This window comes from Bacillus sp. FJAT-29814 (genome assembly GCF_001510715.1).
Lineage (GTDB): Bacteria > Bacillota > Bacilli > Bacillales > Cytobacillaceae > Neobacillus.
On sequence record NZ_LMTJ01000008.1, the window covers coordinates 317,794 to 518,183 of the forward strand.

202 protein-coding genes, 1 pseudogene and 1 other annotated feature are annotated in these 200,390 nt (G+C 42.8%); of the genes and pseudogenes, 174 read left to right on the forward strand and 29 right to left on the reverse strand.

The window, feature by feature from the left end; translation table 11 throughout:
* Positions 1 to 103: 103 nt before the first annotated feature.
* Positions 104 to 1,852, reverse strand: coding sequence for a B12-binding domain-containing radical SAM protein (locus AR334_RS21785; RefSeq protein WP_066317686.1), 1,749 nt, complete (start codon positions 1,850 to 1,852; stop codon positions 104 to 106).
* Between the two features lie 358 nt (positions 1,853 to 2,210).
* On the opposite strand from AR334_RS21785, the gene AR334_RS21790 reads away from it, so the two are divergent.
* Positions 2,211 to 3,224, forward strand: a complete 1,014-nt coding sequence (locus AR334_RS21790; protein ID WP_066317697.1) for a 2-oxoacid:acceptor oxidoreductase family protein — start codon at positions 2,211 to 2,213, stop codon at positions 3,222 to 3,224.
* Entirely contained in the window at positions 3,224 to 5,518 is a 2,295-nt protein-coding gene (locus AR334_RS21795; protein WP_066317698.1) for a thiamine pyrophosphate-dependent enzyme, read from the forward strand. Before AR334_RS21790 ends, AR334_RS21795 begins: the two co-directional genes overlap by 1 nt.
* A gap of 46 nt (positions 5,519 to 5,564) precedes the next feature.
* On the opposite strand, the gene AR334_RS21800 is transcribed toward AR334_RS21795, so the two are convergent.
* Complete coding sequence (locus AR334_RS21800) at positions 5,565 to 6,350, reverse strand: carbon-nitrogen family hydrolase (RefSeq protein WP_066317699.1); 786 nt, start codon at positions 6,348 to 6,350, stop codon at positions 5,565 to 5,567.
* A gap of 113 nt (positions 6,351 to 6,463) precedes the next feature.
* Between AR334_RS21800 and AR334_RS21805 the strand changes: the two genes are divergently transcribed.
* From AR334_RS21805 to AR334_RS29105, 6 genes are all read left to right on the forward strand, one after another.
* The gene (locus tag AR334_RS21805; protein ID WP_066317700.1) at positions 6,464 to 7,642 is read left to right on the forward strand and encodes a pyridoxal phosphate-dependent aminotransferase; all 1,179 of its coding nucleotides are present in this window, start codon (positions 6,464 to 6,466) and stop codon (positions 7,640 to 7,642) included.
* 326 nt (positions 7,643 to 7,968) lie between these two features.
* Positions 7,969 to 8,229 carry an aspartyl-phosphate phosphatase Spo0E family protein gene (locus AR334_RS21810; protein ID WP_066317703.1) on the forward strand — a complete coding sequence of 87 codons (261 nt, stop codon included), beginning with the start codon at positions 7,969 to 7,971 and terminating at the stop codon, positions 8,227 to 8,229.
* A 509-nt stretch (positions 8,230 to 8,738) separates the two neighbouring features.
* Complete coding sequence (locus AR334_RS21815; protein ID WP_066317705.1) at positions 8,739 to 9,563, forward strand: electron transfer flavoprotein subunit beta/FixA family protein; 825 nt, start codon at positions 8,739 to 8,741, stop codon at positions 9,561 to 9,563.
* Between the two features lie 33 nt (positions 9,564 to 9,596).
* Complete coding sequence (locus AR334_RS21820) at positions 9,597 to 10,628, forward strand: electron transfer flavoprotein subunit alpha/FixB family protein (protein WP_066317707.1); 1,032 nt, start codon at positions 9,597 to 9,599, stop codon at positions 10,626 to 10,628.
* Positions 10,621 to 11,916, forward strand: coding sequence for an FAD-dependent oxidoreductase (locus AR334_RS21825; protein ID WP_066317709.1), 1,296 nt, complete (start codon positions 10,621 to 10,623; stop codon positions 11,914 to 11,916). Before AR334_RS21820 ends, AR334_RS21825 begins: the two co-directional genes overlap by 8 nt.
* Positions 11,916 to 12,200: a ferredoxin family protein gene (locus AR334_RS29105; protein ID WP_040204690.1), complete on the forward strand. Its 285-nt coding sequence runs from the start codon at positions 11,916 to 11,918 to the stop codon at positions 12,198 to 12,200. Before AR334_RS21825 ends, AR334_RS29105 begins: the two co-directional genes overlap by 1 nt.
* 119 nt (positions 12,201 to 12,319) lie before the next feature.
* Here the strand turns inward: AR334_RS29105 and AR334_RS21835 are convergent, their stop codons facing one another.
* Positions 12,320 to 12,667, reverse strand: coding sequence for a hypothetical protein (locus AR334_RS21835; protein WP_066317721.1), 348 nt, complete (start codon positions 12,665 to 12,667; stop codon positions 12,320 to 12,322).
* 242 nt (positions 12,668 to 12,909) lie between these two features.
* On the opposite strand from AR334_RS21835, the gene AR334_RS21840 reads away from it, so the two are divergent.
* Both AR334_RS21840 and AR334_RS21845 read left to right on the forward strand, forming a co-directional pair.
* Positions 12,910 to 13,350, forward strand: a complete 441-nt coding sequence (locus AR334_RS21840; RefSeq protein WP_066317724.1) for a MarR family winged helix-turn-helix transcriptional regulator — start codon at positions 12,910 to 12,912, stop codon at positions 13,348 to 13,350.
* Positions 13,351 to 13,445: 95 nt separating this feature from the next.
* On the forward strand, positions 13,446 to 15,140 hold the full coding sequence (locus AR334_RS21845; protein WP_066317734.1) for a M3 family oligoendopeptidase: 1,695 nt from the start codon (positions 13,446 to 13,448) through the stop codon (positions 15,138 to 15,140).
* Positions 15,141 to 15,257: 117 nt separating this feature from the next.
* Here the strand turns inward: AR334_RS21845 and AR334_RS21850 are convergent, their stop codons facing one another.
* A complete protein-coding gene (locus AR334_RS21850) occupies positions 15,258 to 17,414 on the reverse strand; it encodes an ATP-dependent Clp protease ATP-binding subunit (RefSeq protein WP_066317737.1) in 2,157 nt (718 codons plus the stop codon).
* Positions 17,415 to 17,602: 188 nt separating this feature from the next.
* On the opposite strand from AR334_RS21850, the gene AR334_RS21855 reads away from it, so the two are divergent.
* Entirely contained in the window at positions 17,603 to 18,655 is a 1,053-nt protein-coding gene (locus AR334_RS21855; RefSeq protein ID WP_066317740.1) for a hypothetical protein, read from the forward strand.
* Between the two features lie 34 nt (positions 18,656 to 18,689).
* Here the strand turns inward: AR334_RS21855 and AR334_RS21860 are convergent, their stop codons facing one another.
* On the reverse strand, positions 18,690 to 19,301 hold the full coding sequence (locus AR334_RS21860; protein ID WP_066317750.1) for a CPBP family intramembrane glutamic endopeptidase: 612 nt from the start codon (positions 19,299 to 19,301) through the stop codon (positions 18,690 to 18,692).
* Positions 19,302 to 19,419: 118 nt separating this feature from the next.
* Between AR334_RS21860 and AR334_RS30430 the strand changes: the two genes are divergently transcribed.
* Entirely contained in the window at positions 19,420 to 19,536 is a 117-nt protein-coding gene (locus AR334_RS30430; protein WP_253701338.1) for a DUF6254 family protein, read from the forward strand.
* 46 nt (positions 19,537 to 19,582) lie between these two features.
* Here AR334_RS30430 and AR334_RS21865 read toward each other — a convergent pair whose 3' ends face one another.
* A complete protein-coding gene (locus AR334_RS21865; RefSeq protein ID WP_066318606.1) occupies positions 19,583 to 19,768 on the reverse strand; it encodes a DUF2187 family protein in 186 nt (61 codons plus the stop codon).
* Between the two features lie 230 nt (positions 19,769 to 19,998).
* Between AR334_RS21865 and AR334_RS21870 the strand changes: the two genes are divergently transcribed.
* The 11 genes from AR334_RS21870 (at position 19,999) to AR334_RS21920 (ending at position 30,757) form a co-directional block, all read left to right on the forward strand.
* Complete coding sequence (locus tag AR334_RS21870) at positions 19,999 to 20,193, forward strand: hypothetical protein (RefSeq protein WP_066317751.1); 195 nt, start codon at positions 19,999 to 20,001, stop codon at positions 20,191 to 20,193.
* A gap of 100 nt (positions 20,194 to 20,293) precedes the next feature.
* Positions 20,294 to 21,247, forward strand: a complete 954-nt coding sequence (locus AR334_RS21875; protein ID WP_066317754.1) for a MoxR family ATPase — start codon at positions 20,294 to 20,296, stop codon at positions 21,245 to 21,247.
* A complete protein-coding gene (locus AR334_RS21880) occupies positions 21,244 to 22,443 on the forward strand; it encodes a DUF58 domain-containing protein (protein WP_066317765.1) in 1,200 nt (399 codons plus the stop codon). The genes AR334_RS21875 and AR334_RS21880 overlap by 4 nt, the downstream gene beginning before the upstream one ends.
* Positions 22,440 to 23,660: a hypothetical protein gene (locus AR334_RS21885; RefSeq protein WP_066317769.1), complete on the forward strand. Its 1,221-nt coding sequence runs from the start codon at positions 22,440 to 22,442 to the stop codon at positions 23,658 to 23,660. Before AR334_RS21880 ends, AR334_RS21885 begins: the two co-directional genes overlap by 4 nt.
* A 19-nt stretch (positions 23,661 to 23,679) precedes the next feature.
* Positions 23,680 to 25,170, forward strand: a complete 1,491-nt coding sequence (gene glpK, locus AR334_RS21890; RefSeq protein WP_066317782.1) for a glycerol kinase GlpK — start codon at positions 23,680 to 23,682, stop codon at positions 25,168 to 25,170.
* A gap of 36 nt (positions 25,171 to 25,206) precedes the next feature.
* Positions 25,207 to 26,868, forward strand: a complete 1,662-nt coding sequence (locus AR334_RS21895; RefSeq protein ID WP_066317784.1) for a glycerol-3-phosphate dehydrogenase/oxidase — start codon at positions 25,207 to 25,209, stop codon at positions 26,866 to 26,868.
* 95 nt (positions 26,869 to 26,963) lie between these two features.
* A complete protein-coding gene (locus tag AR334_RS21900) occupies positions 26,964 to 27,227 on the forward strand; it encodes a phosphocarrier protein HPr (protein ID WP_066318609.1) in 264 nt (87 codons plus the stop codon).
* A gap of 2 nt (positions 27,228 to 27,229) precedes the next feature.
* On the forward strand, positions 27,230 to 28,942 hold the full coding sequence (ptsP, locus tag AR334_RS21905; RefSeq protein WP_066317794.1) for a phosphoenolpyruvate--protein phosphotransferase: 1,713 nt from the start codon (positions 27,230 to 27,232) through the stop codon (positions 28,940 to 28,942).
* A 106-nt stretch (positions 28,943 to 29,048) separates the two neighbouring features.
* Positions 29,049 to 29,519: a hypothetical protein gene (locus tag AR334_RS21910; protein ID WP_066317797.1), complete on the forward strand. Its 471-nt coding sequence runs from the start codon at positions 29,049 to 29,051 to the stop codon at positions 29,517 to 29,519.
* Positions 29,520 to 29,609: 90 nt separating this feature from the next.
* A complete protein-coding gene (locus tag AR334_RS21915) occupies positions 29,610 to 30,488 on the forward strand; it encodes an NAD(P)-dependent oxidoreductase (RefSeq protein ID WP_066317800.1) in 879 nt (292 codons plus the stop codon).
* Between the two features lie 83 nt (positions 30,489 to 30,571).
* On the forward strand, positions 30,572 to 30,757 hold the full coding sequence (locus AR334_RS21920) for a hypothetical protein (RefSeq protein WP_066317805.1): 186 nt from the start codon (positions 30,572 to 30,574) through the stop codon (positions 30,755 to 30,757).
* A 20-nt stretch (positions 30,758 to 30,777) separates the two neighbouring features.
* Here AR334_RS21920 and AR334_RS21925 read toward each other — a convergent pair whose 3' ends face one another.
* From AR334_RS21925 to AR334_RS21935, 3 genes are all read right to left on the reverse strand, one after another.
* Positions 30,778 to 31,941: an aminotransferase A gene (locus AR334_RS21925; RefSeq protein WP_066317808.1), complete on the reverse strand. Its 1,164-nt coding sequence runs from the start codon at positions 31,939 to 31,941 to the stop codon at positions 30,778 to 30,780.
* A 218-nt stretch (positions 31,942 to 32,159) separates the two neighbouring features.
* Positions 32,160 to 32,639 carry a YkyB family protein gene (locus AR334_RS21930; protein ID WP_066317812.1) on the reverse strand — a complete coding sequence of 160 codons (480 nt, stop codon included), beginning with the start codon at positions 32,637 to 32,639 and terminating at the stop codon, positions 32,160 to 32,162.
* Positions 32,640 to 32,757: 118 nt separating this feature from the next.
* Complete coding sequence (locus AR334_RS21935; RefSeq protein WP_066317821.1) at positions 32,758 to 33,627, reverse strand: metallophosphoesterase; 870 nt, start codon at positions 33,625 to 33,627, stop codon at positions 32,758 to 32,760.
* A 268-nt stretch (positions 33,628 to 33,895) separates the two neighbouring features.
* On the opposite strand from AR334_RS21935, the gene AR334_RS21940 reads away from it, so the two are divergent.
* The 11 genes from AR334_RS21940 to AR334_RS21990 all read left to right on the forward strand — a co-directional run bounded on the left by AR334_RS21940 (position 33,896) and on the right by AR334_RS21990 (position 43,106).
* Positions 33,896 to 35,107 carry an EAL-associated domain-containing protein gene (locus tag AR334_RS21940; RefSeq protein ID WP_066317833.1) on the forward strand — a complete coding sequence of 404 codons (1,212 nt, stop codon included), beginning with the start codon at positions 33,896 to 33,898 and terminating at the stop codon, positions 35,105 to 35,107.
* A gap of 72 nt (positions 35,108 to 35,179) precedes the next feature.
* Positions 35,180 to 35,416, forward strand: coding sequence for a hypothetical protein (locus AR334_RS21945; protein WP_066317836.1), 237 nt, complete (start codon positions 35,180 to 35,182; stop codon positions 35,414 to 35,416).
* A gap of 222 nt (positions 35,417 to 35,638) precedes the next feature.
* The gene (locus AR334_RS21950) at positions 35,639 to 35,875 is read left to right on the forward strand and encodes a YkuJ family protein (RefSeq protein ID WP_066317842.1); all 237 of its coding nucleotides are present in this window, start codon (positions 35,639 to 35,641) and stop codon (positions 35,873 to 35,875) included.
* Positions 35,876 to 35,975: 100 nt separating this feature from the next.
* Entirely contained in the window at positions 35,976 to 36,416 is a 441-nt protein-coding gene (gene cbpB / locus AR334_RS21955; protein ID WP_066317843.1) for a cyclic-di-AMP-binding protein CbpB, read from the forward strand.
* 52 nt (positions 36,417 to 36,468) lie between these two features.
* A complete protein-coding gene (locus tag AR334_RS21960; protein WP_066317844.1) occupies positions 36,469 to 37,962 on the forward strand; it encodes an MDR family MFS transporter in 1,494 nt (497 codons plus the stop codon).
* 30 nt (positions 37,963 to 37,992) lie between these two features.
* Positions 37,993 to 38,871, forward strand: coding sequence for a LysR family transcriptional regulator (locus tag AR334_RS21965; protein WP_066317845.1), 879 nt, complete (start codon positions 37,993 to 37,995; stop codon positions 38,869 to 38,871).
* A gap of 78 nt (positions 38,872 to 38,949) precedes the next feature.
* Positions 38,950 to 39,660 carry a 2,3,4,5-tetrahydropyridine-2,6-dicarboxylate N-acetyltransferase gene (gene dapD / locus AR334_RS21970; RefSeq protein WP_066317860.1) on the forward strand — a complete coding sequence of 237 codons (711 nt, stop codon included), beginning with the start codon at positions 38,950 to 38,952 and terminating at the stop codon, positions 39,658 to 39,660.
* Between the two features lie 70 nt (positions 39,661 to 39,730).
* Positions 39,731 to 40,864, forward strand: coding sequence for an N-acetyldiaminopimelate deacetylase (locus AR334_RS21975; RefSeq protein ID WP_066317862.1), 1,134 nt, complete (start codon positions 39,731 to 39,733; stop codon positions 40,862 to 40,864).
* Positions 40,861 to 41,316 (forward strand): thioredoxin-like domain-containing protein, encoded by a 456-nt coding sequence (locus tag AR334_RS21980; protein ID WP_066317864.1) that lies wholly within the window; start codon positions 40,861 to 40,863, stop codon positions 41,314 to 41,316. Before AR334_RS21975 ends, AR334_RS21980 begins: the two co-directional genes overlap by 4 nt.
* A 133-nt stretch (positions 41,317 to 41,449) precedes the next feature.
* Positions 41,450 to 42,358: a DUF4349 domain-containing protein gene (locus AR334_RS21985; protein WP_066318612.1), complete on the forward strand. Its 909-nt coding sequence runs from the start codon at positions 41,450 to 41,452 to the stop codon at positions 42,356 to 42,358.
* Positions 42,359 to 42,446: 88 nt separating this feature from the next.
* Positions 42,447 to 43,106, forward strand: a complete 660-nt coding sequence (locus AR334_RS21990; protein ID WP_066317873.1) for a TrkA family potassium uptake protein — start codon at positions 42,447 to 42,449, stop codon at positions 43,104 to 43,106.
* Positions 43,107 to 43,135: 29 nt separating this feature from the next.
* Here the strand turns inward: AR334_RS21990 and rnjA are convergent, their stop codons facing one another.
* The 3 genes from rnjA to def (AR334_RS22010) form a co-directional block, all read right to left on the reverse strand.
* Complete coding sequence (rnjA, locus tag AR334_RS21995; protein ID WP_066317878.1) at positions 43,136 to 44,803, reverse strand: ribonuclease J1; 1,668 nt, start codon at positions 44,801 to 44,803, stop codon at positions 43,136 to 43,138.
* A gap of 6 nt (positions 44,804 to 44,809) precedes the next feature.
* Positions 44,810 to 45,019 (reverse strand): DNA-dependent RNA polymerase subunit epsilon, encoded by a 210-nt coding sequence (locus tag AR334_RS22000; RefSeq protein ID WP_066317879.1) that lies wholly within the window; start codon positions 45,017 to 45,019, stop codon positions 44,810 to 44,812.
* 449 nt (positions 45,020 to 45,468) lie between these two features.
* Positions 45,469 to 46,023, reverse strand: a complete 555-nt coding sequence (gene def, locus AR334_RS22010) for a peptide deformylase (RefSeq protein WP_066317881.1) — start codon at positions 46,021 to 46,023, stop codon at positions 45,469 to 45,471.
* Between the two features lie 135 nt (positions 46,024 to 46,158).
* Between def (AR334_RS22010) and AR334_RS22015 the strand changes: the two genes are divergently transcribed.
* The 6 genes from AR334_RS22015 (at position 46,159) to AR334_RS22040 (ending at position 52,490) form a co-directional block, all read left to right on the forward strand.
* Positions 46,159 to 46,821, forward strand: coding sequence for a YkyA family protein (locus AR334_RS22015; RefSeq protein WP_066317889.1), 663 nt, complete (start codon positions 46,159 to 46,161; stop codon positions 46,819 to 46,821).
* Positions 46,822 to 47,187: 366 nt separating this feature from the next.
* Positions 47,188 to 48,303 (forward strand): pyruvate dehydrogenase (acetyl-transferring) E1 component subunit alpha, encoded by a 1,116-nt coding sequence (gene pdhA / locus AR334_RS22020; protein ID WP_066317893.1) that lies wholly within the window; start codon positions 47,188 to 47,190, stop codon positions 48,301 to 48,303.
* A gap of 3 nt (positions 48,304 to 48,306) precedes the next feature.
* The gene (locus AR334_RS22025) at positions 48,307 to 49,284 is read left to right on the forward strand and encodes an alpha-ketoacid dehydrogenase subunit beta (RefSeq protein ID WP_066317896.1); all 978 of its coding nucleotides are present in this window, start codon (positions 48,307 to 48,309) and stop codon (positions 49,282 to 49,284) included.
* Between the two features lie 75 nt (positions 49,285 to 49,359).
* Positions 49,360 to 50,673, forward strand: a complete 1,314-nt coding sequence (locus AR334_RS22030) for a dihydrolipoamide acetyltransferase family protein (protein ID WP_066317898.1) — start codon at positions 49,360 to 49,362, stop codon at positions 50,671 to 50,673.
* Positions 50,674 to 50,677: 4 nt separating this feature from the next.
* Positions 50,678 to 52,093: a dihydrolipoyl dehydrogenase gene (gene lpdA, locus AR334_RS22035; protein WP_066317909.1), complete on the forward strand. Its 1,416-nt coding sequence runs from the start codon at positions 50,678 to 50,680 to the stop codon at positions 52,091 to 52,093.
* A 154-nt stretch (positions 52,094 to 52,247) separates the two neighbouring features.
* The gene (locus AR334_RS22040) at positions 52,248 to 52,490 is read left to right on the forward strand and encodes a hypothetical protein (protein ID WP_066317912.1); all 243 of its coding nucleotides are present in this window, start codon (positions 52,248 to 52,250) and stop codon (positions 52,488 to 52,490) included.
* Positions 52,491 to 52,511: 21 nt separating this feature from the next.
* On the opposite strand, the gene AR334_RS22045 is transcribed toward AR334_RS22040, so the two are convergent.
* Entirely contained in the window at positions 52,512 to 52,946 is a 435-nt protein-coding gene (locus tag AR334_RS22045; protein WP_172799275.1) for a DUF1885 family protein, read from the reverse strand.
* Positions 52,947 to 53,265: 319 nt separating this feature from the next.
* On the opposite strand from AR334_RS22045, the gene AR334_RS29110 reads away from it, so the two are divergent.
* Positions 53,266 to 53,388 carry a GapA-binding peptide SR1P gene (locus tag AR334_RS29110; protein WP_082693067.1) on the forward strand — a complete coding sequence of 41 codons (123 nt, stop codon included), beginning with the start codon at positions 53,266 to 53,268 and terminating at the stop codon, positions 53,386 to 53,388.
* A gap of 662 nt (positions 53,389 to 54,050) precedes the next feature.
* Here AR334_RS29110 and AR334_RS22050 read toward each other — a convergent pair.
* The gene (locus tag AR334_RS22050; RefSeq protein ID WP_066317927.1) at positions 54,051 to 55,523 is read right to left on the reverse strand and encodes an aminotransferase class I/II-fold pyridoxal phosphate-dependent enzyme; all 1,473 of its coding nucleotides are present in this window, start codon (positions 55,521 to 55,523) and stop codon (positions 54,051 to 54,053) included.
* Positions 55,524 to 55,722: 199 nt separating this feature from the next.
* On the opposite strand from AR334_RS22050, the gene AR334_RS22055 reads away from it, so the two are divergent.
* Both AR334_RS22055 and AR334_RS22060 read left to right on the forward strand, forming a co-directional pair.
* On the forward strand, positions 55,723 to 56,682 hold the full coding sequence (locus AR334_RS22055) for a nitronate monooxygenase family protein (RefSeq protein ID WP_066317933.1): 960 nt from the start codon (positions 55,723 to 55,725) through the stop codon (positions 56,680 to 56,682).
* Between the two features lie 167 nt (positions 56,683 to 56,849).
* The gene (locus AR334_RS22060; RefSeq protein ID WP_066317936.1) at positions 56,850 to 57,125 is read left to right on the forward strand and encodes a UPF0223 family protein; all 276 of its coding nucleotides are present in this window, start codon (positions 56,850 to 56,852) and stop codon (positions 57,123 to 57,125) included.
* Between the two features lie 43 nt (positions 57,126 to 57,168).
* Here AR334_RS22060 and AR334_RS22065 read toward each other — a convergent pair whose 3' ends face one another.
* Positions 57,169 to 57,801: a YktB family protein gene (locus AR334_RS22065; RefSeq protein WP_066317939.1), complete on the reverse strand. Its 633-nt coding sequence runs from the start codon at positions 57,799 to 57,801 to the stop codon at positions 57,169 to 57,171.
* A gap of 169 nt (positions 57,802 to 57,970) precedes the next feature.
* On the opposite strand from AR334_RS22065, the gene AR334_RS22070 reads away from it, so the two are divergent.
* Positions 57,971 to 58,165: a hypothetical protein gene (locus tag AR334_RS22070; protein ID WP_066317942.1), complete on the forward strand. Its 195-nt coding sequence runs from the start codon at positions 57,971 to 57,973 to the stop codon at positions 58,163 to 58,165.
* A gap of 262 nt (positions 58,166 to 58,427) precedes the next feature.
* Entirely contained in the window at positions 58,428 to 59,225 is a 798-nt protein-coding gene (locus tag AR334_RS22075) for an inositol monophosphatase family protein (RefSeq protein ID WP_066317945.1), read from the forward strand.
* Between the two features lie 48 nt (positions 59,226 to 59,273).
* On the opposite strand, the gene AR334_RS22080 is transcribed toward AR334_RS22075, so the two are convergent.
* Positions 59,274 to 59,459 carry a YlaF family protein gene (locus AR334_RS22080; RefSeq protein ID WP_066317954.1) on the reverse strand — a complete coding sequence of 62 codons (186 nt, stop codon included), beginning with the start codon at positions 59,457 to 59,459 and terminating at the stop codon, positions 59,274 to 59,276.
* Positions 59,460 to 59,598: 139 nt separating this feature from the next.
* Between AR334_RS22080 and typA the strand changes: the two genes are divergently transcribed.
* Genes typA through AR334_RS22095 form a run of 3 tightly spaced genes read left to right on the forward strand, consistent with a single transcriptional unit; the run spans position 59,599 to position 62,085 of the window.
* On the forward strand, positions 59,599 to 61,437 hold the full coding sequence (gene typA, locus AR334_RS22085; protein WP_066317956.1) for a translational GTPase TypA: 1,839 nt from the start codon (positions 59,599 to 59,601) through the stop codon (positions 61,435 to 61,437).
* Positions 61,438 to 61,459: 22 nt separating this feature from the next.
* The gene (locus AR334_RS22090) at positions 61,460 to 61,777 is read left to right on the forward strand and encodes a YlaH-like family protein (protein ID WP_066317958.1); all 318 of its coding nucleotides are present in this window, start codon (positions 61,460 to 61,462) and stop codon (positions 61,775 to 61,777) included.
* Positions 61,778 to 61,791: 14 nt separating this feature from the next.
* On the forward strand, positions 61,792 to 62,085 hold the full coding sequence (locus tag AR334_RS22095) for a hypothetical protein (RefSeq protein WP_066317959.1): 294 nt from the start codon (positions 61,792 to 61,794) through the stop codon (positions 62,083 to 62,085).
* A 59-nt stretch (positions 62,086 to 62,144) separates the two neighbouring features.
* Here AR334_RS22095 and AR334_RS22100 read toward each other — a convergent pair whose 3' ends face one another.
* Positions 62,145 to 62,345, reverse strand: coding sequence for a YlaI family protein (locus AR334_RS22100; RefSeq protein WP_066317965.1), 201 nt, complete (start codon positions 62,343 to 62,345; stop codon positions 62,145 to 62,147).
* 167 nt (positions 62,346 to 62,512) lie between these two features.
* On the opposite strand from AR334_RS22100, the gene AR334_RS22105 reads away from it, so the two are divergent.
* Positions 62,513 to 62,968, forward strand: a complete 456-nt coding sequence (locus AR334_RS22105; RefSeq protein ID WP_066317980.1) for a pyridoxamine 5'-phosphate oxidase family protein — start codon at positions 62,513 to 62,515, stop codon at positions 62,966 to 62,968.
* A gap of 40 nt (positions 62,969 to 63,008) precedes the next feature.
* Here the strand turns inward: AR334_RS22105 and AR334_RS22110 are convergent, their stop codons facing one another.
* Positions 63,009 to 63,596, reverse strand: a complete 588-nt coding sequence (locus AR334_RS22110) for a YhcN/YlaJ family sporulation lipoprotein (RefSeq protein ID WP_066317982.1) — start codon at positions 63,594 to 63,596, stop codon at positions 63,009 to 63,011.
* A gap of 197 nt (positions 63,597 to 63,793) precedes the next feature.
* Here AR334_RS22110 and AR334_RS22115 point away from each other — a divergent pair, with 197 nt between their 5' ends.
* Positions 63,794 to 65,122 carry a PhoH family protein gene (locus AR334_RS22115; RefSeq protein ID WP_066317984.1) on the forward strand — a complete coding sequence of 443 codons (1,329 nt, stop codon included), beginning with the start codon at positions 63,794 to 63,796 and terminating at the stop codon, positions 65,120 to 65,122.
* Positions 65,123 to 65,173: 51 nt separating this feature from the next.
* Here AR334_RS22115 and AR334_RS22120 read toward each other — a convergent pair whose 3' ends face one another.
* Positions 65,174 to 65,671 (reverse strand): hypothetical protein, encoded by a 498-nt coding sequence (locus tag AR334_RS22120; protein WP_066317992.1) that lies wholly within the window; start codon positions 65,669 to 65,671, stop codon positions 65,174 to 65,176.
* A 167-nt stretch (positions 65,672 to 65,838) separates the two neighbouring features.
* Here AR334_RS22120 and AR334_RS22125 point away from each other — a divergent pair, with 167 nt between their 5' ends.
* The 3 genes from AR334_RS22125 (at position 65,839) to pyc (ending at position 71,033) form a co-directional block, all read left to right on the forward strand.
* Entirely contained in the window at positions 65,839 to 66,120 is a 282-nt protein-coding gene (locus AR334_RS22125) for a YlaN family protein (RefSeq protein ID WP_066318621.1), read from the forward strand.
* A 198-nt stretch (positions 66,121 to 66,318) separates the two neighbouring features.
* Entirely contained in the window at positions 66,319 to 67,524 is a 1,206-nt protein-coding gene (locus tag AR334_RS22130) for an FtsW/RodA/SpoVE family cell cycle protein (protein WP_066317998.1), read from the forward strand.
* Positions 67,525 to 67,589: 65 nt separating this feature from the next.
* Positions 67,590 to 71,033, forward strand: coding sequence for a pyruvate carboxylase (pyc, locus tag AR334_RS22135; RefSeq protein ID WP_066318006.1), 3,444 nt, complete (start codon positions 67,590 to 67,592; stop codon positions 71,031 to 71,033).
* Between the two features lie 122 nt (positions 71,034 to 71,155).
* Here pyc and AR334_RS29655 read toward each other — a convergent pair whose 3' ends face one another.
* On the reverse strand, positions 71,156 to 71,296 hold the full coding sequence (locus AR334_RS29655; protein ID WP_156431362.1) for a hypothetical protein: 141 nt from the start codon (positions 71,294 to 71,296) through the stop codon (positions 71,156 to 71,158).
* Between the two features lie 160 nt (positions 71,297 to 71,456).
* On the opposite strand from AR334_RS29655, the pseudogene AR334_RS22140 reads away from it, so the two are divergent.
* Together AR334_RS22140 and AR334_RS22145 are read left to right on the forward strand one after the other, a co-directional pair.
* A pseudogene (locus AR334_RS22140) lies at positions 71,457 to 71,813 on the forward strand (IS1595 family transposase); the annotation flags it as partial.
* A 63-nt stretch (positions 71,814 to 71,876) separates the two neighbouring features.
* Entirely contained in the window at positions 71,877 to 72,497 is a 621-nt protein-coding gene (locus tag AR334_RS22145; RefSeq protein WP_066318631.1) for a DUF3885 domain-containing protein, read from the forward strand.
* Positions 72,498 to 72,973: 476 nt separating this feature from the next.
* Here AR334_RS22145 and AR334_RS22150 read toward each other — a convergent pair whose 3' ends face one another.
* Complete coding sequence (locus AR334_RS22150) at positions 72,974 to 73,882, reverse strand: heme A synthase (protein WP_066318022.1); 909 nt, start codon at positions 73,880 to 73,882, stop codon at positions 72,974 to 72,976.
* 579 nt (positions 73,883 to 74,461) lie between these two features.
* Here AR334_RS22150 and cyoE point away from each other — a divergent pair.
* The 7 genes from cyoE (at position 74,462) to AR334_RS22185 (ending at position 81,028) form a co-directional block, all read left to right on the forward strand.
* Positions 74,462 to 75,388 carry a heme o synthase gene (cyoE, locus tag AR334_RS22155; protein ID WP_066318024.1) on the forward strand — a complete coding sequence of 309 codons (927 nt, stop codon included), beginning with the start codon at positions 74,462 to 74,464 and terminating at the stop codon, positions 75,386 to 75,388.
* Positions 75,389 to 75,481: 93 nt separating this feature from the next.
* Positions 75,482 to 76,540 carry a cytochrome c oxidase subunit II gene (gene coxB, locus AR334_RS22160; RefSeq protein ID WP_066318026.1) on the forward strand — a complete coding sequence of 353 codons (1,059 nt, stop codon included), beginning with the start codon at positions 75,482 to 75,484 and terminating at the stop codon, positions 76,538 to 76,540.
* Between the two features lie 28 nt (positions 76,541 to 76,568).
* Positions 76,569 to 78,440, forward strand: a complete 1,872-nt coding sequence (gene ctaD / locus AR334_RS22165; RefSeq protein ID WP_172799279.1) for a cytochrome c oxidase subunit I — start codon at positions 76,569 to 76,571, stop codon at positions 78,438 to 78,440.
* Positions 78,440 to 79,069, forward strand: coding sequence for a cytochrome (ubi)quinol oxidase subunit III (locus tag AR334_RS22170; protein WP_066318031.1), 630 nt, complete (start codon positions 78,440 to 78,442; stop codon positions 79,067 to 79,069). Before ctaD ends, AR334_RS22170 begins: the two co-directional genes overlap by 1 nt.
* A 5-nt stretch (positions 79,070 to 79,074) precedes the next feature.
* A complete protein-coding gene (gene ctaF, locus AR334_RS22175) occupies positions 79,075 to 79,410 on the forward strand; it encodes a cytochrome c oxidase subunit IVB (protein WP_066318034.1) in 336 nt (111 codons plus the stop codon).
* Between the two features lie 144 nt (positions 79,411 to 79,554).
* Positions 79,555 to 80,460: a cytochrome c oxidase assembly factor CtaG gene (gene ctaG, locus AR334_RS22180; RefSeq protein ID WP_301337176.1), complete on the forward strand. Its 906-nt coding sequence runs from the start codon at positions 79,555 to 79,557 to the stop codon at positions 80,458 to 80,460.
* Positions 80,461 to 80,563: 103 nt separating this feature from the next.
* On the forward strand, positions 80,564 to 81,028 hold the full coding sequence (locus AR334_RS22185; protein WP_066318036.1) for a DUF420 domain-containing protein: 465 nt from the start codon (positions 80,564 to 80,566) through the stop codon (positions 81,026 to 81,028).
* A 49-nt stretch (positions 81,029 to 81,077) separates the two neighbouring features.
* Here AR334_RS22185 and AR334_RS22190 read toward each other — a convergent pair whose 3' ends face one another.
* On the reverse strand, positions 81,078 to 81,437 hold the full coding sequence (locus tag AR334_RS22190; protein ID WP_066318038.1) for a YugN family protein: 360 nt from the start codon (positions 81,435 to 81,437) through the stop codon (positions 81,078 to 81,080).
* A gap of 182 nt (positions 81,438 to 81,619) precedes the next feature.
* Here AR334_RS22190 and AR334_RS22195 point away from each other — a divergent pair, with 182 nt between their 5' ends.
* Both AR334_RS22195 and AR334_RS22200 read left to right on the forward strand, forming a co-directional pair.
* Complete coding sequence (locus AR334_RS22195) at positions 81,620 to 82,054, forward strand: CBS domain-containing protein (RefSeq protein WP_066318040.1); 435 nt, start codon at positions 81,620 to 81,622, stop codon at positions 82,052 to 82,054.
* 302 nt (positions 82,055 to 82,356) lie between these two features.
* Positions 82,357 to 83,307: a CAP domain-containing protein gene (locus AR334_RS22200; protein ID WP_253701339.1), complete on the forward strand. Its 951-nt coding sequence runs from the start codon at positions 82,357 to 82,359 to the stop codon at positions 83,305 to 83,307.
* 30 nt (positions 83,308 to 83,337) lie between these two features.
* Here the strand turns inward: AR334_RS22200 and AR334_RS22205 are convergent, their stop codons facing one another.
* Both AR334_RS22205 and AR334_RS22210 read right to left on the reverse strand, forming a co-directional pair.
* Entirely contained in the window at positions 83,338 to 83,712 is a 375-nt protein-coding gene (locus AR334_RS22205; protein ID WP_066318042.1) for a hypothetical protein, read from the reverse strand.
* Positions 83,713 to 83,731: 19 nt separating this feature from the next.
* Positions 83,732 to 84,214, reverse strand: coding sequence for a PaaI family thioesterase (locus AR334_RS22210; protein ID WP_066318642.1), 483 nt, complete (start codon positions 84,212 to 84,214; stop codon positions 83,732 to 83,734).
* 146 nt (positions 84,215 to 84,360) lie between these two features.
* Here AR334_RS22210 and AR334_RS22215 point away from each other — a divergent pair, with 146 nt between their 5' ends.
* From AR334_RS22215 to coaD, 7 genes are all read left to right on the forward strand, one after another.
* Positions 84,361 to 84,765, forward strand: a complete 405-nt coding sequence (locus AR334_RS22215) for a YlbD family protein (protein WP_066318052.1) — start codon at positions 84,361 to 84,363, stop codon at positions 84,763 to 84,765.
* 18 nt (positions 84,766 to 84,783) lie between these two features.
* Positions 84,784 to 85,023 carry a YlbE-like family protein gene (locus tag AR334_RS22220; protein ID WP_066318056.1) on the forward strand — a complete coding sequence of 80 codons (240 nt, stop codon included), beginning with the start codon at positions 84,784 to 84,786 and terminating at the stop codon, positions 85,021 to 85,023.
* Between the two features lie 90 nt (positions 85,024 to 85,113).
* Positions 85,114 to 85,485: a hypothetical protein gene (locus tag AR334_RS22225; RefSeq protein ID WP_066318058.1), complete on the forward strand. Its 372-nt coding sequence runs from the start codon at positions 85,114 to 85,116 to the stop codon at positions 85,483 to 85,485.
* 60 nt (positions 85,486 to 85,545) lie between these two features.
* Positions 85,546 to 85,983, forward strand: a complete 438-nt coding sequence (locus AR334_RS22230; RefSeq protein WP_066318060.1) for a YlbF family regulator — start codon at positions 85,546 to 85,548, stop codon at positions 85,981 to 85,983.
* Between the two features lie 141 nt (positions 85,984 to 86,124).
* The gene (locus AR334_RS22235) at positions 86,125 to 86,400 is read left to right on the forward strand and encodes a YlbG family protein (RefSeq protein WP_066318062.1); all 276 of its coding nucleotides are present in this window, start codon (positions 86,125 to 86,127) and stop codon (positions 86,398 to 86,400) included.
* A 372-nt stretch (positions 86,401 to 86,772) separates the two neighbouring features.
* Complete coding sequence (rsmD, locus tag AR334_RS22240) at positions 86,773 to 87,333, forward strand: 16S rRNA (guanine(966)-N(2))-methyltransferase RsmD (RefSeq protein ID WP_066318071.1); 561 nt, start codon at positions 86,773 to 86,775, stop codon at positions 87,331 to 87,333.
* Positions 87,334 to 87,344: 11 nt separating this feature from the next.
* Positions 87,345 to 87,827, forward strand: a complete 483-nt coding sequence (gene coaD / locus AR334_RS22245) for a pantetheine-phosphate adenylyltransferase (RefSeq protein WP_066318076.1) — start codon at positions 87,345 to 87,347, stop codon at positions 87,825 to 87,827.
* A 43-nt stretch (positions 87,828 to 87,870) separates the two neighbouring features.
* Here the strand turns inward: coaD and ylbJ are convergent, their stop codons facing one another.
* Entirely contained in the window at positions 87,871 to 89,082 is a 1,212-nt protein-coding gene (gene ylbJ / locus AR334_RS22250; protein WP_066318084.1) for a sporulation integral membrane protein YlbJ, read from the reverse strand.
* Positions 89,083 to 89,250: 168 nt separating this feature from the next.
* Here ylbJ and AR334_RS22255 point away from each other — a divergent pair, with 168 nt between their 5' ends.
* The gene (locus tag AR334_RS22255) at positions 89,251 to 90,030 is read left to right on the forward strand and encodes a patatin-like phospholipase family protein (RefSeq protein WP_066318085.1); all 780 of its coding nucleotides are present in this window, start codon (positions 89,251 to 89,253) and stop codon (positions 90,028 to 90,030) included.
* A gap of 7 nt (positions 90,031 to 90,037) precedes the next feature.
* Entirely contained in the window at positions 90,038 to 91,066 is a 1,029-nt protein-coding gene (locus AR334_RS22260; protein ID WP_066318088.1) for a SepM family pheromone-processing serine protease, read from the forward strand.
* 7 nt (positions 91,067 to 91,073) lie between these two features.
* Here AR334_RS22260 and AR334_RS22265 read toward each other — a convergent pair whose 3' ends face one another.
* Positions 91,074 to 92,300, reverse strand: a complete 1,227-nt coding sequence (locus tag AR334_RS22265) for a nucleotidyltransferase (protein ID WP_066318091.1) — start codon at positions 92,298 to 92,300, stop codon at positions 91,074 to 91,076.
* Positions 92,301 to 92,533: 233 nt separating this feature from the next.
* Here AR334_RS22265 and AR334_RS22270 point away from each other — a divergent pair, with 233 nt between their 5' ends.
* The 4 genes from AR334_RS22270 to AR334_RS22285 all read left to right on the forward strand — a co-directional run bounded on the left by AR334_RS22270 (position 92,534) and on the right by AR334_RS22285 (position 94,891).
* Positions 92,534 to 93,061 carry a DUF177 domain-containing protein gene (locus AR334_RS22270; protein WP_066318099.1) on the forward strand — a complete coding sequence of 176 codons (528 nt, stop codon included), beginning with the start codon at positions 92,534 to 92,536 and terminating at the stop codon, positions 93,059 to 93,061.
* A gap of 90 nt (positions 93,062 to 93,151) precedes the next feature.
* A complete protein-coding gene (rpmF, locus tag AR334_RS22275; protein ID WP_066318102.1) occupies positions 93,152 to 93,325 on the forward strand; it encodes a 50S ribosomal protein L32 in 174 nt (57 codons plus the stop codon).
* A 92-nt stretch (positions 93,326 to 93,417) separates the two neighbouring features.
* Positions 93,418 to 94,185, forward strand: a complete 768-nt coding sequence (locus AR334_RS22280; RefSeq protein WP_066318104.1) for an enoyl-CoA hydratase/isomerase family protein — start codon at positions 93,418 to 93,420, stop codon at positions 94,183 to 94,185.
* Between the two features lie 76 nt (positions 94,186 to 94,261).
* Positions 94,262 to 94,891 (forward strand): RsfA family transcriptional regulator, encoded by a 630-nt coding sequence (locus AR334_RS22285; RefSeq protein WP_066318108.1) that lies wholly within the window; start codon positions 94,262 to 94,264, stop codon positions 94,889 to 94,891.
* A gap of 41 nt (positions 94,892 to 94,932) precedes the next feature.
* Here AR334_RS22285 and AR334_RS22290 read toward each other — a convergent pair whose 3' ends face one another.
* Positions 94,933 to 95,406 (reverse strand): N-acetyltransferase, encoded by a 474-nt coding sequence (locus tag AR334_RS22290; RefSeq protein ID WP_066318118.1) that lies wholly within the window; start codon positions 95,404 to 95,406, stop codon positions 94,933 to 94,935.
* A 223-nt stretch (positions 95,407 to 95,629) separates the two neighbouring features.
* Between AR334_RS22290 and AR334_RS22295 the strand changes: the two genes are divergently transcribed.
* The 48 genes from AR334_RS22295 to pyrE all read left to right on the forward strand — a co-directional run bounded on the left by AR334_RS22295 (position 95,630) and on the right by pyrE (position 145,329).
* Positions 95,630 to 96,967 carry an acetyl/propionyl/methylcrotonyl-CoA carboxylase subunit alpha gene (locus AR334_RS22295; RefSeq protein WP_066318122.1) on the forward strand — a complete coding sequence of 446 codons (1,338 nt, stop codon included), beginning with the start codon at positions 95,630 to 95,632 and terminating at the stop codon, positions 96,965 to 96,967.
* A 12-nt stretch (positions 96,968 to 96,979) separates the two neighbouring features.
* Positions 96,980 to 97,192: a biotin/lipoyl-containing protein gene (locus tag AR334_RS22300; RefSeq protein WP_066318127.1), complete on the forward strand. Its 213-nt coding sequence runs from the start codon at positions 96,980 to 96,982 to the stop codon at positions 97,190 to 97,192.
* Between the two features lie 11 nt (positions 97,193 to 97,203).
* Positions 97,204 to 98,745 carry an acyl-CoA carboxylase subunit beta gene (locus AR334_RS22305; RefSeq protein WP_066318136.1) on the forward strand — a complete coding sequence of 514 codons (1,542 nt, stop codon included), beginning with the start codon at positions 97,204 to 97,206 and terminating at the stop codon, positions 98,743 to 98,745.
* A gap of 119 nt (positions 98,746 to 98,864) precedes the next feature.
* On the forward strand, positions 98,865 to 99,770 hold the full coding sequence (locus tag AR334_RS22310; protein ID WP_066318138.1) for a 2-dehydropantoate 2-reductase: 906 nt from the start codon (positions 98,865 to 98,867) through the stop codon (positions 99,768 to 99,770).
* The gene (locus AR334_RS22315) at positions 99,767 to 100,159 is read left to right on the forward strand and encodes a DUF3397 domain-containing protein (RefSeq protein WP_066318140.1); all 393 of its coding nucleotides are present in this window, start codon (positions 99,767 to 99,769) and stop codon (positions 100,157 to 100,159) included. Before AR334_RS22310 ends, AR334_RS22315 begins: the two co-directional genes overlap by 4 nt.
* 88 nt (positions 100,160 to 100,247) lie before the next feature.
* The gene (gene bshC / locus AR334_RS22320) at positions 100,248 to 101,882 is read left to right on the forward strand and encodes a bacillithiol biosynthesis cysteine-adding enzyme BshC (protein ID WP_066318142.1); all 1,635 of its coding nucleotides are present in this window, start codon (positions 100,248 to 100,250) and stop codon (positions 101,880 to 101,882) included.
* 157 nt (positions 101,883 to 102,039) lie between these two features.
* A complete protein-coding gene (mraZ, locus tag AR334_RS22325) occupies positions 102,040 to 102,471 on the forward strand; it encodes a division/cell wall cluster transcriptional repressor MraZ (protein WP_066318151.1) in 432 nt (143 codons plus the stop codon).
* A gap of 68 nt (positions 102,472 to 102,539) precedes the next feature.
* On the forward strand, positions 102,540 to 103,472 hold the full coding sequence (rsmH, locus tag AR334_RS22330; RefSeq protein WP_066318154.1) for a 16S rRNA (cytosine(1402)-N(4))-methyltransferase RsmH: 933 nt from the start codon (positions 102,540 to 102,542) through the stop codon (positions 103,470 to 103,472).
* Between the two features lie 32 nt (positions 103,473 to 103,504).
* The gene (gene ftsL / locus AR334_RS22335) at positions 103,505 to 103,864 is read left to right on the forward strand and encodes a cell division protein FtsL (protein WP_066318156.1); all 360 of its coding nucleotides are present in this window, start codon (positions 103,505 to 103,507) and stop codon (positions 103,862 to 103,864) included.
* Complete coding sequence (locus tag AR334_RS22340) at positions 103,861 to 106,098, forward strand: penicillin-binding protein (RefSeq protein ID WP_066318159.1); 2,238 nt, start codon at positions 103,861 to 103,863, stop codon at positions 106,096 to 106,098. The genes ftsL and AR334_RS22340 overlap by 4 nt, the downstream gene beginning before the upstream one ends.
* A 108-nt stretch (positions 106,099 to 106,206) precedes the next feature.
* On the forward strand, positions 106,207 to 108,126 hold the full coding sequence (locus AR334_RS22345) for a stage V sporulation protein D (protein WP_066318169.1): 1,920 nt from the start codon (positions 106,207 to 106,209) through the stop codon (positions 108,124 to 108,126).
* A 176-nt stretch (positions 108,127 to 108,302) separates the two neighbouring features.
* Positions 108,303 to 109,763, forward strand: a complete 1,461-nt coding sequence (locus AR334_RS22350; protein ID WP_066318172.1) for a UDP-N-acetylmuramoyl-L-alanyl-D-glutamate--2,6-diaminopimelate ligase — start codon at positions 108,303 to 108,305, stop codon at positions 109,761 to 109,763.
* A 2-nt stretch (positions 109,764 to 109,765) separates the two neighbouring features.
* Entirely contained in the window at positions 109,766 to 110,215 is a 450-nt protein-coding gene (locus AR334_RS22355; protein ID WP_066318179.1) for a hypothetical protein, read from the forward strand.
* 3 nt (positions 110,216 to 110,218) lie between these two features.
* Positions 110,219 to 111,193, forward strand: coding sequence for a phospho-N-acetylmuramoyl-pentapeptide-transferase (gene mraY / locus AR334_RS22360; RefSeq protein WP_066318188.1), 975 nt, complete (start codon positions 110,219 to 110,221; stop codon positions 111,191 to 111,193).
* Positions 111,194 to 112,546 (forward strand): UDP-N-acetylmuramoyl-L-alanine--D-glutamate ligase, encoded by a 1,353-nt coding sequence (gene murD / locus AR334_RS22365; protein WP_066318190.1) that lies wholly within the window; start codon positions 111,194 to 111,196, stop codon positions 112,544 to 112,546. It abuts the gene before it with no gap.
* 76 nt (positions 112,547 to 112,622) lie between these two features.
* Entirely contained in the window at positions 112,623 to 113,723 is a 1,101-nt protein-coding gene (spoVE, locus tag AR334_RS22370) for a stage V sporulation protein E (RefSeq protein WP_066318191.1), read from the forward strand.
* Between the two features lie 157 nt (positions 113,724 to 113,880).
* Positions 113,881 to 114,978 carry an undecaprenyldiphospho-muramoylpentapeptide beta-N-acetylglucosaminyltransferase gene (gene murG / locus AR334_RS22375; RefSeq protein ID WP_066318201.1) on the forward strand — a complete coding sequence of 366 codons (1,098 nt, stop codon included), beginning with the start codon at positions 113,881 to 113,883 and terminating at the stop codon, positions 114,976 to 114,978.
* 68 nt (positions 114,979 to 115,046) lie between these two features.
* Positions 115,047 to 115,955 carry a UDP-N-acetylmuramate dehydrogenase gene (murB, locus tag AR334_RS22380; protein ID WP_066318203.1) on the forward strand — a complete coding sequence of 303 codons (909 nt, stop codon included), beginning with the start codon at positions 115,047 to 115,049 and terminating at the stop codon, positions 115,953 to 115,955.
* 242 nt (positions 115,956 to 116,197) lie between these two features.
* Positions 116,198 to 116,989, forward strand: a complete 792-nt coding sequence (locus AR334_RS22385; RefSeq protein WP_066318205.1) for a cell division protein FtsQ/DivIB — start codon at positions 116,198 to 116,200, stop codon at positions 116,987 to 116,989.
* Positions 116,964 to 117,677 (forward strand): DUF881 domain-containing protein, encoded by a 714-nt coding sequence (locus AR334_RS22390; RefSeq protein ID WP_253701340.1) that lies wholly within the window; start codon positions 116,964 to 116,966, stop codon positions 117,675 to 117,677. The genes AR334_RS22385 and AR334_RS22390 overlap by 26 nt, the downstream gene beginning before the upstream one ends.
* 36 nt (positions 117,678 to 117,713) lie before the next feature.
* Entirely contained in the window at positions 117,714 to 118,445 is a 732-nt protein-coding gene (locus AR334_RS22395) for a DUF881 domain-containing protein (RefSeq protein WP_066318207.1), read from the forward strand.
* Positions 118,445 to 118,807: a small basic family protein gene (locus AR334_RS22400; protein WP_066318218.1), complete on the forward strand. Its 363-nt coding sequence runs from the start codon at positions 118,445 to 118,447 to the stop codon at positions 118,805 to 118,807. Before AR334_RS22395 ends, AR334_RS22400 begins: the two co-directional genes overlap by 1 nt.
* Before the next feature lie 128 nt (positions 118,808 to 118,935).
* Complete coding sequence (gene ftsA / locus AR334_RS22405; protein WP_066318221.1) at positions 118,936 to 120,231, forward strand: cell division protein FtsA; 1,296 nt, start codon at positions 118,936 to 118,938, stop codon at positions 120,229 to 120,231.
* Positions 120,232 to 120,273: 42 nt separating this feature from the next.
* Positions 120,274 to 121,428: a cell division protein FtsZ gene (ftsZ, locus tag AR334_RS22410; RefSeq protein WP_066318239.1), complete on the forward strand. Its 1,155-nt coding sequence runs from the start codon at positions 120,274 to 120,276 to the stop codon at positions 121,426 to 121,428.
* 212 nt (positions 121,429 to 121,640) lie between these two features.
* A complete protein-coding gene (gene spoIIGA / locus AR334_RS22415) occupies positions 121,641 to 122,573 on the forward strand; it encodes a sigma-E processing peptidase SpoIIGA (RefSeq protein ID WP_367576370.1) in 933 nt (310 codons plus the stop codon).
* A gap of 45 nt (positions 122,574 to 122,618) precedes the next feature.
* On the forward strand, positions 122,619 to 123,338 hold the full coding sequence (gene sigE / locus AR334_RS22420) for an RNA polymerase sporulation sigma factor SigE (RefSeq protein ID WP_066318243.1): 720 nt from the start codon (positions 122,619 to 122,621) through the stop codon (positions 123,336 to 123,338).
* 161 nt (positions 123,339 to 123,499) lie between these two features.
* Positions 123,500 to 124,279, forward strand: a complete 780-nt coding sequence (gene sigG / locus AR334_RS22425; protein ID WP_066318246.1) for an RNA polymerase sporulation sigma factor SigG — start codon at positions 123,500 to 123,502, stop codon at positions 124,277 to 124,279.
* A gap of 174 nt (positions 124,280 to 124,453) precedes the next feature.
* Positions 124,454 to 124,714 (forward strand): YlmC/YmxH family sporulation protein, encoded by a 261-nt coding sequence (locus tag AR334_RS22430; protein ID WP_066318254.1) that lies wholly within the window; start codon positions 124,454 to 124,456, stop codon positions 124,712 to 124,714.
* A gap of 79 nt (positions 124,715 to 124,793) precedes the next feature.
* Complete coding sequence (pgeF, locus tag AR334_RS22435; protein ID WP_066318257.1) at positions 124,794 to 125,609, forward strand: peptidoglycan editing factor PgeF; 816 nt, start codon at positions 124,794 to 124,796, stop codon at positions 125,607 to 125,609.
* Between the two features lie 7 nt (positions 125,610 to 125,616).
* Positions 125,617 to 126,294, forward strand: coding sequence for a YggS family pyridoxal phosphate-dependent enzyme (locus tag AR334_RS22440; RefSeq protein ID WP_066318259.1), 678 nt, complete (start codon positions 125,617 to 125,619; stop codon positions 126,292 to 126,294).
* Positions 126,295 to 126,305: 11 nt separating this feature from the next.
* On the forward strand, positions 126,306 to 126,776 hold the full coding sequence (locus AR334_RS22445) for a cell division protein SepF (RefSeq protein ID WP_066318262.1): 471 nt from the start codon (positions 126,306 to 126,308) through the stop codon (positions 126,774 to 126,776).
* A gap of 5 nt (positions 126,777 to 126,781) precedes the next feature.
* The gene (locus tag AR334_RS22450; protein ID WP_066318264.1) at positions 126,782 to 127,045 is read left to right on the forward strand and encodes a YggT family protein; all 264 of its coding nucleotides are present in this window, start codon (positions 126,782 to 126,784) and stop codon (positions 127,043 to 127,045) included.
* A gap of 26 nt (positions 127,046 to 127,071) precedes the next feature.
* Positions 127,072 to 127,848: an RNA-binding protein gene (locus AR334_RS22455; protein WP_066318269.1), complete on the forward strand. Its 777-nt coding sequence runs from the start codon at positions 127,072 to 127,074 to the stop codon at positions 127,846 to 127,848.
* Positions 127,849 to 127,933: 85 nt separating this feature from the next.
* The gene (locus AR334_RS22460; protein WP_066318272.1) at positions 127,934 to 128,449 is read left to right on the forward strand and encodes a DivIVA domain-containing protein; all 516 of its coding nucleotides are present in this window, start codon (positions 127,934 to 127,936) and stop codon (positions 128,447 to 128,449) included.
* Between the two features lie 49 nt (positions 128,450 to 128,498).
* Positions 128,499 to 128,739, forward strand: a binding site (T-box leader).
* A 73-nt stretch (positions 128,740 to 128,812) separates the two neighbouring features.
* Complete coding sequence (ileS, locus tag AR334_RS22465) at positions 128,813 to 131,584, forward strand: isoleucine--tRNA ligase (protein ID WP_066318276.1); 2,772 nt, start codon at positions 128,813 to 128,815, stop codon at positions 131,582 to 131,584.
* A 148-nt stretch (positions 131,585 to 131,732) separates the two neighbouring features.
* Positions 131,733 to 132,029 carry a hypothetical protein gene (locus AR334_RS22470; protein WP_066318279.1) on the forward strand — a complete coding sequence of 99 codons (297 nt, stop codon included), beginning with the start codon at positions 131,733 to 131,735 and terminating at the stop codon, positions 132,027 to 132,029.
* Between the two features lie 76 nt (positions 132,030 to 132,105).
* Positions 132,106 to 132,597, forward strand: coding sequence for a signal peptidase II (gene lspA / locus AR334_RS22475; RefSeq protein WP_066318283.1), 492 nt, complete (start codon positions 132,106 to 132,108; stop codon positions 132,595 to 132,597).
* Complete coding sequence (locus AR334_RS22480) at positions 132,569 to 133,480, forward strand: RluA family pseudouridine synthase (protein WP_066318286.1); 912 nt, start codon at positions 132,569 to 132,571, stop codon at positions 133,478 to 133,480. Before lspA ends, AR334_RS22480 begins: the two co-directional genes overlap by 29 nt.
* A gap of 164 nt (positions 133,481 to 133,644) precedes the next feature.
* Positions 133,645 to 134,187, forward strand: a complete 543-nt coding sequence (gene pyrR / locus AR334_RS22485) for a bifunctional pyr operon transcriptional regulator/uracil phosphoribosyltransferase PyrR (RefSeq protein WP_066318290.1) — start codon at positions 133,645 to 133,647, stop codon at positions 134,185 to 134,187.
* Positions 134,188 to 134,343: 156 nt separating this feature from the next.
* Complete coding sequence (locus tag AR334_RS22490; protein WP_066318293.1) at positions 134,344 to 135,657, forward strand: solute carrier family 23 protein; 1,314 nt, start codon at positions 134,344 to 134,346, stop codon at positions 135,655 to 135,657.
* Positions 135,658 to 135,811: 154 nt separating this feature from the next.
* Positions 135,812 to 136,756 carry an aspartate carbamoyltransferase catalytic subunit gene (locus tag AR334_RS22495; protein ID WP_066318299.1) on the forward strand — a complete coding sequence of 315 codons (945 nt, stop codon included), beginning with the start codon at positions 135,812 to 135,814 and terminating at the stop codon, positions 136,754 to 136,756.
* Positions 136,716 to 138,002: a dihydroorotase gene (locus AR334_RS22500; protein WP_066318304.1), complete on the forward strand. Its 1,287-nt coding sequence runs from the start codon at positions 136,716 to 136,718 to the stop codon at positions 138,000 to 138,002. The genes AR334_RS22495 and AR334_RS22500 overlap by 41 nt, the downstream gene beginning before the upstream one ends.
* Positions 137,999 to 139,090 (forward strand): carbamoyl phosphate synthase small subunit, encoded by a 1,092-nt coding sequence (locus tag AR334_RS22505; RefSeq protein ID WP_066318311.1) that lies wholly within the window; start codon positions 137,999 to 138,001, stop codon positions 139,088 to 139,090. Before AR334_RS22500 ends, AR334_RS22505 begins: the two co-directional genes overlap by 4 nt.
* Entirely contained in the window at positions 139,083 to 142,289 is a 3,207-nt protein-coding gene (carB, locus tag AR334_RS22510) for a carbamoyl-phosphate synthase large subunit (RefSeq protein ID WP_066318317.1), read from the forward strand. Before AR334_RS22505 ends, carB begins: the two co-directional genes overlap by 8 nt.
* On the forward strand, positions 142,286 to 143,065 hold the full coding sequence (locus AR334_RS22515) for a dihydroorotate dehydrogenase electron transfer subunit (RefSeq protein WP_066318318.1): 780 nt from the start codon (positions 142,286 to 142,288) through the stop codon (positions 143,063 to 143,065). Before carB ends, AR334_RS22515 begins: the two co-directional genes overlap by 4 nt.
* 2 nt (positions 143,066 to 143,067) lie before the next feature.
* A complete protein-coding gene (locus tag AR334_RS22520) occupies positions 143,068 to 144,003 on the forward strand; it encodes a dihydroorotate dehydrogenase (protein WP_172799280.1) in 936 nt (311 codons plus the stop codon).
* Positions 143,975 to 144,691 carry an orotidine-5'-phosphate decarboxylase gene (gene pyrF / locus AR334_RS22525; RefSeq protein ID WP_066318321.1) on the forward strand — a complete coding sequence of 239 codons (717 nt, stop codon included), beginning with the start codon at positions 143,975 to 143,977 and terminating at the stop codon, positions 144,689 to 144,691. Before AR334_RS22520 ends, pyrF begins: the two co-directional genes overlap by 29 nt.
* Positions 144,688 to 145,329 carry an orotate phosphoribosyltransferase gene (gene pyrE, locus AR334_RS22530; protein ID WP_066318322.1) on the forward strand — a complete coding sequence of 214 codons (642 nt, stop codon included), beginning with the start codon at positions 144,688 to 144,690 and terminating at the stop codon, positions 145,327 to 145,329. The genes pyrF and pyrE overlap by 4 nt, the downstream gene beginning before the upstream one ends.
* A gap of 50 nt (positions 145,330 to 145,379) precedes the next feature.
* Here the strand turns inward: pyrE and AR334_RS22535 are convergent, their stop codons facing one another.
* Positions 145,380 to 147,095 carry an NFACT RNA binding domain-containing protein gene (locus tag AR334_RS22535; protein WP_066318328.1) on the reverse strand — a complete coding sequence of 572 codons (1,716 nt, stop codon included), beginning with the start codon at positions 147,093 to 147,095 and terminating at the stop codon, positions 145,380 to 145,382.
* Positions 147,096 to 147,262: 167 nt separating this feature from the next.
* Between AR334_RS22535 and AR334_RS22540 the strand changes: the two genes are divergently transcribed.
* The 17 genes from AR334_RS22540 to spoVM all read left to right on the forward strand — a co-directional run bounded on the left by AR334_RS22540 (position 147,263) and on the right by spoVM (position 165,100).
* Positions 147,263 to 149,941 carry a calcium-translocating P-type ATPase, SERCA-type gene (locus tag AR334_RS22540; protein WP_066318335.1) on the forward strand — a complete coding sequence of 893 codons (2,679 nt, stop codon included), beginning with the start codon at positions 147,263 to 147,265 and terminating at the stop codon, positions 149,939 to 149,941.
* A 102-nt stretch (positions 149,942 to 150,043) separates the two neighbouring features.
* Positions 150,044 to 150,919 carry a YicC/YloC family endoribonuclease gene (locus tag AR334_RS22545; protein ID WP_066318338.1) on the forward strand — a complete coding sequence of 292 codons (876 nt, stop codon included), beginning with the start codon at positions 150,044 to 150,046 and terminating at the stop codon, positions 150,917 to 150,919.
* A gap of 57 nt (positions 150,920 to 150,976) precedes the next feature.
* Positions 150,977 to 151,240, forward strand: a complete 264-nt coding sequence (gene remA / locus AR334_RS22550) for an extracellular matrix/biofilm regulator RemA (RefSeq protein WP_066318345.1) — start codon at positions 150,977 to 150,979, stop codon at positions 151,238 to 151,240.
* Positions 151,241 to 151,252: 12 nt separating this feature from the next.
* Positions 151,253 to 151,867, forward strand: coding sequence for a guanylate kinase (gene gmk / locus AR334_RS22555; protein WP_066318347.1), 615 nt, complete (start codon positions 151,253 to 151,255; stop codon positions 151,865 to 151,867).
* 1 nt (position 151,868) lies between these two features.
* Positions 151,869 to 152,087 (forward strand): DNA-directed RNA polymerase subunit omega, encoded by a 219-nt coding sequence (gene rpoZ, locus AR334_RS22560; protein WP_066318348.1) that lies wholly within the window; start codon positions 151,869 to 151,871, stop codon positions 152,085 to 152,087.
* A 256-nt stretch (positions 152,088 to 152,343) separates the two neighbouring features.
* A complete protein-coding gene (coaBC, locus tag AR334_RS22565; RefSeq protein WP_066318359.1) occupies positions 152,344 to 153,555 on the forward strand; it encodes a bifunctional phosphopantothenoylcysteine decarboxylase/phosphopantothenate--cysteine ligase CoaBC in 1,212 nt (403 codons plus the stop codon).
* Positions 153,555 to 155,966, forward strand: a complete 2,412-nt coding sequence (priA, locus tag AR334_RS22570) for a primosomal protein N' (RefSeq protein WP_066318361.1) — start codon at positions 153,555 to 153,557, stop codon at positions 155,964 to 155,966. Before coaBC ends, priA begins: the two co-directional genes overlap by 1 nt.
* A 59-nt stretch (positions 155,967 to 156,025) precedes the next feature.
* The gene (gene def, locus AR334_RS22575; protein ID WP_066318383.1) at positions 156,026 to 156,508 is read left to right on the forward strand and encodes a peptide deformylase; all 483 of its coding nucleotides are present in this window, start codon (positions 156,026 to 156,028) and stop codon (positions 156,506 to 156,508) included.
* 1 nt (position 156,509) lies between these two features.
* Positions 156,510 to 157,454 carry a methionyl-tRNA formyltransferase gene (gene fmt, locus AR334_RS22580; RefSeq protein WP_066318384.1) on the forward strand — a complete coding sequence of 315 codons (945 nt, stop codon included), beginning with the start codon at positions 156,510 to 156,512 and terminating at the stop codon, positions 157,452 to 157,454.
* 1 nt (position 157,455) lies between these two features.
* Positions 157,456 to 158,808: a 16S rRNA (cytosine(967)-C(5))-methyltransferase RsmB gene (gene rsmB / locus AR334_RS22585; RefSeq protein ID WP_066318385.1), complete on the forward strand. Its 1,353-nt coding sequence runs from the start codon at positions 157,456 to 157,458 to the stop codon at positions 158,806 to 158,808.
* Between the two features lie 3 nt (positions 158,809 to 158,811).
* A complete protein-coding gene (gene rlmN / locus AR334_RS22590; protein ID WP_066318387.1) occupies positions 158,812 to 159,900 on the forward strand; it encodes a 23S rRNA (adenine(2503)-C(2))-methyltransferase RlmN in 1,089 nt (362 codons plus the stop codon).
* Between the two features lie 4 nt (positions 159,901 to 159,904).
* Positions 159,905 to 160,657, forward strand: coding sequence for a Stp1/IreP family PP2C-type Ser/Thr phosphatase (locus AR334_RS22595; protein ID WP_066318390.1), 753 nt, complete (start codon positions 159,905 to 159,907; stop codon positions 160,655 to 160,657).
* The gene (gene pknB, locus AR334_RS22600) at positions 160,658 to 162,628 is read left to right on the forward strand and encodes a Stk1 family PASTA domain-containing Ser/Thr kinase (RefSeq protein WP_066318395.1); all 1,971 of its coding nucleotides are present in this window, start codon (positions 160,658 to 160,660) and stop codon (positions 162,626 to 162,628) included.
* Positions 162,629 to 162,670: 42 nt separating this feature from the next.
* A complete protein-coding gene (rsgA, locus tag AR334_RS22605) occupies positions 162,671 to 163,552 on the forward strand; it encodes a ribosome small subunit-dependent GTPase A (protein WP_066318399.1) in 882 nt (293 codons plus the stop codon).
* 2 nt (positions 163,553 to 163,554) lie between these two features.
* Positions 163,555 to 164,202, forward strand: a complete 648-nt coding sequence (rpe, locus tag AR334_RS22610) for a ribulose-phosphate 3-epimerase (protein WP_066318401.1) — start codon at positions 163,555 to 163,557, stop codon at positions 164,200 to 164,202.
* Positions 164,203 to 164,257: 55 nt separating this feature from the next.
* Positions 164,258 to 164,905: a thiamine diphosphokinase gene (locus tag AR334_RS22615; protein WP_066318403.1), complete on the forward strand. Its 648-nt coding sequence runs from the start codon at positions 164,258 to 164,260 to the stop codon at positions 164,903 to 164,905.
* A 111-nt stretch (positions 164,906 to 165,016) separates the two neighbouring features.
* Complete coding sequence (gene spoVM, locus AR334_RS22620; protein WP_066318409.1) at positions 165,017 to 165,100, forward strand: stage V sporulation protein SpoVM; 84 nt, start codon at positions 165,017 to 165,019, stop codon at positions 165,098 to 165,100.
* Positions 165,101 to 165,215: 115 nt separating this feature from the next.
* Here the strand turns inward: spoVM and rpmB are convergent, their stop codons facing one another.
* Complete coding sequence (rpmB, locus tag AR334_RS22625; protein ID WP_007087786.1) at positions 165,216 to 165,404, reverse strand: 50S ribosomal protein L28; 189 nt, start codon at positions 165,402 to 165,404, stop codon at positions 165,216 to 165,218.
* A gap of 288 nt (positions 165,405 to 165,692) precedes the next feature.
* Between rpmB and AR334_RS22630 the strand changes: the two genes are divergently transcribed.
* The 32 genes from AR334_RS22630 to AR334_RS22785 all read left to right on the forward strand — a co-directional run bounded on the left by AR334_RS22630 (position 165,693) and on the right by AR334_RS22785 (position 200,258).
* Positions 165,693 to 166,055, forward strand: coding sequence for an Asp23/Gls24 family envelope stress response protein (locus AR334_RS22630; RefSeq protein WP_066318411.1), 363 nt, complete (start codon positions 165,693 to 165,695; stop codon positions 166,053 to 166,055).
* Between the two features lie 17 nt (positions 166,056 to 166,072).
* Positions 166,073 to 167,755 carry a DAK2 domain-containing protein gene (locus AR334_RS22635; protein ID WP_066318418.1) on the forward strand — a complete coding sequence of 561 codons (1,683 nt, stop codon included), beginning with the start codon at positions 166,073 to 166,075 and terminating at the stop codon, positions 167,753 to 167,755.
* A gap of 121 nt (positions 167,756 to 167,876) precedes the next feature.
* On the forward strand, positions 167,877 to 168,539 hold the full coding sequence (gene sdaAB, locus AR334_RS22640) for an L-serine ammonia-lyase, iron-sulfur-dependent subunit beta (protein ID WP_066318426.1): 663 nt from the start codon (positions 167,877 to 167,879) through the stop codon (positions 168,537 to 168,539).
* A gap of 27 nt (positions 168,540 to 168,566) precedes the next feature.
* The gene (gene sdaAA / locus AR334_RS22645; protein WP_066318429.1) at positions 168,567 to 169,451 is read left to right on the forward strand and encodes an L-serine ammonia-lyase, iron-sulfur-dependent, subunit alpha; all 885 of its coding nucleotides are present in this window, start codon (positions 168,567 to 168,569) and stop codon (positions 169,449 to 169,451) included.
* A complete protein-coding gene (recG, locus tag AR334_RS22650) occupies positions 169,448 to 171,496 on the forward strand; it encodes an ATP-dependent DNA helicase RecG (RefSeq protein WP_066318436.1) in 2,049 nt (682 codons plus the stop codon). Before sdaAA ends, recG begins: the two co-directional genes overlap by 4 nt.
* A 104-nt stretch (positions 171,497 to 171,600) precedes the next feature.
* Entirely contained in the window at positions 171,601 to 172,173 is a 573-nt protein-coding gene (gene fapR / locus AR334_RS22655; protein WP_066318438.1) for a transcription factor FapR, read from the forward strand.
* A gap of 7 nt (positions 172,174 to 172,180) precedes the next feature.
* The gene (gene plsX, locus AR334_RS22660; protein ID WP_066318439.1) at positions 172,181 to 173,185 is read left to right on the forward strand and encodes a phosphate acyltransferase PlsX; all 1,005 of its coding nucleotides are present in this window, start codon (positions 172,181 to 172,183) and stop codon (positions 173,183 to 173,185) included.
* Between the two features lie 13 nt (positions 173,186 to 173,198).
* Complete coding sequence (gene fabD / locus AR334_RS22665; RefSeq protein ID WP_066318440.1) at positions 173,199 to 174,146, forward strand: ACP S-malonyltransferase; 948 nt, start codon at positions 173,199 to 173,201, stop codon at positions 174,144 to 174,146.
* Complete coding sequence (gene fabG, locus AR334_RS22670; RefSeq protein WP_066318446.1) at positions 174,143 to 174,886, forward strand: 3-oxoacyl-[acyl-carrier-protein] reductase; 744 nt, start codon at positions 174,143 to 174,145, stop codon at positions 174,884 to 174,886. The genes fabD and fabG overlap by 4 nt, the downstream gene beginning before the upstream one ends.
* A 54-nt stretch (positions 174,887 to 174,940) precedes the next feature.
* Entirely contained in the window at positions 174,941 to 175,174 is a 234-nt protein-coding gene (gene acpP / locus AR334_RS22675) for an acyl carrier protein (RefSeq protein ID WP_066318449.1), read from the forward strand.
* Positions 175,175 to 175,326: 152 nt separating this feature from the next.
* Positions 175,327 to 176,073, forward strand: coding sequence for a ribonuclease III (gene rnc / locus AR334_RS22680; protein ID WP_066318453.1), 747 nt, complete (start codon positions 175,327 to 175,329; stop codon positions 176,071 to 176,073).
* Between the two features lie 46 nt (positions 176,074 to 176,119).
* On the forward strand, positions 176,120 to 179,686 hold the full coding sequence (gene smc, locus AR334_RS22685) for a chromosome segregation protein SMC (RefSeq protein ID WP_066318457.1): 3,567 nt from the start codon (positions 176,120 to 176,122) through the stop codon (positions 179,684 to 179,686).
* A gap of 17 nt (positions 179,687 to 179,703) precedes the next feature.
* Positions 179,704 to 180,690, forward strand: coding sequence for a signal recognition particle-docking protein FtsY (ftsY, locus tag AR334_RS22690; RefSeq protein WP_066318461.1), 987 nt, complete (start codon positions 179,704 to 179,706; stop codon positions 180,688 to 180,690).
* 178 nt (positions 180,691 to 180,868) lie between these two features.
* Complete coding sequence (locus AR334_RS22695) at positions 180,869 to 183,235, forward strand: hypothetical protein (protein WP_066318463.1); 2,367 nt, start codon at positions 180,869 to 180,871, stop codon at positions 183,233 to 183,235.
* Positions 183,232 to 184,167 carry an ABC transporter ATP-binding protein gene (locus AR334_RS22700; protein WP_066318465.1) on the forward strand — a complete coding sequence of 312 codons (936 nt, stop codon included), beginning with the start codon at positions 183,232 to 183,234 and terminating at the stop codon, positions 184,165 to 184,167. Before AR334_RS22695 ends, AR334_RS22700 begins: the two co-directional genes overlap by 4 nt.
* The gene (locus AR334_RS22705; RefSeq protein ID WP_066318468.1) at positions 184,164 to 185,015 is read left to right on the forward strand and encodes an ABC transporter permease; all 852 of its coding nucleotides are present in this window, start codon (positions 184,164 to 184,166) and stop codon (positions 185,013 to 185,015) included. The genes AR334_RS22700 and AR334_RS22705 overlap by 4 nt, the downstream gene beginning before the upstream one ends.
* An 11-nt stretch (positions 185,016 to 185,026) precedes the next feature.
* Positions 185,027 to 186,583, forward strand: coding sequence for a hypothetical protein (locus tag AR334_RS22710; RefSeq protein ID WP_156431363.1), 1,557 nt, complete (start codon positions 185,027 to 185,029; stop codon positions 186,581 to 186,583).
* A 5-nt stretch (positions 186,584 to 186,588) separates the two neighbouring features.
* Complete coding sequence (locus AR334_RS22715; RefSeq protein WP_066318477.1) at positions 186,589 to 187,596, forward strand: MoxR family ATPase; 1,008 nt, start codon at positions 186,589 to 186,591, stop codon at positions 187,594 to 187,596.
* Positions 187,593 to 188,462, forward strand: a complete 870-nt coding sequence (locus AR334_RS22720) for a DUF58 domain-containing protein (protein WP_066318478.1) — start codon at positions 187,593 to 187,595, stop codon at positions 188,460 to 188,462. The genes AR334_RS22715 and AR334_RS22720 overlap by 4 nt, the downstream gene beginning before the upstream one ends.
* Positions 188,463 to 188,475: 13 nt before the next feature.
* Positions 188,476 to 190,257 carry a BatA and WFA domain-containing protein gene (locus AR334_RS22725; protein ID WP_066318492.1) on the forward strand — a complete coding sequence of 594 codons (1,782 nt, stop codon included), beginning with the start codon at positions 188,476 to 188,478 and terminating at the stop codon, positions 190,255 to 190,257.
* Positions 190,241 to 193,039: a VWA domain-containing protein gene (locus AR334_RS22730; RefSeq protein ID WP_066318493.1), complete on the forward strand. Its 2,799-nt coding sequence runs from the start codon at positions 190,241 to 190,243 to the stop codon at positions 193,037 to 193,039. Before AR334_RS22725 ends, AR334_RS22730 begins: the two co-directional genes overlap by 17 nt.
* 138 nt (positions 193,040 to 193,177) lie before the next feature.
* Positions 193,178 to 193,510 (forward strand): putative DNA-binding protein, encoded by a 333-nt coding sequence (locus tag AR334_RS22735; protein ID WP_066318653.1) that lies wholly within the window; start codon positions 193,178 to 193,180, stop codon positions 193,508 to 193,510.
* A 12-nt stretch (positions 193,511 to 193,522) separates the two neighbouring features.
* A complete protein-coding gene (gene ffh / locus AR334_RS22740) occupies positions 193,523 to 194,875 on the forward strand; it encodes a signal recognition particle protein (RefSeq protein WP_066318494.1) in 1,353 nt (450 codons plus the stop codon).
* Between the two features lie 109 nt (positions 194,876 to 194,984).
* On the forward strand, positions 194,985 to 195,257 hold the full coding sequence (rpsP, locus tag AR334_RS22745) for a 30S ribosomal protein S16 (protein ID WP_066318498.1): 273 nt from the start codon (positions 194,985 to 194,987) through the stop codon (positions 195,255 to 195,257).
* Between the two features lie 14 nt (positions 195,258 to 195,271).
* Positions 195,272 to 195,502 carry a KH domain-containing protein gene (locus tag AR334_RS22750; protein WP_066318505.1) on the forward strand — a complete coding sequence of 77 codons (231 nt, stop codon included), beginning with the start codon at positions 195,272 to 195,274 and terminating at the stop codon, positions 195,500 to 195,502.
* A gap of 88 nt (positions 195,503 to 195,590) precedes the next feature.
* A complete protein-coding gene (locus AR334_RS22755; protein ID WP_066318508.1) occupies positions 195,591 to 195,974 on the forward strand; it encodes a YlqD family protein in 384 nt (127 codons plus the stop codon).
* An 11-nt stretch (positions 195,975 to 195,985) separates the two neighbouring features.
* Complete coding sequence (rimM, locus tag AR334_RS22760; RefSeq protein WP_066318511.1) at positions 195,986 to 196,504, forward strand: ribosome maturation factor RimM; 519 nt, start codon at positions 195,986 to 195,988, stop codon at positions 196,502 to 196,504.
* Complete coding sequence (gene trmD, locus AR334_RS22765; protein WP_066318514.1) at positions 196,501 to 197,244, forward strand: tRNA (guanosine(37)-N1)-methyltransferase TrmD; 744 nt, start codon at positions 196,501 to 196,503, stop codon at positions 197,242 to 197,244. Before rimM ends, trmD begins: the two co-directional genes overlap by 4 nt.
* Before the next feature lie 143 nt (positions 197,245 to 197,387).
* Entirely contained in the window at positions 197,388 to 197,732 is a 345-nt protein-coding gene (rplS, locus tag AR334_RS22770; RefSeq protein ID WP_066318517.1) for a 50S ribosomal protein L19, read from the forward strand.
* A 204-nt stretch (positions 197,733 to 197,936) separates the two neighbouring features.
* Entirely contained in the window at positions 197,937 to 198,497 is a 561-nt protein-coding gene (gene lepB / locus AR334_RS22775; protein WP_066318520.1) for a signal peptidase I, read from the forward strand.
* Positions 198,498 to 198,530: 33 nt separating this feature from the next.
* Positions 198,531 to 199,406 (forward strand): ribosome biogenesis GTPase YlqF, encoded by an 876-nt coding sequence (gene ylqF / locus AR334_RS22780; RefSeq protein WP_066318523.1) that lies wholly within the window; start codon positions 198,531 to 198,533, stop codon positions 199,404 to 199,406.
* Between the two features lie 57 nt (positions 199,407 to 199,463).
* On the forward strand, positions 199,464 to 200,258 hold the full coding sequence (locus AR334_RS22785; RefSeq protein WP_066318531.1) for a ribonuclease HII: 795 nt from the start codon (positions 199,464 to 199,466) through the stop codon (positions 200,256 to 200,258).
* Positions 200,259 to 200,390 lie beyond the last annotated feature (132 nt).

Sequence of the window (200,390 nt, forward strand, 5' to 3'; positions counted from 1 at the left end):
AATCAACAGACAAGGTTAATGTATCCAAACAAAAAAGACTGTCGATTAAAACCCGAAATCCTTCGGATTTGTCGACAGTCTGTAAGCCGGAATATCCGGCTTTTTACCTTTGTAAAAATGAAAATACATGTGTATTTTGACTGGAAGGGTCGAAATAGGCCAATAAATACCCTGGATGTTTGTCAACCTTTCCTGTATTGAGGTACTTTGTTAAATCAAAGGATAGGTGTTCAAGCACCGTATGCTTGTATAAGTCTTTTTCATCCAGCTTTAATTGGGAGAAATCCTCGCCAGCAAGCATTGGTGATTCGCTTAGGAGACTATAGATTTTGGTCCGGCTGCTTTTTTCCAATGTGTGCTCCCACCAAGGCTTCCTTGGCTTATATTTATGTTTGATCAGGTAATCATACTTCATTAACCCGATGATAACATCCATATCTTCGACGGATTTCTGTTGCAAAAACGAAAATAATCTCCGGAACAAATCCTCGAGCTGATGCCCAATTCTTGACCATCCCTGTTCATCCCAATAGGACCCAAATTCCTGAAAGAAATCAAACGGAGTCGGAAAAACATGAGTTACCAAATATTCTACAGTAGTATCCATGCGATGGTCGTTCCAATACTTTTCCAAGACATCCTCCACTTGCTTAATCCTGACAATATCATCGAAAGGCAAAACATTATTGCTTAGGATTTCATAGGGAGAATGGTCCATATATACATAATCATGCTCAGCAGCACGCAGCCTAACTCCAGTACCGCGCAGCATTTTTAAAAATCCAAGCTGCAACTCCTCCGGCCTCATTTCAAAAACATCGTTAAAGGTTTTTCGAAATGAGGAATAGTCTTCACCTGGAAGACCGGCAATCAAATCCAAATGCTGGTCAATTTTTTTGCCTTCTTTCACCATGGTGACCGTTCTGGTCAGTTTGGCAAAATTTTGTTTGCGCATGACAAGCTCATTCGTATAGTCATTGGTGGATTGTACACCAATTTCAAAACGGAACAAGCCTTTTGGCGCCTCCTGATTCAAAAATTCAATGACCTCAGGACGCATAATGTCAGCGGTAATCTCAAATTGAAACACAGTCCCGGGCAGATGTTCATCGATCAAAAAGCGAAACATTTCCATCGCATAACTCCGGCTAATGTTAAAAGTGCGGTCAACAAACTTAATCGTTTTAGCACCGTTTGCCATCAAATAGCGGATGTCCTCCTTAATGCTTTCCCGGTCGAAATAGCGGACCCCAACCTCAATCGAAGACAGGCAGAATTGGCAGCTAAACGGGCAGCCCCGGCTTGTTTCTATATAAGTAACCCGTTTACCCAAATGCGGGATATCCTCGGAAAAGCGAAAAGGGGAGGGAAGTTCCTTTAAATCGAGTTTATTCCGCTGTGGGGTAATGACGATTTTGCCGGCAGTATCCCGGTAGGCTACACCATGGACATTTTGCAAATTATTGGTGGTCTCCAGTTCGGTTAACAGCTGTTTAAATGTTTGTTCCCCTTCGCCCATGACGACGTAATCAATCTCGGGGTACTTTTCCATCCATTCTTTTGTATCGTAGGACACTTCAGGTCCCCCTAATACAATCTTTAGCTCCGGATCAATTTTTTTAAGCATATTGATAACCTTTAATGTTTCTTCAATATTCCATATATAACAGCTGAAACCAATGACATCTGCTTTTTGTTGATGGAGATCTGAAACAATATTCATCACTGGGTCCTTGATGGTATATTCTTTCAATTTCACATCATATTCGGGAGAGGCATATGCCTTCAAGCAACGTATGGCCAGATTAGTGTGAATGTATTTTGCATTTAATGTAGAACAAATAACCTTCATGAAATAGCTCCTTTTCAAAAATAAAACAATATATAATTATAACTTATTTTTACCGTAAAAGACAGTGGACAATCCCTGCTAACACGCGAAACGCGATTGAGCCCAGAAAACAGCAGCCAGCCGTTTTGTTATGATGAAAACAACTGTTATATTACAACCTAAAATCTGTTATATAATTAAATAATTTGATTTGATAATGATTTATATGTAAAAAGATAAAGTGTTTCATAAATTTTTGGCACATGTTTGATTTTTGTCACAGCTAATTAAATATAAATGTCCTACAATGGTTTTGGAAGTTAAATTTTTTATGTCTTTTTCGTGTAGTTTTTTTGAACGAAGTGAGGAGGGGGACATTATGTCAATTTTACCGAAAAAAAATGAACTAGGATTTTTTGAAATCCGTTTGGAATCCATCGGCGGCCTCGGGGCCAATCTAGCCGGAAAAATGCTGGCAGAAGCCGGTGTCCTAAGCCTAGGTCTTAGAGGGTCGAACTTTTCATCTTACGGTTCCGAGAAAAAGGGATCCCCGGTTAAGAGTTTTATCCGTTTTTGCGACCCGGATGTGGAAATTCGCGATCACAGCCCAATTGAACAACCGCATGTTGTTGGTGTGTTTCATGAAGCGTTGTATAAAACAGTAAATGTTGTCAGCGGTTTGCCTGCTGATGGGATTGTGTTGGTCAATACTACAAGAGATTTTGATGATGTAAAAAAGGATTTACAACTTGAGTACGGTACTCTGGCTGTAGTTGACGCGTTAACCATCGCCGTTGAAGAAAAAACAAAAGTAAATACCGCGATGCTTGGGGCACTATTCAGAATTTGTGATTTCCTTGACCCTGAAGCAATGAAAAATGTTATTCGCAAAACATTTGAGAAAAAGTATCCACATTTGGTTGAGCCGAATTTACGAACTTTTGACCGCGGTTACAATGAAGTACAGTTCAAATCCTATGCTGTTCCTGAAGGTGCGGAAGGCAAGGCGTTTGTCCGCCCACAGCCTCAGCTTGGATTTTTAACGCAGGAGCTTGGCGGTGTAATTACTGCTCAGGCAAATAGCATTTTAAAAGATTTAAGCGGTTCAAGACAAGGGTTTCTTCCTGAATTCAATCGTGAAAAATGTATTGATTGCGCCGCTTGTGATAATGTTTGTCCGGATTACTGTTTCGTATGGGAAGAGGGCGAGGACAAGCGCGGAAGAAAGCAAATGTTCCTTAAAGGGATTGATTATCAATATTGCAAAGGCTGTCTAAAATGCGTGGAGGCTTGTCCGACAGATGCACTTAATGATCTTCGTGAAATAATTGGTTATGCTGACGCAAATCGCGTGAAGAAAAACTTTCCTTATGTAGTAGGAGGTAGTTTATAATGGCTATTTTAGAAGATAAATTGACTTCCAAAGGGGTTGCCGTACAGGTTTCAACCTTTGAATCAGGAAATGAAATGGCTGCAATGGCAGCAGCACAGATCAATTATCATATCATGGGTTACTTCCCAATCACTCCTTCAACTGAAGTTGCCCAGTTTTTAGATCAGATGAAAGCCCGCGGTGAACACGATATAAAGTTGATTCCGGCAGATGGCGAACATGGATCGGCTGGAATTTGTTATGGAGCAGCTGCTACCGGCGCCCGTGTATTCAATGCAACTAGCGCCAATGGTTTCTTATATATGATTGAACAATTGCCGGTCCAGGCAGGCACAAGATTTCCAATGGTTATGAACCTGGTGACTCGTGCTGTAAGCGGTCCGCTTGATATCCGAGGTGACCACTCTGATCTTTACTACGGTTTGAACACAGGTTGGGTAATTTTGACGGCAAGAACACCTCAGGCTGTTTACGATATGAATATTATGGCGTTGAAAGTAGCTGAGCATTCCAAGGTACGCTTGCCGGTTATTGTCGCATATGATGGATTTTGGACCTCCCATCAAAAGCGTAGAGTCGAATATTTTAAAGATCGCCGTGTCGTTCAACAATTTGTCGGCGAGTGCCCGACTGATTACAATTTTATAAGGGATCCGAAGCAGCCGGTGACAATCGGTGCTCATATGAACGGTGAGGATCTGATGAACAACCACTTCCAACAGTCAGAGGCAATGTACAATGCAGCAGAAGTGTTCAAGGAAGTTGCATCAGAGTATGCAAAGCTTTCTGGAAGAGAATACCCTGTTCTAGATTTATATAAAATGGAAGATGCCGAAGTTGCATTATTCCTATTAAACTCCGCTGCCGAGTCGGCCAAGGATGTTGTTGATCAGCTTCGTGCCCAAGGCATTAAAGCAGGGGTAATCAGCCCGAATATTATCCGTCCATTCCCAGCCAAAGAAATCCGTGAAGCCTTGAAAAATGTGAAAGCATTATTAGTAGGCGAACGTGCTGATTCTTATGGAGCTCATGGACCTAATTTGACTCATGAAGTGAAATCTGCGCTTCAAGATGACAAGGATAACAAAACAATCGTTTTAAGCCGAGTTTTTGGTATGGGCGGCAAGGATTTCTATGCAAGTGATGCCCATGAATTCTTCAAGATGGCGATTGACGCTATGGAGAGGGGCTATGCTGAGAAGCCGTTTGACTATTTTGGTGTGGTTCCGGGCAATCCCGAGAAAATCCTGAAGCCTGTCATTGCCCCTCAGCATGGCGATGTGTATAAATCCGGATTGATAGAAGTCAAAATGGACCAAGAAACAAATAAATTAAAGGTAAAAATCCCGCCGCTAAGAATGTTAACATCGAAACCGAAACGAATCGCTTCTGGCCATGGGGCCTGCCCTGGTTGCGGTATTTTCGGCGGACTTGAATTATTCTTTAAGGGGATTGAAGGTGATATTGTCACCCTATTCCAAACAGGTTGCGCCTATGTTACAACAACAGCCTATCCATACAGTTCACATAAGCAAACGATGATACACAACCTATTCCAAAATGGTGCCGCAACCTTATCGGGTACTGTTGAGGCGTTTATGGAATTAAAGCGCCGCGGAGAGATCAATGTATCTGATGATGCAACATTCGTCATGATTACCGGTGACGGCGGGATGGACATCGGTATGGGTTCAGCAATTGGTACGGCACTACGCGGCCATAAATTGATTATGCTGGAATACGACAATGAAGGATACATGAATACCGGTTCACAAATGTCCTATTCGACACCGCTTGGTCATATGACCAGCACATCCGGCGTTGGAAAGACACAAAAAGGGAAGTCATTCCACCATAAGGACACCGTTCAAATCATGGCAGCCACCAATATTCCTTATGTATTTACCGGTTCGGAAGCATTTCCTCAGGACTTGGTCAAAAAAGGCGCCAAAGCCCAATGGTATGCCCAAAATGTCGGCCCAGTTTACGGAAAGCTATTAATTACCTGTCCGCTTAACTGGAAATCCGAAGACCGCTACGGGACAAAAATTCTTGAAGCAGCCGTCAATTCTTGCTTCTTTCCACTTTACGAGGTGGAGCAGGGGGTAACTACGATTACCTACAACCCTGAGGAGAAGAAAAAGCGTGTTCAGGTAACCGAGTGGTTTAAATACATGGGTAAAACAAAACATCTACTAAAAGAAGAAAACAAACATTTAGTGGAAGAGTTTGAAACAGAAGTGGAAAAGAGATGGCAACGGCTCAAAGCTAAGCATGAAAATCAATGGTTATAATAGTAAAGCATGGCAGTCAGGGGCATTCCCCCTCCTGCCATGCTTTTTAGTTATAATACTCCGGTTTGCGGTCGGTAAAAATCGGGATTTGACTGCGAATATTTTTGACCAGATCCAGATCGATTTCTGCTGATAAAATTTCCTCGGTTTCACCAGCCTCCGCGATTATTTCTCCCCATGGGTCAATGATCATGGAGTGGCCGGCAAATTGGTTATTAGGGTCGCTCCCGACCCGGTTACAGGCAATGACATAACATTGGTTTTCAATTGCCCTTGCAATTGACAATGTCCGCCAATGCGACAGCCTTTGGGCGGGCCATTCGGCGACGACAAATAACACTTCTGCCCCCGTCGAGGTATGAGCACGAATCCACTCCGGGAAGCGGATGTCATAACAAATGACACCAGCAAACGGGCGGTTATCTAGCGAAAACAATCCTTTATCGCTGCCGGCCTCCAAATAAAGATGCTCATCCATCAGCTTGAATAAATGCAGTTTACTGTACTGACAAACAAGCTCACCCTCCCGATTAATAATCAGGAGTGTATTTCTCACCCCGCTGTCATTACGATTGGCAACGGAGCCGCCAACAAAATGGATCTGATATTTTTTTGCGGCCTTTTGCAGAAATTGAATCGTTTGATTTGCAGCCGGGTCCGCTATTTCCTCAAGCCTGGACAAATTATAACCCGTTGTCCAAAGTTCCGGGAGGACTATGATATCGGGGTTCGTAGCAGCAGCTTTTTTAATGAGCTCTTCAGCTTTCTTGTAATTTTTATCTGGTTCGCCAAAAGCAATATCCATTTGCAGACAAGCAATTTTTAAATTCACTTTTCTCTCTCCCTCGTAGTAAGATTCTGAATTTTTACTTTACAATCTGTTATAAAAGTTATATCATTTGTGACTAGAATTTCAACCTTATAATAAAAAAAGTGGGTGAGAATGTGATGAAATTTGCGCAATCAGAACTATTAAAAAGTCTTCCAAAGCAATTTTTTGCCTCGTTAGTAAAAAAAGCCGGGCTATACATTGAACAGGGCTATGATGTAATTAACCTCGGGCAAGGCAATCCAGATCAGCCCACTCCCCAACATATTGTCGCAAAGGTCCAGGAAGCCGCTGCGAATCCGGTGAATCATAAGTATTCTCCATTTCAAGGGTTTCCCTATTTAAAACAGGCAGCGGCACATTTTTACCTGCGGGAATATGGGGTTTCGATTAATCCAGATAAGGAAGTTGCCATACTGTTTGGCGGCAAAGCGGGGTTGGTAGAAATTCCGCAGTGCCTGCTCAATCCGGGAGATACAATCCTGGTCCCTGACCCCGGATATCCAGATTATTGGTCTGGTGTTGCCTTGGCAGGGGCTGAAATGACGACAATGCCATTAACAGAAGAAAATCAGTTTTTGCCTGACTACGATAAACTTTCCCCGGAGATTTTGGCAAAGGCAAAATTAATGTTCCTTAACTATCCAAATAATCCGACAGGTGCCCAGGCAACCCCCGAATTTTTCGAGGAAACAGTGAAGCTCGCTAATGAGCATAACATTTGTGTTGTTCATGATTTTGCCTATGGCGCCATTGGTTTTGACGGATTAAAACCGCCGAGCTTTCTTCAGGCAAAAGGTGCCAAAGAAATAGGCATCGAAATATACACGCTTTCAAAAGCCTATAATATGGCAGGTTGGCGTGTCGGTTTCGCTGTTGGTAACGAAAGTGTAATTGCTGCACTTGAGCTCCTCCAAGATCACCTTTATGTCAGTTTATTTGGAGCCATACAGGAGGCGGCAGCTGAAGCGCTCACTGGACCTCAGGAATGTGTCAAGGAATTAAATGCCCTGTATGAGCGCAGACGTAATGTTTTTATTGGCGGACTTCGTGACTTGGGATGGAATGTGACGGCACCCGAAGGATCATTCTTTGCTTGGCTCAAGGTGCCCGAAGGATTTACATCCGTGGATTTTTCCGATTTGCTTCTAGAAAAGGCCCACATTATTGTTGCACCGGGTATCGGCTTTGGGACGTTTGGGGAAGGCTATATCCGTGTAGGACTATTAGCAAACGAGGCCCGGTTGGTTGAAGCAGTTCGAAGAATTGGCAGGTTGGATCTTTTTAAAAGATAGTCAATATGGACTAAAATTCACACAGGGACTTTGGTCACAATAAATATTTCAAAAAAATTTGATATTTAATTCTTGGCTGAAAAGTCAAGAGGTTTTTAAGAAAAGTCCGTGTTTTTTTACAACGAGCTTACCATTCCGAACAAGTTGTGATAATTGTCGTAAAAACAAGAATAACAGGAGGAAAAATGTCGAAAAACGAGAGTTTTATAATGTTTTGTCTACTTTTGCGAATGTATTTACTTTTACAATTTTTCTTGTCATAATTCATCAAGTAGTCTAATTTTTTAGCGAATTACAGTAAGAGTGTATGAGGCAGGGGGATAACATTGTTCGAGTATAGTAATGGCATAAGCGAAAGTGAAGTTCAAAACGATATTATTGAAGAGATTAAGGTCAAAAGGGACTTAATGATAAAGAGTGCAAATACCTTTGGTTTTACTAGTGAAGAAACAATTAAATACAGTCAGGAATTGGACGAACTAATCAATGAATATCATAAAATGATGGGACAAGCCTCCCGACAATGTGAAGAGGTCCGATTTGCTTTTAAAGAGATGATCATGATTTGGCCCAAGGTCTTAGTTTAATCATTTTTGCAAAAAACAATATTTTAATAAAGGTACTGAAAAAGGTCTTTATTTCGCTAACTTCAGTAGCATCTGAATGCGGAAAAAAGACCTTATAGTACAAGATGGCATTAGCATCTTCAGTTAATTCTTCCAAATGTATCAGACAACATTTCTCCTTTGATAACTCCAGTTATGAATAATTTCAACAAATTTAGACAGTAGATGTGATTTTTATCATTGTTTATATCTCAATATTTCATATAGTTAAATTAGTATAATCATAGAGACAACACATCACAGTCTTCACCATTTGAAGTCTTCTTATATATTTTTCTCAAAAAAATGACGTTTATCGATAGTTTGTTTTAACTCCTGTTTTTGCAATTGACATGAAACATATTAGAAAACTATTAATATTGGGTAATATGCTTTTATTTCGATACATATATCGTAAATAAAAGCATTTTAATAAACCATCCAGCAAACGCTTACAACATTCCAGGATTATTGGAGGAGGGAAGTCCTACATGCACATTGTCGTATGTGTCAAGCAAGTTCCAGATACGAAAATCATCAAAATCAATCCCAAAACAAACACACTAGACCGCAGGAGTGCACCAGCCATTTTGAATCCTTACGATGCCCATGCTGTACAGGAGGCGGTGAAAATTAAGAAAAAAACGGGTGGGACCGTTTCCGTATTATCAATGGGACCGCCACAAGCAACCGCTGTTATTAAGAAGAGCATCGAAATTGGCGCTGACCAAGGGTTTCTAATCACTGACCGCGCATTTGCCGGTGCAGATACTCTTGCTACCAGCTATGCCTTGTCAAAGGCATTGGAAAGAATCAGCAAGGAAAAACCAGTGGATATGGTTATCTGCGGAAAACATGCTATTGATGGCGACACCGGACAAGTAGGCCCGGGAATTGCACGAAGATTGGATATTCCTCCGGTTACAAATGTCATTGAGGTAACCGAAGTTAATGAGCAGGACAAAAAAGTGGTAATCAAACGGAAGCTGACCAACGGCTATGAGCTGATTCAGTCGCAAATGCCTTGCTTGTTGACGGTGGAAAAGGAAATAAACGAAATTGATTATTCACCAATGCCGAACATGATTAAAGCGGCAAGATATGAACCGGTCATTTGGGCAGTAAGTGATCTGGAGGATGTAGATCGTTCTCAGCTTGGTCTTAAAGGCTCCCCAACCATTGTCGGAAAAATGTTTACACCGCCCCGCCCTGAAGGCGGCAAGAAGCTTGAAGGCTCCGCCGATGAGCAAGTCAATCAATTAATGGAGATTTTGTTGGAGAAGAAGGATCTATTTACATTGCAGTCATCTAAATAACCACGATTATTTTTGAAGCAGGGAGGGGCTTACGTGAATCTTGACGATTACCGCGGAGTCTGGGTGTTCATCGAACAAAATGCCGGAAAAATAGAGGGTGTTTCTCTTGAATTGCTTGGTGCGGGACGAGAACTTGCTGATAAGTTGCAGGTTCCGCTCGGAGGATTTTTGCTTGGAAATGAAATTAAACAGTTAGCCAGTCAAGTTATAGCCTACGGCGCTGACGAAGTGTATATGATTGATAACCCGATACTGAAGCATTATCGGACAGAATCGTATATGAAAGGTGTTATGCTGCTTGCACAAAAATACATGCCGGAAATTATTCTTTACGGGGCCACCCCGAATGGAAAGGACTTGGCAAGCGCAGTCGCGACAGATTTGAATACCGGATTAACCGCCGATACGACAATGCTTGATGTTGATGTCGATAACAGATTGCTTGAGGCGAGCCGGCCAGCGTTTGGCGGCAATATTATGGCGACAATACTCTGTAAAAAACATCGTCCGCAAATGGCGACTGTACGACCAAAGGTAATGAAAGCACTAGATCCAGATTCAGGAAGAGTTGGTAAAGTCATTGAAGAAAAAATTACTCTCCAGGAAGAGGATATGCGCACAAAAGTGCTCAAAATTGTGAATGACGTAACAAAAAAAGCCAATTTGGCTGATGCCCATGTCATTGTATGCGGCGGTAAAGGAATGGGGGACCTTCAAGGCTTCCAGCTTATTCATGAACTGGCCGAAACAATCGGGGCAAGTGTCGGAGGCACCCGCGATGTTGTGGAAGCAGGGTGGTTGCCACATGAACAGCAGGTTGGCCAAACAGGGGAAACGGTGACGCCAAAAATTTACTTTGCGATTGGGATTTCAGGCGCTATCCAGCATGTTGTCGGCATGAAAAACTCGGAACTAATTATTGCCATTAATAAAGATCCGAATGCACCAATCTTTGATGTAGCCGCCTATGGAATTGTTGGGGACGCACTGGAAATCATTCCGAAACTAATTGCGCAATTTAAGAGTCAAAAAGTTGAACAAGGCGGTGAATTGAGCTATGCCTGAAAAATTTGATGTCATCGTGGTTGGGGCTGGGCCTGCCGGGACCGCTTGTGCCTATGCATGTGCCAAAGGCGGCCTGAACGTTTTGTTGATTGAACGCGGAGAATATCCGGGAGCAAAAAACGTAATGGGCGGAGTTCTGTACCGTAAGCAAATGGAAGAGCTAATTCCTGAATTTTGGAAGGAGGCGCCATTAGAAAGGCCAGTAGTAGAGCAGCGCTTTTGGATGATGGATAAAGAATCCGTTGTTTCATTCGGTTACAAAGGCCTCGAGTGGGCCGCCGAGCCTTACAATAACTTTACCGTTCTAAGAGCACAGTTTGACCAATGGTTTGCCAAGAAAGCCGTTGAAGCAGGCGCACTTCTAATTAATGAAACAGTCGTAACGGAATGTATTGTAGAAAACGGCAAGGTTGTTGGCGTCCGTACTGACCGTCCTGATGGGGAGGTTTTTGCAGATGTTGTCGTCCTCGCAGACGGGGTAAACTCACTGCTCTCAAAACAACTTGGCTTCCATAAGGAATTCCGTCCTGATGAGGTTGCCTTAACGGTAATGGAAGTTATTAATCTTCCAAAAGACAAAATAAATGACCGTTTTAATTTGCAGGATAACCAAGGCTGTACAATTGAGATCTTTGGTGATTCCACTAAAGGGAATTTGGGAACCGCGTTTTTGTATACAAACAAGGAAAGCCTGAATATCGGGGTTGGAACTACTCTTTCCAGCATGATTAAAGCGAAATTAAAGCCATATGATTTACTGGACTATTTAAAAACACATCCAATGGTTAAACCGTTCTTGGAAGGCGGTGAGTCCGCCGAATATCTGGCCCACTTGATTCCGGAAGGCGGTTTTCACTCCGTGCCAAAGGTAGCCGGAAATGGCGTTCTGGTCGTTGGAGACGCGGCACAGCTTGTCAATGCCATCCATCGTGAAGGTTCGAACATGGCGATGCACTCTGGATTGTTGGCGGCTGAAACCGTAATTGAAGCAAAAAATCGTGGCGATTATAGTCAATCCAGTTTGAACGGCTACCGTGAAGCCCTATATAACAGCTTTATTATTAAAGATTTGGAGAAGTATAAGGACGCGGCACATACATTTGAAAAATATCCGCAATACTTTAAAGAGTACGTCCCGATGATGAACCAGGCTGCCAGCAAGTTCTTTACGGTTGATGGCACTCCTAAGCGGGACAAACAAAAACAAATTATCAAGAGCATGACAGCCGAGAGAGGCACGCTTCGCGTATTGCAAGATATTTATCGAGCTTGGAAGGCGGTGAAATAATGTCAACGAAGAATATTGAAGAAAAACAGTATCTTCTAAGATTCAAGTGTGATACAAAGTCTCATTTGACCGTACTTGATCATGACGTTTGCATGACCCAATGCCCGGATAAAATCTGTACCGTTTTTTGCCCAGCCGAGGTATATAAATGGGAAGGAACGCGGATGCAGGTAGGTTACGAAGGGTGCCACGAATGCGGCAGCTGCCGGATCGGCTGCCCATACCAAAATATCAAATGGGAATACCCGAAAGGCGGACACGGAATAGTCTTCCGGCTTGCCTAATGAAAAAGTGCTGTTTGCCAACTGCAAGCAGCACTTTTTTTAGCGTTTTTACTGTATGTATGTTTTTTCACAAGGGATTTTAAAAAGAAGATGAAGCAAGAAGGTAAGTTTTGAAGAGGTTAGCTTATTTTTTCTAATATAACGGTGGAGGAAAGTTCATCATTTTTGCTTGATGCTGTCATTGAGGTGGCCAGTTTAATCGCATGGTCAATCAATTCCATGTTAGAAGAGCAATAATAAGGCTTTTTCCAATTAAAGTCACCTTCACCATCAGCTGGATAGATGCTGACTTTCCAGTGGTAATAGATTTTTGCTTGCGGGAACTGCACCCCTTCAACTGCAATAAGCCAGTGGGTTGATTTTGAACCAGGGTAATAAGCGTCTGTTTCCTTTAATGCTCTGTGATCGTTGCTGCCAATGGGTACTAAGGCCACTTGGTAAAAATCATGGTAATTAGGGGTTTTCAAAGTTTTTATCCTCCCTTTTATTTTCTATCTTTATTATATGAAACTTTGAAACTATATTTGTGTGATAAATGTTAAAATTTTTTGAAAAATCACCAGAATACATAAAATTGTCATAAAAGGGACGGGTAACCTGTCCTTTTTTCCAGAGCAAATTGACAGTTGGCCAATATTTTTTTATAATAATTTTGAAATCGAGATAATTTTCAGGACCAACCTAACAAAATGTAAAAGGATGAGTTTTTATGGAAAATGATGCAACCGCTAAATCCTTAAAGTTGTTTATCGTTCTTTCTAGAGCCTATAAGGCCATTAATGAGCATGTAAATAAAGTCATTCAGGCTAATGGACTAAATCCTACGGAATTTGCCGTACTAGAACTTCTATATCATAAAGGCGACCAGCCGCTTCAGCAAATTGGCGCGAAAATTTTGCTGGCTAGCGGGAGCATTACCTATGTGGTCGATAAGCTTGAGCAAAAAGGCTTATTAAAAAGAATTGCCTGTCCTACCGACAGACGTGTGATTTATGCCTCCATTACGGATGAAGGAAAAAACATGATTCAGGATATTTTCCCCGAACATGCCAAACAAATTGACAAGCTCATGTCAAGCCTTAACGAGTCAGAGAAAGACACAGCCATTGATTTACTAAAAAAATTGGGATTACCAGCGGGAAAATTTTAAAACGGCCAATCGGCCGTTTTTTATTTTTGCAACAAGGATAGATAGTATATAATGAAATAGATTGGAATAATTTGAAAAATTAAAGGGGGATGTTTATGGGCTTTCAGGACTATACATATGTTCGTCCCAATTTGGAGGACGTAAAAGATAAATTTGCGGCTGCACTTGAACAGTTCAACAATGCTTCATCAGTTGAAGACCAAAGCAGGGCGATGAATGAGATTAACGATCTTAGAAATGATCTTGGGACGATGTTCAATCTTTGCCATATCCGTCATTCGATTGATACGAATGATGAATTTTTTAAGGCAGAGCAAGATTATATGGATGAATTGGGTCCCGAGGTTGAGGGATTGGTGTCTCAGTACTATCAAGCATTGGTAAGTTCAAAGTTCCGTCATGAATTGGAAACAAAGTGGGGCACCCAGCTGTTTGCACTGGCTGAGGGACAGCTGAAAACTTTTAAACCAGAAATCGTCCCGCTGCTCCAACAGGAAAATCGATTGGTGACTGAGTACACTAAACTCGTTGCTTCGGCAAAAATAGACTTTGAAGGGGAAGAACGGACCCTTGCACAAATCGATCCGTTTATCGAATCGAAGGATCGGGACATGAGAAAACAGGCTGCTGAGGCAAAATTTGGTTTCTTTGCACAGCATGAGGCGGAGCTTGACCGGATTTATGATGATCTCGTCAAGGTGAGAACCGAGATTGCAGCCAAGCTTGGGATGAAGAACTTTGTTGAACTGGCCTATTATCGAATGATGCGGACTGATTATAATGCAGAAATGGTTGCCAATTTCCGCCAGCAGGTAAAGGATTTTATCGTGCCGATTGCATCAAAATTAAAAGAACGCCAACGGGAACGTTTGGGCATGGACCAATTAAAGTATTACGACGAAACCTTTGTATTTCAAACCGGTAATGCTGTCCCGAAAGGAAGTCCGGAATGGATTATCGAGAACGGCCAAAAAATGTACCAAGACCTTTCGAAAGAGACGGGGGAATTTTTCAACTTCATGCAGGAAAATGGCCTGATGGACCTGGTAGCCAAAAAAGGGAAAGCTAGCGGCGGCTACTGCACGTATATTGAAAATTACAAAGCTCCGTTCATCTTTTCCAACTTCAATGGAACGTCAGGGGACATTGATGTGTTGACACATGAGGCTGGCCACGCCTTCCAGGTGTACTCAAGCCGTCATTTTGAGATTCCGGAATATTATTGGCCGACTTATGAAGCAGCTGAAATCCATTCGATGAGTATGGAATTCTTCACCTGGCCATGGATGGAGCTATTTTTCAAGGAAGATACCGATAAATATAAGTTCTCTCATCTAAGTGAGGCGTTATTGTTCCTGCCGTATGGGGTCTCAGTTGATGAGTTCCAGCATTGGGTTTATGAAAATCCGGAGGCGGAACCTAAAGTAAGGAAAGCCAAGTGGCGGGAAATTGAGGAAAAATACTTGCCGCACAAGGATTATGATGGCTTCGTTTATCTGGAAAACGGGGGTTTCTGGCAGCGTCAAGGACATATTTATAATTCACCGTTTTACTATATTGACTACACCCTGGCACAAATTTGCGCGTTCCAGTTTTGGAAGCGGTCACGGGAAAACCGGGAAGAGGCATGGGCCGATTATGTAAATCTTTGCAAGCTTGGCGGCAGTATGTCATTTACAAAGCTTGTCAAGGCAGCTAATTTAATATCGCCATTCGAAGATGGCTGCATTCAGTCAGTAGTCGGCGAAATTGAGGATTGGTTAAATTCAGTAGACGATAAAAAGTTATAAATGTAAACTTGCCTGTTGGCAGTCCGTTAGGACGAAGACAGAGGCGTAGTTTAATTTATTCTTTCTTATTAGCTAAAAAAATGCGAAGCCGTGATAAATGGCTTCGCATTTTTCTATTTATACCGCTACCGTTTCAGGAATTACTTTCAATTCACCATCCACGATTGCGGCGGTTAATTTTTTTGCTTCTGGCTGTTCGAGGATGAAATCGGTGATTTTGTCCTCAAGCTGTTCCTGAATCACACGGCGCAGCGGGCGGGCACCGAATGCTGGATGGTAGCCAAGTTCAGCCAGCTTATCTTTCGCTTTCTTTTCAATGGTCAATTCAATGTTTTGTTCAGCCAATGTATCTTGAAGCTCATTAATCATCAAATTAACAATGGTCAAAATATGGTCCTTATCGAGTGAGTTGAACTCAATAATACTGTCAAAGCGATTTAAGAACTCAGGCTTGAAGAAACTGCCCAAGGAATCCAAAATTGAAGCTTCTTCCATTGCTTCGCTTGCATTGAATCCAACATGGATTGGCTTAAAGCCGACACCGGCGTTACTTGTCATGATAATCACTGTGTCCTTAAAGCTTACCACTCTGCCTTGGCTGTCAGTCAGGCGTCCGTCTTCAAGAATCTGTAGGAACATATGCATTACATCTGGATGCGCCTTTTCAATTTCATCCAATAAAATAATGCTGTAAGGATTGCGGCGAACCTTTTCGGTCAGCTGTCCTGCTTCCTCGTGGCCAACATAGCCTGGGGGAGAACCGATTAATTTTGAGATGCTGTGTTTTTCCATGTATTCGCTCATATCAAGGCGGATCATCGACTCTTTTGTTCCAAACAGTTCCTCAGCGAGTGTCTTCGTTAGTTCAGTTTTACCGACACCAGTAGGGCCAACAAAGAGGAATGATCCAATTGGCCGGCTTTTTGGTTTTAAGCCGGCACGGCTGCGACGAATTGCTTTAGCCACTTTAGCCACAGCTTTTTCTTGGCCAATGACCTTTTTATTCAGATTTTCCTCCAAGTGTTTCATTTTAAGTTGCTCATCTGCTTGAAGCTTTCCAACAGGGATACCGGTTTTTTGTTCAATGATTTCCTGAATAAGTGAAATCGTAACAATCGGTCTTTCTTCAGTGGCAACACTGTTTAATGATTTTTCAAGAAGGGCTTCTTCATCGCGAAGCTTAGCAGCCGCTTCATATTGCTCATTTTTCAACGCAGCCTCTTTTTCTGCAGCAATTTCCTTTAGTCGCGCTTCAATTTGTTCATTACTCTTATAATCGGATAACAGGTTTAATCTTGAACCTGCTTCATCCAGAAGGTCAATCGCCTTATCCGGTAAGAAACGGTCTTGGATGTAGCGCTGAGACAAGTTCACGCATGCGCGGATTGCTTCCTCAGAGTAAATGACCTCATGGTAATCCTCATATTTCTTTTGGATACCTTTTAGAATGGCAATTGCCGCTTCTGTGTCCGGCTCTTGAACCTGTACAGGCTGAAAACGCCGCTCAAGTGCTGAATCCTTCTCGATTTGGCGATATTCCTTAAGTGTTGTGGCCCCGACCACCTGGAGCTCACCACGGGCTAGTGCCGGCTTTAAGATATTCCCTGCATCCATCGAACCTTCGGCAGAACCGGCGCCGACAAGCAAGTGAATTTCATCGATAAACAGAATTACATTTTTGCGTTCTTGCAGTTCGGCAATCAATTGCTTCATTCGTTCTTCAAACTGGCCGCGGATACCTGTATTGGCAACAAGTGAGGCAACATCGAGCAAATAGACCTCTTTACCCTGCAGCTTTCCAGGCACATCACCTTCAGCTATTTTCAGCGCGAGTCCTTCCACGATGGCCGTTTTACCAACACCGGGCTCACCGATTAATACCGGGTTATTTTTGTTGCGTCGATTTAAGATTTCGATAACCCGCTTTATTTCTTCATCACGGCCAATGACCGGGTCAATTAAACCAGCTTTGGCCATTTGGGTGAGGTTGCGGCCGAAATGGTCAATAAAGCCGCCATGGTCCGACTTTGGTTGATGATGTTGTTGGGAATTTGGGGTGCTTCCTGTTTGACCGAATAAGGCGTTTTTATTGGCTAACAAATCCTCAAAAGGGAAGCTATGAAATGGATTCATATTCATCCCAAAGCCTGTTCCTAAAGTTTGTTTTTCTTTTGCATAACATTCATGACAAAGTTTTAAATCTGTTCGTTTTCCGTTAACATTCATTGATAATTGTATATTTGCTTGGTTTTGATTGCATCGTTGACAAAGCATAAATGAAAACCTCCTTGGTTTAATAGTTTAACGCTTTGACTTTGACTAACTTTGACCTTATGCCCATAGTATACTCTGACCTTTTTTGACTTTCAAGTGATCTGCCTATAGAAATACTTTCCTATAGAGGAAAATGCTCGTCATTGTTTGTCCCTTTAGTCATATATTGAAGGTAAGGGGGAGATGATGTGAAAAAAAGCTGGAGTCAAGCCTTTCAAATTGCAGCGGTTTATGTGGGTACCGTTGTTGGGGCAGGGTTTGCTACGGGAAAAGAAATCGTCGAATTTTTTTCGCGATTTGGTTTCTTCGGCTTCATTAGCATATTAATGAGCGGCTATCTATTTGTCATGATCGGTTCTAAGTTAATGAGAATGGCCGCACAGATAAAGGCAAAATCCTATCAGGAATTTAATGAATATCTATTTGGAAGATGGGCGGGAAACGTCATAAATTTTTTTATGTTGTTTATGTTGCTGGGGGTCAGTGCCGTGATGCTTGCAGGGGCAGGAGCCGTGTTTGAGGAACAGCTTGGGTTGCCGAAATATATTGGGGTATTCCTGACAATTTTCCTTTCCTACATAGTCATGTTCGTGGGAACAAAAGGGCTTTTTGCGGTTAATACATTCGTGGTGCCGGTAATGATCGTTTTTAGTTTAATCTTGATGATGTTATCGTTAAAAATGCCGAACTTTTTGGAGCAATTTTTGTATATACCACATGCGTCGGATGGTTGGAAGAGTGTCGTGGCTCCGTTTTCCTATGCGGCATTGAATCTGGGGCTTGCACAGGCTGTTTTGGTCCCGATTGCGACCGAGGTTAACGATGATTGGACGATTAAATGGGGTGGGATTCTTGGGGGGCTTGCCTTGACTGTTATCCTGCTTGCGAGTCATTTCACCTTAATTATGCTGCCAAACCTTGAATTATATGAAATTCCAATGGCGATTATTATGAAAAACCTGGCTCCGTTTTTCTATTGGGTTTTTGTCCTTGTCATTTATGGGGAGATCTTCACCTCTGTCATTGGCAACGTCTTCGGATTGGACAGACAGTTGCAGCAATTCTGGCCGCTCCCAACCGTTGTTACGGTTACCATTATTTTTGCCGTTTCGTATATGATCAGTTTGGTGAACTACAGCACTTTGCTTTCTTATCTATATCCTTTATTCGGTTACATTTGCATGAGCTTTTTTATTTTGTTATGGATGAAGCCCTTTACACCAGGTGGGAATATAAAATAAGCAGCTGTTCTAATCAGAGCAGCTGCATTTTTTATTACCTAAACGGGGCAATCATAAAAATCATTATGTCAAAAATAATATGGGAGACAATTGCCATCGGCATGCTTTTTTTCCAGTAATAAAGCATGCCCCACGCAATTCCTGACAGTAAAGCTGCTAACATCAATAGCCAAGAACCGGAGTAGATATGTACAGTCGCATAAAGTATGGACGCCAATGCAATACTAATGGCGGGTTTGAAATAGTTCATTAATCTTTTTTGAATAAAACCGCGCCAGAATAGTTCCTCTCCTGGAGCAGCGACCAGGATAAGGGCGATATACTGCCAAAATAAATGCGGCGCAAACCATTTATACAACCGGTTAAGATCCTTTTGAAACGGAATATTGAGAAGTTCAAAGCCTTTAATTCCTAGCCAAAAAATAAAATATATCAGGAGTCCGGAGATCACTCCGACCAGTATATATTGACTAAAGGATGCCTCGTCGTCTACATCCCCCTGGAATTTCGAAAAGGCAATTAATGCAAGGATCGAACCCGTAAAGATATACCAAAATATTGCCTTATCATGAAAGGAAAAATAGATCAAGGCATGGGCACATGCCAATCCTAATAAAAGGCGAATATCAATGTTCAGGTTTTTCATGAGATAACTCCTTAAAAATGAATAGCTAAAAAGGAAAAGAATACAATTTTCATTTTATCCAATTCCAACATAAGAATATCTATATTTGAAAAAAATAAACGGGAAAGGAGTGAAGAGTGTGAGCAGTTCGAAAAGTCAAAAGGAACGGCAATGGACCGTACGCAAACAAGATCAAAATCCCCATGGAAAAGTTAAATCGCTTAAACAGTTAGCAAAAGAAGCGGACCAGGGATAAATGAAAGAAAAGGCAGCGGGAAGGTCTGCCTTTTCTTTCACTCTATTTAAACGCTTTCTCTAATCACCTTATAGTTTTTATGATTGACGACTGTTCGTTGATCTAATTCCAAATCACGATAATTATCCATATAAGTTAGGTCAACGATAACTGAATTCTCATTTACCTTTTCAACGATCCCTTGCAGTCCACCGCGGAATTCAATGACATTTCCTACTTCTGCTCTTTTCAACAATTAGCCTCTCTCCTTTAGCTAGTATACTATAAAAAACTATTTAAGTAACAGTTTGCACTACTTTTTCTAATTCGTAAAGATTTTTATTTGACAATTTTGTTAACTTACTATCATTATATTAATACTATAAAATAAAAGAATGGAAACGCCTTCAAGTTTTGCGAAAACTATTGACTTTTAAAAGGATCATTGCGTTAAATAAAAGATAAGTAAAGGTGGGTCAATATATGAATCAAGAGCATATAACCGAAATTTTAAACAAATTGATGACGGGGGAGCTTTCGGAATTTTATGTATCAAAGGAAAATTTTATGGAATTTCGTCAAGTTCTAGTAAAAAGGCAAGATTTTAAACATTTTCGCGGCATTGCCCAGCGCGACGGAAATGTATTATACCAGTATTTATCGGAACCAAGAAGTTAACACGGGAAACCTGGAAATGGGTTTCCTTTTTTTAATTTTGAAAAATTTAAATTTTTGCTAAAATAGAAAAGAACTGTAAGAAAAAGAGAATGGGGGAAATATGGTGACGATAACTGACAATATAGAAAAGTTAAAACAGGAGATTGATAAGGTGATTGTCGGAAAGGAATTAGAAGTGGAAATGATGGCAATCGCCTTATTGTTTAATGGACATATTTTGCTTGAAAGTGTGCCGGGAACCGGGAAAACCATGCTGGCCAAGAGCTTTGCCTCGGCAATAGGAGGGGATTTCTCAAGAATTCAATTTACTCCTGATGTTCTTCCCAGCGATGTCACAGGAATTCAATTTTTTAATCCAAAGGTGCAGGAATTCGAACTGCGCCCGGGACCCATAATGGCTAATATTGTCTTGGCGGATGAAATAAACCGGGCTACACCGCGGACACAGTCGAGTTTGCTTGAGGTGATGGAGGAACGCCAGGTAACGATTGATGGAATCACGGTGCCATTAAAAGAACCATTCATGGTCATTGCTACACAAAATCCTGTTGAATCCCAGCAAGGAACCTTTCCTCTGCCTGTTGCCCAAATGGACCGGTTTTTTATAAAAATAAAAGTCGGTTATCCGGGATATGAGGATGAAAAAAGGATTATGCAAATCCATCGTGGGGCCCAGCCATTAAAATCTTTAACCCAAGTATTTACGAGCGAAGACATACAACAATTAAAGTTTTCCGTAAACAACATGAGTATTACTGGAGACATTGAGGATTATATCTTGGCCATTGTAAGAAAAACCCGCGAACACCCCAGTGTCGAGTTGGGTGTCAGCCCAAGGGGGACTTTAGCATTGATGAGAGCCTCACAAGGGAAGGCTTACTTGAACGGACGTACATATGTTATCCCGGACGATGTGAAATCAGCAGCTCCATACGTTCTCGGGCATCGACTCTTACTTTCAATTGAAGGGACATTAACGAAAACTCCCGAAAGCATTATTGAGGATATCCTTGCTGCTGTTCCAGTTCCTGTCGAAGCGGGGGCGAATGGATGATCTGGAACAAATATGAAGTAGAAGACAGAAAATTGCAGGGAATTAGTGTGCTGGCGATTGTTATGATGTTAATCAGCCTTTATATGCAATCAAAATTGGTGCTGTTTCTCGGAGTTCTGTTTCTAGCCCTTGCAGTAGCTAACCAGCTTTATTTAAAAAAAGCGGGAGAACGGCTGTACGTGGATTATAGTCATGACAAAGCCAGATTCTTTATTGATGAAAAGGGCAAATGGTCGTTTATAATCCGTAATGACGGATATCCGATTTTAAAAGCGGAACTTCGAGTTTTTTTTGATTACTTTGTAGCACCGGAAAGCGAGGACTCCTCTTCCAGTCGTGGGCTACATGAAATTTCTATTCCAATTTCGATCTTTACCGGGCAAACAAAGCAAATTAGTATTCCTTTTACGGCAAACACAAGGGGAATTGCTAAAATTCGCAGGCTTGAATTTCAAATCCCAAGCTTCTTAGGGTTTGGTGAGACTGCACTGGAATCCAAATTACCCCTAACCCTTCAAGCGATTATCTATCCTCAGCCGATTCCTGTGAAAGGGTTAGCGGAACAGTTATCCAAGCTTCAAGGGGCGAATATCGTTCCCTATTCGGTTTATGAAAACCGACTCGGCCCGCTGGGAACAAGGGATTATGTCGCAACTGACAGCTTTAATGCAATCCATTGGAAAGCCAGCGCCCGAAAACAATCGCTGCAAACGAAACAGTATGAGAAAATTTCTGAAACAGGCTGGACGGTTGCGCTGAACATCTCTGATGGTCATTCTATCAACGGGAATCTTGAAGGCTTGATCAGCAGTATTACCGAATTTGCTTATTATGCCTTTCATAAACAGCTTTCCTATGCGATGTGCATTAATGTGCGCTCGGCCGGGAATACCCCATTTCTGTATTTGCCAAAAGGTGACGGCGGGGAGCATTTGCAGAAGGTACTTGAAACCTTGGCTTCCATTAATCGGCTAAACACCAGCATACCCTATCATCAGATGTTGTCCTTTTATAGCAGGCATCTTGAAAGCCAGCCCTTTTTTATTCATGCAGGGATTAGAACGCAGGAAGGTAATGATCAGCTCCTATTCATTCAATCTCAAAAAGGCGTGAGGCTGTTTGAACTGAAACTTGAAGAGGAAAATGGGGTATTAACCAAATTGGAAGTCCAAAACGAAAGCAGGAAGCTTCTATGACGAAGCGTGTCATTACGATTGCTTATCATTTTGTTTTGGAACTAATGGCCGGTTATCTTTTGCTTTTTTTATTTTATATTGGTAAAAACAAATTCCCACCCATCTTACCTCTTACCCTTTTGGGATTGACTGGAATTATTCTGTTCTCGTGGATGCTTGGAAGGCTTTTTAACAAAGGGAAATGGATTTATCTGGCCATTGTTCTCCCCTTACTGATATTTGCCGGATATAAGGCAGGTTTGACTGTTTCTTTGACAGTAGTAGTAGGGTTATATATATTTTGGCGGGGAATCTTACTAAGTGAAAATTACCCCGGAGGGTCTCACTCCCTGTTATTATTTTGGTCTTTTTCAATAGGCATTATTGCTATGGTTTATTCCTCAATGGCAGGGTATATCTATCAAAATCAAATGATTCTCATGCTGATCCTGCTGGTGATCCTCACCCTTTCCGGCAGCTATTTTGTTAAATGGAATTCGCTCGGGACTGACAAAACAAAATTCTCGGTATTTTTCCTGAAAATTTTGTTATCCCTTTCAGGAATAGGGATTATTCTCGCATTCACCTTAAAATACATTCAGTTTTTATTTTTTGGATTCTTTCAATTGCTCGCCAAAGTTATTACCGGTTTTGCAATGCCAATTTTCAGGTTCATCGAATATTTGCTTAGCTTAAGAGGGAATAAGAATCATAATATTAAATACGAACCGGCGGAGCCACTGCAAGGGGGAAATGAGTTTCAGCCTCATTCGTATAGTTTCGTGGAGAATATCATGTATTTTTTTGTCTTATTGGCGGTGGTAGCATTTATTTTTTATTTGATTAAACGGAAAGCAAAGCTGCAAAGCGTAACATTTGATTCCTTGCATGCTGTGGAAATAACGGACGGTGTCAGTGCCCAGAACCCAACCTGGTTCCTTAAAAAACGTGGAAAACCACCAGAGGATTTCATCAGGAGAGAAATCTTTCAATTGGAACAGTATGCCGAGAAATTAAAAATGGGGCGGCTTCCCAATGAAACGCTGGAGGAATGGGTGCACAGGGAACGGCTGCCCTTATCGGATGATTCCCTGCAAATCTACTATAGCGTTCGCTATGGTGGAGAAATCGTGTCAAGCAAGGACATTAATCTGGTTAAATCAGAAACAGAAACAGTTAAAATGCAGTTAAAAGAACGAAAAAAATATAGAAAAAACAAGTTCAAGACTGATACCTGATTGAAATGGGGGATTTCTAATGGAACAATTTATCTTATCTTTGGATCAAGGAACAACGAGCTCCCGGGCAATTATTTTTAATAAAAAAGGCGAAATTGTCCATACCGCCCAGAAGGAGTTTACGCAAATTTTCCCAAAACCCGGTTGGGTTGAGCATAACCCCAATGAAATTTGGGGGTCGATCCTATCAGTTATTGCCGGCGTGTTATCTGAATCCGCCATCAAGCCGGGCCAAATTGCCGGGATTGGGATTACTAACCAGCGGGAAACCACCATTGTTTGGGATAAAGAAACTGGTGAACCCGTCTATAATGCGATTGTTTGGCAATCAAGACAGACGAGTGAAATTTGCGATGAGTTGAAAGCCAAGGGCTACGATGATACCTTTCGCCAGAAAACAGGCTTGTTAATCGATGCCTATTTTTCCGGGACAAAGGTCAAATGGATTTTGGACAATGTGGAGGGAGCGCGGGAAAAGGCGGAAAGCGGCAAACTATTATTCGGTACCGTTGATACTTGGCTAATTTGGAAGTTGTCCGGCGGGCGGGTTCATGTAACTGATTATTCCAATGCCTCACGAACTTTGATGTTTAATATCTTTAATCTTAAGTGGGATGATGACTTATTGAGAATATTGAATGTGCCAAAATCGATGCTGCCGGAGGTCCAGCCATCATCACAAATATATGCCAAGACGGCAGATTATCATTTCTTTGGCAAAGAGGTGCCAATAGCAGGAATTGCTGGTGACCAGCAGGCTGCCCTATTCGGCCAGGCTTGTTTTGACACAGGGATGGCAAAAAACACATACGGCACTGGCTGTTTTATGTTGATGAATACAGGGGAAAAAGCTGTCCGTTCTCAGCATGGGTTATTAACAACGATTGCCTGGGGCTATAATGGCAAAGTTGAATATGCTCTAGAGGGCAGTATCTTTGTTGCCGGGTCGGCAATCCAATGGCTCCGAGACGGCCTTAGAATGTTAAAGGATGCCAAACATAGCGAGGACTTGGCAAAAAAAGTGGAGTCAACAGATGGCGTGTATGTTGTTCCTGCCTTTGTCGGACTGGGAACGCCATATTGGGATAGCGATGTCCGTGGTGCCGTGTTTGGGCTGACAAGAGGGACAACGAAGGAACACTTTGTCCGTGCAACACTCGAATCTCTTGCTTATCAAACAAAAGATGTCCTATCGGCAATGGAGGCAGATTCCGGAATTCAGTTAAAGACACTCCGGGTTGACGGCGGTGCAGTAAAAAATGATTTCTTGATGGAATTCCAAAGCAATATTTTAAATGTACCGGTTGAAAGGCCAATGGTCAATGAGACGACGGCACTCGGAGCAGCTTATCTTGCTGGATTGGCAGTCGGGTTTTGGAGTAGTCAGGAGGAAATCTCAAAACAATGGGTCATCGACCGCCAATTTAGTCCGGTAATGACGGATGAAAGCCGTACAGCATTATACGATGGCTGGAAAAAGGCGGTCTGGGCGGCGATGGCTTTTAAATAATATCCGTTAAAGGCGAGGGAGGGGAGTGACCAAAAGATGAGATTTTCAAACTTGGACCGTAATAAAATAGTCAATAAATTAAAAAATGAAAAGTTTGATGTTTTGGTTATAGGCGGTGGGATTACGGGTGCCGGAATTGCCTTGGATGCCGTGACCAGAGGGATGGCGGTTGCTTTGGTCGAAATGCAGGACTTTGCGGCAGGAACGTCCAGCAGGTCCACCAAACTCGTTCACGGGGGGCTGCGCTACTTAAAACAATTTGAAGTGAAAATGGTTGCCGAAGTCGGAAAAGAAAGGGCAATAGTTTATGAGAATGGCCCCCACGTTACCACGCCGGAATGGATGCTGCTGCCAATCTATAAAAACGGAACCTTTGGCAAATTTAGCACCTCAATTGGTTTATGGATTTATGATTTCCTAGCAGGAGTAAAAAAATCAGAACGCCGCAAGATGTTATCAGCGGAACAAACATTGGCTAAAGAACCTCTTGTCAAAAAGGATGATTTACAGGGCGGGGGCTATTATGTCGAATACCGTACCGATGACGCAAGGCTGACAATTGAGGTTATGAAAGCCTCAGTTGATAGCGGAGCTGTTGCCTGCAATTATACAAAGGTTATGAAGCTTGTTTATGAAAACGGCAAAGTGGTCGGGGTGTCGGCTGAGGATCAACTGTCAGGTGAAAAATACGAGATTCGCGGTAAAATAGTCGTCAATGCGGCCGGCCCATGGGTCGATGATATTCGAGAAATGGACCAATCAAAGAAAGGAAAAACATTGCAACTATCCAAGGGGGTCCATTTGGTTATCGATCAATCCCGCTTCCCGTTAAAACAGGCGATTTACTTTGACACCTCTGATGGACGCATGATTTTCGCTATACCAAGAGACGGAAAAGCGTATGTCGGAACAACCGATACCTTTTTCAATGACGATCCGGTAAATCCTAAGATCACCAAAGAAGATTGTACTTATTTGCTCAATGCAATCAACTATATGTTCCCGAATGTAAACATTACGAAAAAAGATATTGAATCCAGCTGGGCCGGTGTCCGTCCGCTTATATATGAGGAAGGCAAAAATCCTTCCGAAATCTCCCGTAAGGATGAAATTTGGGAGTCGAATTCAGGAATGATCACGATTGCCGGAGGAAAATTAACCGGCTATCGAAAAATGGCCGAAACAGTGGTTAATCTTTTAGCCAAAAAGTTACATTTGGAAGAGAAAAGAAATTTTCTGCCATGTCAGACAAAAACTATGCCGATTTCAGGTGGAAATATTGGCGGGGCACCGAACTTTATATCGTTTATTGCAAACGAGATCGGTAAAGGAACGAAACTTGGATTAACAAATGAGGAAGCTGAAAAGCTTGCTAAAATGTATGGCTCAAATATAGGCGTTGTGCTTGAACTATTAAAGGCAAATATGGAGGATGCAGCAACATGCAAATTGCCATTGGACATATTTGCAAAACTGGTCTACTCCATAGAATATGAAATGGTTGCCACCCCAATCGATTTCTTAAATAGGCGTACTGGAACAATTTTGTTCGATATCCAAACTGTTTACAAATGGAAAGACCATGTCATTCGATACATGGCTAACAGGTTTAATTGGCCTGAACAAGATAAGCTGAAATATATCGAATCGGTTGAAGCATCTTTAATGTGTGCGAGAATTGATGAGAAGAATTTGTGAATAAAAGCACAAAACATTTGATTAGAACTAAAGAAAATGCTATTCTACGTTTTGTATAACAATTTTTTATTTCTCAACAAAGGAGTATGAAGATGATGGCAGAAAAGCAATTTACAGTTATTGCAGATACAGGGATTCACGCAAGACCTGCAACATTATTAGTTCAAACAGCGAGCAGATTTGATTCTGATATTAATTTGGAATATAAAGGGAAAACGGTCAATTTAAAATCTATTATGGGTGTAATGTCGCTCGGTATTGGTAAAGGAGCTGACATTAAGATTACTGCAGAGGGCGGGGATGCTGAAGAAGCATTAACGGGTCTCGAAGAACTAATGAAAAAAGAAGGTTTGGCATAATTATGGCTTTTTTACAGGGTATTGCAGCATCAAATGGTATTGCAATCGCAAAAGCATACCGTCTTGTCGAGCCGGATTTATCGTTTGAACAAATAAAAGTGGGAGATTCGGCTGCTGAAGTCGATCGGTTCCGCAGTGCAATGGAAAAGGCAAAATCAGAATTAGAAGTGATCCGCGACCGTGCTGCGGTCGAATTGGGAGCAGATAAGGCTGCGATCTTTGAGGCCCATTTACTTGTGTTAAGCGACCCCGAGCTAAACAATCCGATTGAAGACAAAATTAAGTCGGAAAATGTGAATGCGGAGGCTGCCCTTAAAGAGACTGCTGATATGTTTGTTATGATGTTTGAACAAATGGATAACGAATACATGAGAGAGCGTGCGGCGGACATTCGTGACGTCACAAAGCGTGTCTTATCCCATTTACTCGGTGTCCAACTGCCAAATCCAAGCATGATCAACGAAGAAGTAATTATTGTTGCTGAGGATTTGACACCATCGGATACAGCACAGTTAAACCGACAATTTGTAAAAGGTTTTACGACAAATATAGGTGGACGTACCTCCCATTCCGCAATTATGGCCCGTTCCCTGGAAATTCCTGCAGTCGTCGGAACAAAATCTGCGACAGAAGAAATTAACAATGGTGATTTAATCATTGTGGATGGACTCAAAGGTGAGGTACATATTAATCCAACTCCTGAAATAGTTGATCAATATCGCAAAGTTCATGAACAATATGAAATGCAAAAGGCAGAGTGGGCCAAGCTAGTGAATGAGCCTACTGTTTCTGCCGATGGTGTACATGTTGAACTTGCGGCCAATATTGGAACACCAAATGACTTAAAGGGTGTTATCGAAAATGGCGGAGAAGGTGTCGGCCTATACCGCACAGAATTTCTATACATGGGCAGAGACCAGCTGCCAACAGAAGAAGAACAGTTTGAAGCCTACAAAGCTGTACTCGAAGGCATGTCAGGGAAACCAGTAGTCGTTCGGACATTGGATATCGGCGGAGATAAGGAACTTCCGTACTTGGATTTGCCAAAAGAAATGAACCCATTCCTTGGCTTCCGTGCCATTCGCTTATGTTTGGAAGAGCAGGATCTCTTCAGGACGCAGCTTCGTGCCCTGCTTCGTGCTAGCAGCTACGGAAATTTAAAAATTATGTTTCCGATGATTGCTACTTTGGACGAATTCAGAGAGGCAAAGGCGATTTTGGAAGAGGAAAAGCAAAAGCTTATTTCTGAAGGCCAAAAGGTTGCAGAACAAATTGAATTGGGTATCATGGTGGAAATTCCGTCTACAGCTATCCTTGCTGACCAATTTGCCAAAGAAGTGGATTTCTTTAGTATAGGAACAAATGATTTGATTCAATATACGATGGCTGCAGATAGGATGAACCAGCGTGTTTCCTACCTGTATCAACCATACAGCCCATCCATCCTGCGCTTGGTCAAAATGGTCATTGATGCGGCGCATGCCGAGGGCAAATGGGCTGGAATGTGCGGCGAAATGGCTGGCGATGAAACAGCTATACCTGTGCTGCTTGGCCTTGGTCTAGACGAATTTTCAATGAGTGCAAGCTCCATTTTGAAGGCCCGTTCCTTAATTAAGGGCTTGAAAAAAGCAGATATGGAAAAGCTTGCTCAGGAAGTATTGAATATGCAAACAACCGATCAGGCTGTACAAGCGATCAATGCTGCCATTAAATAAATTTTGCTAGTAAAAGAACCGGCTTTTTGGGCCGGTTCTTTTTTAGTCCCCTTTTACGTTTACCGCTCCCCTTTTTTGGCAATGGTGGAAATGTAAAGGAGTGGTTATGTTGCGGAAGAAATATCAAATATGTTTAGGCTTGTTGCTGGGATTGGCCATGATTATGTCCGGATGCGGCACACTATTTTCTAACGAATTAATTGCCAACCGATATGCTGATGCCCTATTAACGAAAAATAATGAAATTCAATTTCGGTTTCGGATTAACAATGAAAATCTTGATAGCCGCGATTTATACAAAGTGAAGGTCACCATCCATGATGAACGTCTGGCATCGGCTATTGGCAAACGGGAAATTGTCTATGGAGAGGAGCAAGTATTAAACGGAGAATATCTTGATGTAAAAGGGACAAAAGAGAAAATTATTTTTATGGACCCAATTCCGTTACTGGAGGATTTACATATTCATGAAATTGAAAAAATGATCGAACAAAAAAATGCAGTCTCCATAGAAGTATTTAATAATAAAGAGGTATTTGGGCGTGCTTACTTAACCAACTTCTCTTCCGAACTTTAAACCTGGGCCAGTCATGGTCCAGGCTTTTTTTTACAAAATCGTAAAATACAGTGCTAAAATGTTAATAGGACATTAAAGGAGGTCATGAAATTGCGAACTTCAGATTCAACAGTAATCGGTTTTATTGGTACCGGTGTAATGGGAAAAAGTATGGCCGGGCATTTATTGAAGGCTGGCTATCCTGTAGTTGTTTATTCAAGAACAAAAGAAAAGGCTGCTGAACTTTTAGAGCAGGGAGCAGAATGGGCCGAAACGCCAAGGGAACTTGCAGGGAAGGCAAACGTCGTCTTTACGATGGTTGGTTACCCCGCTGATGTAGAGGAAGTATACCTTGGGGGAAAAGGGTTAATTCAAAATGGAAAATCGGGCAGCTATTTTATTGATATGACAACTTCTTCGCCATCTCTCGCAGAAAAAATTTATCGACTGGCCAAGGAAAAAGGAATCCATGTACTTGATGCGCCCGTTTCCGGCGGAGATATCGGGGCCAGAGAAGCGAAACTGTCCATCATGGCCGGCGGTGACCGCGATGCATTTGATGCCGTTCTTCCGCTCCTGAAGCATCTGGGAACAAATATTGTCTACCAAGGCAATGCAGGTGCCGGGCAGCATACAAAAATGTGCAATCAAATTGCGATTGCCTCCAATATGATCGGCGTGTGCGAGGCCATCATTTATGCTGAAAAGGCCGGATTAAATCCTGAAACTGTTTTAAAAAGTATTACAACTGGTGCGGCAGGCAGCTGGTCTTTGAGCAATTTGGCTCCAAGAATGCTCCAAGGTAATTTTGAACCCGGATTTTACATAAAGCATTTTATAAAAGACATGAAAATTGCCTTGGACGAAGCAGAGCAAATGGGTATGGAAGTGCCGGGGCTGGCCTTGGCGAAATCCCTCTATGAGAAATTGGCCCAACAGGGTGAAGAAAATAACGGAACCCAGGCGCTTTATAAATATTGGAAAAGCTGAGTCCATTCCGCCACAAACTGGCAGGCATATATTCCTCTTATCTACTTGAAACTATCAGGGAAACTTAAATAGGAGGAATGTTTATGGCGAAGCGAAATAAGAAAAACGACCCACAGCAAAAAAACAAAAAAGGGTTTGATTCTGCTGTAATCGATTCGGAATTCTCCCATGAATTTGGTTCTGCAGATACCAATAAAATACATCACGACAAGGCCAAAAAGGTTAAAGCAGCCAAAAATAACGGAAAATATAAAGGAATGAACCCTTAAATTAAAAAACCTCGCTGTGATCAGCGAGGTTTTCTGCTTTTTTCCAGGAAATGTTCAATCCTGTCCAGCCCCATTGCCAAGATGTCCATTGAGCAGGCAAATGATAACCGGAAATACCCTTCGCCATACTCTGAAAAGGCACTGCCCGGGACCACAGCAACCTTCGCTTCGTGTACGAGCTTAAGTGCGAAGTCAAAGCTGTTTAAAGGAATGCTAGCTGGAATAGGCACAAAGAAATAAAAAGCACCGTCAGGCTTCACAACATCAAAACCCATTGTCTGGAGCCGCTGGTAAACATAATCCCTTCTTGCCTCATAGTCCTTTTTCATCGTTACACCATCATCCATGCCTGCTGTTAGTGCTTCATATGCGGCCTTTTGAGCAATTGAATTGGCACATGAGACATTATATTGGTGTACCTTTAATATGTGTTTAGCAATAGCTTCCGGTGCAAACAGAAGGCCGATTCTCCAGCCGGTCATCGAGTGGGATTTGGAAAGCCCGTTAATGACAATTGTTTTTTCTTTTAGAAAACTGGCTATGGATGTATGAACTCCTTTATAGGTTAACTCGCTATAAATCTCATCTGCGACTACAAAAATGTCTTTATCCATTAAATAACCGGCTATTTCTTCAAGCTCGGACCGTGTTAAACTGACCCCGGTAGGGTTTGATGGATAAGGCAGGACAATGCAGCGGGTTTTTTCGGTGATATATGGTTTAATCATATCCAAGGTAAATCGAAATTGATTTTTCCGAATATCAACATGTATTGGAACCCCGCCCATCATTCGAATGATCGGCTCATATCCCGGATAGATCGGTCCAGGCAGGAGAACCTCCGAACCTTCAGTTAAAATGGTCCGGAACGTTATATCAATTGCTTCACTTGCCCCCACTGTAACAATAACTTCGGATTCCGGCTGATAATTCAAACCATACTTTTTAGCTACAAACTCACAAGCGGCTTTCCTTAATTCAAGTGTACCTGCATTATGAGTATAGGAAGTGAAGTCCGCATCAATTGCGGTGATGCCAGCAAGTTTTACATGTTCCGGGGTTGGAAAATCAGGTTGTCCAATTGTAAGTGAAATTAAATCTTCTACATGTGCGACCATATTAAAAAACTTTCTAATCCCCGAAATTTCAATAGATTTAACTCGTTGATTAAGAAGATGCTCCAATAAGACCCATCCTTTCATCTACATTTTCTACAAAAAGACTATATTGTTGATTATAGTCGATGGCCAATAAAAGATTCTACTTTTAAAATTGAATGATATACTCGAAAGGGGATTTATAATATTCTGAATCTTCTTTCGGAGGGGATTATACCGTGGTCATTCAAGAAGAAGAGTAATTGTGAAAAGCCAGGTTGAGTGCCTGGCTTTTTACAATAGCATTAGGAATATCGCTCGCCCAATTTTTTGAAGATCGGTTTTTGATAGGACTGATGGTTTCTTCGTTGATTATTGGGCGGAGCCCCTCCTTCGGTTATCCCCGTATAGGATTGCAGTAAAGCTTTGGCAGCATGAAGGGAAAGTGAGGCTTTAGGATTTCTGAACTGGCCATCCAATTTGCCTAAGTGAGGAAGATTCTCAAAATCCGTTTTCGTTGGCGGGATGTGAAAAAGGTAATCTCCGCATTTTACCAACACATCTGATTGCTGCTGGCTGTTCCTGGGGTTTTGCGAAAAATGCAAGCCGATTTTTTCAGCTTTTCCTTCTTCAATCAATTTTTTTAAAGATTCCTGTTTTAACCTGTACAGATATTTGGGATTTGTTGCTGTCTTTGCGTGCCGATTGACGATGAAGACAGCTTGTCCGAGGTTTTCGATGGTCAGACTAATCTTTTTAAGGGGATAGTTTTGGTCGGAATTCAAAATAGGTTCTCCTTTCAATCTTTTAAAGACAATTTTATTATACCTTTTTTTTAGTAAAATAGAAATAATCGCTATGTTTTTATTTCGTGCCAGGCTTAAGGCATTTGGCTTTAGGAGCTTAATTTGCTGATAACGTAAATACCGAAAGTTCCGGCTTGGAGAAAAAACGGAAGGGAAGTCCTGTCGTCCCAATTCCGCGATTGACATATAAAATAAGCCCGTTTTCACCGCCAATGGCATATAGCCCTTCTTGATATATTTTTGCAAATGGAGGCAGAACCAGCGCTCCGGCAAAAGGAATCTTTACTTGTCCCCCGTGGCTGTGTCCGCTCAGCTGCCATTGAACCGGATAGCTCATGGCTGTTTCTGCAAAATCTGGCTCATGCGATAGAAGAATGCAGAATTGCTTTTCCGGAACATGCTTTAATGCAGATGCCAAGTCAGGTTTTCCTAGCATTAAATCATCAATGCCTGCAATGAAAATTCTGCTGTTATCGGGTAATTTAATAAAATCGGCACTATTTATTAATAGCTTAAAGCCAGCAGCCTCCATAATTCCCCTATAAATTTCTGTCCCATAACCTCCGTGATCATGATTCCCGTAAATGCAGTATTTGCCAAGTGGTGCTTGCAGCTTTTGCAAAATGCCGGTCAATTTGTTGATTTCTCTATATTTATTCGGTTCGTCCATTAAATCTCCAGTGAAAAAAATTAAATCAGGCTTCTCGGCGTTAATTTTGTTAATCAACTTGTCTAGTTGATTAAGGTTGTATTGAAAACCCAAATGTGTATCGCTAAATTGAATAATCTTCTTGCCGTGAAACCCCGCCGGGATTAAGGGATGACTGATTTCAAGACGGGTAATTCCCAGTAATGCCGGTTCGATCCGATTGCCATAAACATATCCTCCGGCGCCTAAGCCAAGAACGGTAAGGAAAGAACCTGCCAACCGTTTTAAAAAAGTTCTCCGCGTTTGTGGTTTTATCATATCTTCTACCAACCTATTTTTAATAAATGAATACCCTTTGTATTTTCAAGAAAAACGGCGCATAATGCAAGTAAACAAGCTTTATTAAGTTTTTATTCAAGGAAAATAAATAAATGCCAAATAATCGTTTCGAATACACCTTTTCAACAGGCGGACTTTAGGGTCAATTGTTTCTCTGCCCTTTATCATGGTATTCTACAGGTAAAGAGCAAGCTCAGGCTTTATGGCCTATGGTATAATGATAAAAATCTATTTGGGAGGTACTTGGATGGATGCTTTGGAAATCCTTTCGAATCTGACAAATGTATTCCCGTATTTCCAGCCGATTTTTAGTGCCGATGAACAACGAATTATCGCCTATGAGGTATTGGGTAGGTATAAAACAGAGGAAGAGGTCATCAGTCTCGGGCCTTTTTTTCATGATGACCAAATTCCCGATGAATATAAATTTGAAGTCGATTTATTGTTAGTGCAAAAATCGTTGGAAAAGGCAATGGAACTGGATGAAACCATCAGCATTTTTTTGAACCGAAATGCTGAACTGCTCATGTATAGCGATGGAGAACCTTTTCTGGAGGAGTTGCTCGAATTTGAAAAAAAAGGATTGCGATTAGACCGAATTGTCCTTGAAATCTCCGAACAACACTATAAAGGGGACATTGACCAATTCGATAATTTGCTTCAGTATTATCGTACTTATGGAATCAAAATTGCCATATCCAGTCTTGATAGTGAAAGTCCATTTTTTGAAAGAATTGCCCAACTTGATCCCGATATTTTAAAAATTAATTTGGAAGCCTTAAAATCGACAGCAACGGGTACCAATTTCAACGATGTGTTGTTTTCGCTTTCTGTTTTGGCTAGAAAAATTGGCGCCACGCTCCTATTTGAGAACATCGAAATGAGTTATCAATTACAGTTCGCCTGGAGAAATGGTGGCCGTTACTATCAGGGTTACTATTTGCATCCGCCGGCTGCCGAGTTTATTGAACCGGATTTTTTAAAGCATCGTTTGAAGGAAAAGTTTCATGATTTTATATCCTACGAAAAAAGGAAATTGGAGGCAGTATTTACGACGACGGAGTATTTCCATGCCAAAGTGCAGGATATCATTATGAAAAATAAAAAGCTTGTACTTGAGGAGCTACTGCATACACTTGGCAAAGAAATGGATCAAGTAGCGTTCCGTATTTATGTATGCGATGAAAATGGATTTCAGAAATCAGCCAATCTGTTCAGGGACAAGGGCTACTGGACTACACAACCGGAATATTTAAATAAAAATTGGAGCTGGCGGCCTTATTTTTTGGAGAACATCATCAAGATGAGGAATGAGCGCAAAGGCATTCTATCTGACTTGTATTGTGATATTGAAACCGGTGAGACGATTCGGACTTTTTCATTTCCGATGAATGACAGCGATTATTTATTTATTGATATTTCATATCAATATTTGTTTGAACATGACCAATTACTGTAAGAAAGCACCAGAATAGAAAGATTCATCGAGTGGCAATTTAATAATAAATCATGATGAAGGAGAATTGGGCTGATGAATCTCTTTGAAATGGTCATTGCCGCTATCATTTTCGGGATTTTGGCGGTGTCGCTAATTTATACACTTGCACTGGGCAGACAGCAAAAAGTGGTACAAGGTGAGATCGATACCCAAATTGCTAAACCGATTCAGAAAAACGTTTATGTAAAAAATCCGATTTTTCTCTCCTATGGCATTTTTTTTGCGCTGGTTTTGTTTCTCATCCTTTTTATAGCAGTGTCATTTTATTAAAGGTCTCATATAGTCGAGGCCTATTTTTATCGAGAAAATTTTAGCAAATTTTACATTTTTGCTTGTACAAATAAAAAGGTTATTTTATTCTGTTAATATTGGCATATAAAAACTGTATTTTAAAAATCATTCTTATGGAAAAAATCCATCCGGATAGAAACATGCCAAATGTGAAACCTAACAAACAGAAGCCTGTTTGTTTTGGAAAGGAGAAAAAAGCTTATGTCACAGCTTCAAGGTATATTAACCAGACTAAAAAATCTTCAAGAACAATCGGTGAATGGTGAGCCGACTCAACGCTATTTTGAGGTAAACGGAGAAAGAAAGTGTCAGGTGACTTATCACCCGAAAACGGAAACGTTTGAACTTGAGGTGTACTTTGAAAAGGAAAAGCCAAAACGATATCAATTTGATAACATTGATATGATTACCATTGAGATTTTTGATTTGATCCAATAGGACCGTCCGCGGTCCTTATTTTCATGCTAAAATTTATCCTGCTCCACGAAAACTATGATAGAATAGAGACGAGGAAAAACTAACATGAGGAGTTTTCGTGATGATCAGTCTTCCCAGCGGGGAATTTTTAGACCTAACAATAGAAGATTTTATGATACCATCAGAACGGGTAGCCCATGTACAGGTCGGCAACAATCTGGAACACGCCTTGTTGGTGCTTACCAAAAGCGGCTATACAGCCATTCCTGTATTAGATCCTTTATACAAGCTTCATGGGTTAATTAGCACCCCCATTATTATGGATTCTATTCTTGGGCTTGAAAGAATTGAATTTGAAATGCTGGAACAAAAGCGGGTGGAAGAGGTTATGAAAAAATCAATTCCACGGGTTAAACTTTCTGCCTCATTTCCCGTTTGCCTCGAATTGCTGGTTAACCATCCGTTTCTTTGTATCGAAACGGAAGACGGGTTCTTCGCCGGTATTTTACCGAGAAGCTCGATTTTGAATCAATTAAATATGCTGGTCAAAAGGTTCAAATAATAAAGCTCCCGTTAAGGGGGCTGTATTTTTTTAATGTCAGAGGTGTCAAGCAATGGGCGAAGCCAACTCGATTGGAATAAAACAAACAAAAAGACCACTTGTGCTGGCATCTGTCATGCTGGCCATGTTTATGGGAGCAATTGAGGCAACCATTGTTTCTACGGCCATGCCGGCAATTGTTGCAGATTTGGGCGGGTTCACTTTATTCAGCTGGGTTTTTTCCGCGTATTTATTGATGAATTCAGTTACCGTGTTGATTTACGGGAAATTATCTGATTTATTTGGGCGAAAGCCCGTCCTTACCGTTGGCATCATATTCTTTTTAATCGGCTCGATTCTCTGCGGTTTTGCCACATCAATGAAGATGCTGATCATTTTCCGTCTCATTCAGGGATTTGGGGCAGGTGCGGTTACACCAATTGCCACGACAATCGTTGGCGATATTTATACAGCAGAAGAAAGGGCGAAAATTCAGGGCTATCTCTCCAGTGTTTGGGGGATTTCAGCAATAACAGGGCCGGCAGTGGGCGGACTTGTGGTCCAGTATGCCAGCTGGAAATATGTTTTTTGGATTAATGTACCGATTGGGCTTTTGGCCTTGGCTGGTTTATGGCTGTTCCTCCATGAAGATGTGAAGAAGAAGAAACATAAAATTGATTATCCAGGTGCATTTCTTTTAACCATCACTATTTCGTCATTTATGTTTGTCCTTGTCGAGGGCGGAAGGAATTGGCCATGGGGCTCTTGGCAGCTTAATGCATTAATTGCTCTGGCTATTGTTGCCTTAGTCGCGTTCGTTATCCAAGAAGGACGGGCAGCAGAGCCGATGATGCCGTTTTCCATCTGGAAAGAACGAGCCATATTTATCGCAAATATAACTTCACTGACAACCGGTATCATGTTGATTGGCATTTCAAGCTTCCTGCCAACTTTTGTCCAAGGTGTCATGGAACAAACGCCGATTATTGCCGGGTTTACCTTGACCGCGATGTCCATTGGCTGGCCGATTGCCTCCACACTGTCCGGGCGAATGCTGGTCACAATCGGATATCGTAAAACATCTATTATAGGCGGGGTATTTTTAATTTTTGGCAGCCTGGTGTTTGTAACTATGCAGGCTTCATCCGGGCCACTTTGGGCTGCTGCCGGATCCTTTTTGGTAGGAGTTGGGATGGGGCTCACGTCGACTGCTTTTATTGTTTCGATTCAAAGTACAGTAGGTTGGGAACAGCGTGGTATTGCAACAGCGGCCAATATGTTTATGCGGAATTTGGGAAACACCATTGGAGCGGCCCTTCTTGGCGGAATTTTAAATAACCGCTTGAATCATTATCTGGCAGAAAAATCACCATCGCTGAAAGCGGATGATGCTAATTTGCTATTAAAGACAGATGAACGTGATAACCTGCTTGATTCTGTCAGGTCGGTTTTACAAGATGGTCTGACTATTTCCTTGCATTCCGTCTATTATGTCGTTCTTACAATTGCCATTGTCAGTATGCTTTTGATATTTTTTATACCGAAAAAAGACCAAAGCTCCATCTAAGGTGAAGAGCTTTTTAAAGGAGGCCCTCAAATGTCGTCGATTTCGGAATTTCAATTACTTTCGGTCTTGGCCCAAGAGATGAATATGCGAAAAGCATCCGAGCGGCTGTTTGTCTCCCAGCCGGCCTTATCGCAGCGTTTGCAAACGATTGAGAAGGAATGGGGAACAAAATTATTTATTCGTTCACAAAAAGGTTTGGCCTTGACTCCAGCTGGTGAGCATGTGATAGATTTTGTCAATGAAGTGCTGACAAAACAGGACAAAGTGAGGGAAACCATTTATTCCTTACAAACAGGAGTATCAGGTACGTTAAAAATTGCAGTGGCATCCATTGTCGGACAAAACTGGCTTCCGCAAGTATTGAAGAAATTTATTGATAAATATCCACAGGTTAAATTGTCGCTCGTCACTGGCTGGAGCAGTGAAATTCTAAATTGCTTGTACGACGACCAGGTTCATATCGGGATCATTCGGGGTACGCCGGATTGGAAAGGAGTTAAAGTACATCTTTTCAATGATCCACTATATTTGGTAGATCGGGAAATTACCCAGCCGGAGCAAATCATTGAAACGGACCGACCATTTATCCAATTTAAAAGTGACTCCAACTATTATCAGGAAATCCAAGATTGGTGGATGAAGAAATTTAAAACGTCACCTAAGCGAACGGTTATTGTCGACCAAATTGAAACCTGCAAGCAAATGGCCTTTAACGGGATTGGCTATGCCATTTTGCCAGGGATTACCCTGACGAAAGCCGAGCAGGATATCTTCAAAATTCCATTGCTAAATGAATCAGGAGAGCCGCTAAAACGCGATACATGGCTTTTGGGCTATGAATCGGCGTTCCAATTAAAGCAGGTTCAAGCATTCGTTGAGGTGATGAAGGATTATATTACTGAAACTTAAGCATAAAGGGGTATTTTTCTTGTTTTCATCCCTTTTGTCTGCTAAAGTATTTTTTAGAATGTAAAGGGGGCACGTAACATGAAAATGATGGATGCAAATGAAATTATTTCTTTTATTCAAAATAGCAAAAAGTCCACTCCGGTGAAAGTATACATAAAAGGTGACTTGGCCGGGCTCGATTTCGGGGCAAATGCTAAAACGTTCATAAATGGCGGCACAGGAGTCGTGTTTGGCGAATGGACTGATATCAATGCAGTTCTTGAAGCTAATTCTGCAAAAATAGAAGATTTTGTGGTTGAGAATGACCGACGCAATTCCGCGATTCCGTTATTGGATATGAAGCATGTCAATGCTAGGATCGAACCAGGTGCGATTATTCGCGATCAGGTGGAAATCGGAGAACAAGCGGTAATCATGATGGGTGCAGTTATTAATATTGGCGCAGTCATCGGCGAAAAGACTATGATTGATATGGGTGCTGTATTAGGCGGCAGGGCAACGGTCGGCAAAAATTGCCATATCGGTGCGGGCACTGTCCTTGCAGGTGTAATCGAACCTCCATCCGCCAAGCCTGTCATTGTAGAAGATGATGTTTTAATTGGTGCCAATGCGGTTGTACTTGAAGGGGTTACAGTCGGTAAGGGCTCCGTTGTTGCGGCAGGTGCTGTCGTGACCCAGGATGTTGCTCCATACACAGTAGTAGCCGGAACCCCGGCCAGAAAAATTAAAGATATTGACGAAAAGACAAAATCAAAGACAGAAATTATGCAAGAGCTTCGTCAACTATAGCCTAAAAACAGCGTGGATAGTCTCCACGCTTGTTTTGTAGCTAGACAATAAAAAGGAGAGATACATAGATATGGATTCCTTTATAAAAATCCGCCGTGATCTTCATCAGATTCCGGAACTTGGATTCCAGGAATTTAAAACCCAGGCTTATTTAATGGAATATATTCAGTCTTTGCCTCAGGAGCGGATTGCCATAAAACCATGGAAAACAGGACTTCTGGTAAAGGTGCATGGCCAAAATTCGCAGAAAACAATCGGTTATCGGACAGATATCGATGGCCTGCCTATTGAAGAAGAAACAGGTCTGCCATTTGCTTCAACACATGAGGCGAGAATGCATGCCTGCGGCCATGATATCCATATGAGCATTGCGCTTGGGGTGCTTACCCACTTTGTACAAAATCCGATAGATGACGACCTGCTATTCGTGTTTCAACCTGCCGAAGAAGGGCCAGGCGGTGCTGAACCAATGATGAATTCAACAGAATTTAAGGAATGGAAACCAGATTTGATTTTTGCCCTCCATATTGCACCGGAATACCCGGTGGGGACAATTGCCACCAAACCAGGGTTGCTTTTTGCTAATACATCCGAGTTATATATTGATTTAAAAGGAAAGGGGGGACATGCCGCCTATCCGCATCAAACAAACGATATGGTAATTGCCGCCTGTACCCTTGTCAGTCAGCTGCAGACAATCATATCACGCAATGTAAATCCGCTTGACAGCGCCGTTATTACCATTGGTAAAATTAGCGGTGGAACCGTCCAAAATATTATTGCCGAAAAAGCCCGGCTTGAAGGTACGATTCGCACCTTGTCACCTCAATCCATGAAAAAGGTTAAACAGCGCATTGAGTCGCTCGTTAAAGGAGTCGAAGCAGGCTTTGAGTGCGAGTCTTCCATTGACTATGGGTCCATGTACCATCAGGTGTACAATGACGAGGAAGTTGCCAAAGAATTTATTGAGTTCAATTACCAAGACCCTGAAATTAAAGTGGTGGAATGCACCGAAGCCATGACTGGAGAAGATTTTGGCTATATGCTAAGGGATATTCCCGGACTCATGTTTTGGCTTGGAGTGGACTCCCCCTTTGGCCTGCATCATGCAAAGCTTAATCCAAATGAAGCGGCAATCGATGTTGCGATTAGGGTTATGACCAGTTATTTATCGTTCAAAGGGACTAGGAGTGAGCCAGGGTGAAATTGCGTGAGCCAATGCCTGAATTAAATGGTGCTGTTGAATGGTTGAACGGCCAAGTGACAAGGGAGGGTTTGGTAGGCACGAAGCCAACATTGATTCATTTTTGGTCAATCAGCTGCCATCTGTGTAAAAAGGCAATGCCGCAAATTAATCAATTCCTTGATGATTATCGGGATCGATTAAATGTTATCGCTGTTCATATGCCAAGGTCTGAAAATGACCAGAACATTGAGGAAATCAAGCATGACGCCTCATTTCACGGCATCAACCACCCAATTATTGTAGACAGCAATATGACAATTACTAATGCATTTGACAACAAATATGTTCCTGCTTACTATATTTTTGATAAGGACGGCCAGCTTCGCCATTTTCAAGCAGGCGGAAGCGGCAAGACGATGCTGGAAAAACGAGTCATTCGCCTCCTTGATGAAACCGAAAAAACGAAATAATAAACCACTAACAAAAAGCTGCATCATCTGAGATTGTGGCTTTTTTTGTGCACATTGTAACCTTCGCTTTTTTTAACCGTCGGTAATAATAAACAATGGTTTAATAAGACATAAAGGGGTGTTGGTTTTGGGTATGAAAAAACTGTTCATTCTCGTTATTTTTATGTTGTTTGTCGGTATGGCAGGCTGCAGCAATGCTGGCAGCAGCAAGGATGAAAGTGCAAAAATGAGTGTCGAAAATAAGGCAGTGATGGATTCAGCGAGTTCCGGCGGCGCAGAGAAAAGCGCCCTAACCAATCAGGAAAGCGATCAATCCAAGCCAGATGAGACAGTGACCGTACAGGTACAGAATAAGATGGTCATATACCAAGCCAATCTTGAACTAAGGGTAAAGAAATTTGACCAAACTGTCAGAGCCCTTGAAGAAAAAGTCAGCCAGTATGGCGGTTATATTGCCGAGTCAAATGTAATACGCGAAGGAAAAGAGCTGCTTAACGGCAGGCTGACGATTCGACTCCCGCAGCAACATTTTCAAGAGTTTTTGCATGATGCCGAAGGGCAAGCTGCCGAAGTATTGCAGAGAAATATAACCGGTCAGGATGTGACCGAGGAATATGTTGACCTAGAATCGAGACTAAAATCTAAACGGGTAGTAGAGGAGCGGTTGCTTTCCTTTATGAAGGAAGCGGCAAAAACAGAAGATCTATTAAAAATTTCCGCGGATTTGGCAGCGATTCAAGAGGATATAGAAACAATAGAAGGAAAAATGAAATTCCTTGAAAACCAAACATCGTTTTCAACCGTGACTATTACGCTTTATGAAAATAAAGTAGTTGTTCCGGATATCGATAAGGACCAACTCAATACATGGGAAAAAACAAAAAAACAATTTATGAAAAGCACTAATGTATTATTGTCATTCTTTTCAGGCTTAGTTGTTTTTACAATTGGCAATTTACCGATTCTAATAATATTTATCATACTTGCTGCCCTCGGTTTTATTATCTATAAAAAGAAAATGGGTCGCCAGCGGCAAGAGTAATGGCTGAAATCTATCTCTATATTAAAAGGCGAAACGGTGTTAAAATGAAACGAGTTAGATCAAAAGATTTTTCCTGGGGGAGTTTATTGTGAAGAAAAGTTTTGCGGTAATTGGTCTTGGGCGATTTGGAGGGAGCATTTGCCGCACTTTGACAGATGAAGGAATGGAAGTACTGGCAATTGATATAAATGAGGAACGAGTCAATGAATTTGCCATGATTGCCTCTCATGCGGCCGTAGGTGATACGACCGATGAAGCGGTGTTAAAAAGCCTGGGGATTCGAAATTTTGACCATGTCATTGTCGCAATTGGCGATGACATTCAATCCAGCATTCTGACAACGCTGATTCTTAAAGAGCTGGGTGTCGCCCGCATTACGGCTAAGGCCCAAAATGACTATCATGAAAAGGTGCTCAGAAAAATCGGAGCAGACTTTGTAGTCCATCCGGAAAGAGATATGGGGAAAAGAATTGCTCATAACATGACGTCCAGCAATGTTGTTGATTATCTTGAGCTTTCTGACGAGCATAGCATTGTGGAAATTGTCGCTAATGGAAAGCTTGGCGGTCATACCATCATGGACTTGGATATCCGCAAAAAGTATGGCTTGAATATTGTAGCGATAAAAAGAGGAGAAGATATTATTGTCTCACCACAAGCAACAGAAATGATCCACGTCAATGACGTGTTAATCGTCATCGGCACGGACCAGGATATCGACCGGTTTGAGAAAAAAGTAATGGAATAAAAAAGAGAAGCCCTGCGGCTTCTCTTTTTCTATACTTCCATGATAATTGGCAGAATCATTGGTCGGCGTTTTGTTTTTTCATAGAGGAATGGTGCCAACGTGTCAGTGATTTCATTCTTGATTTCGGACCATTGGCTTGTCTTTCGCTCCATTATTTTGTTTAGGTGCTTTGTAATCAGGGCTTGAGCATCGTTAATTAAATCTCCAGATTCACGCATATAAACAAAACCGCGGGAAATTAAATCAGGTCCGGAGGCGATTTTAAATTCCTTCATGTTAATGCTCACGACGACAACGACCAATCCCTCTTCGGATAGAATCCTCCTGTCACGCAAGACGATGTTTCCGATATCACCAACGCCGCTTCCATCAATATAGACAGAACCAGATGGAATTTTTCCGGCAACCTGTGCCGAATTTTCCGAAAGTGCCAGCACTTCACCGTTATCCATTATAAAGCAGTTTTCTTCTTCGACACCGCAATCCACTGCAAGCTTAGCGTGCATTTTTTGCATGCGGTACTCGCCATGAATCGGCATAAAGAATTTTGGTTTGATTAAGCGGAGCATCAGTTTCTGTTCCTCTTGGCCGCCATGTCCGGAAGTGTGAATATTGCTTAATTTTCCGTGAATGACCTCGGCACCGGCCCTAGACAGCATGTTAATGGTCCTGCTTACGCTTATCGTATTTCCCGGAATTGGCGACGAGGAAAAAACCACCGTATCCCCAGGAATGATTTGTATCTGCCTGTGGGTGCCATTTGCAATCCTTGACAAGGCGGCCATTGGTTCACCCTGGCTGCCTGTACAAAGGATGGTTACCTTGTCCGCCGCCAAACGGTTGATTTGCCCTGCGTCAACAAACGTATCCTTTGGCGCTCTGATATAACCCAAATCTAACCCAATATTGATGGCTGCTTCCATACTTCTGCCGAATACCGCAATCTTCCTGCCGTTTGCCACTGCCGCTTCGGTTACCTGCTGTAGGCGGTGGATATTGGAAGCAAATGTGGCAAAAATAATCCGCCCATCTACTTTTCGGAAAATATCGTCAATGCTTTCTCCAACCCGTCGTTCAGACATGGTGAAATCAGGGATTTCACTGTTGGTGCTGTCCGAAAGGAGACATAGCACCCCTTCTTTACCGATTTCGGCCATTTTTGTCAAATTGGCCGGTTCGCCGACAGGGGTAAAATCAAATTTAAAATCACCGGTATGGACAATTTGCCCTGGCGGTGTTTTCACAACAACTCCGTAAGAATCTGGAATGCTATGAGTAGTACGGAAAAATGTAACGGAGGTTTTCCGGAATTTGATGATATCGTCCTCTTTAATATCAATTAATTTTGCATTTCGAAGCAGTCCGTGTTCCTCAAGTTTGTTCTTAATTAGACCGAGCGCAAGCTTTCCGCCGTAAATAGGGATATTCACTTCCCGAAGCAAATAGGGGATACCGCCAATATGGTCTTCGTGACCGTGGGTTACGAACAACCCTTTTATTTTGTCTTCGTTTTTTACTAAATAGCTATAATCCGGGATGACATAATCAATGCCCAACAGTTCGTCCTCGGGAAATTTAATTCCGGCATCAATGAGGATTATTTCATCCTGGAATTGCACACCATAAGTGTTTTTGCCGATTTCACCCAAGCCTCCAAGGGCAAAAACAGCGGTTTGATCATTTTTTACAAATTTCATAAATTATCATATCTCCAATACTTTAAAGTTTTCATTTTGTTGTTCATAGTCCAAATAGGCTCCTTTAACTTGCTGAATATATTCAACGTTTACCTTGCGGTCAGCCAGTTTAGAATAAACTTCTCTTACTGATTCTGCTTCGATAAAAACAGTTTTCGTTTTTTCTCGTACAGGAACCTCGTTAATGCTCTCTTGGTAAAATACTTTAAATATCATTACTTTCGCTCCTTATTTAACATAACTTTTTCTATTATATAAAACATTTTCATCTTTTTCATTATTTTGCTATGGAAAGCTTTGGTTCCGGTTATGGATTCTATGTAAAAAGCACCTATCTATCCAATTTACAATAAGGAAGGAGCCCTTCGCAAGTTTGAAGGGCTCAAATGTTTAGGCAATGGATTTTTTTCTGAGTAAATCTTTCCACTGTTTTAAGAGCTTCTTTCTTAGCTTCTTCAACATAGTGGATCATCTCCTTACTTCTTATTTTAATATATCCTTGTCCAATGTAAAGCAGCTCTTGACAGATAATTAAAATTTTTTGTTTTACTGTTTTTTTACTATTATTATATGGTGAAAATGTGGAATTTTTCATGGATAATCATGGAATCTCTATGTCATTTGCACTGTACAATAAAAAAATCCGGTCGGAAAAACAACCGGAATTAGCGTTCTATAGCTATGGCCCCTTCAATTGGCTTGAATGGGTCTTGTTTATCAATATGGTCGTAAAACATGATACCATTTAAATGGTCAATTTCATGTTGAAAACAAATGGCCGGAACCCCTTTCAGGCGCAGTTTAACCTCTTCGCCATCCATGTTGTAGCCTTTAACCGTAATGCGTGCATACCTTGGCACATAACCAGGGATGGCTTCATCAACAGACAGACAGCCTTCACCCGATTGTAAATACGCCTTTTCAACTGAATGGCTGATAATTTTCGGATTAAATAATGCATGGCTGAGTAGGTTTCCTTTATCATCAGTCAGATGGACAGCAATCATCCGTTTTGAAACATTTATCTGCGGTGCGGCTAGACCAATCCCCGGACGTAGGCCATACTCTTCAGCAATCTCGCTGTTTTGGCTATTGATTACATATTCCAGGAGACTGCCGAGGATTTTTTTCTCCTCTTCGGAAGGGGGCATTGCAACTTCCGCAGCGACTTTCCTGAGTGTAGGATGGCCATCTCGAATGATATCATCCATCGTTAACATCATTTTTCACTCCCAAATGCGAATAAAGTTATTGTAAACATTAGTTTAACAAACAATCTAAAAAATGTTAATTATTTATTGTCAAACCAGCCCCATACCCGATATAGTAAAAGTGGACTAGGAGGGGCTGGCGTGATGTATTTTAAAAAATATCCATTCATTTTGATTGTTTTCATGCTTACTGTCGGTTTAATCGGATGTTCTGACAAACCAAACGACCCCACTGAGAAAATGTATACGATACTGGAAAACGTGGTATCTAAAGAAAAACCATTTGAAAACCAGCAAGATCCGCTGGTTGCTTTGGAAAAGAAAGAAAAAAATCTATATAATCAAATTTTAAAGCTGGGAATGAAAGAGTACGGCCAAATTGTGAAACTTGCTGATGAGGCCTTGGCTTCTACCGAGAAACGGAGAGAACTGTTCGAAACGGAAACGGCCAGCTTGAAAGAATCTGAAAACGAATTTAGAAAAGTGGCAGATTTAAAAGAGGATTTTGACAATCCAGAGCTGGGTCAATTGGCAGATGGGCTTTATCAAATAATGGAGAATAGATACAGGGCGCATGACGAATTGTACAGGCAATATACCAAGGCGATAAATCATGACAAAGTATTATATGGAATGTTTAAAAATAAGGATATTCCCCTTGAAGACCTTCAAAATCAAGTTGAAAAAGTAAACGATGCCTATCAAAAGGTATATACAGAAAATGAAAAGTTCAATAAATATACTGAACAATACAATGATAAGAAACTTTTATTTTATAAAAAAGCTGGCTTGGATCCAGCAAAATAATCCACAGAGAATCAGCCCTTATTGTGCTGGTTTTTTTGCTATATTATAACAATTAGAAATTTGTGTTGGATTTTATATAACAGAATGAAGTGAACGGGTGATACAGAATAAATTAAATCGCAAACAGGAAAATAATATGATGATGTTGAAAAATTATAAGGCGTAGTATTTGACGATAGAATATCGATGATGTAAACTCGAATAGAAGTTTGGTAATTGTATCAATAATATTTTAATAAACATTGATACAGATTAAAAAACATAAACACCAGTGACTTGCGCTTGTATTTATATATTTTGGGCAAGCTAACTAAGTGGATTTATTAAAACTTTTTAATGAATAAAAGAAAGGAAGATGTGACGAAGATGGCTTCGAAAACTCAAAACGCCCCATTGGATGCAAAAAAGGGACTTCAGGCAGTTGAAGAGCAGTTTCAAACATTTCAAATCTTAAATGAAGAAGGGGAAGTCGTTAATGAAGCGGCTATGCCTCAATTAACGGATGAGCAGCTTCAAGAATTGATGCGCCGTATGGTGTATACAAGAATTCTTGACCAAAGATCTATTTCCTTGAACCGTCAGGGAAGATTGGGTTTCTATGCTCCTACTGCCGGGCAGGAAGCATCCCAATTGGCTTCGCAATTTGCTCTTGAAAAAGAAGACTTTATTTTACCAGGATATCGTGATGTACCCCAATTAATCTGGCACGGCCTGCCATTATATCAGGCATTCCTATTTTCTCGCGGACATTTCCAAGGTAACCAGATTCCTGAGGGAGTCAATGTACTATCACCGCAAATCATAATTGGTGCACAGTATGTTCAAGCCGCAGGTGTTGCGCTAGGCTTGAAAAAGAACGGCACAAAAGCGGTTGCCATTACTTATACAGGTGACGGCGGTGCTTCTCAGGGCGATTTCTATGAAGGAATCAACTTTGCCGGCGCCTTCAAAGCTCCAGCAATTTTTGTCGTGCAAAATAACCGGTTTGCGATTTCTACTCCAGTAGAGAAGCAGTCGGCAGCAAAAACGATTGCGCAAAAAGCGATGGCTGCAGGTATTCCTGGCATCCAGGTTGACGGTATGGACCCACTTGCAGTTTATGCTGCAGTTCGCGATGCGCGTGAACGTGCCATCAATGGTGAAGGTCCGACATTAATTGAAACATTAACCTACCGTTACGGTCCACATACGATGGCAGGGGACGACCCAACACGTTATCGTACAGCAGACCTCGATAATGAATGGGAAAAGAAAGACCCGCTTGTACGTTTCCGCAAGTTCCTTGAAAAGAAAGGCTTATGGAGCGAAGAAAAAGAAAATGAAGTCATCGATCAGGCAAAAGAAGATATTAAAGAAGCAATCAAAAAAGCAGATGCTGCTCCTAAACAAAAGGTTACTGATTTAATGTCGATTATGTTTGAAGAGATGCCTCATAACTTAAATGAACAATATGAAATTTATCAAGCAAAGGAGTCGAAGTAAGTCATGGCTCAAATGACAATGATTCAAGCGATAACTGATGCATTGCGTACGGAACTGAAAAATGACCCGAAAACATTAGTTTTCGGTGAGGACGTTGGGGTTAACGGCGGTGTTTTCCGTGCGACTGAAGGCCTGCATAAGGAATTCGGCGAAGACCGTGTTTTTGATACGCCACTTGCAGAATCCGGTATTGGCGGTTTATCAATCGGCCTTGCCTTGACTGGATACAGACCAATTCCGGAAATTCAGTTTTTCGGTTTCGTCTTTGAAGTATTTGATTCGATTGCTGGTCAAATGTCACGGATGCGTTACCGTTCTGGTGGACGTTACAATATGCCGATAACAGTTCGTTCTCCATTTGGCGGTGGCGTTCATACCCCGGAACTTCACTCTGACAGCCTTGAAGGCTTGATGGCGCAGACTCCAGGTTTAAAGGTGGTTGTCCCGTCTACCCCTTATGACGCCAAAGGATTATTGCTATCTGCTATCCGCGATAATGACCCGGTCATTTTCCTTGAGCATTTAAAATTATACCGTGCCTTCCGTCAAGAAGTGCCAGAAGAGGAATATACAATTCCACTTGGCAAAGCGGATATTAAACGTGAAGGTACTGACTTAACCATCATCACTTACGGAGCGATGGTCCATGAGTCGTTAAAAGCTGCTGATGAACTGGCGAAGGAAGGCCACTCTGTTGAAGTGGTGGATTTACGTACAATCAGCCCGCTTGATATTGATACTATTATTGCTTCGGTTGAAAAAACTGGCCGTGCTATTGTAGTTCAGGAAGCACAAAAAATGGCTGGCGTGGCGGCAAATGTTGTTGCCGAAATTAACGATCGCGCGATTTTAAGCCTTGAAGCGCCAGTATTGCGCGTAGCTGCACCTGACACAGTATATCCTTTCTCACAGGCTGAATCTGTATGGCTTCCTAACTATAAAGATGTCATCGAAACAGCGAAGAAAGTATTAACGTTCTAATAATTGAACAACTGGCTAGAGATGCTAGTTTTGAAACTTGCATTAAACGATCATGATATAGGAGGCTGAATCTCAGTGTCATTTCAATTTAAAATGCCTGACATCGGTGAAGGTATTCACGAGGGTGAAATCGTCAAATGGTTCATCAAAGCGGGCGATAAGGTCCAAGAAGACGATGTCCTTTGCGAAATTCAAAATGATAAAGCAGTTGTAGAAATTCCTTCCCCAGTTGAAGGAACGGTTTTGGAAGTTCTAGTTGGTGAGGGAACAGTTGCTACAGTGGGACAGGTGTTAGTAACCTTTGATGCCCCTGGGTATGAAGATTTACAATTTAAAGGCGACCATGGCGAAGAGGAGGCTCCAGCTCCAGCTCCAGCTCCGGAAGCAAAACAAGAAGCAGCAGCGCCAGCAACGGCAGCAGCAGCTCCTGTAGCACAACCGCAGGCAGAAGTGGACCCAAATCGCCGTGTTATTGCTATGCCTTCTGTCCGTAAATATGCACGTGAAAAAGGCGTTGACATTCGTCAAGTTGCAGGTTCCGGGGATAACGGCCGTGTGCTTAAAAATGATATTGATGCGTTCTTAAGCGGTGGAGCAGCAGTGCCACAAGCAGTTGAAGCCCAGGTATCTGCTGAGGAAACAGCAGCACCACAAGCAACTGCACCAGCTCCAATCCCACAAGGTGAATATCCGGAAACACGTGAAAAAATGAGCGGGATCCGCAAGGCGATTGCTAAAGCTATGGTTAATTCTAAACATACTGCTCCGCACGTTACTCTGATGGATGAAGTCGATGTAACCAAGCTAGTGACACATCGGAAGAAGTTCAAAGAAGTGGCTGCTGCAAAAGGCATCAAGCTTACATTCTTGCCATATATCGTAAAAGCATTAACTAGTGCATTAAGAGAGTTCCCTGCATTAAACACATCTCTTGATGATGCAACAAGTGAAATTATCCATAAGCATTACTACAACATTGGAATTGCCGCAGATACTGAAAAAGGTTTATTAGTTCCTGTTGTGAAAGATGCTGATCGTAAATCAGTTTTCGCGATTTCTAACGAGATTAATGAATTAGCTGGAAAAGCCCGTGAAGGCAAGCTCGCTCCGAATGAAATGAAGGGTGCTTCTTGCACAATTTCTAACATTGGGTCTGCTGGCGGTCAATGGTTTACACCGGTTATTAACCATCCAGAAGTAGCGATTCTTGGTGTTGGCCGCATTGCTGAAAAACCAATTGTTCGTAACGGAGAAATTGTCGCTGCTCCAGTATTAGCGTTATCATTAAGCTTTGATCACCGTATGATTGATGGTGCAACAGCCCAAAATGCGCTAAATCATATCAAGCGATTGTTGAACGATCCTGAACTCTTGCTAATGGAGGCGTAAAAAAATGGTTGTTGGAGATTTTCCAATTGAAACAGATACTATAGTGATCGGTGCTGGTCCCGGCGGATACGTCGCGGCGATCCGTGCCGCCCAGCTTGGACAAAAGGTAACGATTGTTGAAAAGGAATATATCGGCGGCGTATGTTTAAATGTGGGCTGTATTCCTTCTAAAGCGTTGATTGCTGCAGGACACCGTTATGAAACGGCGCTACATTCCGAATCAATCGGAATCACTGCCGAAAACGTCAAAGTTGATTTTTCTAAGGTTCAGAACTTCAAAGCCGGGATTGTAAATAAATTAACTGGCGGTGTTGAAGGCTTATTAAAAGGCAATAAAGTCAATATTGTCCGTGGCGAAGCCTATTTTGTCGATGCGAATACACTTCGGGTAATGGATGAAAATTCGGCTCAAACCTATACATTCAAAAATGCCATAATCGCTACCGGTTCACGACCAATCGAATTGCCGACATTCAAATATTCAAATCGAGTGCTCAATTCCACTGGTGCGCTAAACTTGCCGGAAATCCCTGAAAAAATTGTCGTGATCGGCGGCGGGGTTATTGGAATTGAACTTGGCGGCGCCTACGCAAACTTTGGCAGCCAAGTAACGATTTTAGAAGGTGCCGAAGAGATTTTGGGCATGGGTGTTTTTGATAAGCAAATGGCTTCCCTTGTCAAACGGGCTATGAAGAAAAAAGGTGCTGAGTTCTACACTAAGGCACTTGCCAAGGGCGTTGAAGAAACGGAAAACGGTGTAGTCGTAACGTTCGAGACAAAAGGCGAAGAAAAGAAAATTGAGGCTGATTATGTGTTTGTCATGGTTGGCCGCCGTCCAAATACCGATGAAATGGGTCTTGAACAGGTTGGAGTTAAATTAACTGACCGCGGCCTAATTGAAATCGACAAGCAATGCCGGACAAATATCGGCAATATTTATGCTATTGGTGATGTTGTTGCTGGACCTCAATTGGCTCACAAGGCATCATATGAAGCAAAAATTGCAGCCGAGGCGATTGCGGGACATCCTTCAGAGATCGATTACTTGGGTATCCCTGCAGTAGTCTTCTCCGAGCCTGAGTTAGCTTCGGTTGGCTATACAGAGGCGCAGGCCAAAGAGGAAGGGATTGAGGTTGTTGCAGCCAAATTCCCATTCGCGGCAAATGGCCGGGCGTTATCACTCGAAAGCGGTGATGGCTTCTTAAGATTAATCACACGCAAGGAAGACGGTCTTGTTATTGGAGCCCAAATTGCGGGTGCGAGCGCATCTGATATGATTGCTGAACTCGGATTAGCAATTGAAGCCGGGATGACTGCAGAGGATTTGGCTATGACGATTCATGCCCATCCAACACTTGGTGAAATTACGATGGAAGCAGCCGAGGTTGCTCTTGGAAGTCCGATTCATATTTTAAAATAAATAAACAAAAGTCCTCTCCTGTTATGTGGAGAGGATTTTTTTATTATACTTAATTATTTGCGAATTAATGGAATTAATCGGTTTTATTTTTTATACTTAAACTGTATAGCTTCTAATATATTATGTTAAATAATGTTTTAGCGTGGTGATATGAATGAGGGTCTATATCGTCATACTTCTGCAATTTATGATTTGGAGCGGTTACACATTAATTGAATGGTTATCAAAGCATGACCAAATGATTTATAAAGTCATGATGTTTTTTGTCTTCTTTTATTTGGCATTTGTCATAGGCTCAAAACTGACAAAATCAGGCCCGAAATCTTTATTTATTACAACATTAAGCCTGGTGATTTACACGTCGATCCACTTTACGATGGCCAGATTTATTCATTAAAAAAAGCCCCATAAGGAGCTCTTATTTTCTTGGATAGAAGTACATCACTCTTCCGTTAAACAGGTGAAGTTCTCCCTGAAGTTTTTTGGCGAGAAATTTGCAGAATTCATTTGCTTTTCCTTTATCCCCGAAGGTTGATTGTTCAGGCAATGTCACTTGGACATAAATTTGTTCCCGTTCTTCTCCGGCCTCATTCTGAATGGTCTCAGAGTCGACACCAACCAAAATAGCAAAGTAACGGTCATGATTGGAATGCAAATAAAACCATTTTTCTTTTCCTTCTTCCGTTTCTTTTATTTCATAAGGGAATGCTGCATCTTCATATTCCCAACCTGTTTGGTTTCCGGCTTTTTTAGTAATGTCTTTATAATAATGAAATAATTCTTTTACCTCATCAACTGTAATCGTTTGCTTTGCAGATGAAGGCACAAGTTTAATAAATGCATTCGAAGCCATCATCATTCCCCCTTTTAATCCATAATGTTCTTCTTTATTCTAGCATTGAACGAAAACTAAAGACAATGATAATAAATTATTTTAGACGTTTCTTGTTATTTTAGAAAAAATATATTTTTATCATGATGTTTGTTCTCCGCTGTGATTAGTTTTAAAGTATAACAAAAAGGCCTATACGGCCTTTTTATACGGTTAAAAATATTTAATGTGACATACAATTTGGGCTTGAAAAATTAAATGTGTTATATTATTATAGTCTCAAGGATGTTAAAAACGGTTTCATTAATGTGTTTATTCCATTGAAAAGGGGATTGAACCGATGGGTACTCTTGTATGCCAAAACTGTAACTCAACAATTGACCATTTTGAAGACGAAAAAGTAACCGTTTTATATTCAAAATGCAATTGCTGCTGTGACCATCAACATGATGAAGAGCTATAAACAAAATCGCCTATAAAAAATAACAGGATTCCTGATCTGGAATTCCTCAGATTGTCGAGAAGGGTATTTATCTCGGCAATTTTTTTTGATCTAAATAAAGATTTTTCCCCTGCTTATGGGCCTGTTGATTTCTAGTGGTGGGTAGTATAGGAAGGTTATATACGACCGAACGAATGAATTGCCTAGCGATGGGTAGCATAGGATGGCTATATGCGACCGAACAAGTGAATTTTACAAGCGGTGGGTAGCATAGGAAGGCTATATGCGACCGAACAAGTGAATTTATCAAGTGGTGGGTAGCATAGAAAGGTTATGTGCGACCAGACGAGTGAATTTATCAAGCGATGGGTAGCATAGAAAGTTCGTATACGGCTCGTTGACTCATTCTTTAAAGCAAATGGGTAGGAGAGAATGGCCGTATTGTGTGGAGGGTACCTACAGATTAAGAACTCTGTTGAATTGCGTGTAAGGCACGTAGACTCCTGCGGGAGTACGGGGCAGGGGAGACCCCGCAGGCGCTTCAGCGCCGAGGAGGCTCCCCGGCACGCCCGCGGAAAGCGAAGTGCCTGAAACGCATTCAACAGACGATTTGCATAGACCATTGTATATAAAAAGAACGAATAAAAATAAAGGCTGTCGATGCTCCTTCGACAGCCTGATGCTTATTGGATTGCTTTATATTCCTTAATGACATGAATTGTTTTTAGGTCATCGTCTTCAGGGCCTTGGACAGGGAGGCCGGCATCAATATTCTTCTGAATATAATGGAGGTTCTCTTTTGTAATGATTTCCCCCGGTATCATAATTGGGATCCCAGGAGGGTATACCATCACAAATTCAGCAATGATTCTGCCCTCGGATTCCGCAAACGGAATGACTTCTGTTTCCGCATAGAAAGCGTCCCTTGGTGTCAGGGCAAGCACCGGAATCTCGGGAAGCAGCACTTCAACTGGCTCGATTTTTTCAGCACGATGTTCAAACTCACGGGAGAGTTCGGCTAGTGCATTAACCAATATATCTGCCTCATAATCTGTATCCCCGAACGTGACAATACAAAGGATGTTATATAAATCGGATAACTCCACTTCAATATTATATTTTTCACGTAGCCATTTTTCCACTTCATAGCCCGTTAGGCCCAAATCTTTTACAGAAATGATTAATTTGGTTGGGTCATAATCAAAAATGGCTTTCGCATCCAAAATTTCCGAACCGGCGCAATAGAGATGGTCAATCTCATTAATGCGTTTACGCATCGATTGTGCAAGGTCGATCGTTTTATCAATTAATTCCCTTCCCTTTAGTGCTAGTTGCTTCCGGGCTACGTCAAGGGAAGCCAGCAATAAATAGGAGGTTGAAGTAGTTGTCAGCATGCTAAGAATCGATTGAACATGTTTGACAGGAACCAGCCCTTCTTTGACATTTAGAATCGAACTTTGTGTCATAGACCCTCCAAGCTTATGGACGCTAGTAGCGGCCATATCCGCACCGGCCTGCATAGCAGAAAGCGGCAGGTCATCGTGGAAATGGATATGAACTCCATGAGCCTCATCGACAAGAACAGGTACATGATAGGAATGGGCAATATCAACAATTTTTTTCAAGTCCGCAGAAATGCCAAAGTATGTTGGGTTGATGACCAAAACCCCTTTTGCATCTGGATGCTGCTCTAGTGCCCGTTTCACGGAATCAGGTGTAATGCCATGGGATATCCCCAGATTGATGTCAATTTCCGGATGGATAAATACCGGAATCGCACCCGAAAAGACAATGGCCGACATGACGGATTTATGAACGTTTCTCGGCACAATGATTTTATCTCCAGGTCCGCAAACGGCCATTACCATGGTCATAATTGCGCCGCTCGTCCCTTGGACAGAGAAAAAGGTATAGTCGGCACCAAAGGCTTCCGCGGCCAAATCCTGGGCTTGTTTGATCATCCCCTTTGGATGATGAAGATCATCGAGTGGACCAATATTAATAAGATCTATCGACAGGGCATTATCACCTACAAATTGACGGAACTCCGGGTCCATGCCGGCCCCTTTTTTATGTCCGGGAATATGGAATTGCACCGGATTTTTTTTTGCATGGGCTGTTAATCCGCTAAACAGCGGAGTTTGATGTTGAGACAATTTATAACCACACCTTCTTATACACAAATTATCAGATAAAAATAGAAAAAATCATAAAACAAGTGAATTATAGCACTAATCACTGTCATTGCATAGGATTATTAGCTTGCATTTTAAACTTAATTTAGTTTCCCAAAAATACAGGAAAATTACCCTTTTGAAGCGAAATAACAAATTAGAAAATAGAGGAGGAATATTCATGAATTGGTCCACTAGAGTAACAGAAATCCTAAATATCAAATATCCGATCATTCAGGGCGGCTTGGCCTATTTAGCCTATTCCGACCTTGCTGCCGCAGTTTCCAATGCCGGAGGTCTGGGGCAAATTACTGCCATGTCACTAAGCAGCCCTGAGCTGTTAAGAGAAGAAATCAAAAAGGTTAAAAAATTGACAAACAAACCATATGGCGTAAACTTTGCGATTGGGCAGCATGGCCGGCCGTTTGCGGATTTTTTACAGGTTGTGATCGAGGAGGAAGTACCGGTAGTGTCTATGACAGGGGGAAATCCTGCGCCTATTTTTGCACAATTGGATGGAACTTCGATTAAAAAGCTTGTCCTTGTTGCCGCGAGAAGGCAAGCAGTCAAAGCAGAGGAGCTTGGTGCTGATGCCGTCATGGTAGTGGGGCAGGAAGGGGGAGGCCACCTAGGTCGCGATGATATTGGAACCATGGTGTTAATCCCACAGGTGGTTGATGCTGTTTCAATCCCCGTTATCGCTTCTGGAGGCATAGGAGATGGGCGGGGACTCATGGCCGCGCTCAGTTTGGGGGCGGAAGGTATTGAAATGGGAACAAGATTTATTGCCACCAAAGAATGTGTCCATGCCCACGAAGGATATAAGTGGGCATTGGTTGGAGGCAGTGAGTCAGACACTGCGGTCATTAAACGCAGCCTTGGTGCACCGGCGAGAGCCATTGCTAATCGCTGGACAGACAAAATTCTCGAGTTGGAAAAAAACAATAATGGTTACGAGCAACTAAAAGAGTTTATCAGCGGCGAAGCGAATAAACGCTACATATACGACGGCGCCTTTGATGAAGGTTTTGCCTGGGCAGGGCAGGTAATGGGGCTAATAAAAGATATCCCTACCGTTGCTGAATTATTTGACAGGATGATTAAGGAAGCGGAACAAATCCGTGCAAAATGGGGACAATAACTAGAAAAGCGGAAGCGCCTTGACCAGGGGCGACAGGCATAAGACGAGCCGGCGGGAAGGCTGCATTTTAGCCTTCATGACGGATTGGCTTATGACCCCGAGCCCCTAGGCGCTGGAGCTAGACATGTGGTATTATATTCTTTAGCTTACTGTTAGAGGGTGAAGGAATGGAATACCAATATCCAATAGATTATAGTTGGTCAACCGATGAGATCATTGATGTAATCAAGTTTTTTGAAACTATTGAAAAAGCCTATGAAAACGGAATCGGCCGTGACGAACTCATGCAGTCGTACCGAAGGTTCAAGGAAATTGTCCCGAGTAAAGCCGAAGAAAAAACTATTTGCGGCGAATTTGAGGAAATGAGCGGTTACTCATCGTACCGGACAATCAAAAAGGCAAAAGAAGCAGCTTCCGGAGATAGAATAAAAATGAATAGATGACAAAAAGCTCCCGTCAACACTAGTTAAGGGAGCTTTTTGTTATTTATTTGATGTTTGCAGCAACTTTATAAAGTGGCGCAACCTTTGAAAACACCTCATTGATTTGCTGTAATAGACCTTCTCTGCCCATCTGGATCACTTGTTCACGGTCAATCGTATAACCGCAGAGCAGCTCCGCTTTTTTGATGGTCTGCAAGCGGTCGATTAAAGCTAATAACTCATTCTTTTTCAATGGTCCATGAGGGATGGTTTCGGGTTTCGTATGGTCAACTGACCAAACGAAATCCTTTGGTATCTCTTTGCAAATGCTGGCGGCCTTTTTAGTCAATCTTTTGCCTATCTCCTGTTTTTGCGGGGCTTCATAAATTACCGCAAACCAAATAAATAGATGGGTGTTCCACAAGCCGATTTGAAAATGCGGCAGCATTTTGTACCCTCTTGGATTATTGGCAAACGCCACCCACGTATCCTTCGGCGGGTTGACTGTCCGTCTTGCATGTTTGGCTACGTGGACAAACATTTCATCACCTGTGGCAGCCTCCAGTAATGGTGCATAATATTCTCCAAGGCTTTCCAATTTTGGCCGTATCGTACACTTAAGCGCATCCATTCTTTCCTCTAAGCCTTCAATTAAAAAGACATCGAAATCCTCTTGAGTAAATCCGTGAAAATCCATGACAATACCCTCCAGCTAACCGTTTCCTCAACATTGTAGCATACCGTTGAAAGACCTGAAAAATTTGATGCCTCTCTGGGTTAAAGCACATATTTGTTCCAAGATAATAAAATTCCTCATATTATACAGTAAAACATTAACCGAAATTTACCCAAGGGGAGGAGAAAACGTGAAACAACTGATGAACACTTCATTAAAAAAATTCGGTGACAGGCAAAAAACAGCTGTACTAAGATTGGAAATGGATTATGAATTGGCAGTGTTATTCGAAGCAATAGAGGAAAAAGACGACAAGAAAATAAAAGATTGTAAACAAAAATTGGAAAAAATCCGTCAAGAACTTCTGCGCCTGAAAGCATTTTAAAGTAATTCAGTATCACTATCTAAGGGGATCCAAACTAGAATGAAGGTATTGTTGATTTTATTGCTATAAAACGAACTCCAAACAATCAAGGGGAGTTCGTTTATTATTGCGACTACATATCTGCTCTCACAGTAAGTTTCAAGAGTTAAAAAGTTGAAGTACGGAAGCAATTTGATTAAGCTAAAGATACATGAATTTCATTATCTTGCCTCATACTAGGTACATTGAAAACTTGTGTGAGCCAAGTGATTTGGAGGGCCATATGAATTGGGAAATTGTTTATTCCCATGCTAAGCAATGGGTAAAGGAAGCAGGCGAAAGGATTAGACAATCCTTCGATCAAACCCTGAATATAGAAACAAAAACGAATCCGAACGACCTCGTAACCAATATTGATAAGGAAACAGAACAATTTTTTATAAAAAAAATAAAAGAGGTCTACCCAAGCCACAAAATATTGGGTGAAGAAGGCTTCGGTGATCAAGTTGACAGCCTTGAGGGAACGGTCTGGCTTATTGACCCGATTGATGGGACGATGAATTTTATCCATCAGCAGCGAAATTTTGCTATTTCCCTGGGAGTGTATGAAAATGGAGTAGGAAAAATTGGACTCGTGTATGATGTTGTCCATGATGAGTTATACCACGCCTTTCGTGGAAAAGGGGCCTTTCTTAACGAGAAATCGATCCCACCTTTAAAGGGGGCCTCAGTAAGCGAATCAATTATTGCCCTAAACGCAACCTGGGTCATGCCTAACTACCGAATTGACCATCAACTGATGATTCCGCTCGTCAGGGATGCAAGGGGGACAAGGTCATACGGAACGGCTGCACTGGAAATTGTATTTGTCGCAACGGGCAGAGTAGACGCCTATATCTCGATGCGCCTATCACCATGGGATTATGCCGGCGGTGCTGTCATTGTTGAGGAACTGGGCGGCATTATCACCAATTTAAGGGGAGAGAAGCTTGACTTTCTTTCCAAAGACTCATTGTTTGTGGCAAAACCCGGTCTCCACCAAACGATATTGACGGAATATCTAAAGGACGGAAAATGGTAAAGAAGCCGGCTCATTCGAACGGGCTTCTTTTTTATTTCCGCTTCTTATTTACAGTTCGCCATTTTCCCGCATTCTTTTTTTAGTTTTAAACCCAAGCCCCATTACAACTATGATGGCAAGAATACAACCAATTGCCCCAACCATGCTCTTTTCCGCAATGGCGATGCCGATTCCCATGATTAACGCAGCTGTCAATATGGCATATATGAGTAAATTCCATTTTACTTGGTTCATTTTATTACCCCTTTTGAAGATTATATTTTCATTCTACATAAAATACTTTCAGGTTTCCACATCTATCTGGTATAATGTTTTAGTTGTGTATCAAAAACTATAAGTAGCTTTTAATTGAATAAAGGCAGGAGTGGAATTTTTGAAAATTAGAAACGATATTCGAAATATAGCAATTATTGCGCACGTTGACCACGGAAAAACAACCTTGGTTGACCAGTTGTTAAGGCAGGCAGGAACCTTCCGTTCGAATGAGCATGTCGAAGAACGGGCAATGGATTCCAATGATATAGAACGGGAACGCGGCATCACGATTCTTGCCAAGAATACGGCCATCCAATATAAGGATACAAGAATTAACATTTTGGATACTCCAGGACATGCTGACTTCGGCGGCGAAGTTGAACGAATCATGAAAATGGTCGATGGGGTCCTTCTTGTGGTTGATGCCTATGAAGGCTGTATGCCGCAAACTCGGTTTGTCTTGAAAAAGGCGTTGGAACAAAATTTAACCCCGATTGTTGTGGTGAATAAAATTGACCGAGACTTCGCACGTCCGGAAGAAGTGGTCGATGAAGTGATTGACTTATTCATTGAACTCGATGCATCAGAGGATCAACTGGAGTTCCCTGTGATTTACGCATCGGGAATCAACGGTACTGCAAGTTTAACCCCGGACAAACAGGATGAAAACATGCAGTCTCTTTATGAATCGATTATTGAAAACATTCCGGCCCCGGTGGATAACCGCGAGGAGCCGCTTCAATTCCAGGTTGCATTGTTGGATTATAATGATTATGTAGGCAGAATCGGAATTGGCAGAGTGTTCCGCGGAACGATGAAGGTAGGGCAGCAGGTCGCTCTTATGAAGCTTGATGGCTCTATTAAACAATTCCGTGTTACGAAAATTTTTGGTTTCTTTGGCTTAAAGCGTGAGGAAATTCAAGAAGCGGTTGCTGGAGATCTAGTGGCTGTTTCCGGGATGGAAGATATTAACGTCGGTGAAACTGTTTGTCCTGTTGAACATCAGGAGGCACTGCCGGTACTCCGAATCGATGAGCCGACCTTGCAAATGACCTTTGCTGTTAATAACAGCCCGTTTGCCGGCCGTGAGGGGAAATACTTAACATCGAGAAAGATTGAAGAGAGACTTCAGGCACAATTGCATACGGATGTCAGCTTGCGTGTTGATAATACTGACTCACCCGATGCTTGGATTGTATCCGGCCGCGGTGAACTGCATCTTTCGATTTTAATTGAAAATATGCGCCGTGAGGGATATGAACTGCAAGTTTCAAAACCTGAAGTAATCGTCAAGGAAATTGACGGGGTACGATGCGAGCCGATTGAGCGGGTGCAAATTGATGTCCCCGAAGAGCATACCGGTTCTGTTATGGAATCATTGGGAATGCGCAAAGGTGAGCTTCTTGATATGATTAATAATGGCAGCGGTCAAGTACGGTTGATCTTTCATGTTCCGGCCCGCGGTTTAATTGGCTATACAACAGAATTTTTAACATTGACACGCGGATATGGAATCATCAATCATACGTTTGACAGCTATCAGCCTATGGCGCAAGGACAGGTTGGCGGCAGACGCCAGGGCGTACTTGTTTCAATGGAATCAGGAAAAGCTTCGACATATGGTATAATGCAGGTAGAAGACCGTGGTACAATATTCGTTGAACCGGGAACGGAAATTTATGAGGGGATGATTGTCGGCGAGCACACCCGTGAAAATGACTTAACTGTCAACATCACAAAGGTAAAGCAGGCAACAAACGTCCGTTCAGCCAACAAAGACCAAACATCTGTGATTAAAAAGCCGAGAATCATGACACTGGAAGAATCATTAGAGTACCTAAACGAAGATGAGTATTGTGAGGTCACACCGCAATCAATCCGTCTTCGCAAGAAGATATTGGACAAAAACGAGCGTGAACGGCTGGCGAAAAAGAAAAAATATGCCGAAATGAGTTAATGTCAAGGAGTGCATGTATACTATGGAAGGATTAAATGCTTATTCCCCCAGTTTTAGATTTTTTGTTCAGTTAACTAACGATTTAACAACGGCAGGATGGTTACAATACCTTTTCATCATTATTTTAACTGTTATTGTTTTTAGACTTGGTTTCGCAAAAAAATTGCCACTTCTAAAAAATATTGTGATTTATGTTAGTTTATCGATAGGCTGTTTTATTTTGTTATTCTTTTCATTTAGTTTACCAGTTGCTGAAAGTCTTTCAGTTGCTGCGCTAATTTTAATAATATATAAAATCCGTCTTCATAATTCAAAAAAGGTGGAGACAGAGGCTAAATAATTGGGGGTTTTATCATGCGGTCCTTCCAGGATGTCCTGTATAATTGGCTGACGATTAAGGTGGTTTGTGATGCCCGTCCCAATGATACCGCGGCCCAGGAAACACGAGCTCATTTTGAGGAAGTATTGGCGGATGAATATCATGTATCAAATATTGACATCACCACCGACGATGTCATGTATTATGTGTCTTGCCAAAAGGGAGAAGAAGAGAAAAAAATGAAGTTCCCGCGGGAATTAATTGAGGTCATGTTAAACCAAATTAATCTTGAGCCGGAGAAATACGAGAACTATCCAACTGAGGAATAAAGAAAGAGGCTGTTTTTTAAACAGCCTCTTTCTTTTTTATGCTATAAAGTCCAGGGGTTTCACCAATCGTCGCCATTCGTTTTCGGGCGATAGAGGCGGAAATTGCCGGATTCCAAGCGGAGATTCGTTTTTTCCTTGATCCGATCGTCGCAGTGTTGGCACATATATGTATGAATCGGGCGGTTGCGAAGGCGCTTTGCAACCGGAGACTCATCCTCTATTGTTTCTATTTTATCGCATAATACGCATTTTACTCTCATTTGGGCACCTCTTTAAATTGTCTGTTACTATATTTGTTATTATACTATACCACGCAGCCGGGTTGAAGAATATAACGGGTTGTTTAAGTTGATGAATAAATGGGATAGTAGTAATATGAGAATATCTGTTTTACAGAAGTACATAGGAAAGCAAAGGGGTTGTAAATATGGCTAATCAAGTGGAACCAAGGTTGTTAAAGCCATTATACGATGAACTGCAAAAGGAACGGTTTGTAACTTTGGCGACGATTGATTTTGAAACAGGAGGTCCGAATGTCAGCGCGATTTCCTGGGTGTTAGCCAAGGATGAGGAAACAATATATATAGCTGTTGATAACAGGTCAAGGATCCTTGAAAATATCAAAAATAACAATCAGGTTGTTATTAATATCATCGCCAATGAATCAACATATTCAATTTCAGGAACCGCCTGGCTAAAACTGGAAAGACTGCAGGATGTACCATTAAAGCTTGGGTTAGTGGAGGTTAATATTAAAGAGGTAAGGGATGTCATGTTTTATGGCTCCAAAATTGTTACTGAAGTGGAATATGACAAAACCTACGATAAAAATGCTGCCGAAAAATTGGACAGGCAGGTTATGGATGCTATGAGAAAAGCTTAGTGTATTGACACTAAGCTTTTTTCTAGCCATTGCTATTGGATTACTTATGGTGATTGGATTGGTCTTCCTGTTCCTTTTTTAATTCCTTTTCTTCATGTGCCGGCAATTTTTTATCCGGTTTTTCTGTAGCATTTTTCGGATTAGGGGTAATGATGTCTCCAGGAACTTGCGGCATTAAGCGTCCTGAAATTTCCGCCAATTCCTCCATGATCCCGCTTAATGGTCTTCCATTTTGAATATTTGCATTAATGTCCTTTAGGCGCTGGTTTATATCCGCGTCGGCTACAACTACCGCACTGGCTCCGTGGGGATCCTTTTTTAAGCTTTCGGCAACAGTATATTTTATTGTCCCCACTTGGGACCGGTCAATCTTGGCATTAACATCAATGCCTACAATTGCATATTTCCCTAGGACGACAGCTGTTGCGTCATTGACGTTCGGGACACTTGTGGCAAGGTCAACGAGATGCTTGGAGATTTCCTGGCCGGATTTGCGGTCAACATTGTCAATATAGCTGTTTTTTACTTTTACTAACGATTGATTAGCCTGATCGGCACTATTATTTTTATCGGTATTGCATCCTGTGAGTGCCAGGCAAATTCCTGCAATCATGAAAATCCTTTTCATAAAAACCCTCCATAAAAGCATAATCAATTGCCGAAATAAAGGAGCAATTTGTTATGATAATGAGTTTCCGTGTTAACATTTATTGTGTGGAATACCTTCTATCTTTATTCCAGTAAACATATATTTTACCAAAGTGCCTATTGGCTTGTTTAGTAACCTTAAACAACCCTACACCAAGTAATGCAGGAGGCGTCGCTTTGAGTAAAATATACGTGTTAGATACAAACGTTTTATTACAAGACCCGTATTCCATTTTCTCCTTTCAAGATAATGAAGTAGTAATTCCTGCTGTAGTACTCGAAGAAGTGGACTCAAAGAAACGATACATGGATGAAATTGGCCGGAACGCCAGGCATGTATCTAGATTAATTGATGGTCTGAGAGCTTCAGGGAAGCTTCATGAGAGAATACCACTCGAAAACGGAGGGACAATCAGAATTGAATTAAATCACCGGTCGTTTCATGAACTACAGGATATTTTTGTTGAAAAAACAAATGATAACCGCATTTTGGCGGTAGCTAAAAATCTTTTTTTAGAAGAACAGACAAAAGAAAACGGGAAACCCGTCATTCTCGTAAGCAAGGATGCCCTGGTCAGAGTCAAAGCTGATGCGATCGGCCTGGATGCAGAAGATTTTCTAAATGATCGTGTGGTAGAAATAGATTCAATTTATACCGGGTTTCAAGAGGTGTTTGTGCCAATTGACCTAGTAAGCCGCTTTTATGAAAAAGGAGAGCTTTTTCTTACAGAAATCCCTAATCACCGCTTTTTTCCTAATCAATTTCTGATTATAAAGGATGTGCTTGGCAGCTCGGCATCGGCAGTTGGCATTGTTAATAAAACAGGCACTAAAGTGACAAAACTGGCAATAAATCAAGAGCACGTATGGGGAATTCATCCGCGTAATGTCCAGCAGACGATGGCGATTGAATTGTTGCTGCGAAAGGATATTCCGCTTGTCACCTTAATCGGCAAAGCAGGAACAGGAAAGACATTACTGGCACTTGCAGCGGGTTTGCTGCAGACAGAAGATTTCCATGAATATAAAAAGCTATTGGTGGCGAGGCCTATTGTTCCGGTGGGAAAAGATTTAGGATTTTTGCCGGGGGAAAAGCAAGAGAAGCTAAGGCCATGGATGCAGCCCATTTATGATAATCTGGAATATTTGTTTAATACAAAAAAGCCTGGAGAACTTGATGCCATTTTAGCAGGTATGGGATCGATTGAGGTTGAGGCATTGACCTACATTCGCGGCAGAAGTCTGCCAAAGCAATTTATTATTATAGACGAGGCCCAGAATCTGACAAAGCATGAGGTGAAAACGATTATAACCAGGGTAGGTGAGGATAGCAAGATTGTTTTGATGGGCGACCCGGAGCAAATTGATCACCCCTATCTCGACGCATACAATAACGGCTTGACTTATGTGGTGGAAAAATTTAAAAATCAAGTTATCTCAGGACATGTCAAACTGTTGAAGGGTGAAAGATCCGGCTTGGCAAGACTTGCTGCCGATTTACTTTAGCTGGGTAACATAAAAAAACGGGCTTCCAGCCCGTTTTTGCTTGCATAGTTTTTATTTGACAGTAAATCCTTTAACATTTTTAATTGGGTTTTCACGGTTGGAACCGTCTCCAAAATAAACGTGAACAGGGCCATCAGCTTTGAGCTGTTTACCTTGATCGGAAAATGCCAGAATTAGCTCTGATGCTTCGCTGAGCGAAACCTCATAATCATTGTCGTTTGTATGAATTATGAGGATTGAGGCATCACTTTCAGGCTCAGAATTATTCAAAAAGGGCTTAAAAGGAATGCCGAAGGTACCGGTCATCATTTTTTGTTTTTCATAAATCCGCTCTGTTTTTAATGTTGGCGGGAACACGGCGCCCTCCATTATTTCTCGGTCCCAATGCTTCGAAACGGCTTTTGTATACTCCTCATCGGCATTTGTGGCCTGCTTATTTGTTGAAAAGTAGGTTGTCAAATCAATTCTGCGGTCATCGAATATCCAAACGCTTGGGTCGAGTGTCAATGGGTATTTTACTTTACCTGAAAGTTTCATGATATTTTCCATGTCTATTCCTCCTAATCTGCACACCATTTAGTATAGCTTTTTTTGGCGAAAATGTCATAAACTTGGCCGCTGTCTGTAATAAACCTCATAGTTCTTGCAATTTTCCTGTTTTGGCGGTAAAATTTATAGATAAGTTGTATAATCGCTCTGAACTGGGGGGATCAATGTTGGCGTCTGAAATGATAGTGAATCACCAGGAAAAAGCCTTTGCCTTATTGCAGGCTGACGCTGAAAAAATCTTAAAGCTTATTAAAGTGCAAATGGACAATCTCACGATGCCTCAATGTCCTCTTTATGAAGAGGTGTTGGATACACAAATGTTTGGCTTATCCAGAGAGATAGACTTTGCTGTTCGTTTAGGCTTAATTGATAGTAAGGATGGAAAATCGATTTTAGATAAATTGGAAAGAGAATTATCGGCACTGCATGACGCATCATTAAGAAAATAAACGGCTAAAACTCAAACAATGGCTATTGATTGTTTGAGTTTTTTATTATAGAATAAACCCAATATTTTTTTGCTGATCTTTTCAGAATATTCTTCACAGAAGTCTTGAAACAAAATAACATTTCCTCAAGTCACAGTCTATTTTTTCTATTATAATAGAATGGTATAAAATCAATTATTAAAAATGAGGACGTCTTACATGGGTAAAAAAATATTAAAATCGTATGATTATTCACTGATTATAGCCATAATCCTATTATGTATTTTTGGTTTGGTAATGATCTACAGTTCGAGCATCGCTTGGACTGTACAAAAGTATCATTATCCAAGTGATTACTTTTACCAAAAACAGAAAACTTGGCTGTTATTATTTACTGTGGTTTTTGTTGTTGCAGCAATTGTTCCCTATAAAATCATGAAATTTACACAGGTTATGGTAGTAATTGTTTTGACGTCCCTGCTCCTGCTTTTGGGGTTATTCTGGTTTGGTGATGTCACTAACGGTGCCCGCAGCTGGTATTTAATTGGTTCGTTTAAATTTCAGCCTTCCGAATTTGTTAAACTAGCTGTTATTATCTATTTAGCTGCAGTTTATGCCAAAAAGCAGTCTTATATTAATCATTTTAATAAAGGCGTAATGCCGCCTATTATATTTCTGTTTATTATTTGCTTTTTAATCATCCTGCAGCCGGACTATGGAACCGCTAGTATTATTGGTTTTATTGCATGTATGGTCATTTTCTGTTCGGGGATGAGTTTTAAGACAATCGGGAAGCTTTTGCTTATTGCTCTTATTGTTTTGGTGCCCCTGGTTTTTGCCGCAAAGGGCTATATATTTTCTGAAAAACGGCTTGCGCGATTCCAAGTGTTGGAAAATCCGTTTGCCGAGGAATATGTGCAGAAAGCTGGCTATCATTTGGCAAATTCCTATATAGCCATTGGTTCAGGTGGGGTAAATGGATTAGGATTGGGAAAAAGCATTCAAAAGCTTGGGTACCTGCCTGAAGCCCATACTGACTTTATTATGGCTGTGATCGCCGAGGAGCTAGGAATCTGGGGAGTGGGGTTTGTTATTCTATTGCTTGCCTATATTGTTTTGCGAGGAATTTACATTGGCCTACAATGCAAGGACCCCTTCGGCAGCCTGCTGGCTATTGGTATATCAAGCATGATAGGAATTCAATCTTTTATTAATCTCGCTGGTGTATCCGGAGTGATTCCTCTTACCGGAGTGCCGCTCCCTTTTATCAGCTATGGCGGTTCATCTCTATTAATGCTCGCTGCCGCTTCGGGGATTCTCGTCAATGTATCGATGTTTGTGAAATATGAAAAAAAATATAAACCCGAACAAGCCGTAACTGACAAAAAGCCTGTAACAAAAGATGGAAAGGTATTTTATATTTAATCAAACGCGGGGGCTTTTGCGCCTCCCGCGTTTTTAAAAATACATAGAAACAGAGGTGCTAGTAGGTGGCAAAACAAATAAATAAGGTATTGGTAGCAAACAGGGGAGAAATCGCCATCAGGGTTTTTCGCGCCTGTACTGAACTGAATATTCGGACTGTTGCAATTTATTCTAAAGAGGATTCCGGCTCCTATCATCGATATAAGGCAGATGAAGCCTATTTGGTCGGGGAAGGAAAAAAACCAATCGATGCCTATTTGGACATCGACGGCATTATTGAAATTGCCAAAAAAAGCGGTGCTGAAGCAATTCATCCCGGCTATGGATTTTTATCTGAAAATATTCATTTTGCTAGACGCTGCGAACAGGAAGGGATTATCTTTATCGGTCCAACCTCCAATCACTTGGATATGTTCGGGGACAAGGTAAAAGCTAGGCGGCAAGCCGAACTTGCTGGAATACCGGTTATTCCCGGGTCAGACGGGCCTGTAAATGGACTTCAAGAGGTTATTGGCTTTGCCGAAACCCATGGTTATCCAATCATCATTAAAGCGGCGCTCGGCGGGGGCGGCCGGGGGATGAGAATAGTTAGAAGCCAGGAGGAAGTCAAGGAAGCCTTTGAACGGGCAAAGTCGGAAGCCAAAGCTGCGTTCGGAAGTGATGAGGTCTACCTTGAAAAATTAATTGAAAATCCAAAGCATATTGAGGTGCAAATTATCGGCGATAAAAGCGGCAATATTGTCCATCTTTATGATCGTGACTGTTCCGTGCAGCGCCGCCATCAAAAAGTTGTCGAGATTGCCCCAAGCGTATCGTTGTCTGAAGCATTAAGGGAAGAAATTTGTGCTGCGGCCGTAAAATTGATGAAAAATGTCGACTACCTAAATGCCGGAACAGTGGAATTTCTTGTCTCCAAAGATGAATTTTATTTTATTGAAGTGAATCCTAGAGTACAGGTTGAACATACGGTTACCGAAATGGTAACGGGGATTGATATCGTACAGACGCAAATTCTTGTGTCCGAAGGTCATGAATTGCATGGACCGATTATCGGCATTCCAGTACAAGAGCAGATTATGCTTTATGGTTTTGCCATTCAGTCCCGTGTTACAACAGAAGATCCGCTAAATAATTTTATGCCCGATACAGGGAAAATCATGGCTTATCGCTCAGGCGGTGGATTTGGAGTCCGGCTGGATGCGGGGAATGGGTTTCAAGGAGCTGTCATCACTCCATATTATGATTCTCTCCTTGTCAAGCTATCGACCTGGGCGTTAACCTTCGAGCAAGCTGCATCCAAAATGGTCAGAAACTTGCAGGAGTTCAGAATTAGAGGGATAAAAACCAATATTCCGTTTTTGGAAAATGTCGTTAAGCATCCAAAGTTTCTAAATGGGGAGTATGACACTTCCTTTATTGATACTACTCCGGAGTTATTTCTGTTTCCGGTACGGAAAGACCGTGGAACAAAAATGCTATCCTATATCGGGACTGTAACCGTAAACGGTTTTCCTGGAATCGAAAAAAAGAAACGGCCTGTATTTGCCAAGCCGAGAATCCCGGCTATTCCATTTGACCTATCCACTAATCAGGGAACCAAACAAATTTTGGACCAACACGGCGCCGAAGGTCTGGTTGAGTGGGTTAAAAACCAAAAACAAGTGTTATTAACGGACACCACTTTCAGGGATGCGCATCAATCCCTCCTAGCCACAAGAATGCGGACAACCGACATTGCCCATATTGCTGAACCAACCGCAAAGCTTTTGCCTAATCTGTTTTCATTCGAGATGTGGGGCGGGGCTACCTTTGATGTTGCCTACCGTTTTTTAAAAGAGGATCCATGGGACAGACTCTTGACATTAAGAGAGAAGATTCCAAATGTTATGTTCCAAATGTTAATCCGCGGCGCAAATGCGGTTGGCTATAAAAACTATCCTGATAATTTAATTAAAGAATTTGTTGCGCAGTCAGCTTCTGCAGGAATCGATGTATTTCGTATATTCGACAGTTTGAACTGGGTGAAAGGGATGGAGGTTGCCATTCAATCGGTTAGGGACACCGGGAAGATAGCTGAAGCTGCCATTTGCTATACCGGGGACATTTTAGACCCGACAAGAACGAAATACAATCTTGACTATTATAAAAATCTAGCCAAAGAGCTTGAACATCAGGGGGCACACATTCTTGGAATCAAGGATATGGCCGGGTTATTAAAACCGGAAGCGGCCTACCGCCTTATTTCCGAATTAAAAGCAACCGTTGATATCCCGATCCACCTTCATACTCATGACACTAGCGGAAATGGGATTTTCACCTATGCCAGGGCGATTGATGGTGGAGTGGATATCGTCGACACCGCGTTAAGTACGATGGCAGGTTTAACCTCTCAGCCAAGTGCCAATTCATTGTATTACGCTCTCGAAGGGACGGAACGTAAACCGGCAATAGATATTAATGCCCTTGAAAAGCTGTCGCATTACTGGGAGGATGTCCGGAAATATTATCAAGACTTTGAGTCCGGCATGATTTCACCGCATTCCGAGATCTATCAGCATGAAATGCCAGGAGGCCAATACAGCAATTTACAGCAGCAGGCGAAAGCTGTCGGTTTGGGCGAACGCTGGGAAGAAGTCAAGGAAATGTATTCCAGAGTTAATCAAATGTTCGGTGATATAGTCAAAGTGACACCATCCTCAAAAGTAGTCGGCGATATGGCTCTGTTTATGGTTCAAAATGAGTTAACCGAGGAAGAGGTATTAGTAAGAGGTGCTTCGCTCGACTTCCCAGATTCTGTCGTTGAATTGTTTGAGGGATATCTGGGACAGCCGCACGGCGGATTCCCTGGGGAACTGCAAAAGGTAATATTAAAAGGGAAAAAACCACTTGAAGTCCGTCCGGGTGAATTACTTGAACCGATTGATTTTGAAAAGCTTAAGCAAGAACTATTTGATGAACTTGGCAGACAAGTAACCACATTTGAAATTATTTCTTATGCTTTGTATCCAAAAGTTTTCCTGGACTATTTGAAAACAGCCGAGGCTTATGGCAATATTTCTGTTCTTGATACGCCTACCTTCCTGTATGGTATGCGTTTGGGAGAAGAAATTGAGGTTGAAATTGAAACGGGGAAAACGTTGATTGTAAAGCTTGTTTCAATTGGTCAGCCACATGCGGACGGTACCAGAGTAGTTTATTTTGAGTTAAATGGCCAGCCGCGTGAAGTAATCGTGAAGGATGAAAGCATTAAAGCAACAGTAGTATCAAGACTTAAAGGTGATCCGAAAAATGAAAGCCACATTTCTGCGTCCATGCCAGGCACTGTCATAAAGGCATTGGTTGAAAAAGGGGAGCGGGTTGAACGAGGCGATCATTTAATGATTACCGAGGCAATGAAAATGGAAACGACCGTCCAGGCTCCATTCTCCGGCGTTGTGAAGGAGATTTACGTTAAAAGTGGTGAAGCCATCCAGACTGGTGACTTAATGCTCGAACTGATAAAGGGCTAACAACAATAAAAAAGGCTAACTTACTAAAGTCAGCCTCCAGATTGTCGAGAAAAGGTTCTTTTCTCGACAATTTTTTATTTTATCGGTTTTTCAATTGCCGGTTTTAATAAAAATTGCCCCTGCTAATGGGCCTGTTGATTTCCGCTCCAGGTGCTTCGCTTTCCGCGGGCGGTTCGGGAAGCCTCCTCGGCACGTTCCGTGCCTGCGGGGTCTCCCCTGTCCCGTACTCCCGCAGGAGTCTTCGCACCTTCCGCTCCAATCAACAGGAGTTAATCAACCTAAAGAATCGCAGCACACCTTTTCCAGTCTGAATAAGTGTGTCGTAATCTTTTTCATGTTCTAGCAAGCTGCGGTTAGAAGAGCCTGCGCGCTCAATTTTTTTCTTTCTAAATTTATTTAGCTCTATTCCTGAATTTGATAAGAATCATCGGCTCGAAATTAACCTCCGACAATGTGCTTGTAACTGATGCTTGGAGAGCCTACAAAACCTATGCGAAAGAAAAAGGATTAGAGCATTACCAAATCAAATCAGACGATGGAAAGTATGTTATTAAAGGCTTATATCACATTCAAAATGTGAACAGCTTTCATTCTCGGATCAAGAAATTGCTTGACCGTTTTAAGGGTGTCGCTACAAAATATCTCGATAATTACCTTGCTTGGTTATTGTTTATAGATAGTCGCAGTTACGAAAGCACTAAGCAATATATTAAAGAACTTCTGCTAACATCATTTGTATTTGAAATGACAGAAACTTATGATAGTTTACGTCAGTCCTAATTTCGGATCAGTTGAAACCATTAATAGTAACTATGAGGTGTTAAAATGCAGTTAAATGACTTTATGCATGAAAATTACCCCAATTTAGAGCTTAGACCACCTTTGTTTTATAGTTGGGATATTGGGATTCGTTTTGAACTTGGTGTAGAGTGGAAAAGGGAATATGATTATCCAAACAACTCATATGTATTGGGGTGTTATAAAAGGGCAATTACTTTATTTGAATCTCTACATTCTCCAACAGAAGATATTTTTGTAGTGATGGATGTCAATGATTTTGATAAAGGGAAAAACCTTAAACATCAGTTAAAAAATTTTTTCCCCTATGTTAAAAAATCTTTATTATTTAGATTGAAACATCAAGCATTGCCTTATATTTTTCCAGAAGATGATGAAGAAGGCACATATAAAACTCACAGATTTATTCTAAAATGCAAAATATCCGATTTTAAATATGTTCTATTGCTAAAAGCAATTTGCAATCAAGACTTGGGGTTGAAACCGAGTATTTTCCATAGAGTTTACTTCATTAATATCAACAGGAAAACCATCTTTCACGTTTACGATGACAGAGGTTGTGATTTGTTAGCAACATCACCCGCTACAATAAGGGATGTTTATAATAGATACAATGACTGGATTTTAGATTATGACAGACCTGAAATTGATAAGGTATTTAATTGAATATTGTTTAAGGGAAACGCCATAAATAAGCGTCTCCCATTTTTATAATTAAAAATCAACATTAAAATTAAACGAAGAAGATGATGGTCCGGAACTAATTTAATGAAAGACACAAATTCATATTCAGTATGACTAGACTCTTTTGGCTTAAACATTGATTTCACCGATAATTTTATTAGTTGAGTTGCTCATCGAATTAATGACACCTGTTGATTTGCGCGGAAGGCACGAAGACTCCTGCGGGAGTACGGGGCAGGGGGAGACCCCACAGGCGCTTGCGCCGAGGAGGCTCCCCGGCACGCCCGCGGAAAGCGAAGTGCCTGGAGCGCAAATCAACAGACATGTCGAATAGTCTATTTTTTAATAATATTATAAAAGATTAACGCGCTGAATTGTTAAAAGGTAAAAATAAAATAAAGCTGTCGAGAATTTCTCGACAGCCTGGGGCTGACTAAATAAAGTCAGCCTCTGTTTATTTAGTTATGATTCTTCCTGGACCTTGAATACAAGAGAATAAAATAGCTTAAAACACCAAACAGGCAGGTAATAAAGAAGGCATGAAGCAAGGCGACATAAAGGTTTAGCCTGGTGAAAATGATAAAGGCCCCTGCGATTACCTGGAGACTTACTAGAATAAATGAGATAATCCAACCCCAATATATTACCTTTTGGGTTTTGTAATGGCGAATAGCTAGGATAGTTATATATCCGATCCAAAGGAATATCAGACCAGCGGCGGCTCGATGTCCCATTTGCACCCATTCATATAGATTGCTGGGAAGTGCTGGGGCATCGTTTAAGCAAAACGGCCAATCTCGGCATATAAGACTTGATTTTGTATGCCTGACCAATGCACCGGTATAGATGACAAGATAACTATAGACGGTTACCGCGATGATATGAAAACCCATTCGTTTGTCGATATAAACTTTTTCTGCTTCAAACTTCTTATCAATCTCAAATATAAGCAATGTCAATAAGAAAACAGCAGCAAAAGATATGAGCGAAATCCCAAAATGCAGGGCCAGAACAAAAGAAGATTGTCCCCAGAGAACTGCTGCTGCCCCAATGAGCCCCTGTAAAATTAAAAAGAAAAAAGACAAAAATGAAAGAAATTTAGTCTCTCTTATATGGCCAATCGCCTTCCATGACCAAATGGACAAAACTAACACCAGAATCCCTACAACACCTGAGACTAGCCTGTGGGCTAATTCAATAACTAATTCTGGCGTGATTTCAGTGGGGAGGAATTTTCCGTTGCATAACGGCCATGATCTCCCGCAGCCCATTCCAGAGCCGGTTTTTGTAACCAAAGCTCCACCTAGTAAAATTAAAATCATTCCGATAGTAGTGGCGACTGCCAGCCACTTCAAAGAACGTTGCAAGAAACCCACCTCTTAAAAGTTCAATAATTTGTCAAAAAAATTTCTTGACAGTATAATGGATAAAAAAAGTAGAAAGATAAAAAGTACCTAATCCATCATAACGAATTCTGGCGAAAAAGAACAGAATTTCGGACTAAGATGTTGAGGATATTTAAAAATGGTCTGAAGCATTTGAATAACATTCAATTAACACTATTATTATAGTGGAAAACGTAATAACTCCGAAAACAGCCTGCTGTAAATAAATATGAAAGAAACTTTTCTCAATAGAAAAATATTTTATTTAGATCCATCATACAATAAAGCTTCAAAACAGAATGAATAAATACATAGAAATTTTTTGTAATAATATTTTAATTTATAGTGATTTTTATTTAAAAAATATTATAAAATAGAGACATGTTATGATAAAAATCGCGTTGTCACAATTTGGTCAAAAATTATTCAAAAAAAATTCACAAAAACTTCGCAAAGTGTGATTTAATATACAGAGAAAGTGTTGTTTAAATGATGCATTTCATCTGAAATATATAATATTTGGGATTTATTGGCTTATCAAGATTGGGAGGAGAATATTGAATGTCTAATTCAAAGGCTGCCATTGATAATGGTCTGACAAGCCTGGATTCAGTTGCAGAAAAACCCTCTGCATGGAGTGACTTTATGGCCCTTATTAAAATTGGGATCGTAAATTCAAACCTAATCACAACTTTTACCGGTTTATGGCTTGCACTGCATTTCACTGGACAGAGCTTTTTAAATAATTTGGATGTTATTTTTTTCACGGTGGCAGGTTCGTCGCTTATCATAGCCGGCTCTTGCGCGATTAATAATTATGTCGACCGAGATATTGATCATTTAATGGATCGGACCAAAGCAAGACCAACCGTCACTGGAAAAATACTCCCGTTGAAAGTTCTTGGACTGGGAATTATCCTGATTGGTCTGGGAACACTGTTTTTATTCTTCACTACAGTAACTGCAACAGTTATTGGACTGCTTGGAGTTTTTAGTTATGTTGTTCTTTATACACTTTGGTCGAAGCGCCAATTGGTCTCTAACACGATTATTGGAAGTTTCTCCGGCGCTGTACCACCGCTGATTGGCTGGGCTGCCGTAGATGCCAATCTTGATATCATTGCCTGGCTGCTATTTGCGCTCATGTTTATCTGGCAACCGCCGCACTTCTACGCTCTAGCGATGAGAAGGGTAAATGAATACAGGGCTGCCGGCATACCAATGCTTCCAGTAGTAAAAGGCTTCAAAGCTACCAAGAGGAGCATCTTACTTTGGGTGGCTGCACTCTTGCCATTACCATTTTTTCTTCACGAATTGGGAATCCCATTTCTAATCCTGGCAACTGCGTTAAATATCGGTTGGCTGGCGTTAGGGATTTATGGATATAAGATCAAAGATGACATTAAGTGGGCAAAACTAATGTTTGTTTATTCTATTCAATACTTAACTATTATTTTTGTGGCAATGGTAGTTGTTACATTAATCTAGTTTTGCAACGAGGCGCATGACTGCCTCACTCTACATACTTCTTTGGTCCAACATTAAATTAAGAATTTACACGAAAGAGGGGTTTGATTAAGCATGAAAAGGTTTGCAAAATGGCGTTTAATTTCGCTGTTTGCGATTTTGGCGCTGGTCCTTTCCGGTTGTGGCGAACCGTTCCTTTCCACATTACAGCCTGCCGGAGAAGCCGCTGAAATCCAGTACGATTTAATGAAGTTAAGTACGTACATTATGGTTGGAGTTATCCTTGTTGTATCGATTATCTTTGTGATTGTGTTCTTTAGGTTTAGAAGAAAGGATGACCGAATTCCAAAACAGGTGGAAGGAAGTCATAAATTAGAAATCATCTGGACAGTTATTCCGATTCTATTGTTACTGTTACTTGCTGTACCGACAGTATCAGCTACCTTTAAACTTGCTGATGTTAAAGAAATGGATAAGGAAAAATCTGATGCCCTGGTTATTAAGGTCCGCTCTCATTTATATTGGTGGGATTTTGAATATCCAAAGCAGAAAATTGTAACAGGCCAAGATTTAGTCGTTCCAACAAACGAAAAGGTGTATTTTGATTTAAAATCCTTGGATGTGAAGCACTCATTCTGGATTCCTGCAGTAGGCGGTAAATTGGATACGAACACTGAAAACGTGAATAAATTCTGGCTCGTATTTGATGAAGAAAAAGCCAATGAAGCAGGGAATCTTTTTTACGGTAAATGTGCTGAGCTTTGCGGACCGTCACATGCTTTGATGGACTTTAAAGTAAAAGCGATGCCACGTGCTGAGTTTGATGCATGGGTGAAAGATATGCAGGCTGTCAAAGAGCCGAAAAAAGCAAAAACTGATTTGGCTGCCCAAGGACAGGAGCTTTTTAATCAAAGCTGTATCGGCTGTCATGCTGTAACGCCGTCAAACCAAATGCCGGACACAGCGAGAATGGCACCAAACCTAACAAACTTTGGTGAAAGATCTCGTGTAGCTGGTATTTTAGATCATAATAAAGAAGAGTTGAAAAATTGGCTGCGTGATCCTGAAAAATATAAACCAGGCAACTTAATGACTGATAAATATCCGAAATATGATGAACAACAGCTAGAAGCCCTTGCGGAATACCTAATGGGCCTAAAAGTTCAGGAATAAATGGGGTAATGGTTGAAAGGGAGGTAAAATTGTGAGTACCTTGACTCAAAAAAAGGGGTTTGGTGCGACTATATGGGACTTTTTAACAACTGTCGACCATAAAAAGATCGCGATCCTATATCTCTTAGCAGGTGGATTTTTCTTCATAGTGGGAGGTATCGAGGCTGTTTTAATCAGGATGCAGCTTGCGGTGCCGAATAATGATTTTGTAAGTGCAGGTACTTTTAATGAAATTATTACCATGCACGGAACGACGATGATATTCCTTGCGGCTATGCCGATTTTATTGGGCTTTATGAATGCGGTAATGCCTTTGCAAATTGGTGCCCGTGATGTGGCGTTTCCATTCGTTAATGCACTTGGATTTTGGTTATTCTTCTTTGGTGGTGTGTTCTTAAACCTTTCCTGGTTTTTGGGCGGTGCGCCAGATGCTGGCTGGACTTCCTACGCCTCACTTGCAATTCACTCCAAAGGACATGGAGTTGACTTTTATGTACTCGGCTTGCAAATTTCAGGTTTAGGGACTTTAATAGGTGGGATTAACTTCCTGGTTACCATTATAAACATGCGTGCTCCAGGAATGACATACATGAGAATGCCGCTATTTTCTTGGACAACGTTTGTTGCATCGGCATTAATTTTATTCGCTTTCCCTCCGTTAACAGTTGGTCTTACTTTAATGATGTTTGACCGCATGTTTGGTTCGAATTTCTTTGTTGTTGCTAATGGGGGTAACACCGTAATTTGGGAACATTTATTCTGGATATTTGGACACCCTGAGGTATATATTTTAATACTTCCGGCATTTGGGATTTTTTCGGAAATTTTCTCTACTTTTTCAAGAAAACGGTTATTCGGATACTCATCGATGGTATTTGCCACAGTATTAATCGGTTTCCTAGGGTTCATGGTTTGGGCTCACCACATGTTTACAACTGGGTTAGGCCCAGTGGCCAATGCGATCTTTGCTGTTGCAACAATGGCAATTGCTGTTCCAACGGGCATAAAAATTTTCAACTGGCTGTTCACTATGTGGGGAGGCAGCGTGAAATTTACGACTCCAATGTATTGGGCGTTTGCGTTTATTCCTTCGTTCGTAATGGGTGGGGTAACAGGGGTAATGCTTGGTACTGCCCCGGCAGATTATCAATATCATGACAGTTATTTCGTTGTTGCCCACTTCCACTACGTTATCGTTGGTGGTGTCGTATTTGGTATTTTTGCCGCAACCCATTACTGGTGGCCAAAAATGTTCGGTACGATGTTAAATGAAACTCTTGGAAAAATTACCTTCTGGTTATTCTTTGTCGGCTTCCATTTAACATTCTTTATTCAACACTTTTTGGGACTTTGGGGAATGCCGCGCCGGGTGTTTACGTTCTTGCCAGGTCAAGGATATGAGACTTCCAATATGATAAGTTCCATTGGTGCGTTATTTATGGCACTAGGTGTGATTGTGCTTCTAATTAACGTTGTTATGACATCTGTGAAAAATGTAAAGGTTGGCAACGATCCATGGGAAGATGGAAGAACACTTGAATGGGCGATTCCGTCACCGCCGCCATTCTATAACTTCAAGCAGCTTCCGCTTGTACGCGGCCTTGATCCGTTATGGTTAGAAAAGACAGCGGGTAAGAAAGGCATGACACCAGCAGAACCGCTTGGAGATATTCATATGCCGAATTCTTCCTTTATTCCATTTATGATTTCATTTGGATTATTCTTTGCTGCTTTTGGTGTTTTGTATAATGGCGAAAAGTCATGGGCGGTACCAGTGATCATTATTGGATTACTGATTACATTTGGATCCATGCTAGTACGTTCTGTAAAAGACGATCATGGCTTCCATATTCATAAAGAGGAATTAATCGATGAAAATGATAAGGGGGTTAAGGCATAATGCACGCTGAAGAAAAATTAACTTACGAAACATGGCCTGCAGAGCCGGAGAGATCCACCCTTGAAGCAAAAAATAAATTTCTTGGTTTCTGGTTATTTCTAGGGGGAGAGACAGTTCTTTTCGCCTCTCTCTTTGCCACCTACCTGGCATTAAAGGATAAGGTACCTAGTGCTGAACATGCCTTGGCAAAAGATTTATACGATTTGCCGCTCACATTCGTCGCAACAATGCTCTTATTAACAAGCTCGTTGACAAGTGTATATGCAATGTACCATATGAAAAACTTTAACTCCCAAAAGATGATGCTGTGGCTTGGTGTTACTGTGGCATTGGGTTTAGGATTCTTGTGCTTGGAGATTTATGAGTTTAACCACTATGTGCATGAATTCGGGCATACGTTTACAAGCAGTGCCTTTGGATCGGCATTCTATACGTTAGTCGGCTTTCACGGTGCCCACGTTACCTTTGGTCTTGGGTGGATATTGGCTCTAATGTTCCGTAATTATAAGCGCGGTTTAAACTTGTATAATGCACCAAAATTCTATGTAGCGAGCTTATACTGGCACTTTATTGACGTTGTTTGGGTGTTTATCTTTACTGTAGTTTATTTAATGGGAATGGTGGGATAAAACTTATGGCAAATCAACAATTAAATTCAGGTAACCCAAGAGTTGATGTTGAATATCGCCGCCGGAAAAGTGCAGAAGAGATGAGATACCAGGTTGTTTCCTTTTCATTGATGATTTTCTTAACTTTGGTAGCTTTCGCTGCAGTTGCCATTAAGGGATTTACTGCTTGGTTTACCGCTCCGTTTATTGTACTATTGGCTTTCGTTCAGGTGATTTTTCAGCTATATTATTTCATGCATATGAGTCATAAAGGTCATGAGGCACCTTCATTATTCCTTTATTTTGGCTTATTCTTTGCATTAGTTATGGCATTGGCATTCATGACCATTATTTGGTGGTAATGGTTGCCTAAAAAGAAAATCGGCATTTTGCCGATTTTCTTTTTTAGACATGGATATTTGGGAAGGTTCATCCTTTGCTTATTAAATTTGCCAAAGGTATAATTAAAGTAATGAGTCTTCCTAATACGATTGAGGTGATATATAGTGCTGGCATTAGATATTTTCGGATTTAAAGCACTCTGGAGCCCATACTTCTTACTGTTTATGGTTGCTGTTACTGCAGGCTATTTTTTGCTCACTATAAAATACCGGCATCTGTTTCCTGGCAGTGAAAAATTAACAAAACAACAGATTTTTTTGTTTTTATTATCAATGGCACTTATTTACGCTATTAAAGGTTCTCCCTTGGATGTCATGGCCCATCTGATGTTTTATGTTCATATGATTCAAATGGTAGCCTTGGTGTTACTTATCCCGCCGCTGTTTATTTTTGCCATCCCTGCCTGGGTATGGAGAAGGCTGTTTGAGGTCAGAATCATTAACCACTTATTTAAGTTTTTCACAAAACCGCTGATCGCCTTAATTGTCTTTAATGGTTTATTTTCGTTTTACCATATTCCATTAATTTTTGATCATGTCATGCAAAGTTTTTGGCTTCATACCGCCTACACCTTTGTTCTGTTTGTAGTCGCCGTCTTTATGTGGTGGCCATTGCTCAATCAGCTGCCTGAGCATCAAAATCTGAGCGGCCTAAAGAAAGTGGCCTACATTTTTGCGGATGGAATTCTGATCACACCAGCTTGTGCCCTAATCATCTTTGCCGATACGTCACTTTATGCTACTTATTCCGATCCTGCAGTTTGGGGCAAGGTGATGGCCCTATGTGTCGGATCAGCCAACTTTGCCAGCCTAAATATAAGCGGCCCGGAGTTGTTTAGCTCAATGTCCCTTGTTCATGACCAGCAACTTGGCGGGGTTCTGATGAAGGTGATGCAGGAAGTGATTTATGGCGCGATTTTGTTCCGGGTATTTTTTGAATGGGTCCGCAAGGATCAAGCTGAAGCTGAAGAGATGATGAACCAAAACTTCAATCCATCCCCGGTAAAATAATCTCCCTGAATCAGGGAGATTTTATTTTTACTGCATTCGTTGAAAAAAAAGCTCGGGTACTCTACTATTATGGTAGAATACGTGAAAAAGAGAGGAACCGAAAATGGACTCATTACCAATTTTGCCTACAATTAGTACAACTTTTATTGTTTTAAGCGGTATAACAGTTGCAATTGGCTGGCGGCAAATATACAAGAGGAAAATTGAGCAACACAGAAAGACAATGACTTTAGCAGCAGTTTTTGCACTGATTTTCTTTGTCATTTATGCATCAAGAACAGTTTTTATTGGAAATACTGCGTTTGGCGGGCCGGACGATATCAAAATCTACTACACATTCTTTTTAATTTTTCATATCACATTGGCTACGCTTGGTGCAATCCTCGGAGTCTTGTCGTTACTATCCGGATATAAAAATAAGCTTTCCTTTCACCGTAAGCTTGGCCCGTTTACCAGTATTGTCTGGTTTTGTACCGCCATCACCGGTGTAGCAGTCTATTTGCTGTTGTACGTTTTTTATCATGGCGGCGAAACGACATCCATGATTAAGGCAATTCTCGGCTTTTAAGCAACTGCAAAACAAAGGGCACATGAACTAGTCATGTGCCCTTTGTTTTTTATTCTGCAAATTTGCTGATTTCGTTTTTAACGTCTTCAATAATCTTTTTGCATTGGTTCACAAGTGATGCTGGGAAGTTCTCGCCTTCACCATACTCGACCCCATGTGGATAATAGTGCTTTCCGAGCAGCGGAGTCATTAATTGAATCGTTGCATTGAAGGTATCGACATCTCCTTCCACTGCATAGCCTTGAAGGCGAAGGTAAAATGTTCCCTCCCTCATTTCAAACTTGCGGTCGTATGTAACCCGTTCATAGTCCCACTGTCCGGCACGAACCAATTTATGGGCTTCCATTACCTCATCCAAACGATTGAGTTCTGCCTTCATTTTTTCAATTCCGGTATTTTCAAATTTCATGATAAACTCCCTCCTAAAACGCTGCCATTCCCCTTTGTTTAATTGGTGGATTTATAGCAAGATGAATTCATTTTTAATAATAGATGAAAAAGGAATAACTTGCAATGAATTCAATAACGAATAAATCAATAGAATTGTGAAAATGCTATTAGGGATAACAGAAAATCTCCGGAGGCGATAGGATGGAAAGAATTCGCGATATTATGACTGATGATATTGAGTGCTGCACTTTGTTGGATAATGTGTATGAGGTTGCAGTAAAGATGAAGGAACTCAATGTCGGTGCGATTCCGATTGTCGACGAGGATAAACTTGTCGGAATGATCACCGATCGGGATATCGTCATTAGAGGTGTAGCGGAAAAACATCCGGGATCAACAAAAGTTGAAGATATTATGAGTGATAATCTTATTACTGTTACGCCCGAGGCTACCAGCAGGGATGCAGCCAAGTTGATGGCAGAGCATCAAATTCGCCGGCTTCCTGTAGTCGAAAATGGGAAGTTGGTTGGCATTGTCTCACTCGGGGACTTTGCAATCAGGGAATTAACAGATGACCAGGCGAAGCAGGCACTTACGGAAATATCGGAACAAAATTATAATGGGGTTCAGCACTAAATTATTATTCTTGAAAATAGGTTACTTCTTTTAAACAGGTACAAAAAGTACCTGTTTTATTTATCTGCCGCCTATATATCAGATTTTTTTGATATCTTCTATTACTAAATTCGTTATAAATGATATAATTATTTTAACAGTACGTATAATGATAGAGAAAGAAATAGAGAGGGGGTAAACCTCTGCGAGCCTTATTTAGAATTTTGATTCTTTCAGCTGTAATCTTAACTATCGCATTTTATGCTGGTATAAATGGAAAAAATCAGGATCAGGTTTTAGTTAAAGAGGATCATACATCGGAAATGGAACATTCTTGGTCAACTAGTAATGAACAGGGCCAAAAAAGAAAAGTTTCCGAAAAGCCTGCCGAAGGAATTTCACTATTAATAGGCAAAAACCTGACTGACCTGCAAAATGAACTAGGACCGCCGCAGCGAATCGATGAGACGCTTTATGGTTATCAATGGTATATCTATAATCTGGATTATAATCGCTATGCGCAGGTGGGCGTTCAAAATAACCAAGTTGTAACGGTATTTGCGCTCGGGGAGAAAATAAATGTTGCCCCGTTTAAGATCGGCCAGCCGGTGGAGGAAATATTTATCACGCAATTTATAGATACTAATATTAATATTGAATACAATGGAAATTCTTATCGGTTTGAACTGAATGATAATGACCTTAATCTCCGGCCAATGGTACAGTTGGGCGATATATATGTTCAGCTTTATATAGATAAGTTTACTGGAACGCTTTCAAGTGTCCGCTTTTTAACGGCGGAAACATTAATTAAACAAAGGCCATACGAATTGGTGTATCGTGGAGATCTGATTGAGGCTGCGATTCCCACTGAGGAAATGTGGGACTCGATTCAATCTGGAACGGAACAGGAAATTTTTGAAATCACCAATGTACTAAGAATGCGGCATCAATTGTCGCCACTTAAATGGGATGAAAATACGGCGGAAGTCGCCTATGGACATAGCAAGGATATGGCGGAAAACAATGACTTTTCTCATGAATCGAGAACATTTGGCAGTCTTACCGACCGCTTAAATCGGGCAGAGGTGGCCTACAAGGCGGCGGGGGAGAATATTGCGGCAAATTATACGGATGCACCGGCTGTCGTTGAAGGTTGGCTGAATAGTAAAGGCCACCGGGAGTCGCTGTTAAATAAAGACTTTACCCATTTAGGAGTCGGGGTTTATCAAAAGTATTATACCCAGAATTTTATACAAAAAGCGGAGGAATGATTTAAGGAGATAGGGACAGAAAATCTGTCCCTATTTGATTTCATAACTACTTTTCTCTCTTTTATATTCATTAAATAGAAATGTATTGCCCTCCCAGCTTCCGTAAACAGTAATTATTTCGCCGACGGAAATGTTGTCCGGTTTCGTGTCTTTCGTGAGAGGAGACATTTTTTTTACGGTTATAATCTTGCCGTCGGTTTGTAATGAAAGTATTTGGACGTAAAGGTAGCGATTGTAGTAATAACGCTGTTTTTCGGCACGAACCCCTTTTATTATCCCTTTTAAAACAGCCTCATGGGCAATATCACCAGCTGCAAGCCATTTTTGGTCGTACTCTTTCATTTCTTTCTTGGTAAGCCAATAAAAATAAAAGCAAACAATCGGGATTAAGATGGCAGTGACCATTACGTTAACTCTCCTTGAATCATTTTGGAATGATAAAGAACGTACCTGTTGCGTGGGCGATTTTTTTTCCATCACTTCGAAAAGCTTCGCCCGAAATGACGACTGTTTTTGTTCCTTGATGAATAATCTCTGCGCAGCAGCGCAACTGGTCGCCAATTCCAGGAGCAATATAATGGATATTTAATTGATTGGTGACTGCCCCAAATCCTTCTGGAAGTATATAATTTGCCAGAGAACCCATTGCTGTATCAAGTACGGTCGCTGTGATACCGCCGTGGACGATATTCAAATTATTGTGAATGGCAGGATTAATCGGGATTACGATTTCACAAGTATGATTGTCGATTTTTCTTTCCATATGAAGCAGCTCGCCGACATAAGAGTCGCTGTTCCGTTCGCTTCTCTTTTGAACCCCTTGTAAAAGTATATTCAGCACCTGTAAATCTGTCTCCGTGCCATTTTCAATACATGATTCTAATAGTTGTCTTAATTGATCAGTCATTTTGTTTACCTCTTTCGTTACTATTTCATAACACATCTTAACACTTCCTATTGTAATTATAAATATTTTATCCTGCTTAACGTTTTCACCTTTTTCGATTTGTATCATATTTTAATATGGGATTAATTTGGGCTGAGGTGAGAACAATGGCACAAAAAAAATTGCACCCTTCCGTTATAAAATTTAAAGAGTTCGTAAAAAGTAATCCAACAATTATCCAAGAGGTAAGAAAAGGCAATGCCACCTGGCAGGAATTATATGAGGACTGGTATTTGTTGGGGGAGGATGACAAACGCTGGGAATCTATAGGGACAGACACAAAGGTTACCGCCAAAAATGAAAAAGAAGGCAAGAGTGACTTTATGTCGAATGTGATGGGGATGTTCAAGAATTTGGACCCAAATCAAATGCAAACATACCTTCAAAATGCGAGTGAGGCCGTAGCGGCCGTTCAAGGGCTACTTGCACAATTTCAGGGAACTAATAGCCAAAATAATCAGGTAAAACCACCCGAAGCACCGCCGCATCCATTTTCCTTTAGACAAGATTAAATAAAAGGGGCAAATCAGATGAGAAAAGAGGTACTGGATTATTTGGAAGGGCAGAAGGATCTAAAACGATTTATTCGGGAACAGCCAATGTGGTATCGGAAATTGTCGAGAAACCCTTATGATATACAGGCGTTTGAGGTGGCCTCGCTGCATCATTATAAAAAGACAATTCCGCATCAGGTAGAAAAATTCTCCTATGGCGTTCAAATGGCGACAATGATGTTTTCCATGTTTCAAGCCATGAAAAATCAAAACTGACAAGGGCACATTGCAGATCGGTGTGGCCTTTTTATTTTGGTTAAAAAATTATTTACGGGCAAACAATACAGTCATAAGGAGTGGTACGCCATGAATAAGTTTTTGCAAGTTTGTTTTTTAATCCTATTGACAGGCTTTTTTTCAGAAGGGTTCCTTCTTGGCGCGGAAGCGGCTCCCAAGGAATTTCCCTCTCTTTACGTAAATCACGAAACAAAGGGCAACCAAATTCTTGTTGAATGTATTGTAGGAGGCATCAGTTTTCGTGAACCGGAACATCCCGGCCAAAAAACCGGCAAAATCATTATTTGGGTAGACGGGCAAAGAAAGTCGGAGGAAGCACAAGCCGCATTTATTATAAAAGGACTCTCACCAGGCAGTCATAAAATCGGTATTGAAGTGGTGAGTTTAAACAATGAGCCATATGGCCTTAAGAAAGAATTCTTGGTAAAAATCCCTAAATAAACGGAAATTTTCGCTTTCTCCAGGTTTTCATGTTAAAATGGCTTTGGAGGTGGGCGAAGAGTGCTTGCTACATTAGAAAGAATTGAATTACTGGAGTACGCTGAAGATTTGGCAAAAATGATCCTTGAATCGGATGTAGCCGAACAATACCGGATCAGTCTATATAAATTGCAATCAAGCCGCGAGGCACAAAATAAAATAAAACGGTTTACCAGCTTGAAGGAGCTTTATGAAGAAGTCCAGAGGTTTGGCAAGTACCATCCTGACTATAAACGAGTGATGATGCAAGTCCGTGAATTCAAACGGGAAATGGATTTAGACCCACATGTGGCCGACTTCAAATTGGCGGAAAATGACCTGCAAAGCCTGTTGGATGAAATAAGCCTGCTTATCGGAGGAGCCGTTTCTAAACATATAAAGGTTCCCACGGGAAACCCTTTCTTTGATAATGGTCACGGAAGTGGCTGCGGCAGCGGTGGAAGCTGCGGGTGCGGGTGAAAAAAATCAGCTTGAATCCAAGCTGATTTTTTTATTTGATTTACCAGATGCGGTTAACTAAAAGGAAAGTTTGAATTGATATATTGTGGTTTCATATGCTAGACTTATGTAAAATGATGGTTATGTTAAGGGGAAAATCGTATGTTTATGCAAAGGCAAGGATTGGTCATTTGGCTTTATTCGTTGAAGCAAGCGAAGATGCTAAGACGCTTCGGCAACGTCCATTATGTATCGAAAAGACTAAAATATGTGGTATTATATTGCAATCAGCATGAAGTGGAAGAATTGATCGAAAAGCTGTCCGCTTTTTCGTTTGTAAAAAAAGTTGAACCTTCTTATAAGCCATTCCTCAAAATGGAATACGAGAATTCAGCGCCGGATAAAGCAAAAGAGTATGATTATAAAATGGGAATCTAAAAGGTGAGGGCAAACATCCTCGCCTTTTTTAATGGTTTTGATTGCAATAAAAAAAACCCCGTGGATTTCCACAGGGTCCTTCTAATTCCCAAAAAAGGATAGAAGGCAAAGGGAGAGGAGAAACCGGAGGAAGAACTTATGGGGAAACGTAAGTCTTCTCCGCGGTTGGCAACAACATCCTCGAATTGATGTTGTTACTTACATTATTTCCACATCAAACAAGCTTATACGTCTTTTTTTAAAATTTCCCTTCCGGCTTCCTTTGTCTGTACCGCTGGCGCATCCAATTATGAGTTCATTTGTCTATATTTTATAAATTATGATAGGATGGATAATGAAATTTTATTTTCAAGAAAAATGTGGTGATATGTTGTGAGAGTGGTTTCTGGAGTTTATAAAGGAAAACCTCTTAAAGCCGTTCCGGGGACTTCAACAAGACCGACAACGGACAAAGTAAAGGAAGCCATTTTTAATATGATTGGTCCGTATTTTGATGGCGGCATAGGCTTGGACCTGTTTGCGGGCAGCGGCGGTTTGGGGATAGAAGCTTTAAGTAGAGGATTGGAAAAAGTTGTCTTTGTTGACCGTGACGGCAAAGCAATTCAAACCATCCGAGAGAATATTGGCTCTTGTAAACTCGAAGAGCAAAGTGAAATCTACCGAAATGATGCCGAGCGTGCCCTTAAGGCGTTAGTTAAAAGAGAAATCCGGTTTGATTATATTTTTTTGGACCCGCCCTATAAAAAACAGCAGATTATCAATCTGATGGAAAAAATCGATGAACATAATTTAGCAAATGCAAACAGTATAGTTGTCTGTGAGCATAGTTTTGACGTAGAATTACCTCAAGCGGTTGGGCATTTTGTGCGGATGAAACATGAAAAATATGGCATTATTGCTGTTACAATTTATTCAAGCGTAATTGAAGAATAGGGGGAGTCATTTTGGCAAGTATCGCCGTTTGTCCGGGAAGTTTTGATCCAATTACATATGGTCATTTGGATATTATTCGCAGAGGGGCCAAAGTGTTTGATAAGGTCTATGTTGTCGTGTTAAATAACTCATCCAAGAACCCGCTGTTTACTGTCGAAGAAAGAATTAGCCTTATACGAGAAGTGACAAAGGATTTTCCGAATGTAATGGTCGACGAGTTCTCCGGCCTGCTCGTGGATTATGCCAAGAGTGTAAATGCCACTACGATTCTTCGTGGCCTGCGGGCTGTTTCCGACTTTGAGTACGAAATGCAAATTACATCGATGAACAGATATTTAAATGATCATGTTGAAACCTTTTTTATGATGACCAACAATCAATATTCCTTCTTAAGCTCAAGCATTGTCAAAGAAGCAGCAAAATACAACGGAAACATCTCCGGTCTAGTACCTCCGGCAGTAGAAAAGGAACTTAAGAAAAAATACAAAGAATAGAAAAAGAAAGAGAAGAAAGAGCTAGCTATTTGCTAAGCTCTTTTTATAGTTTGGGATTATTTTTCATTCGGAAAAACAAAATGATGACATACATCATTAAAGAAAAAATCGTGATGAGTGGCCCGATATCAATCATGTTATGGTAAAGGTCCCGTGCTCCGTCACCAAAAACTGGCAGCGCGTCCGCAGGCTGTTCCTTGTTGTTAAAACGAACATAAACAGGGTTCCATAATATCAAGGTAAACAAACCGGCAAATACACCTTGCATGATCCGGGCGAAGAAAAACGGCTTAAAGCGGATATCGGTTTGGGCCAAAATGCTTGCAACTTGGGCTTGAACACTAAAACCGTTGAATCCCAAGATCAGGCTGGTCATGACGGCCTGCTGCAGCAGGGAGGCATCGTCAACTCGGCTGATCAAATCACTTCCCAAGGTAATTTCAAAAAGCCCTGAAATGAACGGAATACTTAACATTTCCGGAAATGTAAATACCGATAGCAAGATCTCGATTGATTTTGCCAATGCTTCGGTGATATGTAGAAGATATAAAAGCTTATTGACTACAGAGAATAAAATGATAAACCCGCCGACCATCAATAAAGTTTGGATGGATGAACTGACCGCATCGCCCAATAGTTTGCCTATTGGCCGGTTGTCTTTTAATCTAGTTTGGTGCAGGGCAGACAATGCTTCCCTAATCTTTAAATTTTTCCCTTGTTCATCTGCTTTGTCTGGTGTTTCCTTTCCATAAAACCGCATACTAATCCCGACACAGATATTGCCCAAGTAGTGGGCGGCAGCCAAGAGAAGTCCGAGATGGGCATTATGAAAAAAACCTACTGCTACTGCTCCGAAAATAAACAACGGATTTGAGGAGTTAGTGAAGGCAACCAGTCTTTCTGCTTCAATTTGCGTCAAGTGGCCTTCTTGTCTCATTCTGGCAGTGAATTTTGCTCCGGCAGGATATCCGGAGGCCCAGCCCATTGCCCAGACAAATCCACCTACTCCAGGCACTTTAAATAAAGGCCTCATCAACGGTTCCAGAAGAACTCCAATGAATTTGACCACACCAAATCCGATTAACATTTCCGAGACAATGAAAAACGGCAACAGGGAAGGAAAGACGATTTTCCACCACATATTAAGGCCACGAATCGAGGCTTCAAAGGATTCCTCCGGGTAAGAAACGAGGGAAAGTGCTAATATGATCCCGGTAATAGCTAAAAGAAGTGTTTTGAGCTTTGAACGAAGCATGAAAGAGGCTCCCTCCTTTCTATGGGTAGGATTGGGAATTGAATCATTTCAATGTTAAAATAGGAATTATTCGTTCATTCAACCTTGTCCCTACAAAAATAAATATACTCATAGAATATTGATTTAGACCATAAGATTGAACAACGTTTCATATGGGAGGTACTTGTAATGGAGCACCCTAAAATTGGCTTGGCACTAGGAGCTGGCGGCGCACGAGGGTTCGCGCATCTGGGTGTTATCAAGGTGTTAAAGGATGCAGGGATCCCAATTGATTTAATCGCCGGAAGCAGTATGGGTGCGCTTGTCGCCAGCTTCTACGGGGCAGGTATTGATCTTGACCGGTTATATAAATTCTCCTTGGCATTCAGAAGAAAATATTTTTTGGATTTTACCGTTCCTAAAATGGGATTTATAGCTGGAAAGAAAGTAAAAGACTTCGTTAGAATGTTTACTCATGGAAAAAACATTGAGGAATTGGATATTCCAATCGGAATTGTCGCCACTGACCTGTTGACAGGCGAAAAGGTCGTTTTTAAACAGGGCCCGATAGCGGAAGCGGTTAGAGGAAGTATTTCAATTCCAGGTATATTTGTTCCTGAAAAATATAATGGAAGACTTCTGATTGACGGCGGGGTTAGCGACCGGGTTCCAGTCTCTGTTGCCAAGGAGATGGGGGCGGATATCGTCATTGCCGTTGATGTGTCAAGAGTGAAACGGAACGCTGAAATTACCTCAATTTACGATGTGATCATGCAAAGCATTGATATTATGCAAACAGAAGTCCTTAGTTACAGAAAAATGGCTGCCGATACTATTATTCGGCCACCTGTTGAACAATACAGTTCGCGCTCCTTCACGAACATTGACGAAATAATCGCAATTGGAGAGGAAGAAGCAAAAAAACATTTAAAGCAAATTGAATCTGAAATTAAGATGTGGAAAGGTTGACCTCACAATGCGCAAAAAACTACTAATCAGCTTCGCAGTGCTGCTTGCTTTTCTGCTTATAGGGGGGATGTATTATACCTTGCCGTACTACGTGTCGAAACCTGGAATGGCTAAGGAGCTCGCACCCATTATCAAGGTGGAAAATGGCTATCGGGAAAACGGGAATTTTATGCTGACAACTATAAGAATGGGCAAAGCCAACATTTATTCTTATTTGGAGGCAAAACTGAGAAAGTATGATGAAATCTACCCCCAGCATATGATATTGAGTACAAAGGAAACAGAAGAAGAGTACAATGTGAGGCAACTTCATTTAATGGCGGCATCAAAGCTGAATGCCATCGAAGTGGCTTATCGAAAAGCTGGGTTGCCGGTAAGCTATGATTATAAAGGAATCTATGTGATGCAGGTAATGGACAGCATGCCTGCCGCCGGTAAACTAAAGCCTGGTGATCGTGTTTTTAAAGTAGATGGTCAAACATTCCCTTCTTCTAAGGAATTTATTGATTATGTCGGCAGTAAGCAAGCCGGTGAAAAGGTTAGCTTAACCTATTCAAGAAATGATGAAGAGGATACAATCACCCTCGCTTTACAACCTTTTAAGGACGATCCTCAAAGGGTGGGAATCGGAATTTCCCTCGTCGATGATAAAGAAATCGTCGTTGACCCGGAAGTAACCATCAAGACGGACGATATTGGCGGTCCCTCAGCAGGCCTGATGTTTTCTTTGGAAATTTATAATCAATTAACAAAAGAGGATTTCACTAGGGGCTACCAAATTGCAGGAACAGGAACAATTGACCCTGATGGAACAGTAGGGCCGATTGGTGGGATTGAGCAGAAAATTGTTGCCGCTGATCAGGCGGGTGCCGATATTTTTCTTGCACCTAATGAAAAGGGGGCAAAGAATTCAAATTACCGGGCTGCAGTTAAAACAGGGCGCAATATAAATACCAAAATGAAAATCATCCCGATTGACTCCTTTGATGAAGCTGTCAGCTATCTCGAAAAATTGCCCATGAAAAAAGACAGGTGATAAGGTATCATCTGTCTTTTTCTGCTAAATAAATGGGTGGATGACTGTACTCCTGCTGGAGCAAATTTTTTGTTTGAGCAAAAGGAATGGCCATGTTATAAATTCGGGTCGCTTTTACATCAAGCAGGATGTCTTCTTGCTTGTACGCGGATAATTTTGAAACGAGTGGCAACCCTAAAAGTTTTTTTTGCCTATTTAAGTACTCTTTTCCGGCAGTAGACATGCCTAGCAGACGCAGATACGAAGCTTTGTCAGAGAACCTTGTCATTTCCGTTTTGGTGGCGTTGGTAAGAATATGAACACATACTCTTTGCAGTCTCGTCCATGTATATCGTTTTGTCTTAAGCTTTTCCATGAACTCTAGAAAGCTTGAAGCTTCCAATGCGGCCGCGATTAACCTGTTTTCCAGCCCTTCTTCTACCTCGTAAATTTCCCTTAATTGTTCGGGAGTGGTTTGGAGAAGACGGTATTGCAAAAAACGCCAGTAATTTTCCCAGCGATGAAACAAGCCATATTGGTGATAATATTCATTCAAAAGCTGCTTGGTCTGTGGGGGGACATATTGGCCAACATCAACATCGTGTTTTTCGCTCGAGAAAATGGCTTTTCTAATGCTTGTCGCACTAGCAATCGTTTCGGATGCAAAGTGCTCATCGTGATAATTTGCATTTTTCCTGGTAATTGTTAAAGGTGTAATCGAACTATTCTGATCCAGTATGGCCTTTATGTAGTGAAAACCCAGAATGTTATTGGGCTTTGCTAAATCCAGAAACTGTCCTGAACTTGGCAATTGGTGAAAGGCAAGGGAAGCTGCCTTTGGATAACTGACACCAGTGTCAATAAGCCTCTTAATGTTATCGTTATATGTTTTCTGTTGTGTTTGAAGAAAGTGTATCGTTTTGAAGAAACTGTCGATTTCCCCGCTTTCACTGCCAAAGCATAGAAAATCGCAGCCTACCGCTGTTAACATAGAGACTGCACCGTTAGCAAAATTTTGCGCATGCTGGACAGCGAAGCCATATGGCAGTTCAAAGACAAGATCGGCTCCATTCATTAAGGCCATCCTTGTTCTATACCATTTTGATACAAGGGCTGGTTCCCCTCGCTGCAAAAAATTTCCGCTCATTGCCGCAATGACAATATCGGCTTTCGATGCCTCTTTTGAAGCACGCAAATGAAAGGCATGTCCATTATGAAATGGATTGTATTCGACAATAACTCCAACAGCTTTCATTTCTCTCTCCTTTTAGACAATGATTATTACCATTATAGCAAAATTATGAAGAATCCAACCTGATTATATGGTATGATAGTAAGGATGTTTTGAAATGACTATTATGGATACACTAGTATGGTAAAACTTTTATTTCATTCATTAAAAATTCACCCTGTTGGGTGTAAAGAAAAAATATTGACAAAAATATTATCGAAGGCTATAATTACTTTTGTTGCCTTGGGGTGATTCATTTGAAATGGACATTAACTCAATTACAAAAATATCGAAACAAGGATTTTAACATCAACGAAACCGTTCGGTTTGATGAAATCAAACAGGATGATCCGACCATCCGTGAAGTATCGCCAATGCAGATTAGCGGTCGCGGAGATATTGGTTCAACCAGGATTACCTTTCACTTAAATATCGAAGGTTATTTGATTCTCCCTTGTTCTCGGACATTAGTAGATGTGAAGTATCCAATTAATGTCGAAACAACTGAAACATTCCTTTTGCAAGATTCGATTTACCAAGCGGAGGAGGAAGCGCATCAGGTAAAAGGCGATGTCATTGATTTAAGCCCAATTATTCGCGAGATTATTTTACTTGAGATTCCAATGCAGGTTTTTTGCGACGATTTCGATGCTGAAGATGCAGCACCGCAATCAGGCAAGGATTGGGAAGTTGTACAGGAAGAGGCAGTGTCCGATAAAGTTGATCCAAGACTTGCGGGGCTTGCCAAGTTTTTTGACAAAGACAATTCATCTTCCGAATCATAATCGGAAATTACAAGAAACCAAAGTAAAGAACTGTCTGACTTTTGGCGCGGACTTGCGCGTCTTTGCTTTTCTTATAAGGAGGTGGGAAGAATGGCTGTACCTTTTAGAAGAACTTCTAAAACTGCAAAAAGAAAGCGTCGTACTCATTTTAAGTTAAACGTTCCTGGTATGGTAGCATGCCCAAACTGTGGTGAAATGAAATTGGCTCACCGCGTATGTAAAGCTTGTGGAACATACAAAGGAAAAGACGTAGTGAACGACTAATAACTACTTAGATAAAGCACAAGGAGCTAGAAAGCCCTTGTGCTTTTGTCATTTTAGCCATACATAAATCAATTGATTAAGGGGGATGCAGGATGTCATTTTCGCTTGAGTTCCGGGATAAAGGATATATGCTTTTTACAATCAAAAGAAATGAAAAGCGCAATGCCATTAATTATGATGTAATGGAAGGCTTGACGGAGGCAATTGAGAAATCCCGGCAATTCGGGGTAAAGGCGCTGGTAATAATCGGCGAGGGTGACCGTGCATTTTGCTCAGGCGGGGACTTGTCGGTTTTTCACCTTCTTCATACAAAGGAAGATGCATACCCGATGCTGTCAAAAATGGCTGGCATTCTTTATTCGCTAGTAACCCTGCCGCTACCAACTATTGCTTTGCTAAATGGTACAGCCATAGGCGGTGGGTGTGAACTTGCGGCAGCATGTGATTTTCGGTTGGCGAAAAAAGGAATTAAAGCAGGTTTTGTTCAAGGGAGACAGGCGATTACCACAGGGTGGGGCGGAGGTACAATATTAGCAGAGAAATTGGCCCCGGCTTTTGCGATGAAGCTATTAATGGATGCCGAACAGCATCCTGCTGAAGTTTTACAACAAGGGGGATTCATTGACGCTATCTACACCGGAGATCCTCTGGCAGAATGTGAAGCCTTCATGGATAAAATCCTCATGAAGGAGGCTGGCGTTTTACATGCCTATAAAAACATCTGGACAAGGAAATGGCATGATTCCAACCTCCGTGAAAGAATGGAAGAAGAAGTGAGAAATTGCGCTTTATTGTGGGAAAGTGAAGCCCATCATGAACACGTTAATAAATTCCTTAAGAAAACGGGCAATAAACAGTAAAAGACCGCTCTTGTCCAAGTCTATCTTTTCTAGTAGATGCATATGTATTATAAAAACACTACTAGGAGGGAATAAAATGTCACCAACCCGGCAAGATGCCTGGACCCAAGATGAGGATTTGTTGCTTGCGGAAGTGATTTTACGGCACATTCGTGAAGGCGGAACCCAGTTGCAGGCCTTTGAAGAAGTAGGAAAACAATTATCAAGGACACCTGCTGCCTGCGGTTTTCGCTGGAACTCGTATGTAAGGAAGCAGTATAAATCAGGAATTGAACTTGCCAAGAAGCAGAGAAAAGAATTAAAGAAGCAGCCAGTGTCCTTTGAAGAAGCCAAGCAACCGGAAATAGACAACGTGATAACCGAACCAAGCCAGCACAATCCGGAGCAGGAAACCACGCTTACGTTTCCCGAGGTGATGAAGTATTTGGAAGATATATATCAAAGGGCAGAGCAACATAAGAGCATCGAGGCGGACAGGAATGGGTCGCTTGAAAGAATTAAAGAACTAGAAAAACAAACATACTACTTGGCCGCAGAAAATGAAAGACTTGCAACGAGTCTAAAATCAGTTGAGGAGGACTATCGCTCCTTATTGGAAATCATGGAAAAGGCCCGTAAAATGGTTGTCCTAAAGGAAGAGGACCGCCAGCAAAAGGTGAAATTCCAGATGGATAAGAACGGCAATCTTGAAAGAGTGGAAAAATAGAAAAAAGCGGACATCATCTGTCCGCTTTTTTTCATTATTGTCTAGCTGTGCTGTGCCTCGACGCCTTCTGGATACCAGACCAGCGGGTTTTCGCCCCGGTCACGTTCCATATCATAATCCACGCTTGTAAAGCCCATTCTTTCCCAGAAATCACGGGATTGGACTCTTGGGTTCGTCTTTATTGGCAAGCCAAAGCTTTTGGCAAATTCAACGAGCTGTTTTCCATAGCCGCGCCCTTGATAATCAGGTAGAACCTCTAGCTTCCATATCTCCACATAATTCTGCGGCGGATAAAAATAGCGGTCGAATTTGGCGTCAATTTGATAAAGGCTCATTCTCGCAACCAGCTTATCTCCGAAATAAATCCCATAGAAAGGAGAATCAATGTCATTATCGACCATGTTGGCTTCAAGATCTTCCACCATCGAAAGTTCCTGAAGTCCATATTCTTTAAACTTTTTAAATTCTTCAAGAGTCTTAAAGTTAATTTTTAATTTCTCCACTTTTGTCCCCATCTGTCTGCCTCCTGAAATCGTAAATTATTATCGTCTAAAACCTTCTTTTCAAGAATAACATGGAATGAATAATTTTTAGATTATTCAAATGAATTACTTTCATTATATATCATAATAACAAAAATTTCTCCAAAGAAACACCGGAAGCGTTTTCAAAATTTGCAGGAAATTACCGGAACGATGTAGAAAGATAATAATTGGATGAAACAAAGGGGGTAAAAAAGTGCAAAGAATTTTAATTGCCAATCGGGGAGAAATCGCATTAAGGATTATTGGAACCTGTCATGATATGGGGATTGAAACCATTGCGGTCTATTCCGAAGCCGACCGTGATATGCCATTTGTAAAGGCTGCCACCAAGGCGGTATGTATCGGGGAACCGCCCGTAAATAAATCCTATTTGCAGGTTGAAAAAATAATTGCCTCAGCCAAAGAAGAAAATGTAGATGCTGTTCATCCAGGTTACGGCTTCCTATCGGAAAATTCCGATTTTGCTAGACGAATAATCGAGGCAGGAATCCTTTTTATTGGACCAGATCCTGAAACAATCGAATTAATGGGTGATAAAATTGTTTCGCGCCAAACGATGGAAAAGGCTGGTGTTCCGGTTGTTCCGGGAAGCGGTCACGGCTTGAAAACGATAGAAGAGGCATGCTCACTTGCAGGGGAAATAGGGTATCCCGTGATGTTGAAGGCAAGCGGCGGTGGTGGCGGTATCGGTATGGTGCTTTGTGAAGATGAGCAAGCGCTCGTTAAGTCCTATGCCTCGACAAAATCCCGTGCAAAAACGTATTTCGGTTCAGATGAAGTGTTTATTGAAAAATATATAGCTTCAGCCAGGCATGTGGAGGTTCAGGTGTTCGGGGATTCTTTTGGTAATATCGTCCACTTGTTTGAACGGGATTGTTCCATTCAGCGCCGGCATCAAAAGGTAGTTGAGGAATCTCCTTCACCGTTTCTATCCGATTCTGTTCGGCAAAAAATGTTCCAAACGGCCGTCAAGGCGGCTAAAGCCGTAAATTATAAAAATGCGGGTACAATTGAATTTATCGTGGACGAGAACGAGAATTTTTACTTCCTAGAAATGAACACGCGGCTTCAGGTGGAGCATCCGGTTACCGAAGCGATCAGCGGTCTTGATTTGGTTAAATGGCAAATTCTTGTTGCCCAAGGAAAACCTTTGCCATTATTGCAGCCGGAAATTCATTCTTCAGGCCACGCAATTGAATTTCGCCTATATGCGGAGGATCCGGTCCGGTTCTTGCCTTCCCCGGGGAAAATCACCGCACTGAAATGGGGAGAAGAAGCAGGGGTAAGGATTGATTCCGGCTATGAGGAGGGCGGAACTGTCACACCATTTTATGACCCTATGATTGCCAAATGCATTGTTCATGGGGTTACCCGCGAAGAATCGCTGGCCAAGGCTGAAGCCTTCTTTAAGAAAACCCATATTGAAGGAATTAAAACGAACGCACCGTTGTTCTTAACGATTCTCGCAAATGACGACTTTAAAAATGGAAATTATACAACCAACTTTCTAACTAAAAAATTAGTAAATTAAGGAGTGTTTATAATGAAAGAGATTACAGCATCGATGGCAGGAACTGTATTAAACGTTTTCGTAGCGGCAGGAGATCAAATCCACTCAGGGCAGGAAGTATTGATGCTCGAATCGATGAAAATGGAAATTCCAATCGAAAGTGGCATTGAGGGAGTTGTAAAGGAAGTAAAAGCAAACATTGGTGATTTCGTCAATGAGGGCGATGTCCTGATTGTGCTAGTTTAAGGGGGACCAACATGGCTACAACAAATACTTTGAATGATCAATTAAATGAATATAGGAAACAAATTGAGTCGGGCGGGCACCCAAAATACCATGAAAAGGCGAAAGAGCAAAAAAAGCTTTTTGTCCGGGACCGTCTATCGTTACTGTTTGATGATGGCAAATATGAGGAAGACGGTAAGTTTGCCAATTTTTCAGCCAGGGATTTACCTGCAGATGGCGTCGTTACAACGATTGGAAAAATAAACGGCCAAACCGTTTGTGTCATGGCCAATGATTCTACCATAAAGGCAGGCTCTTGGGGCGCCAGGACAGTGGAAAAAATCATCCGCATTCAAGAAACGGCTGAAAAACTGAAGGTACCGTTATTGTATCTTGTTGATTCGGCGGGGGCTAGAATCACCGACCAATTGGAGATGTTCCCGAACCGCCGGGGGGCAGGTAGGATTTTTTATAATCAAGTGAAGCTTTCCGGTATGATTCCCCAGGTCTGCATTTTATTCGGCCCTTCGGCAGCGGGTGGCGCCTATATACCTGCCTTTTGCGATATCGTCATCATGGTCGATAAGAATGCTTCCATGTATTTGGGTTCGCCGCGGATGGCCGAAAAAGTAATCGGAGAAAAGGTGAGCTTGGAGGAAATGGGCGGAGCACGGATGCATTGTACGGTCAGCGGCTGCGGCGATGTTTTGGCCTTTAGCGAGGAAGAGGCGATTGCATCGGCCAAAAAATATATCAGTTATTTCCCGGCAAGCTTTAAAGAGCAGTCAAAGCTAATAGAAGGGATTCCGGCAAAAGAGGGCCGGGACCTTGAGGCAATTATCCCGGAAAACCAAAATGCGCCATTCGATATGTATGAGTGCATTGATAGATTGGCAGACGATGCTAGTTTTTATGAAATAAAAAAATTATTTGCTCCTGAGTTGATTACCGGTTTAGCCAGAATCGATGGAAGAGCAGTTGGCATCATCGCCAATCAGCCGAAGGTAAAAGGTGGGGTATTGTTTGTCGATTCAGCTGATAAGGCGGCGAAATTCATCCAGCTTTGCGATGCATTCCATATCCCGTTATTATTCCTTGCTGATGTTCCGGGTTTTATGATTGGCACGAAAGTGGAACGGGCGGGAATTATTCGCCATGGGGCAAAATTAATAGCGGCGATGAGTTCGGCAACAGTGCCGAAAATCTCAGTTATTGTCCGCAAGGCATATGGCGCCGGGCTGTACGCAATGGCGGGCCCTGCGTTTGAACCGGATTGCTGTATTGCCCTGCCAACGGCACAAATTGCAGTTATGGGTCCTGAAGCAGCTGTTAATGCGGTTTACTCCAACAAGATTAACGAAATATCCGACCCAAAAGAGCGCATTAGGTTTGTCCAGGAAAAGCAGAAGGAATATAAGGAGAGCATCGACATCTATAAACTGGCTTCAGAAATGATAATCGATGAAATTGTCGCTCCGTCTGAATTACGTCAAGTTTTAATTGAACGCTTCGCTTATTATGAAACAAAAGAATTGCAATTCAGCGTACGAAAGCATCCGGTATATCCTGTCTGAATTTTGGTGAAACCCTTGTCGTTTTTTAGCGATAAGGGATTTTTTTCGATTTACCTGCTTACGAGCAGTCCCATTTTTGATAAAATTACGGGTAAAGACGACAAAAAGAAGGGATCACGATGAAGGTCGGCATTATTGGGGCGGGATCGATCGGGTTGTTGTTTGCGGCTAGTCTGGCCAAGAGCTTTGAAGTAACGCTTTACACCAGAACAACGGAGCAGGCAAACAAAATAAATCAAAACGGAATATTGGTACTTAAAGATTCTGAACAAACGGGCACAGCCTTTGTTCATGCTGTCCCATTTACCAAGTGGATCGGTGCTGAAGAGATAACCATTATTACTGTAAAACAATATCAGCTGCCTGCCATTATTAAAATGATTAACAATTTACCGCCACCGGAGAGTCTATTATTTTTACAAAATGGCATGGGGCATTTGAAGTTACTCCAATCCTTAAAGACAAAAAATGTATTTGTCGGAACAGTCGAGCATGGCGCTTTAAGAGAAAATTTATATACAGTCAGGCATAATGGTGTGGGCAATACGAATGTTGCGGTGTTTCATGGGGATTCCGCCCTATTGAATAAGTTCATTGCATCATCACCAAAAGATTTTCCAGTACTGCTGCAGGATCAGTATTACCAAATGCTCGTGAAAAAACTGATCGTCAATGCAGTCATCAATCCTTTAACCGCCATACTAGGCGTAAAAAATGGTTCCCTGGTTGAAAACAGCTTTTATTTCCAGGCAGTGAACACTCTGTTTGCAGAAATCTCCTCCATCCTCAACCTTGACCCTATGGAGGGGTATCTGGAGCAAGTGATTGAAGTTTGCCAGCAGACGGCTGAAAATCGTTCTTCGATGTTGAAAGACATTGAAGCTGGGAGATTGACGGAAGTGGATGCGATTTTGGGATATTTGCTCGATAAAGCAAAGGAACAGCAAAAGGTGGCGCCATTGCTTACCTGCCTATATTGCCTTATAAAGGGGAAGGAACTGGATGAGAGGGGAAAAGAGTCTTGAGCACGATCGTTTCAAACATACTGGCGTTTCTTTTTATCATGCCTTTTGCTGGTTTTCTTGCCGTGTTCATTATAGGCAAATTAGTGACGAAAAACACCCGGAGGTCCGTCCATTATGCCCTTGATTATTCTACAGTATTTTTTATCTTTTCCGTGCATTTTTTATTAAAAACAATCTGGGGAAATTCGCTTTTTTGGTTAATAATACTAATATTGATTTTGACGGCAATGGTTTTTGTCATTGTCCATTGGAAAGTAAAGCAGGATATTAATTTGAAAAAGGTGATGAAAGGATTTTGGAGGTTTAATTTTTTGTTATTTTCCCTTGTATATATTGGATTAACAATATATGGTTTGATTCACGGCGCTTTAACATTTACGTTATCGTAAAATTCTAAAGCAAAGTTTTTTTAGAATTGAAGGATGAATGGTATACTTCAAGGGAATGAATTCGGGTAACGAGAAAGGAAGTACATAAATGGAGATGGTAAATCTCTCTTTGCCGGCAACCAATCGTTTCGCATCAAATTATTTGCGGCAGTCGGCAGAAGTCATGTCATTTTTTCATTATCATTTTAATGATTCCAATGAAGATAAAGCAAGGCTTGAAGAATTAAAAAATAGAAGTTTTCCCCGCATGCAGGTTGCTGACCATATTGAGAGCTTTATGGAGCCTTTTCCCGCTTCTGAAGCCATCAAGGCTTCACTGGCTAAACTAAGACAGCCGGATAGCGTTGTCGTCATTGGCGGGCAGCAGGCCGGTATCCTAACCGGACCACTTTATTCCATCCATAAAGTCATTTCAATCATTAAATTGGCTGGGCAAAAGGAGAAACAGCTTGGAGTCCCTGTAGTCCCTGTTTTTTGGATTGCCGGGGAAGATCATGATTTTCATGAAGTAAATCATGTATTTGTCCCTGTGGATGGAAAGATGGATAAATGGGCTTATCCTAAGAAGGTTGTTCAAAAGAAAATGGTATCGGATATCCGGCTTGATACTGTGGCTTGCATTACTTGGGTCGAGAATCTGCTTGAGAATTTCGGGGAAACTGAGCATACTAATGATCTGTTGGAATTTGCCAGAAAGCAGGTCAATAAGTCGACTACTTTTGTTGATTTCTTTGCTCATATTATTATGGAACTGTTTAAAGACCATGGATTATTAGTAGTGGATTCAGGGAATCAGCGGTTTCGGCTTCTGCAGAAGGAATTTTTTGCAGCTCAAATTGTTAATCATGAGGCAATAACGTTTTCGCTTCATGAGCAACAAAAGGAAATTGAACATAATGGCTTCCCCATTACAATTGAGGGGTCCGAACAAGCGGCAAACTTGTTTTATTATGACCAAAAGCACAATGAACGAATTCTGCTAGAATTTGACCAAAAAACTGACCAGTTTGTGGGGAAAAGTGGCAGGGTAGCCTTTTTAAAACAAGAATTGCTGGAGATTTCCGCCGCTAATCCTGAAAAATTAAGCAATAATGTGGTGACAAGACCACTAATGCAAGAATGGCTTTTCCCAACCCTTGCCTTTATTGCCGGTCCGGGAGAAATTGCTTATTGGGCCGAATTAAAGCTTGTGTTTGAACATTTTCACATGAAGATGCCGCCGATTGTTCCACGGTTAAATATTACCTTCCTAGACAGGTCTGTTGAAACAGACTTAACTGAATTGGGGCTAAATCTTGCGGATGTCTTGCAGAGAGGGACTGAACAGGAAAAAAAGCAATTTCTCGACAGTATTAGAGATAAAGAGTTTGAAGCATTATTTCATCAGGTAAAGGAGTTGCTCATGGCTCAATACCGGACGATTGAAGCAAAAACAGATGGGCTCGATAAAGGGCTTGTTCCGCTAGTAAAGAAAAATGAGAAGAATATTTTAAAGGAAATAGACTTCATGCAAACGAAGTTCCAGGAATCCATTAGGCAAAAGCACGATGTCGTATTAAATAAGTACGCCCGTGTCGACCTTTCCCTCAGACCAGTGGGTTCCCCACAGGAACGTGTGTGGAATGTATTTTATTATTTAAATCAATGTGGATTAAATTTCATCAATGACATCATGACATTAAATTTTGAATTTGATGGCCGTCACAAGGTAATCAAACTTTAGGAGAACTTCACTCATGCAGTGAAGTTTTTCTTTTTTTTTTTGCAAAAATTTAATAAGAAAAAAGGATTTTAAAGATTTAAAGACGAATAGTTAAAAAATAGGTGGTGGAAAGTGGGGGATTGTGGTACATTTTTAATAGAAAGTGGGGGTAGTGGGTATGTTCATGGGTGAATACCATCATAGCATTGATAGTAAAGGCCGAATCATTGTGCCCTCCAAATTCCGTGATGATCTTGGCGAGATGTTTATCATCACTAGGGGTTTGGATCAATGTTTATTTGGTTACCCGTTATCAGAATGGCAGCTGATTGAAGAAAAATTAAAAGGCTTGCCGCTGACCAAAAAAGATGCCCGCGCCTTTACAAGATTCTTCTTTTCCGGAGCAACTGAGAGCGAGCTTGATAAACAAGGAAGAATTAATATCCCTGCACCACTTTTGCAATATGCAAAGCTGGAAAAAGAATGCGTAATCTTGGGTGTTTCCAATCGAATTGAAATTTGGAGCAAACAGATTTGGGAAGACTATTTCTTACAGTCTGAAGATTCTTTTGCAGAAATTGCGGAAAATATGATTGGCTTTGATATATAATGGACAAGTTATATTAATATATTTTTTGCAATAATTATTTTTCGATCGATTGGAAAAGGTGGTACGACATGTTTGAACATACAACTGTGTTATTACAGGAAGCTGTTGACGGATTGAACATTAAGCAGGATGGGGTTTACGTCGATTGTACATTGGGAGGGGCCGGACATAGTTCGGTGATTCTTTCAAAGCTTGGACAAACTGGAAAATTATATGCATTTGACCAGGACGAAATAGCCATCACCAACGCCCGGGAGAAATTGGCCCAATATGGGGACCGTTTAACCATTATTAAAAGCAATTTTCTATATTTGAAGGAAGAACTTGGAAACCTCGGAGTTGAAAGGGTGGATGGCGTCTTGTATGACCTCGGCGTATCCTCACCGCAGCTGGATACTCCCGAAAGAGGCTTTAGCTACCATCATGATGCACCATTGGACATGAGGATGGATCAGGATGCCGAGATTTCAGCATACGATGTGATTAATCATTGGTCATATGAAGACTTGGTCCGTATCTTTTTTCACTATGGCGAGGAGAAATTTTCGAAACAAATTGCCAGGAAAATTGAGGCGGCCCGAATGAAACAGCCAATAGAAACTACGGCGGAATTGGTTGAATTAATTAAGGAGGCCATTCCGGCACCTGCAAGGCGAAAAGGCGGACATCCAGCCAAAAGAATTTTTCAGGCGATCCGCATTGCGGTTAATGATGAATTGTCCGTATTTGAAAAATCACTTCATCAGGCAATTGACCTGTTAAATCCGGGCGGAAGAATCAGCTGCATTACTTTTCATTCGCTAGAGGATCGTATTTGTAAGGCAACCTTCAAAAAAGCGGGAGAAACACCAAATCTGCCGCGCGCGTTGCCAGTGATCCCAGATGAGTACAAGCCGGTAATCAAAATTATTACCCGGAAACCTATTCTTCCTTCCGAAGGAGAGGTAGAACAAAATAATCGTGCACGTTCTGCAAAGCTAAGGATTGCAGAAAAATTATAGAACAAATATAAAAATTATTCGGAGGGGAAAGAATGAGTAATCTTGCCAGGAGTTTGGGTCAGCAGCAGCGGGTTGAACAAACAGTCCATCAGGGGAGAGAAGTAAAGATTAAGAAATCCTGGCTGACTCCAGGAGAAAAAATAATAGGTGTTGCTTTCGCTGGAATTATTTGTTTTGGTGCTGTGCACCTCATCTCAAATCAAGCCAAAATCTATGAAGTTAACCAGGAAATTCAAGCCATTGAAGCGCAGGTTAAGGAACAGAAAAAGGTTAATAGCGATTTGAAAGTTCAGGTCAGTGAACTAAGCACGTATGAGCGAATATATGAAAAAGCAAAACAGATGGGTCTTGTTTTAAACGAAAATAACGTCAAGGTTGTGCAGGAGAAATGAACAAGAAACAGCCATATATGAATGCAGGAGCAGCGATATTGTTTGTAATATTCGGCCTGCTCTTTTTTGTATTGTTGGTCAGGTATTTTTCCATCCAGATTAGTGGTGAAGTCGTGGGGGAGCCGCTTGCAGCGAAGGCCCAGCAAAAATACAGCCGGGAAGGAACCCTGCAGGCTGCCAGGGGTAATATTTTGGACCGGAACGGTGAAGTGGTTGCGGAGGATACAGCAGCCTACAAGCTGGTTGCCATCCTTGATAAAAGTATGACAACCGACAAGAAGAAACCGAGGCATGTTAAGGATCCGGAAAAAACGGCCAGGGAACTTGCTAAGTATATTAAAATGGACGAATCCGAGATTTATAGCATTCTAACAAAAAAGGGAAGGTTTCAGGTGGAATTCGGCAAAGCCGGCAGAGATATTACTCATGAAACGAAGAAAAAAATCGAGAGTTTAAAATTGCCTGGAATTGTCTTTACCCGCGATGCAAAACGGTTTTATCCGAACGGAATATTCGCCTCCCATGTGGTGGGATATGCGGACCGGATTGAACAGGAGAACAGTACCTATAAAACCGAAGGAAAAATGGGGATAGAAAAAGCGTTTAATGAGGAATTGACCGGGAAGAATGGGAAAATCAATTATGAAAGTGACTTATGGGGGTATATTCTTCCTGACGGAAAAGAGAAGGTTACCCCAGCCCGTAATGGGGACGATATCTATTTAACAATCGATAAAAAAATTCAAACCTTTTTGGAAGATGCAATGGACAAGGCTGCCGCTCAGTATAAACCAAAAAAAATCATTGCGATTGTCGCCGATCCGAAAACGGGTGATATTTTGGCGATGGGCCAGCGACCGAGCTTTCATCCGTCTTCAAAGCAGGGAATCAAGGATAGTTGGCATAATGAAGCGATAGAAACGTCTTTTGAACCGGGTTCGACGATGAAAATATTTACGCTTGCCGCTGCTGTCCAGGAGGGCGTCTTTAATCCGGATGAAGTGTATCAATCAGGTTCTTATCGGGTAACGGAGAGAAGTCAGGCCATTCATGACCATAATGGCTACGGTTGGGGACCAATTACTTATCTCGAAGGGGTACAGCGGTCTTCAAATGTTGCCTTTGCAAAAATCGCTAATGAAAAGTTGGGCTTTGAGAAATTTAGAGAATATTTGAGTAAGTTTGGTTTCGATAAACCAACAGGGATTGAATTGCCTGACGAAACAAGCGGGAAAATCCGCTACACCTATCCAATTGAAAAAATCACCACCGCTTATGGACAAGGGACTGCGATTACACCAATTCAACAAATCCAGGCCGCTACCGCTATTGCCAATGATGGAAAAATGGTGAGGCCGCATGTTGTCAAAAAAATTGTCAATCATGATACAGGTGAAACGGTAAAGGAGACGGGAGTTGAGGTTGTGTCTCAGCCTATATCAGCCGAAACCGCGAAAACTGTACGTGATTATCTGGAAACAGTTGTGACCGCACCAAAAGGAACCGGAGGCCGTTATCAAATTGAGGGCTACAGTGTTGCCGGAAAAACGGGTACTGCCAATATTCCGGGACCTGGAGGATATTTAAAGGGTGTTAACAATTATCTCTATTCATTTTTAGGCATGGCCCCAGCGGATGACCCCAAGCTGATTGTCTATGTGGCTGTCCAGCAGCCAGAGCTTGAAGGGGCAGATACCAACATTGGCGCCATCCCAGTATCGGCAATTTTTAATCCGATTATGAAAAACAGCCTCCACTACTTAAATATTCAACCATCAGTGGTTCAAAAAACGTCTATCAATAAATTGGATAAATTGACAGGGCTGAACGTTACTGAAGCTGTAAAAACCTTAACGGACAAGGGAATTGAAGCAGTTGTGCTTGGAAATGGTACTGAAGTGACGGGGCAGGTACCCAAGGCCGGTACCAATCTGTTGGAGGGAGAAAAGGTCATCTTGAAAACAAACGGCGAACTGACCGCACCGGACATGACAGGCTGGTCGCTCCGGGATGTCATGAAGGTTTCCAATATTGCACAATTAAAACTGAATGCAAAGGGCAAGGGTTATGTCGTCCAGCAAAATATAAAACCTAAAGCACTGTTAAATAAAGGGGATTTCCTGATTGTAGATATGAAAACCCCCGAGGAGCAGTGGGACGCTGAAGCAACCGCGCAGGAACAAGTGGGAAATACCGAAGGGGAAAAAAATGAAGATGAAGTGGTACAGGATTAAAAAAAGAGACCGAACTCGGTCTCTTTTTTGCATAATCGGGAAACGTTCTATTCGGACTGGTACAAGCATATTAATAAATGATGATATAAAGGAGGCTTGTCACAAAATATGCGCGTATCCAATGTTACGGTCCGTAAACGCTTATTAGTTGCACTAGTCGTCGGAATACTTATTTTCTTAATTATTGATGTTCGGCTTGGCTATGTACAGTTTGTCCTGGGTGACATGCTGACCGATCGAGCCAAGGATTCTTGGAGCCGAAATATACCATTTGAACCAGAGCGCGGGGAAATCGTCGACCGGAATGGAGTTGCATTAGCCACCAATATTAGTGCGCCGACAGTCTGGGTCGTTCCAAGACAAATAAAGGATCCCGCAGCCACTGCGGAAAAATTGGCGAGTGTGCTGAATATGCCCAAGGAAAAAGCATACCGCGACATTACCCAAAAAGAGCGGATTGTTCGTATTAAGGAAGGCAGGAAAATCTCTCACGAAAAGGCCAAGGAAATAAGGGCACTGGGTCTTGAGGGGGTTTATATCGGAGAAGATTCAAAAAGGCACTATCCCTTTAACAGCTATCTTTCACATGTACTTGGGTTTGCCGGAGTGGACAACCAAGGATTAATGGGCTTGGAAAAGTATTATGACAAAGAACTGAACGGAGAACGCGGCTCAGTTAAATTTTATGCCAATGCCAAGGGCGAACGAATGAATGATATGGCCGATGATTATGAGCACCCTGTTAAAGGCTTGGATTTGAAATTGACTATTGATACAAAAATCCAGACGATCGTCGAACGGGAGTTGGATATTGCCGAAGCAAAATATAATCCGGACGGGATTATCGCCATCGCGATGAACCCGAATAACGGGGAAATATTGGCGATGTCGAGTCGTCCTACATTTGATCCGGCCAATTTCCGCAATGTCCCGCAAGAGGTTTATAACCGAAATCTCCCGGTGTGGATGACGTATGAGCCAGGATCCACGTTCAAAATTATCACCTTGGCAGCTGCATTGAACGAAGGAAAAGTGGATTTGGAAAAAGAGCATTTTCATGATTCAGGTTCAGTTCAGGTGGCAGGAGCCCGCTTAAAATGCTGGAAACGCGGCGGTCACGGGAGCCAATCCTTCCTTGAAGTGGTCCAAAACTCCTGTAACCCCGGCTTTGTTGAATTAGGGGAACGGCTTGGCAAGGAGAAGCTTTTTAAGTATATAAAGGATTTTGGGTTTGGCCAAAAAACGGGGATCGACCTTCAGGGAGAAGGAACAGGAATCCTGTTTAATATGAATCGGGTCGGACCGGTTGAACAGGCGACAACCGCATTTGGACAGGGCGTATCGGTAACGCCCATCCAGCAGGTTGCTGCCGTATCTGCCGCTGTAAACGGCGGAATCTTATACAAACCATATATAGCCAAGGAGTTAATTGACCCCATAACAAAAGAGGTCGTTATGCGAAATACCCCGGAGGAGAAGAGAAGAGTCGTTTCTGAGGAAACTTCAGAAGAAATCCGCCATGCATTGGAAAGCGTCGTTGCTCAAGGGACAGGAGGCAGGGCGTTTGTGGAGGGTTTCCGAGTCGGCGGGAAAACCGGAACGGCGCAAAAAGCCGAAGGCGGCCGCTATTTGGAGAATAACTTCATCGTTTCATTCATTGGTTTTGCACCAGCAGATGACCCGCAGATTGTTGTTTATGTCGCGGTCGATAATCCAAAAGGTGTAACTGCCTTCGGGGGTACTGTAAGTGCGCCGATCGTGGGCAATATTATGAAGGATGGCTTGAGCGCCATGGGCATAGAACCAAGAAAAGAACAAATTGACAAAAAAATTAAATGGCCGGATACACCGCCGATTGTACTGCCTGACTTTGTCGGCATGACAAAAACGGAACTTCATGAGCAAATGTTCAATTTAAGAATCGATGCGAGCGGGGAAGGGAATGTAGTTGTAAGGCAGTCACCGGCACCGGGAACCAAGGTGAAGGAAGGTTCAAAAATCAGACTTTATTTTGGGAGCGGAGATTAACCCAATGAACAACACAGAGGCTCGCCAAAATTGGCGAGTTTCTTTTACAAATGTCCATAACAAAATAGCAAAAAAATCTATTTTCATGTAAAATAAGGTGGGACTTCTGCCGGAAGGGTTTCAGCAAGCGATTCCGGCAAAAAGATGTATGGTCAACTGAGAGGATTGAGATTACCATGAAGCTACAAAAGCTGATTGAACATTTGCATCTATTAACCCCTTATGAGGGAGCGGACCCGGACATAACCTCGATCGAAAATGATAATCGTAAGGTTGGGCCAGGGAGCTTATTTATTTGTATAAAAGGCTATACGGTGGACGGCCATGATTTTGCAGATTCCGCTGTCCAAAACGGCGCTGTTGCGATATTGGCAGAACGAATGCTCCCGCTCGATGTACCAGTAATTGTCGTCAACGACACTGCGAGAGCAATGGCGGTACTTGCGGATGCTTTTTACGGGCAGCCAACTAGAAAGCTGCATTTAATCGGTATTACCGGAACAAATGGAAAAACGACAACGAGCCATATGATTGAAAAAATATTTTCGGATTCTGGCCATCAAACAGGACTGATTGGTACGATGTATACCAAAATTGCAGCTCAGACCATTGAAACGAAAAATACCACGCCTGAAAGCCTAACATTACAAAAGACGTTTCGGCAAATGGCAGATGAAGGTGTTGATACGTGTGTGATGGAGGTATCGTCCCATGCTCTTGATTTGGGCAGGGTGCATGGCTGTGATTTTGATGTGGCGGTGTTTAGCAATCTGACACAAGATCACCTTGATTACCATAAAACAATGGATGAGTACCGGCGTGCAAAAAGCTTGTTGTTTGCTCAGCTAGGCAATACATTTAACCATAATCATCCCAAGTTTGCCGTTTTAAATGCAGATGACCATTCCACAGAAATGTTTAAACGGTCGACGGCCGCACTCGTCGTCACATATGGGATTGATTCGCCAGCCGATATCATGGCAAAAAATATCAGGATGACTGCATCTGGTACGCAATTTGATCTCGTTATTGGGCAGAAACAGCATCCGGTACAAATTCAATTTATCGGGAAATTCAGTGTTTATAACACCCTGGCGGCGATTGCGGCATCGATCGTCTCGGGAATCAAGATAACCGATATCATTCAGTCACTGGAAACTCTCCCAGGAGTTTCAGGTAGAGTTGAACTTGTTCGCGCCGGTCAGGATTTTACTGTCATTGTCGATTATGCCCATACCCCGGATAGTCTTGAAAATGTGTTAAAGACCATTCAGCATTTTGCCCAAAAAAGAATTTTTGTCATTGTCGGCTGCGGCGGGGACCGCGATCGCACGAAACGGCCGTTAATGGCGCAAATTGCCTGTCAATATGGAACAGATCCAATTTTCACTTCCGATAACCCGAGAAGTGAAGACCCGTTGGCCATCCTCTCGGAAATGGAAGCTGGGGTTAAGGGCGAAGCGTATAAGGTCATCCCGGACCGCAGGGAAGCCATCCATCATGCGATTCGTCAGGCTTCGACCGATGATGTCATCCTAATTGCCGGGAAAGGTCATGAAACATACCAAATCATTGGCAGTGTCGTTCATGATTTTGATGACCGGCTGATTGCGAAGGAAGCAATTAAGGAGAGATAATCATGCTTTTAAGCTTTAACGATGTTGCACATTTATTTTCGGAAAAGCAGGGGGTTACCGTCGAGATGGAATTTTATACGGTAACCGACCAGGCAGATGAAATCCAGCCTCGAGGATTATTTGTGCCGCTTGGAGAGGAGTCTGGAGAGCTGTCCGGTGCAATAGCCAATGGAGCTGTAGCAGCTATTTGGACTAAAGGCGAACAACTGCCTCGGTATACTCCTAATCATTTTCCGGTATTTTTTTCAGATGACCCTCTCGAGGCGCTCATCCGAATTATTCAGCACTACAATGAAAAACTAAATGGAGAAACAGATTGTATTATGGAAATGACAAACTTTAAAATTTCAAATAAAAAACTTCTTAATAAAAATCATAAAACATATGATATTGCTGTAATGCTTAAACAACTAATTGAAAAGCAAGATCACAATCGCGAAGGGAGGGGATAATATATGCTTGAGCAAGTTATATTTTTCACAATCATCATGGCATTTCTAATATCAGTATTGCTCTCTCCAGTTTTTATTCCCTTCTTACGAAGATTGAAATTTGGACAAAGCATTCGTGAGGAAGGTCCCAAATCCCATCAAAAGAAATCAGGAACCCCGACGATGGGTGGAATTATGATTTTATTTTCAATCGTCATAACCACGATTGTCATGACCGGTAAATTTTCTGAACCGACCGTAAAAACTTATTTGCTGTTATTGGTGACGCTTGGATTTGGTCTGCTTGGCTTTTTGGATGATTTTATCAAAGTGGCACTAAAGCGGAACCTTGGGTTAACATCCAGACAAAAACTGCTTGGACAAATTATTATTTCCGTTATTTTTTATTTGGTTTATAAACAAAACGATTTTTCTACAGAGATTGGAATCCCGCTTACTGACAAGACAATTGATCTGGGATGGTTTTTTGTTATTTTCATTGTGTTTTGGCTGGTCGGCTTTTCTAATGCCGTAAATCTGACTGATGGACTGGACGGTCTCGTGTCAGGTATCGCTGCGATAGCCTTTGGGGCATTTGCTGTCCTAGCCTGGAATCAATCGCAAATGGAAATAGCCATCTTTTCGGTAGCGATTGTCGGGGCAGTGCTCGGGTTTCTTGTGTTTAATGCTCATCCAGCAAAGGTGTTTATGGGAGATACCGGATCGTTGGCCTTAGGGGGAGCAATCGCGGCCATTTCAATTATGACCAAGCTTGAAGTGCTGCTGCTTCTTATTGGCGGTGTGTTTGTAATTGAAACCCTGTCTGTCATTCTTCAGGTTGCCTCATTTAAAACAACCGGAAAACGGATTTTTAGAATGAGCCCATTACATCATCATTATGAACTTATTGGCTGGTCCGAATGGCGGGTAGTTGTTACTTTTTGGAGTGTTGGCTTACTGTTTGCAGTTCTTGGAATCTATATAGAGGTGTGGTTGTAATTGAAGCAGATTAATTCTTACTGTCATAAAAAAATACTCGTTCTCGGATTGGCCAAAAGCGGCGTTACCGCGGCTTCTCTTCTACATAGGCTTGGAGCGTTTGTAACGGTTAATGACAAAAAGCCGTTCTCGGAAAATCCTGAGGCACAAGGGCTTTTGGAACACGGAATCAAGGTCATTTGCGGCGAACATCCGGTCGAACTTCTGGATGAAGGTTTTGAGCTCATCGTTAAAAATCCCGGAATACCTTATAACAACCCGATCATTGAAGCTGCTATCGAGCGCCAAATACCGGTCATAACCGAGGTGGAGCTGGCAGGGCAAATTTCTGAGGCTCCATTTGTCGGAATTACCGGGACCAACGGAAAAACTACAACTACAACGCTTGTTTATGAAATGTTAAATGCTGGGGGCAAGCAGCCATTAATTGCCGGGAATATCGGTACGGTAGCTTCTGGCGTTGCCCAGGAGGCAACAGCTGACAATACGATTGTCATTGAATTATCATCCTTCCAGCTGATGGGAATTGAAACGTTCAATCCAAAAATTGCGATTATTACAAACCTCTATGATGCGCATTTGGACTATCATGGGACGAGGGAAGAATACAAAGCGGCAAAAGCTAATATTACGAAGAATCAATCAGAGCGGGAATACTTAATTGTTAATGCGGACCAAGAGGATACAATGGATATCGCCCGAGGATCTCTGGCAAAAATCATTCCGTTTTCAACAACAAGGGAACTGACGGAAGGAGCCTATCTCAAAGAAGGCTGGATTTTCTTTAACGGTGAACAAGTGATGGAAATCGCGAAAATTGCCCTACCTGGCCGCCATAATCTTGAAAACATCCTTTCTGCAATGGCAGCGGCAAAACTTTCAGGTGTCGATAACAGTGCGATTAAAGAGGTATTAAAAACGTTTACTGGTGTCAGGCACCGTTTGCAATATGTCGCCGATGTCAAAGGGAGAAAGTTTTATAATGACTCAAAGGCAACGAATATGCTGGCGACGATTAATGCGCTTGCCGCGTTTGATGCCCCGGTAATACTTTTGGCTGGCGGGCTTGACCGCGGGAATGAGTTCGATGAGCTGATTCCATATTTAAAGAATGTTAAAGCATTGATTACCTTTGGGCAAACTGCTGCCAAACTTGAGAGAGTTGGCATGGTAGCGGGAATAAAACAACATCAGCGTGTCGATAATGTTGACAAGGCCGTACCTGTCGCATTTGGCTTCTCTGAACCGGGTGATGTTATTTTATTGTCTCCTGCCTGCGCAAGCTGGGATCAATACAAAACTTTTGAAGTCAGGGGAGACATTTTTATCGAAGCGGTGCATAAGCTTAAGTAGGGGGGAAGGCTTGTCCCGCTTTTGTGCAGGCGGCGGTCACCTTCAGCCCTAAATCTTTAGCCCGAGGTGTATACTGGTGCCGACAAAAAGAACCACTCCTGACTTTATTTTAATGATCGTAACATTTACACTGCTGACTGTTGGTCTAATCATGGTTTATAGCGCAAGTGCGATATGGGCTGAATATAAATTTGAAGACTCGTTTTTCTTTGCCAAGCGGCAAACATTATTTGCCGGTGTCGGCATTCTGGCGATGTTTTTTATCATGAACATCAACTATTGGACATGGCGGACCTGGTCTAAAACCATCTTAATTGTTTGTTTTGTGTTATTGATTTTGGTGTTAATCCCGGGAATCGGCAACGTCCGCAACGGATCACGGAGTTGGATTGGCGTGGGAGCCTTTTCCATCCAGCCTTCAGAATTTATGAAGCTGGCGATGATTGCTTTTCTGGCCAAGTTCCTATCTGACAATCAAAAGCTAATCACCTCATTTAAAAAGGGACTAGTCCCATCCTTAGGGCTTGCGTTTGTTGCATTTGCCATGATTATGCTGCAGCCAGATTTAGGGACGGGAACCGTGATGATGGGCACCTGTGTGGTCATGATTTTTATCGCTGGTGCGCGAATCAGCCACTTTGTGTTTCTGGGGCTACTCGGAATTGCCGGATTTGTCGGGCTAATTGCCTCAGCCCCGTATCGAATCAAACGGATTACATCCTTTTTGGACCCTTGGTCAGACCCTTTGGGGAGCGGGTTTCAAATCATTCAATCGCTGTATGCAATCGGTCCCGGCGGGTTGTTCGGACTTGGTCTCGGCGAGAGCAGACAGAAGTTCTTCTACCTCCCGGAGCCGCAAACCGATTTTATTTTTGCGATTCTCTCTGAGGAATTGGGATTTATCGGCGGTTCATTTATTATTCTATTATTTGCCCTGTTGCTTTGGCGGGGAATTCGCATCGCCCTGGGGGCTCCCGATTTATTTGGCAGTTTCCTCGCGGTCGGAATCATTGCTATGGTCGCGATTCAGGTAATGATCAATATTGGGGTTGTCACGGGTTTGATGCCGGTAACCGGCATTACTTTGCCATTTTTGAGTTACGGGGGTTCCTCATTGACATTAATGCTAATGGCCATTGGTGTTCTCCTAAATATAAGTCGCTATTCCAGGTATTAAACGCTGCCCTGTTACTTTAGACAGGGTCTTTTTGCGTCAAAAAGATGTGGAATTTCTTGCATATTGGATTACATTTAGATAACATTATTTTTTCATTCGCTTTTTTTTGAATGGTTTTGTAGTAGAATGTGTTTAGCAATATTGTAGAGGTGAGAAAATGAAGATAGCAGTTAGTGGCGGGGGGACCGGCGGACATATTTATCCGGCACTCGCACTTATAAGAGAGATACAAAAACGACATAAGGATGCAAAAGTTATATACATAGGCACATTGAATGGCTTGGAAAGCAAAATAATCCCAAAGGAAAATATTCCGTTTAAATCGATTCATATTACCGGATTTAGACGGAAACTATCGTTTGAAAATGTAAAAACAGTCCTCAGGTTTATCAAAGGGGTCAGGGACAGCAGAAAAATTTTAAAAGAGTTTAAACCTGATATTGTCGTAGGCACCGGCGGTTATGTATGTGGGCCTGTCGTGTATGCAGCCGCAAAACTCAAGATTCCGACGATTATCCATGAACAGAACAGCGTCCCAGGGTTGACGAATAAATTCCTTAGCCGGTACGTCAAAAAAATAGCCATATGTTTTGAGCAGGCCAGGGAGTTTTTTCCTCCCGAGAAAGTCGTTTTTACTGGTAATCCAAGGGCATCCGAGGTTTTGGGCCAGGATGGAATTAAAGGAAGGTTGTCAGTTGGGCTCAGTACTACCATGCCATCTGTATTAATTTTTGGCGGCAGCCGTGGTGCAAGGCCAATTAATGAAACAGTGATCAAATTGCTTCCCGAATTTGCCGGGAAACCGTATCAGGTTCTGTATATTACCGGCGAAGTCCACTATGAAGAGGTGAAAAAAGAGGTGGAGCTTGTCGGCAATCCAAAAAATGTAGCCATCAAACCATTTATCCATAATATGCCCGAGGTCCTTGCTGGAATGGATTTGGTAGTCTCAAGGGCAGGGGCAACCACACTTGCCGAAATCACATCACTTGGAATTCCTGCCATTTTGATTCCAAGTCCATATGTGACAAACAATCATCAGGAAAAAAACGCAAACTCTTTAAGTGAGCACGGCGCAGCCAAGGTTATGCTTGAAAAAGACTTAACCAGCAATGGACTTGTAACGGCAATCGACCGGATTTTGCTAAATAAAGAAACACTTAAAGAAATGAAAGCAAATTCAAAGAAAATTGGGGTCCCTGACTCTGCTGCTAGACTGTACAACGTGATAATTGACCTTATAAAAGGAAATTGAAGGTAGCCCAATTGGATTTTTAGCATAAACTAAACTATACGCATGTTTGGAAAGTTAGGTGATCTCAGATGGACGTACTAATACAGGAACTGGAAAAAATGAATATTGGCAAGGTAAAGCGAAACGAACTTCTTGCCCATCATACGACTATCAAAATTGGCGGACCTACAGATCTTTTTATTGAACCAAGCTCTGTTGAAAATTTAATGGCAACAATGGAGTTCATAAAAAAGCATAAGTTAAACTGGCGTGCGATCGGCAGGGGCTCTAATCTATTAGTGTCGGATAAAGGAATCGAAGGCGCTGTTGTTAAACTAGGGTCGGGCATCAACCATCTTGAAATAAATGGAACTGAAATCCTTGTCGGCGCCGGTTATAGCCTTGTTAGTCTATCAACCTTAATAAGCAGGAAAGGGCTATCCGGCCTGGAATTTGCCAGTGGGATTCCGGGTTCTGTCGGCGGTGCTGTCTATATGAATGCCGGGGCACACGGATCAGATATTAGCAAAATCTTGACAAAAGCCCATATTTTATTTGAGGATGGCACGATGGAATGGCTGTCCAATGAAGAAATGGGTTTTTCCTACAGAACCTCCATCCTGCAAAAAGAGCGCCCAGGAATTGTGGTGGAAGCGGTGTTTCAGCTTAAAGAAGGTGACAGAGAAGCAATTGTCGCCCAAATGCAAAAAAATAAAGATTATCGCAAGGATACGCAGCCGTGGAATTACCCTTGTGCAGGCAGCATCTTCCGAAATCCGCTTCCGAATTATGCCGGAAAATTAATTGAGGTAGCCGGGCTGAAGGGCTTTAGTATTGGAGGAGCAAAGATTTCTGAGCTTCACGGTAATTTCATCGTCAACGCGGGTAACGCAACCGCTGGGGATGTCCTTTCCTTAATCCAGCATGTAAAGGATACGATTTATAGTTTATACCAGGTAAAAATGGAAACGGAAGTCGAAATCATCGGCAGGAAATAGAGATGACTGCTGTTTAATTTGAAAATGTTTTTGCAAATTTATTCCGAAATAAACCTGTTACTTCATTCAATAAATCCCTTACGAATGACAAATTTTGTGTTATAATTACTCATAATTAACAGGTGGAGATAATCTTGAGAAAAGAATGACGGCATGATTTTTCGTGCCGTTGTTTTCGCTTTAATTGGGACAGGCATTGTAGTCGGACGGAAATCATCCGCTATAATTTGGGGGAAAGTTGAATGGAAAAAAGCAAGGTCGTGGCCCTAGAGGACCGAATTCCAAAATTAAAGGAGCAAAGACGTCGAAAAGCAAATAGACGGCTTATATTGCTGATGTTCTTATTTTTTACGATGATTGCTCTAATCGTTTATTCGCAATCACCGCTAAGCCACGTAAAGAACATTACGGTCACAGGCAATGAAATTTACTCCAGTGCTGAAATTATCAATCAGAGCGGTCTTTCTACTGAAACAAACATCTGGGAAGTCAGAAAGAGTACGGTAGCTACTAAGCTACAAAAGCTGCCCGAAATGAACAAAGCGGAAGTAAAATTGAAATGGCCGAACTCGGTTGTAATCCAAGTAAAGGAACATAAACGAATTGCCTACCTAAAAAAGGACAATATGTTCTATCCGGTGATGGAGAATGGCCACATTTTAATGGATAAGGAAAGTGATGGCATTCCCGCCAACGCTCCCATCCTCTTCAATTTTGAAAAAGGCGACGCCCTTAATGAATTGGTTGACGGCTTGGAGGTCCTTCCAAATGAGATTGTAAACTCCATTTCGGAAATTCATTATACTCCAAAAAAGGCTGACAAATATCATATATCTTTATTTATGAATGATGGTTTTGAGGTTAGTGCCACTTTAAGGACGTTCTCGGAAAAAATGGTCCACTATCCTTCGATTATCAGTCAGTTGGATCCCGATAAAAAAGGAATTATCGACCTTGAAGTAGGTTCCTATTTTAAGGCTTTTGAAACGGAAGCGGAGGAAACAAAAGTTGAAAATACTGAAGGTGAAGGGTAATCATGTTATTTTGTCCCTTGTCTGCCTGGTATTGGGATTTATTATGGCCTTCTCCTATCATCTAACTCAAATGGAATATAAAGAGGAAAAGCCAAAGCTGTCAGACAAACAATATGAAAAAACCATTGCACTCAGAGACCAATTAATTGCGCAGGAAGAAATCAATCGAAAACTCCAGCGGGAATTAAAAAAGAAACAGGAGAAAGTTCAAAAGAGTGAAAAGGAACTGGCCAAAGAAGCCCAGGTCTTTCTTAATCTTGCCGAGGATTCGGAAAAATACCGGATGTTCCTGGGGAAGGTAAAGGTCAAGGGGAAGGGCGTAAGGATTACGCTTTCCGATGGTGCCTATGATCCGAAGGAAGACAATGTAAATAATTATCTTGTTCATGAACATCATGTCTTTAAAGTTGTCAATGAACTGTACATATCCGGGGCGGCTGCTGTGGCAATTAACGGCCAAAGGCTAACAAGCCATTCTTATATTGTCTGTAATGGTCCAGTCATTACCGTAGATGGAACCCCGTACCCTGCTCCCTTCGTGATTACGGCAATCGGTGACCCAGATGTCCTCGCATCCTCGATCAACTTGACCGGAGGGGTTAAAGACCAGCTGGTAAATGATAATATTGTGTTTTCATTGGAAAAAGACAGTGCATTGGTCTTTAACCCGATTTTGGGAAACACTTAGTGTCCACAAAGATGATGAAAAGGTTGGGTGAAAAAAGTGGACAAGCCAAAATTGAAGATCAGTTTTACCTTGATAGCCGCAATAGTGGGTTTTATGATTGCGATCCAATTTCAAACGGTCAAAAAACCGGTTGAACGGGATACACGAGATATATGGCAGCTCCGAGAAGCGCTCCTGAAGGAAAAAGAGTTGCAATCGAAGCTGTTGATGGAAATCCGGCCGATTGATGAAAAACTGGCAGCCTACGACTCTAAGCGTTCGCAAAGCAAGGAACAAGCTTTAAGAGATACGTTTCAGGAATTAAAGGTTGAGGCTGGTTTGACAGAGGTTACTGGTCCGGGAATAACGCTCGTCATTGAACCTGTAATGGAAGATATCCAACTAGGGAGCCCAAGGGCAAAAACGGTTTCTCCTGATCTGCTGCAAAGGTTACGGAACGAATTGAATAGGTATGAGGCCAAATATACTGCGATTGATGGACAGCGAATGATCAATACATCGGTGATTCGCGATATTAATAACGAAACTAAGATAGACGGCCACACGATTAAAGATCTTCCGATCGAGGTTAAAGTGGTTACGGATGATATAAACACAGCTGAAAAATTGTATAATCGGATGAAAGTTTCAAAATCAAGGGATGAGTTTTTTACGGAGAGTTTAAGACTGAATATTTCTTCGCCGAGCCCTACTATTACGATACCGGCTTATGATAATCCGATTCGTGTACGGTATATGGAGCCGGTTTCAGAAGGGGGCGGTTCCTGATGTGGCTTCCAGTGATAGGATTGATCATTGGAATCATGCTTGGTCTAATGACGGAAATTCGGATTCCTGAGGAATATTCCAATTATTTGTCGATTGCTGTCTTGGCAGCCCTCGACACATTATTTGGAGGAATTCGGGCCTATTTGCAAAATATTTATGACGAAAAAGTATTTGTTTCGGGTTTCTTTTTTAATATAATACTTGCTGCAAGTTTAGCTTTCCTAGGTGTCCATCTTGGTGTAGACTTGTATTTAGCGGCAGTTTTCGCGTTCGGCGTCAGATTATTTCAAAATATTGCTGTAATTAGGCGAATATTATTGACAAAATGGTCAACAAGCAAAGAAAAATTAGAAAAAAGTTGAAAATTTTTAAAGGGAATCATTCAGTTATGACGAATAATCTTATAAGATATGAATATGGGAAGTTATTATTTAATGAACAAAATGATTTGTTGTTCGACATAAAGGGATGTTAAAGGAGGTGCCAGAGAATGAACAGCAATGAAATATATGTAAGTCTTGACATCGGTACATCCAGTGTAAAAGTAATCATTGGTGAAATGGTCAATGACTCTGGAAAAGGCTCATTAAATATAATAGGTGTTGGCAATGTAGAATCCGAAGGCTTACGCAAAGGGTCGATTGTCGACATGGATGACACGGTTCATTCCATTAAAAGGGCAGTGGAGCAGGCAGAAAGAATGGTTGGAATGGAGATTCACGAAGTTGTGGTCGGGATTCCAGGGCATAATGTCATGCTTCAGCCATGTCATGGAATTGTTGCCGTATCCGGCCAAAACCGCGAGATTACCAATGAAGATGTAATCCGCGTAATTGAGGCTGCTTATGCGGGTTCAATCCCTCCTGAAAGAGTCAACATGGGGGTAATCCAAAGGCAATTCATTCTTGATGGAAAGGACGAAATCAATGACCCGCGCGGGATGATTGGTGTTCGTCTGGAAATGGATGGCACACTAGTAACTGGCTCCAATTCCGTCCTTGCGAATATTATCCGCTGTGTAGAGCGAGCGGGTCTCAATTTCTCCGACATCATTCTACAGCCGCTTGCGGCCGGAGATTATGCTTTATCAAAGGATGAAAAGAATCTTGGCGTTGCCCTGATTGATATCGGTGGGGGATCAACGACAATTTCCGTATTTGAAGAAGGATATTTGAAGGCTACGAGTGTCATTCCTGTTGGCGGGGATTTGATTACAAACGATCTTTCCAAGGTATTGCACACCTCAACTGAGGATGCCGAAAATATTAAAGTAAAGTACGGGCATGCGTTTTACGACCATGCATCAGAAGATGAATATTTTAGCGTACCAATCATTGGTAGTGACCAGCATCAGCAATTCAATCAGCTTTATGTTTCAGAAATCATTGAAGCGAGAATGGAAGAAATTTTTGAGTTAATCGCAAAAGAATTAAAACGATTAGGCGTTACCGACCTGCCAGGCGGTTTCGTGTTAACAGGTGGAACTGCCAATATGCAAGGGTTGCTCGAGCTGGCGCAGGATATGTTTAAAAATCCGGTCCGCATCGCCCGTCCCGACTATATTGGAGTTAGAGAACCTCAATATACAACTGCGGTCGGTTTGATTAAATATGCATACAAGAATGCTAGATTGCCAGGCAGCACATCCAGCTCAAATGCATCTGTTTCCGAGCCAGTTGAAAAGAGGGCGCCAAAGCAGCACCAGCCTAAAACAAAAGTGGAAAAGCATCCAGATGAAAAAATGTCATCAAAGGTAAAAAAATTCCTTGGATACTTTTTCGAATAGCTTGAATCGAAAAGGAATATCGACGAATTAGGAGGATTTTTCATGTTAGAGTTTGATACAAATTTAGATTCTCTTGCCACAATAAAGGTAATTGGAGTCGGCGGTGGCGGTAACAATGCGGTAAACCGAATGATCGAGCACGGTGTTCAAGGTGTAGAATTCATTGCTGTTAATACCGACGCCCAAGCATTAAACCTGTCAAAGGCAGAGGTCAAAATGCAGATTGGGTCAAAGTTAACCCGCGGTCTAGGTGCAGGTGCCAACCCCGAGGTGGGCAAAAAAGCCGCCGAAGAGAGTAAAGAGCAAATTGAAGAAGCATTACGCGGAGCTGATATGGTGTTTGTAACGGCCGGAATGGGCGGCGGTACAGGTACTGGTGCTGCACCAGTCATTGCTCAAATCGCCCGTGATCTTGGGGCATTGACAGTTGGTGTTGTAACCCGACCGTTCACGTTTGAAGGGAAGAAACGCGCAACACAGGCTGCTGGCGGAATCTCATCCATGAAGGAAGCAGTAGACACGTTAATTGTTATTCCGAATGACCGTTTGCTTGAAATAGTCGACAAGAGCACACCGATGCTTGAAGCATTCCGCGAAGCGGACAATGTTCTCCGTCAGGGTGTTTCAGGTATTTCCGATTTAATTGCGGTACCTGGATTAATCAACCTTGACTTTGCCGATGTTAAGACGATTATGTCCAATAAAGGTTCCGCTTTAATGGGGATTGGTGTTTCGTCTGGCGAAAACCGTGCAACAGAAGCTGCCAAAAAAGCGATCAGTTCACCGCTACTTGAAACTTCCATTGATGGCGCACAAGGTGTGTTAATGAATATTACCGGTGGCACAAACTTAAGCCTTTACGAGGTACAAGAGGCTGCCGATATCGTTGCTTCTGCTTCAGACCAGGAAGTAAATATGATTTTCGGTTCAGTTATCAATGAAAATCTTAAGGATGAAATTGTCGTAACCGTCATTGCGACCGGCTTTAAGGAAGAAGTGATTCAGCAAAAGCCAACACGCCCGACTTTCGGACAAGTTAAGCCTCAGGCTGGCGTTGTCAAGAGAGAACACAAACGTGAAGAACCGCAACAACAGCAGCAGGCACCACAACAAGAGCCTGTACGCACGAACAACACATTCCAAGAAGATACATTGGATATCCCAACCTTCTTGAGAAATCGTAATAGAAGACGTTAAACTTCATAATGACATAAAAAGGGTACAGCCAGCTGATGGCTGTACCTTTCTTATTTTAGAAAAATTTTTCTGACAAAATCCTATGTAAATAGGGAAAATTTCTGATTTTTTGATTACAGAAAGTGACACACTTCCGCCATGCAAGTACGTTATACTTTTCTGTAAACAGAATAATAGAAACAGCCTTGATAAAGGAGGATGCTTTCTTGGTTGTGTATTTGGATGTGATTTGGGCGCTTAATCTGCTCTTTGATAGTCTTCTCCTTTATTTAACAGCGATTATTCTGAAGAGGAGGGTCCGTTGGTGGAGAATTTTTACCGGGGGATTGATCGGTTCATTGATTATTTTACTAACCTTCACGCCTATAAATGCCATTTCCGGTCATCCGATCTCAAAACTGTTATTCTCCGTCATGATGGTATTAATCGCTTTTGGTTATAAACGATTTTCGTTTTTTATAAAAGCATTAATGACATTTTATGTCTCTACTTTTTTAATTGGCGGGTCATTAATGGGGGTTCATTTTTTCATTCAGTATGATCCCGAATTAACGATGGAAGTCCTTCAGACAAGTGTGATGGGATTTGGTGATCCGATCAGCTGGCTGTTTGTTCTAATCGGATTTCCGGTCGCTTGGCATTTTTCAAGAAAAAATATTGAGTCAATGGAAATGACTAAAATCCAATATGATCAGATTGTGAGCGTAGTAGTAAAAATAGACAATGAAACATTAAATCTAAAGGGGCTAATCGACAGCGGTAATCAGCTGTATGACCCGTTATCAAAACAACCTGTCATGTTCATATCCGTTAATAAACAATTCGAATCTTTTTCCGAACCCATTCAACAATTAGCCGCGAATCCTGACCCGCTTTCCATCGGCACAGATAAATATCCTGAAACCTGGCAAAATCGGATGAGAATTGTACCTTATAGGGTGGTAGGCCAAGGTTCCCAGCTCATTACTGCTATTAAGCCTGACAGCATCCATATTGAGCATAATGGCAGCCTGCATCTATTTGATAAGGGACTTGTATCATTTACCATGCAGGAACTCTCGGCTGATGATGTCTTTCAGTGCATTGTCCATCCGAAGATGCTAACAGGACCAAAGCAAGACAGCGGCACCGTGAAGGTAAGTTAATAATACTATACTCAGAAAAACATATTTTTAGAAGGAGGAATACAAATGAAAAAGTGGAAACTTCGCTTATCCTATTACTGGTATAAGCTATTAATAAAATTGGGACTAAAAACAGATGAAGTTTATTATATTGGTGGCAGCGAAGCCCTTCCTCCTCCCTTAAGCAAAGACGAGGAAGAACTACTGCTGAAAAAGCTTCCCGGCGGTGATAAAGCCGCAAGATCAATCTTAATTGAGCGCAATCTTCGTCTCGTTGTCTACATTGCCAGAAAGTTTGAAAATACCGGGATCAATATTGAAGATTTAATCAGCATTGGGACAATCGGCCTAATCAAAGCAGTTAATACTTTTAATCCAGAAAAGAAAATCAAACTGGCTACATACGCATCAAGATGTATTGAAAATGAGATTCTCATGTACTTACGACGGAACAATAAAATTAGATCGGAAGTTTCATTTGATGAACCGTTGAATATTGACTGGGATGGCAATGAATTATTGTTATCCGATGTATTGGGAACGGATGATGATATTATTACGAAAGATTTGGAAGCAAACGTCGACCGCAAGCTTCTCACCAAGGCGCTTCATCAGCTAACGGATCGTGAAAAGCAAATTATGGAGCTTCGCTTTGGCCTGACAAACGGAGAAGAAAAAACCCAGAAAGATGTTGCTGATATGCTCGGGATTTCGCAATCCTATATTTCCAGATTGGAAAAGAGAATCATTAAGAGATTAAGGAAGGAATTTAATAAAATGGTATAAGACAGGAAAATTTTTTCTGTCAGTAAAACCCAACAAGTTCGAGGTTTTACCGGATAAAAAAGAATGTATGTTCCTACACTGCGGCATACGCTAGTGCATATTTTTCCTTTCCAAGGAGATACTGTTTTTTGTACAGCAGCTCTCTCGAGGAGGGAAAAGATTTGACTCGAAATAAAGTTGAAATTTGCGGTGTAGACACATCAAAACTCCCCGTACTGAAGAATGAAGAAATGAGAATACTGTTCAAGCAAATGCAAGATGGCGATATTAGCGCCAGGGAAAAGCTGGTAAATGGTAATTTGCGCCTTGTCTTGAGTGTAATTCAACGGTTTAACAACCGGGGTGAATTCGTCGATGACCTGTTTCAGGTTGGCTGTATTGGACTTATGAAATCAATTGATAACTTTGATTTAGGGCAAAATGTTAAGTTTTCCACTTATGCGGTACCGATGATTATTGGTGAAATCCGGCGTTATCTTCGCGACAACAACCCGATTCGCGTATCCCGCTCCTTAAGGGATATTGCCTACAAAGCGCTGCAGGTTAGAGAGCGTCTGATGAGCGAAACATCAAGAGAGCCAACTGCGGAAGAAATCGCCAAGGTTCTCGAGGTGCCGCACGAAGAAATTGTATTTGCGTTAGACGCGATACAGGATCCGGTATCTTTATTTGAACCGATTTATAATGACGGCGGCGATCCCATTTATGTGGTGGATCAATTAAGCGATGAGAAAAATAAAGATATTCATTGGATTGAGGAAATTGCCTTAAAAGAAGGCATGCGCAGATTGAATGAACGGGAAAAACTAATCCTTAGAAAGCGATTCTTCCAAGGGAAAACCCAAATGGAGGTTGCTGATGAAATTGGAATTTCCCAAGCCCAGGTTTCAAGACTTGAAAAAGCGGCCATCAGGCAAATGAACAAAAATATTCAAAGCTAAAGCTGTCCAAATGGGCAGCTTATTTTCATTTGTCAGCTCCACAAGGATTGCTTCGACATCATAAGCTTCACAGGAACAAGCTGTGCTTGTTCCGAAAGCGCTTCTGCCTTTCGATACTAAACTGACAAGGTTCATCATATATTCAATTATAGTACTGTTACGGGGGGAATATTAATGGTGAGGATTTCCGAGTTTCAGATAAAGGATGTCGTAAATGTTTCGGATGGTAAACGGTTAGGTAATATAAGCGATATTGAGATAAATTTAACGACTGGAAAAATAGACTCGGTGGTTATATCGGGGAATGGGAGAGTGCTTGGCTTTTTTGGAAAGGACGATGAAATCGTGATTCCCTGGAAAAATATCATTAAAATTGGCCAGGATGTAATATTGGTCAGGCATAAAATAGATGACCGGGTTCCGGAAGAAGTTTAAGTTTCCGTAAATCGGTCCCCTCACAATGACCATTTTGATTTTTCATGGTAAACTATAGAAAAACATTTGAGGTAGAGAAATGGAACCCTTTGTTTTAAAAAATGAATCATTGTTTATGATTGATGGCTGGATGAACCGATTTCCGGGTTTGACTGCCGGAATTACCTCCAAACATGGCGGAGTTGGTAAGGGAAGCTTCCAATCCCTCAATATGGGCTTTCATGTTGGCGATGATGTAAATGACGTATGCATAAATCGGGAAACTGTCGCCCACCTACTGAATTTCCCGCTGGAATCTTGGGTTGGCGCACAGCAAACGCACGATATTATGATCAGGAAAATATCAATAGCGGACCGGGGCACGGGTTCCAATTCGTATAATCAGGCCTTTGAGGGGACAGACGGTTTTTATACGAATGAAAAGGGGATTCTATTAACCCTTTGTTTTGCTGATTGTGTCCCGCTTTTCTTTATCGCACCAAAGTCAGGGATGATTGGGGCGGCTCACGCCGGTTGGAAGGGTACCGTAGGGGGAATTGCCCGTGAGATGATCATTACCTGGGAGCAGGAAGGCATCAGGCCTGAAGAAATTTTCGTCGCAATTGGGCCGTCCATCTGCAAAAATTGTTATATTGTGGATAATCGTGTCATTAACTTGGTGGAAAATATACTAGAAGATGTCGATGGAAAACCATATAATTTAATTAATGGCAATCAATATAGTTTGGACTTGCGAGAAGCTAATCGGCTGCTTCTTCTAAAAACTGGAGTGCCCGAAGAAAACATTCTTGTCACAGGGCTATGCACAAGCTGTGATAATAGTTTTTTTTCTCACCGGCGCGACAAAGGTAGCACTGGAAGAATATTAAGCTTTATTGGCTGGAAGGAGATTTGAAAGCAATATGAAAGTGGCAGCAAAGCTAGAGCAAATAAGGCAGCAAATCGAAACAGCATGCCGGAAGTCCGGCCGAAAACCTGAGGAAGTGACAGTTATTGCTGTTACCAAATATGTGAGTGCCGAAAGGGCTAAAGAGGCCTTGGAGGCAGGCATTACAAATCTCGGCGAAAATCGTGATGATGGGTTGTTGGAAAAATGGCAGATGCTTGGGGACAAGCCTGCATGGCATTTTATTGGAACGCTGCAAACAAGAAAGGTAAAAAACATTATCGATAAAGTGGATTATATTCATTCGTTGGACCGCCAATCCCTGGCAGAAGAAATTAATAAACGCGCCAGCCGTCAAGTGAAATGTTTGATACAAGTAAACGTCTCCGGGGAAGACTCAAAGCATGGGCTGGCACCCGTAGAAGTAATCGGATTTATTGAATCACTTCGACCGTATCAAAATATAAGCATCCAAGGTCTAATGACGATGGCTCCGCTTACTGACGATGAAGAGATACTTAGAAATTGCTTTCACAAGCTGAAAGATCTACGGGACCAGGTTCAATCCCGTCAATTTGAATTTGCTCCGTGTACCGAGTTGTCGATGGGCATGTCCAATGATTTTGCGATTGCAATCGAAGAGGGAGCAACGATGGTAAGAATCGGTACAGCATTAGTTGGCGAAGATGATTAGGGGAGAAGAAGATGACATTAAAATCAAAATTAAAAACATTTTTCTTTTTGGATGATGACTTCGATGAGAATAACGATGAGTACACTCAGGCTCAAGAACCGGTCAAACAAAAAAGACAGGCAGTTAAAAGCCAAAATGTTGTTAGTTTGCAAAGCGTCCAAAAACAGGCGGCTTCTGCAGGTGCCGGGACCTCTTCAAAGGCTTCAAAGGTCATCTTGGTTGAACCGCATTCCAGTTCCGAAGTCACGGAGATTGCCGACCATTTGAAAAGCCGCCGTGCTGTTGTCGTAAATCTTCAGCGGATTAATCATCAGGAAGGAAGACAGATCGTCGATTTTTTAGGCGGAGTAGTCTATGCTCTTGGCGGAGACATACAAAAAATTGGCGTCAATATTTTCTTGTGCACACCTGATAACGTTGAGGTGTCGGGAAATATTTCGGAGCTTTTTTCGGAGCAAGAAGATCAAAATACGAGGTGGTAAAATAAATGGATATCGTTTTCGGGATATTGCAAAGGTTGATTCAAATATACTCTTGGGCATTAATTATTTACATATTGATGTCCTGGTTTCCAAATGCAAGAGAATCATCGATTGGCCAATTTTTGTCGAGGATTTGCGAGCCGTATTTAGAGCCATTCAGAAGAATTATTCCGCCGCTTGGAATGATTGACATTTCGCCGATTGTTGCCTTCCTTGTCCTTAACTTTGCTCAAAGCGGCTTGCATAGTGTCTATCAATGGCTTACTTAAATTTTGATTAGGTTGTGTTGGCACCAATGAATATTTATCAGCATTTCCGCCCGGAAGAACGGGAATATATAGATCGGGTTTTGCAATGGAAGGACATTGTTGAAAACCAGTATTCATCTAAATTGACTGATTTTCTTGACCCAAGAGAGCAGCATATTTTAAAAATGATTGTAGGCGAGAGTGGTGACGTGAAATACGCCCTCTTTGGCGGGAGCCACCATTCAGAAAGGAAAAGAGCGCTGTTATATCCTGATTATTTGGCCCCAACCGACGAGGATTTTCAAATTACTTTATTTGAAATTTTCTACCCCAAGAAATTTGTCAAAATTGAACACCGGCAAGTGCTTGGAACGCTTATGTCGCTTGGGCTAAAACGTGGGAAATTCGGCGATATCCTGATGAACGACAACGGGCAGGTGCAATTTTTTGCCGCTCGCGAAATCGGCGAATATATTAAAAATAATGTTGAATCGATTGGCCGAGCAGGTGTAAAATTGGCTGAGGCTGCTATCGGGCAAGCGATTCCGTCAGAAGAACATTGGGAAGACACCGAATTAACAGTATCTTCTTTACGGTTGGATACTGTTATTTCTGGTGTTTGCAATCTGGCAAGGCAAAAATCCCAAAATCTTGTTGGGGCAGGTCTTGTCAAAGTTAATTGGACAGTGATTGAAAATCCTGCCTTTATCTGTGAACCTGGAGATATGATTTCGGTCCGCGGCTATGGGAGGGTAAAGATCCTGCAGCTGGACGGCAAAACGAAAAAAGAAAAATGGCGAATTACGGTAGGAAAACAAAAATAATTAAAATTTATGCAGGAAATTCGAAAACCATGTCGAATATTTTCTAATACATATATTTGTAGTACAGTTTGATGGAGGTGGCATTATGCCGTTAACACCGTTGGATATTCACAATAAGGAATTTAATAAGGGATTTAGAGGGTACGATGAGGATGAAGTTAATGAATTTCTTGATCAGGTGATTAAGGATTATGAATTGGTGCTTCGCGAGAAAAAAGAATTGGAAGAGCGCCTGCACGATATGCAAGAACGGCTGGGTCATTTCACCAGTATCGAGGAAACCTTGAACAAATCAATCGTGATAGCTCAGGAGGCCGGTGAAGACGTTAAAAGAAATGCCCAAAAGGAAGCAAAGCTGATCATTAAAGAAGCAGAGAAAAATGCCGACCGGATTGTTAACGAATCTCTATCTAAAGCAAGAAGAGTTGCCTTGGAAATCGAAGATTTAAAGAAACAATCGAAAATTTTCCGAACCCGTTTTAAGATGTTGATCGAAGCACAGCTTGACATGTTGAATACGGATGACTGGGATCACCTGTTGGATTATGAAGTGGATGCAACAGAATTAAAAATGCACGAAGAAGAAGATTCATTAGCTTGACGAATAACGCCATAATAGAATATAATTTCATAACAGTTAAATAGAATGAACATTGACGATGACAGGGACAGTACAATTTTTCAGAAAGCTTTATTAGCGAGTCAGGGATGGTGTAAGCCTGACAGAGCGGAAGAATTGGAAAATCACCCTTGAGTTCTGTGGTCGAACCTCCATTTGGATTAATAGACCAAGCGTGCGATTCACGTTACGAATAACGAAGAGAATAGAATCTCTCACTTGATTCTATTTATCAGGGTGGTACCGCGGGAATAAACCTTCTCGTCCCTATTTGGGATGAGGAGGTTTTTTTATTGGAAAAAATGGTCATTCTGTTCAATAGAAATGTAATGGAGGCTAGGAAAGATGGAGTACAAAGATACGTTGTTAATGCCGCAGACGGAGTTTCCAATGCGCGGCAATCTTCCGCAAAGAGAACCTGACATCCAGGCGAAATGGGAAGAGATGAATATTTATCAAAAGGTTCAGGAACGGACAAAAGGGCGTCCAATATTTGTCTTGCATGATGGCCCGCCGTACGCAAATGGCGATATCCATATGGGTCATGCCCTTAATAAAATTTTAAAGGACTTTATCGTTCGCTATAAATCGATGAGCGGCTATCACGCACCATATGTGCCGGGGTGGGATACCCATGGTCTGCCAATCGAACAGGCGCTGACTAATAAAGGGGTTAAACGCAAAGAAATGTCGGTTGCCGATTTCCGTAAGCTTTGCACCGAATATGCGTTGGAGCAAATCGACAATCAGCGCACCCAATTTAAACGTCTAGGTGTTCGCGGCGATTGGGAAAACCCGTACATCACCTTAAAGCCTGAGTACGAAGCGCAGCAAATTAAAGTATTTGGGGAAATGGCGAAAAAAGGCTATATTTATAAAGGCTTGAAGCCAGTATACTGGTCACCGTCAAGTGAATCGGCACTGGCCGAAGCGGAGATTGAATATAAAGATAAGCGTTCCCCGTCCATCTATGTCGGGTTCAAGGTAAAGGATGGCAAAGGAGTCCTTGACCAGGATACACAAATTGTAATTTGGACAACAACACCATGGACAATTCCGGCGAACCTCGGCATTTCAGTACATGGAGACCTTAAGTATGTAGTTGTCTCTGCAAATGGTGAAAAGTATGTCGTTGCCGAGGATTTACTAGAAGCAGTGACAAAGGAAATCGGTTGGGAAGAGACAACGGTTGTCAAAAAGGTAAAAGGAACCGAACTTGAATACGTTGTCGCTGTACACCCGCTTTACGGCCGTGATTCACTTGTCATGCTAGGGGAACATGTTACAACTGATGCCGGTACCGGCTGTGTCCATACAGCCCCGGGACATGGGGAAGATGACTTCCACGTTGGCCAAAAATATGGGTTGGATGTACTAAACCCTGTTGATGACAAAGGCTATATGACTAGTGAGGCACCAGGTTTCGAAGGAATTTTTTACGATGAAGCTAATAAGCCAATCACCCAGGCCTTGGAAGAAGCGGGAGCACTTCTCAAGCTTTCATTTATCACTCACTCCTATCCGCATGACTGGCGTACGAAAAAACCGGTAATTTTCCGTGCCACAGCGCAGTGGTTTGCATCGATTAAAGATTTCCGCGAACAGTTGCTTGATGCTGTTAAAGAAACAAAATGGGTGCCTGCTTGGGGAGAAACCCGCCTGTTTAACATGGTCCGTGACCGCGGCGACTGGTGTATCTCTCGTCAGCGTGTCTGGGGTGTGCCGATTCCGGTATTTTATGCGGAAAATGGTGAAGAAATCATTACCGATGAAACGATTAATCATGTATCGGAATTATTCCGTGAACATGGCTCTAATATCTGGTTCCAGCGTGAAGCAAAAGACTTGCTGCCTGAAGGCTTTACACATCCGGGAAGCCCGAACGGAACATTCACAAAAGAAAATGATATCATGGATGTCTGGTTTGACTCTGGTTCCTCCCACCAAGCCGTCTTGGTTGAACGGGAAGACTTGGTCCGTCCTGCAGACCTTTATCTGGAAGGCTCTGACCAATATCGAGGCTGGTTTAATTCCTCATTGTCAACCGCTGTTGCGGTAACCGGCAAGGCCCCTTATAAAGGTGTGCTAAGCCATGGGTTTGCCCTTGACGGCGAAGGCAGAAAAATGAGTAAATCTTTGGGAAATGTAGTCGTGCCAGCAAAAGTTATGAATCAGTTGGGAGCCGACATATTACGCCTGTGGGTTGCCTCGGTTGATTATCAATCGGACGTCCGGGTTTCTGATGCCATTCTTAAACAGGTTGCCGAGGTTTACCGGAAAATTCGCAATACCTTCCGATTCTTATTAGGGAATTTGGCCGATTTTGATCCAGCAGTCAACAAGGTTGCCTATGAAAACCTGCGTGAAGTCGATCAATTTATGCTCGTAAAATTAAATAAACTGATCAAAAATGTTCGTAACGCTTATGAAAATTATGAATATGCCGCCATCTACCATGCGGTGAATAATTTCTGTACGCTAGATCTAAGTGCGTTCTACCTTGATTTTGCAAAGGATGTACTATATATTGAAGCAAAAGACCACCATGAGCGCCGGGCAATTCAAACCGTTCTGTACGAGTCATTGCTTGCGCTGACAAAATTGGTATCGCCAATTCTTTCCCACACAGCGGATGAAGTGTGGAAATACATTCCAAATGTGCAGGAAGAGAGCGTGCAATTAACAGACCTTCCAGAATATCAAGAGCTAGTCGGTGCTAAGGCGCTTGAGGAAAAGTGGTCGGCATTTATGAGGCTTCGTGATGATGTCTTAAAAGCACTTGAGGAATCAAGGAATGCGAAGGTAATTGGCAAATCGCTGACCGCCAAGGTTACCTTGTATGTGAATGACAAGACGAGAGCCCTTTTGGATTCAATTGAAGAAAATTTGAACCAGCTCTTCATCGTTTCCGGTTTTGAAGTAGCCGGTACTTATGATCAGGCTCCAGAATCCGCCCTTAAGCTTGATAATGCAGCCATCGTTGTTACAAAGGCTGAAGGGGAAACATGTGAACGCTGCTGGGTTGTTACACCAGAGGTCGGTCAAGATCCGGAGCATCCATCCCTTTGCCCACGCTGTGCGCATGTAGTTAAAGAAAATTATTCACACTTGGCATAACGTTGAATTAAGACCCTGTACAATTCTGTACAGGGTTTTAATTTTTTCCTGTAAAGTCAATTGTTGTTGGCGATGTCAAATGTTGTCCCGTGTCGCCGAAAAGGTGCGGGACATAATATAACAAATGACAAACGGAGGTAGTAACACTATGAATGCCATGCAGGAAAAGCTGTTTATCGAACTCCGTCAAACGAAAACTGAAATTGAACATTCTTTAAAAACAAAATCAAAACAAGATTGGCTTACAAAGATTCTCGAGGAAGAGCTTGAAGACATTGATCACGCCATTCAAAAAATTCAGGCTGGAAAATTCGGCGAATGTGAAATTTCTGGCGAATTACTCCCGGAAGAATTGATACAGCTAATGCCTACAATTAGGTCGAAAAAAGATTCAGATTTATTGGATCAGTATTGTAAAATTCCAATTCCATCATCATTTTTATAATGTTAATTGTCCTTATGCGATTAAGTATGCTAAAATTCTAAAGAAGTATGAGCATCGGTAGTGGAGGTATTTCTTAGTGTTTTATTACTTAATCGCACTTTTCATTATCCTTTTGGACCAATTCACAAAATGGTTAATTGTGAAAAACATGTATATCGGCGAAAGTATTCCGATCATTGATCAAGTTTTGTATATTACTTCCCACCGGAACAGGGGGGCAGCTTGGGGGATCCTCCAAGGGCAGATGTGGCTCTTTTACGTGATAACAATTATCGTCATTGCTGGAATTGTGTATTATTTGCACAAGGCAGCCAAAGGCAAATGGTTGTTGGGAGTTTCCCTGTCTTTTATGCTTGGCGGTGCAATCGGCAATTTTATTGATCGCGTGTTTCGCAAAGAAGTCGTTGACTTTATACATACGTATATTTTCAGCTATAACTTCCCGGTATTTAATATCGCCGATTCCGCATTGGTCATTGGCGTGGCGTTGCTGATGATTCAAATGCTGCTCGAAGAGAGAGAATCAAAGGAGAAAACATATGGAGAAAATGGTTCACACCATTCTTGAACAACAAAAAGGGGACCGGATTGACAAAGTCCTGTCCGGTCTTAACGAGGAATGGTCCCGCACCCAGGTACAACAATGGATCAAGGATGGCCATGTGCTTGTAAACGGACAAAATGTAAAAACCAATTACAAATGCAACTACAATGACGAAATTGAAATCCATATTCCGGACCCGGAAGAGCTGGATGTGGTCCCCGAGGAGATGGATTTGGACATTTATTACGAAGATCGTGATGTCCTCGTCGTCAATAAGCCAAAGGGGATGGTTGTTCATCCTGCACCCGGACATATGACGGGGACACTGGTAAATGGTCTGATGGCACATTGCAAGGATTTGTCGGGGATTAACGGAGTATTAAGACCCGGTATTGTCCACCGGATTGATAAAGATACCTCAGGACTATTAATGGTCGCCAAGAATGATATGGCCCATGAAAGCCTTGTAAATCAGCTGGTCCATAAAACAGTTACCCGCAAATATAAAGCCGTTGTTCATGGGGTTATTCCTCATGATGTCGGGACAATCGATGCCCCGCTTGGAAGGGACCAAAAGGATCGGCAAAGCATGGCCGTTGTAGATAATGGCAAGCATGCCGTTACCCATTTTCGGGTGCTGGAGCGGTTTAAGGATTTTACATTTGTTGAGTGCCAGCTTGAAACGGGACGAACCCATCAAATTCGCGTTCATATGAAATATATCGGCTATCCGCTTGCCGGAGACCCAAAATATGGGCCGAAAAAAACGATTGATTTTAACGGGCAGGTGCTGCATGCGGGCGTGCTTGGATTTACCCATCCGAGAACCGCCGAATATCTCGAATTTGAAGCCCCGCTGCCTTCTGATTATGAACAGCTGCTGAAACAGCTAAGAAATAATGGTTGACAGCTGAACCTAACTAAAGTAAGATAACTATAGTCAAATATGCCTTTAAATTCAGTCCCGTGAGGCTGAGAAGGGTCGGTTAATATTTTTTTGCTTTCTTTAACTGTACACCTCTCGCCGACGGCGAGAGGTTTTTATTTTTTTAAAAAAAGCGGGTGAAAATAATGAGCCAAAAAGCGTTAATTCTTGATGAGCAGGCAATCGGAAGGGCATTGACACGGATTGCCCATCAAATTATCGAAAAGAATAAAGGAATTGAAGAATGTGTTCTTGTCGGAATTCGTACCAGGGGAATCCATGTTGCCAAGCGTCTTGCTTCCAAAATCGAAGGGATCGAAGGTAGTCCGATACCGGTGGGGGAACTTGATATTACGCTTTACCGGGATGATTTGACGAAAAAAACGGATAACCAGGAACCACTTGTCAAGGGTTCTGACATACCGTTTGATATTAATGAAAAAAAGGTCATTTTAATCGATGATGTCCTTTATACAGGCAGAACAGTGCGAGCCGGGCTTGATGCCTTAATGGACCTTGGGCGTCCCGCAGCCATTCAACTGGCGGTCCTTGTTGACCGTGGCCATCGCGAACTGCCAATTAGAGCCGATTATGTCGGAAAAAACATTCCAACATCAAGCAGTGAGAAAATTGTTGTTGAACTGGCCGAAGTGGATCAGATTGACCAAGTTAGTATATATGAAAAATAAATAGCTGCCCTTTTTAAATGCAGTCCCGTGAGGCTGACAAAGGGGAAATCGCCAAACCCAGAGTAGTTTGGCCTTCCATACCTCTTTGTCCGTGCCGGCAAAGAGTTTTTTTTATCCTTTTATTAAAATAAATATTAAAAAGCAGAGGAGATTACCATGAGCAACAAACCAATCCTTGACGTAAAAGACATGCCAAAACCAACGCAATGGCTGACCTTAAGCCTGCAGCACCTATTCGCCATGTTCGGGGCAACCATCCTAGTTCCGTATCTCGTCGGCCTTGACCCGTCCATCGCCCTAATATCCAGCGGCTTGGGAACATTGGCATTCTTATTAATTACAAAATTTCAAGTTCCTGCTTACCTCGGTTCTTCCTTTGCGTTCATCGCACCGGTGATTGCTGCCAAAGCTGCAGGTGGCCCAGGTGCGGCGATGATCGGCACCTTCATGGCCGGCCTCGTATATGGGATTGTCGCGCTGATAATCAGTAAAGCAGGATACCGTTGGATTATGAACCTATTGCCGCCAGTGGTTGTCGGACCAGTTATCATCATAATTGGCTTGTCGATTGCCCCGACTGCTGTGGGTATGGCAATGAATAACGCAGCCGGGGAATACAGTATGCTGCATTTTTCGGCAGCCTTGGTTACCCTCACTGCAACGATCGTATTCTCGATTTATGCAAAAAAAATCTTTAGCATCATTCCGATTCTTGCGGGCATTGTTGTCGGATACATTTATGCAGCGATTGTCGGGATTGTCGATTTTAAGCCTGTCCTAGAAGCCGGATGGTTTGAAATGCCAAAATTCATCATCCCGTTTGTGAGCTATAAGGTGCAATTTAGCTGGGATATCTTCTGGCTAATGGTGCCGGTTGCAGTGGTGACGCTGTCAGAACACATTGGGCATCAGCTGATTTTAAGCAAAGTAGTCGGGCGCGACTACATTAAAGAGCCAGGCTTGCACCGTTCAATCTTGGGTGACGGGACCGCAACACTGATTTCGGCTTTGGTCGGCGGACCGCCAAAAACAACCTATGGCGAAAATATTGGCGTGCTCGCGATTACCCGGGTCTATAGCGTATATGTTCTGGCAGGTGCAGCGGTGTTGGCGATTGTATTCGGGTTTATTGGGAAAATTACGGCTCTGATTCATTCGATTCCGACCCCTGTAATGGGCGGCGTCTCCATCCTCCTGTTTGGAATCATCGCTTCTTCGGGACTGCGGATGCTGGTTGACAGCAAAATTGATTTCGACGATAAACGAAACCTTGTCATAGCGTCAGTCATTCTCATTATCGGGCTCGGCGGAGCGATAGTGAAACTTCCGTTTAAGGATATTGTAATCCAAGGCATGGCTTTGGCAGCGATTATCGGTGTCTTGTTAAACCTGATCCTGCCTGGAAGGCCGATTGTCAGTGACAATATGTTTGAAGGCGAAGTGGAGAAAAAAGAACGGCAAACAGCTTAATAAAAACAACCTTTTAAATGAAGTCCAGAGAGGCTTATAAGGGTGTGCGAATCGAGGTTTGGCATGAAAATAGGCTGAACTTCCGATTGCTTGCGGTTGCACCCTGATCTAGTTGGATCAGGGTATTTTTTTTAGCGAAAAGGTGGGGAAAAGGATGCTAAATCATTTATTAACGACGAATGAGTTAAAAGTGGAAGAGATATATGGAATCCTCGGGGATGCTCAAAGCTTCGCCGAAGGAACAACCTGGCACCCTGAAGAACAAATGTTTGCGGCCAATCTCTTTTTTGAAAATAGCACCAGAACAAAATGCAGTTTTGAAGTGGCCGAGAGAAGATTAGGGTTGGGTGTGATTCCTTTTGAAGTGCAAACCTCAAGTGTGCAAAAGGGCGAAACGCTTTACGATACGGTAAAGACACTTGAAGCCATCGGCGTAAATGCCATAGTGATCCGGCACAGCCAGGATCGTTATTTTGACGAATTAGTTGGTAAAATCAATATTCCACTCATTAATGGAGGAGACGGCTGCGGTCATCATCCGACCCAATCCCTGCTTGACCTCCTAACCATCAAACAAGAATTCGGGCGCTTTTCCGGTTTGAAAATAGCGATCATCGGCGATATCAGACATAGCCGTGTCGCGCGTTCAAATGCAGATGCTCTGACAAGGCTTGGAGCCGATGTCATTTTCTCGGGCCCTGAAGAATGGTTTGACAGCCACAGCCTCCATTCATCCCGCTTTATTCCAATTGACCAGGCCATCCCGCAGGCCGATGTAGTGATGCTGCTTCGCGTCCAGCATGAGCGGCATCAGAAAAATGGAAGTTTTACAGCCGCGGAATATCATCAAAAGTTCGGTTTGACCTTGGAGAGGGAAAAACAAATGAAGCAAAACAGCATCATTATGCATCCTGCACCGGTTAACCGGAATGTCGAGATAGCTGACAGCCTGGTAGAGTCACAGCGTTCGAGAATCTTCAAGCAAATGGAAAATGGCGTCTATGTCAGAATGGCTGTCTTAAAAAGATCATTAGAAAGCTTAAATGGAGGGGTAATAAATGAAAATGCTTATTCAGAACGCCAACTATTTAGCGTTTGAGGGACAAATCAAACAGTCTGATATTTTAATAGAAAATGGCATCATCGCAAAAATCGATAAAAACATTGAAATGGATGCCGACCGTAAAATTGATGCATCAGGACTATTGGTATCACCAGGTTTTATCGACTTGCACGTCCACCTGCGCGAACCTGGCGGCGAAAAAAAGGAAACCATCGCTACCGGAACCAGGGCTGCAGCCAGAGGTGGGTTTACCACTATTGCCAACATGCCAAATACCCGTCCGGTGCCTGACACCAAAAGCAATATGGACGACTTGCAAAAGCGAATTCATGCGACGGCCAAGGTCCGGGTCTTGCCTTATGCCTCTATTACGACCAGACAGTTGGGCCAGGAGTTAACCGATTTCGAGGCTTTAAAGGAAGCGGGCGCATTTGCGTTTACGGATGATGGCGTCGGGGTCCAGTCGGCAGGGATGATGCTTGAGGCGATGAAGCGGGCTGCCAATCTTGATATGGCAATAGTCGCTCATTGTGAGGATAATACCTTGATCAATAAAGGTTGTGTCCACGAGGGTACGTTCTCGAAGCAGCATGGTTTAAACGGGATTCCTTCTGTTTGTGAATCAGTGCAAATCGCCCGCGATGTTTTGCTCGCGGAAGCCACAGGCTGCCACTATCATGTCTGCCACATCAGCACGAAGGAGTCGGTCAGGGTTGTAAGAGATGCAAAACGGGCGGGGATTAAGGTTACGGCTGAAGTATCACCGCATCACCTTTTATTATCCGAGGATGATATCCCGGGACTTGACGCGAATTTCAAAATGAACCCACCGCTGCGTGGTGCAGAGGACCGTGAAGCGTTAATCGCTGGGTTGCTTGATGGAACGATTGATTTTATCGCAACCGACCATGCCCCTCACACCGATTCAGAGAAAAGCGAAGGCATGGTACTGGCTCCGTTCGGCATTGTCGGCCTGGAAACAGCGTTCCCGCTTCTGTATACCCATTTTGTATTAAATGAAATAATCTCGCTTCAACAGTTGATTGAGTATCTGACTAGGAAACCGGCAGCAGCCTTTAACTTGCCATATGGAAAAATAGCCGAAGGGGCACCGGCAGATATCGTCCTGTTAGACCTGAATGAGGAACAAGAAATCGATCCAAAGAAATTTTTATCAAAAGGCAAAAATACCCCATTTGCCGGCTGGAGCTGCAAGGGGTGGCCGGTTCTGACAATCGCTCACGGGCAAATAGTATGGGAAAAAGGATGTGTGACAGCATGAAAGCTCAGCTGATTCTGGAAGACGGAACGATTTTTATTGGAGAGGGATTCGGAAGCCATAACGATAGTATTGGTGAAGTGGTGTTTAATACCGGGATGACCGGCTATCAGGAAATTCTTTCCGATCCGTCCTATTGCGGCCAAATCGTCATGCTTACATACCCGTTAATTGGAAACTACGGGATCAACCGGGATGATTTTGAATCTATCAATCCTGCCGTAAAAGGGTTCATTGTTAAAGAGGTGTGCGACTATCCGTCCAATTGGAGAAGTGAATTCACTGTTGATGAATATTTTAAGATGAAAAATATTCCGGGAATTGCCGGAATTGATACCCGCAAATTAACGAGAATCATTCGCCGGTACGGAACATTGAAAGGGGCGATTTGCAGTATTGAAACCGATGGTGACGAGGTTTTGCGAAAGTTAAGACAAAAAAGGCTTCCCATTGATCAAGTCCGCACAGTATCGACGAAAAATTCATACCCAAGCCCCGGCCGCGGGAAGAGAATCGTTGTTGTCGATTTTGGGATGAAGCATGGAATTCTGCGCGAGCTAAATAATCGCGGCTGCGACGTCATCGTTGTTCCTTACCACACAACCGCTGATGAAATCTTGAAACTTCGCCCGGACGGCGTCATGCTAACAAATGGCCCGGGAGACCCGAAGGATGTTCCAGAAGGTATTCAGATGATCAAAGAAATTCTTGGCCGGCTTCCATTATTCGGCATCTGTCTAGGACATCAATTATTTGCCCTTGCCTGCGGCGCCGATACGATGCGGATGAAATTTGGCCACCGCGGCTTAAACCATCCGGTAAAGGACTTAGCCACCGGGAAAATAGCGATAACGTCACAAAACCACGGTTATACCGTTGATGCAAAATCAATCAAAAATACGAGACTTGAAGTTACCCATATTGCCATAAATGATGGGACTGTCGAAGGATTGCGGCATTTAGACTATCCCGCCTTTACGGTTCAATACCATCCGGAGGCCTCTCCGGGTCCTGAGGATGCCAATCGTTTATTTGACCAATTTTTAGCGATGATCGAAGCACAAAAACAGGAGGTACCTACGCATGCCTAAACGTACAGATATATATTCCATCCTAGTAATCGGTTCGGGCCCGATCGTCATCGGCCAAGCGGCAGAATTTGACTATGCCGGGACCCAGGCTTGCCTTGCGCTGAAAGAAGAAGGTTACCGCGTCATACTTGTTAACTCGAACCCGGCGACGATCATGACCGATACCGAAATTGCCGATGCCGTCTATATTGAACCGCTGACAGTTGAATTTGTTAGCCGCATCATCCGCAAGGAGCGCCCAGATGCTCTTGTTGCCACGCTAGGCGGACAGACAGGCCTGAACCTTGCTGTCGAGCTGTCTAAATCAGGCGTTCTTGACGAATGCGGTGTCGAAATCTTGGGAACAAAGCTATCGGCTATCAACCAGGCAGAAGACCGGGAATTATTCCGCCAATTAATGAACGAACTAGACGAGCCTGTTCCCGAAAGTGAAATTGTCCATGAGTTAGGAGAGGCGGCTGCATTCGTCGATAAAATTGGCTTTCCGGTGATTGTCCGCCCTGCGTTTACCCTTGGAGGGACAGGGGGCGGAATCTGCCACACGATGGAAGAGCTTGAGGAAATCATTACAAGCGGGTTGAAAAACAGCCCTGTCCACCAATGCCTACTTGAAAAAAGTATCGCCGGCTACAAGGAAATTGAATATGAAGTCATGCGCGACAGTAACGATAATGCGATTGTCGTTTGCAACATGGAAAACATCGACCCGGTTGGTGTGCACACTGGCGATTCCATCGTTGTCGCCCCAAGTCAAACATTGAGTGACCGCGAATACCAGCTATTGCGGAATGTGTCTTTAAAAATTATCCGTGCCCTCGGCATCGAAGGCGGCTGTAACGTTCAACTTGCATTAGACCCTGATAGCTTTAATTACTATATTATCGAAGTTAACCCGCGAGTAAGCCGCTCATCGGCACTGGCTTCCAAAGCAACCGGCTATCCGATTGCCAAGCTGGCCGCCAAAATTGCCGTTGGACTCACGCTTGATGAAATGATGAACCCGGTCACCGGAAAAACCTATGCCAGCTTTGAGCCAGCACTGGATTATATCGTCACAAAAATACCAAGATGGCCGTTTGATAAGTTCGAATCCGGCAACCGTTCGCTTGGCACTCAAATGAAAGCGACCGGTGAAGTAATGGCAATTGGCCGCAATTTTGAAGAATCGTTATTAAAAGCGATTCGGTCTCTGGAAGCAGGCGTTCATCATTTTGAATTGATTGGTGCTGCTGAGATAGACAATGAACTATTGGAAAAGCGAATCCGCAAAGCGGGCGATGAACGGTTGTTTTATATAGCCGAGGCCCTGAAACGCGGTTTTACGGTTGAAGATATTCACGACTGGAGTAAGATTGATCTGTTTTTCCTTAAGAAAATGGAAGGAATTATTGAACTGGAGGCAAGACTCTCGCAACACCCATTTCAATCTGAACTTCTCAAGGAGGCAAAGCAAAAAGGGTTTAACGACAAGAAAATTGCTGAGTTGTGGGTGAGCACAGAATACGAGATTTGCAGATATAGAAAGAAGATGGGAATTGTACCTGTTTATAAGATGGTGGATACTTGCGCAGCCGAGTTTGAATCGGAAACACCGTATTATTATGGCACGTATGAAGAAGAGAACGAGTCGATTGTCACCGGCCGTGACAGCGTAATTGTCCTCGGTTCAGGTCCAATCCGGATCGGGCAGGGAATTGAGTTTGATTATGCAACCGTCCATTCCGTAACAGCAATCAAAGAGGCCGGCTATGAAGCGATCATTATCAATAATAATCCCGAAACAGTTTCAACAGACTTTAGCATCTCCGACAAGCTATATTTCGAACCTTTGACGATTGAGGATGTTATGCACATTGTCGACCTCGAGCAGCCAGTCGGAGTGGTCGTACAGTTTGGTGGTCAGACAGCGATAAATCTGGCCTCAGGTCTAGCCGCAAACGGCGTAAAGATCCTGGGAACCAGCCTTGAAGACTTGGACCGCGCTGAAAACCGCGACAAATTTGAACATACATTACAGCAATTAAATATTCCGCAGCCACTTGGGAAAACAGCCTTAACAGTTGAAGAGGCTTTGCTTATTGCCGAAGAAATTGGCTACCCGGTATTGATTCGCCCATCCTATGTTCTTGGCGGCCGGGCAATGGAAATTGTCTATCACCAGGAAGAATTGCTTAAATATATGGAACATGCGGTTAAAATTAATCCTGAGCAACCGGTTCTTATAGACCGCTATCTTACCGGGAAAGAAATTGAAGTCGATGCGATTTCCGATGGAAGAAACGTTCTAATACCGGGAATTATGGAACATATCGAACGGGCTGGGGTCCATTCAGGCGACTCGATTGCCGTTTACCCACCGCAAACACTAACAGCCGAAGTAAAACAAAAGCTTGTAAACTATACGGAGAAATTGGCGATCGGGCTTAATATCATCGGCCTGCTGAATATTCAATATGTCGTCTGCGGAAAGGAAGTATACGTACTTGAAGTAAATCCGCGGTCAAGCCGTACTGTCCCATTTTTAAGCAAAATAACCAATGTTCCAATGGCAAAAATCGCAACGAAAGCTATCTTGGGCCATTCTCTGCTGGAACAAGGCTATCAAACCGGATTAGTGCCTGAAAAAACAGGCGTATTTGTAAAGGTTCCGGTATTCTCTTTTGCCAAACTCCGGAGTGTTGACATTAGTCTTGGACCGGAAATGAAATCGACAGGCGAGGTTATGGGCAAAGACTTAACGCTTGAAAAGGCGTTATATAAAGGCTTGATAGCTTCGGGAATGAATATTCAAAAGTTTGGTACCGTATTGTTCACAGTCGCCGACAAGGATAAGGCGGAAAGCCTAAGACTGGCCAAACGGTTTGCCGCAAATGGTTATCGGTTAATGGCAACCAGCGGAACAGCAGTGGTGCTGGAAAGTGCAGGACTTCAGGTAAAGGTTGTCGGCAAAATCGGCTCCGAAGGACCGACATTGTTGGATATCATTCATCAGGGCGAGGCTCAGTTGATTATCAATACGTTAACAAAAGGGAAACAGCCAGAGCGGGACGGCTTTAGAATCCGCCGCGAAGCAGTTGAAAATGGGGTCCCGTGTTTAACTTCATTGGACACCGCCAATGCCATTTTGAATATTATCGAATCGATGAATTTTTCTGCAGACCCGATGAAACCAGCGAAAAAGGAGGCTGTTTTTGCATGATTAAAAAAGAGGTATGCAAAATAATCAGCCAAAAGGAAATTGCCACCGATATTTATGAACTTACTGTAGAAGCAGAATTCGTCAGCGAGATTAAGGCACCAGGACAGTTTGTCCATATCCGGGTGGGAAATGGTTGGGATCCGCTGCTTAGACGGCCTATTAGCATATCATCCTTCGATAAGACCCTGAATCAATTTACAATGATTTACCGCAAGGAAGGCAAAGGCACCTCCTTCCTTGCAGAAATGGTGCCGGGAATGGTGCTGGATATCCTAGGACCGTTGGGAAATGGTTTTCCGGTTGAAGAAGCTAAAATAGGGGATACCGCCCTCCTTGTTGGCGGTGGTATCGGTGTCCCGCCTCTTTACGAACTTTCTAAACAATTGCGGGCGAAAGGTGTAAAAGTTGTCCATGTCCTGGGGTTTCAAACAGAATCCGCTGTCTTTTATGAACAGGAATTTTGGGAAACCGGAGTAACATATGTGGCAACTGTTGATGGATCCTACGGCACAAAAGGCTTAGTCACGGATGTAATTGATGGCCAGGATTTAAGATTTGACTGCATTTATAGCTGCGGACCAACACCAATGTTAAGGGCGCTGGAACAGCGCTACACTGATAAAAAGTTATTCCTGTCCTTGGAGGAGCGGATGGGCTGCGGAATCGGCGCTTGTTTTGCCTGTGTCTGTAAGCAAGCGGGCGATCCATCGGGGGTTTCTTATAAAAAAGTTTGCAGTGATGGGCCTGTGTTTCGGGCAGGGGAGGTGCTGATATGAGCATGTTGAATATTGAATTGCCCGGCTTGTCACTGAAAAATCCGATTATGCCGGCCTCTGGCTGCTTCGGATTCGGACGCGAATATAGCCAGTTTTACGATTTAAGCATGCTTGGGGCGATCATGATTAAAGCCACAACGGTAGAACCGCGATTTGGTAACCCAACCCCAAGAGTCGCGGAAACAACAGCGGGGATGCTTAATGCAATCGGCTTGCAAAATCCCGGGCTTGAAAAAGTAATCTCCGAGGAGCTCCCATGGCTAGCACAATATGATGTACCAATTATTGCTAATGTCGCCGGATCCTTGGAGGAGGACTACGTAACTGTCGCCGAACGAATATCCCAAGCACCTAATGTTCATGCGCTTGAGTTAAACATATCCTGCCCCAATGTCAAGGAAGGCGGGATGGCATTTGGAACTATTCCTGAGGTTGCTAGAGTGTTGACTCGGAAGGTGAAGGAGGTGTCCGCGGTTCCGGTGTACGTGAAGCTGTCTCCGAATGTCACCAATATCGTCGAAATGGCCAAGGCTGTTGAGGCTGGCGGAGCAGATGGAATCACAATGATTAATACACTTGTCGGCATGAGGCTTGATTTAAAGACAGGAAAGCCGATCTTGGCTAATCGGACGGGCGGCTTGTCAGGCCCAGCGATTAAGCCGGTGGCACTGCGGATGATTTATGAAGTCAGCCAGGCCGTGGATCTCCCGATCATCGGGATGGGCGGCATTTCATCTGCGGAGGATGTAATAGAATTTTTTTATGCCGGTGCAAGCGCAGTCGCGGTCGGGACAGCAAATTTCGTAGATCCATTCGTCTGTCCAACGATTATTGAACAATTGCCCGCTTTAATTGACCAATTAGGGTTTGATCATATCAGTGAATGTACGGGAAGGAGCTGGAAACAGCATGGACAACACGCTTATTATCGCGCTTGATTTTCCGGGACTAAGGGAAGTTGAGCAATTTTTACAGCCGTTTTCCGGGAAAAGCCTGTTTGTGAAGGTCGGGATGGAGCTATTCTATCAGGAAGGGCCTGCGATTATTCATATGTTAAAAGAATCAGGGCATCAAATATTCCTGGATTTAAAGCTTCATGATATTCCGAATACAGTTTATGGGGCCATGAAGGGACTAGCGCGTTTGGAATGTGACCTTGTCAATGTTCATGCCGCCGGCGGTAAAGAGATGATGGCAGCAGCACTTGAAGGGCTCGAGGCAGGTACACCTGCAGGAAGAAACCGTCCGTTATGTATTGCAGTCACACAATTAACAAGTACTTCTCAAGAACAAATGAAGCAAGAACAGCTAATTCCCGTTTCACTGGAGGAATCGGTGCTGCATTATGCAGCACTGACACGGGAAGCCGGCTTGGACGGAGTTGTCTGCTCGGCCTGGGAAGCTGCAGCGATTCGCAAGCAGTCCGGTGAATCATTTTTAACAGTCTGTCCGGGAATCAGAATGACTGCTGATGCAACTGGGGATCAGAAACGTGTCGCTACACCTGAGTTTGCCAGAAAGTCTGGCGTCAGCTCAATTGTCGTAGGTCGGTCGATTACGAGGGCCGTAGACCCACTTGCAAGTTATCAACAATGGATGGAAGCATGGAAGGGAGTACGAGTATGAAACACTTAATTGCTGAAAAACTATTAGAAATTAATGCCGTGGCGTTGAGACCGCAGGACCCATTTACTTGGACTTCAGGCCTTCGCTCGCCAATATATTGCGATAATCGGCTAACCCTGTCCTACCCGGAAGTGCGTCGCCAGATTGCCAAGGGATTACAGACATTGATTCATAATAACTTTACTGGAGTCGAGGTCATTGCAGGTACCGCAACTGCGGGTATTCCCCATGCGGCCTGGGTAAGCGAGCTGATGGGAATGCCGATGTGCTATGTCCGTTCCAAAGCCAAAGGACACGGCAAGGGCAATCAAATCGAAGGCAAAGTCGAGCTAGGGCAAAAGGTAGTCGTTGTCGAGGACCTAATTTCGACTGGCGGCAGTGTGATTACCTCGGTTCAAGCTTTAAGAGAAGCAGGCTGCAACGTACTTGGGGTGGTCTCTATTTTTACATATGGACTGGATAAGGGGAAAATAGCCTTTGCCGAGGAAGGCATCGTGAGCCATTCATTAACTGATTTTCCGGCGCTAGTCGAGACTGCGATTGAAAAAGGGTATATTAGCCAAGCTGACCAGGAAAGTTTGCTCGACTGGAGTAAGAATCCGGGGGAATGGAGCAGGCGGTTTGAAGTAGTTTTGTAGGTAATAGAATCAAAAGAAGCCCCGGTTCATCCGGGGCTTTCCTCACTATATCAGCCATTTTTCTTCAATTTTAATACAATATCCTCATCCGGAGTGACGTAAGCTGTCTGCTGATTGTCATAAATCACAAATCCCGGCTTGGCCCCGTTTGGTTTCTTCACATGGCGCACTTTTGTAAAGTCAACCGGTACCGAACTCGAATTGCGTGCCTTGCTAAAATAGGCCGCCAGCATCGCCGCTTCCAAGATCGTCTCTTCAGCGGGCTCCTTGCTGCGGATGACCACGTGCGAACCGGGAATATCCTTCGTATGGAGCCAGATTTCATCGCGGGCGGCCAGCTTATTGGTTAAATAATCATTTTGCTTATTATTTTTTCCAACAATGATCTCCGTGCCGTCTGAGGCGATAAAATGATCCAGGACCGGCCGTGCGTTTTGCGCCTTTTTGCCATGTCGTTTTTGTCTCTCGCGAATATATCCACCTTCAACCAGCTCTTCGCGGATTTCCTGGATATCCTTCGGCGAAGCGGTTTGTACCTGTTGCAGCAGGCTGTCAAAATAGGACGCCTCTTCTCGTGCCTTTTCGATTTGATCTATTACAATCGAAACGGAATTTTTCGCCTTCTGGTATTTGGAGAAATATTTTTGTGCGTTATCGGACGGCGTTTTCCTAGGGTCAAGGGGAATGACAATGGTCCTGCCTGCTTCATCGTAATAATCAAGCACTTCGATTTCCTTCATGCCTTTCTTGGCGGCATATAAATTGGCGGTTAATAATTCGCCATAACGCTGAAATTTCTCCGCTTGCTCCGCGTCCTTAAGCGTAGCTTCTAGCTTCTCGATTTTCTTTTCATTTTTTTCTTTTTCATTGGCAATCAGCCGTTCGATGTCGTGCCCCTGCTGCTTGACGCGGTCACGTTCGGCCTTGCCAAAATAGAAACGGTCCAGCATTTCGCTTAATGTGGCAAAACTACGGACCACCGCGTTGACATGCTGAAGCGGGTACAGATAAAATACTTCCTTTTCTGCAGCAGCCATTATTGCTGGTTTAAGATCGCCGGAAGAAATCCGATTAATCAGCGTGATAAATACAGGCGGCACCGTCGTTCGGTTAGCCATTCCGCTTTGAAAAATCACTTCCTTGGCGAACAGCGGGGAGATTCCGGCAAACTGTTCTACTAGTTGGCGGTCGATACGTCCGGCGTTAAAATCAATTTTTCGCGTAACATCCTCGGCCGTCGCTGAAAATGGATTCTGCTTATGCTGCTCTGGCGGGGAAACATATGACTGGCCAGGCAAGATCGCCCGATGGCTGTTGACCGCAAACGAAACATGCTTGATGCTGTCAAGAATGAGATTGCGCGTCTTATCGACAAGCACGATATTGCTGTGCCGGCCCATAATTTCAATGATAAGCTGTTTATACGATACATCACCGATTTCATTTCGGCCTTTGACCTCTAAAATGATCATCCGCTCTGTCTCGACTTGATATAGATCCTCGACAATATGGCCCTCAATATGTTTTCGAAGCAGCATGCAAAACATGGGCGGTTCGCTTGGGTTTTCATAAGCTTCGTTTGTTAGCTGGGCCCTGGCATAACTCGGATGGGCCGACAACAGGAGTTTATGGTTGACCCCTCCTGCCCGGATCGTCAGGATAATTTCATTTTTATAGGGCTGATGAACCTTATTGATTCGGCCGCCTTTAAGGGCCCGGGAAAGTTCATTGGCCATCGCTTTTGTAAATAAACCATCAAATGACATGGAAAACATCCTTTACTAATACATATGCCTTCATTATATCCTACTTTATAATGTTCTGTCGCAAATACCTCCGGAATAATCCATTCCGGTAGCATTTTTTTGGACGACCCCGAATAAGCTTTCTTAGAGCATGTCTGAATTTTTAAAGGGGGAAGTGAGATGGTCGGATGAAGTTCCATGAGATGGAGATAAAACAAGTAGAAAAGGCTTTAGAAACCGACTTTTCGGCTGGGTTATCACAAACTGAAGTTAACCAAAGGTTAAAACAACATGGTTTAAACGAACTGGAAGAAGGGGAAAAGCAATCGGCCTTACTGTTATTTTTCAGCCAATTTAAAGATTTCATGGTCCTGGTGCTGCTTGCTGCAACTTTAATATCAGGACTGTTGGGTGAATATATTGATGCGATTGCGATTATCGCGATTGTCATTATAAATGGCATTCTCGGTTTCTACCAAGAGCGGCGGGCGGAAAAATCCCTCCAGGCTTTAAAAGAGCTGTCAGCGCCGCAGGTTCATGTGCTAAGAGAAGGTAAATGGGTGAAGATTCCCTCCAAAGAAATTATCATCGGAGATATTTTGAAATTTACGAGCGGTGACCGAATCGGCGCCGATGTCCGGATTATCGAGTCTAACAGTTTGGAAATAGAGGAATCTGCGTTGACAGGAGAATCCGTTCCTGTTGCAAAAAATATAGACCCGTTAACTCAAGCCAATCCAGGGATTGGTGATATGGAAAATACCGCCTTTATGGGAACGATGGTTACCCGGGGAAGCGGAATGGGTGTCGTGATTGCAACTGGCATGAAGACGGCAATGGGGCAAATTGCCGGGCTCCTACAGAGCGCTGAAGCACAGGAAACCCCGTTGCAGCGGCGCCTTGCCCAATTGGGGAAAATTCTAATAACCGTTGCGTTATTGTTAACGGTTCTCGTGGTAGTAGTTGGTGTGATTCAGGGGCACGACATTTATACAATGTTCCTGGCCGGAGTTTCGCTTGCCGTGGCGGCGATACCTGAAGGACTGCCGGCGATTGTTACCGTGGCGCTATCGCTTGGCGTGCAAAAAATGATCAAACAAAATGCGATTGTCCGCAAGCTTCCTGCTGTGGAAACGCTCGGTTGTGCCTCGGTTATATGTTCCGACAAAACAGGGACGATGACTCAAAACAAAATGACAGTTACTCACCTCTGGAGCGGCGGGCAAACGTGGACAGTCGATGGGGTCGGTTACCAGCCTCAAGGCGATTTTTACCGAAATGAACAAAAGGTTCAGCCTCGGGAAGAAAAAGCCCTGCAGCAAATGCTCATTTTTGGCATGCTTTGCAATCATTCAGAATTGAACCTGAAAGATAACCAATACACACTAGATGGTGACCCGACAGAAGGGGCTTTGCTAGTCAGTGCAATGAAGGCCGGATTTAACAGGCCGAAGCTGCTGGAGGAATTTACCATCATCAAGGAATTTCCGTTTGATTCAGCACGGAAAATGATGAGTATCCATGTTAAAGATAAACAGGGGCGGCATTTCATTGTCACCAAAGGTGCACCGGATGTTATTCTGGGGATCAGCGAATCGATTCTTTGGGATGGTCGGACCCAATATTTAAATAAGGATACACAAATTAAGGTCCAGACTGCAATCGACAATCTTGCTTCACAGGCACTGAGGACAATTGCGATTGCCTTTAAGCCGATTTCAGCCAATACAATTATTTTTAGTGAGCAGGAAGCGGAGAGCAAATTGACCTTTATCGGTGTCCAGGGGATGATTGATCCGCCAAGACCGGAAGTGAAGGCGGCGGTCCAGGAGTGTAAAGAAGCTGGGATTAAAACGGTTATGATCACCGGGGACCATATCATTACCGCCAAAGCCATCGCCGCACAGCTTGGGATTTTAACGAAGAAAAGCAAAGTTCTTGATGGCAAAGCGTTGTCGGAAATGTCTGTTTCGGACCTAGAAGAAGTGGTCGAGGAAGTGTCCGTTTTCGCGAGGGTATCGCCCGAGCATAAGCTGAAAATTGTCAATGCCCTGCAAAATCGCGGCCATGTTGTCGCAATGACTGGAGACGGCGTTAATGATGCTCCGGCAATAAAAGCAGCCGATATTGGTGTAGCGATGGGGATAACCGGGACCGATGTCGCTAAAGAAGCTTCAGCGCTCGTTCTATTGGATGACAATTTTGCCACCATTAAAGCTGCGATTAAAGAAGGCAGAAATATCTATGAAAATATTCGTAAATTTGTCCGTTATTTGTTGGCATCCAATGTTGGTGAGATCTTGGTGATGTTGTTTGCGATGCTGCTGGGACTGCCTCTACCGCTCGTTCCGATCCAAATCCTCTGGGTAAACTTGGTGACGGATGGACTGCCAGCAATGGCCCTTGGACTTGATCGTCCGGAAGAAAATGTGATGAAGCGGGGACCGAGGAGTCCGAATGAGGGAGTATTTTCCCGCGGACTTGGCTGGAAGGTGCTTTCCCGGGGGTTCTTAATCGGGCTTGTAACCTTGATCGCCTTTATGATTGTCTATCATAACGACCCGTCACAGCTGGAATATGCTCAAACGGTTGCGTTTGCCACATTGGTCATGGCACAGCTGATTCATGTGTTTGACTGCCGCAGTGAAAAATCAGTGTTATCAAGAAATCCATTCGGCAATCCATATTTGGTTTGGGCAGTGATATCTTCCTTGTTGCTGATGTTTGTCGTGATCTATTACCCGCCGCTGCAGCCGGTATTCCATACGCTGCCGATTGCGGCCAAGGATTGGCTGCTAATTGTCGGGTTATCCGCCATTCCAACTTTTTTGCTGGCCGGCTCATTTTTATTAAGAAAAACGAAATAAAGTGTGTTATAATCCAAAAGGTAATAGAATCTAATCTATTGCCTTTTTGGATTTTTTAAAATAAAAAATTCTGTACATTTTCAAAGAATGGATGTGCAATAAATGGTTTTTAGTATGACAGGCTTCGGCAGGGCAAGGGCCGAATCCGAATCGTGCACTGTCAATGTGGAAATTAAAACGGTGAATCACCGTTTTAGCGAATTCAATATCCGCATGCCGAGGCAGCTGTTAAAAATAGAAGACAAAATAAAGAAAACACTTAACCAACATATCCGTCGCGGCAGAATAGAGGTTTATATCAGTTTGGAGGGACAAGGTGTCGTTTCTCGCAAATTGCAGGTAGACTGGAACTTAATTGAAGAATACTTTCAATTTATTAAACAAGCACAAAACAAGTACGGGATTGAAGGCTCGGTAAAGCTCATAGACTTGTTGGGTCGGACTGACCTTGTACATATTGAAGAAAGTGAAGCTGAAAATGAACAGCTTGATGGGCTGGTGCTAGCCGCGGTGGAAGAAGCTGTTACCTTGCTCAAGAAGATGCGTTTGGCTGAGGGGGCAGAGTTAAAGAAAGACTTACTTGACATCATTGCCCAAGTCGAATTTTTGTTGGCAGAATTGCAAAAGTTTGCCCCTGCTGTGATTCAACTCTATAAAGATCGGTTGACAAAGAGAATGCAAGAATTTGCGAATGGACAGGTGGACGAAACGAGACTTGTCACGGAGGTTGCTGTTTTTTCCGAGAAGGCCGATATTAATGAAGAAATTACCCGATTAAAGAGCCATATCGGGCAGTTTGTCCAGACACTCAATGAGGATGGAGCAATCGGCCGAAAGCTTGATTTTCTTGTTCAGGAAATGAACCGTGAGACAAACACCATCGGCTCAAAAGCCAATGATGCAACCATAGCCAAAAACGTCGTTGAAATAAAAAGTCTGCTAGAGAAGCTAAAAGAGCAGGTTCAAAATATCGAGTAGGCGTTTAGAAAAGGTTCGGCACGGTCAAAATATATTATTGATGATTGGATGATGATCATGGCTATTAGGTTAATTAATATTGGATTTGGCAATATTGTTTCGGCTAATCGAATTATTTCAATTGTTAGCCCTGAGTCGGCGCCGATAAAAAGAATTATCCAGGATGCCAGAGATCGAGGGTCACTAATTGATGCTACATATGGCAGGCGGACTCGCGCAGTGATTGTCATGGACTCAGACCATGTCATCCTGTCGGCGGTACAGCCGGAAACGGTTGCCCATCGCTTAACGGATCGCGAGGACACTATTGATGAAGGGTAGGATTTAATAAGCATGCAAGAAAAAGGATTGCTGATTGTATTGTCAGGACCATCGGGGGTCGGTAAAGGAACCGTCCGAAAAGAGATTTTTTCGCAGCCCGATACGGCATTTGAATATTCGATTTCTGTTACGACAAGAAAGCCGCGCGCCGGTGAAGTGGATGGGGTCGATTACTTTTTTAGGACAAGGGAAGAATTTGAGGAATTGATCCGAAATGATAAGCTGCTAGAATATGCTGAATTTGTCGGCAACTATTACGGAACACCGGTGGATTATGTCCGCGAGACCCTTGACAGCGGCAAGGATGTTTTTCTTGAGATTGAGGTAAAGGGTGCACGTCAGGTTCGCGAAAAATTCCCTGAGGGCTTATTTATCTTCCTTATGCCGCCGAGCCTTACCGAACTAAAAAATCGGATTGTAACCCGAGGTACCGAAACAGAGGATATCATCCAAAACCGGATGTTGACGGCACGTGAAGAAATTGAAATGATGGAATTATATGATTATGTGGTGGAAAACGATCAGGTTGAGCGAGCCTGCGATCGAATAAAATCGATTGTAACAGCGGAGCATTGCCGCCGGGTTCGAGTAGAACATCGCTATAAAAAATTGTTGGAGGTTGACTAATATGCTATATCCTTCTATTGATTCATTACTTGAAAAAATTGACTCAAAATATTCACTAGTTTCTGTCGCAGCCAAGCGCGCCCGCGTCATGTCGCAGATAAAAGATGAAAGACTGCCGAAATATGTTTCCCATAAGCATGTTGGTAAGGCACTTGAAGAAATTTACAGCGGCGAGTTGACCTACCGAATTGCCAAAAAAGCGGATAGCCCATCCGAATAATTAATTGATGGAAAGGACTGACGATTGTCAGCCTTTTTTTTGTGCAGGGGCGGAGCGCCGCATATTTATAGTAGTTCAGACAAAGCTGAGTGGAGATATACATTTTTCAAATGAATGTGGTATATCGCAGCTCTGCTCACACCGCCTTCTGTTGAATGAAGAAATCTGTCGATATTTAGAAGGAAAAAGATGAAAAAATGCTTCGATTCCAGCATAATAGAAGGAAGAGAAACTGTATCGAGAGCGGAGGATAACCATGATTAACAATAAAAAAATTCTGCTATGTGTCACGGGAGGAATCGCCGTATACAAGGCCGCGGCACTGACAAGCAAGCTTGTCCAGGCGGGGGCACATGTAAAAGTCGTCCTGAGCGAATCCGCGGCAAAATTTGTCACCCCTTTAACCTTTCAGGCTTTATCACGAAATGATGTATATACTGACACCTTTGATGAAAAAAATCCGCAAGTCATTGCCCATATCGATCTCGCAGACTGGGCTGACCTGGTTTTGGTTGCCCCGGCAACCGCCAATATTATCGGAAAATTGGCGGGAGGAATTGCCGACAATATGATTACTACCACCCTTCTAGCCACTTCTGCTCCAGTATGGATTGCTCCTGCGATGAATGTCCATATGTATGACCACCCTGCTGTTAAAAGAAATTTGGCGATTTTAGCAGAATTCGGCTGCCAATTTATCGAGCCGGGCGAGGGATATCTTGCCTGTGGTTATGTCGGCAAAGGCAGATTGGAAGAACCTGAAAAAATCGTTTCGACAATCCAGGCATATTTCGCAGGCAGGGAAGCAAAACGGCTAGCCGGAAAAACGGTTTTGCTTACCGCGGGGCCAACAAGGGAAAAAATTGACCCAGTCCGGTTTATCTCCAATCATTCAAGCGGAAAAATGGGATATGCGTTGGCAGAGGAAGCCAAAAAACAAGGTGCCCGAGTCATCCTGGTTTCAGGACCCGTTAGTCTTCAGGTTCCTACTGGAGTTGAACTTGTCAAAGTGGAAAGCGCTGAAGAGATGTATCAGGCTGTCCTGGAACATTTTAGCGAAGCGGATGTTGTCATTAAAACAGCTGCCGTGGCGGACTACCGCCCGAAAATTGTTCATGACCATAAAGTAAAGAAACAGACAGGCGATGCAATCCTTGAGCTAGAAAGGACAAAGGATATTTTGTTTGAGCTCGGTAAACGTAAGGAACATCAACTGTTAATCGGCTTTGCGGCTGAAACGAACGATGTCGACGATTACGCCAGGAAGAAGCTATCTGCAAAAAATGCCGATATGATCGTCGCCAATAATGTCAAAGCTGACGGGGCGGGATTTGGCACTGATACAAATATTGTGACGTTGTTTAAACGGAATGGTTCAAGTATTGAATTACCATTAATGTCAAAAGCGGCAGTTGCCGGAAAAATTATTGAGGAAATTGAAGCATTATTGAAGGATATGAATAACTAATGAAAATTGCCAGTGTGGTAGTGGATGTACCGACAAAACAAACGGATAAGTCATACGACTATTTGATTCCAGAAAAATGGCAGGATGTCATTCAGCCGGGCATGAGAGTGATTGTTCCTTTTGGACCAAGAAACATTCAAGGATTTGTGACCGGTATTAAAGTAGAATCCGAAATTAAACAGCTTAGGGAAATTATTGAGCCAATGGACATTGAACCAGTTTTAAATCAGGAATTACTTGAACTTGGTGATTGGCTGACTGACAAAACGCTTTGTTTTAAAATCTTCGCTTACCAGGCAATGCTTCCGGCTGCCCTAAAGGCAAAGTATGAAAAAAAGGTGCGGCTTGCTGTCGGGGTAGAGCCTGACCAATTACCTGTGCAACTAAGGGTCTATTTTGAAACAGGGCAAATGCTAGATTGGACGATGGCATTAGAACATAATATTGTGCCGCTGCTGCAGCGGGAGGCTGCGGCAGGACTGCTTGAAGTGATTTACTTGGTAAAAGACAAGGTTAGGAAAAAACAGGTTAAATACGTTAAACCGGTTGTTAGCCCCGAAGAAATAAAAAATGAACTGGAAGGGTTGCCCGCCAACGCTGAGAAACAAAAACAAATTCTAAGATTTTTTTTAGACCATAATCAGCCCATTGAATTAAAGCAGTTAACCGCCGAATTAAAAGTGTCCTCGGCAGTTGTGAAGGCACTCGCGTCTAAACAGCTCGTTGCCGAGTTTGATATGGAAATCTACAGGGATCCTTTCGAGCACCGATCCTTTGAAAGAACCACTCCTCTGCCATTAACGAATGCCCAAACGACAGCAATCAAACCAATCCTGACTGCCATAGAAAAAAATGAACACGAAGTATTTTTGCTATACGGGGTTACCGGAAGCGGAAAAACTGAAATCTATTTGCAATCGATCCAGGAAGTCATTGACAAAGGAAAAGAAGCGATTGTCCTGGTTCCGGAAATTTCATTAACACCACAAATGGTGAACAGGTTTAAGGGCAGATTCGGCGATTTGGTAGCAGTTTTGCACAGCGGGTTATCGGCAGGAGAAAAATATGACGAATGGCGGAAAATACAGCGCAAAGAGGTCAAGGTTGCGGTGGGGGCCAGATCAGCCATTTTCGCGCCGTTTGAAAATATTGGCATCATTATTATTGATGAAGAACATGAAACAAGCTATAAGCAGGAGGATATGCCGCGATATCATGCTCGCGATGTGGCAATCAGAAGGGCACAAACCAATAACTGCCCGGTTGTGCTTGGCAGCGCCACGCCATCGCTGGAGTCCTTTGCTAGAGCGCAGAAAAATGTTTATCATTTATTGAAGCTGCCTACAAGGATGAACAATCAGGCCCTCCCTGCGGTAGAAATTATCGACATGCGGGAGGAACTTAGAGCGGGAAACCGCTCAATGTTTTCTAGAAAATTGTTTGAATTGCTGCAAGACAGGATTTCCAAAAAGCAGCAGACCGTGTTGTTTTTAAATAAACGTGGCCATTCGTCGTTCGTGATGTGCCGCGATTGTGGCTATGTGGTAAATTGCCCAAACTGTGATATTTCCCTCACCTATCATCGCGCAGGAGTACAGATGAAATGCCATTATTGCGGGTACGAAACAATCGTGCCAAAAGTCTGTCCTGAGTGTTCAAGTGAATATATCCGTTATTTTGGTACAGGCACGCAAAAGGTGGAAGACGAGCTGGGGAAAATTCTTCCCGAGGCAAGAGTGATTCGCATGGATGTCGATACGACAGGCCGGAAAGGGGCACATGAGCGTCTGTTAAAGGAGTTTCAGGAAGGGAAAGCCGATATATTATTAGGAACGCAAATGATTGCCAAGGGCCTCGATTTCCCCAATATCACACTAGTTGGCGTGTTATCGGCTGATACGATGCTTCATCTCCCGGACTTTCGTTCGTCGGAAAAAACCTTTCAATTATTGACGCAGGTAAGCGGCAGGGCTGGACGCCATCAACTGCCGGGGGAGGTCATCATCCAAACCTATACCCCCGAGCACTACAGCATTGAGCTTGCTGGGCACCAGGATTTCGATCAGTTTTACCAGCGGGAAATGTTGGTCCGGAGGATGCACCATTACCCTCCATTTTATTATTTATCACTAATTACCGTTAGCCATGAGGAGCTGCTGACTGTAGTATCTGCAACGGAAAAGATCACAAACTATGTGCGCTCGCAACTGTCAAATGAGGCGGTGATCTTAGGGCCCGCGGTATCGCCAATTGCAAGGATAAATAATAGATACCGCTATCAATGTCTGATAAAATACAAACGGGAACCGAACCTGACCAAAACGTTAAAGACGATTCTGGACCAGTATCAGAAAGAAGCAAAAAACGGCCTGTTGGTTTCGGTTGATGTTAACCCGTTTATCCTGATGTAATCTGGTAAAAATGATTAATATATATATGTGCACGAGATTGAATTAACGGAGGAAAGATTTTGGCAATAAGAAAAATAGTAAACTACCCCGCTGACATCCTCGAGACGAAATGTAAAGAGGTAACAGTGTTTAACCGAAAACTTGCAAAAACGCTTGATGATATGTACGATACGATGATTGAACATGATGGTGTCGGCCTTGCTGCACCACAAATCGGTCTGGATGCGCGAGTCGCAATTGTCGATATTGATGACGAAGCTGGTACAATCGAAATGATTAACCCGAAAATCCTGAATACTTCCGGAGAACAAACTGGTCCGGAAGGTTGCCTAAGCTTTCCGGGATTATTTGGAGAAGTTACAAGACCAAATTACGTGAAAATTGAGGCATATGACCGCAAAGGCAGAAAGTATGAACTGGAAGCGGAAGGGTTTCTTGCTCGGGCGATTCAGCATGAAATAGATCACCTGGATGGAATCCTATTTACATCAAAGGTTATTAGGTATCTGGAGGAAGACGAGTTAAAAGGAGAAGAAGCGTAAAATGACGAAGATTGTGTTTATGGGCACGCCTGATTTCTCAGTCCCCATCTTAAGGCAAATTATTGAGGATGGCTATGAAGTAATCGGTGTCGTGACCCAGCCTGACCGCCCGGTTGGCAGAAAAAAGGTGCTGACCCCGCCTCCCGTTAAAGTGGAAGCAATAAAACAGGGAATTCCAGTGTTGCAGCCAGAAAAAATCCGCCAGCCGGAAGAACTAGAAAAAATCATAGCGTTAAAGCCGGATTTAATCATAACCGCGGCATTCGGGCAAATTTTGCCAAAACAATTGCTGGATGCTCCCGCCCATGGTTGCATTAATGTGCACGCTTCCTTGCTTCCGGAACTGCGCGGCGGAGCTCCGATTCACTATGCGATTATTCAAGGAAAGGCAAAAACAGGAATCACGATTATGTATATGGTAGAGAAATTGGATGCAGGCGATATGCTAGCCAGTGTTGAGGTTCCGATCACCAATGAAGATAATGTAGGCACCCTTCATAATAAGCTTAGCCCTGCTGGGGCCAAACTGTTGTCGGAAACACTGCCTCCGCTTCTTGCGGGCAAATTGGAGCCGATCCCGCAAAATGACGCAGAAGCGACCTTTGCTCCAAATATTAAACGGGAGCAGGAGAAAATAAATTGGAAAAAGCCCGGGGAAGAAATTTATAATCACATACGTGGTTTAAATCCATGGCCGGTTGCCTTTACCACATTGGATGGCCAAACGGTAAAAATTTGGCAAGGGGAAAAAGTAAAGGGGACCGCAGATGCTGAACCTGGCACCATCATTAGAATTGACCCTGACGGACCCATTGTCAGCACAGGCAATGAAACAGCCATTAAAATAACGGAGCTTCAGCCAGCAGGGAAGACAAAAATGACAGGTGAACAATTCTTAAGGGGCGCAGGCTCCAAATTAACAGCAGGAAGCAAGCTAGGAGAATGACATGACAACAAAGGCAAAAAAAAATGTACGTGAAACTGCATTGGACTTATTAACATCAATTGAGAAAAATCAATCTTACAGCAATTTGCTTTTAAACAGTACAATTGAAAAAAATGAATTGTCGCCTGTCGATGTTGGCTTATTAACAGAATTGACCTACGGAACATTGCAAAGAAAAATGGCACTTGATTTTTTTCTAAAGCCGTTTGTGAAGGACAATAAAAAACTGGCCGATTGGGTTCTTCATTTACTAAGACTTACGGTATACCAAATGGTTTATCTTGATCGAATCCCCGATCGCGCCGCAATCTATGAAGCAGTAGAAATTGCTAAAAAACGCGGGCATAAAGGGATTGCCGGTTTGGTCAATGGGGTATTGAGGAGCATTCAGAGAGAGGGGCTTCCATCATTAAGTGAGGTCAATGACCCGGTTGAGAGATTATCATTAGAAACCAGTCACCCACTATGGTTGGTAACAAGATGGGCTAACCAATTTGGATATGATAAAACAAAGGAAATGTGTGAAATTAATTTAACAGCACCAATGCAAACAGCCAGAGTCAATCTCACTAAGATTTCGAGGGATGAATGTGTCCAGCTCCTTGAGGAAGAAGGCTATCAAATTGAAAAAAGCCCGATTATTCCCGAAGCAATCAGGGCATTAAAAGGGAACCTGGCATCTAGCATGGCCTATAAATATGGGATGTTAACCATCCAGGATGAAAGTTCGATGCTTGCCACCTATGCATTAGGCGCTGTGGAAAACGAATTTGTCCTTGATGCTTGCGCTGCCCCTGGAGGCAAAAGCACGCACATTGCAGAAAAAATGCAAAATACTGGCGAGGTGATTTCAGTTGACCTTCACCAGCACAAAGTCCGGTTAATCAATGAAAATGCCCGCAGGCTAGGGTTATCAAATGTAAAAACGAATGTTTCCGATTCAAGACTTTTACCGGAAAAGTTCAAGCATGAAACATTCCATCGAATATTGCTGGATGCACCCTGTTCAGGCCTCGGGGTGATGCGAAGAAAGCCGGATATGAAATATACGAAGACTGAAAAGGATTTAAACCGATTGAGCAGTATTCAGCAGGATTTATTAACGTCTATTGCTCCGCTTTTGAGAAAAGGCGGAACCCTTGTTTATAGTACCTGTACAGTCGACAAAGAGGAAAATGAACATACTGTAAAGACATTTTTAGAAAACAACCCGGAATTTGAAGGTGATGTATCTTTCAAAACTCGGATGCCCGAGGCGGTCCAACCGCTGATTACCGGCTATGATTTGCAAATATTCCCGCAGGACTTTGGGTCGGACGGCTTTTATATTGCGGTACTGAAAAGGAAGGTGTAAGTATTGGAGCAATTAAATACAACAGAGACAAATACAACATTGGAAAAGAAACAATCCATCTATTCATTGCAGCTGAATGAACTTCGAGAGTGGCTTAAGGATCACGGTGAAAAGCCGTTTAGGGCAGAGCAAATCTTTGATTGGCTCTATAAGAAAAGGGCTATCGACTTTGAAGAGATGAGCAATTTATCTAAGGGTTTGCGTGAACTGCTGGCGAATCATTTCCAAATAACAACATTAAACACGGTGATTCAACAAACCTCCTCAGATGGAACCATCAAATTTTTATTTGAACTTCACGATGGCTACTCCATTGAGACAGTCCTGATGCGCCATGATTACGGAAATTCTGTGTGTGTCACAACCCAGGTGGGCTGCCGGATTGGCTGCACCTTCTGCGCTTCCACACTTGGCGGACTGAAGCGGCATTTGGAAGCAGGGGAAATTGTTGCCCAGGTAGTTAAGGTTCAAAAGGCGCTTGATGAATCAGCGGAGCGAGTCAGTTCTGTTGTCATCATGGGCATCGGCGAGCCTTTTGATAACTACGATAACATGCTGTCGTTTTTAAAAATCATTAATCATGAGAATGGACTTAATATCGGCGCGCGCCATATCACTGTATCGACGAGCGGGATTATTCCCAAAATCTATCAATTTGCCGATGAAAATATGCAGATCAATTTTGCGATTTCCCTGCATGCCCCGAATACCGAGCTTCGCACTAGGCTTATGCCAATCAACAAAGCCTATAAACTTGATGACTTAATGAAAGCAGTAAGGTATTATATCGATAAGACGGGTCGTCGTGTCAGCTTTGAGTATGGCTTGTTCGGCGGGGTAAATGATACAGTCGAGCATGCGGAGGAATTGGCTGCCCTAATCAAAGGTTTGAAATGCCATGTCAATTTGATACCGGTAAACTATGTTCCCGAGCGGGATTACGTCCGGACCCCAAAAGACAAGATTTTTGCCTTTGAAAAAACATTAAAAAACCATGGAGTCAATGTAACTATACGCCGTGAGCACGGTCATGACATTGATGCTGCATGTGGTCAGCTCCGGGCAAAGGAGCGGAAAGAGGAGACGATGTAATCGTATGAGAGCGGTATTTCTAACAGACAGAGGGAAAGTGCGGGTTCACAATGAAGATGCCGGCGGTGTCTTTCAAAATCTTGATGGCAGCCTTCTTGCCGTTATTGCTGACGGGATGGGAGGGCATCGCGCCGGCGATGTGGCAAGTAACATGACAGTGGCTCAATTGAAAAACGCTTGGGAGGAGTCCAAGGGTATTAAAACTGCGGATGCTGCCGAAAAATGGCTAATGGAACATATCTCGATTGTCAACGGACTTTTGTTTGAACATGCCGCTACCCATTCCGAATGCTTTGGGATGGGTACGACAATCGTTGCCGCAATCACCACAGATACGTTTGCCACCTTGGCGCACATTGGGGATAGCCGCGGGTATTTGTTAAATGAGTCTGGCTTTAAACAAATCACCGAAGATCACTCGCTCGTCAATGAATTGGTCCGTACCGGGCAAATATCGAAGGAAGATGCCGAACATCATCCTCGCAAAAATGTCCTGCTCCGGTCACTGGGTACTGAAAAAATGGTCGAAATGGATCTAAAAACGATTATGTTCGAAGAAGGCGATATCCTGCTATTATGTTCCGATGGGCTTTCCAATAAAGTAAGTGAACAAGAAATGATGGAAATTCTCTTGAATGACGAACAGCTGGAGCAAAAAGCCGCAGCCTTTATCTCACTCGCAAATGAATACGGTGGAGAAGATAATATTACGCTTTCGATTGTAAAGTTTTCCGAGTGCAGTGAGGGTGATTGCTAAATGATGATTGGGAAAAGATTAAGCGGACGCTACAAGATTTTACATATGGTCGGCGGCGGCGGTATGGCCAATGTTTACTTGGCACATGACATGATTCTCGACCGTGACGTTGCCGTAAAAATGCTCCGGCTCGACTTCGCCAATGACGAGGAGTTTATTCGGAGATTTCACAGGGAAGCCCAATCGGCGACAAGCCTTGCCCATCCAAACATTGTCAACATTTATGATGTCGGTGAAGAAGACGATCTTTATTATATAGTGATGGAATATGTTGATGGGACAACATTGAAACAATACATACAGCAAAACTCGCCTCTTCGAGTCGAAGAAACAATCGGAATCATGAGAGAATTGACCTCAGCCATTTCTCATGCACACCACAACCATATTATTCATCGGGATATTAAACCGCAGAACATTTTGATTGATCATGACGGTAATGTCAAAATTACCGATTTCGGCATTGCCATGGCTTTAACGGCCACAAGCATCACCCAGACAAATTCCGTCCTTGGCTCGGTTCATTACTTATCTCCAGAACAAGCACGCGGCGGTATGGCCAATCGTAAATCGGACATATACTCTTTAGGCATTGTCATGTTTGAATTATTGACCGGCCGGCTTCCATTTTCGGGAGAATCGGCAGTTTCAATTGCCTTAAAGCATTTGCAATCCGAAACGCCTTCAGTCAGGAGATGGAATCCAAATATCCCACAAAGTGTGGAAAATATCGTCTTAAAGGCGACCGCCAAAGACTCATTCCATCGGTATAATAGTGTGGATGAAATGGAGGAAGACTTAAGAACGGCCCTTGATCCCGAAAGAATCAATGAACCAAAGTTTGTCATCCCGGTTGATGATGAGGCTACGAAGGCCATTCCTGTCATTACCAATGACAAGCCGTTAAAAAATCTCGACGAAACACTGGTTCATAGCAGTGAGAAAAGTGATTCAGCAGTAAATACGAATAAGGAAAAAAAACCGGGCAAGAAGCGGAAAAAGTGGCCGATCATTTTGATTTCCGCACTTCTGGTACTCATCCTGCTCGGATTATCGGCCGTGTTCATCTCGGGGATGCTGCAGGCAAAAGATATTAAGATTCCGGATGTAAGCGGCATGAATGAAGAAGATGCGATATCAAAGCTTAAACTAAAAGGCTTGAATATCGATAAAGCAATTGAACTTACAGATGAAAAAGTCAAACAAGGACAGGTTATCAAGACAGATCCGCCAGCAGGTACAACCGTTAAGGAACATGCAAGAGTGACACTGTATGTTAGCAGTGGCAAAGAAAAATATGAGCTTGATGATTATGTTGACCGTCAATTTGATGATATCGTTAGACTGTTGGAAAAATTGGATTTTAAAGAAATAAAAAAGATTGAAAAACACGATGATAGTGAACCAGGGACGATTATTGGCCAGAATCCGGCACCAGGTAAAAAAGTGGTTCCCGAGGATACTATTTTGGAGTTAGAAGTAAGCAAAGGGCCTGAAAAAATTGTCCTCATGGACCTAACGCAATATAGCGTAAAAGCTGCTCAGGATTATGCTGCATCAGCCGGGTTAACCTTAGATGCTTCTCAGGAACAATATAACGACACAATCCCTAAAGGCATGATTATCTCGCAAGAACCAAAACAGGGAGCAAATCTGCAAAAAGGCGACAAGATTACCGTGATTGTCTCCAAGGGAAAAGAAGAAAAACCACCGAAAGAATATACCAAGGAAGTAACCGTTGAATTTGTCCCGCCTATTCCTGGCCAGCCGGGACAAAAACAGGAGGTCATCATCTATATCGATGATATGGACCACTATCCGACTGTGCCTGCGGACAAATTTTTTATTACGGAAACCTCAAGACGCCAAATTAAATTAATTATTGCCGAAGGTAAAACAGCAAGCTACAAGGTGTGGCGCGATTCGGAATTGATTGCCGAAGAAACTGTTAATTACAACGATGTTCAATAAAGGGATAAAAATTCAAATATCTATCAGGCAAGGAGGGCTGCTATGCCTGAAGGGAAAATTGTCAAGGCCTTAAGTGGTTTTTATTACGTTCTCAATAAGGAAGAATTAATTCAATGCCGGGGAAGAGGAGTATTCCGAAAAAATAAAATTTCCCCGCTTGTTGGCGATGAGGTCGTTTTCCAAGCGGAAAATGACCAAGAGGGCTACATCCTTGAGGTGAAGGAACGCAAGAATGAATTGGTACGCCCGCCAATCGCAAACGTGGATCAGGCAATTCTGGTATTCTCGGCGGTTGAGCCGGATTTCAGCACCGTCCTGTTGGACCGATTTCTTGTCCTTGTTGAATTTAACCATATAGAGCCGATTATTTGCATTACCAAAATGGATTTAGCAAATGAACTGCAGCACGAGAAGATTGAAGAATTTGCTCGTCAATACCGGGTTGCCGGTTATGAAGTCATTCTTACCTCATCGGAAACGGAAACCGGAATCGAACAATTGAACCCGCATCTTGAAAATAAAATATCTGTGTTTGCCGGGCAATCCGGGGTGGGTAAGTCCTCGCTATTGAATGTGTTAAGACCTGACCTAGAACTGAAAACAAACGATATTTCTACGCATTTGGGCAGAGGAAGGCATACGACAAGACATGTTGAATTGATAAAAGTGGGCAATGGTCTTGTTGCAGATACACCCGGCTTTAGTTCATTGGAGTTTGCCAATATTGAAGCTGAGGATTTGACTGCTTGTTTTCCTGAAATTCTGAGGGCAAGCGAGAATTGCAAATTTCGTGGCTGCTTTCATGTAAGTGAACCCAAGTGCGGGGTAAAGGCCAAGGTGGAAGCAGGGGAAATTCCGGGGTATCGATATCAACATTATTTGGATTTTCTCCAGGAAATAAAAGATAGAAAGCCGAGGTATTAAAGATGGTAAAAATAGCACCGTCCATCCTTTCTGCCGATTTTGCTAAATTGGCAGAGGAAATCACCGCTGTAGAAACAGGGGGAGCCGATTATATTCATGTTGATGTAATGGATGGTCACTTTGTGCCGAATATTACGATTGGGCCGTTAATTGTCGAGGCAATACGTCCAGTAACAAAGCTGCCGCTTGATGTACATCTAATGATTGAAAACCCTGATCAATATATCGAGGCATTTGCCAAAGCGGGAGCCGATTATATTACTGTTCATGTGGAAGCATGCCGGCATCTTCACCGGACCATTCAGAACATAAAATCCTTTGGCGTAAAAGCGGGGGTTGTGTTAAATCCGGCTACACCGGTTAATTCCATCCAGCATATTGTCAAGGATATTGATATGGTTCTCCTCATGTCAGTCAATCCCGGATTTGGGGGTCAGAAATTTATTCCCGAAGTCCTGCCAAAAATAAAAGAAGTAAAAGAATTGGCAGAGGAAAAAGGCGTTAGTCTAGAAATTGAAATCGATGGCGGGGTAAATCCTGAAACGGCAAAGTTGTGTATCGAGGCGGGAGCCACCGTGCTTGTTGCCGGTTCGGCCATCTACAATCAACAAGATTATGCCAAGGCGATATCGCTAATTAGAGGATCATAAAGGAGGGGCTGTCTCATAAGACAGCTCTTTGTCATACATAAAGGAGTAATAATAGATGGTCATTAATATTCTTGCCGGAGGGCCTGAAGAACTTTTGCCTGATTTAACAGAATACAATACAGAAAGTGAAGTATGGGTTGGGGTTGACCGCGGGGTTTTCCATCTTTTATCACGGAACATACAACCCATGATGGCCTTTGGTGATTTTGATTCTGTTTCAGAGCGGGAACTGGCTTTTATTGAAAGCAAAATCACTAATTTGAAACGATTTAAGCCGGAAAAAGATGAAACCGACACCGAGCTGGCCTTAAATTGGGCAGTCGCTCAAAATCCCGAGGAAATTCGCTTGTTTGGGGCAACCGGTGGCAGGCTTGACCATTTGCTGGCCAATGTCCAGTTGCTGTTCAAGCCGTTAAGTCAAGGAAATTTCACAAAAATCAGTCTGATTGACCGAAAAAACATTGCCTATTTGGCAGGACCGGGTACCTATTCAGTTGAAAAAATGCCCGAAAAAAAATACATTTCTTTCGTTCCATTAACACTTAATGTTTCCAATCTTACTCTTCAAGGCTTCAAATTTCCTTTGGAAAATCGTCATATTTCCATGGGTTCTACACTATGTATTAGTAATGAACTTATTAGTGAATATGGTACTTTTTCATTTTCAGAAGGCATATTAATAGTGATAAGAAGTCATGATTAATAGGCCTCAGTAATTGTGCCCGATTTCGTTCGTTTGAATAATATGGTAAGGGCGGCGAAAGAGGTTTAGTGAATAAGAGTAGAGATGCCGAGATTTTTGAGGAGGGAAAGTATGAAATTTTATACGATTAAACTGCCGAGATTTTTAGGCGGACTTGTGCGGGCGATGATTGGTGTGTTTAAGAAAAACGAATAGATATGAGAGCGGCACCCAAACCAATTGGGTGCTTTTATTTTTGCGATTTTGGGCAAGTTAATAAAATAGGGCAGGAAATAAAATGAGCATCCTTATTAAGGATGCCCATCAATTATTAAACGCGTTCTACTTTACCAGATCTTAACGCTCTTGCAGAAACCCAAACACGCTTTGGCTTTCCATCAACAAGAATACGAACTTTTTGTAGGTTGGCACCCCAAGTGCGCTTGTTTGCGTTCATTGCGTGAGAACGTGCATTACCAGTAGTGGTTTTCTTTCCAGTTACTACACATTTACGTGGCATAGACTATCCCTCCTTAACTAACAAAAGCTTTACCAGCAATCCATAAAATATACATTTATATTAGGAAATGGCCAAGCTGAATTTTCTAGTCTTAAGATACCTTAATAATTTATCATACAACCCATTCGAATGCAATAGCTTAGTTTTAAGGTTTCAAGAAAAAAACCTTGACAACCTTTTGAAAAAAATGCTGTTATAGATAACAGGCAGGTATGACTTTCAATCTTGCAGTTACTATAGTAAAATGACTGTAGTTAAGGAGCAATTATACATGAGGGGGAACGATTCATGTCCATTGAATTAAAAACCAAGTACGGACAAATTGATATTTCCAACGAAGTAATCGCAACCATTGCCGGTGGAGCAGCAATCGAATGCTATGGTATTGTAGGCATGGCCTCAAAGAATCAAATCAAAGACGGCATTACGGAAATACTCCGCAAGGAAAACTTTACCCGCGGTGTGATTGTTCGTCAGGAAAATGAGGCAATACATATCGATATGTACATAATTGTCAGCTATGGAACGAAAATTTCCGAAATTGCTCACAACGTGCAATCAAAGGTGAAATATACCCTTGATAAGACTGTTGGACTTGCCGTTGACTCGGTTAATATTTACGTTCAAGGAGTTCGTGTGACGAACCCATAGTTAAGGAGGAAGGTTTTGTGTCAATAACATCGTTGGATGGAAAACGTTTTGCCGAAATGGTCATTTCTGGTGCTAATAATTTGGCGGCAAATGCCAAAATGGTCGATGCGCTAAACGTTTTTCCCGTGCCGGATGGCGATACTGGAACAAATATGAATTTATCCATGACTTCCGGAGCCAAAGAAGTAAAAAATAATGTGCAGGAGCATATTGGAAAAGTCGGGACTGCCCTTTCCAAAGGCCTGTTAATGGGGGCTCGGGGAAATTCAGGCGTTATTCTATCCCAGTTGTTCCGTGGTTTTTCCAAAGCGATTGAAGCAAAAGCTCAAATAAATGCCCAAGATTTTGCCGGCGCATTGGAAGCTGGCGTTGAAACTGCGTATAAAGCTGTAATGAAGCCTGTCGAAGGAACAATTTTAACTGTTGCAAAAGATGCAGCGAAAAAAGGCGTTCAGGCTGCACAAAAGTCAGGTGATATTATAGTCGTTATGGAGGAAGTTTTAAAAGAAGCAAAAGCTTCGTTAAAGCGGACCCCGGACCTGCTACCTGTGTTAAAGGAAGTCGGTGTCGTTGACAGCGGCGGGCAGGGTCTCGTTTGCGTCTATGAAGGTTTTCTTGCCCAGCTAAAAGGCGAACAGCTTCCTGATTCACCTGAAGATCTGCCATCAATGGATGAGTTGGTGAGCGCTGAGCATCATAAAAGTGTACAAAGCCATATCAACACGGAAGACATCGTATTTGGATATTGTACAGAATTTATGGTGCGGTTTGAAGAAGATAAGCTGGCCAAAAATCCATTCGATGAAACAAACTTCCGGAATGATTTGGACAAATACGGCGATTCCTTATTAGTCATTGCCGATGATGACGTAGTAAAGGTACATATTCACTCTGAACAGCCGGGAGAAATATTATCCTATGGCCAGCGTTACGGAAACTTAATTAACATGAAGATCGAAAATATGCGTCTCCAGCACTCCAATATTGTCGGTGAAACGAAAACACCGCTTGTTTCGGGCCGTACCGAAGCACCAAAGGAAAAACAGGAGTATGGCATTGTGACCGTATCAATGGGAGCAGGCATTGCCGATTTATTTAAGAGCATCGGTGCCCATGCAGTCATTGAAGGCGGTCAGACAATGAACCCAAGCACAGAGGATATTGTGAAGGCTGTCAAGGATGTCAACGCGAAAAAGATCTTTATTTTGCCTAATAATAAAAATATCATTATGGCAGCCCAGCAGGCAGCCGATGTGGCGGATGAAGAAATCTACGTCATCCCTTCAAAGACGGTGCCACAAGGACTTTCGGCATTGCTGGCATTCAATCCTTCTGCTGATGCGGAATCCAATGCAGCAGGCATGACCGAAGCGTTAAATCATGTTAAAACCGGTCAAATTACTTTTGCAGTCCGCGATACTCAAATCGATGGTCTTGAAATTGAAAAAGATGATTTCATGGGCATAGCTGAAGGTAAAATTGTCGTGAAAAATAAAGACAAACAAAAGGTTGCCCAAGATTTGTTAACACAATTGATGGATGAGGATTCGGAAATCCTAACAATTATTTATGGTGAAGATGTGACCGAGGCAGAGGTAGCGACATTGACTCAATTTGTGGAAGAGCAATACAGCGATGTCGAAATTGAAGTGCATAATGGCCAACAGCCATTATATTCATTTATCTTTTCAATTGAATAAACAACCGCTAAAATAGAAGGGGCGCCCTCCATTTGGGGCAACCCTTCTTTTTGGTTTGTAAAGCGAAATGCGGTTCAAATAGAACCTTGACTAATACACTGATGGTAAGGGGGAGAATAAGGTGAAATATAGAAGTGTTTTCGATATTATCGGACCGGTGATGATTGGTCCTTCAAGTTCCCATACTGCGGGTGCGGCAAGAATTGGCCGCGTGGCCAGAAGCCTATTTGGCAGAGAGCCTAAATGGGCCAACATATCCCTGTATGGCTCGTTTGCTAAAACTTATAAAGGCCATGGAACCGACGTGGCCATCGTTGGTGGGCTGTTGGATTTTGATACTGATGATACACGAATTATCAATGCCCTCGATATTGCAAACGAACGGGGAATGAAAATTCAGTTTATAGAAGAGGATGCCGTGCCTGACCATCCGAATACCGCAAGAGTTATAATTGGCGACCATAATGGTGAGCTTGAATTGGTCGGAATATCCATTGGCGGCGGAAAAATTGAAATTACCGAGTTAAACGGTTTTGCCTTAAAGCTGTCAGGAAACCACCCGGCCATTCTCGTGGTCCATAATGACCGCTTCGGCGCGATTGCTAGTGTCGCCAATACTTTGGCCAAGTACGAAATTAACATCGGCCATATGGAGGTTTCACGCAAGGAAGTCGGAAAAATGGCGCTCATGACCATTGAGGTCGATGAAAATGTGGATGACAAGCTGCTTGAAGAACTTGAACAGCTTCCGAATATATTAAAAGTAACAAAAATTGTTGACTAACGGTCATATGAAAAAGGGGTGAAACCAATGTTTAGAAATGTAGCAGAATTAGTGGAACTGGCTGTCAGCCAAAATAAGAAAATCTCGGAAATCATGATTGAGCAGGAAGTAGTGGTGACGGGGCGTTCGCGTGAAGAGGTTCTCTCCTTTATGGACCGCAATTTGAAGGTAATGGAGGAGGCAGTGGAACGGGGAATAAAAGGGGTCAAGTCCCATTCAGGTTTGACTGGAGGGGATGCCGTTTTGCTGCAAAAATATATTGAAAAAGGAAATTTCCTATCCGGGGAAACAATACTTGATGCAGTAAGCAAAGCTGTGGCGACTAACGAAGTAAACGCCGCGATGGGAACAATTTGTGCCACACCGACAGCAGGCTCTGCGGGAGTAGTTCCGGGAACATTATTTGCTGTTAAGAAAAAACTTCATCCTACGAGAGGGCAAATGGTTTCCTTTTTATTTACCGCCGGAGCCTTTGGATTCGTTGTCGCCAATAATGCATCCATTTCCGGTGCCGCTGGCGGCTGTCAAGCTGAGGTCGGTTCGGCAGCGGGAATGGCTGCTGCTGCAATTGTTGAAATGGCTGGAGGTACACCGCAACAGTGTGCCGAAGCGATGGCCATCACGCTGAAAAATATGCTCGGACTTGTTTGTGACCCAGTTGCCGGACTTGTTGAAGTCCCATGCGTCAAACGAAATGCCATGGGAGCGGCCAATGCGATGGTCGCAGCCGATATGGCCCTCGCAGGGGTCACCAGTCGAATCCCGTGTGATGAAGTCATCGAGGCGATGTACAAAATTGGTCAGACCATGCCAACTGCTTTACGAGAAACTGCAGGAGGAGGGTTGGCGGCTACTCCAACAGGACGCAGGCTTGAGGCAAAAATCTTTGGTATGCCGCTGAAAGAGAAGTGAACCAGATTTTAAGCCAATCAGTAATGGCATTAAAGGGCATAGGAGAAGAAACAGCGGAAAGCCTCGCAGAAATGAACATCGTAACCATTCGAGATTTATTGGAATACTTTCCTTACCGGTATGAGGATTACCGGCTGCGGGACCTTACCGAAGTCCAACATGATGAGAAAATAACCGTGGAGGGGAAGGTTCACAGCGAGCCTTCTCTTGCCTATTATGGCAGGAAGAAATCCAAGCTTACGATCCGGATGTTTATCGGCGTTTATTTAATCAAAGTCGTTTTCTTTAACCAGCCGTATTTGAAAAATAAATTAAACATGAATGACATCATCACCGTTACAGGAAAATGGGATGCGCATCGCCAAACGATAACGGCAAATGAAGTGCAGCTAGGGACAAATACCAAAGTGAATCAGTTCGAACCCGTTTATTCATTAAGGGGGAAAATTACCACAAAAGGGATGCGTAAATTTATTAGTCTTGCTTTCCAGCAATATGGCAGTTTAATAGAGGAAACACTGCCAGGGTACTTTTTGCAAAAATACCGACTGCTTAACCGGAAGGATGCCGTTAGGGCGATGCATTTTCCCTCAAGCCAAGAAGATGTGAAACAAGCCCGCCGCCGGTTTGTGTATGAGGAATTTTTGCTGTTTCAACTAAAAATGCAGGCGTTGCGGAAATTTGAACGGGAACAATCCCAAGGGATCAGCCAAGACTATGATGTTAATAAAGTAAAAAATTTTATTTACGGTCTTCCGTTTTCGTTGACCAATGCACAAAAACGGGTCGTCAATGAAATTCTGACCGATCTTAAATCACCTTATCGGATGAACAGATTATTGCAGGGGGATGTCGGTTCCGGAAAAACGGCAGTAGCGGCGATCGGTTTATATGCCAGTGTGACGGCCGGGTATCAGGGAGCCATGATGGTGCCGACCGAAATACTTGCCGAGCAGCATGCCCAATCATTAAAGCAATTGCTCGCACCATTCCAGGTTAGCTGTGAGCTGCTGACAAGTTCGGTTAAAGGCAAGCGCCGGCGGGAAATCCTTGAAGAGCTGGGTAGCGGTAAAATCGACATTTTAGTCGGAACACATGCCCTGATACAGGATGAAGTTACGTTTAACCGGCTTGGCTTCGTGATTACCGATGAACAGCACCGTTTCGGTGTGGAGCAGCGCCGGGTCCTGCGTGAAAAAGGCGAGAATCCCGATGTCCTGTTTATGACAGCAACCCCGATTCCCCGGACACTTGCGATCACTGTTTTCGGTGAAATGGATGTTTCCGTAATTGATGAAATGCCTGCAGGCAGAAAAACGATCGAGACGTATTGGGCAAAGCCGGAAATGCTTGAACGAGTATTGGGCTTTGTCGAAAAAGAATTAGTGAAGGGACACCAAGCGTACGTAATTTGCCCACTTATCGAAGAATCGGACAAGCTTGATGTCCAAAACGCAATTGATGTGCATACGACCTTGAGCCATTATTTTCAAAATCGCTTCAAGGTGGGTCTTATGCATGGACGGTTGGGGTCCGATGAAAAGGACGCCATCATGAAGGCCTACAGTGCCAATGAAGTTCAGCTGCTGGTTTCGACAACGGTGGTCGAGGTGGGCGTAAACGTGCCAAACGCAACCATCATGGTCATTTATGATGCCGAACGCTTTGGCTTATCCCAACTCCACCAACTTCGCGGGCGCGTTGGCCGCGGCAGCGATCAGGCGTACTGCATTTTGCTTGCCAGCCCCAAAACGGAGGTCGGGCAGGAACGGATGAGAATTATGACCGAAACCAATGATGGTTTTGTTCTCAGCGAGAAGGACTTGGAGCTTCGCGGACCGGGCGACTTTTTTGGCAAAAAGCAAAGCGGGGTTCCTGAGTTTAAAGTGGCCGATATGGTTCATGATTACCGGGCACTAGAAACGGCGCGGAGCGACGCCGCCCAGCTAATCCAATCCGAAACCTTTTGGACCTCTCCCGACTATCAATACTTGCGAAACCAGCTTGAACATTCGGGGGTTTTGGAGGGCGAAAAATTAGATTAGAACATTAATAGCAGATTGCACAGAAAACTAATCCTTGCAATCTGCTTTTTTAAATTTTATACTACTCATAGTACCTAGTCATAATACTCGGACGGTGTGAACAAATGAGACGAAGCAAAAAAGAGCGTCAACGATTATTAACCTCAACCATCGAAGATAATCCATTTATCACTGATGAGGAGTTGGCGGAAAAATTCCAAGTAAGTGTTCAAACAATTCGGCTTGACCGGTTGGAGCTTTCGATTCCCGAGCTGCGTGAACGGATCAAAACAGTAGCGGAAAAACGGTTTGAAGACGAAGTCCGGTCCCTCCCGCTTGAAGAGGTCATTGGTGAAATCATTGATATTGAGCTTGACCAAAGCGCAATATCGATTTTTGACGTGAAAGCGGAACACGTGTTTCAACGGAATCAAATAGCCCGAGGCCACCATGTATTTGCCCAGGCCAACTCCCTCGCAGTGGCTGTCATCAATGATGAGCTGGCACTAACGGCAAAAGCCAATATTCAGTTTAAGCGATCGGTTAAATTGAATGAACGGGTTGTCGCCAAAGCAAGGGTGACAAAAATTGATGACCATGCCGGACGAACATTTGTCGAAGTTAACAGTTTTGTGAATAATGAACAGGTTTTTTCCGGACAATTTGAAATGTACCGTTCGAAAAACAATAAAGGATGAGACATACATGAAACTAGCAATTGACGCAATGGGCGGCGACCACGCGCCAAAGGAAATTGTTTTGGGAGCAATGAAAGCAGTTGAAGCCTATCCTGATTTACATATCACACTTGTTGGCGATGAAGCCAAAATAAAAGAAACCTTAACAGAACATAATCGAATTTCTATTTTACATACGACAGAGGTTATTCTCGGAACTGATGAACCGGTTAGGGCCGTCCGCCGTAAAAAAACAGCTTCAATGGTGCTTGCCGCCCAGCAGGTTGCCGATGGAGCGGCCGATGCCTGCCTGTCTGCAGGAAATACCGGCGCGTTAATGGCGGCAGGATTGTTTGTGGTTGGCAGAATCGAAGGAATTGATCGTCCAGCGCTGGCACCAACCTTACCGACCATAGGCGGAGAAGGCTTTTTATTGCTTGATGTCGGCGCCAATGCCGATGCGAAACCGGAACATTTGCTGCAATACGCGATCATGGGTTCAATCTACTCCGAAAAGGTAAGGAATATTACTAAACCGCGAGTTGGACTGTTAAATATCGGAACCGAAGAAAAAAAGGGCAATGAACTGACGCGTCACGCGTTTGACTTGCTGAAAAATTCTAATCTGAATTTCGTCGGTAATGTTGAGGCCCGCGATTTACTCGATGGTGTTGCAGATGTGGTGGTAACTGACGGATTTACCGGTAATATGGTGTTAAAAACGATTGAGGGTACGGCCCTATCGATGTTCAAAATGTTAAAAACAGCGTTAATGGGCAGTTTTACTAGCAAGCTTGCCGCCGCGGTATTAAAACCAAATTTAATGCAGTTAAAGAATAAGCTTGATTATTCAGAATATGGCGGTGCCGGATTATTCGGTCTTAAAGCACCGGTCATCAAGGCGCACGGTTCCTCAAATGCGCAAGCGATTTTCAGTGCGATTCGCCAGACTAGGGAAATGGTGGCTGGTGATATCGTCAGCCTGGTCAAGCAAACAGTGGAAGAGACGAAGACCGAAAAAATAGAACAGTAAAGGAGCGAAGTCAGTGGGAAAAATAGCATTTGTGTTTCCCGGCCAAGGTTCACAGGCAGTTGGAATGGGCAAGGATTTGGCTGATAAGTATCCGGAGGTAATGGGGTATTTTCAAAGGGCTGATGATGCGCTTCAATTTCCGTTAAGTCATTTGATTTTTGCGGGGCCTAAAGAAGAGCTGACTCTGACCTACAATACACAGCCGGCATTATTAACAACAAGTATCGCTATATTAACACATTTTGTAAAATCAGGGGTTACTGCTGATTATGTCGCCGGGCATAGCCTTGGGGAATACTCGGCACTTGTAGCTGCTGGCGTTCTCAGCTTTGAAGATGGGGTTATGGCCGTCCGGAAAAGGGGAGAATTCATGGAGCATGCCGTTCCGAATGGTGAGGGCTCAATGGCCGCGGTTTTGGGGCTCGACCGGGATAAATTGGCTGCAGTGACTCATGAGGTTACAGAATCCGGACACATAGTGGCATTAGCGAATTTAAATTGTCCGGGGCAAATTGTTATATCCGGTACAAGACAAGGCGTGGAAACAGCAGGAGGAAAAGCGAAGGAAGCGGGAGCAAAACGGGTCCTGCCCCTTGAAGTAAGTGGACCGTTCCATTCCCCGTTGATGAAACCAGCCGCCGGACAGCTGCGGGAGGTTTTGGATGGAGCGAAAATGAACGACGCCAATATTCCTGTCGTAGTCAATGTGAGCGCCGAACCGGTTACTTCCGCTCCGGATATTAAGGATAAATTGATTGAACAACTCTATTCTCCGGTATTATGGGAGGATTCTGTCCAAAAAATGATCGCCCTCGGTGTCGATACCTTTATCGAAATCGGACCCGGAAAGGTATTATCGGGATTAATAAAGAAAATTGACAAAACAGTAAAAACCTATTCTGTCTCCGATGAAGAAACCGCTCTTGGTGTCATCGAAGCGTTGAAGGAGGAAAACCGATGAATTTGGAAGGGAAAGCGGCGCTGGTAACAGGTGCATCAAGAGGAATTGGGCGGGAGATTGCCCTTGAGCTCGCCAGACAGGGTGCCAATGTTGCCGTAAATTTTGCCGGCAGTGAAGCAAAGGCAAATGAAGTCGTTGACGAAATCAAGGCCTTGGGAAGAGATGCTTTTACGGTGAAATGCGATGTGGCCAATCCTGATGAAGTGACGGATATGGTGAAAACGGCGGTAGACCGTTTTGGCCGGCTCGATATTGTCGTCAATAATGCTGGAATCACTCGCGACAACCTATTGATGAGAATGAAAGAGCAGGAATGGGATGATGTCATCAATACGAACCTAAAGGGAGTCTTCCTTGTAACCAAGGCGGTTACGCGGCAATTGATGAAACAGCGAAGTGGTAGAATCATTAATATTACCTCCGTAGTCGGCGTAAGCGGGAATCCCGGACAGGCTAACTATGTGGCCGCCAAAGCAGGTGTTATCGGCTTGACAAAAACAACAGCCAAAGAACTGGCATCACGGAATATTACCGTAAACGCGATTGCACCTGGCTTTATTACAACCGATATGACGGATCAATTGCCGGAAGATGTCAAAGCGGAGATGTTGAAGCAGATACCGTTGGCAAGACTAGGAGAGCCAAAAGATATCGCAAAGATGACAGCCTTCCTTGCTTCAGACGATGCATCCTATATCACTGGTCAGACACTCCATATTAATGGCGGCATGGTGATGTAAGTTGTCTATCTATAAATTTATCTATATAATAGCTTGAGGGGAGGTGAAGTGAGAATGGCAGAAGTATTAGAACGTGTTACAAAAATCATCGTTGACCGTTTGGGCGTTGAGGAATCTCAAGTGACTCTTGAAGCTTCCTTTAAAGATGATTTAGGTGCCGATTCCCTTGACGTAGTGGAACTAGTTATGGAATTGGAAGATGAATTCGATATGGAAATTTCCGACGAAGATGCTGAAAAGATTGGTACAGTTGGCGACGCTGTTAACTACATACAAAGTCAAAAGTAATCTTGTTGGAATAATTCTTAAAGCTCCGTTTTCAAACGGGGCTTTTTTAAGGTAGAATAGAACTTGGTGCTCCTTTTGGAGGCCAAGTTTCTTTACGTATAAACAAGGTTATACTTTTAACAGTGTAAATCAGATACAAGGTGGAGAATGTAATGCGCAAGAATGGGAATGAAAAAGATTTTAACTATCGCGCAAAAGACAAACAATTTAAGGAATTTCAGCAAGAATTAAATATTATTTTTGACAATGAAAAATTGTTGAGGCAGGCTTTTACCCATTCATCCTATGTGAATGAGCATCGCAGAAAACCTTTTGAAGATAATGAACGGCTCGAGTTTTTGGGGGATGCCGTTCTCGAACTGACCATTTCACATTTTCTTTTTAATAAATACCCTACCATGACCGAAGGGGAACTGACAAAGCTTCGGGCGGCCATTGTTTGCGAACCATCGCTCGTTGCCTTCGCAAATGAGCTTGGATTTGGCCGCTTGATCCTGCTGGGCAAAGGGGAGGAAATGACGGGCGGAAGAGAACGTCCTGCCCTGCTTGCCGATGTGTTTGAGGCATTTATCGGCGCCTTATATTTGGATAAAGGAATGGAAATGGTCATTAAATTTCTTGAGAAGGTTGTTTTTCCGAAAATTAATGCCGGTGCTTTTTCTCATGTGATGGATTTTAAAAGCCAATTGCAGGAACTGGTTCAGCGCGACGGGACCGGTGTGATTGAATATAGCGTCCTCCAGGAAAAAGGCCCTGCCCATAACAAGGAATTTGTTTCCAAGGTAACCTTAAACGGGGAAGAACTGGGAATAGGAACAGGCAGGTCAAAGAAGGAAGCGGAGCAGCATGCTGCCCAAATGGCTTTAGGTGTATTAAAAAACAATCAGCATAGAAAATGACAAAATGGAACTGGAGAGATCCCGGGCATTTTAGGGAGGATTAACAATGTTTTTGAAACGGTTGGACATTATTGGCTTTAAATCATTTGCCGATCGCATAGGTGTAGATTTTGTCCCCGGCGTAACCGCGGTAGTCGGGCCAAACGGGAGCGGCAAAAGTAATATTACCGATGCCATCCGCTGGGTTTTAGGCGAGCAATCTGCCAAATCACTTCGAGGAAGCAAAATGGAGGATATTATTTTTGCCGGCAGTGATTCGAGAAAAGCGTTGAACTATGCCGAAGTGACTTTGACTTTGGATAATCAGGACCAGGGTCTGGCGCTTGATTACAATGAAGTTAGTGTGACCAGACGGGTGACACGTGCGGGGGAAAGCGAATTTTTAATTAATAAGCAGCCTTGCCGGTTAAAGGATATCATTGACTTGTTCATGGATTCCGGACTTGGAAGAGAAGCATTTTCAATCATTAGCCAAGGAAAAGTAGAGGAAATTTTAAATAGCAAAGCAGAAGACCGCCGGACAATTTTCGAAGAGGCAGCCGGTGTATTAAAATATAAAAACCGCAAGAAAAAGGCGGAACAAAAGCTTACAGAAACGCAGGACAATTTAAATCGTGTCCATGATATTCTTCATGAACTCGAAGGGCAGGTCGAGCCATTAAAGATGCAGGCATCAATGGCCAAGGACTATTTGGAAAAAAAGCAAGAGCTAGAAAAATTTGAAGTGGCCTTGACGGTTTATGAAATCGAAGATCTTCATCAAAAATGGGAAGCACTTTCGAAACAGCTTGAAGAGCATCAGCAGGAAGAACTGAGGCTGTCATCAGAATTGCAGTTGAAGGAAGCTAAAATCATCGAGACGCGGGACCAAATTGCCGCCTTGGACGAATCCATCACCGACCTGCAGAATGTTCTGCTTCATGCCAGTGAAGAGTTGGAAAAGCTTGAGGGACGTAAGGAAGTTTTAAAAGAACGGAAGAAAAATGCGGCACAAAACAAAGAGCAGCTCATCCAATCCATTGCGGAATTAACAGAAAAAATTATTTTACTGGAGAAAAATCGGGAAGTGCAGCAGCATACCGCTGACGAACTGGAAAAACAAGTAAGCGCACTTCTTGCCCAATTAAAGGAAAAACAGGACAAACTGCTGTTATTTACCGAAAATTTGGATGAGAAAATTGAAAATCTGAAAAGTGAATACATTGATTTGCTCAATGATCAGGCTGGCACAAAAAATGAATTAAAGCATATCGGTGAACAACTCCAGCAGCAGGAACGAAGAAGTGCCAGGCTTGACGAAGAAAATGAAAAATTCCTTAAGGAACGGGAAACGGTCCAAGCGGGTAAGCAGAAAGTGCAGACGGCACTTGATGATCTCCGGAAGCAACTGGAGCAACAGGTAGTCCATTATCGCGAGCAGCAGCGCAAACTTGAGAGTACAAAAAGTAATTATCAAAAGCAGGAAAAAACGCTATATCAAGCCTATCAGCTAATCCAACAGGCAAAGTCTCGTAAAGATATGCTTGAGGAGATGGAAGAAGATTATTCCGGCTTCTTCCAGGGTGTAAAAGAGGTATTAAAAATGCGCGGCACCAAGCTTCGCGGCATCGAAGGCGCTGTAGCGGAACTTGTCTCTGTTCCTAAACAATACGAAGCTGCCCTGGAAACAGCATTCGGCGGCGCCCTGCAGCATATTGTTGTGGATACCGAGGAAAATGCCCGAGGCGCCATTCAATACCTAAAACAGCATTCATATGGACGCGCCACCTTTTTGCCGCTTAGCGTGATCAAGGGGCGGCCGCTCTCTTCTGCCCAGGCTACATTAATTCAACATCATCCGTCATTTATTGGAACAGCGGTCAGCCTGATTGGATTTGACCCCAAGTATACTGAGATTATGAACAACCTTCTCGGGAATGTTGTAATCACAAAAGATTTAAAGGGCGCCAACGAAATGGCAAAGCTTTTGCAGTACCGGGTCCGTCTGGTTACGGTAGATGGTGATGTCGTCAATCCGGGCGGTTCGATGACAGGGGGAGCAGCTAAGCAAAAATCCTCGTCGCTATTATCAAGAAAAGGGGAGCTAGAGGATTTAAAAGCAAAGCTTGTCATCATGGAGGAACAAACCGCTGGCCTGGAGCAAAGTGTCAAAAGCCTTAAAGAAGCGGTCCGCATCGCCGAGTCAAAGCTGGAGGAAATCAGAAGAACCGGGGAAGAGCTGCGGCTTAGTGAACAGTCAATCAAAGGCGAACTTCGGGAAGCGGAGTTGGAGGAAAAAAACCTGAATGAACGCCTGGCGATCTATGACTTGGAAAAAGAGCAAATCGAAGCTGAGCGTAACCGGTTATCGCAAAGAGAAGCGCAAAATTTGCAAGCAATGGAAGCATACCAAACTGCCATCGCCGATTTAGACAGGCAAATCAGCGCACTCACCGAACAGAAATCCAAAGATTTAACATCAAAGGAAACCATCACCTCGGAAATAAATGAACTTAAGATTGAATTTGCCTCGAAAAACGAACAGCTGACAAATGCCAACGAACGCCTTGGACTGACGATCAACGGTCTCGAGGAAAGCAGGAAGAAGTTGGCCATTCTTGAGGAGGATTTACAGCTATTAACCTCAGAAATGACAAATAGCTCCACCGGCGAGGATCAGTTGGAGGAAGCGGCAAAGAGAAAACAGCAGGATAAAGAGGCAACCCTTCAGCTAATTGCTGCAAGGCGGGAGGAACGGCTTGCGCTTCAAGGGCAATTGGAAGATGTTGAACTCGAGGTTAAAGAATTGAAACGGCTTCATAAGGGTCTGACCGTTGTGTTGAAGGATGAGGAAGTAAAAATGAACCGCCTGGATGTGGAGCTGGAAAACAGATTGGCACATCTTCGCGAGGAATATTTATTAACCTATGAGGGGGCCAAGGAACAATACCCGCTGACCGTGACGGTCGATGAGGCGCGGAAAAAGGTCAAATTAATCAAGCTTGCGATTGACGAACTTGGCAATGTCAATCTTGGGGCGATTGAGGAATATGAGCGGGTTTCCGAGCGCTATGAGTTTTTGAATGAACAAAAGGCCGACCTCCAGGAAGCCAAGGATACGCTGTTTATGGTCATAGAAGAAATGGATGAAGAAATGAAAAAACGTTTCAAGGGGACCTTTGACGGCATCAGGGAACACTTTGAGCCAGTGTTCCGTGCGCTTTTCGGTGGCGGGCGTGCGGACCTGATATTGACCGATTCGGAGGACTTATTAAACACAGGTGTCGAAATCGTTGCCCAGCCACCGGGGAAAAAGCTCCAGAATCTTGGGCTCTTATCAGGCGGAGAACGTGCATTAACGGCGATTGCCCTATTGTTTTCCATTTTAAAGGTCCGGCCCGTGCCATTTTGCATTCTTGACGAGGTCGAGGCTGCGCTTGATGAAGCCAATGTCTACCGGTTCAGCCAATATCTCAAGCGTTATAGCTCGGAAACGCAATTTATCGTGATTACCCATCGCAAAGGGACAATGGAAGAGGCAAATGTCCTCTATGGTGTCACGATGCAGGAGTCGGGGGTATCCAAGCTTGTATCCGTCCGCCTGGAGGATACGAGGGAACTTGTTGAATCATAGTTAAAGGAAGTGTAAGCATGAGCTTTTTTAAGAAATTAAAAGATAAAATCACCAAATCGACAGATTCTGTTACAGAGAAATTCAAAGAAGGACTCACGAAAACTCGTGACAGCTTTTCTGGCAAGGTCAATGACCTGATTGCCAGATACCGTAAAGTCGATGAGGATTTCTTTGAAGAATTGGAAGAAATCTTAATCCAGGCTGATGTCGGTTTTGAAACGGTAATGGAGCTGATTGATGAACTGAAAACGGAAGTGAAACGCCGTAACATTCAGGATCCAGCAGAAGTTCAAAGTGTCATCTCCGAAAAGCTGGTTGAAATCTATAATGCTGGTGAGGGACAATCATCAGCTTTGAACATCCAGCAGGATGGCTTGACGGTAATCCTGTTTGTTGGAGTCAATGGGGTCGGTAAAACAACGACCATCGGAAAGCTGGCCCATAAATTTAAAGCCGAAGGCAAGTCCGTTTTGTTGGCTGCCGGTGATACGTTCCGTGCCGGAGCCATTGACCAACTCGAGGTTTGGGGCGACAGAGTCGGAGTTGAGACGATCAAGCAGGCTGAAGGCTCCGACCCAGCCGCCGTCATGTTTGATGCGATACAGGCGGCAAAATCTCGGAAAGCTGATATTTTGCTATGTGACACGGCGGGAAGACTGCAAAACAAAGTGAATTTGATGAAGGAACTGGAAAAAGTCAAGCGTGTCATCGAACGCGAGGTGCCCGGTGCGCCACATGAAGTATTGCTTGTACTAGATGCAACAACAGGGCAAAATGCCCTAATTCAGGCGAAAACCTTCAAAGAAGCCACCAATGTCAGCGGAATTGTCCTGTCCAAGTTAGATGGAACCGCAAAAGGCGGAATTGTCCTTGCCATCCGGAACGAACTAAAAATCCCGGTTAAATTCGTCGGCCTTGGCGAAAAGATGGATGATCTCCAAGAATTTGATGCGGAGAAATACGTGTACGGCCTATTTGCTGAACAAGTAGAAAAAAGCGAATAAAGCATGTTAACGAAAACAGCAGCCAATGGACTGCTGTTTTTTTGTAAAACTGATTGCTTTTTATTGGTAGAAGTGTAAAAATACACTAAAGAGAGTGCGAAAAATTCTTAAAAGAATGGTAGTGTAATAGGTCCATTTTTTCGTCTACAAATATGGAAGGATTAAAGGGGGAATTGATTTGCTAAAAAAACAGATTGCAATCATAGTATTATTTTGCCTGTCATTCATGGCTTTTGCGGTTTACGATGCCGAAGCAGCAAGCAGCAGCATAAAAATATCCGTCAAAGAGGGCTTTGATGGGAAAATCAAAAGCGGACGCGGCTTTCCTGTTCAAGTGACAGTTGAAAACAACGGTGAAGATTTTTCGGGGGATCTTCTTTTCAACTTTGCTGTAACGTATAATTCCAGCGGAGCAAAGGTTTTATCTATTGATGTGCCAAAAGGAAGCAAAAAAACATATTCGCTGTCATTACCGGCGTATTCCGAGGAATTTTATAATAACAATCAAATAAAACAATCAATTTTTCTGTATAAAGGGAGCTGGAAGGACGGCAAGGAGACAGCTTTCGTTGGGAAAAAAATCCTGTCACCAAAGTATATTGACCCTGCATACAGGACTATCGGATTGTTAAGTGAAAATCCCGACCGTTTGAAAGAATTAAAGGTGCAAGCGTCAGGAAGTCAACTTGAACCGATAATCCTGGCAGAAGAGATGCTCCCTCATGACGAACTAGGCCTTGATACCCTGGATTACATAGTCATTGATGAGTTTGCGGTCGCGAAGCTAAAAGAAACACAGCAGCAAGCCTTGTTGAATTGGGTGAAAAATGGCGGCAGATTAATTGTCGGCGCTACTCCCAATGCGATCGGCAGCTATGGAGCACTTTACAAGGAATTTCCAATGAAATCAGAACGGGAGGCAGTGGCAGATACCCAGTTCTTAAAAGCGCCTGAAACATTGGAATTTAACACCTTGCCGGTCTTTGTCGGTGAGGTGAAGCCTGAGGCAAATGTATCTGCTACCAGCGGAGATTTGCCGATGATTGTACATAAAGGCTATGGAGCCGGTGAAATTTGGCAAACAGCCTTTTCGCTTGGGGACGAGCCATTAGCCTCTTGGAACTATTACGGCCGCTGGTTTGCTCAAAGCCCGATGCTTGGCGTGCAAATGAATAACCAATCGCCAAAGATGTATCAGAACCAGTTTGAGATGCTCTATAACGAATTTGCCGAAGTCAATCAATATTTTGCTTCCACCCAATTTTCTGCCGGGCAGATTAGCTTGTTTTTATTGCTTTACCTGCTCCTTATTTCTCCAATTCTGTATTTTACGCTAAAAAGACTGGATAAACGCGAACATGCCTGGTGGGTCATTATTGGGTTTGCGGTTATATCATCAATTGGAATTTTCGCAGTGGGTGCAAAGGACCGGATTGCCAAGCCACAAATCAATCAGACAGGGATTTATCAGGCGGAAAATGGCCATTTGACCGGTCTCGAGGCGGTCACGTTTCTTTCCAATACCGGAGGTGACTATGAGCTGACTTTTTCAAAAGGTAAATTCTATGGGGTTCCCAGCTCGTCGATGATGTCGGCCGGAGATGGCAAGCGCTATGCAATCCTAGAAAATGCGAGGAAAGAGAGCAAAGTGACGTTTCCGAATGTGGAATATTGGTCGACAAGGAGCTTTTTCGGCAGGGCGAGCAAACAGAATGCCGGAAAATTCGTTTTAAACTTAAGCTTAAAGAATAAACAGCTTTCAGGAACGATCGTCAATCAGTTTCCTTACGACTTTGATGAACTATTCATTTGGTCGGGGACAAAAAAACTTAGTCTTGGTCCGCTAAAAAGCGGTGAAACGTTAACAGTAAATGAAACTTTACAGCAAGATTATCTCGCAGGTCCTTACAATCAGATGTTCCAATATATGATGCCGGCTTCACCAAATGATGTCAAGCGCCTAAAAAAGGAAAGGATGGAGTACGGAGCAATTGAATTCCTTTATAATTCCTCGTCACAAGGCAATCAGCCGATTCTTTATGGCTTTTCAAAAGCATCTGTTATTGAAGCGGATATTGCAGCGAAAAAGGAAGCGAAAAATGGCATCAGCTTAATCTATCAGCCGATGGATATCAAAACAGAACTGTCGGGTTCTTTTACGGTCAAAGACGATATGCTTCGACGTCATATCAATATCATCCGTGGGACCCTTTTTAATGACATGGGCGGGGTCCAAAATGAAATGGAAATGGATGATGGAGAATATGAGTATGTGCTTCAGGTTCCCAAGCAGTTAACAGAACAAAAGCCAAACATCCATGAATTGGGAATCGTCTGGTATGGCGGTAATGTTGCTTACTCAATAAAAAACCAGGCAACGGGTGAATTTATGCCATTGCCGGATATGAAAACGGCGATTACAGAGCAATTGGAGAATTATATTTCAAATGAAGGGGAAATCGTGATCAAATTGATTAAAACGGGACAAGGTGACCCTCGGGTAAGGATGCCGGCGCTGTCGATAAAGGGGGAAATCAACTCATGATTGAAATCATAAATCTGACAAAAAAATATGGGAAATTTACTGCGCTCGATTCATTGAATTTAACGATTGAAAAAGGCACTGTCTTTGGGTTTGTCGGACAAAATGGCGCTGGTAAATCGACTACCTTTTCTATTTTGGCAACCCTGCTTTCTCCAACCTCGGGTACCGCTTATATTAATGGTTATAATATTTCGAAGGATCCTAAACAGGTTCGCAGCCAGATTGGCTATATGCCGGATTTCTTTGGTGTTTACGACCAGTTGAAGACGGTCGAATATTTGGATTTCTACGGCGCCAGTTATGGCCTGAGCCAAAATGAGCGGCAAAAGTTGATCCCACAGCTGTTGGAATTGGTGAATTTGTCCCATAAACAAGATTCCTATGTTGATGTTCTCTCAAGAGGGATGAAGCAAAGACTCTGTCTTGCAAGATCATTGATTCATGACCCGGAAGTTTTAATTCTCGATGAACCCGCTTCCGGGCTTGATCCAAGAGCGAGAGTGGAGATGCGAGAAATTTTAAAAGAGTTAAAGCATATGGGCAAAACCATTTTGATTTCTTCGCATATTTTGCCCGAACTGGCGGAAATGTGCGATACGATTGGAATCATCGACCAAGGAAGGTTGGTGGCCGAAGGTTCAGTATCAGACATCCAGCAGAGGTTGAAGGGTGAAAAGTTGATTATTGTAAAGCTTTATGGCGGTGTTGACAAGGCCATCCGTTTTTTCGAGGACCAGCACCTCGTCAGCAAATTAACCAAACGGGACGACGGCGTGACGCTAGAGTTTCTCTTCAAAGGAAATGCCGAAGAGCAGGTTGGACTGCTAAAAGCCGCTCTGATGCAGGATATTGCCATCATCAGCTTTTCGGAAATGGAAACGAACCTTGAAGATGTGTTTATGGAGATAACAAAAGGGGTGGAGCTTTCATGAGAAATCTGTTTCTAAATCCAGTCATGAATAAGGAATTTAAGCTGAGGTTTCGCTCTTTTAAAAGCTTTCTAGGGCTTGCCTTTTACTTGCTCGCCCTGACTATCCTGATTGTCGGGTTTATCTATCTGCAAACGCAAAATTCGCCGATGGGATTATTTCGGCCTGATCAGAGCAGGGAGATGTTTATGCTTCTTGCCTTTATCCAATTGGGTTTAATTCTGTTTATTACTCCCGGGTTAACGGCTGGAGTGATAAGTGGTGAGCGGGAAAAACAGACATTGAATATATTATTGACGACGAACCAAAGCTCCACCAGCATTATTTTCGGAAAGCTGGTTTCATCCATCTCTTTCTTATTGTTGATGATTATTGCAAGCATGCCGATTTACAGTATTGTTTTCTTATTCGGCGGCATATCTCCGGGGCAGGTTTTATTGATACTTATTTTTTATATATTTACGATTCTAGTATTTGGGAGCATCGGTATCTTTTTCTCGACTATTGTCAGAAGAACCATCATCGCCATGGTCAGTACCTACGGGGTTGCACTGTTTCTGATCGGCGGAACCGCGTTTTTATTTACCATTTCTATGGCGGTCAATTCTATGGGCGCGATGCCGGCAAACAATCCAGTCGCCTATTTTTTTGCGATGCTGAATCCGGGGTTCATTCTCTTTGGTTTTCTGGAGCCTAATGCCTTTAATGAATTATCCAATCAAATTGGATTTGGAATCGATGTTCCGTTATGGGCAGCCTATCTTGTATCCTATTCGCTTATATTTATCATCATGATTGTTGTTAGTATCCAAAAGCTTCGGCCCAATATGAAAGTAAAATCGGAAGCGTGAGGATGAGGGCGATGGAAGAGCAAAAAATGTATTATCAGCTGTTGAAACCGGTGCGGCGCCAGCTGTTATTCCAGAAAACTAGTGTCGAAATCCAATATTGGCTGACAGCTTCTGCAGCTTTTGTTGTGATCATCTTAACCACGGCAAGGATGATGGTGGTTCCATTCTATCATCTGTTCATTTGGGTTGGCTGTTTTCTCCTACTCATTGTCCACGGATTCCGTTTCTGGCGGAATCGGCCAGGCTGGAGGGAGGCCGCCATGGTATTTAATCGATACATTCCTGATGACCGGGTAATCACAGCGCTATCGTTTATCGACAGTGATGGCATTCTTGAAAAATTACAGCTTAAAGAAGCGTTAACTTGTATGAAACGGGAGCAGCATCGGGTCCTATCGAGAAAGCAAAGCTTTTTTTTGCCAAAATGGCTGTTCTTGGCGGTACTGCTTGTCACTGCTGCTGCGCTGATTGCTTCGCTTCCAAACGATAACCTTAAGATGGCGGCGAAAAAGGAAACGGAGATAAAGGTAATGAAAAAGGTCAAAAAGGAATTGGCCGAAAAAACAGCACAGGAAAAGATAGGGGAAAAGAAAAAAGCGCTGGAACAAGCCCAGAAAATCATCACGCAGAATCCCGACCCGCTAAAAGCCCTTGAGCAACTGGCAAAGCAGAAAAAAGAACTGGAGTTAAAAGCGTTAAAGGAACAAGAAAAACAAGAAAAACTTGAGGCCTGGAAGCAGGAACTGAAAAACAATGATTTGGCAAAAATGGCAGCCGCTTTACAAGAAAAGGACATTGAAAAAATCAGACAGGAACTGGAACAATTAAACAAGAACTATAACTCGTTAACCGAGGGTCAAAAAAAGGCAATCGCAAAAATGTCCGGAATCGATAAAAAATTGTCGGAACAGGAACTGACAGAGCTGGCGAAAAAAATTTCCGAGGGTCTTAACGCCGAAACCGTCCAAAAACAATTAGTGGCAGCGCAAAACGCCATCACTACAGCAGAAAAAAGCCTTCAGGGTGAACTTGCCGCAAAAGGACTTTCGCCAAATCAGCTTGCTTCAAATCAAGCATCAGGTAAAAATCCCTCAGGGCCATCAGGTAAAAATGACCAACCGCAAACAGGTGCCTCCGGCCAAGGTCAAGGCCAGCAAGGAACCGGCAATGGCCAGCAACCCGGAAATGGTTCGGAAACAGGAAGTGGTTCGGGCAATGGCAATGGGAGCGGGACAGGTTCGGGTTCCGGAAGCGGCCAAGGCTCGGGGACAGGAACTGGCAGTGGTGCTGGGCTTGGACCCGGTTCGCGTCAGCTTCTGACAATTCCGGAGAAACAGTCTGGAAAAACCAATCTTGAAACCGATAAAGGAACACTATCCGGCGGCAGCGCGGCTGAACAATACGAGGGGAACGGACCAATATTACCGGGTCAGCTTCGTCCGTACCAAGATGTGTATAGCAGTTATCTGGATGCTTACCGAAATAGTCAGGATCGTGTAAAACTACCAGCTGATTTGGAGGAAATCGTTAAGAACTATTTTCTATCGCTGGATCCAAATAGGGAGTGACGAAATTGTCTCAACTAAAGGAGAAAGAAAATCAATTTATTACTGCAGCTGAACAATTAAATAGTGTAAAAAAAGAGTTAAAGAGTTTTATTGTTGGTCAGGAAGAGGTAATCGACCAAGTGCTTTGGAGCATTTTTTCCGGGGGACATGCCTTGCTTGAGGGATTGCCCGGGCTCGGTAAAACAATGCTGATCCGCTCCATCTCTGAATGTCTTGAATTATCTTTTCGGCGAATCCAGTTCACTCCAGATTTAATGCCGTCCGATATTACCGGTACAATGATTCTTCAGCCTGGGAACGACGGAAGGCAGGAATTTGCTTTTCACGAAGGTCCACTGTTTGCCAATATTATTTTGGCGGACGAAATAAACCGGGCGACCCCGAAAACACAAAGCGCCTTGCTCGAGGCAATGGCTGAACAAACGGTTACGGTGATGGGGAGCACAAAACAGCTCGCCAAACCATTCTTTGTGCTGGCAACCCAAAACCCGATCGATATGGAGGGAACGTACCCGCTCCCGGAAGCGCAAATGGACAGGTTTATTTGCAAAATTCACGTTGATTATCCGTCCAAAGAAGAATTAAGAGAAATCGCCTTAAGAACAACAGGCACAACTGTTCCGAAATTATCAAAAGTGTTGGGAATAAGCGATGTCTTGCTGATTCAACAGCTTTCCAAAGAAATTCTTGTTTCGGAAGATATCCTTAATACGGCAGTATCCATCATTGCTGCGACCCACCCTGCTTTAGTGGAAGCTCCGTTACGAGTAAAACAATATGTCGAGTATGGAAGCGGGCCACGAGGGCTGCAAGGCCTGCTGCAAATGGCGAAAACACGGGCATTATTTGCAGGCAGATACCATGTCGCCATCGGGGATATCAAGCAGACAGCAGTTCCTGTGTTAAGACATCGTCTCTTATTAAACTTTGAAGGAGAGGCGAGTGGTGTATCAACTGATGAGTTGATTGCGGAAATCGTTGAGACCGCTGGTCAGGATGGGGACAGTCGATGACAGCCGTCGGTTCAGCATTGCTCTCCAGGCTGGAACAGCTCAGGTTTGCCGCCAAAACACGGCGCCGCGGCAGCCATAATGGCAGAAGAACGGCTGCTAAATTTGGTTCCTCCCTCGAGTTCTCCGATTTTCGTCTGTATCAGCCAGGGGATGATGTGAGGCAGATCGATTGGAATATTTATGGCCGGACCCAGAAGCATTATATTAAAAGATTTCTGGATGAACAGGAATTAGCCATTACGATTTTTTTGGACACTTCCAACTCGATGGCGGCGGTGGAAACAAAGTGGCAAAGGGCAAAAGACTTGGCTGCCGCCTTCAGTTACATTGCTCTAAATGCCGAAGACCGACTCTCGTTTATACCGGTGTCATCGCATCCAGTTAACAAGGTGACCAGAAAGGGCTCTGTTTATGGAAAAAGTGTCTTTTATCAAATTCAACAGCTGACAAAGCAAGAGTCTCCCGGGTCATTTGCGGAAAACTTGCCCAAGAGTGCATTAAAAAACAATCAGCTTGCCTTGGTGATTACCGATGGACTTGAGCCAATACCTCACTTTGAAGCATTATTTCACCTGATTGCTGCGGCAAAACAGGAGGTAAAGTTGATCCAGCTATTAAGTAGACAAGAACTGGAGCCTGACTATGCCGGTGATCTTAAGCTGATCGATAGTGAAACAAATGAAGAGGTAAATGTGACGGTTAATGAGTTGATCATCGAAAAATTTCAAAAGCGTTTGAAAGAACATAACGGCCAGCTTGAGTCATTATGCCAGCGGTTCGGCTTTCAATATGTGCTGACAACAGATGATGCCGACCTGATGAAATTTCTCTTTCATGAATGTAAGGCGAAAAAAATGCTTTGTTAATGAGGTGATAAAAATGAATTTTGCCAATCCGATTTTTTTTAGCCTGGTCGTTTTTATCGCCTTCGTCGTCGTTTTATACTTTTTCCGCAAGCAATATCAGGCCGTGATGAACCCATCAAACCTTTTGTGGCAGCAGGCAATGAACGAATGGAAAGCAAGCCCCTGGCTTCAAAAACTGCAGCAAAACCTTTTGTTTTGGCTGCAGATTATCGCCCTAACCCTTTTAATGCTGTCATTAGCCAAGCCGGTTTGGTTTTCAAAGGGAGTGGAAGGGGAGCAGATTATTTGGATTGTCGATACCTCGGCTACGATGTCTGCTATAAGTGAAAATCATTCAGCTCTAGATGAAGCAAAACGAGAGATGAAGCAAATGGCTGGGCGTCTCAAGTCTCAAGAGGTCACGATCATTAAGGCGGGGGAAAAGCCTGCCATCCTGTTGAATCGGGAAATGAATCCCACCGTGATTGGGCGGACAATTGACAATTTGTCCGTGACTTATGAGCATGAAAATATCGACAAGGCCGTCCGACTCGCGGAATCATTAGTGGCAAAACAAGAAACGGTTATCCATATCTTTACAGACTCTTTCAAGCGGGAAAGCTTGGAGACAAGCCTTAATGAAGTCGCATATGAAATTCATAATAGCCAAGTCATCCAGGATAATATTGCAGTCCTGTCATTTGGGGTGGCACAAAAAGAAAACGGGATATCCGCCCTTGCTGTTTTGGAAAACCAAGGAAAAGAGCCAAAAACCTTTCCTTTCACTGTTAAAAGTGAGGGCACCGTGGTATTTCAACAACAGGTTACCGCGGCCCCGGGTGAACAACTAGTCATCAATATCCCAGATTTGCCGCAGCGCAAATTTTATCAGGCAAAAATTCAGACAAGCGACCATTATGCTGCTGATAATGAACAAACCGCAGTTTATTTTAACTTGAGCCCTGATGTTTTTGCTGTAGGAGAAGTGAATCCCTTCTTCATAAAAGGGCTGGAGACTTTAGGAATTAAGGTGACTCAGCTTGACAGTTCTAAAGAGGTGGAGGTTCCAAAAACAGGGGTCATGATTGCTGAAGGGCTGAAGCGTGAAAAACTGCCTAATTTGCCGGTCATTTTTATTAACAATCCGAAAGAAACTGAAAGTTTAATTGAATTGAAGGACTCAATTGTTTCGATTGATTCACCTTTAACACAATATGTTGATACAAGCAAAACCTACATAAAATACGCTGCCAGCCCAATCGAGGGAAATTGGGATACGATAATGGATAGCGGCAGCCATCCGTTAATTCAGACAGGGAGCATCAATGGGCAGCCTGCGATTCTATTAAATTTTTCGCTTGAACATTCTGATTGGCCGCTGCAGCCCGGTTTTCCAATCTTTTTGTTTAACAGCTACCAGTGGTTGGCAAAGCAGACAGGTTTTCTCGGCTATTTTCAGCCCGGAGAGGTAAAGCGCCTCCAGCTTGGGGAAGGGCAGACAGCCTTGGAAGTGTTTAATGATGCGGGAAAAAATCTTTCATCATTTGATTTGGTCAAAGAAAATTTCACAGCCCCAGTTAAGCCAGGGGTCTATCAGGCTGTAACAGACGGGCAAATTTCCTATTTCACCGTGCAGCTAGACGACCGTGAAAAGAAGCTGCAGAGCGAGCCATCCTTCTCGCTCAAGAGCACAAAAACCGAAGGGAAAAAACAAGTGGTAACTGCAAATGATTCTATCTGGTTTTGGCTGGCAGCGATTGCATTAGTAATCCTTGCGTTAGAGTGGGAGGTGTATCGCCGTGGGTTTAGAGCTTAAATACCCATTCTTGTTACTTTTATTGATGCCCGCCTCCCTGCTTATTTATCGGTTTGCAAAACAAATATATAAATCTCGTACTACAGAAAAAGTGACAATTCTCAGCTTAAGGTCGGTCATTTTTTTTCTGCTGATTGCGGCTTTGGCGGTTCCGCAATTCCTTTTGCCGATAAAAGCGGAACCCATCGTTTTTCTCGTCGATCGCTCGGCCAGTTTCGAAGACAAGCAAGCGCAAATTCTCGATTGGCTGGATAAGAGCGTAGAAGCAAAGAAGGGTGAGCAAACTTATTCAGTCGTATCGTTTGCGGATGGAGCCGTCGTTGACCAGTCCTTTTCTATTAAAAAAAGGTCCATTGCCGAATTGACTGGAAAAATAAATAACGCCGAAACCAATTTGGAGGAGGGCATCGGTTTTGCATCTTCCTTACTGAGTAGCGAACAGGGCGGGCGGATCGTCCTGTTGACGGATGGAAATGAAACTGCAGGCACTGGTAAAGATGCTGCGAAGCTATTGAAAAATCAGAAGTTTGAGCTTGATTACGTCAAATTTAATCAATCATTTCGTGAGGATGCGGCCATAACAAAGCTTGATGTACCTCCTTCGCTATATGTAGGGGAACAGGTAAATATCACAGTCGCCGTCATCAGCAATACTGAAAAAATGGCCCAATTGCGGATTTCCTTAAACAATCAGGATATCCTTCAAGAACAAATCGCTGTGAAGGAGGGCCAAAACCAGTATAGTTTCGCATATCCGATTAAGGAACCCGGGATGGCCGTTTTTAAGGCTGAATTGGTTACAGATAAACAAGACGCCTTTATCGAAAATAACTCCCTTTATGCAGTTACTAATGTCAAGGGAACACCAAGGATCCTGGTAATCCAGGGAAAGCAGGATGATTCGCTGACAGAGATTCTCCAATCGGCCGGTTACGTCATCGACGAGCTTATTCCCGAAAAACTCCCAACTACCTTGGCAGGCATGCTCCAATATCAATCGATTATTTTTAACAATGTTTCGGGGACGAGGGTAAGCGAACTACAAATGAACTTAATCGAAAAAGCCGTTCAAGAATTTGGCACCGGGTTTCTGATGCTCGGCGGTGAAGACAGTTTTGGCCTTGGCGGCTATTTTAAGACCCCGATTGAAAAATTGCTGCCGGTTGATATGGATATTAAAGGAAAAAAAGAACTGCCCTCGCTTGGGCTGGTTATTGTCATTGACCGTTCTGGAAGCATGAGCGGCAATAAACTGACATTGGCCAAGGAAGCGGCGGCCAGGTCGGTAGATTTGCTAAGGGAAAAAGATACTTTGGGCTTTATTGCCTTTGACGACCGTCCTTGGGAAATCGTGGCAACGGCGCCGCTTGAGGATAAGAAGAAGGTGATAGAACAGATTCGATCTGTCTCAGTAGGAGGTGGTACGAACATTTATCCGGCTCTTGAAAAGGCTTTTCAGGAATTGCAGGATCTAAAGCTGCAGCGGAAGCACATTATTCTATTGACCGACGGGCAGTCAGCAGCGGGCGGTGATTATGAAGGACTGATCGAAGAGGGAAAACAGAACAATATAACCTTATCGACAGTTGCCCTCGGTACCGATGCGGACCGAAGGCTGTTGGAGGATTTGGCGCAGCAAGGGAGCGGTCGGTTTTATGATGTTACCGATGCTTCTGTCATTCCAAGCATCCTTTCCAGAGAGACCGTGATGACGACAAGAACGTATATTGAAGATAACCCATTCTATCCGATTGTGCAGCCATACCCGGAATGGACAGCATTTTTTAAAAATGGAATTCCAAAGATGAATGCCTATATTGCCGTAACCGCAAAAAATCGGGCACTTGTCCCGCTAATTAGTGAAAAAGAGGATCCGATTCTGGCTGAGTGGCAATATGGCTTGGGAACTACGCTTGCCTTTACATCGGATATGACGGGCAAGTGGTCGGGGGATTGGGCCCAGTGGCCAGAATGGCCGCAATTTATCAATCAGATGGTTTCCAAATCGCTTCCGCAATATGATAGCGAGCCGTTTCGGTACACGGTCAACAAGGAAAGCGGCAATACAGTCATTAACTTAAAGGGAACGGAAGGCCAATTTCTTCCACTTGAAGTATCTGTCGTCTCTCAAACAGGTACTGTAGTAGATGCTAGTGTAAAACCGACTGCACCTGGAGAATATGAAGTAATCTTTCCGAGTGAACCGGGGATGTACTTTTTACGGACAAAACAAACGTCAGGAGATGGGCAGGAACGTCTGTTTCAAACCGGTTTCTCTGTACCGTATTCGGATGAATATTTGTTAAAGGGGACCAATAATGGGCTGTTAAAAGAACTTGCGGACATTACAGGAGGCAAACAGCTTGCCTCCCCAAAAGAGGCGTTCCGCCCGTTAAAGGAACAGCCAAAGCGGAAAATGCCAATCAGCGAACAGCTGCTGCTTGCCGCGTTTCTATTGCTGGTTCTCGAAATCCTGATCCGACGGCTTGGATTTAAACCGTTTTATCCACTAATAGCCTTATTTAAGAATATCGTAAGGCAAAAGGTGGAAACAGAGAAGCCTTCGATCGGTCAGCTTGCAAACGTAAAAAACAACATAATAACTAGGCAGGAAAATAAAAGATTGATAAAACAGGACCCAGTTCCCGAAATGAAGCCTGACCTACCGCAACCACCGATGTCAGCTGCATCCGATAAGAAGAACAGGATTCCAGTCGTTTCACAGGAAGAAAAAGAAGCCCGGATGAAAAGGCTGCTTGAAGCAAAGAAGCGAAAGCGGTAAGATAGGAATCGCAGCAAGCTGGAGGATAAAGGGCCAGGAAAACCAGGTGTAAAGATATTTTCTTGACAGCCTGTATTGGACTGTGTAAACTACAATGTAAAGGCTTTTTCCTTAACAAATGAGGAGGGGTGCCAATTGATGCTAGAAAAGACAACGCGAATGAACTATTTATATGATTTTTATCATTCGTTATTGACCCCAAAGCAGCAAAGCTATATGTCTCTCTATTATTTGGATGACTACTCCCTTGGTGAAATTGCCGGAGAGTATGATGTCAGCCGCCAGGCGGTTTATGATAATATAAAAAGGACAGAGGCAATGCTCGAGGAATATGAGGAAAAGCTATTATTATTTCAAAAATTTCAACACCGTTCCCGGCTTTTGCGAGATTTAAAGGATTTACTGAGTGAGGAGACTCCCTCAAAGCAGGCAATGCTTGAACTCGTTGCCGAACTTGAAAATTTGGATTAGGAGGCGGCATGAATGGCATTTGAAGGATTGGCCGACCGACTGCAGAATACGATTCAGAAAATCCGCGGCAAAGGAAAAGTCTCTGAGGCGGATGTAAAAGAAATGATGCGTGAAGTCCGTTTAGCGTTGCTAGAAGCGGACGTCAACTTCAAGGTCGTCAAAGACTTTGTCAAAAAAGTCAGTGAACGTGCTGTAGGGCAAGAGGTTTTAAAAAGTTTAACTCCCGGCCAGCAGATCATCAAAATTGTTAACGAAGAGTTAACGGAGCTAATGGGCGGTGAGCAAAGCAAAATTGCCGTTTCAAATCGCCCGCCAACCGTAATCATGATGGTTGGTTTGCAAGGTGCCGGTAAAACAACGACTTCCGGAAAGCTGGCAAATCTGCTCCGGAAGAAGTATAACCGAAAGCCGATGCTCGTTGCAGCCGATATTTATCGTCCTGCTGCCATCAAGCAGCTGGAAACACTCGGTAAGCAGCTGGGAATGCCGGTATTTTCTCTAGGTGACCAGGTTAGTCCGGTGGAGATTGCCAGGCAGGCAATCGCCAAAGCCAAGGAAGAACATCATGATTATGTCCTAATTGATACCGCCGGCCGTCTTCATGTCGATGAAGCCTTGATGAACGAGCTGAAGGATATCAAAGAATTGACCAAACCTGATGAAATTTTCCTTGTCGTGGATGCAATGACCGGTCAGGATGCCGTCAATGTCGCGCAAAGCTTTAATGAACAGCTTGGGTTAACCGGGGTGGTCCTGACAAAGCTTGACGGCGATACCCGAGGCGGAGCAGCGCTGTCGATTCGGTCCGTTACCCAGACACCGATCAAATTTATCGGGATGGGCGAAAAAATGGATGCGCTTGAGCCGTTTCACCCGGAACGAATGGCCTCCAGAATTCTCGGTATGGGAGATGTGCTGACATTAATTGAAAAAGCACAAGCCAATATTGACGAGGAAAAGGCAAAAGAATTGGAAAAGAAAATGCGGACAGCATCGTTTACCTTGGACGATTTTCTTGACCAGCTTGGACAGGTCCGCAATCTTGGTCCACTCGACGAGTTGTTGAAAATGATGCCGGGTGCCAATAAAATTAAGGGCTTGAACAATATTCAAATTGATGAAAAGCAAATCGCCCATGTTGAAGCCATCATCAGATCGATGACAAAAGAAGAAAAGATTCAGCCGGAAATCATGAACTCAAGCCGCAAGCGCCGGATTGCCAAAGGCAGCGGCCGCACTGTAGCCGAAGTAAACCGTCTGTTAAAGCAGTTTGAGGACATGAAGAAAATGATGAAGCAAATGACCGGCATGCAGCAAAAGGCCAAGAAAAAAGGCGGGTTTAAATTTCCTTTTAAACCGTTTTAATTAGTAAAAACTGGAAATAATAGTGCGTAAAGAAAAAAACCTTTACAAACTAAAAAACAATTGGTATTATACTATCTTGTGTGAAACTATTCGGAGGTGCTTATTTAAAATGGCAGTAAAAATTCGTTTAAAGCGTATGGGAGCTAAGAAAACTCCTTTCTATCGTATTGTAGTAGCAGATTCTCGTTCACCACGTGATGGACGTTTCATTGAAACAGTTGGAACTTACAATCCAGTTGCTGAGCCAGCAAAAGTTGAAATCGATGAAGAATTGGCTCTTAAGTGGTTACAAGACGGCGCTAAGCCATCTGACACAGTACGTAACCTGTTCTCAAAGCAAGGCATTATGGAAAAATTCCACAATGCAAAATTAGGCAAGTAATCGTGTAACCTACGATGAAACAGCTAATCGAAACGATTGTTAAGCCACTTGTTGATTTTCCTGAGGATGTCCTCGTTGAGTCATTCGAGGAAGAATCACGAATCACCTACCATTTGACGGTGAATAAAACGGATATTGGCAAGGTGATCGGCAAACAAGGGCGTGTTGCAAAGGCCATCAGGACTGTTGTTTACGCAGCAGGATCATCACAACATAAGAAGATTTTCTTGGAAATTGGTGAATAGCTTTTTGCATCTAGAGTAAAGGGAGGGGATTTATGAACCTCCCTTTTTTGCTATCAGGAAAGCAAAACTCTAAAAAGGAGACAATGACATGCAGCTGATTCAGACTGTTGTGGTGAAACAAATTTTAACGGAAAATAGCAAGGAGCACCTATTTACGCAATTCCATGACCGGAAGCTTCAATATCAAAAAGAATCCGACCAGCTCCAGTTTGAATTAAAACGCTTGGAAAAGTCGAAAACCTTTTCCCAGGCAGCGCTAAAAAGCCATTTTGAAAAAGAAATCCAAATGCGCCGGGAAAAAATAAAGCTGCTTGAGTTTCAAATCGAACAATTACATATCCTACCGATAGGCAGTGAATTAAAAGAAAAGGAAATGCAAGCCTTGGTTGAAGTGAATGTGGGAGATGTCTGGAACCCGTCACAAACTCCCACGATCATTATTAAAGATGGCAGAATAGAGGAAATTAGATAGAAGGTGAAACGATGGAAAAATGGTTTAATGTCGGAAAGATTGTCAATACACATGGAATAAGAGGAGAGGTTCGGGTGGTCTCACGGACTGATTTTCCTGACCAGAGATATAAAACCGGGAATAAATTGTACCTGTTTCTCCCCAAAGCTGACGAACCACTCGAATTAACAGTGAAAGGCCACCGTACCCATAAAAATTTTGACTTGCTCATGTTTGAAGGATACGAAAATATTAATTTGGTCGAAAAATTCCGGGACGGTATACTGAAAGTGCCCCAGTCTCAATTGGCTGAACTTGAGGAAGACGAATTTTATTATCATGAAATCATCGGCTGTCTAGTGGCCACAACAAAAGGTGAGGAATTAGGCAAAATTACCGATATCCTGTCCCCGGGTGCCAACGATGTCTGGGTAGTGAAGGGAAAGGGCGGGAAGGAAATCCTGATCCCTTATATCGAAGACGTTGTGAAAAAGGTAGATGTAAAGGAAAAAGTCGTGTTAATTGAGCCGATGGAAGGGCTCTTGTCATGATGCAAATCGATATTCTTACGCTTTTTCCGGAGATGTTTACCGGTGTGCTCGGCTCTTCAATCTTGGCTAAGGGTGCCGAAAAATCGGCTGTGCACTACAACGTCGTTAATTTCCGCGATTTTGCCGACAACAAACATGCAACCGTTGATGATTATCCGTATGGCGGCGGCGCGGGCATGGTGTTAAAGCCGCAGCCAATCTTTGATGCGGTGGCATCGCTTCGGGAGCAAGCCGGAAATAAAAATCCGAAAGTCATTCTCCTTTGTCCCCAGGGAGAGCGGTTTGACCAAAGAAAAGCCGAAGAATTAGCAAAGGAAGACCATCTAATCTTTATTTGCGGCCATTATGAAGGTTATGACGAAAGGATTAGAGAGCATATTGTTACCGATGAAATTTCGATTGGCGATTACGTCCTGACCGGCGGCGAACTTGGCGCCATGGTGGTCATTGACAGTGTGGTCCGCCTGCTTCCTGAAGTGTTGGGGAATCAGGAATCGCATATGAAGGATTCCTTCAGTACAGGACTACTGGAACATCCGCATTATACACGGCCGGCGGATTTTCGCGGCATGAAGGTGCCGGACGTACTGATGTCAGGGAACCATAAATTAATCGAGGAATGGCGCAATAAAGAGGCATTACGACGGACGCTTGTAAGAAGGCCGGACCTGTTGGATAAAATTGACCTTACATCACAGCAGAAAAAATGGCTGGAGGAAATAAAAAAAGAGTCACAGTAGTATTGCGGCTGCATAGCAAATGTGGTATGATACTTCTTGTGACTTGAACTGAAATGTCAGTTTTGGGTCCGATAACGATGTTCCGCTGCAATTTTATTGATTATTCGTTTTGCAAGAGCATCTGTTGGAAGGAGTTGAAAACGATGCATAAATTAATTGAAGAAATCACTAAAGAACAACTTCGTTCTGACCTTCCTTCGTTCCGCCCTGGTGACACTGTACGTGTACACGTTAAGGTTGTTGAGGGTACTCGTGAGCGTATTCAGTTATTTGAAGGTGTTGTGATTAAGCGTCGTGGTGGTGGAATCAGCGAAACATTCACAGTCCGTAAAATTTCTTACGGCGTTGGCGTTGAGCGTACATTCCCAGTACACACACCAAAAATTGCGAAGCTTGAAGTAATTCGCCGCGGTAAAGTTCGCCGTGCTAAGCTTTACTACTTGCGTGAGCTTCGTGGTAAGAAAGCTCGTATTAAAGAAATCCGCTAATATGAAAAAAGAGAGCTTGCTTGGCAAGCTCTTTTTTCATACATAACAGACGATTCATTAGTAAAAACGGGTCGGTAAGCCTGATTTTTGTAAACTATTTTTAAAGTTTGAATAAAAATCACACTCCCATCGTGTTTAATATGTTTAATTTATGTAAAATAGACATTATCAAAGATTTTTTTGCAGGATTGGTGGGGACTTGGAATGGCTAAAAAGAAAAATGAATTTTGGGAATGGACAAAAGCGCTGTTAATTGCTGTCGCCCTTGCGGCGATCATCCGCTATTTCTTATTTGCTCCGATAGTGGTCGACGGATTGTCTATGATGCCTACGTTAAAAGATCAGGACCGAATGATTGTCAATAAGTTCAGCTATAAGATTGGCGAACCAAAACGGTTTGATATTATCGTGTTTCACGCACCCGAGCAAAAAGATTATATCAAACGCGTTATCGGGCTTCCAGGTGATAAAATTGAGTATAAAGATGATACTTTGTATGTAAATGGTAAAGCATATGAAGAGCCCTATTTAGAGGAATACAAAAAGCAGGCGCAGGATGGGCCTTTAACAGACAATTTCACTTTGGAAGAAACACCAGTCGGTCAAATGACGGTTCCTGAAGGAGAATTATTTGTGATGGGTGATAATCGCCGCTTTAGCAAAGACTCTAGGCATATTGGATCCATTCCAATGGAAAAGGTAATTGGCAATACCAGCATTGTTTACTGGCCAATAAAGGATGCTCACATCGTCACTTCTAAATAAAATGTGTTTAAGCTTTAAAAGGAGGTGGCAGCTTTGACGATTCAATGGTTTCCTGGCCACATGGCTAAGGCTCGCAGAGAGGTCACGGAAAAATTAAAATTAGTTGATATTATTTTTGAATTGGTGGATGCAAGAATCCCCTATTCTTCTAGAAACCCAATGATTGACGAAATTATTCAACACAAGCCGCGGCTTGTATTGTTAAATAAGGCGGATATGGCGGATAAAGAGGTAACAAAGCAATGGATTGCCTTCTTTGCCGGGCAGGGTGTCAAAGCCTTGGCGGTAAATTCCCAGGCTGGCGAGGGGATGAAGGACATTGTCAAAGCCTCACAGGAGATCCTAAAAGAAAAGTTTGACCGGCTAAAGGCCAAAGGCGTTAAGCCGCGGGCGATCCGAGCCATGATTGTCGGGATTCCGAATGCTGGGAAATCAACGCTGATTAACCGCCTGGCTAAAAAGAATATTGCCAAAACAGGTAATACTCCTGGAGTGACAAAAGCCCAACAATGGATAAAAGTGGGCAAAGAATTGGAACTACTTGATACACCAGGGATCCTCTGGCCCAAGTTTGAAGACCAGGAGGTCGGAGTGAAGCTTGCGATTACCGGGGCAATTAAGGACACGTTATTAAATCTGCAGGATTTGACTGTCTATACACTTAGATTTCTGGAACGTGAGTACCCTGAACGCCTCCAGGAGAGGTACAAGCTTTCTGAAATACCGGAGGATGTCGTAGCCCTGTTCGACCATATCGGCACGCTTAGAGGCTGCCTGATGGGCGGAGGCGTGGTCGATTACGATAAGGTAGCGGAACTGGTCATCCGGGAAATCCGTACCGAAAAGTTTGGCCCGCTGACATTTGAAAAACCGGAAGATTACCAAACAGAGATGGACAATAAGGAATAAAACACGCCCTCCGAACTGGGGGGCTTTCCTTTTTAAAAAAATGGTAAGGTGAATGACATGGAAAAATTGGCGATTGCAGAAATTGAAAAACGGCTGGCAGCATTGGATGAACAATCACACCCTTTTATTCTTGAATTGGAGAAGGATGACCGCAAAGGTGTCCAAACCATTCTGACAAGATGGAAGAAAAAACAGCAGCAGGAAAAGCGGCAAAAAGAAAAATTTTTCGAGATGACACAATACGAGCGCAACTGCCGTTCACAGGGCTTCAAGGCTATTGCCGGGGTCGACGAAGTGGGTAGGGGGCCGCTCGCCGGTCCGGTAGTTGCAGCGGCGGTGATCTTGCCGGAGGATTTCTATTTGCCGGGACTGAACGACTCAAAACAGCTATCTGAAAAAAAACGCCAGGAATATGCTGGAATCATTAGAACTGAGGCAACCGCAGTCGGGGTGTCGATGATTCATGCCGAGGAAATCGATGACCTTAATATCTATCAGGCCACAAAGAAGGCAATGAAAACGGCGATTGCTTCATTAGGGCACAACCCTGATATGGTCTTGATTGATGCAATGAAATTAGAACTTCCATTTGCTTCGGAATCGATTATCAAAGGCGATGCCAAAAGTATCTCAATTGCAGCCGCTTCGATTGTGGCCAAGGTGGCCAGGGACGAGTGGATGAAGGAGCTTGCCGGCCGCTACCCTGAATATCGCTTTGACCAAAATATGGGGTATGGAACAAAAGAGCATATCGAGGCGATTCAGAATTTTGGCGTGACCCCTTATCATCGAAAAACATTTGCTCCCGTCAAAGACTTTATTTATGGCGATTTATTTAATCAAAATACATAAAAATCTGCCATTAATTCCAAAATAATACAGGCGAAAGCCTGTTTTTATTATCAGATTGTTGAGAAACCTAACTCTACGGCTTAGAAATGAAAACCTTTTTTCAATTCTTGAAGATTTCTTTTAATAAAATAT

Bases quoted from the DNA above. Each gene is read 5' to 3' on its own strand.
- AR334_RS22455 (WP_066318269.1), top strand. From the start codon at position 127,072: ATGAATATTTATCAGCATTTCCGCCCGGAAGAACGGGAATATATAGAT.
- AR334_RS21875 (WP_066317754.1), top strand. From the start codon at position 20,294: ATGGTGACGATAACTGACAATATAGAAAAGTTAAAACAGGAGATTGAT.
- rpe (WP_066318401.1), top strand. From the start codon at position 163,555: ATGGTAAAAATAGCACCGTCCATCCTTTCTGCCGATTTTGCTAAATTG.
- AR334_RS22100 (WP_066317965.1), bottom strand. From the start codon at position 62,345: ATGAGAGTAAAATGCGTATTATGCGATAAAATAGAAACAATAGAGGAT.
- pdhA (WP_066317893.1), top strand. From the start codon at position 47,188: ATGGCTTCGAAAACTCAAAACGCCCCATTGGATGCAAAAAAGGGACTT.
- AR334_RS22440 (WP_066318259.1), top strand. From the start codon at position 125,617: ATGAAAGTGGCAGCAAAGCTAGAGCAAATAAGGCAGCAAATCGAAACA.
- AR334_RS22210 (WP_066318642.1), bottom strand. From the start codon at position 84,214: ATGACTGATCAATTAAGACAACTATTAGAATCATGTATTGAAAATGGC.
- AR334_RS22595 (WP_066318390.1), top strand. From the start codon at position 159,905: ATGAGAGCGGTATTTCTAACAGACAGAGGGAAAGTGCGGGTTCACAAT.
- remA (WP_066318345.1), top strand. From the start codon at position 150,977: ATGGCTATTAGGTTAATTAATATTGGATTTGGCAATATTGTTTCGGCT.
- murG (WP_066318201.1), top strand. From the start codon at position 113,881: ATGAAGATAGCAGTTAGTGGCGGGGGGACCGGCGGACATATTTATCCG.
- AR334_RS22305 (WP_066318136.1), top strand. From the start codon at position 97,204: ATGGCTACAACAAATACTTTGAATGATCAATTAAATGAATATAGGAAA.
- AR334_RS22430 (WP_066318254.1), top strand. From the start codon at position 124,454: ATGGTGAGGATTTCCGAGTTTCAGATAAAGGATGTCGTAAATGTTTCG.
- AR334_RS21960 (WP_066317844.1), top strand. From the start codon at position 36,469: ATGGGCGAAGCCAACTCGATTGGAATAAAACAAACAAAAAGACCACTT.
- lepB (WP_066318520.1), top strand. From the start codon at position 197,937: ATGGCTAAAAAGAAAAATGAATTTTGGGAATGGACAAAAGCGCTGTTA.
- pyrR (WP_066318290.1), top strand. From the start codon at position 133,645: ATGAGCCAAAAAGCGTTAATTCTTGATGAGCAGGCAATCGGAAGGGCA.
- pyrF (WP_066318321.1), top strand. From the start codon at position 143,975: ATGGACAACACGCTTATTATCGCGCTTGATTTTCCGGGACTAAGGGAA.
- AR334_RS22630 (WP_066318411.1), top strand. From the start codon at position 165,693: ATGTCCATTGAATTAAAAACCAAGTACGGACAAATTGATATTTCCAAC.
- rplS (WP_066318517.1), top strand. From the start codon at position 197,388: ATGCATAAATTAATTGAAGAAATCACTAAAGAACAACTTCGTTCTGAC.
- AR334_RS22205 (WP_066318042.1), bottom strand. From the start codon at position 83,712: ATGGTCACTGCCATCTTAATCCCGATTGTTTGCTTTTATTTTTATTGG.
- AR334_RS21785 (WP_066317686.1), bottom strand. From the start codon at position 1,852: ATGAAGGTTATTTGTTCTACATTAAATGCAAAATACATTCACACTAAT.
- ptsP (WP_066317794.1), top strand. From the start codon at position 27,230: ATGGCTTTTTTACAGGGTATTGCAGCATCAAATGGTATTGCAATCGCA.
- AR334_RS29105 (WP_040204690.1), top strand. From the start codon at position 11,916: ATGTCAACGAAGAATATTGAAGAAAAACAGTATCTTCTAAGATTCAAG.
- AR334_RS22540 (WP_066318335.1), top strand. From the start codon at position 147,263: ATGAAGTTCCATGAGATGGAGATAAAACAAGTAGAAAAGGCTTTAGAA.
- sigE (WP_066318243.1), top strand. From the start codon at position 122,619: ATGAAAAAGTGGAAACTTCGCTTATCCTATTACTGGTATAAGCTATTA.
- rpoZ (WP_066318348.1), top strand. From the start codon at position 151,869: ATGCTATATCCTTCTATTGATTCATTACTTGAAAAAATTGACTCAAAA.
- AR334_RS21910 (WP_066317797.1), top strand. From the start codon at position 29,049: ATGTTGCGGAAGAAATATCAAATATGTTTAGGCTTGTTGCTGGGATTG.
- cbpB (WP_066317843.1), top strand. From the start codon at position 35,976: ATGATCAGTCTTCCCAGCGGGGAATTTTTAGACCTAACAATAGAAGAT.
- AR334_RS22090 (WP_066317958.1), top strand. From the start codon at position 61,460: ATGGAAGGATTAAATGCTTATTCCCCCAGTTTTAGATTTTTTGTTCAG.
- priA (WP_066318361.1), top strand. From the start codon at position 153,555: ATGAAAATTGCCAGTGTGGTAGTGGATGTACCGACAAAACAAACGGAT.
- AR334_RS22215 (WP_066318052.1), top strand. From the start codon at position 84,361: ATGGCACAAAAAAAATTGCACCCTTCCGTTATAAAATTTAAAGAGTTC.
- AR334_RS22055 (WP_066317933.1), top strand. From the start codon at position 55,723: ATGAATTGGTCCACTAGAGTAACAGAAATCCTAAATATCAAATATCCG.
- AR334_RS21885 (WP_066317769.1), top strand. From the start codon at position 22,440: ATGACGAAGCGTGTCATTACGATTGCTTATCATTTTGTTTTGGAACTA.
- coxB (WP_066318026.1), top strand. From the start codon at position 75,482: ATGAAAAGGTTTGCAAAATGGCGTTTAATTTCGCTGTTTGCGATTTTG.
- AR334_RS22170 (WP_066318031.1), top strand. From the start codon at position 78,440: ATGCACGCTGAAGAAAAATTAACTTACGAAACATGGCCTGCAGAGCCG.
- AR334_RS22725 (WP_066318492.1), top strand. From the start codon at position 188,476: ATGAATTTTGCCAATCCGATTTTTTTTAGCCTGGTCGTTTTTATCGCC.
- AR334_RS21790 (WP_066317697.1), top strand. From the start codon at position 2,211: ATGTCAATTTTACCGAAAAAAAATGAACTAGGATTTTTTGAAATCCGT.
- glpK (WP_066317782.1), top strand. From the start codon at position 23,680: ATGGAACAATTTATCTTATCTTTGGATCAAGGAACAACGAGCTCCCGG.
- AR334_RS21965 (WP_066317845.1), top strand. From the start codon at position 37,993: ATGTCGTCGATTTCGGAATTTCAATTACTTTCGGTCTTGGCCCAAGAG.
- AR334_RS22400 (WP_066318218.1), top strand. From the start codon at position 118,445: ATGTGGCTTCCAGTGATAGGATTGATCATTGGAATCATGCTTGGTCTA.
- AR334_RS21895 (WP_066317784.1), top strand. From the start codon at position 25,207: ATGAGATTTTCAAACTTGGACCGTAATAAAATAGTCAATAAATTAAAA.
- AR334_RS21815 (WP_066317705.1), top strand. From the start codon at position 8,739: ATGCACATTGTCGTATGTGTCAAGCAAGTTCCAGATACGAAAATCATC.
- AR334_RS22040 (WP_066317912.1), top strand. From the start codon at position 52,248: ATGAGGGTCTATATCGTCATACTTCTGCAATTTATGATTTGGAGCGGT.
- AR334_RS22705 (WP_066318468.1), top strand. From the start codon at position 184,164: ATGAGAAATCTGTTTCTAAATCCAGTCATGAATAAGGAATTTAAGCTG.
- AR334_RS22300 (WP_066318127.1), top strand. From the start codon at position 96,980: ATGAAAGAGATTACAGCATCGATGGCAGGAACTGTATTAAACGTTTTC.
- fmt (WP_066318384.1), top strand. From the start codon at position 156,510: ATGACGAAGATTGTGTTTATGGGCACGCCTGATTTCTCAGTCCCCATC.
- smc (WP_066318457.1), top strand. From the start codon at position 176,120: ATGTTTTTGAAACGGTTGGACATTATTGGCTTTAAATCATTTGCCGAT.
- AR334_RS22065 (WP_066317939.1), bottom strand. From the start codon at position 57,801: ATGGATTTTCACGGATTTACTCAAGAGGATTTCGATGTCTTTTTAATT.
- rpmF (WP_066318102.1), top strand. From the start codon at position 93,152: ATGGCTGTACCTTTTAGAAGAACTTCTAAAACTGCAAAAAGAAAGCGT.
- ffh (WP_066318494.1), top strand. From the start codon at position 193,523: ATGGCATTTGAAGGATTGGCCGACCGACTGCAGAATACGATTCAGAAA.
- AR334_RS22470 (WP_066318279.1), top strand. From the start codon at position 131,733: ATGAATGCCATGCAGGAAAAGCTGTTTATCGAACTCCGTCAAACGAAA.
- mraZ (WP_066318151.1), top strand. From the start codon at position 102,040: ATGTTCATGGGTGAATACCATCATAGCATTGATAGTAAAGGCCGAATC.
- AR334_RS22515 (WP_066318318.1), top strand. From the start codon at position 142,286: ATGATTAAAAAAGAGGTATGCAAAATAATCAGCCAAAAGGAAATTGCC.
- AR334_RS22290 (WP_066318118.1), bottom strand. From the start codon at position 95,406: ATGGGGACAAAAGTGGAGAAATTAAAAATTAACTTTAAGACTCTTGAA.
- bshC (WP_066318142.1), top strand. From the start codon at position 100,248: ATGGAGATGGTAAATCTCTCTTTGCCGGCAACCAATCGTTTCGCATCA.
- AR334_RS22235 (WP_066318062.1), top strand. From the start codon at position 86,125: ATGTTTATGCAAAGGCAAGGATTGGTCATTTGGCTTTATTCGTTGAAG.
- rsmB (WP_066318385.1), top strand. From the start codon at position 157,456: ATGACAACAAAGGCAAAAAAAAATGTACGTGAAACTGCATTGGACTTA.
- AR334_RS22105 (WP_066317980.1), top strand. From the start codon at position 62,513: ATGGCTAATCAAGTGGAACCAAGGTTGTTAAAGCCATTATACGATGAA.
- AR334_RS22350 (WP_066318172.1), top strand. From the start codon at position 108,303: ATGAAGCTACAAAAGCTGATTGAACATTTGCATCTATTAACCCCTTAT.
- rpsP (WP_066318498.1), top strand. From the start codon at position 194,985: ATGGCAGTAAAAATTCGTTTAAAGCGTATGGGAGCTAAGAAAACTCCT.
- sdaAA (WP_066318429.1), top strand. From the start codon at position 168,567: ATGTTTAGAAATGTAGCAGAATTAGTGGAACTGGCTGTCAGCCAAAAT.
- AR334_RS22310 (WP_066318138.1), top strand. From the start codon at position 98,865: ATGAAGGTCGGCATTATTGGGGCGGGATCGATCGGGTTGTTGTTTGCG.
- AR334_RS22720 (WP_066318478.1), top strand. From the start codon at position 187,593: ATGACAGCCGTCGGTTCAGCATTGCTCTCCAGGCTGGAACAGCTCAGG.
- AR334_RS21935 (WP_066317821.1), bottom strand. From the start codon at position 33,627: ATGATAAAACCACAAACGCGGAGAACTTTTTTAAAACGGTTGGCAGGT.
- dapD (WP_066317860.1), top strand. From the start codon at position 38,950: ATGAAAATGATGGATGCAAATGAAATTATTTCTTTTATTCAAAATAGC.
- AR334_RS22285 (WP_066318108.1), top strand. From the start codon at position 94,262: ATGTCACCAACCCGGCAAGATGCCTGGACCCAAGATGAGGATTTGTTG.
- acpP (WP_066318449.1), top strand. From the start codon at position 174,941: ATGGCAGAAGTATTAGAACGTGTTACAAAAATCATCGTTGACCGTTTG.
- rnjA (WP_066317878.1), bottom strand. From the start codon at position 44,803: ATGAAATTTGTAAAAAATGATCAAACCGCTGTTTTTGCCCTTGGAGGC.
- AR334_RS22460 (WP_066318272.1), top strand. From the start codon at position 127,934: ATGCCGTTAACACCGTTGGATATTCACAATAAGGAATTTAATAAGGGA.
- AR334_RS22385 (WP_066318205.1), top strand. From the start codon at position 116,198: ATGGAAAAAAGCAAGGTCGTGGCCCTAGAGGACCGAATTCCAAAATTA.
- AR334_RS22255 (WP_066318085.1), top strand. From the start codon at position 89,251: ATGGAGCACCCTAAAATTGGCTTGGCACTAGGAGCTGGCGGCGCACGA.
- AR334_RS22495 (WP_066318299.1), top strand. From the start codon at position 135,812: ATGCTAAATCATTTATTAACGACGAATGAGTTAAAAGTGGAAGAGATA.
- AR334_RS21950 (WP_066317842.1), top strand. From the start codon at position 35,639: ATGTCACAGCTTCAAGGTATATTAACCAGACTAAAAAATCTTCAAGAA.
- rpmB (WP_007087786.1), bottom strand. From the start codon at position 165,404: ATGCCACGTAAATGTGTAGTAACTGGAAAGAAAACCACTACTGGTAAT.
- def (WP_066317881.1), bottom strand. From the start codon at position 46,023: ATGTTAACGATGGATGATATCATTCGAGATGGCCATCCTACACTCAGG.
- AR334_RS22120 (WP_066317992.1), bottom strand. From the start codon at position 65,671: ATGGAAAATATCATGAAACTTTCAGGTAAAGTAAAATACCCATTGACA.
- AR334_RS22195 (WP_066318040.1), top strand. From the start codon at position 81,620: ATGGAAAGAATTCGCGATATTATGACTGATGATATTGAGTGCTGCACT.
- ylbJ (WP_066318084.1), bottom strand. From the start codon at position 89,082: ATGCTTCGTTCAAAGCTCAAAACACTTCTTTTAGCTATTACCGGGATC.
- carB (WP_066318317.1), top strand. From the start codon at position 139,083: ATGCCTAAACGTACAGATATATATTCCATCCTAGTAATCGGTTCGGGC.
- AR334_RS22520 (WP_172799280.1), top strand. From the start codon at position 143,068: ATGTTGAATATTGAATTGCCCGGCTTGTCACTGAAAAATCCGATTATG.
- AR334_RS22190 (WP_066318038.1), bottom strand. From the start codon at position 81,437: ATGAAATTTGAAAATACCGGAATTGAAAAAATGAAGGCAGAACTCAAT.
- AR334_RS22280 (WP_066318104.1), top strand. From the start codon at position 93,418: ATGTCATTTTCGCTTGAGTTCCGGGATAAAGGATATATGCTTTTTACA.
- AR334_RS22225 (WP_066318058.1), top strand. From the start codon at position 85,114: ATGAATAAGTTTTTGCAAGTTTGTTTTTTAATCCTATTGACAGGCTTT.
- AR334_RS21940 (WP_066317833.1), top strand. From the start codon at position 33,896: ATGGATGCTTTGGAAATCCTTTCGAATCTGACAAATGTATTCCCGTAT.
- fapR (WP_066318438.1), top strand. From the start codon at position 171,601: ATGAGACGAAGCAAAAAAGAGCGTCAACGATTATTAACCTCAACCATC.
- AR334_RS22185 (WP_066318036.1), top strand. From the start codon at position 80,564: ATGGACTCATTACCAATTTTGCCTACAATTAGTACAACTTTTATTGTT.
- AR334_RS21860 (WP_066317750.1), bottom strand. From the start codon at position 19,301: ATGAAAAACCTGAACATTGATATTCGCCTTTTATTAGGATTGGCATGT.
- ctaF (WP_066318034.1), top strand. From the start codon at position 79,075: ATGGCAAATCAACAATTAAATTCAGGTAACCCAAGAGTTGATGTTGAA.
- AR334_RS22355 (WP_066318179.1), top strand. From the start codon at position 109,766: ATGCTTTTAAGCTTTAACGATGTTGCACATTTATTTTCGGAAAAGCAG.
- AR334_RS21850 (WP_066317737.1), bottom strand. From the start codon at position 17,414: ATGCTTTGTCAACGATGCAATCAAAACCAAGCAAATATACAATTATCA.
- pknB (WP_066318395.1), top strand. From the start codon at position 160,658: ATGATGATTGGGAAAAGATTAAGCGGACGCTACAAGATTTTACATATG.
- ftsA (WP_066318221.1), top strand. From the start codon at position 118,936: ATGAACAGCAATGAAATATATGTAAGTCTTGACATCGGTACATCCAGT.
- plsX (WP_066318439.1), top strand. From the start codon at position 172,181: ATGAAACTAGCAATTGACGCAATGGGCGGCGACCACGCGCCAAAGGAA.
- AR334_RS22045 (WP_172799275.1), bottom strand. From the start codon at position 52,946: ATGGCTTCGAATGCATTTATTAAACTTGTGCCTTCATCTGCAAAGCAA.
- rsmH (WP_066318154.1), top strand. From the start codon at position 102,540: ATGTTTGAACATACAACTGTGTTATTACAGGAAGCTGTTGACGGATTG.
- pgeF (WP_066318257.1), top strand. From the start codon at position 124,794: ATGGAACCCTTTGTTTTAAAAAATGAATCATTGTTTATGATTGATGGC.
- AR334_RS22490 (WP_066318293.1), top strand. From the start codon at position 134,344: ATGAGCAACAAACCAATCCTTGACGTAAAAGACATGCCAAAACCAACG.
- AR334_RS22505 (WP_066318311.1), top strand. From the start codon at position 137,999: ATGAAAGCTCAGCTGATTCTGGAAGACGGAACGATTTTTATTGGAGAG.
- trmD (WP_066318514.1), top strand. From the start codon at position 196,501: ATGATGCAAATCGATATTCTTACGCTTTTTCCGGAGATGTTTACCGGT.
- AR334_RS22755 (WP_066318508.1), top strand. From the start codon at position 195,591: ATGCAGCTGATTCAGACTGTTGTGGTGAAACAAATTTTAACGGAAAAT.
- ftsY (WP_066318461.1), top strand. From the start codon at position 179,704: ATGAGCTTTTTTAAGAAATTAAAAGATAAAATCACCAAATCGACAGAT.
- AR334_RS29110 (WP_082693067.1), top strand. From the start codon at position 53,266: ATGGGTACTCTTGTATGCCAAAACTGTAACTCAACAATTGACCATTTT.
- AR334_RS22345 (WP_066318169.1), top strand. From the start codon at position 106,207: ATGCGCGTATCCAATGTTACGGTCCGTAAACGCTTATTAGTTGCACTA.
- ileS (WP_066318276.1), top strand. From the start codon at position 128,813: ATGGAGTACAAAGATACGTTGTTAATGCCGCAGACGGAGTTTCCAATG.
- lpdA (WP_066317909.1), top strand. From the start codon at position 50,678: ATGGTTGTTGGAGATTTTCCAATTGAAACAGATACTATAGTGATCGGT.
- AR334_RS22735 (WP_066318653.1), top strand. From the start codon at position 193,178: ATGCTAGAAAAGACAACGCGAATGAACTATTTATATGATTTTTATCAT.
- AR334_RS21840 (WP_066317724.1), top strand. From the start codon at position 12,910: ATGGAAAATGATGCAACCGCTAAATCCTTAAAGTTGTTTATCGTTCTT.
- AR334_RS22025 (WP_066317896.1), top strand. From the start codon at position 48,307: ATGGCTCAAATGACAATGATTCAAGCGATAACTGATGCATTGCGTACG.
- AR334_RS21845 (WP_066317734.1), top strand. From the start codon at position 13,446: ATGGGCTTTCAGGACTATACATATGTTCGTCCCAATTTGGAGGACGTA.
- AR334_RS22265 (WP_066318091.1), bottom strand. From the start codon at position 92,300: ATGAAAGCTGTTGGAGTTATTGTCGAATACAATCCATTTCATAATGGA.
- rnc (WP_066318453.1), top strand. From the start codon at position 175,327: ATGCGCAAGAATGGGAATGAAAAAGATTTTAACTATCGCGCAAAAGAC.
- AR334_RS21795 (WP_066317698.1), top strand. From the start codon at position 3,224: ATGGCTATTTTAGAAGATAAATTGACTTCCAAAGGGGTTGCCGTACAG.
- AR334_RS22700 (WP_066318465.1), top strand. From the start codon at position 183,232: ATGATTGAAATCATAAATCTGACAAAAAAATATGGGAAATTTACTGCG.
- mraY (WP_066318188.1), top strand. From the start codon at position 110,219: ATGCTTGAGCAAGTTATATTTTTCACAATCATCATGGCATTTCTAATA.
- ftsZ (WP_066318239.1), top strand. From the start codon at position 120,274: ATGTTAGAGTTTGATACAAATTTAGATTCTCTTGCCACAATAAAGGTA.
- rimM (WP_066318511.1), top strand. From the start codon at position 195,986: ATGGAAAAATGGTTTAATGTCGGAAAGATTGTCAATACACATGGAATA.
- cyoE (WP_066318024.1), top strand. From the start codon at position 74,462: ATGTCTAATTCAAAGGCTGCCATTGATAATGGTCTGACAAGCCTGGAT.
- AR334_RS22080 (WP_066317954.1), bottom strand. From the start codon at position 59,459: ATGAACCAAGTAAAATGGAATTTACTCATATATGCCATATTGACAGCT.
- AR334_RS22260 (WP_066318088.1), top strand. From the start codon at position 90,038: ATGCGCAAAAAACTACTAATCAGCTTCGCAGTGCTGCTTGCTTTTCTG.
- AR334_RS21945 (WP_066317836.1), top strand. From the start codon at position 35,180: ATGAATCTCTTTGAAATGGTCATTGCCGCTATCATTTTCGGGATTTTG.
- AR334_RS21920 (WP_066317805.1), top strand. From the start codon at position 30,572: ATGGCGAAGCGAAATAAGAAAAACGACCCACAGCAAAAAAACAAAAAA.
- AR334_RS22000 (WP_066317879.1), bottom strand. From the start codon at position 45,019: ATGATATTTAAAGTATTTTACCAAGAGAGCATTAACGAGGTTCCTGTA.
- ftsL (WP_066318156.1), top strand. From the start codon at position 103,505: ATGAGTAATCTTGCCAGGAGTTTGGGTCAGCAGCAGCGGGTTGAACAA.
- AR334_RS21880 (WP_066317765.1), top strand. From the start codon at position 21,244: ATGATCTGGAACAAATATGAAGTAGAAGACAGAAAATTGCAGGGAATT.
- AR334_RS22450 (WP_066318264.1), top strand. From the start codon at position 126,782: ATGGATATCGTTTTCGGGATATTGCAAAGGTTGATTCAAATATACTCT.
- AR334_RS22110 (WP_066317982.1), bottom strand. From the start codon at position 63,596: ATGAAAAGGATTTTCATGATTGCAGGAATTTGCCTGGCACTCACAGGA.
- coaBC (WP_066318359.1), top strand. From the start codon at position 152,344: ATGATTAACAATAAAAAAATTCTGCTATGTGTCACGGGAGGAATCGCC.
- spoVM (WP_066318409.1), top strand. From the start codon at position 165,017: ATGAAATTTTATACGATTAAACTGCCGAGATTTTTAGGCGGACTTGTG.
- AR334_RS22710 (WP_156431363.1), top strand. From the start codon at position 185,027: ATGGAAGAGCAAAAAATGTATTATCAGCTGTTGAAACCGGTGCGGCGC.
- AR334_RS22340 (WP_066318159.1), top strand. From the start codon at position 103,861: ATGAACAAGAAACAGCCATATATGAATGCAGGAGCAGCGATATTGTTT.
- AR334_RS22220 (WP_066318056.1), top strand. From the start codon at position 84,784: ATGAGAAAAGAGGTACTGGATTATTTGGAAGGGCAGAAGGATCTAAAA.
- AR334_RS21985 (WP_066318612.1), top strand. From the start codon at position 41,450: ATGAAAAAACTGTTCATTCTCGTTATTTTTATGTTGTTTGTCGGTATG.
- AR334_RS21825 (WP_066317709.1), top strand. From the start codon at position 10,621: ATGCCTGAAAAATTTGATGTCATCGTGGTTGGGGCTGGGCCTGCCGGG.
- AR334_RS22750 (WP_066318505.1), top strand. From the start codon at position 195,272: ATGAAACAGCTAATCGAAACGATTGTTAAGCCACTTGTTGATTTTCCT.
- AR334_RS22535 (WP_066318328.1), bottom strand. From the start codon at position 147,095: ATGTCATTTGATGGTTTATTTACAAAAGCGATGGCCAATGAACTTTCC.
- AR334_RS22615 (WP_066318403.1), top strand. From the start codon at position 164,258: ATGGTCATTAATATTCTTGCCGGAGGGCCTGAAGAACTTTTGCCTGAT.
- AR334_RS22145 (WP_066318631.1), top strand. From the start codon at position 71,877: ATGCATGAAAATTACCCCAATTTAGAGCTTAGACCACCTTTGTTTTAT.
- AR334_RS21870 (WP_066317751.1), top strand. From the start codon at position 19,999: ATGAATCAAGAGCATATAACCGAAATTTTAAACAAATTGATGACGGGG.
- AR334_RS22785 (WP_066318531.1), top strand. From the start codon at position 199,464: ATGGAAAAATTGGCGATTGCAGAAATTGAAAAACGGCTGGCAGCATTG.
- gmk (WP_066318347.1), top strand. From the start codon at position 151,253: ATGCAAGAAAAAGGATTGCTGATTGTATTGTCAGGACCATCGGGGGTC.
- AR334_RS22545 (WP_066318338.1), top strand. From the start codon at position 150,044: ATGGTTTTTAGTATGACAGGCTTCGGCAGGGCAAGGGCCGAATCCGAA.
- pyrE (WP_066318322.1), top strand. From the start codon at position 144,688: ATGAAACACTTAATTGCTGAAAAACTATTAGAAATTAATGCCGTGGCG.
- AR334_RS22075 (WP_066317945.1), top strand. From the start codon at position 58,428: ATGAATTGGGAAATTGTTTATTCCCATGCTAAGCAATGGGTAAAGGAA.
- AR334_RS22060 (WP_066317936.1), top strand. From the start codon at position 56,850: ATGGAATACCAATATCCAATAGATTATAGTTGGTCAACCGATGAGATC.
- murB (WP_066318203.1), top strand. From the start codon at position 115,047: ATGGACGTACTAATACAGGAACTGGAAAAAATGAATATTGGCAAGGTA.
- AR334_RS22445 (WP_066318262.1), top strand. From the start codon at position 126,306: ATGACATTAAAATCAAAATTAAAAACATTTTTCTTTTTGGATGATGAC.
- AR334_RS22480 (WP_066318286.1), top strand. From the start codon at position 132,569: ATGGAGAAAATGGTTCACACCATTCTTGAACAACAAAAAGGGGACCGG.
- fabG (WP_066318446.1), top strand. From the start codon at position 174,143: ATGAATTTGGAAGGGAAAGCGGCGCTGGTAACAGGTGCATCAAGAGGA.
- AR334_RS22200 (WP_253701339.1), top strand. From the start codon at position 82,357: ATGGAACATTCTTGGTCAACTAGTAATGAACAGGGCCAAAAAAGAAAA.
- rsgA (WP_066318399.1), top strand. From the start codon at position 162,671: ATGCCTGAAGGGAAAATTGTCAAGGCCTTAAGTGGTTTTTATTACGTT.
- AR334_RS22130 (WP_066317998.1), top strand. From the start codon at position 66,319: ATGGGTAAAAAAATATTAAAATCGTATGATTATTCACTGATTATAGCC.
- AR334_RS21975 (WP_066317862.1), top strand. From the start codon at position 39,731: ATGGATTCCTTTATAAAAATCCGCCGTGATCTTCATCAGATTCCGGAA.
- AR334_RS21900 (WP_066318609.1), top strand. From the start codon at position 26,964: ATGGCAGAAAAGCAATTTACAGTTATTGCAGATACAGGGATTCACGCA.
- AR334_RS22095 (WP_066317959.1), top strand. From the start codon at position 61,792: ATGCGGTCCTTCCAGGATGTCCTGTATAATTGGCTGACGATTAAGGTG.
- AR334_RS22500 (WP_066318304.1), top strand. From the start codon at position 136,716: ATGAAAATGCTTATTCAGAACGCCAACTATTTAGCGTTTGAGGGACAA.
- AR334_RS22015 (WP_066317889.1), top strand. From the start codon at position 46,159: ATGTATTTTAAAAAATATCCATTCATTTTGATTGTTTTCATGCTTACT.